We start from the raw sequence: 167,299 nt of genomic DNA on the forward strand, positions 1-167,299 counted from the left end.
CTGATGCCCAATTGGTTCTTTATCAGTGGCGCTGAAGTCTGCTCGGCGGTTTTCAAGCTGGGTATCAAATACACTCTCAGTGCCAATACCGACAGGATCACCAAAGCCAGTGCCAGGGTAAATGAGCCAAGTTTTCCGGTTTTCAATCAGTCTTTCCTTTTGCCTGTTGCCCAAAGGTTACGGGGAAAATGTCCGCGCATTATATGTCAGATATCTCTTTTCACAAAATCAGCCGCTGGCAGCTTTCCCCCACTAATGTAGAATGTAAGGGTTTGAAACCGCAGCAAGGATCCGCTATGCAAGCGCAGTTGTTCAGTCAATATCGGCAAGTTGTTGCCATTGGCGGTGGCCATGGTTTGGGAAGAGTCCTGTCGGCCTTGGCGTTTCTGGGTAACCACCTCACCGGCATAGTAGCGACAACAGACAATGGCGGCAGCACTGGCAGGTTAAGAAACAGCAATGACTGTATCGCCTGGGGCGATCTGCGTAACTGTCTCAGCCAGCTGGCCCATAAACCTTCTGTTGGCTCCTTGTTGTTCGAATACAGATTTGATGGCCAGGACGAACTCAGCGGCCATAACCTGGGCAATCTTATCCTGACTGCGTTGGATCAGCTCTGCGTCCGGCCGCTTGAGGCTATCAATCTTATCCGCGGCCTACTCAAAATCGAGACCCGTCTGTACCCCATGTCGGAACAACCCACACACCTTTTGGCACTCGATGTCTCCGGCAGTAAGGTGTTTGGTGAACTGGAAGTCGACAGCATGGCAGAGCGGCCCGTGGCAATGAATCTTGAACCTATGGTTCGAGCCACAGAGGAAGCGGTGGCGGCGTTGACGGCTGCCGAACTGATAATTTTAAGCCCGGGAAGCTTTCTCACCAGCTTGATGCCGCCTTTGCTGTTGCCCGAGTTGGCCGCCGCCATTAAAAGCAGCGCCGCTAAAGTGGTATTTATCGATAATCTGAAGCCCGAGGCTTCAGTGGCGGGCGAACTCAGTCTCAATGCCAAACTGGATTGGTGCCAGCAACTCATAGGCACAGGGCGTATTGATGCTGTGCTGTGTCATGGTCAGCCTGCGCAGGAAGGATTGATTTATCGCTCGCCGCTTGCCGACCCAATCCAGAGTGGTTGCCACGACAGAGACGCCCTGGTCAGCGCGCTGGTGCAAGCTCTGCAGCCGAAGAAACTCATTGCCTGAGCAGCATTTTTTTAGACCGGTTTTGTGGCCGGATAAGTAAAAAGGACAGCCGCAGCTGTCCTTTTTTAAGCATGGACAAAATCCAACGGGCTTAGAGCACCTTGGCTATCGCCTTGCAGATAACCGGCATATTGGTCTTGGTCATCCCGGCAACACTGATACGGCCGGAGCCGACAATGTAGACGCCGAACTCATCTTTAAGCCTGGCAACTTGTTCCTTGTTGAGACCCGAGAAGCTGAACATACCGTTTTGACGAGAAATGAAGCTGAAGTCGCGATCGACGCCTTCGGCCTTGAGGCTTTCAACGAACAGGGTTCTCATGCTGGCTATGCGCTGGCGCATTTCAGTCAGCTCTTGCTGCCACAGGGCATTTAGTTCACCGTCGTTGAGAATAGTGCTGACAATCATGGCACCATGAGCCGGCGGGTTTGAGTAGTTGGCGCGAATGGTACGCTTAACCTGACTGAAAGCCCGGACAGCAGATTCACTGTCTTTGGCCACCAGAGTCACGGCGCCGATACGCTCATTATAGAGCCCGAAGTTTTTCGAGAAAGAGTTGGCAACCAGCAGCTCCGGCACCAAGGCGGCAACGGCTCTGAGCCCTTGGGCATCTTCTTCAATTCCAGTGCCAAAGCCCTGATAGGCAAAGTCAAACAGGGGAACCAAGCCCTTTTCGGAACACAGTTTGGCAACTTGCTGCCATTGATTGATATTCAGATCGATACCGGTCGGGTTGTGGCAGCAGCCGTGCAGCAGCACAAGATCACCCTCACTCGCCTGTTGCAGATCTGTCATCATGGCATCGAAGTCGAGATCATGGGTTTCTGCCCGATAATAGCTGTACTCTTTGATCTCAAGCCCGGCGGTTTCGAAGATGTTCTTGTGATTGGCCCAGGTTGGGTTGCTGATCCAAATGGTTTTGCTGTCTGTGTTGCTCAGAACAAACTCGGCAGCGACCCGCAGTGAGCCGGTACCACCCGGTGCCTGAGCCGTTACTGCCCGGCCATCGGCGATTATGGCGTTGTCTTTACCGAATAGCAGTTGTTGAACCGCCTGGTTATACAGGGCAACCCCTTCGATACCGAGATAGCTCTTGGTCTTTTCCTCTTCGAGCAACTTGGCCTCTGCCAACTTGACCGACTTGAGTACCGGGGTCTGGCCACCCTCATCCTTATAGATGCCAACACCCAGGTTGACTTTATCCGTGCGGGGATCGGCTTTAAAAGCCTCGGTTAAACCAAGAATGGGATCGGCCGGCGCGGCGGTAATCTGAGAAAAAATCATGACAGCTTTCCTGTAATTGGACATGTAGGGACAAATCGGCTCCATTTATACCATTGTCCTCGCCCGGGTTATAGTCTCCTTGGCAGATTCTGAGTCATTTAATTTATTACTTGAAGGATATTCACTCAGAAAGGAAATTTGTCATGGATATGACAACGAAATGCGCTACGGATGCCTGCAGCCTGTTTTTGATGTCGGTTAGGTTCGGAAATGAAAAACGGGACCCAGTTAATACTGGGTCCCGTTATCAGAATCTGGCGGTGAAGGAGGGATTCGAACCCTCGATACGTTGCCGTATACACACTTTCCAGGCGTGCTCCTTCAGCCACTCGGACACCTCACCGTACGTTGGACATTGCGTCTCAACGGGGCGCTACTATAGAGAACTCCAAAGGCCGGGTCAATGCTTTATCGCGCATTATCATCCGTTCGCTTGGTTTTTAGCCTTGAAGGACAGAACAGTCTGAGATGACTCCCCTATCATCCCCTAGACTTTATAAACGAAAACGGGGTTCAGCCTAAACTGAACCCCGTCCTCTAAATCTGGCGGTGAAGGAGGGATTCGAACCCTCGATACGTTGCCGTATACACACTTTCCAGGCGTGCTCCTTCAGCCACTCGGACACCTCACCGCATCGATACTATTTACTGTGCGTATCAACACATTCAGCAAGAGATATCTCTATCCCCTTGATGGAGCGGTACTTTACGCAAAAGGCGAATGCCGGTCAAGCAAAAATCCGCCATAATATCCGTTTGCGCGTTTGCTGAACAAAGCGGGTGAAAAATGCTGCAATCAATGTTCATTGAGGCGGAATTTACTCACCTCATCGCTCATCTTGTTGGCGTCTTTAATCAACAGCTCATTGAGTTTGCCAAGCTCATTGGCGATATCCTGAGTATTGCGGTAAATATCGCTGATCTTCATAGCGTTGCGATTCACCTCTTCTGATACGGCCGACTGCTCATGGGTCGCGGCAGCTATCTGTTCATTCATGCTATCGATAACCTCCACGTGCTCAACTATGCGTCTTAGTTCCTCACCGGCGCGATTGGCCTCATCGACACTGGTACCCGCCTGCGTCTTGCCTTTGGTGATGGCGGCTACCGCCACTTCGGCGCCCTGTTTGAGCCTTACTGTCATATTACGAATATCTTCGGTGGAAGATTGTGCCCGTTGCGCCAGATTACGCACCTCATCGGCCACCACGGCAAAGCCGCGGCCCATTTCGCCGGCCCGGGCAGCTTCGATTGCGGCATTCAGAGCCAGGAGATTGGTCTGCTCGGCTATGCCACTGATGACCTCCAGCACACTGACAATGCCGTGAATATCTTTATCCAGTTTGGATATTGCATCGGCGGCATAACTGATTTCTTCAGCCAGTTCATTGATGGCCGATGCCGTGCGCCCCACTTCCAGGCTCCCTTCCCTGGCCTCAGTGCTGGCTTGATTGGACGCTTCCGAGGCCCGTACCGCATTGGAGGCAATTTCCTGTACGGTTGAGCTCATTTCTGTCATCGCCGAAGCCACTTGTTCTGTCTCACTGTAGCCAACAGATACATCGGCTTGCATCTGGGTTGAGTGTTGTTCCATCTGTTGCACCACTCCAAGCAGGGTCTTGCTGCTGGAGCGGACGCGCAGTATTACCTGTTCAAAGTCGGTCATCATACTGTTGAAAGACTCGGCCAGCTCGCCAAATTCATCTTTGCCCGTATGGGGCAAACGCACGCTTAAGTCATAGTGAGCCCGGGCTCGGGTTACGCCCTGATGTAACTCCCTCAAGCTGCCGTGCAGATACTTGAGTATGATGCTGGAGACCAAACTGACAATGATCAGACCTATCACCATGATCCCGAGTAGAAGCCAGGTCTGATTGGCTGCGCTTTGCTGTTTACTCAGAGTCTCTGCCAGCAGTTTGTCTGACAGCTGCTGCTCAAACTTATGCAGAAGATCGATACGGGCAGTGGATTGGGTAAACCAGGTTTCGGGAGATTGAGACTTGAGATCTTCGGCTTTCTGACCAAAGGCCAATTCCCTCAAGCGAGCCACTTCAGCCACTGCGGCTTGGGCTAGCAATACCTGTAAATTTTTGAGTGCGGTTTCATCAGCCAAGGCCACAAACCTTTCCTGATAAGCGTCTTGCTCGGAAACCAGAGTGATAAATTTGCGATAGACACCGGGTTTGAACTCACTCTGGCCGAAGGTTGAACTCAGTACGGCCCGCTCGATACCGGCGCGTTCCTTCATCTGCAAAAAGGCCGAGAATGCTGCAGCTTGCATGGCAATTTGTTGATCGCCGCCCTTCTGTACACTGAGATCGACAATCGACAACAATAATTTATTCAGCTGAGTGTAAAACGCCACTTCTTCAGCAACGCTTATCCCTTGTCTATCAACCTGGCTGCGAATTTCTCTCAAGCGGGCGATGCTGTTCCTTGCCTCGGTTAAATCAGCGGCAAAATCGGCGGGCAGTTGATGATTAGTCAAGAAATCATTGAATTGTTGGAGTTGATTATCTGTGAGTTGCCGTTGGCCCGGTAGTTTGTCGGCAAAGCTCTTGCCCTTGGAGCCGAGATAACCGGCGCTCATGCCGCGCTCTTTTTGCAGCTCATGCACCAGCGCCGAGTTAACCACCGCCAGTTCACTGAGATCCAGCACTTCTTCCAGGCCATTGGCGAGCGACAGCCGATCGCTGAACAACAAAATACCAAACAGGGTTGCCGCAATGAAAGGCGGCAGGATAACCAAGAGAAATTTGTGTTTCAGAGGAAGATTTTCAATCCATTGCCATTTCATTGATGCATCCTTTAAGCAGCTAACTTACTAATTTATTGCTATGAAATTCAATTTTTAGCATACGTCGGCAAGTATAGTCGATGAAACCGAGTGTAAATGGAAAAAGAGCCTGCATTTGCAGGCTCTTTGACTTGGTTCAAACTCTTGCGGGTTTATCAGGCGTTGCCTTTGACCTGCATGTTGAGGGTCTTGGCAAAATCCAGCATCCGGGTCAGAGGCACCAGAGCCCCTTGACGCAGCGTTTCATCGACAAAGATCTCATGCTGGCTGTTGTCCTGGCTTTCCAGCGCACTGGCTATCGCCTTGAGGCCATTCATTGCCATCCAGGGGCAGTGAGCACAGCTGCGGCAAGTAGCGCCTTCACCCCCGGTTGGGGCTTCAATCAGGGTCTTGCCCGGTGCTGCCTGTTGCATCTTATAGAAGATGCCTCTGTCGGTGGCCACGATAAAGGTATCATTGTCCATTGTCTGGGCAGCTTTGATCAACTGGCTGGTTGAACCTACGGCATCGGCCATTTCCACCACACTCGCCGGAGATTCAGGGTGAACCAGAATGGCGGCGTTCGGGTGCTGCGCCTTTAATTGGCGCAAGGCCCGGGCCTTGAATTCATCGTGAACGATACACTCGCCCTGCCACATCAACATTTCTGCACCGGTTTGCTTGGCAATATAGCTGCCCAAGTGACGGTCTGGCCCCCAGATGATTTTTCTGCCTTCACTGTCCAGGTGTTCCACGATTTCCAGCGCTATGCTGGAAGTCACCACCCAATCGGCCCGGGCTTTGACCGCAGCCGACGTGTTGGCATAGACCACAACTGTGTGATCCGGGTGCGCATCACAGAAGGCACTGAACTGCTCAATAGGACAGCCAACATCCAGAGAACAGGTGGCTTCCAGAGTCGGCATCAGAATGGTTTTTTCCGGGCTAAGGATCTTGGCGGTTTCCCCCATAAACTTAACCCCGGCAACGATGAGCTTCTTGGCAGGATGATCGCGACCAAAACGCGCCATTTCCAACGAGTCGGAAACGCAACCACCGGTTTCCTCGGCCAGTGCCTGAATTTCAGGATCCGTATAGTAGTGGGCAACCAGAACCGCATTCTGCTCTTTGAGCAGTTGCTTGATCCTGGCTTTGTATTCGCTTTTTTCCTGTTCAGACAAGGGAACCGGTTTTGGCGGGAAAGGATATTGAATGTGTTCTATGCTTGGTGCTACCTGACTCATAACAGACCCAATGCGACTAATACTGTTGGCGATTATACGAAATCTGCCATCAAATCGTAACCACTTTGTGCTTGGGATCAAATAAAGCCATTGCCTTAAGAAAGCAAGAATAGTGATGCTCCCGAAACACACCTAAAACAAGGCCCCGCATTGCAGGGCCTTTATGATTATCTCATCGCCAGCAGCATTTCCTGCGGCTGCTCGAGATACTGTTTCCACAGATTACAGAAGCGGGCAATAGTGCCGCCATCTATCACTCTGTGGTCACCGGACCAACTGACCTGCATCAGTTTACGGGCTTCGACCTCACCCTTGGCATTGAAACGCGGCAGGGTTTGCACCTTACCCAAAGCCACAATCGCCACTTCGGGTTTATTGATGATAGGTGTCGCCACAGTACCGCCCAGAGCGCCTATGTTGGAGATAGAGATGCTGCCATCTTTAAGATCGGCAGGTGCGACTCTACCTGAGCGTGCGGCCTGGGTCAGACGGGTGACTTCGGCGGCAACATCCAGAATCGACTTATCCTGCACATCCTTGACGTTGGGCACCAACAAGCCAACCTTGGAGTCAACGGCCATACCTATGTTATGACGGCCAAGATAGGTGAGCTCGGTGCAATCGGCGTTCACTCGGCTGTTGATCACCGGAAACTCGGTCAGCGCCAGCGACATGGCCTTCATAAAGAAAGGCATCATGGTCAGCTTAAGCTCGTCATTGGAGTACTTGGCCTTCATCGCTTCACGAAGGGCGATAAGCTCGGTCAAGTCCAGCTCTTCGCAGTAAGTAAAGTGCGGAATGCTGGAAACTGATTCCGTCATCATCCGCGCCATCACGGCACGAACGCCCTTGATAGGCTCTACCCTGTCGTTTGCGGTTGCCACTGCGCCGGTTTGCACTTGGCCCTGTGGCAAAGTTTGGGTTTGGGCCTGAGGCGTAGCCCCCTTAAGGAAACGCTCGATATCCTCTTTGTAGACCCGGCCATTTTTGCCGCTGCCGGGCACTTTGGCGATATCGACATCCAGGCTGCGAGCCATACGTCTTACTGCTGGGCTCGCCACCGCCTTACCCTGAGGCACCATAGTGCAAGCGGCAGTTTGCGAGCCGCTCTGGGCTTGAGTCTGTGCTTGAGAGGCGGCAGAGGCTGAGCCAGATGATGCACTTGCTGCAGCGGTTTGAGCCAAAGATGCACTGGCGGATTCAGCGGCAACTTCAATGGCAAACAGTGGCTGATGCACTTGGGCCAACTGCCCCTTACGATAGTGCAGCTTGACGATTTTACCGGCCTTCATCGCCGGGATTTGCACCAGTGCCTTGTCTGTCATTACATCGCAGATGGGTTGATCTTCAACCACAGTGTCGCCTTCTGCGACCAGCCACTCCACCAGTTCGCACTCGACTATGCCCTCGCCGATATCCGGCAGCATAAAGTCTTCCACCTGACTGCTACTGCCAGCCGCAGCGTTAGTGCTAGGCGATGCAGCGATATCGGCGCCGGCCACGCTGGTTGCTGGCGCTTCACTGTCTACAGCGTCCACTTCCACGGCATACAAAGGCTCATGCACCTTGGCAATTTCACCCTTGGCGTAATAAAGCTTACTGATAACACCGGGGAAAGGCGCAGGAATTTGCACCAGTGCCTTGTCTGTCATCACATCACAAACGGGTTGATCTTCGGCGACGGTATCGCCCTCAGCCACCAACCATTCCACCAGTTCACACTCGACAACACCTTCGCCTATGTCGGGCAAAATAAAATCTTTAATCATCCTGGCTCTCCTAGAAATTCACCGAGGCCTTGATGGCTTCAAAGGTTTTAAGCGCATCCGGCATATATTCTTTTTCGTGGATCAATGGATATGGCGTATCCAGACCACAGACCCGGCTGATGGGCGACTCCAGGTACAGGAAACATTCCTGTTGGATGGTAGCGGCAATTTCACCGGCAAAACCACCGGTCAGCGGCGCTTCGTGGTTGATGAGCAATCTGCCGGTCTTTTTCACCGACTCGGCCACGGTTTCCACATCCCAAGGCGCGAGAGTACGAAGGTCGATGACTTCACAGTCAATACCTTCCTCTTTGGCCATATCGGCTGCTTTCTCGATGATTTCCATCTGCGCGCCCCAGGCGAGCAGAGTAATATCTTTACCTTCACGAACCACTTCGGCTTTACCCAGCTCCAGTTGATAATCGCCTTCCGGCACATCGCCGACAGACGCGCGATACTGGCGCTTGGGCTCGAAGAAGACCACTGGGTTGTTATCACGAATGGAGGCCAGCAGCAAACCCTTGGCTTGGTACGGGTTACGGGGGACCACCACCTTAAGACCAGGTGTTTGGGTAAAGTAGGCTTCCGGTGACTGGGAGTGATAATGACCGCCGGCAATGCCGCCGCCATAGGGGGTTCTGAAGGTCAGGCCGCCGACATCAAACTCGTTGCCGCTGCGGTATCTGAACTTGGCCGCTTCGTTGACGATTTGATCGAACGCCGGGAAGATGTAGTCGGCAAACTGGATTTCCGCTACCGGCGTCATGCCGTTGGAAGCCAGGCCGTTGGCAAAGCCGGCAATCCCCTGCTCGGTAAGTGGAGTATTGAAACAGCGCTCACGGCCAAACTTTTCCTGCAAACCGGAAGTTGCCCGGAACACACCGCCGAAATGGCCTACGTCTTCACCGAAAACCAGCATCTTGTCGTCGGCTTCCATCGCTATGGTCAGGGCATTATTGATGGCCTGTAACATATTCATCTGTGCCACGCTTATGATCTCCCTGCTGTTTTAGGATAGGCTTTCGGATACTTGGCAACATGGGCCTTAAGCTCGGTTAATTGCTGCTTGAGCGCCGCTGTCGGCTGATCAAAAACGTCTTCTATGATGGCGTCTATGGCTGGTGCCGGAACCTTTTCGGCCACTTTTACCGCGGCCAGCACTTCCTCGCGATACTTCTCATACAGCTCGGTCTCGTCGCTTTCCTTGAGCCAGCCTTTGTTGATAAGCCACAACTTGAAGCGTTTCACTGGGTCGTGCTGTTGCCACTTGGCTTCTTCCTCTTTGGAGCGATAACCGGATGGGTCGTCGGAAGATGAGTGGGCGCCCAGGCGGTAGGTCATGGCTTCAATCAGCACAGGCGCGTTGTTTTCAAGCGCGTAGGCTCTGGCTTGCTGAGTTGCGGCCAGAACCGCCAGCATATCGTTACCGTCGACTCTGATGGTGTGCATGCCATAACCAACGCCGCGGCTGGCTATGCCGTTACCGGCGTACTGCTCTTCCGTAGGGGTTGAGATGGCGTAGCCATTGTTGCGACAGAAGAAGATGACCGGCGCTTTGTGAACTGCGGCCATATTAAGACCGGCATGGAAATCACCTTCAGAGGCGGCACCTTCACCGAAGTAACAGATAGCGACATTACGCTTGCCCTGCATCTTCAGCGAGTAACCTACGCCGGATGCCTGCGGGATCTGAGTCGCCAGCGGTGAAGAGATGGTTTGGTAGTTGAGTTCACGGCTGCCGTAGTGAATAGGCATCTGCCGGCCTTTGCCCAGATCTTTCTCATTGCTGAACATCTGGTTCATAAACTGCTCGGTGGTAAAGCCGCGATAACGTAGTGCGGCATGTTCGCGGTACTGGGCAAGGATCACATCCTTGTCATCCAGCGCGGCGGCACTACCGATAACGGCGGCTTCTTCACCGATACAGGTCATGTAAAAACTGATCCTTCCCTGACGCTGGGCGCCCAACATACGTTCGTCCAGGACACGAGTAAAGACACAGGTATCGAATATCTTGCGTGACAGGGCTTCATCTATGACGGGCAATACTGCCTCTTCATAGGTGGTGCCGTCGGCCTGAAGTATTTTGAGTACAGGGATATGCAGCGAGTCCTTGTTCAAAAAACTCACCCGATGCACCGTCTCATTCATCTTTGTTGCGTTGCTCATAGTGTGCTCTTGTTATCTCTGGGTTTGTCCGGCTCGAAACCGGCCCTACCGATTTTTTCAGTACGCGCCCCGAACATTACGTTAACGTAAACTAGCAAGCAACTCCCGCCTTGGGTGCTTTGCCAACTAGCATGGGATCGGCGCGTATATATTGGTTTACAATTCAGGCCAATGGCACCTCTGTGGCCTGAACCAGGCAGATCACTGTACGTTGGCCAATGGGCACCTTGGCGTTGGGAAACACCACAGCTTCCGAGTCCTGCTCTACTCGAATATCCCGGCCCGCTTCCCGCGCCAGCACATATCCCTTGGGGAAAGCTGTGAAGTTTTCCACATCGCTGGCGAAGGTAAATTCAAAGTCGTCGGCCTGCTTATTGATGACCCTACAGACCTGATAGATATTGACCCGCTCAAGCGCCTGCTCCTCGAGTTCCAGCGATTGCTTGCAGATCAAACGGCTCAGCATCTCCCGGGTGGCGATAAAACGTGTCATATCGTTTTGTCCCATGGGGTAAACCTTGCCAAGCTCAATGGTAAAGGCGTCGGCGCCAAACTGATTTGACGAGAAATAGCTGAAAGTGGTTGTGGGTTCGTGATGCAGCAACACGGTATCGACTCCGGCCGCCTCCAGAAACATCAATTGTTCACGGCTGTAATCCTTACCCGGTCGATAGGGATAGATGGCAAACTTTTCATGCTTGGAGCCGCGAATGGCGGTGTGCAGATCGTAATGGATCCTCTGTCTTGCCCCTTGTGGTGCGTCTTCGAAGAAACGTGTGACATAATTTTCCAGCTTCTTGGCGCGGATCCGCTCCGGGTTCACCAGCCCGGGGGGATTGGAATGTTCACCACTGAACAGCCGGTTGAGGTTTTCATCGACAATACGGGTGCCACGGTTAATTGCCGCCGGATTACCGAACATGAACAGTACTCGCTGCCCTACCCGTATTTCTTGCTTTAACAGCGACTTGATAATGCCATTACACAGTTCGATAGGTGCAGTTTCATTGCCGTGTACCCCGGATGACAGCACGATATCTTTATCACTCTGGTTGTCCAGAGGTTCAAACAGCAAGACTCCTGTGTCCCAAATCGCTATCCGGGTGTGGTCGCCAAGCGTGCCACTAATACTCTCCAATGAATTGGGGTTATTCAGAGTCAATGACAGGAAGTCAGGATTATCCTTCAGGGCTTGTAACACGAAATACTCCTTCTTATTGCCGATTTGGCTGTTGTTTCCATTAACGCTGTCTCCTGGGAACTTGTTGCAATGCGTTTGCTTGTTGAGACCAGCGCCAGAGAGCAAGGTTTCATAGTACCACAGCTTATTAAATTGGTGATGTGACCAAAGCTATCCAATGCCAGGCTTGCGAACTGGTTTCAGATAGTTCTTATCTAACTAAGGAGCAAAAAAGCCACTCCGACAAATACACCACTTGCGCCGGAAAAACTTATCACGCATAATTTTGGCCATCTGGACATCTAGAGGTAAATTTAATGGCGGTAGCAACATTCGGTGGCGGTTGTTTTTGGGGGGTGGAGTATTTCTTTCGTCAAGTGCCCGGGGTATTAAACGCCACCAGTGGTTATATGGGCGGTGATGATAGAATCAACCGCTATGAAGAGGTAAAACAGGGAAACAGCGGCCATGCCGAAGTGGTTCAGGTGGAGTTCGATGAAGCCCGGGTTTCATTTACCGAGCTGCTGCAAGTTTTCTGGAGTAATCACAACCCCACCAGTCTCAATCGCCAAGGTGGTGATATCGGCACCCAGTATCGGAGCGTGATTTTTTTTCATAGCAAAGAGCAGAAGGAGCAGGCTGAGGCCTCAAAACTGGCGTTGGCTCGCAGTGGTAAGTGGGGTCAGCGGCACATAGTGACGGAAATTGTTCCAGTGAAACAGTTTCATCGTGCGGAAGAATATCATCAGGATTATATCCAGAAGAATAACTTGCCCAGTTGCCATCTTGAATATTGATCCCCGGAAATAAAAAGCGCAACTGTGTTCACGGCTGCGCTTTTTACTGAATTGGCAATCTCTTAAGCTCAGTTCGGCTTGCCTTTTAGGGCGCTGGTTATCAGAGCTCTCGCCTGTTCCAGTATCTGCTGCAGATGCTGCTCGCTGACAAAGCTTTCGGCGTAAATTTTATAGAGTGCCTCAGTGCCTGAAGGTCTGGCGGCAAACCAGCCGTTGTCGGTTAGCACCTTAATACCGCCAATGGCACCATCATTGCCAGGGGCCTTGGTCAGTACCGCCTTAATCTTGTCTCCGGCCAAAGTCTCTGCCCCCAGGGTATCTGCATTGAGGGTGGCAAAACGCGCCTTTTGCTTGGCATTGATGGGGCTGTCTATCCGTTTGTAGAAGCATTGACCGTGTATGGCAGCCAGTTCTGCATAACGCTCGGCTGGTTTTTTGCCGGTTACGGCGAGGATTTCAGCGGCCAGCAGCCCGAGAATAAAACCGTCTTTGTCCGTGCACCAGGTTGTGCCGTCACGTCGAAGGAAGGCGGCGCCGGCACTTTCTTCGCCGCCAAAGGCCAGGATGGCTTCACTCAAACCACTGACAAACCACTTGAAACCAACCGGCACTTCACAAAGCTTGCGACCGTGTGAGGCAACTATCTTGTCTATCATGCCACTGGAAACCAAGGTCTTGCCGATTTGCAGTGTCTGCGGCCAATCGGGTCTGTGCTCCAGCAGGTAATCTATCGCCACCGCCAAAAAGTGGTTGGGGTCCATCAACCCAGTCTCTGGGCAGACTATCCCGTGCCTGTCGTAGTCGGGATCGTTCCCAAGGCAGATATCGAACTCATCCATGTGCTTAAGCAGGCCTGCCATGGCAAAAGGCGATGAGCAGTCCATGCGGATTTTGCCGTCTTTATCCAGTGGCATAAAGCCGAAGCTGGGATCGACCCGGTCGTTGACTACTGTGATATTCACGCCATAACGGCGGACAATATGTGGCCAGTAATGGATGCCTGAGCCGCCCAGAGGGTCGACACCTATGCGAACGCCGGCATCTTTGATGGCTTGCATATTTACTACAGAGGCGAGATCGGCAACATAGGGCTCTATAAGATCGGTTTCTTTGATGAGTCCTATACTGGCGGCTACGCCGTAGTTGAGTTTCCTGACCCCTTCCAGCTGTGCCTTGAGATAGTCATTGGCTCGCTGCTCAATCCAGGCCGTAATCTCACCTTCTGCCGGCCCACCATGGGGCGGATTGTACTTAATTCCACCATCCTGAGGTGGATTGTGAGACGGGGTAATAATAATGCCATCGCTGAGCTTGGCGGCATTTCGGTTTGCGCTAACTATGGCATGGGAAATGACAGGCGTAGGCGTAAAGCCCTGGCTCTCTTGCACCACCAACTTCACATTGTTGGCCAGCAAGACTTCGATGGCCGAAATATAAGCCGCTTCAGATAAGGCATGGGTGTCCATGCCCAGATAGAGCGAACCTTCAATCCCCTGAGATTGGCGATAATCTACCACTGCCTGGGTAATGGCCCAGATATGGTTTTGATTGAAGCTGCCATTGAAGGAGCAGCCCCTGTGTCCTGAGGTACCAAAACACACCCTTTGGGCCGGGTCATCACAGTTGGGGACAATTCGGTAATAGTGGCTCATCAGCCGCGGAATATTAACCAGATCCTTCTGCATGGCCCTTTTACCGGCCCGCTCATGAATAGCCAAAATAGTGCTCCTTGATGGCGGATGTTGGAATACAGATTTATGCCTTAAGTGGCAGTGCCTTATCAGCAATCGCTTTGGCCTTGTCGCCGTCGCAGCCCATCTTTTCCAGTACTTCAGACAAAATGGTGTGCTTCTTGGCAGTGTTGTTATTGGTGGTTACCCAAAAACCACTGCTGCCGACTTCTTTGGGGTTGGCCGATTTACTGGCCTTAAGCAAGGCTTCCTTCGAGGTAGCAAAATAGAGGCGATCACGCCCCTGAACCTGCAGTACCTGCTCAAATCCTTGCTGATCCTGGTTATAGAGACATTCGAGGGCAAACAGAAAACGTCCAACAGCCCCCTTTTGGGCTTCGATAGCCGCACTGCTAAACAGGTTGTCAAAGTCCAGGGTTGACTCGGCCTCGGGTAATGTATTGGGACGATAACCCTGCTCCATGCTTGGCTGGCTGAGTTCAACCGGTGCCTTGGGTTCAACGGCTGTCACATCCAAGCCCAGCAGTCGACGAAGAATATCCGATGCGCTTTCGCCTATCCTTTCGGTTTTCCCGGCAATAAAGCGATACAGTTCCTCATCCACCTCAATATATTTCATGGCCCGATTCCTTTAGTTTCAACTTGTTCTATGCAGCCGCCATGACATTGCCGTCAAAGCACATCTGGGGCGCGGCTGCGATTTGGCTCAAAGTATGCCATAACTCGCCATCGGTGGAAGGCTCAATCCATCAAAATGCGAGAATAGAGTTACAAACCTATGACTTGCACAGCCAATTTGTTGAAAAAGCAGTCAAAGCCAGTGTTAAATCCGCATCCATCCTTGTCAAATACTGACCTTTGTCGCAGAATTTGCCCCCTGCTGAAATACTGGCAACAAACTCACTGTGAGGGGGCTGTATGCACTTTGTTTCGACCGGAAGCGGTAGTCCGGTGTTGCTGATCCATGGCTTATTCGGTGATTTGGACAATCTTAAATCACTCGGGGCTCTGCTCGAGCAAAATCATCGGGTAATAAGGATAGACTGCCCCAATCATGGTCAGAGCGAACATTGGCCGCAAATGGACTATCCTGGGCTTGCAAAAGCGCTTGTGTCTCTGCTTGATGAACTGGCTATAGGCAAGGTGCATCTGGTGGGCCATTCCATGGGCGGAAAGATTGCCATGGCCACCGCGCTGGCTTATCCGCAGCGGGTACAGTCATTGACCGCCGCCGATATCGCGCCTGTGGCCTACTCGCCGAGACATGAAAAAGTGTTTGCCGGCCTAAGCAGCATGCCTTTGGATATTAAAGACAGACGTCAGGCGCTGGCACATCTTTTGAATCATGAGATCGATGAGGCGACGGCGCAGTTTTTGCTCAAGAGCCTGCGCCGCGGCGAATCCGGCTTTGAGTGGAAGATGAATCTGCCGGGGCTGATTGACAGTTATCCGGCTATCATAGGTTGGCATAATGGCCCTGAGCGCTGCGGTGGCCAACTTAGCTATCAAGGGCCCACCTTGATGATCCGGGGCAGCGAGTCAAACTATGTGACCGCCGCTTACAAAGAAGAGATTGTGGCTCAGTTTCCTAAGGTCAAAGCCAAGACTCTGGAGGGGTGCGGGCATTGGCTACACGCCCAGAAACCGGCGATATTCAACCGTATTGTGTCCGACTTCATTGACAGTAACGATTAATATCCAAGCCCTTGCTGAGGGTAAATGCGGTAGCAGCCCCTGAACCAATATGCTATATTCGCGCCTCTTTTTGGCTAGGGAACACCGGGAGGCTGCAGCGTGTTGAACCAGTATATGCAACAGATAGAAGCCGTTGGACTGGATCTGTTTTTCGCAGCAATTTTCTTTTTTATCGGTATGGCCATCAGGGATGTACTCAATCAGGGTAACGTACCCAAGTTTGGTCGCTTCATTGTTTGGTTGGTACTCTTCCTTGGCTGTGCAGGCTTTGTCGCCAAGGGGATAATTCAAATGACCTGGGAAGGCTCAGGTATAGGTTAAACATCAGATTTCAAATGGCAAAAGAAGCAACAGATAGAACAACCATAGACCTTTTTGCCACTGAAAAGCGCCGCGGACGCCCCAGAAGCAATCCTCTGCCCCGCGAGCAGCAGCTCAAGGTGAATAAACGTAACCAGATCATGCGGGATCGGGCGAAGGGTCTGAAACGAATAGAGTTAAAAGTGTCACAAGATTTATATGACGCCTTGAATGAGAAGGCTTTGGCCAGTAACATCAGCCGCAGCCAGTTAATAGAATTGATCCTTCAGGAGCAGCTAGGTTAGCCCCTGTCAGGAAAGATCGAAGTAAATAGCGAACTAGACATTAAAGGAAAGACAATGGCAACTGTAGGTCTTTTTTTCGGTAGCGATACAGGTAACACCGAAGCTGTAGCCAAGATGATCCAGAAGAAACTGGGCAAGAAGATGGTTGAGGTGAAGGATATCGCCAAGAGCACCAAAGAGCAGATCGCCGAATACGACCTGCTGATCTTCGGGATCCCAACCTGGTACTATGGTGAAGCTCAATGTGACTGGGATGACTTCTTCCCTGAGCTGGAGCAGATTGATTTTACCGATAAGCTGGTGGCCATTTTCGGTTGCGGCGATCAGGAAGACTATGCTGAGTACTTCCTCGATGCCATGGGTATGGTCCGAGATATCGTTGAAGAGCGCGGCGCAATAGTCATTGGCCATTGGCCGACTGACAGCTATAACTTCGAAGCCTCTAAAGGGCTGGTTGACGACAAGCACTTTGTTGGTCTGGGTATAGATGAAGACCGCCAGCCTGAATTGACCGAAGAGCGTGTCGACGCCTGGGTTAAACAGATTTACGAAGAGATGTGCCTGGCCGAGCTGGAAGACTGATATTCGCTCCCCGGTAACTCTCCGGCGGCCTATATGGCCGCCTTTTTATTGGCTATTACTCAGGAAACAGAAACAAGATGCAAGCCGATAATCTGCGTCATTGGGATATCTTCTGTACTGTGGTGGACAACTATGGCGACATAGGCGTTACCTGGCGCCTGGCGCGGCAGCTGGCCGGCGAATATGGTATTAAAGTACGTTTGTGGGTCGATGACCTCAACAGCTTTACGCACATTTTACCCGAGTTAAACCCGGCCCTTGTCAGTCAACACTTTGGTGGTGTTGAAGTCATCCATTGGCTGTCTCCCCTACCCCGAGCCTGGCAACCGGGCGAAGTATTGATTGAAGCCTTTGCCTGCGACTTGCCCTCGGAAGTGCTGACAAGCCTGCCTGAGCTTGCCAAGGCCCCGAAATGGATAAATCTGGACTATCTCAGCGCCGAGAGCTGGATAGATGATTGCCACGGTCTCAGTTCGCCGGCGCTCAAAGGGGTCAAAAAGACCTTTTTCTTTCCGGGCTTTACCCCAAAGTCAGGCGGACTCATCTGCGAGCAGTCTCTGTTTAGCGAGCGTGATGCCTGGCAAGCAAAGCCTGAACACGCCATGGCACACTTGGCAAAGATGGGGCTTAGTGATATTGGCACTGATGATTACCTCATCAGCCTGTTCAGCTACGAGACCCAAGCCTTGCCGGCGTTGCTGGAACTTTGGCAGCAAAGTGAGCGGCGGGTACAACTGTTAGTCCCCAAGGGGCGCAGCTTAGGTTGTATAGCGCCTTTACTTGAGCAATTTAACCAGGATTCAGGACCCAAAGTCGACTGGCAAGATCCTGCCAGTTGGCAAGCAGGCCAGAGTTTCAGTCGCGGCGCACTCAAGGTGCAAATCCTGCCGATGACAGATCAAGATGGCTATGATCGGCTGTTGTGGAGTTGCGATTTCAACATAGTTCGCGGGGAAGACTCTTTTTTAAGGGCTCAGTGGGCCGCCAAACCTTTTATCTGGCATATCTATCAGCAGGAAGAACAAGCACATCTGGTAAAATTGGATGCTTTTATGGCACGATACTGCCATAATCTGCCTCCCCTTGTCGCCCAAACCTGGCGAACGCTGAATACCGCGTTCAACTGCGACCAGGGAGCCCAAGCCAACCAAAGCTGGCTGGCACTGAATTCTGCCATGCCGACATTGATGCAACACGCAAAAAAATGGCCGGCTGAAGCAATAAATGAAGCAGATCTGGCAAACAGGCTAGTGCTAATGGCCAAAACCCGCTAAGATTCTGCGCTGAATTGAAAAACCGCTTATATAGGAACATACGTAATGAAGACTGCTCAGGAAGTCCGCGCAGGTAACGTTATCATGGTTGACGGCAACCCTATGGTTGTACTCAAGACCGAGTTCAACAAATCCGGCCGTAACGCTGCTGTGGTAAAGATGAAGCTGAAGAACCTGCTGCAAGGTTCCGGCACTGAAACTGTATTCAAGGCTGACGACAAGCTGGAAGATATTCAGCTCGAGCGCCTGGAGTGCACCTACTCTTACTTTGCTGATCCTATGTATGTCTTTATGGACTCAGACTTCAACCAGTATGACGTTGAAGCCGAAAACATGGGTGATGCCATCAACTACATAGTTGATGGAATGGAAGAGATCTGTCAGGTCACTTTCTACGAAGGCAAAGCCATCTCTGTAGAACTGCCTACCACTATCATTCGCGAAGTAGGTTACACTGAACCTGCCGCCCGTGGTGATACCTCAGGTAAGGTAATGAAGCCTGCTTCTATCGTAGGTACAGATCTGAAGGTGATGGTTGCCGACTTCGTTAAAGAAGGCGACAAGATTGAAATCGATACCCGCACCGGTGAATTCAAGAAGCGCGTTTAATTAAATCGCCCTCCTTTGTAAAAGCCAGCATCGTTGCTGGCTTTTTTGTACCGTAAAAACACATCTTGTTATTGGTTTGTCAGTCGTAAACGGGTATTGAGCATTAACTTCTCATTCGATAAGGCAGGGTAAGCTGCTTCATAGGGGGAGCCTCCCGGATAATAGTCCCGCAAAGCGAGCGCCTCATCAGACAAAGAGGTAAAGCATATACCGGGTTTCTCAGCTAGCTCCGTAATATAATCAGGACCGATTACATACACAGAGTAGTCGAGTTTGATATCACTCTCATCCTTCCCCGTTAACTGTTCATTTGAACTGTCTTTCAATCTGCCTCTTATTCGGTTCAGCTCGTTCCTTATCTCTGCAGCCTCTATCTCCACTTGGTAGACGAGTGAACTTTCCGACTGGCACTGGAGTGCCATGCGGGATGAGAAGAGTACATTTTCATAAAGGGAAGCCCCTTGAGTCTGGCTATTGGTATCCACAAAGACAATTATCTTAATGTTGTGGTCTTCAATTAAGGGATCGCGTTTAAAAACGATCTCCGCGTTTAAGGAGATGAGCTGACCTGCAGTATCCTGGTTTTGAGTAACATTAAAATGTTCAATCAAAGGGGTTTGACCATAATCTTGCCGCTGTTTGGCGCGAAAAACCTTAAGTGCCGCACTTCGTTTGGCACTGTGTTTTCCATCCATCCGGGTGATCATTAAGATACCGGCAAAAATAAGCAAAATAACCAGTACCAAGCCTGCAATAGCACTTATCACACCTGAGCCTGAAGCATCGGGAAGTATAGTTTTGAAAATTGCAGAGCAGCCCCAGACAATTAGCCAAAGAACGCTGATAAAAGCCATAGCCTGGCGAGGTGATGGGGTAAACCAACGGCTCTTGTTACTGCTTAGAGGTGTTATGAGTAATAACAGTAGTGCAGTAATGGCAAAGAATATATGCATGCAGCTCTGTCCTTAAGTCTTGTGGTACTCACTTACAAACACCATAGAAGGCAAATTCCCTGTATCGTTATTCACAATACTGCCGAGAAGCGTTTGATATGTCGAGCTATTGAACCTTTTGCATCCGCTTTTATTGATGGCTTCTTGCGGCAACCGTTGAAAAAAATCCCCGCGGCATAACCTCGGGGATTTTTGTTGGTAGGCTCAGGCTTTGAAACAGCCGTCATTCAACTAATCATGCGACTATGATAAAGCCAATAAAGGTAAGTACTGCTGCTATCAAGGCATAGGGTAACTGGGTCACCGCATGGCTTACCAGGTTACAGCCCGACCCTTGCGCCGCCAGAACGGTGGAGTCCGAGTAGAAGCAAGCCTGGCTACCAAAAGATGAAGCCGACAGCAAGGCACCTATCACCAGAGGAATGTCGGCTCCGACGGATTGAGCCAGCGGCATCACAATAGGAATGGTCACCGCAAAAATGCCCCAACTGGACCCAGTGGCGAAGGCCAGAATCGCCATGGCCACAAACACCACTGCTGGCAGGAGTTTGGGCGTCATAAAGGGACTCAGAGACTCAATCACATACTGGGGCAGCAACAGTTGGTCGCAAACATCTTTGAACACAAAGGCGGCGATAACCGTGCCTATGGCCGGCAACATGCTCTTGAAGCCATCTATCATCTGATCCATCATCTCGGACAAGGGCATCAAACGCTGCACCGCGTAATATGGCAGGGTAATCACCAGTGTTGCCAACAAGCCTTTCCAGACATCGATATCAAAGTAAACGGTAAAACCGACCAACAGCAAAATTGGCACCAGGAAGTTATGCAGCTTACCTTGCTTATCCGCCTGCTCGAACTCCTCCTCCATGGCACGTACGGCATATTCATCCGAGGTCTGAACTTCGTCAAAATCTGTCTGCTCTTTGGCCGGACTGCCGGCCGCCGCCGCGAGCTGCGCCTTCTTCATCGGCCCTATGGCCGGCACTATGCCAAGGATGACCAGCAGCACCATGGCAACCGCCAACCAGGCGTAAAACATATAAGGGATCGCCTGCATATAGATTTGGATCCCCTCGCCTTCAGCGGCCACACCGTTGTTGACCAATAGCCCGCCGAAGAACACTGCCCAGGTGGATAACGGTACCAACACACATACCGGTGCTGCGGTGGAGTCGACCACATAGGCAAGCATCTCACGGGAGATCTTGAACCTGTCGGTGACCCGCTTCATGGTTTCGCCGACCGTGAGTGCATTCAGGTAATCATCAATAAAGATCACCAGGCCTAGCACAAAGGTCATCAGCAGAGATGAGCGTGGCCCTTTGGCGAGTTTGAGCGCTTTACGGCCAAAGGCCAAGGCGCCACCTGTGCGCACCAATAAGGCTATCAGGGCACCGAAACTGCCACACACCAGGATTAACCAACCTATGGTTTCATCGGCCATCACCTTGAGAGAGATATCGGCAAAGCTGTTCAGCACCTGACTGGGGTCAAGAAGCAATAGCCCGCTGACGGCACCAATGATTAAGGCCAGGATGGGACGACGCAGCCAAATGGCCAGCACCAATACGACAATCGGGGGAACAAGACTTAACGCTGTCGGCTCAGACATGCACTTAGGTCCTCAAAAAGGTGGCCTTGCGGCCTTATAAAGTCATGTGGGGTGTTGAGACACCACCAAAACAACTGCTTTATTTACGGCATTCCGCCAGACGGACAGTAACAACTGGTCGCTTTTGTTGGAGCCTTGCTAAAAACATCGCGCAGAAAATAATGCGCAACTTGATATGAGTCAACCATAAATTGAGTCAGTCAGTGCAAATTTTGACCTTGCAGGCAATTATCAAAAAAATTCCATATGATTCAATAGCTTTTACATGCACATTTTACGCCCGTTTGTCATGATTGACATATAAGCATTCAGTTAAACTGCCTTTTTATTTTAAATATTGCCGAAACTATATTGTGACAATTGCTAGCATTTACACCTGATAGTAGTTTTTAACTCTAATATTTAAATCCTATTCAGATGTATCATCTTTTTTAAAAGGTGCTTTTTGGCGTTTAAAAGATGAAAGTTCTGCCGCAAATACAAAATTTGGCTTTATCCCCCTTTATAAGCCGCTTGAAATTAGGTATTGTGCCGAAGGTTAAACTCTTTCATATCAGCCAGTTTCGAGGTAGTAATGCGGCCAATCATCAAATCCAATAAGCTCGACAGTGTTTGTTACGATATTCGAGGGCCGGTACATAAAGAAGCGCGTCGGTTGGAGGATGAAGGTCATCGTATTCTTAAGCTCAATATAGGTAACCCGGCCCCCTTTGGCTTTGAAGCCCCGGAAGAGATAGTTCGTGACGTTATCCTTAACCTGCCATCGGCCCAAGGGTATTGTGAGTCCAAAGGTTTGTTCTCTGCCCGCAAGGCGATAGTGCAGCATTACCAGTCCCAGGGGATCTTCGGTGTCGATATCGAAGATATCTATATAGGTAATGGTGTTTCCGAATTGATTGTGATGGCCATGCAGGGGCTACTCAATACCGATGATGAGGTGTTGGTTCCCTCCCCTGACTATCCACTGTGGACCGCAGCGGTTAACCTGGCCGGCGGCAAGGCGCGCCACTATCGCTGCGATGAAGCGGCCGACTGGTTTCCCGACCTTGAGGATATCAAGAGCAAGATTGGCCCAAGAACCCGCGGGATTGTGATTATCAACCCCAACAATCCAACCGGGGCCGTATACAGTCGCGAGCTGTTGCTGGAGATTGTTGAGCTGTGCCGGCAGCACTCCATCATACTGTTTGCCGATGAGATCTATGACAAAATTCTTTACGATGGCGCTGTGCATATTCCGGCCTGCAGCCTGTCGGACGATATTCTCACTGTGACGTTTAATGGCCTTTCCAAAGCCTATAGAGTTGCTGGTTTCCGGGTCGGTTGGATGATGCTATCCGGCAACCTCAAGGCGGCGCGCAGCTATATTGAAGGGCTGGAAATGCTCTCCTCTATGCGCCTTTGCGCCAACGTGCCCAATCAGCATGCAATTCAAACCGCATTGGGGGGTTATCAGAGTATCAATGAGCTTACCGCCATCGATGGCCGCCTGACTCAGCAGCGGGATATCTGTTATGAACTGCTCAATCAAATTCCCGGCGTGAGCGTGGTGAAACCCAAGGGCGCCATGTATGCATTCCCCCGCATCGACAGCAAGCGTTTCGGTCTCAGGGACGATGAGCGCCTGGTGTTGGATCTACTGAAAGAGAAGAAAATTCTCTTGGTACAGGGCACCGCCTTTAACTGGCCGGAGCCGGATCACCTGCGAGTGGTGTTCCTGCCTCATAAGGAAGACTTACAACGGGCCCTGCTCGCCTTCGGTGACTTCCTCGAGTACTACCGCCAATAACACAATGCCAGCCGCCCATCGAGGCGGCTTTTTTATCCCCGCCCGGCACTGACAGCCTTTAACCACTGAGGTAAAGTAAGGGAAACGAGCAAAAAACTTAGCTACCAAAGGAAGTTGTATGAGTCACCTTTTTGCCCACCTGGCCAGGATGAAGTTAATTCAGCGTTGGCCTTTGATGTATAACGTCCGCCCCGAGAATGTGCAGGAACATTCATTGCAGGTTGCCATGGTGGCCCATGCGCTGGCCATCATCAGTAACCGTAAGTTCAATGGCCAATATTCGCCCGATCGCGCCGCGACCCTGGCCATCTTTCACGATGCCGGCGAAATTCTTACCGGCGATCTGCCCACCCCGGTCAAATACTTCAATGCCGAGATAGAGGCCGAATACAAGAAGATTGAAGCCATAGCCGAAGCCAGGCTGCTGGAGATGGTGCCTGAAGAGTTTCGTGATGATTACCGCTCGCTGTTTATCAGTGATAGCGCCGAGCTCAGCCATCGCAAGTTGGTCAAGTCCGCCGATACGCTGTGCGCTTATCTCAAGTGTCTCGAAGAAAAACGCGCCGGAAACAACGAGTTCAACAGTGCCCGCAAGCGACTCGAAACCATGCTGGATGCCAACCCCGACCCGGCTGTGGCGTATTTTCGCGAGCATTTTATTCCCAGTTTCACCCTGGATCTGGATGAAATCAATCAACTGCTCTAGCAGGAGAGATTATGAGCCAAGCCCACTGGCAAGCCAGGCGCGAGCCCAATAACAGTCAGCGCCGAGACGATAATCGCAGTCCCTATCAGAGAGACAGAGCCAGAATTCTGCACTCTGCCGCCTTTCGGCGCTTACAGGCCAAGACTCAGGTGCTTGGGGTGGGCATGAACGACTTTTACCGCACCCGCCTGACCCACTCACTGGAAGTCTCGCAAATAGGCACGGGCATTGCCGCCCAGTTGAAGCAGCACTATCCCGAAATGGCCTTTTTGCTCGACTCAATGAGTCTGCTCGAAGCCCTATGCCTGGCCCATGATATAGGTCACCCACCCTACGGCCATGGCGGCGAGGTGGCGCTCAACTACATGATGCGTGAGCACGGCGGCTTTGAAGGCAATGGTCAAACCTTCAGAATCCTTACCCGGCTCGAACCCTATACCGAACACTTTGGCATGAACCTGACCCGGCGCACCCTGCTCGGTGTACTCAAATACCCGGCGCCGGTACGCACACTGAAAGTGGATAGACCTCAGCCGGAACTGAGTCACTATCGTCAGTTAAGGCCGAGCCAATGGCCGCCGGTGAAAGGGGTTTTCGATGATGATGAAGCTATCCTCGATTGGGTACTTGAGACGCTGGACAGTAAAGACAAGCAGAGCTTTCTCAGTCATTACAGCCCGGGGGAAGGGCTGCACCGACGCACTCACTTCAAGTCGTTCGACTGCACCATTATGGAGCTGGCCGATGATATCGCCTATGCGGTGCACGATCTCGAAGATGCCATAGTAATGGGGATAGTCACCGGCGCGAATTGGCAAGAGGATATGCGTGCTCCGCTACAGGCCATTGAAGATGAGTGGATCCAAAGCCAGCTCGGGAATATTTATCTCAAGCTGTTTTCCCGCAAACATCACTTGCGCAAGGATGCCATAGGGACCCTGGTCAATGCGCTGGTCACCGCCATCAAAATCGACGAGAACCCGGACTTTGCCGAACCCTTGCTCAGATTCAATGCCAAGTTGGAACCGGCCTTTGCCGAGCTGCTGGAGCTGCTGAAACAGTTTGTCCTCAAATATGTGGTGCGTAAGCCCGAGATCCAGATGCTGGAGTACAAGGGCCAACAGATAGTGATGGAGCTGTTTGAAGCCTTTGCCTCGGATCCTCTGAGGCTCCTGCCCCACAATACCCAATCACGCTGGCAACAGGCCAACTGCAAGGGGGAAAACAGCCACAGAGTGATAGCAGACTATATCTCGGGAATGACAGATGAGTTTGCCGCCAGGCTGCATCAACAACTGTTCAGCCCCAAGGGCGGTGCCATCATAGACTTGAGCCAGAATTACTGATGAACAATCGTCGCAACCAACTAACAATAAAGCGCCCGAGGGCGCTTTATTTTATCCAAGTAAGTTGGGAAACAATCCCTTGAAGCCGGCAGCTATCACCTCTATGCCGATGGATAGCATCAAGAGTCCCATCAGACGGGTGATCACGTTAATCCCTGTCTTGCCGAGGAGCTTATTGATAACCGAAGCCATTCTGAACAATGCAAAGCTGAGCAGACCAAACAGGGCCACAGTCACCGACATGGCCAGCAGATTGGCCAGGCCTTTATGTTCGGCGGCAAAGACGATGACTGAGCTGATAGCCCCCGGGCCGGCCATTAGCGGCAAAGCCAGCGGCACCACGGCAACCGATTCCATCGCCGAGGCTTCCCTGTCCTCTTCCTGATTGCGTTTCACCTCGCCCAGCTTTCCCTGCAACATGGACATGGCGATGATGGCAATCAGTGTACCGCCGGCAATTCGGAATGCCGACAGCGAAATACTGAACATATTCAATATATACTGACCCGCCACTGTGGTAACCAGGAGGATCACCACCACGGCAAAGTTGGATATTTTGGCAGTATGATTACGCTCAGCCTCAGTCTGGTGACTGGTGAGGCTGACAAATACCGGCAACAGGCCCACCGGGTTGATGATAGCCACCAGTCCGAGGAAAAATTTAACGTACAGGGTCAAATCCAATTTCGTATCCTTCCAGTGTAGGGAACTCAACGGGAAACAGTAGCTTGAGACGGTGCATACTCTACCCTAAGTTAACAAACCCCAGAAATGAGATTTTCTATTCTCGGTCACAACTTCGAATAAATTTTCGTAATATCAGTGCAGCCAAAGCTGCAGTATAGTCGACACTAATGCAAAGTTGTTTTTCGCTCCTGGATGAGATCCAACGTTGTTGAATTACATAAAACGCCATGCCTGTGGCCAAGATCACAGATAACAACGCCGTTTGGTTGTAATTTTATTTCATGTGAGAGAGTTTAACCAAGATGAGCCTTTGTTAAATTTTTTTACGGGAAACTGATTATGAAAGTCACCAAAACCGAGGAACTGGATCTGCTACTGGAAAGAGTCAGCCAGGCTCAGGCGAAATTCGCCGGTTTCAGTCAGCAGCAAGTCGACAAGATATTTCGCGCTGCAGCGCTGGCTGCCGCCGATGCCAGAATAGTGCTGGCGAAACAGGCCGCCGCCGAAACCTCCATGGGAGTACTGGAGGACAAAGTGATTAAAAACCACTTTGCTTCCGAGTATATCTACAACAAGTACAAGGATGAAAAGACCTGCGGCATTCTGGAAGAAGACGACACCTTCGGCACCATCACTATCGCCGAGCCCGTGGGGATCATCTGCGGCATAGTACCGACAACCAACCCTACCTCCACTGCTATCTTCAAGGCGCTTATCAGCCTGAAAACCCGTAATGCCATAGTGTTCTCCCCACATCCCAGGGCCAAGGCATCCACAGTCGCGGCCGCCCGAATAGTACTGGATGCCGCCATCAAGGCCGGGGCTCCCGAGGACATTATAGGTTGGATAGATGAACCCAGTGTCGCACTATCCAATCATCTAATGACCCACGAAAAGATAAATCTCATACTGGCCACCGGCGGCCCGGGTATGGTGAAGGCCGCCTACTCTTCCGGGAAACCGGCTATCGGTGTCGGCGCAGGTAACACACCTGTGGTTATCGATGAAACCGCGGATATCAAACGGGCTGTGGCCTCCATCCTGATGTCAAAAACCTTCGATAACGGTGTGGTGTGCGCCTCCGAACAAGCGGTAGTAGTGCTCGACAGCATCTATCAGGCGGTGCGGGAGCGCTTCGCCCATCACGGCGGCTATCTGCTCAGTGACGAAGAATGCCTTGCGGTGAAACAGGTTATTCTCAAAGACGGCGCCCTCAACGCCGCCATTGTTGGCCAGAGTGCCGCGCGCATTGCCGAAATGGCCGGCTTCAGTGTACCGAACTGGACCAAGGTACTGATCGGTGAGGTGGATGAAATAACTGAAGCCGAAGCCTTCGCCCATGAAAAGCTTTCGCCGCTGCTTGGTATGTACCGCGCCAAAGACTTTGACGAGGCGCTGGATAAGGCCGATGCCTTGGTGAAACTCGGTGGTATCGGCCATACCTCTGGGCTCTATACCGACCAGGATACCCAGGTGCAGCGGGTCAAGCGTTTCGGTGAGCGAATGAAAACCGCTCGAATTCTGATCAACACCCCGGCATCTCAAGGCGGGATCGGCGATCTCTATAACTTCAAACTGGCGCCCTCCCTCACCCTGGGCTGTGGCTCCTGGGGCGGCAACTCCATTTCGGAGAATGTGGGTCCGAGTCACCTTATCAACAAGAAAACCGTCGCCAAGAGGGCCGAGAATATGTTGTGGCACAAGCTTCCATCTTCCATCTATTTCCGCCGCGGCAGCCTACCCATAGCACTGGAAGAGTTGGCCGACAAACGCCGCGCCTTGATAGTGACAGACAAGTTTCTGTTCAATAACGGCTACTGCGATGAAACCATCAAAATCCTCAAAGGCTTGGGGCTGGATACCGAGGTGTTTTATGAAGTGGAGGCCGATCCTACCCTGGCTGTGGTTCGCGCCGGAACCAGGGTGGCCGAGAGCTTCCAACCGGATGTGATCATAGCCCTTGGTGGCGGCTCACCCATGGACGCCGCCAAGATCATCTGGGTGATGTATGAACATCCTCAGGTGGACTTTGCCGATCTGGCGCTGCGCTTCATGGATATTCGCAAGCGTATCTACAAGTTCCCCAAACTTGGACGCAAGGCCAAGATGGTGGCTATCCCCACCACTTCAGGAACCGGCTCTGAAGTCACGCCATTTGCCGTGGTGACCGATGAGAAGACAGGTGCCAAATATCCCATCGCCGATTATGAGCTGACCCCCAATATGGCGATTGTGGATCCCAACCTGGTGATGGATATGCCCAAATCCCTGACAGCCTTTGGTGGTATCGATGCCATTACCCATGCCTTGGAGGCCTATGTCAGCGTGATGGCCAACGAGTACAGTGACGGCCAGGCATTGCAGGCCTTGAGTCTTCTGGTTGAGCACCTGCCCAAAGCCTATGAAGAAGGCGCTGCAGCGCCGATTGCCCGCGAAAAAGTGCACAACGGCGCCACTATTGCCGGTATCGCCTTTGCCAACGCTTTCTTGGGAATATGTCACTCTATGGCCCATAAATTGGGTGCCGAATTCCATCTGCCCCACGGTTTGGCCAATGCTCTGCTCATAAGCAATGTCATCCGTTTCAACGCCACCGACCTGCCTACCAAGCAAGCCGCCTTCAGTCAGTATGACAGACCCAAGGCGCTCTGCCGCTATGCCGCCATTGCCGATCACCTCAAGCTGACAGACGCTGGGCTGAGTGACGCCGAAAAAGTCGAGCGTTTGATAGCCAAAATCGAGCAGTTGAAGCTGGCTTTGGGGATCCCGGCCTCGATTCAGGAAGCCGGTGTCAAAGAAGCCGATTTCCTGGATAAGCTCGATGAACTGGCTGAAGATGCTTTTGATGATCAGTGTACAGGCGCCAATCCCAGGTATCCCTTGATAGGTGAACTGAAAGCTTTGCTGCTGGCGAGCTTCTATGGTGAAACGTATCGTGACTGACGGGTAAACCTGCACAAACAACAAAGGCCTCCCTATGGAGGCCTTTGGCTTTCAAGCGTTATACCGAATCGGTAGGTATAAGCGCCTTACCACATAAGATCGTCCGGAATGACATAATCTGCGTAAGGGTCGTCTTCTTCCGTTACTTGCGCGGCGTTGTTCTCGGCCTGCCACAAATAGCCACACCAAGCCGGCACCAACAGATTAACCCGCTCGGCGAGTTTATGAGGCACCAGATAGCTGCTTTGCTCAATACGTACTATCCCCAAGCGGCCACCGAGTAACTGACTCTGAAGTTTTTCATTGATATACAAGGGGTATATCTTGTTCTCCAGGGTATAGTTGAACTTGATCTCGCCATCTTTCGGCAGCGCCACCGCATTTTGCTTAACTTCGGTGACCAGGCCACGGACCAAACCTTTCTCTGTGGCCTCGGCAAAGCGTTGCTCATTGAGCGCCTTGTCCTTTTCTGCCTGCTGCTTTTTCTGCTGAGCGATCTGCGCCTTCAGCTCAGCAGAGCCGTCATCAATATTGGACTTGCGGTTACGTTTCTTTTGGGTTTTGACATCGCGAACTTTTTGCTTGCTGGCGAGACCCGCCTTGAGCAACTGTTCCTGTAATGCGTTTGCCATTTTATAATCTCTCTCTTGCTACTTACTTGATTCTTGCTTTGCTGCCACTGCCCCGAGCTGACTCATGGCCGCACTGGCACCGCCAAGCGACCAACCGCCGTCAACCGGTAATATGGTTCCGGTAATATACGAAGCCATTGGCGATGCCATAAAGAGTGCAGCATTGGCCAAGTCTTCCCCCTCACCGTTGCGTTTTAATGGCACACTCTCGGCCACCTGTTGCTGCAACTGCGCCGACGGCGCCAGGCGATTGAACCCTTCGGTACCGGCAATCGGCCCGGGTACCAGGGAGTTTATCCGAATACCCTCTGGCCCCCATTCCAAAGCCAGGGTGCGGGTCAACATATCGACGCCCGCCTTGGCGGCGCAAACGTGGATCTGCATCGGCATGGCAATATACGCCTGCGGCGCCGAAATTTGAATAATGCTGGCGCCAGGGCGCTTAAGCATGGGATAGGCTTGCTTCAACACCTGAAAACTGCCCAGCAAATCGATATCCATAACAGATTTAAAACCGTTGGCACTGAGCTTGGCGGCGCTGGCGGGGAAATTGCCGGCGGCGCCACTGACAAGCACATCGATATGCGGGAAACTCTGGGCCAAGACGGCAAAGCCTTGCTCGAGTGCCGGCAAATCCCTGACATCGAAGCTCAGGCCCAGATGTTGACCTTGTGGATTGGCTTCATTCAATAACGCCACCGCGGCTGCCACTTTTTCCGGATTACGGCTGGCAACCGCCACATGGGCACCGGCAACTACGAACGCCTTGGCGATACAGAGGTTAATGCCGCTGGTACCCCCGACGACCACTACATACTTACCCTGATAATCGAACATTGAGCTTCTCTCCTATCCACTGATCATTCGTTATTCCGGTCCATACTGCGAGTCGCCGGTATGTCACAAGTTTATGCCAGCGATTGATGTATCGCCTGCAGTGTCGCCAAAGGATCGGCCGCTTGAGTAATTGGTCGGCCTATGACCAGATAATCTGAGCCCGCCGCCATCGCTTCAGCCGGGGTCATGATGCGTTTTTGATCGCCGGCATCACTGCCCGCCGGACGAATGCCCGGGGTCACCAGTTTGAAATCGGTGCCAAGTTCAGCCTTGAGCATACTGGACTCACGGGCCGAGCAGACCACGCCATCGAGGCCGGCTTTTTGCGTCAGGCGCGCCAGCCTGCGAACCTGATCTTCAGCACTGCCTGCAACACCAATAAGCTTGAGCTCATCGTCGCTCATTGAAGTCAGCACAGTAACCGCAATCAGCAAGGGGGCGTTATCCCCGTAAGGCAGCAATGCTCGGCGGGCGGCTTCCATCATGGCGAGGCCGCCACTGGCGTGGACATTCACCATCCAGACGCCCATTTCGGCGGCGGCAGTGACCGCCTTGGCCACTGTGTTGGGAATGTCGTGAAACTTCAGGTCAAGAAACAGATCAAACCCACGGTCATGGATCTCTTTCACCAGTTGAGGCCCGAACAGGGTATACATCTCTTTGCCTACCTTAAGGCGGCACATAGACGGATCCAACTTATCAATAAGTTGCAATGCTTTGAATTTGTTATCAAAGTCCAAGGCGACCACAATAGGTGTCTCTGTCATTTTTACTCCGTTATCTGAGGGTTATTCACCGTCCAAGCCACGCACCCGCTTGATACTGCCCCAGCTCTTGCAGGATGGGCAGTGCCAATATAGGGTGTGTGCCGGGAAACCACACTCCCGACAGCGATAACTTGGACGGAATCTTATTTGTTGTTCTACCAGTTTTTCCAGCATCGCCAGGCTATCTCGCGCCTGCCCCTGCTCTGCCTGCTTGATATGCATCTGCATCAGGTGCTGGAACCCCCGCATGGTGGGGTGGCGATAGAGAGCTTCCATCACCATGTCTTCGGCGCCTTTAATGTTGCCGTCTTCAATCATGCGTTGCGCCAATGCCACCACAACCGAGGCACCCGCGCCTTTATCTATCGCGTGAGCCAATAGCTCGCGATAACCGTCGATATCGTTGAGCTCTTGATAGAGCTGGCGGGCACAAGCGAGTGCATCGGCAAAAAGCTCGGCATCGGCGTCAATCAGTTGGTTGAGCATCTGCTTGGCCTGAGGCAATTGCCCGGCATCCAGGTAGGTCTTGGCCAGTGACAACAAGGCGCGGCCACATTGAGAATCTTGCTTGAGTGCCGTTTGAAAGCCCTTGAGTTTCCCCGCTTCATCGCCGGCTTCTTCGGCCAGTTGACAATAGAAATGAGCGATAACGGGTTTCAGACCCTGCTGGCGTTTACGTGGCAAGCGCTTGGTGATATCAATTGCTTTCTGCCACTCTTTGGTGATTTGGTAAATGGAGATCAGTTGGGTTTCCGCTTCTTCGCTGTGATCGTCCTGACTGACGAGATTAAGGAAAATCTCCTCGGCTCTATCGTAGAACCCAGCGGCCATATAGTCCTTGCCCAGTTCCATCATCGCCATGTCTCTTTGCTCTGTGGCGAGATTGGGCCTTGCTATCAGGTTTTGGTGAATACGAATGGATCTGTCTACCTCACCACGCTTGCGAAACAAGGAACCCAGCGACAGATGAGTATCTATGGTTTCATCATCGACATCCAACATGCTGATAAAGAGATCGACCGCCTTGTCCGACTCATTGGAGAGCAGAAAATTGAGCCCGGTGAAGTAGTCACGGCTCAGTTTCTTTTGTGCTGAATTCTGTTTCTGCCTCAAACTGCGGCGGCCCATGTACCAACCGTAAGCCGCAGCAATAGGCAGCAACAGAAAGAGAAGTTCGAGCATACTAGGCGTCTTGCCCCTGCTGCTGAGTTAAGGTCTGGATCTTCTTGCGGGCATTACGCAATGACAGTTTCAGCTTCATGATGTAGTAGAAGGCGATGATCCAACTTAGGATAAACCCCGCCAGAAATACCACGGCCAACACTACAGGCAAGCGGAACTCTCCCTGTGCCACAAAATAACTGATGGTGACCAGCTGCTCATTGCGGGAGCCAAATACCAGTGCCACTACAAACAGCATTGCCACCAGTACGGTTGCGACAAATGACTTCACGTTGCACTCCATAAACGCGTTTCAATGTTCTGATTATCCAGTAATTTGACTGAGCTGACCAGCTTTAGCCAAGATCCAGACATAAAAAAGCCCCCTTTCGGAGGCTTTTAATACAACAGCGATTAACGGTTATAAGCGTCAACGCGTTCGCGCAGTTCTTTGCCTGGCTTAAAGTGCGGGACGTACTTGCCATCCAACTCGACTGATGTTCCCGTTTTGGGATTACGACCAGTGCGAGGTGCACGATAGTGAAGTGAAAAGCTACCAAAGCCACGGATCTCTATGCGATCACCGCTTTCCAATGTCTTCGCCATTTGCTCCAACATCTCTTTGATGGCGCCTTCTACTTCTTTCGCCGACAGTTGCGACTGCCCAGTGGCGAGTTTTTCGATCAGTTCGGATTTAGTCATCCTAGCTACCCCTATTATCAAGCCAAACACAGTCACCTAACAGGGGGCTAGCCCCCTGTACTACAGGCACTTACTTACGAGCTGCCTTAAACGCTTCAGCCATTGCATTAGTCATGATAGCGTCGTCCTGCTTGTTCAGGTTAGCCATCACTTCTTTTTCTTCAGCTTCGTCTTTAGCACGTACAGACAGGCTGATTGCACGGTTCTTGCGATCTACGCCCATGAACTTGGCTTCAACGCTGTCACCTACATTGTAGACGCTTGATGCATCTTCAACACGGTCACGGCTGATGTCAGATACACGGATGTAACCTTCAACAGTGTCAGCCAGCTCAACAGTAACACCTTTGGCGTCAACAGCAGTAACAGTACCAACTACGATAGTACCTTTCTTCTTGTCGGCCAGGTAAGCGTTGAATGGATCGTCTTCAGTCTGCTTAACACCCAGGCTGATACGCTCACGCTCTGGATCAACAGACAGAACCACTGCAGTGATTTCGTCGCCTTTCTTGTACTCGCCAACAGCGTCTTCGCCGCTACCGTTCCAAGAGATGTCAGACAGGTGAACCAGACCGTCGATACCGCCGTCCAGACCGATGAAGATACCGAAGTCAGTGATAGACTTGATCTTACCGGTAACTTTGTCGCCCTTGGCATAACGGTTAGCGAAGTCTTCCCATGGGTTGGTCTTGCACTGCTTGAGACCCAGAGAAATACGACGACGCTCTTCATCGATGTCCAGAACCAGAACTTCAACTTCGTCACCCAGGTTAACAACCTTGGATGGGTGGATGTTCTTGTTGGTCCAATCCATTTCAGAAACGTGTACCAGACCTTCAACGCCTTCTTCGATTTCAACGAAGCAGCCGTAGTCAGTCAGGTTGGTTACGCGACCAGTCAGACGAGTGTTTTCTGGGTAGCGCTTGCTGATTTCCAGCCATGGGTCTTCACCCAGTTGCTTCAGACCCAGAGATACACGAGTGCGCTCGCGATCGTACTTCAGTACTTTGACGTTGATTTCGTCACCAACATTCACGATCTCGGATGGGTGCTTAACACGCTTCCAAGCCATGTCGGTGATGTGCAGCAGGCCGTCAACACCGCCCAGATCTACGAATGCACCGTAGTCGGTCAGGTTCTTAACGATACCTTTAACTGCTTGACCTTCTTGCAGGTTTTCCAGCAGAGCATCACGCTCAGCGCTGCTTTCAGATTCGATAACAGCACGACGAGAAACAACAACGTTGTTGCGCTTCTGGTCCAGCTTGATAACTTTGAATTCCAGTTCTTTGTTTTCCAGGTGAGCAGTATCGCGTACTGGGCGAACGTCAACCAGAGAACCAGGCAGGAACGCACGGATACCGTTCAGCTCAACGGTGAAACCGCCTTTAACCTTGCCATTGATGACACCGATTACAGTTTCAGCATCTTCGTAAGCTTTTTCCAGAACGATCCAGGCTTCGTGGCGCTTGGCCTTCTCGCGAGACAGTTGAGTCTCACCGAAACCGTCTTCAACGCTATCCAGCGCAACGTCAACTTGGTCGCCAACGGCGATTTCCAGTTCACCTTGAGCGTTTTTGAATTGCTCAGCTGGGATTGGGCTCTCAGATTTCAGACCGGCGTCAACCAGTACCATACCGTTTTCGATGGCAACTACAGTACCACGAACGATAGAACCTGGGCGGAATTCCAGTTGTTGAAGGGATTGTTCAAACAGATCAGCAAAAGATTCAGTCATGTTAATTAACTTTAAGTAATAAACCACGTATCTATCCTGAACGTGGAGTCAGTAAAATAACTCGCCTCTTCCCTGTGGCGAATGCCTATCTCGCCAGTCTCAGAGACTGACGTCAGATAACTTGTCAACTATGTGCTTGAGCGCCAGCTCCAGCACAGTTTCAATCCCGAGTCCTGTAGTGTCTATCACCAGGGCATCTTCTGCGGGCACCAAAGGCGCAACTGCGCGATTCATATCCCGGTGATCTCTTTCCTGGATCTCGGTTAAAAGACGCTCGATATTAACATCGAAGCCCTTGTCCTGCAACTGATTATAGCGCCGCTGGGCCCTTTCTTCAGCCGAGGCTGTCAAAAACAATTTTGCCGGTGCATGCGGGAAAACAACGGTTCCCATATCCCGGCCATCGGCTATAAGGCCAGGGGCAACTCTGAAAGCACGCTGCCTTCTGAGCAAGGCTTCTCTCACCCGGGGAAACGCCGCCACTCTCGAGGCTGCGTCAGAACATTCCTGAGTACGAATGGCATGGCTGACATCTTCGCCTTCCAGCACCACTTTTATGGCTTCATTTCCGGCTCCCGCCAGAAACTGTACATCCAGGTGCGCGGCCAAAAGGGTGATGGCCTCTTCGTTATCCAGTTCCACATCGTGGTGAATAGCGGCCAGTGCCAGCACTCGATATATGGCACCGCTATCGAGCAGTTTCCATCCAAGTTTGTTGGCAAGCAACTGACTTATAGTGCCTTTTCCCGCACCGCTTGGGCCGTCAATTGTGACAACAGGCGCCCGTTCAGACATAAATTCCTCCGCAGTAATTGTCATCTTCCATGAGGACACAGTATGAGTTCACCGAAAATGAGCGGCCAATATTATATATCAACTGCATGCTTTCCGTATGCTGAATTCAAGGTCAATTTCGGGCCGCTGCTGTCAACAGCCCGAAATTCAGCCGCTTAACCGGCCAAGGCCGCAAAGCGTTGGAAGTAATCCGGGAAGGTTTTTGAGGTGCAATCCGGGTCATTGATGGTGACGCCGCAATCGGCAAATGCCAGCAGCGAAAAACACATGGCCATGCGGTGGTCGTTATAGGTATCGATGGCGGCATGCTTGGGCGCAAGCGGTGGATTAACCAGAATATAATCCTCACCCTCTTCCACCTCGGCACCAATTTTACGCAGCTCTGTCGCCATGGCGTTGAGACGATCGGTTTCTTTGATACGCCAGTTGTAGATATTACGGAGGCGGGTCGGCCCTTTGGCAAATACCGCAGCTGTGGCTATGGTCATTGCCGCGTCGGGTATATGGTTCATGTCCATATCTATGCCCTTGAGCTGGCTACCCCTGGCAATAATAAAGTCATCTCCCCATTCAATCTCGGCGCCCATGGCCGTCAGCGCATCGGCAAACTTGACATCCCCCTGAATGCTGAGACGGCCAACCCCGGTGACTTTCACCTCGCCGCCGGCGATGGCGCCTGCGGCCAGGAAATAAGACGCCGATGAGGCATCGCCTTCCACCATTACCTTGCCTGGTGACAGATAGCTTTGACCGGATGGGATCTCAAAACGCTGATAGTCGTGGTTGATAACCTTGACACCAAATTGCGCCATCAAGGCCAAAGTAATATCAATATAGGGCTTGGAAACCAGTTCACCCTTGACCTTGATATTGACAGCGGCACCGGCCAGCGGCGCAACCATCAGGAGCGCGGTAAGAAACTGGCTGGAGAGATTACCGGCAATTTCCACATCCCCGCCACTGAGGCCCGTTGCCTTGATTTTTAATGGCGGGAAGCCGGGATCCTTCAGATATTGAATATCCGCGCCCAACGCCTTGAGACTGTCGACCAAATCGCCTATCGGTCGCTCCTCCATTCTGGGTTCACCCGTGAGAACAAACTCACCGTTCCCCAGGGTCAGCGCGGCGCACAAGGGCCGCATCGCGGTGCCGGCATTACCGAGAAACAGCTCTTGCAGCTTGTTGCTGTTGATAGCGCCGCCAAGACCCTGCACGCTGCAGCGGCTCTTGTCTTCGGAAAGCTCAAATTGCACGCCGAGCTGTTTGAGCGCTGCCAACATGTGGCGAATATCATCTGAGTCGAGCAGATTGGTCAGTTCTGTGGTGCCCTTGGCCAGGGTTGCCAATAGCAACGCCCGGTTGGAGATACTCTTGGAGCCGGGGATGTTGACCTCCCCATGTATTCTACTTATGGGATCCAGTCGCAATTGCTTCATCTTTTTTGGATTCTTGCATCTGTGTTTGACGGAGTTGCAGCGTCACGCCACGTACCGCCAAAGCGGGTTAAAAGACCTTGTCACCGATTATGGGATAAAACCGGTAAATCAAGACAAAAGATTAGATACAGCGAGTGCTGATAGGCCTGAATTAAGTGTTCGTGGCATTAAAGTTACCTGAGCGCCACAGGGATTCAACCGTTTTTTGCTGAAAAAAGCCGATTTCAACGGAAAATTATTCAAGCAGCGCTAAATAAGCTCTTTGCTGTCCGATAGACTTTCGAAGACGTGACTCACAGATGCGACTCTCGTTTCCTGCAACTGAGCTTTACACCCTGGAAGCCCAGCTTGCCAGTTGCACCACTCTGACTATCGCTTGCCGCAGCCTCGCCAGCCGTTAACAAATAGCCTAAATGCCGTTATGCTAATCCTCTTCAACAAGTATTCAATCCAGGGAACCCTATGTTCAGCACACTCAAGGCGATGCCAGCCGATCCCATTCTTGGGCTGCTCAGCCAATATCGCGACGACCCTCGCGGTGAAAAAATTGATTTGGGCGTTGGTGTCTATAAAGACATCTTGGGAAATACCCCCATCCTCGACTGCGTTAAAACCGCCGAGCAGCGCCGCACCGCCACAGAAACCACCAAGGTGTATATCGGCCCTGCCGGTAGCAGTGATTTCAATCGGCTCATTGCCGAGCTGGCATTCGGTGAGCAGCACCCTACCCTGAACGCCGGACGCATTCGCAGTGTATCCACTCCCGGCGGTACAGGCGCGCTGCGGGTCGCAGCCGACTTTATTAAACGTTGTCGCCCAGGCGCAACCGTTTGGGTCAGCGATCCGACCTGGGCCAATCACAGCGGACTTTTTGAGGCGGCCGGTCTCAAGGTTGAACGTTACCCTTACTATGACTACGCCACCAAGGCGCTGAAGTTTGATGAAATGCTCGCCAAACTCAACACCCTTGGGGAAAACGATGTTGTGCTGCTGCATGCCTGTTGTCATAACCCATCGGGCCAGGATCTCAGCACCGAACAATGGGACCAAGTGGTACAAGTCGCCGTCAAACGCGGTTTTACCCCGCTAATCGATATGGCTTACCAGGGCTTTGGTGACGGTGTCGAGGAAGATGCCTACGGCGTTCGCAAGATGGCGGCCGCCGTGGAAGACATGTTGCTCTGCTCCTCCTGCTCAAAGAATTTTGGCCTTTATCGCGAACGTATCGGCGCCTGCAGCATCATAGCCAACAGCAGTGCTGCCGCCGATGTAGCCTTGTCGGTACTACTTTACGTGGTGCGTTGCCTCTACTCCATGCCGCCGGCACATGGCGCGGCGTTGGTGGAAACCATTCTCGGCGACAATCAGCTCAAACAGCAGTGGCTGGATGAACTCAAGGTGATGCGTGACAGGATAAACGGTAACCGTGCCATCCTGGTTGAGCGTTTAAAGGCGATAGGCGTCGAGCAGGACTTCAGCTTTATCGCCCGCCAAAAAGGGATGTTCTCCTTCCTTGGGGTATCGCCCGAGCAGGTTGAACAACTTAAGCAGGAGTTCGGTATCTATATGGTGGATTCAAGCCGGATCAGTATCGCCGGGATAAGCGATAGCAATGTCGATTACCTTGCCAAGTCTATCGCCAAGGTGTTGCAAGGTTAAAATTGGAGAGTAAGATGAAAAAAGCGAATGCCGAGGCATTCGCTTTTTTATGGAACTTGTTGCAATAAAGCGATTTTCGCCGGGGTTCAGCTGCTGTGCTTGGCCGCAAACGCCTGCATAAAGGCAACCAGGGCCTCAACGCCGGCCAAAGGCATGGCGTTATAGATACTGGCGCGCATCCCGCCGACAATTCTGTGCCCTTTAAGAGCCACCAAACCTGCGGCCTCCGCCTCTTTCAGGAACTCACCATTGAGCGACTCATCGGCCAATTGGAAAGTTACATTCATCCGCGAGCGGTTTTGCGCCGCCACCCCATTGCGGTAAAAGTCCAGTTCATCGATACAGGCGTAAAGCAGTTCGGCCTTGGCCTTGTTAAGCTCTGCCATCGCCTCGATACCGCCCACCCGGTGCAGCCACTCAAACACTTCGGCCGCCAGATACCAGGCAAAAGTAGGGGGAGTGTTAAACATAGAATCGTTTTCAGCCGCCAAGCGATAATCCATGATGGACGACAGTGGCATGGCAGGCAAAGCCAGCATCTCTTTACGCACTATCACTATGGCCAAACCGGAAGGGCCGATATTTTTCTGCGCCCCGGCATAAATGAGCCCGTAACGACTGACATCGATTTCACGGGACATGATAGTGGATGACATATCCGCGACTATTGGCCAGGGAGACTCCAACTCTTCAAAAATTTCGACACCATCTACCGTCTCGTTGGGGCAATAGTGCACATAGCGATACTTACCACTATCACCTTCCAGCTTAGGTAAGGTTACTTTGTTGAGTCCATTGACCTTTTCAACAATGCTCTGGCTATCAATCCTGTCATCTCCGGCCAGCTTTCTGGCCTCTGCTGTGGCTGACTTTGACCACTGACCACTCTCCAAATACAGGGCTCTACCGTTATTGCCCAAAAAATTATTCACGACAGCCGAGAACTGACCGCGACCACCGCCATGCATAAACAGTACATGGTAATCTTCGGGAATATTCATCAGTGAGCGCAATCTGGATTCTGCAGCCTTGGTGAGATCGATAAAGGCCTGACTGCGGTGACTGATCTCCATGACGGAGACTCCGTGCCCCTGCCAGTCCAGTAATTCCTGCTGGGCTTTTTGCATTACCGCGGCCGGCAACATGGCTGGTCCGGCACAGAAATTATAAATCGTGCTCACTTCATTGTTCTCCTTGAAAAAAAGAGCGTCCAGATGGACGCTCAGATATGCTTGATGCTGTTATTCCTGCTCGGCTTCGGGCGCTTGGCCTTCAGTATCCTCGGCTGCAGCTTCGGCCACTATGGGGTCGCCGTTTTCATCGAATTCCACTTCGTCTTCATCAGACTGGATTTCATCGATACGCTGTAAACCCACCACGGCCTCGTCACCGGCAGTGCGGATAATGGTCACGCCCTGGGTGTTACGGCCTATAATGGAAACGCCGGCCGCTGGGGTTCTCACCAGTGTACCCTTGTCGCTGATCAGCATGATCTCATCATTGTCGCCGACCTGAACCGCACCGACTACCGCGCCGTTGCGTTCGCTGACCTTGATGGAAACCACGCCCTTGGTAGCACGGCTCTTAGTTGGGTATTCACTCAGCTCGGTACGCTTACCAAAACCGTTCTCTGTCACTGTCAGAATGGCGCCATCTTCTTTTGGCACTATCAGTGAAACCACTTCCTGACCGTCTTCGAGTTTGATACCGCGAACACCGGTAGCGGTACGGCCCATGGCGCGCACCTGATCTTCACTGAAGCGTACCACCTTACCTTCGTTGGAGAACAGCATGATTTCATTGCTGCCGTCGGTCAGGTCAACGCCAATCAACTGGTCACCGTCTTTCAGGTTAACGGCGATAATGCCGTTGGCTCTGGGGCGGCTGTATTCAATAAGCGATGTCTTCTTCACAGTACCGTGGGAAGTGGCCATGATGACATACTTGTCGGCTTCGTATTCACGAACCGGCAGAATCGCTGTAATGTGCTCGCCTTCGGACAATGGCAGCAGGTTAACGATAGGCTTACCGCGCGACTGACGGCTGGCCAGCGGCAACTGATAGACCTTGAGCCAGTAAAGTTTGCCAAAGTCGGAGAAGCACAAAATGGTGTCGTGGGTATTGGCAACCAATAGTTTCTCAACGAAATCTTCGTCTTTGACCTTGGTGGCGGCCTTGCCCTTACCACCGCGGCGCTGCGCCTGGTAATCGCTCAGTGGCTGATACTTGGCATAGCCCAAATGCGACAGGGTCACTACCACATCTTCTTCGCAGATCAGGTCTTCGAGGCTGATATCCACGGCAGAAGCGTTGATCTCGGTGCGGCGCTCATCGCCATATTGCTCGAGCACTTCTTCCAGCTCTTCTTTGATCACTTCCATCAGACGCTCCGGGCTTCTGAGGATATGCAGCAATCCGGCGATTAGCTCCAACAGTTCTTCATATTCCTGGAGGATCTTTTCGTGCTCAAGACCGGTCAGACGGTGCAGACGCAGCTCGAGGATAGCCTGGGCTTGCTGCTCTGTCAGATAGTAGAGACCATCGCGAATACCAAACTCCGGCTCCAGCCACTCAGGACGGGCTGCGTCATCACCGGCTTTTTCCAACATGCCCTGCACGTTGCCGAGCTGCCAACCGGTTTCCACCAGTTTTACCTTGGCTTCGGCCGGTGTTGGCGAGGCCTTGATCAGCGCAATCACAGGGTCGATGTTGGCCAGGGCGATAGCCAGGGCTTCCAGGATATGAGCGCGTTCGCGGGCCTTACGCAGTTCAAACACGGTTCTGCGGGTCACCACTTCACGGCGGTGCAGAATAAAGGCTTCCAGCATCTCCTTAAGGTTAAACAACTTGGGCTGACCATTTGTCAGGGCCACCATGTTGATACCAAAAGAAGTTTGCATCTGGGTCTGGGCATAGAGGTTGTTAAGAACCACCTCGGCCACTTCGCCGCGCTTGACCTCAACGACAATACGCATACCGTCTTTATCAGACTCGTCGCGCAGGCCGCTGATGCCTTCAATTTTCTTGTCTTTTACCAGCTCGGCAATCTTTTCAATCAGACGAGCCTTGTTCACCTGGTATGGGATCTCGGTAACAATGATCCGCTCGCGGCCATTGTCTTCGGTTTCCACCTCGGCACGGGCGCGCATAATCGCCTTGCCGCGGCCGGTACGGTACGCTTCCTCTATGCCCTTCTTGCCATTGATAATGGCGGCAGTCGGGAAATCCGGACCCGGGATATAATCCATCAGCTGTTCGATAGACAGCTCAGGTTCTTCGATAAGCGCCAAACAGCCTTTAACCACTTCGGTCAGGTTGTGCGGCGGAATATTGGTGGCCATACCCACGGCGATACCGGAGGAGCCGTTGACCAGCAGGTTGGGGATCCGGGTCGGCAACACGGCCGGGATCATTTCAGTGCCGTCGTAGTTGGGGACATAATCGACGGTTTCTTTCTCAAGGTCAGCCAGCAGTTGATGCGCCAGCTTTTCCATACGAATTTCGGTATAACGCATGGCCGCCGCGGCATCGCCGTCGATGGAACCGAAGTTACCTTGGCCATCCACCAAGGTGTAACGCAGTGAGAAAGGCTGTGCCATCCGCACTATGGTGTCGTATACGGCGCTATCACCATGAGGGTGATACTTACCTATCACGTCACCGACAACACGTGCCGACTTCTTATAGGGTTTATTCCAATCGTTTTTCAGCTCGTTCATCGCAAAGAGTACGCGGCGATGCACCGGCTTGAGGCCGTCGCGTACGTCTGGCAATGCCCGCCCGACGATAACGCTCATGGCGTAATCCAGATAGGAGTTCTTTAGTTCGTCTTCAATATTTATTGGCGAAATTGATAAAGCCAGATCAGTCATAAACTGCTCGATCCCCTTAAATTAGCTGACAACTTGTAATCCGTGTCATTGTCGAGCCCAACAAACGTGATTTGGCATTCTAACACAGTTATTTAATGTCGGAAGTCCTTAAAGCCGCCTTTGCAGCCAAAAACGCCAAGGGCATGATACAAGTCGCGAGCGGGGGCAGATATCACTGTCATAGACATGAGTTCCGTTGCTGTTTTTATCATCAAAAACCGAATCTTGCCGATATTTTGTGCAGCTTTTGGCCTTTAGTGCCATCGATCACATTGAGGCGCCAATTTATGCTGCCCTTCCCTATGGCTTATATGGTTATAATGGGCACATCTTTATTATTGCTGTTTCAGGTCTGAATATGTCTTCTCAACCCAATGTCGACCCTCAGGAAATTGCCAAGTTTGAAAGTATGGCCGCCAGTTGGTGGGATCCTGCCGGTGAATTCAAGCCACTGCATGAACTCAACCCCCTGCGCCTTAATTATATAGACGCTCAATCCGGCGGTATCTTTGACAAGCTGGTACTGGATGTCGGCTGCGGCGGTGGCATTCTGTCCGAGAGCATGGCCCGCATTGGCGCCAAGGTCACCGGGCTGGATATGGGCTTTGAGCCGTTGGAAGTCGCCAGGCTGCATGCACTGGAAGCCGGCGTCAGCATAGACTACCTGCAGGAAACCGCCGAAGTGCATGCCCAGAATCATCAGGGGCATTACGATACAGTTACCTGTATGGAGATGCTCGAGCATGTACCGGATCCGCAATCTGTGATCCAGGCTTGTTGCGATATGGTCAAGCCCGGAGGTTGGGTGTTCTTCTCCACCATTAACCGCAACATCATGTCCTGGGTGCAAACCATACTCGGCGCCGAGTATGTGCTGAAAATGCTGCCGGCCGGTACCCACGACCACAGCAAATTTATCCGCCCATCCGAATTGATCGCCATGGCGGAAAACACCGAACTATTGTGCCGTGACGCGCTGGGCATAAAATACAACCCCTTGAGTGGCGTATTCAGTTACACCAAGAGCGTTGAAGTCAACTATATGATTGCCTGCCAACGCCAGGACTGATGCCATGACGCCTAAGCTGCCGTTTCAAGGGATTCTGTTCGACTTGGACGGGACTCTGGTGGATACCGCCGAGGATCTAACCGAAGCGCTGGCCTTGGCGCTGGCATCCCATGGAGTATCGATAGAGGATAAGCGCAAACTTCTGCGCACTCTGGCCTCTCACGGCTCGCTTGCCATGGTGCAAGCCGCCGTGCCCCAAGCCTCAGCCGAGGAACAGGAGCATCTCCGGCAAGCGATGCTCAGGGAATATGATGCGGTCAACGGCCAAAAAGCCTGTTTGTTTGAAGGCATAGAAGCCTTGCTGGACAGTGCCCTATCAAGAACCTTGCCGCTGGGGATTGTCACCAATAAACCGGCGCGTTTTACCCGCCCCTTGTTAGAGCGCATGGGGCTGCTTAGACGCTTTAATGCGGTGATCAGTGCCGATACAACCCTCTATCGTAAGCCCCACCCAGCCCCTATGTTGCTGGCTGCTCAGCAGCTTAACTGCGCGACCGAACGTATTCTCTATCTTGGCGATGCCGAGCGCGACATAGCCGCGGCGCAGGCGGTCAATATGCCCTCTGCCATCGCCATGTGGGGATATCTAGCGGCCGAGGATAAACCGGCGGAATGGGGTGCCGATTGGCAGTTAAATCATCCACAGGCAGTGATGTCGCTGCCATTGTGGTAGCAAGGTAAGACAAGCGCTAAATTGGCACTGTTTTCCTGAGTAGACAAGACCTTAAAGAAAGTCGCAGTCCGGATACTGCTTTAACCGACCGGATCTGTGCGGGATCGCGGATCGCTGCTTATTTTAGCAGTCGATCACCTTGAGTGAGATCGCTTGAATTTTGACCATGACGACTGTGCGCCAGCAATGATGCCGCTTTGCGGAATCGGTCAGTCAATATCCTCAAGATATCCACAAGATATACCCAAAACTCAGGCTTGCAAAAAGTGCCATACCTCACTATCTTGTTATCCAAGATATAGAAAGACACCATATCTTGTGTATCGGTAGCAATCAGACATACTAGTCTTGCACTGGAAACTCCCGGTTAACAGAGCCCTCTCGGGCCGCCGTCGTTAACTGTTCGGTTGATTGTTTTACAAGGGAAGGTTTAATGACGCCGTCGCGTCATTTCACAGATATTACAACCAAGGCCTATCTTCAATGAATAGCACTATGACAGTTACCAAACGCAGTGGCGCACGCGAGACGATAGATCTCGATAAGATCCACCGCGTTATCACCTGGGCAGCCAAAGGATTAAACAACGTCTCGGTTTCCGAGGTGGAGTTGCGTTCTCACCTGCAGTTTTTCGATGGCATCCCCACCGAGGCCATCCATGAAACCATTATCAAGGCTGCCGCCGACCTGATCTCTCCCGACTCTCCGGACTATCAGTTCCTGGCCGCTCGCCTTGCTGTTTTTCATTTGCGTAAGAAGGCCTTTGGTCAGTTTGAGCCGCCAAAACTGTACGATCATGTCAGCAAGTTGGTCGCCATGGGCAAGTACGACAAGCATGTGCTGGAAGACTACAGCCGTGAAGAGCTGGATGTGCTCGACAGCTATATCGACCATTGGCGCGATATGAACTTCTCCTATGCCGCCGTCAAACAGCTGGAAGGCAAGTATCTGGTACAAAACCGTGTGACTCATGAAGTCTACGAAAGTGCCCAGTTCCTCTATATTCTGGTGGCTGCTTGCCTGTTTGCCCGTTATCCGAAGGAAACCCGGCTGCAGTATGTCAAAGACTTCTATGATGCGGTTTCTACCTTCAAGATTTCTTTGCCGACGCCTATCATGTCCGGTGTGCGTACGCCGACCCGTCAGTTCAGCTCTTGCGTGCTGATCGAGTGTGACGACAGCCTGGATTCCATCAATGCCACGGCCTCTTCCATCGTCAAGTATGTCAGTCAGAGAGCCGGTATCGGTGTGAATGCCGGCCGCATTCGCGCTCTGGGAAGCCCTATTCGTGGTGGTGAAGCCTTCCACACAGGTTGTTTGCCTTTCTACAAGTATTTCCAGACTGCGGTGAAATCCTGCTCCCAGGGCGGCGTTCGCGGCGGTGCTGCAACTCTGTTCTACCCTATCTGGCACCTGGAAGTTGAATCGCTGCTGGTACTGAAAAATAACCGTGGTGTTGAAGACAACCGTATCCGTCACCTGGACTACGGCGTACAGATCAACAAGCTGATGTATCAGCGGATGATCAAAGGTGAGAACATCACCCTGTTCAGCCCATCGGACGTTCCCGGCTTATATGACGCCTTCTTTGCCGATCAGGACGAGTTTGAGCGCCTGTATGTAAAATATGAGCAGGACCAGAGCATTCGCAAGAAGACCCTAAAAGCGGTCGAGCTCTTCTCGCTGATGATGCAGGAGCGTGCTTCCACCGGCCGTATCTATGTACAGAACGTGGATCACTGTAACACCCACAGTCCGTTCAACGCCGAAGTGGCCCCAGTGCGTCAGTCCAACCTGTGTCTTGAGATTGCCCTGCCAACCAAGCCACTGAACAATATTGACGACCCAAATGGTGAAATCGCCCTTTGTACTCTGTCAGCACTGAACCTGGGTGCGATAAAAGACTTGGGCGAACTGGAAGGCCTTGCCGATTTGGCTGTGCGCGCCTTGGATAACCTGCTGGACTACCAGGACTACCCTATTCCTTCTGCCAAGACGGCATCGATGAACCGCCGCACTCTGGGTATCGGGGTCATCAACTTCGCCAACTATCTTGCCAAGAACGGCGTGAAATACTCTGACGGCAGCGCCAACGGCCTGACCCACAGAACATTTGAAGCCATACAGTACTACCTGCTCAAGGCCTCGATGAATCTGGCCAAAGAGCTGGGTGCCTGCCCGCTGTTCCATGAGACCACTTATTCTCAGGGGATCATGCCGGTAGATACCTACAAGCGGGATCTGGACAAGATTTGTGATGAGCCGCTGCACCTGGATTGGGATGCTCTGCGTCACGATATCAAGCAGCATGGCCTGCGTAACTCGACTCTGTCGGCACTGATGCCATCCGAGACCTCTTCGCAGATCTCCAACGCCACCAATGGTATTGAGCCTCCACGCGGCCTTATCAGCGTCAAGGCCAGTAAAGATGGCCAGCTCAAGCAAGTGGTGCCCGATTACGAAGAACTCAAGGACAAGTACGAGCTGCTGTGGCAGATGCCCGGCAACGACGGTTACCTGCAGTTGGTGGGTATTATGCAGAAGTTTGTCGATCAGGCGATTTCGGCCAATACCAACTATGACCCATCCAAGTTTGAAAGTAACAAGGTTCCGATGAAGCTGCTGCTCAAGGATCTGTTGACCGCCTACAAACTCGGGGTCAAGACCCTTTACTACCACAACACCCGTGATGGTGCTTCCGACAAATTCGATGACATTACCAGCATTGAGAAGGAAGACGACGGTTGTGCCGGCGGCGCCTGCAAGATTTAAGCAGGGTTAAGTAACAAGTTCGGGGCCCAGGTGGCCCCGTTGTTTGGAAAGAGTAGATCATGGCTTATTCAATTTTTTGTCAAACCCCCAACGATGCCACCCGCGAACCTATGTTTCTCGGTCAGGCGGTTAACGTGGCCCGTTACGATCAACAGAAGTACGAAGTATTCGAGAAACTGATCGAAAAGCAGTTGTCTTTCTTCTGGCGCCCGGAAGAAGTGGATGTCAGCCGCGACAAAATCGATTTTGGCGCCCTGCCGGATCATGAAAAGCATATCTTCCTCTCCAACCTCAAGTACCAAACCCTGTTGGACTCGATTCAGGGCCGCAGCCCCAATGTGGCTTTCCTGCCGCTGGTGTCCCTGCCTGAGCTGGAAACCTGGATTGAAACCTGGTCCTTCTCCGAGACCATTCACAGCCGCTCCTACACTCATATCATTCGCAATATTGTCAACGACCCATCCGTGGTGTTCGATGACATAGTGGTCAATGAGGAGATCCTCAAGCGCGCCGGCGATATTGCCGAGTATTATGACCGCCTTATCGAACTGACCCAGCTGTATCATCTGCATGGTGAAGGCAAGTTCGACGTCAACGGTCGCACCCTTGAAGTCACTACCCGCACCATCAAAAAAGCCCTCTATCTGTGCATGATGTCGGTCAATGCGCTTGAAGCGATACGTTTTTACGTCAGCTTCGCCTGCTCCTTTGCCTTTGCCGAGCGCAAATTGATGGAAGGCAACGCCAAAATCATTCGCCTGATCGCCCGCGATGAAGCTTTGCACCTGAACTCGACCCAACACATTATCAACCTGATGCAGGGTGGCAAAGATGACCCTGAGATGGGTGAAATCGCCAAAGAATGCCAGCAGGAAGCTTACGATCTGTTCCTGCGCGCCGCCGAGCAGGAAAAGGCCTGGGCCAAGTACCTGTTCAAGGATGGCTCCATGATAGGCCTGAACGAAACCATTCTCTGCCAGTATGTGGAGTTCATTACCAATCAGAGAATGAAGGCGGTTAACCTGGGCGCACCATACAGTGAGCAGAGCGATCCCCTGCCCTGGATGAAAAACTGGCTGGAGAGCGATGCCGTACAGGTCGCGCCTCAGGAAGTGGAAGTATCATCCTACCTGGTCGGCCAGATAGATTCGGCTGTCGATGACGATGAGTTCTCCGACTTTGACCTTTAACAAAGCCCCTATCGTGCTGCTGCGCGGAGAGCCCCTGCTGCTGTATACCACAGAACACAGGACTCTCCTGGCAGCGCTCGAAGCCCGTAAGGTGAGCATTTTTTCCGAGTGCCGTAGCGGGTTTTGCGGCGCCTGCAAGACCCGGGTGCGCAGTGGCGCGGTCACTTACCTGACCACGCCATTGGCCGAGTTACAGGCGGATGAATGTCTACCCTGCTGCTGTGTGCCCACGGAAGATCTGGACTTGGATCTCTCCAGCGAAGGCGCCGACATGCCGCTGCTGCGGGTTAAACACTTGGCCTGACACAAGCGCAAAGAACACCGTCAATGGCAGATCTCCTACAGTTAAACAAGCGTTTTTTCGTTGTAAATCCTGCCTGACTCCGGTACTCTGCCGGACTTATGAAATCAGACTCAAGTTATTCATTCAAAAGTCTTTATTGCGCTTTTGATCGTTACCCTCTGCCCAAAGGCGCTTCGACCCATATACGTTATATGGCGTCAACCCTGTTTGCCTTCCAGTCCCCTGGTATGCTCTATCTACAAGGTGATCCCCAGATGCCTTCCTGGCAGCAGGAAACCCTGTCACTCGGCAGCAATCCCTACGAGGTAAGCAGTGAGGTCAGTATCGTCAGGCACCAGCTAAACCCAAGCTCGGGCAATAACGTGCTTGCCAAAGCACTGGACTATGCCAATCAGCTTGGGGCGCTGCTCAGGCAAAATCGCGATACTCTGACATTGGCGCAGTTTCGTGACCCCTGGGCGGGGGTGCCTTTGCTGGATCATCGCAAGGACAATCCAGCGCTCAAGCTCGTCTATGAGGTCAATGCCCTGCCCAGCATAGAGCTGCCTATTCACCTGTCGCTGCCGCGAAAAACCCTGGCCAAAATCAGCGCCTGGGAGCAGCGTTGCCTGGATGGTGCCGATCTGATTGTGACACCTTCAAGACTCACGGCTGCCGGCCTTGAAAAACGCACTACCACTCCAGTAGTCTATCTGCCAAACGGCGCCGAGTTGCCGCCTGCCAAGCCATTGAGGCAAGCAGAGGATGCGAGTCTGCCCAGGCTCATCTATTTTGGTGCCGCCCAGCGCTGGCAAGGGCTTAGGGATCTGCTCAAAGCTTTTGCCTTGGTGCGTCAGCAGTTGGAGGTCGAGCTGGATCTCTGCCTGTCACTCGAAAATCGCCAGGCCCGGCAGGTAAAGGCCTGGCTCAAGTCCATGGAACTGGAAGATTGTGTTTCGCTGCATTTCGGGCTGGACCAAGCCAGTCTCAGGCAAAAAATTCAGGCCGCGAGCGCGTCTTTGGCGCCGCTCACGCCCTGCAGGCGCAACATGCTTCAGGGATGTTGCCCTTTGAAAGTGCTCGAATCCATGGCTTGCGGCACCGCAGTTATCGCCTCGGATCTGCCGGTCATTCGTGAACTGGTAACCCATGAAGAGCATGGGCTCTTGGTTCCCCCCTCCAGGCCTTCCGAGCTCGCCAGAGCCTGTATTGAACTGCTCAGTCAACCGGCTAAGGCCAAAGATTTGGGACTCAAGGGCCAACAAAGGGTGGCAGAGCAGTTCCAATGGCAACAGATCTGCGCTCAGCTCAGCGACTTGTATCACCAACTGAGCCAAAGCCCAATGCAAGCTACCGCTTAATAGCTAGCCGTTTAATAGCACCTGTTTAATGTCAAGGAAACGATATGGAAACAGCCATAAACCCTTTTAACGCCCCGCTTCACTACTGGCGAATGCGCAAAGTGTTCAAGCAGTTAACCCCGGCGGAGCAGGAATTTATCCGCACCAAGAAGTTGGATGCAACCCATTCGACCCAACACTGGTTACTGTTTCTCAAGCGTCTGACCCGATTGGATCGTATGGGCAGCCCATTGAGACGCCAGTTTCGCCGCAGCCGCAATTGGTTGATAGGTTTCACTATTGTCAGCATATTCCTGCCCGTGCCTCACCTGGTGGTGTATACCCTGGTGGGTTTGACTCTGGCCTCTATATTACTGCTTCACAGCTGCAACCGTATGGACGTCAACGACAATGTGCGTACCGGTCTTATCAAGTTAATGCAGGTATTGGCGATGGAGACCAACAGCGTGCAGTTGAAACTGGATCTCGACTCCATACATAAACGTAAGCCGGCCCGAACCGAAAAGCCTGAGAAGAACACCCAACTGGCCTACTTTGAAGTGCCACTGTTGCAATTCAGGGCCAAACTCAAAGACGGCAATGAGCTGCAACTGCGGGTGGATGATGTTATCTGTCGTCGTAAACGCACCCGTCGAAACGCCCGAGGCAAGGTCAAAACCAAGATCAAGTACAAGGGACGGCGCAGCATTCGCAGCTGCCTGACCTTGAATCCTGATCACTACCATCTGCGTAAAACCAAACTGGCACCAACGAGCAAGGCACAGACTCAAAACGGCATCACCAAGGTGAAATCCAACTCCACCTTTAAATTTATCGGTGAGTCACGTTTGATGGATGCCGAGAATATTCTCAGAACCATCGCCAAGTCCTATCAACAGACCAGTATTCGAGCCAGGGGATAATATGAGTCAGTGTCAGCTAAAAATCGGTTTTTTCACCCTCAGCCCTTGCGGCCAACCTGCCGTTGGCAGTTGCAGTGAGTGCCAAGCCAGTGTCTGCGAACATCATCTGGATCCCAAAACCTGTCTGTGTTTTCAGTGCGCCGCCAAACCCTTGAAGGTCGGCAAGGAAGTCTATGAAGATCCGCACTCAGGCACCAAGTATGAGCAATTGAGCCTACAAGGCGTTAAACCTGAAGATCCGCTTGCCGGTTTCGCCCTCAAACAACTGTATCTCGGCAGTGCCTGGTACCAACTGCACACCAAACACGGCAGTTACAACAAGGAGTTTGATGCCGAGGACTTTGCCGCTTTTGAGCTCCCTGTCGACGAAGATGATGAGCAGTTGCCGGATTACGAGTATCGGGATATCTATGACAGCTAACCCCAGGCTACTGTGGCTGACTCAACACTACCCGCCGGCCAAAGGCGGCATGGCATTGTCCTGCGATAGACTGGTGCGCCATTTGCGGCGACTCGGGGTACATATCACCCTTTATCATTTACGCGCCGGCGGCTTGGAAAAGGAGACCGGCTATTTTGCCGAGCAGGGTTGCGATCACAGCTTCCCCATGGGTACAAACCCGGCGCACTCGCTCAATCTTCTGTGGCACAAGCTGGAGGGTGAATATGATGCTGTCGTTGCCTATGGCTATCCCTTCTCCATGCATGCCGGGCGAGTCTTTGCCGCCTGGCTTGGGCTACCGCTCATCACATTGCTGCGCGGCAACGACTTCGACTTGAGTATTCTCGATCATCGTCGCTATCAAGTGCTGCAGGATACGCTGCAAGCCAGCGCGCTGGTATTGACCGTCAGCGCCGACAAGGCAAAGCGGGTCAAAGCCCTGTGGCCGCAAGTCAGAGTGCACAACATGAGTAATGGCCTGGATAGCGAACGTTGGCAACCATTGCCGCTGGATAAAGAGCAAGCCAAAGCCTGGCGTTCCAATAACCTGGAAAATCCCAGTCAGCCTGTGATTGGCCTTTTCGGTCATTTGAAAGAGAAAAAAGGTTTGGCCTTTTTTATCGAGACCTTCAAACGCAGCCCCTTGGTACACAACTGCCATCTGTTGTTGATTGGCGAGTTGGATGAAAGCGCCGCCGAGCTGTTGCAGACTCTGCCCGAGGGCAGTTACACTCTGGAGCCGTTTCTTGACAGGTATCAGCTGATAAGCCGTTATCTGGTATGCGACCTTATCGCTATTCCCTCTTTCTATGAGGGAACGCCCAATGTGCTGCTGGAGGCGGCGGCGCTTAACATCCCTGTGCTCGGCGCCTGCTGCGGTGGTATGGCCGATCTTATCTTCGACAGTCTGCATGAACGCGAAAAGCATGTCTTAGAAGGCCGTTTGACTGACAGTGACGCGGCCCATAATCTCCGCGGCCAAACGGACTCAGGTTATCTGTTCCATCCAACTTCGGCAGAATCGCTTTTGGATGCGTTGGTGCGTTGGCAAACCGATACGGCTTCGATTCGCGCTGCCAAGAGCCAGGCCTTGTACCAAACGGTACTGAGTCAGTGCAGCGCCGAGGCTGAAGCCGAGCGTTATTTGGCTGCCATCAAGACACTGGTCGCTCAAACGGCGAGTCACTGATGCTTATCTATTACGCCCCCGGCGGCGGGCTCGGGCACTTGAGCCGGGCACTGAAAGTGCTCGGCTTTATCAAGGCGCAGCAAGCGTTGGTGATCACAAGTCCACTGCCGTTAGCGGTCGACACGCTGTTACCAAAGGGCATTCAACACATAAGCCTGCCTACCAGGCTTCAAAGCCGAGCCGAACTCAGCGCCTGGCTCAAGCAGTTACTGGCATCGCTCAACAAGCAACAAGCGTGTCGGCTCATGCTGATAGATGCCTTTCCCGGGGGCATTTGGGGCGAGCTTGGTGATATCCCCTTGCCTGGCAAACTTGTCTATATCGCCAGATTGCTCAATTGGAATGTCTATCGCCAGCGCGTTGCCCATATTCCCCGTTTTCAGCAAATCTGGTTTTGTGAATGGCCGACACCGGAGCAGGAACAGGCGCTCTCCAATCAAACGGGCCAACGCTTCTGGCTGCCGTTACTCGGCGAAGACAAGTCCCAAGATGCAACCCCAAAGGGTCTTGAAAAGCCTAAACAGACTCTGGTGATCCACTCGGGAAGCCTTGCCGAGCAGGCTTTGCTGCTTGAACACGCCACAAAGGCGGGAGAAGCGATAGATATTATTGCGCCGCCGCACCCAAGCGCCGATGCATGCTTTAATAACAACCCCCTTGATAGCAAACCGCTTAATAGCAGTGCTCTGAGCAACTTCAACAACTGCAACAACAAAGAGCACAAACCCGGATTAACCCGGCTGCAGCTGTACCCGGCCTCAGATATTGGCTGGCAGTATCAAAGGGTTATCAGTGGCGGCGGCTTCAACCTGGTGAGCGAATATATCCTTCATCCCGGCGCCATCTTCGTGCCCCTGACCCGGGCGTTGGATTTGCAGCATTTGCGTATCGAACGCGGCTTGGGCGGTTTTTTACCGCCACCCGGGTTGAGCTCAGTGCCGAACGATATTCTAAAGCGACTTTGAAACGCTCATATAGTGGTGCTAGCGGAGCTTGTCACTCAAGGCTGTGACTCGGCTATCCGGGTGTGAATACGGTTGACCTCCAGCAAAGCCGCACTGCCGTACCAGGCTTTAAGTTCCATGGCAAGACTACCGGCCTGAACCGCAGGATCGCTGGCCGTCAAGGCTTCAGCCTCAGCCAAACTGGCAACGTCAAAGATATAAATCCCCCGCCACTCGCCGCCATCAATAAAGGGCCCGGCTAACACGAGTTTGCCCTCTTGCGCCAAATGCTGAATATGGCTCATGTGCGCTCTTTGAAGCTCGGCGCGCTGTTCTTTGCTGCCACTTCGATTGGGACCCGCCTTTAAAAACGCCATCACATAAGGTTTCATACCATATTGATCGGCACCGAGTGCATGGGCCAGTGCCTTATCATAGGCAGGCGTTTCAACGGAAACCGGATCTGAGTCAGCAGCGGTTGCCACTAAACTCAAGCCGGTCAACAGCGCCAGCGCGCAGCAACTCGCCATGGTAGTTTTCATCATTGATATCTCCCCAATCCGATGCTGTTGTATGTCCACTTTTCGACAATAAGGTTATAAGTAAAGCAAAAAAATCCCCTCTGTGGCGGGGAGTTAAGCCCGGTTAGAGACTAGATCCGCATCGCCAATTCTGCACCCTGACGAATGGCGCGTTTGGCATCCAACTCGGCAGCGACATCAACGCCGCCAATGAGATGCATTGGCAAGCCGCACTCTTCCAGTTCCGGCAACAGCACACGGTTGGATTCCTGACCAGCGCAGATCACCACAGTATCCACAGGCAGCAGCTGCGGCTTGTCATCAATCAGTATGTGCAATCCCTGGTCATCAAAGCGCTCATAGCTGACCCCACTGAGCTCTGTCACCTTGTGCTGCTTAAGCACCATGCGATGGATCCAGCCCGTGGTCTTACCTAAGCCTTTACCCAGCTTGCTCTTCTTGCGTTGCAACAAATACAGCTCTCTGGCCGGGGCATGCGCCTGGGCTTGTTTGGCCAGTCCGCCGCGCTCGGCGTAACTTGTGTCTATGCCCCACTGACGATACCAGCGTTCCGGCTCCAGCGTGCTGGACTCCTGCTCGCCGAGGAAATGCGCCAAGTCAAAACCTATGCCGCCGGCGCCGATAAGTGCCACCCGCTGGCCGACTTCCACCTCGCCCCGCAGCACCTGTTGATAGCTGACCACCTTGGGGGAATCAAACCCGGACAAGTTGAGCTCTCTTGGCACGACACCACTGGCAACCACCAACTCATCAAAAGGTTCATCCCTGAGCACCGAGGCGTTGAGCGGCGTATTCAAACGCAGGTCCACCTTAAAATGTGCGAGGCGATTCTTGAAATAGCGTATGGTTTCGTTGAATTCCTCTTTACCTGGGATCTTGCGCGCCAGGTTAAACTGGCCACCGACTTCATCTCGGGCTTCAAACAAGGTCACCTTGTGCCCCCGTTCAGCGGCGTAGACGGCAAATGCCATCCCAGCCGGGCCCGCGCCCATCACAGCCAGGCGTTTGGGTGACTCAGTCTTGGGGAAATTAATTTCTGTCTCATAGCAGGCTCTTGGATTAACCAGGCAAGTAGCACGCTTGAGCGAGAAGGTATGATCGAGACAAGCCTGATTACAGCCGATGCAGGTATTGATGGCTTCGCTTTGATTGGCCGCGGCTTTGTTGACAAACTCAGGATCGGCCAGGAAGGGCCTTGCCATGGAAACCATATCCGCCTGCCCCGAGGCGAGGATCTGCTCGGCTATCTCAGGCGTATTGATCCTGTTGGTGGCCACCAAAGGAACACTGAGTTCTTTTTTCAAACGTTCAGTGACCCATGCAAAGGCGCCTCTGGGTACGCTGGTGGCTATGGTCGGGATCCTGGCTTCATGCCAACCTATACCGGTATTGATGATAGTGACACCAGCTTGTTCCAGCGCTTTGCCGAGCTCAATGACCTCCTCAAGACTTGAACCCTTGTCGACCAGATCCAACATAGACAGACGAAAGATAATGATGAACTCGGGCCCAACCTTGGCGCGGATAGCGCGAACAATTTCCAGTGGCAGGCGAATACGGTTGGCAAAACTGCCGCCGTAATCATCGCTGCGCTGATTGACCCGCTCACAGATGAACTGATTGATGAGATAGCCTTCAGAGCCCATCACCTCCACGCCATCATAACCGGCCCGTTTGGCCAGTTCGGCAGAGGTGGCATAATCCTTTATGGTGCCGCGGATTTGCCGCAAAGACATGGCGCTCGGCGTAAATGGGGTAATGGGTGACTTGACCTTGCTCGGTGCCAGCGAAAAAGGATGATAGCCGTAACGGCCGGCATGAAGGATCTGCATACAGATCTTGCCGCCGCCCTCATGTACAGCGCGGGTAACGATTTTGTGTTTGCCCACTTGCCAGGGAAAGCTCAGCTGACAGGCATTGGGGGCCAAACGGCCGCGAAAGTTGGGCGCTATGCCGCCGGTGACAATCAAACCCACACCACCCAGCGCCCGCTCCTTGTAGAAGTGTGCCAGTTTCTCAAAACCGCCCTTTTCTTCTTCCAACCCGGTATGCATGGAACCCATGAGTACCCGGTTTCTCAGCTGGGTAAACCCCAGATCCAAGGGTTCTAATAAATGAGGAAAGCCCGACATTAAAACATCCTTTTTAAACAAGTGATTTAAATCAGCATAACCTGAGCCGCCATCAAGCTCAACATAAAGCATTGGCCGCCGGCGACTCATCGGCTAAAGCAGTGAAAGCTCAGGAATAAAATCACTTACAAATGTATTTTCCCGTTGCAGCTATTTTCAGTTAGCATTAACGGAATGCATGGAAAAATGGAGTGGCTATGTCCGCAAAACCCCTGACAACCAAGAATACCCTGATGTTGATCTGGAATGTGATCAACTTCATTCGCAAGCTGGTGTTGAACATAGTGTTCTTCCCGCTATTCTTCATCGCTTTGATAGCCGTGGTCATCGCCATGGTCAGCAGTGATGAAATCCAAGTTGAGGATGGCTCGGCGCTGGTATTGAACCTGGCCGGCGGCATAGTGGATCAAAAGCGCCAGGTTGACCCGTTCGAGGCGATGTTAAGCCAAAGCAAAGGACCCGATGTCAACGGCGAAATCTTATTGAGTGATGTGCTCTATACCATTAACAGCGCCACCAATGACAAGCGGATCAAGGCTCTGGTATTGGATCTGTCCGAGTTGCAATACGGCGGTCTGAGTAAGCTCAGCGCCATAGGCCAGGCACTCAACGAATTCAAAGATAGTGGCAAGCCTGTAGTCGCCATAGGTAACTATTATGATCAGAACCAGTATTTCCTGGCGAGTTTTGCCGATACTGTTTACCTAAACCCTGAAGGTATGGTGGCAGTAGATGGCCTGAGCCGCTACCGCCAATACTATAAGTCGGCACTGGATAAGTTAAAAATCAAGGCGCACATTTTCCGTGTCGGCACTTTTAAGTCAGCGGTTGAGCCTTTTATCCGTGATGACATGTCAGAGGCGGCCAAGGAAGCCAACTCTGTACTGCTCAACGACATCTGGGGCAGTTACACAGACACTGTGGCCGCCAATCGCGGCATAGACAAATCCAGCCTGGGCCTTAATGCAACTGCTTATTTGGCAGAGCTGGAACAAGCCGATGGCGATTCCGGCACTATGGCGGTTAACCTCAAGTGGGTTGATAAACTGGCCAGCGCTGAAGATTTCCGCCTGGCGATGTTGGACCTGGTAGGCAAAAGCAAGGAAGGAGATAGCTTCAAGCAGGTCAGCTACTACGACTATGCCAAGCTGATGGCACCACTGCCGGCGCTGGTACCCACCGAAGGAGTGGGCATCATAGTGGCCAAGGGTAATATTCTCAACGGCAGTCAACCTGCCGGTGATATCGGCGGTGAAAGTACCTCTGCCCTGTTACGTAAGGCCCGCTTCGATGACACTATCAAGGCCGTAGTGCTCAGGGTCGACAGCCCCGGCGGCAGCGCCTTTGCTTCCGAGCAAATTCGTCAGGAAGTGCTGGCATTGAAGAAAGCCGGTAAGCCTGTGGTAGTCAGCATGAGCAGCATGGCGGCCTCCGGTGGTTACTGGATTTCGGCCAGCGCCGATTATATCTATGCCAACCCCACTACCCTGACCGGATCCATCGGCATTTTCGGCATGATAACCACCTTCGAGGACTCTCTGTCTTCAATCGGTGTTAATACTGATGGAGTGGCCACCTCTGACTGGGCCGGTCTCTCTGTTACCCGGTCACTTTCCGATGGCGTCAAGGCGGTGATACAACGCCATATCGAACGTGGCTACAAAGACTTTATCTCGCTGGTCGCCAACGAGCGCAATATGACACTCGAACAGGTGGATAAGATTGCCCAGGGCCGCGTCTGGTCCGGCAAGAAAGCCCTGGAGCTGGGTCTGGTGGATGAACTGGGCGATCTCGATAGCGCCATCGCCAAGGCCGCCGAAATGGCCGGAATGGACAAGTTCGACAGCCGAGTGATAGAGCAGGAGCTGACACCTGAGCAACTCTTCATTCAGGAGATGTTCGCCAGTGTCTCCGCTTATCTGCCACACAGCGTCAAGCAGTCCAGCGTGCTGGAAAAACTGCTGACTCAATGGAGCAAGGTACTGGAAGAGTTTGCCGCCTTTGACGACCCTAACGGCGTCTATCTTTACTGCGATAACTGCAGTTACTGATAATCCTGAAAGCCCGGCTCGCCGGGCTTTTTTGTGCCTTATGCTGCCGGGCTTGATTTGCTATAATCCGGCCTCTCTTTTGCCCCAGTGAAAACGAAAGCCAGATTATGAACAAAAAAAAGTCCATCTATGTCGCATACACGGGCGGCACCATAGGGATGCAAAAAACCAGTAACGGCTTTGCCCCGGTCGCCGGCTTCCTGACAGAATGCGTCAACTCCATGCCGGAGTTTTTCCATGAAGAGATGCCGACGTTCGTGATCCAGGAATATTGTCCGCTGATAGACTCTTCCAATATGGCCCCCAGCCACTGGCAGATGATAGCCGACGACATTCAGGCCAACTATGACAAGTATGATGGCTTTGTCATTCTTCACGGCACAGACACCATGGCGTTTACCGCATCGGCACTGTCTTTCATGCTGCAGGATCTCTGTAAGCCGGTTATCGTCACCGGCTCGCAAATTCCGCTGTCACAGCTGCGCTCAGACGGCCAGACCAATCTGCTCAATGCCTTGTATATCGCGGCCAATTATCCGGTTGCCGAGGTTTGCCTGTTCTTCAACAATAAGCTATTCCGTGGCAACCGCACTACCAAGGCTCATGCCGACGGCTTCGATGCCTTTGCCTCGCCGAACTTCCCTTTATTGCTGGAAGCCGGGATCAAAATTCGCCTGCGGGCCGGAAAAATTGCGCAGCCCTGCGATAAGCCCTTGAAAGTGGCGCCCATTACTCCTCATCCCATAGGTGTGGTCACTCTGTATCCCGGGATCTCCACCGAGGTATTCAACAACATACTGCAGCAACCGGTAAAAGCCCTGATATTACTGACCTATGGTGTCGGCAATGCACCGCAGGATCCCGCCTTGCTGGAAACCCTCAAGCGGGCCAACGACAAGGGCACAGTGCTTATTAATCTGACCCAGTGTCTGCAGGGAAAAGTCAATATGGGCGGTTATGCCACAGGCAACGCCCTGGCCAAGGCAGGCGTTATCAGTGGCGCCGATATGACCACGGAAGCCGCCTTGACCAAGTTGCACTACCTGCTCTCCCAAGGGCTGGGCACAGAAGAGATAAGACGGCAGATGCAGCAAAACCTCTGTGGCGAACTCACGGCAGACTGAATTTAATTGATAGCAAAAAGCCCTGTATATACAGGGCTTTTTTACAAATAGAATCCAAGTAATTAATTACAGATCAGATTCTTTGAATTCAGCAATACTCTCACCGCGAAACTGCTTTTTCAGCTGCGCCTTGGACAGCTCGTTGATCTGCCCACCGGCGCCTATGGTGAAGTGCTCGGTTTGATCCAAACGCCTGGCTTGGTAGAGCATCACCAGTTGCAGCGTGTTTTCCCGCTGCTCCTCGGTCAGCACGGTACCATCTTCCCACTTTCCTATCTCGGCGGCGCGGCGCAGTCTTTCATAGACTTCAACCGGCATCTCTTCAATCACTTTGTTGATATCTGTCATACACTTTTCCGCTTGTGCAAAATAATACGTACCCGGGTTATCAGGTAACCCACAAAACCGAGCGTAAAGCAGACGGCACCGGCGATAGCTCGATTGCCTTCGGCGACTTCTCCCCCCCAAAACCAGATGACCACCCCGGCGATAAACAGGGTCAAGGCCAAAAAGCTCTGGTTCATCAGTTTGGTCGACTGCTGAATATGGCTGATCCTCGACAGCGACTCGGTGTTGGGTCCCAGTTTGGAACTGCAGTGTGGGCAACTGGGTGCCTTACTGGAGATCCGCTTGTGGCATAAAGGGCATTCAACCAGTGCCATAGCTGCTCCTTACCTGAGTTTGTCCACGACGGCCAGCATGGCGGTCAATGAGGCTTCACCCAGGTACAGGCAACGCTCAGGGGACCAGCCCACCAGCGGATCGGCCAGATTATCATTGTCTTTAAATGGCATTTCCAGCGTGTTTGATAGGCAGTTGAAGGTTTCGCCGACCCAGTTGGAGCCTATGGTCAGGTTGGCCTTACCGGGTTCGTCCTTTTCATAACCATGTTCGCTCTGGAAATCCGGGCTAACCAGCAAGAGCGCCGAGGCAAATTCCTGCTGCAGCTGAGTCAAGCGCTCATCCCAACAAGGAATGCCTTCACAGCCTGCCAGGAACACATACGGCAGACCTTCATCACCGTGGACGTCATAGAAGAGGTCCACGCCGGTTTCTTTCATCTTTTGTACCACATGGTACACCTCGGGGCTCTTCTCAAGGCTTGGCGTTTGCCACTCACGATTTAGGTTTACACCGGCGGCATTGGTACGCAGATGGCCTCTGACGCTGCCGTCCGGATTCATGTTGGGTACAACATAGAAGTTGGCCTTATCCAGCAACTGTTTGGAGACAGGGTCATCCGAGTCCAGCAAACGGTACAGCAAACCTTCCACCAGCCATTCGGCCATGGTTTCCCCTGGGTGCTGACGGGCTGTGATCCAGATATTGCGCTTGCTGTTATCGCCGTCACCCACCTTGACCAGCGTCAGATCGCGACCATCCAAGGTCAGACCCAGGTGCTCCAGGCTCACTTCAGGATGCACCTGTACTGCGCTGAGCAGGTCCAGGTGACGTTCATAACTGTAAGGTGCAAAATAGGCTATCTGAATCGCATCGGCGTCCAATTCCACATTGATACTCAATTTTCCGTCATCATACTTGGTCGGCAGACGGAACCAGTGCTGGCGATCATAGCTGGCAACTGCCTGATAGTTCTCCCAACCTTTGGGATAGGAAGCGCTGCCGGCATTGATGATATTGAGGGTGTAACTGTTTCCTACCTGGCCTTCAAAACGGAAATTGAACCACTGGTAGAACTCTCCGCCCTGATCCGGGCGGATCGCCAGTCTGATGTCGTCCTTGTTATCAAGACTGATGACCTGAATATTGCCACCATCAAAATTCGCGCTGATCCGCATGATGTTTTCCTTCATTGCTTTTATAGGGTGTGGAGCCTGGGAAGGCTCACGCAAGTGGGCTATAGGATAAACCAAATCGGCCGCGCTTGAAAACGCGGCCGAAACAGGCTCTGGTATTCGAGGGGAAAATCAGTGGGGTTTAAAGCATCTTACCAAAGGCTGAAGCTGTATCCCTGACCGCGCACCGTATTGATAAGGCTTCTTGGCAAACGGGTCTGTTCCAGTTTTCGCCGGGTATTGGAGATATGCATATCCAGATTACGGTCAAACCGCCCCAGTTCTTTTTTTAGCACTCGTCGCTGCAGCTCCTGCTTGGTAACCACTTGTCCCTTGCGTTCAAACAGGTACTTAAACAGGCGAAATTCTGTCTGGGTCAAGGATAGCTGCTGATCGGCAATGGCCACAGTGTAATCAGTTTCGTCAAACTGAATATGTTTGTTGAGCGTAAGATCGGCGGTGTCCTGCCCTTTACTGATATTGATCCTTCTTATGAGCGCCTGAATCCGCACCAGCAGTTCTTTGACACTGAATGGCTTACTCAGAAAATCGTCTGCCCCCAGTTCATAACCTTTGATCCTTTCTTCTTCACTGTCGATAGCCGAGATCACTATGACAGGAGTGTTGTCCTTACGGGCAAGCAACATCTCAAAGCCATTGAGTTTGGGCATCATTAAGTCGAGCAAGATAACATCCGGAGTAAAAGTGTCGAGTCTCATCAGCGCATCCAAACCATCAGCGGCACAAACAACATCGTGCCCCTCGCCCTCCAGTGCTTCTTTGAGCAAGTCCCTGAACTCCAGGTCATCATCCACTAATAAAATTTTCGTCATTTCCGTCAACACAATTCTCAAATAAGAACCATTACTATTTACGTTAACATAGTTAACCTAACCGAGCTAGCAAAATCCTCCTTTAGTACTGGCTAAAGTGCGCAGGATCACACAGAAGGAATAATGAAAAAGGGACAGATGGTCAAACTGTCCCTATAGGCAATTGGGCAAGCGGCGATCAAGCCCTCTCTTCTGACGTAAGCCATGCAGTACAAGGCTTACGCCGGCCTTTGCTACTTGTCTTGCATCAATTGACTGATGTACTTGACCGGGGCACTGCCATAGCTGAGGAAGCTTTCGTGGAACGTCTTGAGATCAAACGCCTTGCCTTGCTGCTGTTTGAGCTCTTCCCTTAAGTCGTAAATTTCACGATATCCGGCGTAATAGCTGGTCAACTGTACCTGGCTCAGTGTTGCCCGGCGCCATTTACCTTCCGCCTCGGCTTGCTGCTGGAAGGCTTCTTCAATCATCAGCTTGATGGCCTGCTCTTCAGTCATCCCCTTGACCTGAATGCTGTAGTCCAGAATGGTGTTGCAAATCACCCTGAGGTTCCACTTGTAGTACATCAGCCACATTTCCGGCTCAAAGTTGCCATAGCCCTGTTCCAGCATCATACGCTCGGCATAAACGGCCCAACCTTCCACCATGGCACCGTTGCCAAACAGGCTCTTGACCAGGCTCGGTGACTCATTGGAATACACCAGCTGGGTGTAATGGCCGGGGATCGCCTCATGTATGTTCAGTACCTGCAATATCCAGTGGTTATATTCGCGCAAGTAACTTTCGGCCTGCTCGTCGGTCATGCCATCGAGGGGTGTCACGTTGTAATAGGTATTGCCGCCCTTCTCATAAGGACCGGGAGCACTGATGGAGGCTCCGGCAAAACCCCGCATATATTCAGGAGTTTCCCTGACCACCAAAGGCTTTTTCGGATCCAGAGTCACCAAGTCGTGTTGATTGACAAACTTCACCAGCTCGGGGATCTGCGCCCTCACCTCGGCCACAAAATCTTCCCGCTTTACATGCCGGGCCGAAAGCTTGTCGATCAACTGCCTGATAGCCTTCTTCTCGTCTTGCGGCTTGGGCTCCTGGAAATACTTGCTCCAGAGCTTATCGGTAATTTTCGCCATTTCGCCCTGAACCCTGGCCTTATCGGCCAGCGCTTTTTCATAGAGGGCCTTGGCGCTCATACCAGCCTGAATATCGAAGGCAAACTTCTCCTCATAAAGCGCTTCACCTATCCGGAAACTACGGCTACCTTCGCGCTTGAGCTGCTGCTCCAGCTGTTTTAGAAATTGGATATGCCCTTCAATGGCCGCCACGGCTTTATCCATTCTTTGCTTGAATAACGCCTTTTCATCAGCGCTCAGGCCGGAGGCGTTCACCTTGGCGAGCAGTTCATCGGACAATACGGTAAAGGCACCCTGATTTTGCATGATGGCCAACTCTGTGTGCTCCAGAGTTGGATTATCTATGCTTTGCTGCGCCGCCAGGTAATAGGCCGGCACATTTTCCAATCGGCCCAATGCAGAGCGCAGCCTTTGATCCAAAGGTGCAAAGTCCTCATTGATGATTTGCGCAAAACCACCGGCCACATTGTAACTGGATGGGTCCCACTGCCAGGACTTGAAGCGCTTGATTTCCCACTCCATGCTGCCGAGGACATTTTCAATCAAACGATAGTCAATCAGGTTAGCCGCTGTCAGCGCCGCAAAATCAAAGCTCGCCATCTTGGCGCGCTGTTGCTGAATAAAGTTCAACGTCGCGGTGCGGCTGTTCGCATCCGGTACCAGGAGTTTGGCATCGTATTGATGAAAGCCGTTATAGAGTGCCCAGGTCGGCGCAACCTGCCATAGCGAATCGATAAAGCTTTGACTGAACGCACTGAACGCTTGGTTCTGATCTTGTTTTACAGCAGCAGAGACTTTGGACGCCATCGCCTCGGGAGAGCCTTGGGTTTGGCATGCAGACAGCCCTGTCAGCGCCAATGACACCGCCAGGCAAAGGGTGAGTTTTTTCATATTATTTTCCTTCCCGGCACCCGTTTGTTGGAAATTTGAATTCTTATCGGTTTTTCGGGTGCATAGTGCGCAAGTAAATCATGGACGCGACGACTTTTCAGCAATTGTTGCTAAAGAGACATGCTTTGTTACAGTTTGCAGCCCGCTTTAAGCCTCTGGTTAAATCCTCCATGTTCGCTTGATAGCTCCCATTGCCAGATAAAATACGGCTTTTGTTGAGAAGGCAGAACGATAACCCCTGCTCAATTATGATTTTTGGAAGGCCGGTTGCATGGCATTGCAGAAGGTTCAAATAGGCATGACCACTTGATTTGCATCGAAAAACTCGCTAGCGTGTGCGGCCAAATTACACAGGACGTAATTCAATATGAATCTGAAGTTTAATGCTGCCCATCAACACGTACTGGAATTGTTAAAGCAACAGGGAATACGCTGTTTGGTGGACGATCAATACGACGAACTAAACGAGCATTATTTACAACTTTGGCTGCCCGAGCCGCTGACAGAAATCGAAGTCAAGCAACTGAATAAGTTCCAAAAACAACATTATTCCCTTTGGAAAGATAGTGCGCAGCCATGGGAAGATGTTAAGACGCAAGTGAAGCTCGATTTTTCCGATAGCTGCTACAACGAACTCAAGGCCACTTTGGTCAAAATGACACTGGTAGACAGAATGACCTTTGAGCGAGCCTGGCAAGAACGCTTGGGGGTTGTTTGCAACAATGTCGACCTGGATGTTATCGCCCATCGCTGCACTCAAGTGGCTGATATAGATCCCCTCACCAAGGCAATCGCTGACAGCTTTTCCGATGAATGGCTGAAACTCTGCGCCTCTATGGAACTATTTCAGGTACGGTATTTGGTTTTCAACAGAGCGGTGCGCAAAGATAAATCAGCCCGCAACTCCGAAATGCTACATTTGTGGACCGACACAGAGGGCGAAAACCCTAAACAGGCGCGCAAAGCTGTTGGCCGGGTAACAGGTAATCCTGGTGGTATAGCCAACTACCAAAAGGGTGCCCGCGTCATACGGCAAGGTAACTGTGTAAGAAAGACCAAGCTCTATAATCATGAGTTTGAAGACGCCTACCAACGCCGGGTTCGCGTCAATATCAAAGGCGTAATGGTGCCTATGATGAATCATGCGGACTTATTACAGCTATCGTCATACGATTAAGCAAAGATAGCCGCCTCTGCCAGAGTTTTACTCTGGCAGAGGCGGAAAACGTCACTCTAAGTTGAATGGACCCGAACCCTCTGATATATCCGATATAACAGTACAGCCCCAAGTTTGGCCCACTAGGGTGCACTGGCCGTGCGGCAGTGAATGAATTGGTTAATGGGAGCTAGATATTGCCCAACATCGGCATAGCCTGACGGATGGCTGAAAAGGGTTGTTATCGAGAATGGTGTAAAGCCAATGAAGCTCAAATCATTGGGGGCGCTTCCAAATACTCGCCCCCTAAATCTGCTATCAACGGCGGTGAAACTTGGCGTCCTTATCGAGACACCAGTGAGCCTTAGCACTCTTGTCTTCGTTGGGTCGGCCGGTTAACAGCTCACCTTGCTCATTGATGTAATAAACAAAAGCTTTGGCATCACCGAGTTCATCCCAATACAGCATCGCCTCATCCGCTTCCTGGCCTTCACAAGTGGTGACTTTGCCGCCTATGGACTCGATATAGGCACTGCCCTTGATTTGGCTCAGCGGCGCCCCTGTACATTGGTTGTTGTCATAAAGATTGGCGACACTGTGGTAGCGGTTTTCCTCAAAGCGCATGACAAACTCTTTACCCAGTTTACCGTCACCGAGACAACCTGTGGTCCACTCCCCTTTGAGCCTGTCCGGCATGGCATCATCGCCATGGAACATCAGAAAACCGAGCGTTGCCGCCAAAATAAGCAGCAACATCACACTTAAGGACTTGAGCATTAACACATCTCTGAGAAAGGATTTTTCAGGATAGTACTCTGCGATGACTGAAGACGCTATCGTACTCATCGCAAATTTACATTGAGTGTCACAAATTGGCCCCATGGGATAAACTGTGGCACATTGGAGTAACATACGGATTCCAAGTCATTTTCTTGCTTAGGCAACCACTTGTTGGAGGTTCTCTCGGTGTCTGACATGCATTCTGAGATAAATTTTCGCCGCAAAATTACTGCGCTGCGCCCCTTTGGTAAACCGGAAGACACTCGGGTAGATAATCCAGAAAAATTGCAGCTGGCGCTGGAAAGCGATCGTGGCCGCATCATTAATTCGGCCGCCATCCGCCGTCTGCAGCAAAAGACCCAGGTGTTTCCGCTTGAACGCAATGCCGCAGTGCGAAGCCGTTTGACACACTCGATGGAAGTTCAGCAGGTAGGCCGCTTTATTGCACAGAAGATATTCAAGCTCTTGGGGCCAGGTGCCGAACGCTGGGGCCTGCAATATCTGGAACGGCAATTGGAAACCCTGGTGGAGATGAGCTGCCTGATGCACGATGTGGGCAATCCACCCTTTGGTCACTTCGGTGAGGCCGCGATCAGTGATTGGTTCAAGCGCAACCTTGTTTCTCTGGCGCCTTCGGGTTTCGATTCCGGGTATCCTGAGTTGATCCAAGACTTATCCCATTTTGAAGGCAATGCCCAAGGCATTCGTTTGATCCACACCTTGCTCGGGCTCAATCTCACCTACAGTCAACTGGCCGGCATTTTGAAATACACCCGTCCGGGTACGCTTGTGAAAGATAAAGCCAATCCTGAGCAAAGCTATCTGATGAAAAAAGTCGGTTATTACGCCAGTGAGTCCAGGTTTGTTGCCGAACTGACTCAAGCCATGGAGATGGCACCCGGTTGTCGCCACCCGGTGAGTTACATCATGGAGGCCGCCGATGACATCTCATATTGCCTGGCCGACATTGAAGACGCAGTGGAAAAAGGCATCATAGAGCTGGATACCCTAAAACAGAGTCTGATAGCCGAGTACCAACGGCAAATTGCGGTCAAGCAAGGCGCTCTCGGACACAAAGACTTTATGAGCAAATCGATTGAGGCGGCAGACAGCAGCGCCCGCCACCTGGCAATCAACCAACAGAGCCAGTTTTTTACCTTCCTCCGCGTTCGACTGATCCACCCTTTGGTCAATCACGCCGCCAAGCGCTTTATCGACAATATTGAAGCTGTGTACCACGGCAACTTGAACGAGTCGCTGCTTGAAGATGGCGGCTACGAACACGCCATTACAGAAACCCTCAAGCAAGTTGCTATCAAGCAGGTATTTTGCCATCGGGAAGTGGAGAAACTTGAGCTGCAGGGATACAGGATCATCACAGGCTTACTGGATAACTATCGCTCCCTGCTGGCATTGAGCGAAGATGAGTTTAGCAAACTGGTACAAGGCCTGCCCAAGACAGCACTTATCGAAACCCGACTGTTCCATAAGCTGCCTGGCAAGCACCTGGCCACCTATAAAAGAGCCATTGAAGCCAATCAGTATCCTGAGTTTTACCACAGGTGTCGTTTGCTGCAGGATTATATCAGCGGCATGACAGACCAATACGCTTTGGATGAGTACAGACTACTTATGGTACTTGACTGACTCTTAAAGAGAGTTGTTTACTAACTAAGGCTCGGGATACGAGCCTGAAATGCCATTACTATCAGATCCGCCTAAACAGGAGATCGTTACGCCCGGACGCCTTGACCTGATACATCAAGCGGTCGGCGTCGGCCAGCACAGACTGGGCATCCCGGGCACCGGGTTTGGCATACACGGCACCTATGCTGATACTGAGGGGCAATTTGCCGGCCTTGGTGGCAAATGGCTCTCTGTCTACCGACAAAAGCAGCCGGGTGGCCAGGGTCTTGGCCTCGGCTTCTGTCATGCCCAGCTGCAGAATACAAAACTCCTCACCGCCTATGCGGCCAAATACGCTTCCCTCCGGCAAGATGGCCACTACCATTTGCGTCAATTGGCAAATGACCTCATCACCCACATGATGACCATAACTGTCATTAATCCGCTTGAAATCATCTATATCAAACAGTAACAAGGTCAGACTGTCATAACCACGGCCATCACAGGCTTGTTCGAGCGCATCCATAAATGCCCGCCGATTGGCGATACCGGTAAGCCCATCTGTAGCCGCCAGGTGAGCCAGCTCGGCATTGGCAGCCTCAAGCTCGGCGGTGCGCGCCGCCACGGTACGGCGCAGCATAAACACATACACCAGGATCCCGAGCAGAAGTATCCCAAGCAAGCCTTGCAGCAGATAGCGTGGATAGACAGTTTCCACATACATCCAGCGATTGAGGATCCTTTGGTATTCGGAATCTGGGATCCGGGCCAGTCCCTGGCGGATCTCTTCCAGCAAGGCGCTCTGCCCCTCTTTGACAGCCGGACGAATTTGGGCACTGTAAAGATGGCGGACTGGAATAAAACGCGCCGGCTCGCGTGAGGTATAGAGATAGAAGTTGGCGACCTGCAGATCGGCAACAAATGCCTTTAACCTGCCGGCAAAGGCGGCCTTTAGCATTAGATCGTTGCTGGCATAAGTCAGCACGCTGGCCTTCGGGTATTTCTGACGTACAAACGTCTCTTCATAGCCGCCACGGACAACGCCAACTTCACCGCCGTTGATCAGGTAGCCGTCCGGCTCGGTACCGAGTAACCCTTGACTGAAAAACAGTTGACTCTCGATCCCCAGCAAACCCTGGGCATAATCCAGGTAATGTTCCCTGTCCTGAGACCAAAGCAGCCCGGCGTGGATATCGGCCTGACCACTGCGAACCAGATCCAGCGAACCTTGCCAATCTGTCAATATAAAGCGGACTTCGACCTTATTGGCCTTGGCATATTCTTGCCAGATATCCACCAGGATCCCGGCCGGTTCACCGGCATCATTCAAATATGAAAAGGGTTTCCAGGAATTGGAGTTGGCAATAACCAGTTCTCTTGCGGGTTGCTGAGCGGTATCCAAGTGCATATCTTCAGCGGCCTGGCTTTGGCCCGTTGTCGGCAGGAACAGGGGTAAAATGACAAATAGTCGGCAGAGGGTGGTCAACGACAGCTGGAGCAAGGAGTTAACGTAGGCTGTTGCAGCGAGCTTCATGTGGCCGGAATATCCTTACAAGGCATGATTTGGGTGGGTTCTACCCGGGTTATAGCCCCGGGTTCAGAGAACATCCACCGGAAACACACCAAATATTAACATTTGTAGAGAACTTCCAGCAGCTTTTTTTCAGCAGCGACGGATCCGCACCACCTTCATGGTCTCCATCTCAAAACCGGCTACTATGGTTGTTTGCGGGTAATAGTCGACCGACACTCGGGAACCTTTCAATGAACGGTATTTTTTAGGGCGTTTGAAGCGAAAAGGTGCATCACAATTTTCCAGCATCAGAGTATGTTGGATCCAGTCGCCTTCATCCCGCTGGGTGTGGGAGACAACTGTCTTGTCTTCGGTGTGATAAAGTGGTGAGTGTTTCTCTGTCAATACGTCAGCTATTGTCATAATGCATTTACCTCCGATGGGTCGCTTCTGACTATGAATCCAAGGTCCTGACGGGCCCGACCTTGCCCGTGGCAGCCCGGGCAGTAGCTTCGCCTTCTCGATCAACCTCTTGCCGCAAGCAAGTACAGAAGGTCAGACTGTAGAGTACCGTCTTACTCAAAAGCCTTTTGCTGAGGGAAAAGTTCCCCGGCCGCGGCAGATTGGCGGTAGCTATGCAGTCGTGTCTGGGTAAGCAGATCATCCCCGGGCAAAAAATTTCCGGGGGAAGGTCAATAAAAAGCGAGCAATCATTGTAGCAAATTTGCACAGAAAGATCTTGGTGAAAAAGCCAACGACGCTTTATACAAGGTTGAACAGCGCTCAAAAACAACTGATAGCAGCAAGCGCAACTCTGCACGACTCTGCGTAACGCTACGTTGTATTAGTTACGACAGCTTGGCAGGGCTTAGCCTCTTGGATCACAATTTATAAAACTTATGGTCGAGTAACTGTATGAGAACATTACTTGCGCCCGGCTCAATCCCTTTTCCCAATAAGGCTTGCCATGACACCTTTTCCTTCAACAGTCTATCGCAGCCTTGCTGCAGTGCTTATACTGCTCACCCTACCCGCATGTCGGGATAATACCGAATCGCTATGGCAAGATTACAGCGCAAGGCTTGAGAGAGTCACAGCACAAAACTTTATCGCTCCGGACTATCGACCTGAAGTCGACCAAAACCTGAATGCAGCAAATAGACCTGAAGCTTTGGAAGCCAGACTGCCACTGCTGGAAAGCCTTGGCTTAATGCATTGCAGGCTCGGGGAGTTAATTGCCACACATAACTCCAGCCTTGGCAGAGTCGCAGAGCCCAGCGAGCTGCTTAAGTATCAGCTTGCCTTTATTCAAGCCGCGCCGATTTGTCTTATAGACGCCAGGCTAGAAAGTCAGACCAAACAGTTGCTGACAGAAGCCCTATTGCAAAAGCAACAAGATGCGCTGGACTGGTTCGATTGGATGCTTCTGCAAGACAGGGCACTGGACAAACTGCTGTTTATCGGCACTGAGTCTCTGTCCAGCGAATCCCCGCTTGCCGGTCTAATCGAAACAGAATTAGCACTGGCCGCCCTGGTGAAACTCAAAACGGACATAATGAAAGCACAAGTTGGGCAACTTTCCTGGCAAGCACTGGACACCCAGACTCTGGATGCGGCACTGGCTGAATTGGCGCGCAGTCGGATTATTGCCCGCAATATGCGCAGTCAGGCTGTCAGCCTGCTCTGGCTTTCGAGCCTCAACGATTGGTTGGAGCCTCGGCTCGATGGCCTGCTGTGCCGCCCAGGCCATAACAATCAGCGTCAGGAGATATTGCAGCGAATATTGGTAAAAAACTTCATCGGGCAAATACAACGGCAACTTAGCCAGAGTCGCCACATTCAACGCCGTTTGAGCGATTTGCTGCAGCAACTCTATCAGGGAACCGCGGTGGAGAGTCGTGTCGCGTACTTCTTTGCCGAAACCGCTAACAAAGACAGCTTAAATATCCGGATCGACAAAGAACTCAAACGCCACGTGAATTGGTGGCAAAAGCTACGCGACTCCTGTAGCGGAACTGCAGCTGGAGCATAATCTATTGTGATGCCGCAGGCTCTTGCAGCTTGCTCCCCTATTGTCTTCTGCCACTATTTACCGACTCAGCCCTTGTATATCAATGGATAAGCATGTTGCCAGCAGGTTATCTTTTGGTGACAATAAGCCCATATTTCAAATCAATAATTCATCGGGTTTCAATGGGAACAGCCGAACTCATCCGGCAGGCAATCCTGCAGCCGTATCATAAGATCTCAACCTCTCTTCAGAGGTTTCGCACAGGTATAAGTCAACGGCTCGCCAAGCTGAGCACGGCCCAAAAGCTCTACCTGTTGGCGCTATTCAGTCTGCCGTTTTATGAACAACACCCTTCGTTGACAACCCTGCTCACAGTCAGCGCGTTGGTTATTGAGTTCTGGCCGTTATTCAACAAACTGTGGCACTCTTTGGCAGGCAAGGCGGTCATTTTGCTGTTTTATGCCACCATAGCCAACTTTTCGCTGGCCAGTAGCGGTGCCATAGTCAATGAAGTCACCGGCGTCTCGGCAGCGCATTTCAACTATACCCATAACTTCGCCCTGTTACTGGAGCTTCCGGTTTGGATGGTGATCACCAGCAGTATTGCCCTGTTGCTGCTGCAGATGTTACTGCCCATCTACCTGGTAGGACTGCTGCTGCTCAAGCTGGTGGGGCTTATCGGCTTCAAGTGGCAGCCCAAGTACGCCTATCCTGTGAGCACAACCTTTCTCAGGCTCATGTTATCGTTTTTAATCCTGCATCATCTGATGCTGCTGGTCGATATGGAGCGTTTCATGGAGAGCCGCTTCAGAGTCGATGACAAGGGCGTCAGCTTCTCCTTTAATGGTCAGTTTAAGCCAAACGAGGATAAAGCAAATGCAAACCTCCCCCCTTTGCATGTCCCGGACACCGCCCAAGGGAAAGACGCCTTAAGCGCTGAGCAAGAGACAAACAAGCTGAATACTGAAGGCCAGGATCCAGTTGGACAGAAATCACAAGCGCAAGACACGGAAAATAACGCAACAAAAGCGGAAGATGATGCTTTGGTATACGCCCGTTTCACCGCCGCCTACAGGCACAAAGTCAGGCAGCTTGTGGCCGACTTCGCTTTTGGCATGGAAGCCGATGGCCGCAGTCGTTGCCAGATGTCTGCCAATGCGACCGGCGTTGAACTCAATGATTACGAGCTGTTGCAGATCTTGCCCGACGCCGGCGAGCTTTATGGCTATCGTTTTGAGGTTATTCCCTGTGTCTCGGCTGCATTTCCGCGAACTCTGGGGAGGCCTTCTTCACTGCCGAGCGATTAATCCTGGTATACAAACCCAGTCTCTGAAGTGGATGATCTTTTAAGTGGATGTTCTCTTATGTGAATGAGTACCATAGAGTCAGTAAAAAAGCCGCCTGAAGGCGGCTTTTTATCCTTTTATAGTCAGAAGCTTGCCAAGAGCTGCATGCCCGAGAAGGCGGAGTATCCGCGGATCATCACATGATAGGTCGCCGCCTGGGTGACTTGAAAGCTGCAGCTTTCACTGTTGCCATTCTTGTACGGACGGCAATCATACACAGACGTAGAAGGTGCAGCCCCGGCGCGAACATAGAGATCGGCGTCACCACTGCCGCCGCTGGTAACAATATTCAGGCTAACACCCGCCGGAACCTGGACAGTGAAATGCTGCTCTGAATCCGCACTGCCACTCAAGTTGCTCTTCGGCACGCCATTTTCCAGACAATCGCTGCCACAACCACCGCCGGCGCTGTGTGTTGCCGTTAATGTGGCGCCGCTGTAGGCACTGTAACCCTGCAGCATCACGTACCAGCGCCCTTCTGCCGGCGAGCTGAAGCTGCAGCTCTCATTGTTGCCACTCTTGTAGGGGCGGCATTGGTAGCTGTTTAACGTGGGTTTGCTACCTTGGCTGACATAGAGATCGGCATCACCACTGCCGCCAGCCAGATCTATGTTCAAGTCGGCAGCGCCCGCAGGGACATCGATATAGAAATAGTTGGATGAACCCTGGACACCGCTGACACTGATCCCCACGCCGTTATCCAATGGAGTATCATCCGATGGACAATCATTGCCACAACCGCCGTCATCGCCTGCCAGAGAATAGAGCAGCTTGTTGGGTGAACCTGTCTTGGCATCGCCCACTTTGCCGGATGAGGCGCGGCTTACCAGCAAGTTAGTCAGCTGAGTCGGGCTCAAGGCTGGGTTTTCCGCCAGATAAAGTGCCGCCACCCCGGCAACATGGGGGGATGCCATGGAAGTACCACTAATGGTATTAGTTGCGCTGTTGGAGTTGTACCAGGCAGAGGTGATTGACGAACCCGGAGCATAGATGTCCAGACAGGTGCCGTAGTTGGAGAAACTTGAGCGACTGTCGGTGCTGGTGGTAGAACCCACAGTCACCGCATTGGCGGCCCGCGCCGGTGAATAGTTACAGGCATTACTGTTGTCATTGCCTGCTGCCACAACAAAGCTTATCCCGGCCGCTACGGCCGCATTTACCGCATCATCCAGCGCCTGGGAGGCGCCGCCGCCCAAACTCATGTTGGCAACCGAAGGCCCTTGGGCGTTGTTTTTCACCCAGTTGATCCCGGAAATCACTCCGGAGTTGGTACCTGAGCCCGAGCAGTTAAGTACCCTGACCCCGACAATATTGACATTCTTGGCAACCCCGTAAGTGCTGCCGCCTATAGTCCCGGCAACATGAGTACCATGACCGTTACAGTCACTGCTGTCGTTATCGTTATCGATAAAGTCATAGCCACTGCTGGCACGGCCGCCAAACTCATTGTGGGTGTTACGTACACCTGTGTCTATGACAAAGGCGGTGACGCCGGAGCCGTCATAGTCGTAATGGTAGTTACTGTTGAGCGGCAGATCCCGCTGATCTATCCGGTCAAGCCCCCAGGTAGCCCCGCCTTGATCGCCGGCGGCTTCCACCATGGGTTCAATAGACACCCTTTGATCCTGCTCAACATATTTGATGTTGGGATCTTTAAGCAGACTCAGGATCTGAGCCGCATTGGCCTTGACCAATACCCCGTTGAGGCTGTTGCCAAAGTTTTGTCTGACTTCAATGCCGTGTTCGTTGGCGAGCCTTGCGCCCATACTGCTGGCGTAGGCGCTGACGCCATTCGGGTCATTAAGGTTGATAACCGCCGGGGTATTGAACACCACTATGTACTGATCTTTGATGGCTTTGGCAGGATTGACTGCATGTAACTGGGCTTGATAGTCCTGTGCCAGAACGAGCGGGCTGCTCAGGGCTGCAGCAACTGCAATCGCAATGAAATGTTTCCTTTGCATAATGATTTCCTTGGTTATTATGATTTTGCCTCGAGGGCCGTTTTAACCTAGGACATTTTTTAAGCAGCATCTAAATTGCAGCGTTGCACTGTGCCGGAAACCGATATTGCAAATGTAACAACAACGTTACATTACCCCGCCTAAAGTAGCAGAAAGATCCGCCAAGAGTATAACCGATACAAAACGGGGGTCCGTATCGACAAAGGAACAGGTTATGCAAATAAAATCAATTGCTTTACTCTATTGCTTGACGAGCAAACCACCCAGCGCTAACACTTTTGGGCCGGATGAATTGCAAGCTATCAACCCAAAGTATGATTTTAAACTCAGACTTAGCTTCTCGCCCTTTTTCCTCTTGCCTTTCAGCAAATTACCGGCCAAGCGCAAAATAAGCGCCATAGATAAAAAGGATCTGGTTACCAGGGTATGCTGTTGCCGCAGTAATCATAAAATCCGCCACTTTGTGCCTGGCTGAGGTTATCCAGCAGTTGTTTCATACCGGCTGCCGAGGTCCCTACATCAATAAGCGCATTGGGGCCGCCCATGCTGGTTTGCACCCAACCGGGATGCAAGGCTACCGCTTTGACACCGACATTGGCCAAATCTAAGGCAAGACTCTTGGTGATCGAGTTGAGCGCGGCCTTGGATGAACGATACAGATAACCACCACCGCTCTGGTTATCGGCCATGCTACCAACCTTGGATGAGATATTGGCTATGATACCTTTTGCTTGGATAAGATGAGGCAGGAAAGCTTCGGCAAGCTTACAAGGCGCTATGCTGTTTACTTCAAACACTGTGCGCCATTCATCCACAGGCAATTGTCCCAACAGCAAGCCTTTGGGACCATAATAGCCTGCATTGTTGAGCAGCAGATCCAAACCCCGTCCCTCAAGCTCTGCAGCCAGATCAGCCACCGCCTCATAGTCGGTCACATCCAGAGCAAACACCTCCAGCCCCTGAAATTCGTTGACCAGATCCAGCAGTTCGTCGGCCGTTTCCGGATCGCGACAACAAGCCAATACGTCCCAACCGGCGGCAAGATAGACTTGGGTCAACGCCAATCCTATTCCGCGGTTGGCACCGGTTATCAATAGTTGTGGCATAGGGTGAATCTCCTTTTTACTTGAGAATTTCGGGCTTAGGTTGTCGTCACTCATTAGCTAAATGACGCACAATCGAGCTTATCATAAGCCAGTTAACTTCCGTTTGGCTTCTTGTTACTTTCGCGATGACTCTGGCGGATAAGCGCTTCACCGAGCATGCCAAAGTAATTTGTCAGCGCATTGAGAATCGCTTTTCTATGAGCCTCATCAGGATAGGCCCCGGCATCATTGAGCTGTGAGAAAGTCGTACCCGACACCAGGTATTGGTTCCGTATATCGGTAAAAGACTCGATAGCGGCTTCAAAGGCCCGGGCCATCAACTCGGTAGGGAGCGAAAAATAGCGCCTGCCATAATGTTTATCCAAGGCAATGGCCCGGCGCACATAGTCACTCGGCTCAAGGCCATCCGGGCTTATAAGCACGGTTTGATAAAGGAATGCCAAATGACGGTTGAGTGGATGGGGTCTAAGCTCAACATCTTTAAGATAAAGGTCACTGCCAAAACCGATAGCACTGCCAACTCTATACGCCAAACCTGAGTCATTGCAGCAGGCTAGCTGGTCGATACTTGAATGAATGCCAAAGGCTGCTTTGGCAATATAGTGATCAAAGGCATGCCAAAACTCATGGGCCAAGGCGCCGGCACCGGCATTTTTTGCCAGCGCCAATATCCTTTCATTAGGAGCGTAGTGCGCCTGGACACCTTTCTGACCGCCGAGACCAAAGTCCAGATTCAGGGTTTGTCTAAGTCCAATGGCGTCCGGCGGCAACTTGAGTATAAAAGCCAGGTCCGCCAGCGAATCAAATATCAGATTGGCAGCCAGCCGTGATTCTTCAGCGCTGACCCACTTACCTACCCGCACATTGGCAAAGCCGAACTGTTGCTTGATATCGAGAAAACTGACCTGCTCGTCGAAACGATAATCCGGTCCTTCGCGCAAATAGTGGCGGCTTGTCAGCAAAACTCTTGGCTCCCAATCGATTTTCAAGCCAAATGAGTGTATACCCGAGGGGCACAAATGTCCCATCATGCTTGAAATCACTGGCTATATCGTCTTTGGAGCGAATCAAAGATAAATAGCAAACAGCAGAATGGCAACGCTAGGAAATGCAGCAAGAGAAAGCATCAGGGTTTGGACACAAAAAAGGCTCCTCGAGGGAGCCTTTTTTGCACCATTTAGAATGGTACCCGAGGACGGACTTGAACCGTCACGCTGTTACCAGCGAGGGATTTTAAATCCCTTGTGTCTACCGATTCCACCACTCGGGCAAACTGTGTAACAAGGAGATATTACCCATTGTCACTGAAAGAGTGGAGGCGCGACCCGGAGTCGAACCGAGATCGACGGATTTGCAATCCGCAGCATAGCCATTCTGCCATCGCGCCCCGAGCCATAAGGCTGGGATTGGAGCGACATATCGGGTTCGAACCGATGACCTGTACCTTGGCAAGGTACCGCTCTACCAACTGAGCTAATGTCGCATTGCAATAATGCATCCACCTTTAAAGACAGTGGGAGTCTGGAATTTGGAGCGACATATCGGGTTCGAACCGATGACCTGTACCTTGGCAAGGTACCGCTCTACCAACTGAGCTAATGTCGCATCACTTGTTTGCTTCATCTTCCGAGTTGACAATCAACAAAGGTACCAACCTTCTGTTTTATCAACTGAGCTAATGTCGCATACCAGTTCCGCCATCCAAGCGGAATCCAGAGTGTTATCCCCTGACTGCGGAATGGCATTCTACCGATTTAAGGCCGGGAGTCAATCGGCAAATCAGCATTTTTATGCTAAAACCACTCGGATGCTGCCAATTTGTTCAAAGTGGGTCAAATTTTCATTATCATGATTAAAATACAATCCGATTCAGTAGCTTGTCAGCGCCCTCTCCCACCGAATACCATCACAAAAGCCGTTGTAAAACACCCATATCAAGGCTCTTATCAAAATATTTGATAAGGATTCCAGTAAAATGAGCGTATTGAGGCTTAGCTACACAAGACTTGAATACAACAAAGCCCGGTACTCAGACCGGGCCTTGTTAGCAAGAGTCGAAATTACTCTTCAGACAGAGGCAGAGACAGGTAGTTAAGCCCCAGCATCTTCTGCATTACGCCAACCACCTGACAGCTGTAACCAAACTCGTTGTCGTACCACACGTAGAGAATGGCGCGCTTGCCGTCGGCGATAGTGGCTTGAGAATCAACCACACCGGCGTAGCGTGAGCCCACCAGGTCACAGGACACAATTTCAGTAGACTCGGTAAAGTCCACCTGGTTCTGCAGCTCAGAGTGCAGCGCGATATCACGCAGATAAGCGTTCATATCTTCTTTGCTGGTTTCGGCGTTCAGATTCAGGCTGATGATGGCCATGGACACGTTCGGAGTTGGCACCCGAATCGCATTACCTGTCAGCTTACCGGAAAGTACCGGCAACGCCTTTGCAACCGCTTTGGCGGCGCCGGTTTCAGTGATCACCATGTTCAGCGGTGCACTGCGACCGCGACGGTCTGCTTTGTGGTAGTTGTCGATCAGGTTCTGGTCATTGGTATAAGAGTGGATAGTTTCCACGTGACCATTTTCGATACCGTACTTGTCATTAACGGCCTTCAGTACAGGTGTAATGGCGTTGGTGGTACAGCTGGCAGCAGAAACAATAACGTCTTCCGGCAGAATATCGCTGTCGTTAACACCATAGACTATGTTCTTGATGCTGCCCTTGGCAGGGGCAGTCAGCAGAACCTTGGACGCCCCCGGGCTCTTGAGGTGCAGACCCAAACCGTCTTCATCTTTCCAGATGCCTGTGTTGTCGACCACCAGGGCGTCGGTAATACCGTACTTGGTGTAATCCACTTCATCGGGTGAGTTGGCGTAAATCACCTGAATATAAGTACCGTTGGCGATGATGGCGTTGTTCTCTTCATCCACCTCGACAGAGCCGTTGAAAGGTCCGTGTACTGAATCACGGCGCAGCAGGCTGGCACGCTTTTCCAGATCGCCCTTACGGCCACCGCGCAGAACGATAGCGCGCAGGCGCAGCTTGTTGCTGCGGCCGGTTTTTTCAATCAACAAACGGGCCAGCAGACGACCGATGCGGCCAAAACCGTAGAGTACAACGTTACGTGGCTCAACTTCATCTTTGCTTTCAATGGCACTGGCCAGCTCGCGGCTCATATAAGCTTCGATTTCGCTGCCGTCGGTGTGGTTACGCCAGTACTTAACCGCCAGTTTACCTATATCCACTTTGCACTGTTTGACATCCAGTTTGCTCAGGGCTTCTACGAAGGGGAAGCTCTCACGCAGGCGCAGCTTATCGCCCACATGGCGACGAACCAGACGATGGGCCTTGATAATATCGATGGTGGAGGCGATCAGCAGGGGTTTACCATAAACCACCACTTCTACGCCCTGATTGCGATACAACTTGCCCAACAGGGGCTGCATAGCCTCCGCCAGTTCGAAGCGTTCTTGCCAACTTTGTAGGTGTTTATCAGCGCTCATTTACAGATCCTTTATCTCACTTTTCCACTTTATTGTCGGGAAAGGTTTGAGTAACAAAAAGAAAAGACCAATAATCATATTTATGACAGCTAAACCTGCCCCTTTTGGTCGGCGCTATTGTAATGAAAACTGCTGCGTCAGGCTAGTAGGAGATTTTCGCTAAATCTCTAATTAAATTACAGATTTAGTCAATTGGAGCGTATTTTGACGCGTAATCTAGTAATAATTACATCATTTATCCTTTTAGCCGGGGTTAGTGGCTGTGATAATGGCGGTAACCCCGCCACTATTTGTAAGAATAATCCTGAACTTTGTGACGATTTGCATAAGGACAGCTGGTGCAGACGGGAAAAGGCCAGCCTGATCATTCAGCGCTATCAGGTCAAAACCACGCCGGAGCCCTCAGGAGAGCAGATCTATCGCTTGCTCGTTAATCTGGAAAACTACAACCGCTGTGTGGGGCTTGCCGCCGGAGTACAGCATATTCTCAATCCTGAACGTACCAATGACAGAGCCAGAGCCTATGGTTTGAGCGCGCAAAGCCTGTCTGAGCTGCAAGCCTCAACCAAGGGCAGCAATGACATCTATATTGCCTTCTATCACTGGGCACATTTGGGTGACGATGCAGCACTCAAGGTATTACTGGAGGCAGAGAAACAGCAACAGATAGATTCGCCCGAGATCCTTGCCGGACTCGCGGGCTATTATCTCAAATTTGATGCCATCAAAGCGAAACAACTCTATCTTAAGGTGTTGGCAAAGAGTACCAAAGAGAACTTCGACCCCGATTGGTTGTTGGGGCTGGCAAGTGCTTCCAGGCAGTTGCAGGATATGGAGCAGGCCTATCTGCTCTCGAGAACCAATCTGCTTTTGACCGACAACCCGGTCGATGAGGTTCAACTGAAAGCCATGATAGGCAACAATAGTCAGTTGAGTACTCATTTGGATCAACAGGCAAGTAGTCTGGCGGACGCTCTGAAAGGCGGTGATTACCTTGAGAGTGATTGGCCAAAACGCCTGCAAGGCAATGAGGGGAAAGATGATGGGAAACAAGCTGAGACTGAGCCGGTAACAAAGCAAGCCGCTGATAGCAAACCCATTGATAGCGACAGCAAGCTCGAGAAAAGCACCGAAGGGGCCAAACAAAACTGATGATGTATTCTCCGGGCGGCAAATTACTTGCCAGTTTGTAATTTACGCCTGCCGGTCGCACAATAAAAGCATTGTTTCGCGATCGCTGTAATAAAAACACCTAATTTGTTAACGGAATAGCCAGTTACAGCGTGATTTAACTTGACGACCCGCGTCATTTTTGTAATTTTACTACCAATTACTGTTTTTACATTCACCAGAGGGATATGAGATGACTATCCGCGTAGCAATTAACGGTTATGGCCGTATCGGACGCAATGTTCTGCGTGCTCTATACGAGAGCGAGAAAGACTATCCAATTCAAATCGTTGCCATCAACGATCTCGGAGACGCTTCCATCAACGCTCACCTAACCAAGTATGACTCTGTTCACGGCCGCTTCAACGCCAAAGTAGAACACGACGACGAAGCTATTTATGTCAACGGCGACAAGATCCCAACCTTCCAGGAGCGCGATCCATCCAAGCTGCCATGGGCTGAGCTGCAGGTAGACGTAGTCTTCGAATGTACCGGTATCTTCACTTCCAAAGAAGCGGTACAACCACACCTGGATGCCGGCGCCAAGAAGGTTATCATCTCAGCTCCCGGCAAGAATGTTGATGCCACTGTGGTATACGGGGTTAACAACCAGGAAATCACCAAAGAGATGACTGTTATCTCCAATGCTTCCTGTACCACTAACTGTCTGGCGCCTGTGGCCAAGCCATTGAACGATGCCATCGGCATTGAATCCGGCCTGATGACCACCATTCACGCCTACACCAATGACCAGCGTCTGTCTGATGTGTATCACAGCGATATGCGTCGTGCCCGTGCGGCGGCTCTGTCGATGATCCCAACCAAAACAGGTGCAGCGGCGGCTGTTGGTTTAGTTGTACCTGAGCTTCAGGGCAAATTCGACGGCCTGGCGGTTCGGGTTCCGACTGTCAACGTGTCTCTGGTTGACCTGTCCTTTATCGCTTCCCGCGATACCACAGTGGAAGAAGTTAACGCCATCATAGAAGCGGCGGCCAAGACTTCACCCATGAACGAAGTGCTGGCGGTTAATAAGGAGCCTCTGGTTTCCATCGACTTCAACCACAACGCCTTCTCGTCCAACTTCGACGCCACCCAGACTCGCGTCAAGGGACGTCTGGTGAAAGTCATGGCCTGGTACGACAACGAGTGGGGTTTCAGCAACCGTATGCTGGACAACGCCGTTGCCTTGATGACAGCCAAGTAATCCGAGTTCAAAGCCAAACGCCTGCCAAATGCAGGCGTTTTTTATGCCAGTTACTCTGTCTTGCCAAGGCCGAGGTCTTTCTCAAGCGACCATAGCCCGTTTTTATCCGTCTCTCAACAGTGCTTTCACTCCATATCTCCTTGCTTCTTCATTGCCTTTGCAATACTTGATGCAAAGCAGCGGATTTCCATTTTCGACAAGCACCATCAAGCACATTTCACTTCCGGAAAATAAAGCCCCTACTTAGACTCAGGTTAAAAGCCGTTTCAATTATTGTGTTTGAAAGCCAATTCGGCCATTGCGCCGGTTAGCGCCTTGCCTTTAGCGGAGTCTCATTATGGACAATCAATTTCTCAGTCTTATTACCGATCCCCTGCTTGACCCCAAGCAAAAGACCCTGGCGCTGGCCGGTGCCGCCGATGCCAGTATTCCCTATCTGCCTCGCAGTGAAGCACTGACCCAAGCCATGGATAAAGGCATTATCTGCGATATGTTTGAGGGTCATGCCCCGTTCAAACCCAGATATGTTTTGCCCGATTACCAACGTTTTCTCGAGCAAGGCTCCGAGTATCTGGAGTTGACACCGGCCGAAGATCTGGATGATGCCCTGATGAAGCTGATGGTGCTGTATCACCATGTACCGTCAGTCACCAATATCCCGGTGTTTATTGGCTATCTCGATAGTTTATTGTTGCCTTACTGCCAGAACGTCAGTGATGACGCCTTGTATCAGAAACTGAAACGCTTCTGGATCCAGTTGGATCGCACCCTGCCGGACGCCTTTATGCATGCCAACATAGGCCCAGAGGACAATCGTGTCTGCCGCACTATTTTGCGCATTGATGCCGAGCTCAAGCAGGTGGCCCCCAATCTAACCTTTATGTATGATCCCAAGCGCACCCCCAAAGCGCTGCTGCGACTGGCAACAGACAATATCATTGCCTGCAGTAAACCTCACATCGGCAACTGGCCGATACATGCCCAAACCTTTGCCTGTGCTCCCGGTGAGGCGCCAAATCAAACGTTCGGCATTGTCAGCTGTTATAACGCGCTCCCCACCCGAGGCGGGGCCAATACGCTGGTCAGACTTAACCTCAAAGCCGTCGCCGAAGAAGCCGGTACCCTGGAGGAAATGCTCGAGCGCACCCTGCCCCATTACTGCAACCTGATGTATGAACTGATTGAGCTGCGCTGTGAGTTTTTACACCATAGGTCCCATTTCTTCGACTCATTCCTGGTAAAAGAAGGCCTCATTGACGAATCCCGCTTTGCACCCATGTTCGGCGTTTATGCCATGGCCGAAGCCGTCAATCATCTGCAGCAGTTGGCAGGTATGAGGGGCGAATATGGTCACAGTGAACAGGCCAATGCGCTCGGTTTAGCCATTAGCCGCGCGCTCAGTGATAGAGTGACCACGACCCAAGTCAGTTTCGGCTTTAATGGCCGCGCCTTACTTCATGCCCAGGGGGGGCTTTCCATCGACAAAGGCACCACTCCGGGCGCCAGAATCGCCTATGGCCACGAGCCGGATCCTGTCACTCATGTGTTGGCGCTGGCGCCTCAACACGCTTTCTATTCTTCCGGGATCAGCGAGATCCTGACTCTGGATGAAACCATCAAGGCCAATCCTGAAGCCCTGCTTGAGCTGTGTATCGGCGCGCTGGATGCCGGCTTTCGTGAATTTACCGCCAACACCGCCGATACCGATCTGGTGCGCATCACAGGTTATATGGTGAAAAAGTCGCAGATCGCCAGTTACCGGCAACAAGGCTCACGTACCAACACCACCTTCCTGGGCACAGAGGCCAGTGAAACCACGGCCGTGACCCAAAGGGCACCACGGGTAGTGAGCGCCGAGTTCCATGCCGCCGGCAAGTCCCCGGTGTAAGGGCGTAACTTATGAAGAGTGCAGCTCCTGGAGTGTTTGATAGCCCGTTCAATCATTCTGAGCTTAATCGCTATAAGCTGAATGGGTGTGAGTCGAATAGCCGTGAGTTAAGTAGCGGCGATACCGATGCTTCGGCATTGACTATGGGCTTCGAGGTTACCAGTGCCGAAGTCGCCAGGGTGCTGCCCTTCTCGACCGTAGATGGCCCGGGCAATCGCATGGTGTTTTTCCTTCAGGGTTGCAATTTTCGCTGCCCGGGTTGCCATAATCCGGAAACCATCACTCTGTGTGACGCCTGCCGAGAGTGTATTGCGCACTGCCCGGCAGGCGCCTTGAGCCTTAAAGCCACTGCGGCTGACACTCAAACAGTTCCAAATAACAAAGCGTCTCTCAGGCTTGCCTGGGATAGTACAAGCTGCATCGGCTGCGACACCTGTCTCGATGTTTGCCATTCGAGCAGCCAGCCTAAGACCCAACGCCTGTCAGTCGGAAAAGCGTTGGCGCTGATTAAAAGACAGAAAGCCTTTATCCGCGGTATCACCTTGAGTGGCGGAGAAGCCAGCTTGCAACTGAAGTTCGTCAGTAACCTGTTCAAGGCCATTAAACAAAGCCCAGAGCTCAAACACCTGACTTGCCTTTTGGATACCAATGGCAGCCTGGGAGAAAGTGGTTGGCAACGTCTGCTCCCTTGGCTTGATGGCGCCATGGTTGACCTGAAAGCCTGGGATGAGCCGGCTCACCGACGACTGACAGGCCGTGGCAACATCAAGGTCAAGCAGAGCCTGCAACTGCTGGCCGAAGCAGGGAAACTGGCGGAAGTCAGGCTACTGGAAGTACCCGGAAAGAGTGATTATTGGCAACACTTTGACGCCCTGGCGTCGTTTTTGCTGGACTTGCAACGCCGGCAAGCGCTGAAGGGTGAGCCGATGCGGCTACGCCTAAACGGTTACAATCATCATGGTGTCAAAGGCGAGGCCTTGCGCTGGCCCAAGGCGAGCCAACAGCAGATTAATGACCTGGCCAAGGCGCTCAGCCGCGCCGGCATAGCCAATATCAGTCTGCCACCGGTTAACCTTGGCTGATGGACTGCTTAAAGCCATTGAGCAGGGTTGCTTTTAGCCATTGCAGCGCCGGATCCCGGCTGCCACTTTGATGATGCACCATGCTATAGCCCACCTTGCCATAGGCAAAGGGCAATGGCTTAACCACCATGCCGCTTGCCTGCGCCGCCATTGAAGCCCACAGCGCCGAGCAGGTAAACAGCAAGTCCGAGTGACGACAGATACTGGCGGCGGCGCCGAAGTCGGCGACTTCCATCGCCAGATTCCGCCTGCGGCTCAATTGTGCCAATGACTGCTCGAAAAAGGGTTGCTGCAGATCGGCATCCAAAATGCCCACATGGGCGAAGCTCAGATAGGCATCCAGCGTCAGCTCTTTTGCTGCCAGCGGGTGCTCGGCTCGCATCAGGCAACACATCTCGTCCTCTGCCAAGCGCTCCCAAATCAGTTCATTGCGGCCTGTTGGCGGCTGTCCCAAATCGTGAGGCAGAACCAGCAAGTCCACCCGTCCTTCACACAGGGATTGAAACCCCGTGCTCTCTTTGGCATGCACCGCCAGTGTCATTCCCGGCGCCTGCTGCTGCACGCTGGCGATAGCGCTCGCAAGCAGTTCGAAGCTGCTTTCCCTCAGCGCCAAATTCATCCGCCCTTGAAATCCTTCCGGGCGAAAGCCCTCTTCGGTAAACAGGTTGTCCATCTCTCTGAGCATGGCGCTGATAACCGGCCCGAGTCGTTTGGCCTTTGCTGTCGGCAACAGCTGGTTACCCTGGCGGTAGAAGAGCTCATCGTCGAGGCAATCCCTGAGCTGGGAGAGTATTTTGCTGACCGCCGAAGGGCTCAAACACAGACGCGTGGCCGCCTGGGTGACGCTTTGCTCTTCCAGCAGTTGCCTAAGCACCAGAAGATGACGGAAATTGATGCGGGATAAGCGGACGATATCACTCATTCTGGCTGTGTTTAACCTTGGCTGGATTTAACCTTGACTGAATAAGCCAAGGTTAAACCATAACGGAATGAAGTTCTGCAATCATGCTCTCATTCGGCCAAGCGCTTGGGGAAAGCGCTATCAGAGAATACGCCGCAGCAGAAAGTCGGCCTTGAGCCTGCGAATGCGGTTCATGATTTTCTTTACCGGCTTGGGGTAACTCTGCAAGGTATCTATCTGGCTGTAATGATACAAACGCTGGCTGTGCAGCAGCAGGTGTTGTTGCTCTTTGACAAAAGACTCGGCCAGCACTTGTTTGTCATCATGCAGCAGCAAACCATTTTCCAGATCCAGGGCCCAGGCCCGCGGATTGAGATTGCTGCCGGTGAGCAGGTGTTTGCGACCATCCATGCTCACCCCTTTGAGGTGATAACTGTTGTTGTCATGCTTCCACAGATAGATATTGAGTAGCCCCTGATCCACCGCCCACTGCTGGCGTTTGACAAACTTGCGCAGCGACTGCTCATAGAGATACGGCAAGGCACCTATGGTGGAAAAATCCTGCTCCGGTGGGATATAAAAGTCATTGGCCGTCTTGTCACCCACCAGAATATCCAGACGCTTTCCGTTGCGCAGGTGTTTAACCAGCGCCCGCACCAAAGCATAGGGCGGGTTAAAATAGGGAGTGCAAATAAAAAGCGATTCCTTGGACTCCTCCACCATGGCGAGTACCGCCTTGTTGAGCGGATTGCGCTTGCGTCCGAGGCCCAAAAGCGGCGTGACCCGCAATCCCTCTTCAACGCCCTTGAACTGATAGGTTGCCGCCGACAGTCGCTGTTTAAAGCTTCTGACATCAATTTTTTCCGGCAGTACTTCCTCTTCTTCCGGACAGCTCAGGCAACTGACCGCTTTGTCGCTCAAAATGGCACTGTCAATCATCTCTCGCATGCTGGCAGCCAGCTCGGCCGACTCCAGCACATGGTAGCGATCGAAACGGTATCTATCTTTCTGCTGCAGGTAGATGTTATTGAGGCTGGCGCCGCTGTATATCACGGCATCATCGACAATAAAGCCCTTGAGGTGCAGTACTCCCATAAACTCGCGGGATTTCACCGGCACACCATAAATGTTGAAACGCTGCTGTGCTTGCGCCATCACCTGACGGTACATCAAGTTGTTGCCGCCATCACCCTTGTGGCCGATAAGGCCGCGACGGGCACGGTGAAAATCCACCAACACCTTGATTTCGAGTTCGGGTCTGGCTGCCTTGGCCGCCAGCAGTTCGGCAAGTATTTCGCGTCCGGCCTCATCGTCTTCCAGATAGAGTGCCGCAATATAGATAGCCTCTTTGGCGCAACGGATCCGCTCAATCAAGGTCTGTTTGAAGTTACTTGGGGTCAGCAACCAGTGCAATGCATCCGGCGCTATGGCAATTCCACCCAGCTTATCCAGCAAGGTATCCTCCTGTCACTGTATGTTCCGGCAATCCACTCGCTCCCTGTGTTTCCCGGCAAGAATGTCCTTCCCCTGTATGGCGAGATCGACAAAGATCCGCTGCGGGGCGAATAAGGCAATAGAAATTACCCACTTGTCCCGGCCCGGGCAAGCCTTTTCTCGCCAACAGTCGCTATTGGTTCACGATTTCGGCGCTATTTAACCCAAAAAGCGCTCTCTATAATGCGGCTTGCACTCTTAAGCCGACCCAGATCACGCTTTTGTGATGGCAGCCCTGTTATCAGCGCATTAGCCTTATACACTAATATGCCCTTGAGCCTCTCACTTACTGAACTCAAACTGGACGACAATGAACAAACAATTCTGGTTCACTCTTATTGGCACCCTGCTCGCGGCCTGGGCCCTGTTTCACTTCAAAACCTATCTCGGCCCTTTGGTACTGCCACTGTTTATCGGTCTGGTGTTGATAGTCACATTGAAACTTTATTCGCTGATGGACAAGGACGACAGCTAAGGCCCTGCAGGTTATACTCTCAAAAGCATTCACGGAACCGGAGGCTTTTCCATGCCACAGCTGTCCTTGCAGGGCTTGGCACGTCCACTGTTATTATTGAGCGCCATGGCGCTGTCTTCCTCTTTGAAGGCCGATAATACCTCTCTCGATGATCTTTTGACTCTGATTACCCCGGCCTCATCGCAAACTGCCGTCTGGATAGAAGATTTGCAAAGCGGCGAGCAACTGCTGAGCCACAACAGTGAAACCCTGATGATCCCGGCCAGTACCCAAAAACTGCTGACCGCGGTAACAGCCACCGAGCTGCTGGGAGAGGAGTTTCGCTATCACACCAGTATTCTCAGTACCGGCTCGCCAAAAAGCGGCGTGCTTAAAGGCGATCTCTATTTGCTGTTCAGTGGCGATCCTACCTTAACACGCCGGGATCTGACTGAGCTGTTCAAGCGTGTCACCGAAGCCGGTATTAGCCAGGTGCAGGGCAATCTTATCTTGATAGGAGAAACCCATGAGCAGCTGCGAGCGCCCGGTTGGGTATGGGATGATTTGGGGATCTGCTACGCGGCGCCCGTCTCCAGCTATGTGATCAACCAAAACTGTGTCCATGGCAAACTCGAGCCCACACTCGCCTCGGACAAAGCCAAAATTTCCGCGCCGGTTTATCTGCCAGTCAAACTGACCACCAACGCCATCTTCGACAAGGGCCACAAGCAGGGCTTTTGCGAACTGCAACTCGCGAGATTACCCGGTAACCACTTTCATTTCAGTGGCTGTTTCCCGGGCTCCCAGGTATTGCCGTTGGCGCTGGCGATCAACGACCCCGGCCAATATGCCATCGACAGCGTCGCCGGCATTATCAAGGGCAAACTCAGTATCAAAGGCAAGATACTGACCTCCAATCAGCTACCGGCCAGCTCAAGGGTGGTGGCCAGTCATGCCTCGGATGCCCTGCCCGAGCTGTTGGAAACCATGCTGCTGGAATCTGACAACCTGATTGCCGACAGCCTGCTTAAACAGCTGGGTAAACACTATTATGGTGATGGCGCCAGTTTCAGTGCCGGTGCCAAGGCCATCAGGGAAGTGCTGGCAGAAAAAGGCGTAGTGTTGGAAAGAGCCCAACTAATAGACGGCTCTGGGCTGTCACGCTACAACCTGCTGAATGCCAGGCAGTTGGCGCAGTTGCTGCGATTGATTGCCGATACCCCGGATTACCAGTGGTTGATGCACAAGCTACCGGTTTCCGGCCACAGCGGCACCTTGAAGTACCGCAAACGCTACGCCAACAAACCGCTCAAGGGCAGAGTCTGGGCCAAGACAGGCAGTATGCAGGGTGTGGTGAATCTGGCCGGTTATGTTACCGATGACAGTGACAAGCAAGTGCCCAGATACCTGTTTGTGATACTGGAAAATGGTTTGAGCCCCCAGAGTAAGGAGCTTGAAGCCGCGCCCTTTGCCACACTTTTGCTGCAGGGGCTGACAGATTACCGTGCAAACAGCCGCGCAGAAAGCCAACTGGCGGCAAAAGAGCAAGACAAGCCCAAACCAACACCGCAGGAAAAAGCACAGACAGAACTTAATGTCAGCGCCCGTTAGTGAAACGCCTTCAAAGCTCTTACCTCCATAAAACGGCAATAAAGCCATAAGAAAAGAGCCGCTTATCGCGGCTCTTTCAATTTAGCTTGAATACTTCTGTGTTATCAGAATAGGTCGGACGCAAGGGCCATCACACTGTCATCACCACTGACCAGCTGACTCAAGTGGAAATCGGCTTTGGCCAACAACTTGGCAAAGTAGAACTCCTTCAGTTGGCTCTTGACCTCGGCAAAGCCCGGCTCGAGCGTATCGGTTGCAGCAAGTGCCTTATCTGCCATCAACAGCCACAGGTAACCGTAGAGTATGTAACCAAAGGCATCCAAGGCTTCAACCGCCAAGGCGTTAATGAGCGCAGGCTTATCGCCTTTTTGCTCGTTAATAGCGGCAATCGCGCTGGCAAACTGGTCGAAAAGGCTTTCAACACGCTGTTTCTGCTCATTTGATACTTGTTCGAAGCTCGCCATATCGGCCTTGATATCGGCGATAAACTCATTCAGGGTCGCCAAGCGGTCACCTGTGAGCTTGCGTCCCAAAAAGTCAATGGCCTGAATACCATTGGTGCCCTCATAAATCTGGGCGATACGGGTATCACGCACCAACTGTTCTATGCCTGTCTCACGAATATAGCCGTGGCCACCGAATACCTGCTGCGCCAATATGGTGGCGTCCAGACCGCGATCGGTCAGGAACGCCTTGGCAACCGGAGTCAGGAGGCCCACGTAACGACTGGCTTTGACTTTAACCGCTTCATCTTCGGCAAACTTGGCCAGATCCAGCTGTTTACCTGTGAGCATGGCCAAGGCCCTACCCGCTTCTGTCATGGCGCGAATATTCAGCAGCATGCGGCGCACGTCGCCGTGTACCAAAATAGGATCGGAATCGCTGCCGGTTGGTGAGCCGCCGGCAGCAACGCCCTGGAGGCGCTCTTTGGCATAGTCGGCCGCCATTTGATATGCGCCCTGAGCACTACCAAGCCCCTGAATACCTATGGACAGACGTTCATAGTTCATCATGGTGAACATGCACACCAGGCCACGGTTGGGCTCGCCGATAAGGTAACCCTCGGCATCATCAAAATTCATCACACAAGTCGCCGAGCCCTTGAGGCCCATCTTGTGCTCTATGGCACCGACGGTTACACCGTTGGCTTCGCCCAAACTGCCGTCATCGGCCACCTTGAACTTAGGTACCAGGAACAGCGAGATGCCTTTGCTGCCGCTGATTTTGGCCAGCACCAGATGCACCAGGTTCTCAGTCAAGTCCTGATCGCCACCTGTGATGAAAATTTTTGAACCACTGATAAGGAAACTGCCGCTGTCGGTCGGTTCGGCGCGAGTGCGGATATTACGCAGGTCCGAACCTGCCTGAGGCTCTGTCATATCCATGGCGCCGGCCCATTCGCCTGAGTAGAGTTTTGGCAAATATTTGGCCTTGAGCTCCTCACTGCCGTGGGCATGAATACACAGTGCAGCACCTGCGGTCAGTGCGCTGTAAAGTGTAAAGGCGTTACAGGCGCTGTAACCCATTTCATCGACCATGACACCGAGCATTTTCGGCATCCCCATTCCCCCCAGCTCAGGATCGCCGCACAGCCCTACCCAACCACCGGCGGCAAACTCGGCATAGGCCTCTTTATAGCCATCGGGTGTGATCACCTTGGCAGCCTCGAAACTTACTCCTTGTTCATCACCATTGCGGTTTATAGGATGGATAAGGTCGCGACACAGTTTGGCGCCTTCTTCTAGGATGGCAGCGGCAGTATCGAGATCGACCGCATCGGCCATAGCAGGCAATGAAGACCAGGTTTGTTCGGCATCAAAGACGTGCTCAAGCAAAAAGCGCATATCGGTTAACGGAGCTTGGTAGGGATTCATCAGCAGACTCTTTAAACGTTAGATTTAAACACTTGTTTCAATCTAACCCAGATGTCACAGCAATACAATGAGCCAAAGGTAGAATTAGCAAGACAGCGACCACAAAAAACGCCTACCGCCAGCCCATTTACGAGTGGGACTCTTCGACTGCAAAACACCTTTATTCAAGCCATGAAAAAACCGGCCATCAGGCCGGTTTTGTTGACTAAACGCTCTCGCCGCCTTTATTTGGTCCAGCGGTCCATCCAGCCCAGTACCTTGGCGTACCACTGCTCAAGGTTATTGGGGTTGAGGATCCAGTGGTTCTCGTCCGGATAGATCAGCAACTCCGAAGGGATATTGTTGCGCTGCATATAGCTGAACGCCGCCAAACCCTGACCGTAAGGTACCCGGAAGTCTTTCTCACCGTGGATCACCAACATAGGAGTCTTCCAGTTTTCCACATAGTTGGCCGGATTGAACTTCTCATAAAGATCCTTGGCCTGCTCGTAGCTGCCGCCAAACTCATGCTCAGGGAACCAGAGTTCCTCGGTCACATGATACATGGAGCGCATATCAAACAAGCCGGCGTGGTTAACCAGGCATTTGAAACCGTCGTTCCAGTTGCCCTGGATCCAGTTCATCATGTAACCGCCGTAGGAGCCACCGAGGGCACAGGCGTTATCGGCATCTATCCACTTCTGCTGTTTAGCAACCGCAGCCAGACCTTTTTGCAAATCTTCCAAAGGCTTACCGCCCCAATCCAGGCTGATGGAATCGGTAAAGGCCTGACCATAGCCGGTAGAGCCGTGGAAATCCACCATCACCACGGCATATCCGGCACCGGCCCACAGCTGAGGATTCCAGCGGAAGCTGAAACTGTTGCCGAATGAACCTTGTGGGCCGCCGTGTACCAGGAAGGCCACCGGATACTGCTTGCCTTTCTTGAAGTTGGCCGGCTTGAGCCAGTAACCATAAACCTCTTCGTTGTTCCAGCCCTTGAAGCTGAACTGCTCGAACTCACCGAACTTAACCTTGTCCAGCTTGGCCTTGTTGACTTCAGTCAAACGGGTCAGGTTTTGCCCTTCCATGTTGATGGAGTAGAGATCGCCCGGTTCCACCAAAGACTTATGATTGATGATCAAACGATCGCCCGCCAGACCCACCAGGCTGTTACTGCCATCGTTGTAGATGGCGCGCACATCACCAAACTGGGTGTTGATGGCAAATACAGACACCTGCCCCAGATCCTGAGCGGTCACATACAGGGTGTTGTTATCTTTACCAAAGCTCAGCGAGGCCGGGCTTCTGTCCCACATGGGCGCCACTTCCTTGCTCTGACCCGTGACTGTGTCTCTGAGCATGATGCGGTATCTGTCGGCCTCGAATCCGGGCTTTTTCATCGCCAGATAGGCCAGGTAGCGGCCATCGGCGGAAAACACCGGCTGGGCATCCCAGGCCTGGTTATCTTCGGTAAGATTCTTGGCCTTGCCACCTGTGACCGGCACCTGCCAGAGATCGTAGTTGGTGGTCCAGGCCTGATCTTTACTCGGTGCCTTGGCACTGTAGACAATATATTTGCCATCCGGGCTGAATGTCACCTCTTCCATGCCGGAAAATGGCTTGGGTGGAGTTTCGGTATCCAGGCCCTTAGTCACATCCACCGGCTTACCCAGCTTGCCGTTTTCAAGCTGCGCCACAAACAGGTGATTACGGGCATGGTCAGACCAAGTGTCCCAGTGACGCACCATCAACTGATCGTATTCACGACCTGTACTCTTGCGCTCGGCTTCTTTATCAAACTTGGCTTTTGAACATTCCAGGGTGTCGCACTCGGGAAAAACACGAATGCTCATCACTACCTGCTTGCCATCGGCCGATAATTTGTAGCCGTCGATACCCAGAGGCAAATCAGATACGGCCTGGGCTTCGCCACCATCCAGCGGCAAGCGATACAGTTGGCTGCTGCCATCACGGGCGGCGATAAAATAGACTTGCTTGTTGTCGCTGCTGAAGGCCACATCGTGCTCGGTACCCGGTGCAGAAGTCAGCTGCTTGGGAGCCGCATTCTTGTCACTGAGATCCAACAGATAGAGATCTGAGCTGCTGCCATCGTCGGTGACCTTCTTCAGGCCGTAGATAAGCTTGGTGCCGTCATTGGATACAGCGGCAGAATGGAGTTTGTTGAGCTTGACCAGATCCTGGACAGTAAAAGGTGCCTTATCGGCAGCCAGCGCCGGCAGAGCCAGACCTGCGGCCACCAGCGCCATCAATAGTGGGTTGGTTTTCATTATAAATCTTCTTATTGGTTGTTGATTGCAATGCAAAAGGGGCCAACAGGCCCCTCAAGGTTCAGCTTAAGCCTTGGCGTTCTGGATATTCACCTTCCAGATTGCCGGGCCGGTTTCGTGCGCATTCACCCCGTTGGAGTCAACCGCTACAGTAACAGGCATATCCTTGACGTCAAACTCATAGATGGCTTCCATTCCGAGATCTTCAAACGCCACCACGCGAGATTGCTTAATCGCCTTGGACACCAGATAAGCGGCGCCGCCGACGGCCATCAAGTATACCGCCTTGTGCTTGCGGATAGATTCGACTGTGGCCGGACCACGTTCTGCCTTGCCTATCATGCCCATCAACCCTGTCTTATCCAGCATAAGATCGGTAAACTTATCCATACGGGTAGCGGTTGTCGGGCCGGCCGGGCCAACCACTTCATCACCTACCGGGTCGACTGGACCGACGTAATAGATGAATTTACCAGTGAAATCAACTCCTTCTGGCAAGCCTTCACCGCTTTCAATCAGGCTCTGGATCCGTTTGTGAGCCGCATCACGGCCGGTGAGCATCTTACCCGAGAGCAGCAGAGTATCGCCGCTGTTCCAGCTTTCAATCTCTTCCTGGGTAACGGTATCGAGATTGACTCTGCGCACGCTCTCACCCACTTCCCAGGTGATTTCCGGCCAATCATCAAGGCTTGGCGGAGTCAACTCGGCTGGACCGCTGCCATCAAGATGGAAATGCACATGACGGGTGGCGGCACAGTTGGGGATCATCACCACAGGCTTGGAGGCGGCGTGGGTTGGCGCTGTCTTGATTTTAACGTCCAGTACAGTAGTCAAACCACCCAGGCCCTGGGCACCAATGCCTAAGTTGTTGGCGCGCTCGAAAATATCCAAACGCAGCTTCTCTTCCGTGGTTTCGGCGCCGCGCTCCATCAACTCGTGAATATCCACGCTCTCCATCAAGGCTTCCTTGGCAAGCACAGCGGCTTTCTCGGCGGTGCCGCCAATACCTATTCCCAGCATACCCGGTGGACACCAGCCGGCGCCCATGGTTGGCAGTGTCTTCTCAACCCAGGCGGCGATATCGTCAGATGGATTGAGCATCACCATCTTGGCCTTGTTTTCACTGCCGCCGCCCTTGGCGGCAATGGCCACTTCGATATGATCGCCGGGAACCATCTGAATATGCACCACGGAAGGTGTGTTATCGCGGGTATTCTTGCGGCTGCCAGCCGGGTCGGCCACTATTGAAGCCCGCAGCGGGTTATCAGGATTGGTATAAGCGCGGCGCACGCCTTCATCCACCATCTGCTGCACTGTCATATCTGTCTTGTCCCACTGCACGCCCATTCCCAGATAGACATAACAGGTCACAATACCGGTATCCTGGCATAAGGGTCTGTGTCCTTCGGCAGACATGCGCGAGTTGATCAAAATCTGGGCAATTGCATCCTTGGCAGCCTGGCTCTGCTCACGCTCATAGGCGGCGGCCATGGCATCGATAAAATCTTTGGGATGGTAATAGGAGATATATTGCAGGGCATCACTGATGCTGTCGATAAAGTCAGCTTGCTTGATTACAGACATGTTTGGCGCTCCATTAGCCTAAGGATCCGCCCCTTCAGCTCAGGATCAACGCTCAACAGAGATTCAAGCCAAAGCCTTGAATTTCAGGCTCCGCTTGTCGGTTTTGCGACACAAAAATGCTCAAAACGACAGCAAAGCCGTGATACAACGCGTTTTCACCAAGGGCCAGGGGTGGTTTTATTAGTTTTTTGTGGCCGTTATGATACTCTTTCGTTCCTTTTTGGGCTACATCACATTTTCAGATAGGGTCGTTCGATGTACCAGCAGGCTATTTGCCCTCCCGCCATTCGCGTTCTTGACTGGCAACTCTCAACCTTAGAGCTGTTTTCCCACTTCAGCAGTGAGCCTTGGGCCATGCTGCTGGATTCGGCCGATGCCCAGCACAATGACGCCAGATACGACATCATAGTTGCCGAGCCAATAGCCAGACTGGTGACCATGGCTGAAACCACCCAAATCTCTGAGGCGAGCGGCGTACGACGCTCAAGTGACGATCCTTTTGCCTTGCTGCAACAACTGCTGCAACAGTATTTTCCCAATGCCATGCAGGTCAATCTGCCTTTCAGCGGCGGCGCGGTGGGCGCCTTCAGTTACGATCTTGGCCGCAGACTGGAAAAACTGCCAAAACTGGCCGCAGCCGATATCGCTCTGCCGGAGATGAATGTCGGTCTTTATGACTGGGCTCTTATTCGCGATAAGCAATTAGAGTGCTGGCAATTGGTGCATTACCGCGGCGAAAAGGCGCTGACAGCAACCCTGTCGTGGCTAACGTCCAAAGTCACAAACAGCCCCAATAAGCACCTTGACCAGAAAGCGTTCCGACTCAGCGGTGAGTGGCGCTCGCAGCTCAGCCGCGAGCAATATGGCGACAAGTTTGCCAAAGTGCAGCAATATCTTCACAGCGGCGATTGTTATCAGATCAATCTGACCCAAAGATTCCAGGCCGACTATCAAGGTGATGAGTGGCAAGCCTATCGTAAGCTCAGACAAGCCAATGGCGCGCCCTTTTCTGCCTTTATTCGTCTGGAGCATAACTGCATTCTGTCAATCTCACCCGAGCGTTTTATTGCCCTGGATTCCAATCGCCATATTGAAACCAAGCCCATCAAGGGTACCCTGCCCCGAAGTGCCGATGAACAACAAGACAGGGAACTTGCCAAACAGCTGGCGGGGTCGGAAAAAGACAGAGCCGAAAACCTGATGATAGTAGATCTGCTGCGCAACGATATTGGCAAGGTCGCCAGCCCAGGTAGTGTGGCCGTACCGCATCTATTTGCCATAGAAAGCTTTCCGGCGGTGCACCATCTGGTCAGCACAGTGACCGCCGAACTGGCAGCGGGTTATCAGGCCACAGACTTACTGCGGGCCGCCTTCCCCGGCGGCTCTATCACAGGCGCGCCCAAGATCCGCGCCATGGAAATTATTGAAGAGCTGGAACCCAGTCGCCGCTCACTCTACTGCGGCGCCATCGGGTATCTGAGTCAGGATGGCAAAATGGACAGCAGCATCACCATTCGAACCCTGGTTGCCGATTCCGGGCAGCTCTATTGCTGGGCTGGCGGCGGTATAGTGGCCGACTCAGACGTGGATGCCGAATACCAGGAAACCTATGATAAAGTGAGTCGAATACTGCCGCTATTAGCCCCGGAGCCAGACAAGCCTTAACCTGATACTTGTTACTCAAGCTGGTTGAGAGTGCTTTGCGAAGACTGGACAATAATGGCTTTGGTTATTGATTACTTCAATCGACTTCAAGGACGCTATGGATAAAGACGAGCTGTTGACCCGTTTTCAACTCAGAGCTCTGAGTCGATACCATTCTAGCCCTTTGACCCCGGCCAAACTCAGAGCCGCCGCTGTACTTATCGCGTTGGAGCCGGGTTTACAGGGACCGGAGCTTATCCTGACCCAGAGGCCAAAGCATCTTAAGGCTCATCCCGGTCAGGTGAGCTTTCCAGGCGGCAAACTGGAAGCCGAAGATCAGAACCTTATCATGACAGCCCTCAGAGAGGCCGAAGAAGAGATAGGTTTGGCACCGGACAATGTCGAAATCATAGGTCAACTTCCCAATCACCCCACCTTTACCGGCTTTGAGATCACCCCTGTACTTGGCTGGGTAAAGTCACCCTTTGAGGCCAAAATTGACCCGGCCGAAGTGCAGGAGCTGTTTCGGGTGCCGCTGACGTTTTTACTCGAAGAGGAAAATCGTCACACGGCAATGTTCGAGCGCCGCGGCCATTTCTACCCTGTCACCTTTATTCCCTATCGCAGGCACTTTATTTGGGGCGCCACCGCAGCGATTATCGATATGCTCTGTCGGCAACTGCGCTGACAGCAAAACATGAAGGCTTAGATAAAGAAACGCAGATACAAGCCGGCGGCGGTGGATGAGAGCAGCAACAGTGGAATATTGAACCAATAACCCAAACGGCTGTGATGGGCCACATACCAGTTAAAAGCCAGACTGAGGAAACTGATGGCGGCGCAAGCCCAGATGATGTATTCCAATAGCATGGTTTGCTGAGGGTCCCAGTACAAACGCACCGGCGCCCCTTTGCTGAAGAAGTAGCCTACGGCCCTGTCCGGCCTCGCCTTATCGAATACCAGCAGGGCATAAATTGCCAGTGACCAGCCTATAATCGACAGGCTTGCCAACAGATATTGAAAGATTTTCACCTTCTTCATCCGAACTCCTTCCGTCTGAAGGGGATATTACCCCCAGAATACCTTTTTCAGCTTGAGAAAAGCCACCAGCAAGGTAATATAAACCTCCAAATTTTTTCCTGTGTCATCAATATAGTCAGGGATTTGCCTGATTTCTGCTCTCGAACTATTTTCGGGGCCGAGTTGAAGCATAAAACGTTTCATTGGAGAACTAAGCAATAATGAGCATTGCATCTGTCGCATCTGTATTTAAAGGTGAGCATGCGGTCGGTTCACAGGTCACTGTACGTGGCTGGGTTAGAACCCGTCGTGATTCCAAGGCCGGCATCTCGTTTCTTGCCGTCTATGATGGTTCCTGTTTCGATCCTATCCAGGGCGTGGTGCCAAATAGCTTACCCAATTACAATGACGAAGTGCTGAAGCTCACTGCCGGCTGCTCCGTGATTGTCACAGGTGAAGTGGTTGAAAGCCCAGGCGCAGGCCAGGACTTTGAGCTGCAGGTAACTCAAGTGGAAGTCACAGGTTGGGTGGAAGATCCTGATACCTATCCTATGGCGGCCAAGCGCCACTCGGTTGAACACCTGAGGGAACTGGCGCACCTGCGTCCACGTACCAACATCATTGGCGCAGTGGCCCGGGTACGTAACTGCCTGTCACAGGCAATTCACCGTTTCTATCACGAAAACGGCTTTATCTGGGTATCTACCCCACTGATCACCGCCTCCGACTGTGAAGGCGCCGGTGAAATGTTCCGGGTATCGACGCTGGACATGGAAAACCTGCCACGTACCGCCGATGGCAAAGTGAATTACGAAGAAGACTTCTTCGGCAAAGAGGCATTTCTGACCGTATCGGGCCAGCTCAACGGCGAAACCTACGCCTGTGCCCTGTCAAAGATTTACACCTTTGGCCCTACTTTCCGCGCCGAAAACTCCAACACCAGTCGTCACCTGGCCGAGTTTTGGATGGTTGAACCGGAAGTAGCCTTTGCCGATCTGAACGATATTGCCGGTCTGGCGGAAGCCATGCTCAAGTACGCCTTCAAGGCGGTGCTGGAAGAGCGGATGGACGACCTGCAGTTCTTTGCCCAGCGCGTCGATAAAGGCGTGATTGAGCGTCTGGAGAACTTTGTCAGCAGTGACTTTGCCCAGGTGGATTACACAGATGCGGTTGAGATCCTCAAAAACTGCGGTAAGCAGTTTGAGTACGATGTCGAGTGGGGCATAGATCTGCAATCCGAGCATGAGCGTTATCTGGCCGAAGAGCACTTCAAGGCTCCTGTGGTAGTGAAGAACTATCCAAAAGATATCAAGGCCTTCTATATGCGTCTCAACGAAGATGGCAAGACAGTGGCGGCGATGGACGTATTGGCCCCCGGCATTGGTGAAATTATCGGTGGTTCACAGCGTGAAGAGCGTCTGGACGTACTGGATATGCGCCTAGCCGAGATGAATCTCAACAAGGAAGATTACTGGTGGTATAGAGATCTGCGCCGTTACGGCACCGTGCCTCACTCAGGTTTCGGTCTGGGCTTCGAGCGTCTGGTGTCTTACGTTACCGGTGTGTCCAACATCCGCGATGTGATCCCCTTCCCTCGCGCCCCAAGAAGCGCCAACTTCTAACGAACCCTTATCCAAAAAACGCGCCTCAGGGCGCGTTTTTTATTGGCTGAATATCAGTTTAACTACAGATTTTCACGCCGCCTTAAAGGGCTGCACTCTGTCGCAAACCGCGCCGAGCAAAGGTTTGTCGTGAGAGATCACCAGCAAGGTCAATTGCCTGTCACGGGCTATCTGCAACAGTTGTTGCCAAAGCCTTTGCTGACTCACCATATCGAGCTGGGCCGTGATTTCGTCACAGATAAGCAGCCGGGTTTCCGGCACCAGTGCTCTTAGAATATTGAGCCTTTGCAGCTCACCGCCGGAAAGGCCGCCGGGGCGTGATGCCAACCAGCGCCTGAATTCGGACTCGGTCACGCCGAGCATGGGCAAGAAATGAGCATAATCACGCCCTTGCCAACTCTCATTCAATGATTGCGCCAGGGTCAATCTGGGGTTGAACGCCTGCTCCGGCTGCTGGATAACCCACTGAATGGGTGAAGGGCGGCCGCGAACCTGCTTGAGCGCCTGACTGCACTCAAGCTTTCCCGCCGCAAGCGGCATCAAGCCTGTGAGTATCGCTGCCATGGTAGACTTGCCGCAGCCACTGTCACCCCAGATCCCGAGAATTTCGGCGTGATTAATGGCTATATCAGGCAGCTCAATAACCTTACTGCCCCGGTAAGCCAAGCCATCACTAAGCGAGAGCAGCGGCGATAACGATGCAGATGGCAAAGGCACGCTTTCAAGCTCCAAAGCAGAGCCGGACTGAGCCGGTTTTGTTTGCAAAGAATTCAGACTCATGCGCGCCTCCGACAAGGCGAGTTGTTGAAACTCTCCAGGCTGTCACCATGGGGCTTTTGTTGACTAGCAGGTTGACTAGCGGCTTGACTAGCAGATTGGCCAGTGAATTGACTAGCAGACTGGTTATCGAGTCGACTATTAAGTTGACTCTTGAGTTCGCTCTTTAGTTCAGCATCAGCCAAGCGACAGCTGCTTGCAGGCCAGTTTTCCGGCAATGCCGCCAGCAAGGTACGGCTGTAGCCGCCTTCGCACTCACACTTATCTCCCAACTTATGCCCGGCAAGACTCGCCCGCAGACTGGCGCTATCCGTCACCTCGGTGAGCCTGCCGCGGCGCAGCAGATACAGCTCGGCATCCAAGGCCAGCACGGCCCTGAGGTTATGACTGATAACCAGTACCGCCTTTGGGCTGGCGTCTAAACCCAGCCGCAGCTGCAAGGCGCCGCTGGCAAAGTCGTTAAGTAAGGCGTAAAGCTCAGTGGCAGCAAGCTCATCCAGACCGCAACAAGGCTCATCGGCCAGCAATAGATCCGGCGCTTGCAATAGGGCCTGGGCCAATAATACCCGCCGGGCCATACCGCCGGAGAGCATGGGGGGATAAGCCGCCAAGATCTCCGCTGTAATACCCAGTTCGTCATACAAAGCCTGCCGGTAAGGGCGCATGGCGTCATCACAGTACCAGTCAAGCAATTCGCTTATCTTAATGTTGGCGTCCAGCACCTGGGTACTCTGAGCGCAGAGCGCCGTCTTCTGTGGCCGCATCAAACCAGCGCATTGCATGACTATGCCCTTTGGCAAACTGCCCATGATAGCCAGCGCCAGCAAGCTCTTACCGGCGCCGCTCTCCCCCAGCACTGCAGTAACCTGTCCTGGTGTCACCTCAATATTGAGCCCATCCAGCAAGGTTCTGCCACAGTTATCCTTAAGCGTTAAATCTGTCACTTGGGTATGAATGGAAACAACGGGTTTAACATCGCTTGAGGAAAGTAAATCACCCTTAGATCTCAAGGCATTAGTGCCCAGTAACTTAGGCGCCGCCATACCATCTCTGGCAAACTTGATCAGGTTTTCGGCAAGCTTTGACAGCAACAGAACAAAACTCAGCAGCAAGAGCCCGGGGAACAGCGCCAGCCACCATTGACCAAGCAACAGATAACGATTGGCCTCAGCCAGCAGTTCGCCCATGGAGGGCGCGTTGCTGTCGAGGCCAAAGCCAAGAAAGCTCAGCGCCGCGACATGGAGCAAGGCATGCGGAAACAAGTTGAGCCCGCCAATCAGCCACTGCGGCATGATATGAGGCCATAAGTGGCGCATGCGAGAGCTGAGCCTGGAGCCGCCAAACCCCAGCGCCAAACTGACATAGGGCTGGGCCAGGATTTCATCCATTTCCAGTAAGAGTAAACGGGTCAGTCTTGGCCAGTGGCTCAAAGCCAGGGCCGCAATCACCCCATATTCCTGGCCGCCAAAGGCCAGCGCCAGCAAGATCAGCAGCAACAGATGTGGCAGCGACATACAGAGATCGCAACCTAGTAATACAGCGTGGCGCCATCTGGATCCGGTTTGTGCCAACAAGGCCAGCAGCAGTGCCAGCGAGCTGCTGAGCAGTACCGCCAGCGCGCCTATCCACAGACTTTTGAGCATGGCCGCGCCGCTGCGCTCGGCCATATCACGCCCAAGCCAATCCGTTCCCATGGGATGAGTCCAGGATGGCCCCTGACTCTTGGCCAGCAGGTTAAGCTCACTGGCATGGTTGCCAAATAACAAGCATAGTGCCGTCAGCAAGAGAAGTCCGCAAACCGGCCAAATCCAGATGGCGACGCGGCGGGCATCCTTTGCCTGAAGGCTTTTCAAATAGAGCGTTAAACCGCCCATCACGCCTGCACCCCAGCGGCATGAGTTGAACCCCCACTGAGCCTGCCGCGCTGCAATCTGGCGCTGATAAGCTCGGCGGCCAGGTTACCGCAAAACACAAACAGCGCCGAAAACAGGGTAATCCCCATCAGCAAGGGCGCATCGTTGCCGAGTCCGGCCTTGACCAAGGCGCTACCGAGTCCGGGAAAGTTGAACACGGTTTCGGCGAGAATAGAGCCGCCGAAAAGCTCGGCAAAAGAAGCAAAGTGCAGCACTATCGCAGGTTTCAAGCTATTGGCAAAGATATGCTTCTTGAATACCGCAAGACGACCTTTACCATGACTTTGGGCATATCCCACATATTCGTTGTGGTAGAGATCCAGTACCTTTTCCCGGGTGTGCAGCACCAAGGGCGATAGCTGGCTCAGCGTCAGTACAGTCAACGGCAAAGCAAGATGCAACAACATGCTGCCAAGGCTCTGCTCGGTAAAACTCAGCCCAAGCGGCGCAGCGCAGCACACGGGCGTCCAGGCCAGAGTGACAGAGAACAGGCTTATCATTATCATCGCCAACCAAAATGACGGAATGCTCGAAAGCAGCCAGGCAAAGCGTCTCAGCCAGCGATCGCAGAGACTCCCTTCGGTGATGGCACACAGCAGTCCTAGGCCATAACCAAACAGCAGCGCCAATCCCCAGGAGAGCGCCATCAACAGCAGAGACAGCGGCAAGCGCTCGGCAATCACCTCAGAAACGCTCTGGCGAAACACCAGGCTCTGTCCCATATCGCCACTCAGCAGCGCGGAAAAGTAGCTGGTGATCTGCTGCCAGAGTCCGGTGTCCAACCCCAGCTCGCGGATCATCTGGGTGCGCTGGGCATCGGATACCGCCAGCAGGTTACCGCCAAGGTAGTGGATTAAGGGATCGAGCGGCGATAATGACAAGAGCACAAACGCCAACAAACAAGCAAACAGTAACAGCAGCGCAAGCCGTATTGAACGCAGCAAGGCGCCACGCCAGCAGACTGACGACCACTTTTGAGGCGCTATCGGCTCGCTGGCTGACGCTGGTGATTTCACGGACATTGCCAGCGCCACTGGTTGATATTATTGGTGATCGGCCAGCCATGGCCATGGGGCTCAACCAAGGGCTGCCCAAGGTACAAACACGGATTGGCGGCATACAGATGCTGCAGATTAACCAACCAGCTCCAGGGCACATCCTGGCTTATCTGCTGCTGCGCCTGCTGCCAGAATGCAATTGCGCTATCAACAGAATCTGCCTCGCGAGCCTTTTCCAGCGCCTTATCCACCAGCGGGTTTTGATAGTAGCCTGAATTGAAATAGCCTTTGCCGGCATTGCGACTGTCGTAGATAAGCGCCATCTCATTGGCAGAAAGGCTACCAAAGCCAAAGAGTACCGGCGCCTTATGCATCACTCGATAGATGTTTTCCCAGCTGTCCGCCTTGGGCTCCACCTCGAACCCGGCCATTCTGGCCATCTGGGCACTGGCCAGCGCCAACTGCTCACGTATGCTGTCACCGGCCAGATAGTAGAGCGGGAATGTCAGCCGTCGCCCATTCTTTTCGCGAATGCCGTCTGCTCCCGGTAACCAACCGGCATTGGCCAAGAGTTCAGACGCTTTGAGTAAACGCTGCTTCAAATCCCAGTCGGCCCAACCAGGAACCGCGCCGCCCCATGGCAAGTCATCGGCAATTGACCAGGCAGGTCTTGCATACCCTCCCAGCAAGCCATCGACAAGTTGCTGGCGGTCGATCACCATATCGAAGGCTTGGCGCACCGCCAATTCACTGGTGACAGGGTTATCTTCTGCTCGCATCGGCCAGGCAATGCCGCGGTTATCGACGCTGGTTTGTGACCACAGGCGATAATTGCCCTGCTCCATCAGGGCATCGGCATATCTGGGTGCCAGCGCCGAGAGTTGCAACTGCCCGGTTCTGAGCATGGCAAAGCGGCTGTCTTCGTCGGCAAAGACGATGACCAATTTGTCGAAAAAGGGTTTTTTCAGCAACGGGTTGTCGGGATCGGCACTCTGATATCTGGGGTTGGCTTCCAGGATCAACTGCTGCCCCTTATCCCAGCGGCGCATTTTATAGGGCCCCGAGCCTATGGGATGCTGACCATAATCCGGGCCGTAACTGTCGCTTGGCACTATCGCCAACTCTGCCAAGGTATCGATAAAGCCAATATCAGCCTGCTTGAGGGTGAATTCGACTTGCAGTTCAGACTTTTGCTCCACCCAGGCAAGATTGGACAAGTCCTGCATGCCTGCTCCTTTTCTGGCGAGCTCAAAGATAAAGGCGACATCCTCTGCATTAAGCGGGCTGCCGTCACTGAACACCAGATTGGGCCTCAGGGTTACTGTCCATTTGAGCCTGTCCGGGCTCAGGGTCCAATCACTGGCGAGATCGCCGATAAACTCACCACCGCCGGCGCGGCGCAGCAAGGCTGATTGAATAAGCGGATTATTGTAACGCCCCCAGCCAAGGATGGGGTCAAAGCCACCATCAGGCTCGGCGCCCAGCACCATAACCAAAGGCTTTGGGCTATTGGAAGCATCTACAGAGGAAGGCAATACAGCAAGCAGCGAAGTGCACAATAAAGCGCCCAAACCAAGTAAACGACCAGGCTTTGACAATGGCTGCCCGTGCCATAGAGGAGGCTTGCCTTGATTGCGTTGGGAATTGCTTGAAAGAGATGAAAACAACACCTGAGACTCCCCGAAAATGGTGAAACCCTGCCAGTGACGCTTGTTGATTGGCTGGAGCCTTGGTTTGTTGTTATCACCCAAACCGGTAAAACCGGCTTGTTGTTACTCAATCATAACAAAGGTTAAGGCTGGCAGCCTGGACACGGCCCAAGCCGAATTTGCACGACCGTAAGTTGGATAAGCTGCGATGACCTTGCTCAAAAGTACCTTTTTATTAGAGTCTCTTTATCAAGAAGGTTTGCTCACATACAAGACAGCCGGTGACTGTGCGGGTTATGTGCAACTTCAACTCCGGGTACCATGGGCTTTTGGCTATCAGGATCTGGAGATTACGGTCTGGATCCGGCCAAATATTACGAATAATTTTTTCGTAACACTACTCCCATTCCCCTCGGTGCAACAGCATAAAAAAACGCCAAAAGCAAAAAGTTTGCTTCAGATCACACCCGCCGAGAAGGAAAAAGACATTTTGTGGCAAAGCTTGTGTAAGCTCTATTGATTAAAGGTGTTTTTCAAAGAGACAGCCATGACAGATGAAACCCAACGCTTTACCGTTTCCCTCCCCCAGTCGTTATTTGAAGAGATAGAAACTGACAGCCGCGAGCGTGGCTATCAATCCCGCTCCGAGTATATCCGCGATCTGTTTCGCGACAGGATAGTCGATAAGCAGTGGAACAACAGCGTGGAAGACGTTGTCGGCGTACTGACTCTGGTGTTTGACCATCACCAAAGAGGCCTGACTGAAAAACTGATTGAGATCCAACACCACCATCTGGTGCATGTGCTCTGCAGCACCCATGTCCATATAGATCACCACAGATGTTTGGAAACCATTATCCTCAAAGGGCAAGCCTCTGAGGTGAATAAACTGGTCAATCAAATCGCCGCCCTGAAAGGCGTTAACCTTGCCCGTTTGAGCCGCGCGGGTATCATCTAGTTTCAGCTCTTGGACCTTCTCCAGACACTTTTCCCTAACGCCGGGCAAACCTTCTTGCCCGGCAGAAACGTCAGCGACACTGAAAACCCAATCCTTTCCAGCCGTTAAACCATAAGCCTGACATGGCAGCAACTTGCAACCGAATCTTGCAACGCTGACGGCAAGGCCTGAGTATTACGAATATAAAATTTTTCATACTCATTGTTGAGAATTTGATCTGCCTCAACAAATCCCTTGGCTGAGTTTCTATAATCATCGCCGTATTAATAAGCGATGTAACTTAGCGCACTCATACAAATCACACCTTTTTGAATGCGCGGCAATGGAAAGTTAACCCTGTTAACTGTTGCCAAATCTTCACTCAGTCTTTTTAAGGACTATTGAGATGTTTATAAGTTACTCTTTTAAGCGGGCACTGCCTTGGTTGCCCTTTGGTATTATTGCCGCCAATACACTGCTGGTGCCGGTTGGCCAGGCCGATGAAGCCATGGAGATCATCGCCGTCAACGGCACCCGCTATCAGGATGATTCTGTGTTGGCTCTAAGCCATACAGGCCAGAGTCTGACGGTTATCAGCCGCGACATGATAGTGTCGGCCGGTGCGGTGGACATCAACGAAATCCTCAACCAGTTTGTGCCAGGGCTCTTTGCCAATGGCCGTAATGGCCGCCATACGGATACCGACTACTCGCTTCAGGGCAGTCGCCCTGTGGATATACTCTGGTTACTGGACGGCAACCGCCTCAATAACCGCCTCTATGGCTCCACCTATACCGACAGCATTAACCCCATGATGATAGAACGCATTGAGGTGATCAAAGGCGCTCAGGGTTTGATCTACGGCTCGGATGCCATCGCCGGAGTGGTCAACATCATTACCCGCGACAGTCATGGCGAGCAAGGTGGAGAAGTCAACTTAAGCGCCGATACCCTCACCAGCTATGATCTCGGCGCTTATGTCAGTGGCGGCAGCGATACTCTAAGCTACAGCCTCAGCGGCAGCTCCAGTCAATCGGACGGTTATGCATTCTGGGAAGATGACGAGTACTCGCCGGTCGCCGCAGAGGATAAAGACCGGGGTTATCGCATGATGAATATAGGTGGCAAACTCAATTGGCAACCCTCTGCCCAGCACAAAATCACCCTGTTCGGCCAATACAATAATGGCGTATTGGAGCGGCCTCTGGCCTACAGCGCCATCGTCTCGGAGAACGAGCGCAAACAGACACTGGCCTGGCTCGGCTGGCAATATCAAGCAACGGATAAGCTGAGCCTGGAGACCCGGCTTCACTATCAAAACTGGGACTCCTATTACTCTGAAATTACCCTGGAGCCGGATGGCAGCATGACTATCCCCTACCGGGATGCCTACTGGGGCTTTACCGACAAGGGCGCCAAGGTCAGCGGTCGTTATCAGGCAGATTCGGGGGACAGCTGGCTCGGCGGCATCGAGTGGCAAAGCTATTATGGCGCAGATGAAGTGATGGAGCTGCAAGCGCCCACCGACGATACCAAGGCCGCCTTTTTGCAATACAAGCCGCATTTTTCCGCCCTGCCCGGCACAGTGCTGGCGTTGGGGCTCAGGTATAACCGCCTGGCCAACAATGAAGATAAATGGGTGGCTTCACTGGGACTTGAACAGGAGCTTGGACAAAATTGGCAACTGAAAGCCGCCGTGGGCAATGGTTTTCGGCAACCCACTTCATCTGAGCTCTGGGCCAAGGTCGGTACTCTGGGCAACCCTGAACTTGAGAGTGAAGAGAGTATCAACACCAATCTGACCTTGGTCTATCAAGGCGACTTTACTTTCAGTGTCGAGGCTTACTGGCGCGAAACCGACAACCTGGTGGATAAACGGGAAATCGCCACCAATGTCTGGCAGTACGCCAACCTGGATGGCAAGGTTCGGGGTCAGGGGGTGGATATTCAATACATCATGAACCCGGCACAGGGCTGGCAACTTGAGTTATCCGGCAGTTATAACCGTGCCCGCGAGCGCGGCAAGGATCAGCAGATAGAGCGGATCCCGCAATACATGGGCTTTGCCCGCCTCAGTTGGGATGCCACTGATTCACTGAATCTTTATCTGCAGGGACGTTATGTCGGCGAGTTTACCGATTATGGCCTCAAGGCCGGCGACTATCTGCTGACAGGCATAGGCGCCGACTGGTGGTTGACCGCCAGCCAAAACCAGCAGTTAACACTGCGGATAGATAACCTGTTTGATGAGGACAACACCAGCGCTATTTTCAAACATGGGCACAAGGCCGAGTACCCTATCCCCACTCTGGGCGCACCGCGTACGGCGCAGCTAATCTACCGTTATCTGTTCTGATGTGTTGCCTTCTTTAAAAGCGAGCCGCAGCCACGTTGGAGGCTGCGGCTTTTTCTTTCTGCTCGGCTGATTACTTATTTTTGCTCGACTAACTCTTAGCCAGGCAAAATGATCCGTACATCCAATCCACGTTCGATGCCCGGCTGAATACTCAACTTACCCTTATGCAACTCGACAATTTGAGCACTGATAGACAGGCCAAGACCGGCGCCGGGAACTGACTCATCGGCAATCCGGAAAAAGCGCTCAGTCAACTGCCGACACTGCTCCAATGGCAGGCCGGGCCCTGAGTCCAGCACCTGGATAACCACTTGTTTGCTCTCTTGGCGCCCCTCTTGCCAGCAACTGACTTTGATTGGCTGATCTTTGCCCGAATACTTACAGGCATTTTCCAGCAGGTTTTTCAGCACCAGTTTCATATAGAAGGGATCGACACTGACACTCACCTCTTCCGGCAATTCCAGCTGCCAACTGTAATCGGCAATCAGCGGCAGCAGTTGATCCAGCACTTCCTGCACCATTACCGCCACCGGCGTTTGCGCCACTTCCAGCTCGGACAGGGATTCCACCCGAGACAGCAACAGCAACTGCTCTACCATATGGGTCATCTGGCCAATGCCTGTGTCTATGGCATTGAGGTGCAGCTGCTGCTCGGCCTCAGTCTTGGCCTGTTGCCAGCCCTGACGGTGCAGTTTAATGACCGCCAGCGGGGTTTTGAGTTCATGCGCCGCATCGGCGCTGAAACGCCGCTCCCGCGCCAGATTATCGCTGATGCGGGTGATATAGGTATTGAGCGCGTCCTGCACAGGTACCAACTCTTTGGGCAGTTGCAACGCCAGCGGCCGCATATCCGCAGGGCTGCGGAGTTTGAGCCTGGCCGCCAGGCTCTCCAGCGGTTGCAGCAACCAATAGGAGAGAAACACCATCAGCAACGCCACTGCCGGCACCACCAACGCCGGGCCGATAAAGCTGTTGCCCATGATCTGCTCCACCAGCTCACCGCGCACATCGTCTCTTTGGCCGGTAATGATCCATACGCCCAGCTCATCGGAGAAATAGCTGAGCAGATGCCAAAGCTCACCCTGGTAATAACGCTTGTGGTAACCGCGCTCAAATGGCGCCATGGGCTCAATGTCGCTGTTATCCGACCTTGCCATCAGTTGTTTGGCCGGGGTCCACATCTGATAGGCAAGTTTCAGCTCATAACTCAGCTCAGTGGCATCGGCCTGTTCAGTAAAGGTATTAACCTTGCCCGGGTTTACACTCAGGATCAGTGGGTTTTCCAACATATCCAGGCGATGATCCCGCCCCTGGGCACCATAGAACATCTCCAGCATCTTGGCACTTTGCAGCATCTGGGCATCGAACAGTTCCTCTATCTGGCGGCGAGAGTCCTGGGTGTTGAGGTAACTGCTGATACCTACCGAGAGGCAGATGCCAAGCAGCATCAATGCCATCATCACCAGACGCAGGGATACCCGGCTCATTCTACGGCCACCAAGGTATAGCCTATGCCGCGCACTGTCTTGATAAGCTCATTGGCGGTTTTTTTACGCAGGTGATGAATATGCACCTCAATGGAATTACTGCCGACCTCATCCCAACCATAAGTCAGCTGCTCAAGCTGATTGCGGCTGAGCACCCTGCCACTGGACTGGGCCAGTTCAAGCAGTAATTGATATTCGCGCCGCGACACCTGAATATGATGGCCGCGAAACAGCACCTGATGAGCATCCATATCGATAACCAGTGCCCCCACTTCCAAACGGTTTTGATTCAGACCATGTTGCCGTCTGACAATCGCCTTGATTCTGGCCACCAGCTCCCGCACATCGAAGGGTTTGGCCAGATAGTCATCGGCGCCGAGATCCAAGCAGGCAAGCTTGGTATCAAAGTCGGTGTTGGCGGTCAACACTATGGTCGGGGTATCTATGCCGCGGCGGCGCCATTGGGTCAGTAGTTGGCGGCCATTGCCATCAGGCAAGCCCAAATCCAGCACTATGGCACTGAAGGTTTCATTAATCACAGCCGCCTCGGCTTGTTTGATACTGGTGACGTGATCCACCTGCATATCCAACTTGGCAAGGCTAAGCAATATCCCCTGAGCCAACAACTCATTGTCTTCTATCAGCAATATTCTCATGGGTATAACATCCGGTTTAGGTTGCCCCTATTTCGCAGCAGCGGCGCGCCTGTGTCAAGCTGAAGGCAAGAATCAAGCGGCCCAAAAAAAGCTCAAATGGCAGCATAGTTACAAATACAAAGAGGAGGCTGCTGATTTCGGCAATCGCGCCTCATTGAAGCGGTTATCTGATGACGCTGTACTCCAGCTGCTGCGCCTTGAGAAAATCTTCTGCCGCCGCGCCCTTTAATATGGCGAGGGTCGCCAACATGCCTGCCGTGATGCAGCTCGCGGCCTGAACCGTCACACTACGGGGCGCGCCCTGCACAGGGTAACCGCTACGGGGATCCAGGATATGACCATAGCGGCGCCCCTGATGTTCAATAAAGCGGCGACTGTCACCACTGGTGGCCAATGCGCCCATGTTGAGCGATATCAGCTCCGCTGCCCGGTCAAGATTGGCAGGGTCTTCAATCCCCACCTGCCAACATCTGTTACCACTGACGGCGATATCGCCACCGAGATTGACCAGCACCTCGGTGGTTGAGGCCTGGGTCATGCACAGCCCGGCAACCCTATCGGCGGCATATTCTTTTACCAGGCCGCCGAAGTCCAACGCCATGGCCTCTGGCAGCATAACCCAGGGCGGCTCTGTTATTTCTTGGACGCTTTTGTCTTCGGCCCTGTCATCAAAATGGGGACTGAACTTGAGGTGTTGAAAGCCCACCCGGGACAAGGCATTTTTGATATCAGTCGAGCTCGGCAACGAAGTTTCTGACCTATTTCCCTTTTCAAAACACCAGAGCGCGAGCAGGGGGCCAGCGGTGATATCAAATAAGCCCTCACTAAGTTGCCAGCAACGTTTGGCAAACTGCAGCAACGCCACCGCCTCGCTGTCCAGCATAAAAGGCGCTCCGGCTGAATGATTGAGCCGCCATAGCCAGTTGCCCGCTAAAAAGCGGCTGTACTTCTGCTCAAGCCTTTGGCATTCCGTGATAGCGGCTTGAGTGAGGCTGAGCGCCAAACGCTCGTCACCGCTTGCAATAAGCAGCTCGCAGGGGCTGGCCATAGCGCGAAAACGGCCACGGAAACCAAAGTCGGTACGGCTAAGGCTCATCTCTGGCGCTGAGGAGTGACTCTTGGTCAAAGGCTGCTTCCCTCTACTTTCTGTTGATTAAAAGCGGTAGCTGAGCTGGGCAATCACCGCCCTGAGCCTTGGAAACAGCTGCATATTGCCAAGCTCACCGGGCAATAAGGTGCCGTTGTTTTCACTCTGCTGCTGATAATATTCCAGGCGGTAACTGAGCTCGCGACCCTCGCCGAGCTTATGTCCGAGCTTAACTCCGACCGTATAGGCTTGCAGCTCACCAAGGCGGTGGTCTGCGCTGGCGAATTCAGCTGAATAGCCGGGGATTGAGCCCTCATTCTGGAGCAACAAGGGCCGATAAAAGGATGCCGCACTCTGGCGGTAATAGCGCAGATGCAATTGGCCATAGAAGCCATCAGAGAAATAGTGCCTGAAGTGACTTTCCAGCGTATGGGAATCCAGTTGCCAATCATCAAAAGTGTAGCGCCAGGAAAGATCCAGCACGCCCCTATTGAGCGCTCCCTTGAGCAGCAAAAACAGGCTCTGCTTTTGCCGTGAGTCCGGCCTGGATTCATAAAGGTAACTCTGGGTGACACCCAGATTGTCCACCAGGCTCAGCACCTTGTAGGGGTCTGTCTGGTACCCCTTAACCAGGGAAAAACCATAGTTGCCCTGCAGCAGCCAGCGACGGTTGAGCACCTGGGTAAAACCCAGCAGCAGATCCAGGGTTTGCTTATGATCCGAGCCACCCTCTCTACTGGCCTCAAAGGCTTGTCTGAATGCCGTTTCCGAGTCGTAGTCCACTCTTCTTGCCATGGTTGCAAGCGGCAAAGGTCGGCCGCCGACCGGATCTATGGTATCCAGGCCATAAGCCAACGCCAGGGAAGCGGTACTGTTGTTCTTGTTGAAGCTATGCTCCAGCGCGCCATTGACGCCGAGCGAAGTGTAATCATATTCCCGTGAGCCATAAACGCCGCCGGCCAGCTGCCAGCTATTTTCGAAGAGCTTGTACCAATCGGCACTCAGTTGCAGCCGCTTATCATCAAAGCTGTCATCCAACACCTGCTCACCGGCGGCTATCTGATATTCGCCGTTGCCGGAAGGCCGGGTCAGAGTTTGGCTCTGTTGCTGCATTACGGCGCCCGTGGCTGATGCGCCGCTCAGGCTGTCGAACACCAATTTGATATCCAGGCCGCTGCTATCATCAAATTCGCCTTTGGCCAGCAGTACCCCTTCAAGAGTCGTCACCCTGTCCTGCTCGCCGTAAAACATCAACGCGGCTTCCAACTGCCAATCGGTAGCCTTGTCAGCACTTTTATCCGGGAAGCTGAGGTTATTGTCTGCGGCATACGTCGCACCACTGGCAAGCAGTGAGCTACTGGCCAGTGTCAGCGCTGCGGCAATATTGGTTTCACCCTTTTGCCGCTTCAATTGCATCCGCAGCCTCCTCCGGCGAATGCGCGGCCGCCACTGGCTCCCTCTTTACTGAAGTAGATATGATCGTCCAGCGCCAAGTCCAGCCTTTCGTGTGCCAGCGACATATCCTCTCTCGCCAACTGATCCCGCTCCCAAGGTTCAACCCCGAGTTGAGCACAAGCTGTCAACCCAAGAGTGGCAATAAGCGATAAGCCCAATAAACGAATCCTACGCATCTGTTACTCCTTTAACGCACGCTTGAGTTCAGCCTCATACTGGCTTTGTCGCTCGGTGAAAAAACCAACATGGCTACCGAGCAGTTTTCCATCCCGGTCAAATAGAAAACTTGAGGGCATCCCCTGTAAATCCAGTCTGCGCGCCAGTCGCCCTTCAGGGTCATAAAGCACATCAAAGTCGGCATCCAGTTGCTGGAGAAACTCTCTACCTAATTGGGAGTCAGTGTCCAGATTCACCGCGATTATGGCGAGGTCCGTCTCTCGGTATTTGTGATGCATCTGCTGCATCCAGGGGAACGATTTGCGACATGGCGCACACCACGAGGCCCAGAAGTCCAAATAAATCACCTTACCCTTATAGTCATTGAGGCTGACTTGAGTGCCATCATCACGGCTTAACGCCAGCGCCAATGGGGACTGCAGCGTTTTTGCCTGTCCCAAACCACAAATAAGCAACATGAGTATCACAAATGGCAGTTGCGACAGTTTTTTGACCTTCATCAGTTGGTTCCTCGACGTAAACTTGCAGTCTGTGGCTGTTACTTTAAAAAAACAGCCATAAAACGGATAGATAAGGATTTTAAGTTTGCCAATCAGTAAATCTTAAATGCTCAAAAAGAGATAGTTGGACAATTTGTCCACTATTAACAAAGCCATTTTGATCCCGATCATGTAATGAAAAAGTAAACATATCAAAAATCACACCCAGACAGAAATCTTGATGCATATCAACTTTAATGAGTCAGTTGCGACCTACACTCATAGGCGTGATTTGTGTGAGTTAAAAGCTATTACATTCTTATAAATAAAAGGTTCAACCATGGACACACATGCAGCCCTTTACGAGCAAGGACGGCAACGGCTGGAGAAATTGCGTCAGCTGCCCGCCCGCCAGGACAAATCTTTACAGGAACGTATGCTGGATCACGGCCTGACCCGCCGTGACTTTATGAAGTGGAGTGCATCGGTTACCGCCATGCTGGCGTTGCCCTTGCCCTTCTCCAACCTGGTGGCCGAGGCTGCCGAACTGGCCGATCGGGTACCTCTGATTTGGTTACATCTGGCCGAGTGCACAGGTTGCTCCGAATCTCTGGTGCGTGCCGACACGCCTAATCTGGATTCGTTGATCTTTGATCATATCTCGCTGGAATACCACGAGACCCTGATGGCTGCCGCTGGCTGGCAAGCAGAAGAGAATCTTGAGCACGCCTTGGAAGCTTATAAGGGCAACTACCTGCTGGCGGTTGAAGGGGCAGTGCCAACGGCCAATAACGGCGCCTTCTTAACGGTCGGCTGTAAGGGCCATACCGGGCTTGAAATCATCAAGCATGCCGCCGAAGGCGCTGCCGCGATAATTTCCGTGGGTACTTGCGCCGCCTTCGGTGGAGTTCAAGCCGCCGCGCCCAACCCAACCGGTGCCAAGGGTGTCCATGAAGTGGTCAACAAGACGGTCATCAACCTGGGTGGCTGCCCACCGAGTGAAAAGAATATTGTCGGCACCCTGATGTACTTCATCATGTTCGGCAAGCTCCCTGCCCTGGACATGTTCAATCGGCCCAAGTGGGCCTATGGTGCCAGGGTGCACGACAATTGCGAACGCCGCGGCCGTTTCGACGCCGGTGAATTTGTCGAGGAATTCGGCGATACCGGTGCCAAAGAAGGCTATTGCCTCTACAAGGTAGGCTGTAAGGGCCCTTACACCTACAACAACTGCCCGACCGAGCGCTTCAATCACCATACCAGTTGGCCTGTGCTGGCCGGTCATGGCTGCATGGGCTGCTCTGAGCCCAACTTCTGGGATGATATGGCTGACTTTGAAAAACCTCTTGGCAGACAACTGCTGCATGGCCTGGATGCCACCGCCGATACCATAGGCGCTGTCATTCTCGGTGCCACTGTGGTGGGTATCGGCGCCCATGCGGTTGCCAGTCTGTTTGCCGGTTCGAAGGAGGATTAATCAATGAACCAACGTGTAGTCATAGATCCCATTACCCGTATCGAAGGCCACCTGCGTGTTGAGGTGGAAGTCGATGAAAACAATGTGGTGCAAAAAGCCTGGTCTTCCTCCACCCTGTGGCGCGGTATTGAGGTGATCCTCAAGGGCCGTACGCCTATGGATGTGGGCCTTATCGTGCAGCGGATCTGCGGTGTGTGTACCTATTCCCACTATCGCTGCGGCACCGAAGCGGTGGAAAATGCCCTCGGGATGAAAATTCCGCTCAACGCCCGCTATCTGCGCTCCTTGATGCACACTTCACTGTTTATGCACGACCATATAGTGCATTTCTATCATCTGCATGGTCTGGACTGGGTGGATGTGGTTTCCGCTCTCAGTGCCGATCCCGCCAAGGCGGCTCAAGTAGCACTCAAGTACACAGACAAGCCGATTGCCGCCGGTGAAGGTGAACTCAGGGCCGTTCAGGAGAGAGTCAAAGGCTTTGTCGAAACCGGTAAGCTTGGGCCTTTCGCCAATGCCTATTGGGGTAACGGCACCTATAAATTCACCCCAGAGCAGAACCTGATCGCCCTGTCGCACTACCTTAAGGCATTGGAAGTACAACGAGTCGCGGCAGAGATGATGGCGATTTTCGGCGGCAAGCAGCCTCACCCTCAGTCTCTGGTGGTCGGCGGTGTGACCTCGGTGCGTGACATGTTGAGCCCGGCTAGATTGCAGGAATGGAAACAAAAACATGCCATTGTGGCCGACTTTATTGAACGTGGTTACAAGGCCGATATCGTAATGGCGGCCGAAGCCTTCGGCGGCGAAGCCTCGGTACTGGGCGGCGTTAACATCAAGAGCTTTATGGCTACCAACGACTTTGTCACAGCCGATGGTGAGTATCTGTTTGAACAAGGGGTTATCCTCAAGGGCGACCTGGCCGGTGTCAGCGATATCAACCCGGATCTGATTGCCGAAGACGTCACCCACGCCTGGTATAAGGCCGACAAGCCGCAACACCCTTACGATGGCACCACAATTCCGGATTACACCGGCTTTGTTGAGCGCGATACGGTTTACGGCAAACTGCCAACCCTGGATGGCGACAACAAATACAGTTGGGTGAAATCGCCTCGCTACCAGGGTGAACCTGTGGAAGTGGGCCCACTTGCCTGTATGCTGGTGAACTATGCCAGAGGCAATCAAGTGGTGGTCGATGCCGTCAATGGTTTGCTGCAACGTACCGGCTTGCCGATTGAGGCCCTGTTCACCACCCTTGGCCGCACCGCAGCGCGCATGTTGCAAACCTCGATTGTGGCCAAAGAGGGATTGCGCACCTTCGATGCCCTGCTGACCAATATCCAGAGTGACGACAGCACTTATATCAAGCCTGAACTTGACAGTAACAAGGAATATGTCGGCCACGCCATGCTCGAAGCACCTCGCGGTATGCTCAGTCACTGGATCCGCATCAAAGGGGGACTGGTGGAAAACTATCAGGCCGTGGTGCCCACCACCTGGAACGCAGGCCCCGTGGACGCCAACGGACAGATGGGACCTTATGAGGCATCACTGATAGGCTTAAAGCTCGAAGACCCCACCAAGCCACTGGAAGTGATCCGCATTATTCACTCTTTCGATCCCTGTATGGCCTGCGCCGTACACGTGATGGATTACAAGGGGCAGTCTTTGGGCGAATTCCGTATCGATCCCAATGCCCGCTAAGGAGGAAGCGTCATGGCTACATCGAGTGTTTCCTATAAACAGGAGATAGTATTCAGCGCCGCGATCCGGATATTTCACTGGCTCAGAGCGCTGGCCATTTTGGTACTGGTAGTGACAGGCTTTTATATCGCCTGGCCATTTCTGGTGGCGCCCGAGTCCAGTGATGTGTTGGTGCAAGGCTGGATCCGCTTTGCCCACCTGATCTTCGGCTTTATCCTCTGTGCCATTACCCTGGCCCGAGCTTATCTGTTCTTCTTCAGTAAGAGCGATATTGAGCGGCGCTCGTTTCGGGATGTGATGAGCGTGAAGAGTTGGATAGTTCAGCTCAAGTCCTATCTGTGGATGGGTAAGCTGAACAAGGCCGGTGTCTATGGCCCACTGCAGTTTATGACCTATCTGGCAGTGTCTGTAATGGCTGCGGTGATCTGTATTACCGGCCTGGTACTCTATGCCAACGTCTACCATCAAGGTATGGGCGGCTGGCTGTGGGATATCTCCGGCTGGATCACGGCGCAGATGGGTGGTCTGGCTATGGTCAGGATCTGGCACCACTATCTGACCTGGGCCTTTGTCATCTTCGTGGTTATCCACGTTTATATGGCGGTCTGGACAGGTATCCGCTTCAAACATAACTCAGTGGACTCTATTGTCTCGGGTTATGACTATCACCCGGACAAGCACTAGAGGTCAGATGAAGATATTGCTGCTGGGTATTGGCAATGTCCTGTACGCCGATGAAGGTATCGGCGTACATTTTGTCAATTACCTCAATGAAAACTACCAATTTACTCACCCAAGCGATCAGCTCGATCTCCTCGACGGCGGCACCCTGGCACAGGGGCTTACCCCTATCATCGCCAAGTACGACGCTTTGCTCTTGGTCGATACCGTCAATGCCGCAGGCGCCAAACCCGGCGAAGTCTATTTCTTCGACTTCGATAAGGCTCCCCCTGAAATCGACTGGCAAGGCAGCGCCCATGAAGTGGAAATGCTGCAAACCCTGATTATGATGGAGATGCTTGGCGACAGGCCCCACACCATGGTGCTTGGGATCACCCCAACCGTGATTGAACCCATGACCCTTGGGCTCACACCGCAAATTGCCGCCGCCGTGCCCTTGATGGAAACCACGCTTATCAACTATCTGCAGCACCTTGGCTGGCAATGCCAAAAAACCGGTAACACTGACATAGAAGCCCTTATTCCCCACTCCTATCGCCCAAAGCTGTCTGTAACTGCAACGGTCGATGAAGAAGACAAACTGCCGGAAACATCCCATGAAACTCGTTAGATTCGAATTTGACTGCGCCTCGCAGCAGCCTTGGTATGGGCATTTATGTAACCAATATCTTAATTACGATAAGCTGAATATCACTATCGCCCTGTTGCCGCTGAAATCAGCGGCCAAGCAAAGCGCTGCTGCCGCCCTTGAGCACAATCATCAGGCGCCCAGGATCATCTGGCGATATATTCTCGAAGCCGAGGGAAATCAGAGTGAGCTTGAGCAGCTCGCCGATGAGATTGCAGGTGATTTTCTCTTGAGCACCAGCTTACTGGACTCACGTATTTTACTGGCAGAGGAAAGGCTCGGCGCCGCCACACCATTGGCTTTAGCCGACGTACTTCCCAATGCAGCCACTCGGCCGAGCCTGGCGTTTTGTCAGCACTGCCAGCCACGTTTGGGCGATAACCAACACCCTGATTTTGCCAATATCCGTTTGCCCTGCCCCCACTGTCATGGTGAAGAGGCGGTATTGGCCGAGCCGGAGCTCTGCGCCCTGCAACCAAGCGATATCCGTGCCATGGCCGAGCAACTGCTTGAGGGCAAATCGCTCACGCTTACCGACAGCGGCAATCGGCGCCTAAAACTGAGTCTCAAACAAGATGATATGCCTCAGGACATATCCAACGGCCAAACACTTATCTGCTGTAATCCCAATAGCCTCAACGCCCACTTCCTGCTGAGCGATGCCGAAGTGCTGGCGCTTTCTTCGATGGAAAAACCTGCGCTGCGGTTAAGGCCCTGCTCGCAGCATCCCAGGCTCACACAGCCCCTGTACTCAGTGGCGTTTGCCGATAGCAGACTGCTGCTGATCATCTGCGAGTATTTGCGTATCAAGGGCTGCGACTATCTGTTTGCGGTTGAGTTATCCCAGCCATCCCGTGTAGAGCTATGCTGGATAGCCGGTCACTATCTGCCGCTCTATGCTCACCAGGCGCAGCTGAGTAAGGTAAGCTCAGGCCATGCCTTGCCGGAAACCCTGCACGATGAGGCAAGGTTCGGCAATTCAGTGGCGACCGTCCAAAACCTGGGCAACAAAAAAGAGCCGCAAATTGTATTGAGAGCGGCCACGGAGAATGACGCTAATGTCTGGCAAGTGGCCACAGAGCACGGCGCCGAATGCGCCTTCAACGCGCTTAAGGCCGAATTCTGCGGTATAAAAAAAGCTGCACTGCTCTATTTCAGCGGCTCGAATCCCTCACAAATACGCTATCTGGATAAGGACGGCAAACAAGAGTGCTTCTTTGAACTGACTCAACTGCCCGCCAGCGGCTATGAAATAGTACACGCACTGGAGCAAAGTCCGCAGCGCACTGTGGTGCAAAAATTCAAAAACCAATTCCCCGAGTGTTATAACCGCCTGCTGGATATTGGCAGTCGCGAGCTATCTGTCTTCCCCGGGTTGGATGCACTGTGGGCCGTTATCGCCATCATCAGTGGGCTCGGGCAACAGGGCCAGTCGGCCACAGAGCTTAAAGATGCCTTTATTGCCGCCGCCATGAGTTACAAGGGCGCCAACGCACCGCGAATCGATTACCCCTTGGCCAAAGGCGAAGCGGTGCGCGGCCTTAACTGGTGCAAAACGCTGGGCACTGTCATGAGTTTCCGCCTCGCCGGCGACACAGATGCCGCCAAGCTCTGCTTCGCCGCCCAGGATTCACTGGCCGACTATCTGGCCAACTGGGTCGAGCATCTGGATCTCAGCGTTGGCATAGATTGTGTGTTTCTGGCCGGCAGCGCCATGGTCAACCCGGTTCTGAGCAAGAGAATCGCCATCCGCATCGGCAAAAACTTCCCGCTGGCGGCCAGTCAGCTGCTCGATCTCGACGGCGCCCTGCTCGCCGCCGGCGCACTTTGGCTCAGGCAAAGGAGGCGCTGATGACAGCGCTTGTTGCCCAAAGCTTCAATATCAAAGGCATAGTCCAGGGGGTGGGTTTTCGCCCCTGGATTTTCCTGTTGGCAAAACGCTTTCAGCTCACGGGCCATGTGCTCAACGATGGCCAGGGCGTCAGCATATTGGTGCAAGGTCCGGAGATGGCGCTGGCAGGCTTTCGAGCCGCGCTCGATACCGAGCGCCCGCCGCTGTGCCGCATTGATGAACTCACCGTCAGCCATGCCCAAGTGCAGGACTTGCAAGATTTCACCATAGCGCACAGCAGTGCGGGGCAAGCGGCGGCCATAGTCACTGTGGGCAGCGACAAGAGCAGCTGCGATGCCTGCCTGGCCGAGATACGCGATCCCGATAATCGCCACTTCGGTTACCCCTTCACCAACTGCACCCACTGTGGCCCCAGATACACCATTATCCGCAACCTGCCCTACGACAGACACAATACCGCCATGGCGGGCTTTGCGCTCTGTGATGCCTGTCGCCAAGCCTATGAAGACCCTATGGACAGGCGCTATCACGCCCAGCCGGTCAGTTGCCCAAAATGTGGCCCCGAGCTGACACTGCGTGGCGCAGGCGGCGAAATCCTCGCCAAGAGAGAGCAAGCGCTGGCGCAAACCATTGCCCTTATCGAACAGGGCAAAATCCTCGCTATCAAGGGCCTAGGGGGCTTTCATCTGATCTGTGATGCCGGTAATCATGACGCAGTCACTGAACTTAGGCGCCGCAAGTGCCGCCCGGCCAAGCCGCTGGCACTGATGATGCCCTCAGTCGAGTTCGCCAAACAGTATGCCGAAGGCTCAAGCGCCGAATGGCAACTGCTCAGTAGTCAAGAGCGGCCAATAGTGCTTATGGCCAAGAAGCAACACCAGGCTGACGCTCCGGCACTCAGCAGCGCCATAGCCCCGGATATCGACCGGCTGGGTTTGTTCCTGCCCTATACGCCGCTGCACACCCTGCTGCTCGATGGTCTGCAGCGGCCGCTGGTGGCCACCAGTGCCAACCGCTCCGGCGAACCGATTATCACAGACGGCGACGAGGTGCTGCAGCAACTCGGCAAGCCGCCTCTGGCTGTGGTCGATGCAGTATTGGATCATAACCGCCCCATCATCAACGGTTGTGACGACTCTGTGGTGCAGATGCTGGATGATGAACTGCAAATACTGCGTCTCGCCCGCGGTTATGCACCGCTGAGCCTTCCAAGCAAAAGCTTGGCGAGCATGAACAAAGCAAGCAAGAGCTTGGCGAGTAAGGACTCTGGAGACAACTGCTCCAACAAGCTGCCGTCACTGCTGGCCGTGGGCCCACAACAGAAAAACACCCTGGCGCTCAATATCGGTAATCAGCTCTATCTCAGCCCCCATATCGGCGATCTTTTCAGTGTTGAGGCTGAAGGCTATTTCGAGCGCACTTTGCAGAGTTTCCAGCGCCTGTACCGCTTTGAACCCGAGGCCATCATCCGCGATAAACACCCCGACTACGCCTCCAGCCGCTGGGCCGAGCGGCAAAGTGCTCGGCAGCTTGAGGTGCAACATCACTTCGCCCATCTGCTGGCGGTGATGGCTGCCAATGATTACAGCGGCAAGGTGCTGGGCTTCAGCTTTGATGGCACAGGGCTTGGAGATGACAACCAGCTCTGGGGCGGCGAACTGCTGCTGGCCGACTGTCAGGGCTTTCAGCGCCTGGCAACCCTGAGCCCGATGACACTGCTCGGTGGCGAGCAGGCCATTCGCGAGCCTTGGCGCCTGCTCTATAGCCTGCTGTTGCAAAACCATGGTATTGAAGAGTTGCAGCAATTGGCGGTCTTTGCCGCCGAGCCCGCTGCCAAGCTGGCCAACCTTGGCAAGCTCGCCAGCAGTGGCATAGGTCCAAAGAGCCACTCCATCGGCCGTTTATTCGATGCCGCCGCCGCTATGCTGGCAAACTTGCGACTCAGCCAATATGAAGGCCAAGCCGGGATTATCCTGGAAACCCTTGCCCGCAGAGCCATTGCCGCCGGGAAACAGCAAGGCGCCGAGAAGCTTGGCTTAGAGCTGAAGCTTGAACATGAGCTCGAACCGACAAACACTCGCGCCGAGCTGGTGCTTGGGCAGTGGCAAAGCGCGCCGTTATTTTCGGCGCTGCTGCAAGCCTGGCGCACCGAGCCGGACAGTGAACTGCTGGCGCTGGCCTTTATTCAGGCCATAGGCAAAGGGATTATCGCCGCGGCGCTCAAGGCCCGTGATTGGCTCAAGACCGAAGGAATAGAAGATCTGCCGCTGGTACTGAGCGGCGGCGTGTTTCAAAGCAGGCTTCTCAGTGAATACTGCCACCGGGAACTCGCCCGGCTTGAATTTCACCGCTTGAAACCCGGCCTGGTGCCGGTCAATGATGGCGGTATCGCCCTCGGGCAGCTCTGGTATGGATTACATCAACCCGGGCTCACACAGAGCCTGGTCGAACGTTGAAATTACTGATTGATATCAAGGCATCTGCCGCCAAAGCGGCGCATGCTCAGATTAAGGAACCAAAGGGAGTTCATTATGTGTAAAGATTGCGGATGTTCACTGCCCAGGGGCAACGGCGGGCATCATTCTCACGAGCATGGTCATTCTCACAGTCACGATCACGGCCACTCTCATGGCCATTCCCATGAGCACTCTCACAGCCATTCTCATAGCCACTCTCACAGCCAAGGCACAGTACACACCAACCCACAGCTGAACGACAGCAAGACACTGTCGGTGATCCACAAGATCCTCGACAAAAACGATATCGAAGCCCAACACAACCGTGAACACTTTGAATCCCACGGGGTAATGGCCTTCAATATCATGAGTAGCCCCGGCAGCGGCAAAACCAGCCTGCTGGAGCATCTCGGTGCCTATACAGACAAAAAGTACTGCGTCATTGAAGGCGATCTGGAAACCTCGCGGGATGCCGACCGCCTCAAGGCCAAGGGCATAGAAGCGATTCAGATCCAAACCGGCAGCGCCTGCCACCTGGATGCCTTTATGGTGCACGGTGCCCTGCACCAGCAAGCGCTCGACAACATGGACATCTGCTTTGTCGAGAACGTCGGCAACCTGGTGTGTCCGGCCAGCTATGATGTTGGCACCCACATGAATATTGTGCTGGTTTCCATCCCCGAGGGAGACGACAAGATAGAAAAATATCCTGTGATGTTCCACCGCGCCGATCTGGTGCTGCTGACCAAGTGCGATCTGCTGCCCTACTTTGACTTTGATGTCTCCGAGGCCCGTGCCCAGGTGAGTAAGCTCAACCCCAAGGCCGAGGTATTGGAAGTCTCTACCAAAGATCCCGCCAGTTTGACCCGGGTCGCCCAGTGGCTGGATAAGCAGCTCGCCGCCTTTACCGAGCGCACCAAGGAGGCCCGCTGATGTGTTTGTCTATCCCATCCCAGGTAGTGGAGCTGCACCCCGAAAGCCAGAGCGTTACCGTGGAGACCCTGGGGGTTAAACGCACAGTGAGCAGCCATCTATTGGATGAACCGCTTGCCATTGGTGACTATGTGCTTATCCATATCGGCTTTGTGATGAACAAGATAGATGCCGAATCTGCCGCCGAGAGCCTGGCGCTGTACCGTGAGATAGCGGCCAAACTGGAGGCGGAAGATGGCAGAGCTTGAGCTCAGGCAACTGTACGACGGCTTTCGCTGCCCGGCCACTATCCGTAATCTGGCCGAGGAAATCGCCGCACTGGCTCCCAAGCTGACCGAGCCGCTCAATATCATGGAGGTCTGCGGCGGCCACACCCACACCATAATGAAATATGGTCTGCTGCAGCTGCTGCCGGAAAATATCCATTTCATTCATGGCCCGGGTTGCCCGGTATGTGTCATGCCCAAAGAGCGGATAGATCAGGCCGCCGCCCTCGCCCGTCTCGATGATGTGATACTGGTGACCCTGGGCGATATGATCCGGGTTCCCGGCTCCAAGGGTTCGCTCGCCTCTGTGCGCGCCGAAGGTCATGATATCCGCGCCGTCTATGCTCCGCTCGATGCGCTGAAAATCGCCGCCGATAACCCGGACAAGACCATAGTCTATTTCGCCATCGGCTTTGAAACCTCCACGCCGATGACGGCGGTACTGCTGGAGCAAGCAGAAGCCAAGGGCCTTAGTAACCTCTTGTTTCATATCAACCATGTGCTGGTACCACCGGCAATAGATGCGGTAATGAGCCACCCCGAGACCAAGGTCAACGCCTTTATCGGCCCGGCCCACGTCAGCGTTATCAGCGGCGCCCGCATCTATCGCCCGACGGTGGAACGTTATCACACCCCTGTGGTGGTCTCGGGCTTCGAGCCGGTTGATGTCATGCAATCCATTCTCGCGCTGGTCAAACAGAAAGTCAGCGGCCGCTGTGAACTGGAAAACCAGTATCAACGCGCCGTCAGCGAACAGGGCAATCTATTGGCGCAGCAAAAGGTAGCGCAATTTTTTAAGGTACGCCCCAGTTTTCGTTGGCGCGGCCTTGGCCCCATTGCCGACTCGGCACTGATGCTGAAACCCGAATACAGTCACAGGGATGCCGAACAACGCTTTGCCGAGCGCTTGCCGGTGAAACAGATAGACGATCACAAGGCCTGCCAATGCGGCGATATTCTGCGTGGCATGGCCAATCCCAAGGATTGCAAAGTATTTGGCCGCGGCTGCACCCCGCAAACACCGCTCGGCAGTTGCATGGTCAGCTCTGAAGGCGCCTGCAATGCCTACTACAGATATGCCGGAGTAAACTGATGTCCGATAAACGAGTACAACTGAGCCATGGCGGCGGTGGCCGGGAAATGGCTGAGCTTATCAACAAGCTGTTTTTCGATGCCTTCGACAACCCCATTCTCAGACGCGAAGAAGACGCCGCCTGTTTGCATCTTGGCGGCGATTGCGCCTTTACCACAGACTCATTTACCGTAGCGCCGCTATTCTTCAAAGGTGGCGACATCGGCAAGCTGGCCATTGCCGGCACAGTCAACGACTTAGCTATGATGGGCGCCGAGCCGCAATATTTAAGCTGTGGTTTTATCATAGAGGAAGGCTTTGAAATCAGCCGTCTGAAACAGATAGTCGCCAGCATGGCCGATGCCCTGTCTCAATGCGGAGCCCGCATCGTCTGCGGCGATACCAAGGTAGTGCCCAAAGGCTGCGCCGACGGCATTTTCATCAACACCTCAGGGGTGGGCCGTATTCTCAAGCCGGGCATTTCGGCTCATGCACTAAGAAGCGGCGATGCCATCTTGCTTTCGCGGGACATAGGCCGTCACGGCGCCGCCATCCTGAGTGCCCGAGAAGGGCTGGAGCTGGAGTCTGAACTCAGCTCAGACTGCGCCGTGCTCTGGAATGTGGTGGAGCAACTGATCGCCGCCAATCTGGAGATCCACGCCATGCGTGACGCCACCCGCGGCGGCTTGTCGGCTGTGCTCAACGAGTGGGCCAAGGCCTCTAACAAGGGCATTACCCTCAGAGAAACCGCCATTCCCGTCTGTGATGAGGTACGCGGCGTCTGTGAACTCTACGGTTTTGAGCCCTGGGATCTCGCCAACGAAGGCAGCTTTGTCGTCGCCCTGCCCCGCGAACTCGCCGAAGGCGCGGTCGAAATCATGCGCCGCTTCGGTCATTGCGATCAGGCCTGCATCATAGGCGAAGTAGGCGAACAACATCCGGGTAACGTGGTACTGGAATCGGCCTGGGGCAGTCGCCGTTATTTGGATCTGCCACAGGGCGAGCTATTGCCGAGGATCTGTTGATGCACGAGTACTCTATCGTCAGTGCCCTGATGGAGCAGTGCCAGCAACTCGCCGCCGAGCACGGCGCCAAGGGCATTGCCCGGGTCGCCATCAAGATAGGCGCCATGAGCGGCGTCGAGCCTGAGTTGGTTCGCACCGCCTTCAACACCTTTCGTGAGCACAGCGTCTGCCACGATGCCGTGCTCGATATCGACATAGCGCCGCTGACGCTCTCCTGCAATCAGTGCCAGCAGCAAAGTACCCCAGAGGAACGTACCGTCATCTGCCCCCACTGCCACAGCCAGGATACCCGGGTCATAGACGGTGAAGATATGCTATTGATGCAACTCGAGTTAATCACTGATTAAGCCTGCCCAGACAAAGCGGCACCACTATCTGTGTTGAGCTACACGCTGTAAAACTTAAGGCCAAAGGCTATCGCGTTCGGTAATGCCTTTGGCCATATATCTTTGGCCTTTTCATCACTCCTTCCCCCATTACTGTCTTACCGTCAGTAAAAGCCTTTAGAGTCTCATTTCTAAACCATGGCTGCACTTGCGGCTTGTTTCGCCAAGCCAACTTGGTTATTCTAACGATAATTCAATTAGTTATAAAAACAGCCAATACAGGGATGGCTGGCATCATTTCGCCTTCAGGCAAATTCAGGGACGAAGTCAGTTTCGTGCCCGTGCGGTAGCTATGGCGGATACTTTATGGCGGATAATTATTTTAAGCGCAGACACGACTCCCTTAATCTACGCGATTAAACTCATCCTGTGTTGGCCAATTTAACTTGACCAATACACAACAAACAGCGGGGCTCTGGCTTAACTCATCCGTGAGAAACACGGCAACCGACACTTGCTTTCATAGGGAATCATTATATTTATTGCTATTAAGGAAAGTTTTGAGTATATAGTCGACACCTTAAAAACGTTATTTACTGAATTAGCAAGCAATATATTTAAAGCGCGTATACACCTTTCAACTGCCAAAAGTAGAAATTATGCAATGGTCAAAACTTAAAAAGCGAGTTGAAGAAAATTTTGCTGAATCCATCAAAGGCAGAATTGAAATATTTACAACTTCTTATCGACGACAAGGTGAAATTGCTCGAAGTTGGGTTGTCATTGATGGCAAGCAAGGCATAAGTCTTACTGATTATGAGTCTTGGTCGGAACAAGGGGCATATTTTCATGAGTTAACCCCAACAGATTGCCTGAAACATAAATCAGTAGATGGCTTAGAAAGAACTATGGGGAGTTTATATGAAGCAGGTGAGTTCAGCAGTTATGACTTCAAAATTATATGTTTCGAGTCATTGAGCCTATCCGCTCATGATTGTATTAAATCTGAACATCCGCTATTACGTGTCATAGGTGTTCTTCATCGTAAACTAGGTAAGGCTAAGGTCAATGAAATGCTAAAGGACCCTCATCCAATGGTTGTTTACTTTGCAGATTTTCGTATAAAGGCAGAGGCAGATGACCTTTCCCAATATTTAAAACCATTTCCGGATAACAAGCTAGATACCGCCCTTAAAAACCAGGAAATTCCATGATAGATTTCACCTCTCTACCAGATGAAAACACAAAACGATTTGTCGCCGTACTAAATAAAAAAGTTGATATGGGGCGCCTGTACAATGCCCTGGGTCATATGACGGCCGGACTGGTCGCTGAAGTAAATGACTTAGACAGACTCTGTTTTCTGCAATATCGGGATAAGGAAGAAGGTATTCATCCATCAATATCCCATTATCCATTTATCGTTCTTAAGGCTGACAATTCGAACAAGATCAGAAAAGTCCGTGAAGAACTCCTGCAACGAAATATCCCATTCACTGACTTTACAAGCACCATGATAGTAGGAACATCCGCCGAGCAGGTAAAAGCAACGGCTGAGACATCCGAGCAAGATCTGGAATACTTTGGTATTTGTATGTTCGGCGATACGACTGTGCTTAAAGAGTTTACCGGTAAGTTCAGTTTATTCAAATAGTAGGACAGCAGATACGGAGCGCTATACTACAATCTTCAGATTCTGAGGCAGATAAAATCAATGAATTAGCCGACAACGAGGGCAACTTTCATCGGGAATACTGTGTTTAGATTGCCCTATATGAGGCCGCAAGCGAGAGCATTGAAAACAAAAAGCAATATATTTCTGCTAAGTTTAGTATTGCATCTAAGAGATGAGCCTTCACCCCCCACAACCCGATTGAACCATTTTGGATAGTAATCGATTGCAAATCGATGTTCAAATTCAGATGGCAGGTTAGATATAAACAACCATTTGAAAATCTAATAGTAAAAGATAATAAGATACATTTTTTGGACTGATATTTTCGATAGCGAATCAAGTCCAAATTTATTAAAAGGAAGTAATATAGTGACAGAAGTAAACCAAGAGATATTATGGGATAACGTATATGATGCTAGAACGGCTGTATTCGAAAAGAAATTTGGCCTGTTCCCAGATGAGATCCTTAAACTGGGTCATATGACAGGTGTATGGCCAGGTGGTGGCTTGTTTAAGTCTAAAGCCAGCGAATTGGGTGACGACCTATGGCTTTACACCACTTTTGGTTTAACCAATCCGGATATGCCAACCCAGTACTTGCCCCAAAACATTAATCAAACAGATGGTAACATTGAGCTGACTCTGACAAAGAAAGAAACAGTTCCTGTCTATCCTGAGCGGCCGGGTTATGGATACGAAATTATAGTACTTACCCAAGGTGAGGCAGATTGGCCACTAGGTTTGTTGCAATGGGCCGTCAATGCGGAAATGCTTAACGATGCAGACCTTTTGGGAAGAGTCAAAAAGTACAACGGCCTAACTATTGAAGATGTTATGGTGGGAGACGGCGATTACGTCAATGTACTTATTACCCAGGCACACAGTCCGCTGCCAGGTAGCTTCACATTACCTAATGGTGAAGGCCAACTACTGATAGCGACTGTGATTACTGACGATGAGATGGCCTGGTCAATGAAAAACGGTCGAGACAAGCTGTTAGCCAAACTCCTTGCATCGAACGATAAGCAAGTCAGTGTCATTAACAGACCTTCGGTGTTAAATCCCGCTTCCATTAACTACTCGGACATCGACAATCGAGAACAGGCAGAAGAGCTCGCAGCTCAAGGTATGTTACGAAAAACCTATCTCTTCCCATTGGAGTTTGGTGGTCAGGACGATCCAATGAATGTGGTCTATCTACCAAAGACGGCCTCACTGAGCAAAAAAGTGTTCGATCAACAGGTCATGGAGCTGGCCCAGCAAGGAAACATAAGTAACTACTCGGCCTCACCGAATTATCAAGCAGATAGTTTTATACCGGAAAGTATCGACATTGTAGCTGATGGCGAAGCCGGGATATCAACTAGAATTGAAGTGTGGTAATAGGTAGCTCTGGCTTTATTTGACTCTTGACACAAGTCGGTTAACAGCCCAGCTACCCGCACTGAAAGTAATTAAGGTGTTCTCATTGAGATACATTGAGGACACCTTATTAACAGCCTGTGCTTGTTGTCAGTGTACCTACTGCGAATGAAGCTTGAGCCCCGAGGCGCTTGCAGAAGCACAGATGACTGTATCATTGAAATCCAAAGTTAGAATAATTTAGCATTGCCACCAATAGTTGCCAAGTTAAAGACGCTGCTATATTTCACTATCCATATCTCATAAATAAAAACCATGAATAACGAACAATTAATTTACGCTATAAGAAATAAAGAAGCTGATAAATTAAAGTGCTATAGCTATGATGACATGTGGTACGATGTTATTTCCACGCAAATACCAGCTGACTTTGAGTATTTACTAAACAACTACCCGTTTAAAAACAATGAAGAAAAGAAGGTTATCTTTCTTCAACTATTGATGAGTGATATAGAACATTATTTAAAGGAAGACTGCATTGGAGCATTCCTGAATCATTTCCCCCCTGAACAGCTCAAAGTTGATTTCCCTGAAGGGATACTCACAATAACACAGTATGAGAACAGTTTTTATGTTTTCAAAAAACTCGTTGAGAATAAATTTCCACTAGATCACAACATATTCCTACTTATGGGCTGCCGAAATAATCAGAAAGAGTATCTAGAATTTATCACTCAGCATTTTAATGTAACTGATGAGATCTTGGAGCAAGCGCTAGATCAGATCATAAACTCAGATTATTTTGGTGAATCCAGCACAGATGCAACTCAAATTTACTTGATAAAGTACCTGCTAGAAATGTTGAATGTAAATTGCAATCTACCAGGAACGTCCGACCATGATTGGTTATATCAAGAGTGCTTCGAAAATGTTCCTCCTGCAGCTAAATACTTCTACACTGATGATTTTGATATAGCAATTCTTTATGATCAAGAGTATTGGGAATATATCTCTGAAAATTACCTGGAAGATGAAGACTATGAAAGCCTCTACCTTGCAGCTCTTGATGATATAAAAAACAGTAACCTGGATATAGATTTTGAGCAGATGCAAGCTATATTCATCGATTTGAACATGCCGGCTGCGGCGCAAATATTTTCTCATTAGACAATTGTCAAAGAAGCGCGTTCATATCAGTAAGCAGAGAGCCATTGTTTATTTGGCTCAATTAGACCCATTTTGGAAACGAACTCAACATGAACAACAAGTATAGAGCTCCAGCGAGCAAGTGCAATGGCTTCCCCAAAGGTCTGAAGCTGCTAGTTCCTTTTATGCTCCTTATATCGACTCCCTGTACCAAAGCACATGCCACTGATTGGTATTGCTTCGTGTCTCAAGATGAAGCCCATCCAATATACTTGGCTTTTTCCTTTGGCAATGAAGAGAGCAAAGAGTCCCTGGTTTGGTATAAAAATGGCTCAGATGTCATCAAGCTTGAGCAAACGAGTCTTGAAGGCATAGAAATCACCGAAGGGAGACCCTACGAATATACCTATAAATACCTGGAAAAGGTCGATGGAATGACATCTGGAAACTATACCATTGTTGTTCAAGGGGCAAATTTTTACCGTTTTGAATATAAACCGAAAAATAAAAATAAGGTTTATGAATTCAACATGGACCCTGAATCCCAGTTGGACGATACTTGCGTCTGGCAATGACCCTGCCTTCAGGGTTTCTTTGGCCGTAACAGTAAGTTAATAAAGATAAATCAAGTCAAAGGTTGTGCTTACTAGCTATCCTATCAAGCCAACCTATTGCTGCTGAGATTCTAACCTCTTCTAATGCAACACCAGGAACAACAATAATATCGCTCCGGCACTAAATAGATTGGTTTTCCAGAACGAATCTTTGGCAAGAGTGTGCCTAATCAGTACACCACTCCCCCTCAGCCAACCTGCCCAGCAACCGGCTATCAGTGCTTGTAGCATTAAAATAGTCCCCACCACCATATAGGTCAGATCCAACCAACTCTTGGATGGAAACATGGAAGGCAACAGGAGTAATCCAACAATGCCCGCCAAGGCAGCCCAACTGCAACCCACCAGCAATGCCAACAGAGAAGATAATAAAAATCCCTTTAATCCTTGCATCACACTCTCCTTGTTTTCGATGAAATGGCTTCCCTACCCGTAAACCTTTACTATTTTTTATCTATCCCTATGGTCAGAGTCAAGGTGAGTGACGACGTTAAACCTCAGCACAGTTTGCCCGCCTATGGAAAAGCTGGTCTGAACAATACCTGAAAAAACATCAGAGAAATTACGCTTTGACTCACGCAGTTACTTCAATCCCAGTTGCTGGCGACCAGTTTGATTGAGATAAGGCGCCACGTCACTCAAAGGTAAAAAGAATTCATTTTCGCAGCCGTTACCGCGAGGATATTCCCAGAATCTGAGCCCATCCAGCCCATCCTGGGTTTCCAGAGTTAAGTGGTAATAGCCCTTTGCACCATATTCTGTACTACCACAATCGAACTCGGGATCTTCCTCTTGTTCACCAGTTGGGAACCATTTGGCCTGCAGCCCAGATGGCAACTGATGTGTCTGCTTATCGGGGTCAGTATCGTAAAACCATTGCCAAGGGTGAAAACGCTCACCTGTATTAAGATCAAAATTGGTATAGTTAATCGATATTCCGCTGGCGCCATGCCCTGCGGCCCAACGGTAGAATCTGACACTGAGCCAGGTGTCGTTAGCAAAACTCAGCTCTACACCGGTTTCGTCGCTGAAAGCTGTGCCCATGCGCCCGAGAAAGTCTCTGCGAGTTTCGTAATAGAGTTCAAGCAACTCAGCGCTGGTAAGGCGTTGTTTAAGCCAATGATTGATTTGATTCAGCCCGGCTTGCGCGCCCCGAAGTTCAAGCCCCATCTCACCACCGTAGGTAAGCTCACGAAATTCCAAGGCGTTGTTGAAACTTTGCCAGGCACCGCGCTTTATTTGGGGCCGGGTTTCCAAGGCCTGATTATAGGCTTCGCTGCTGCAGTCTGTTGCGCCATCGGCGGCAGTGACTCGGCTGAGGCTGATAGGTAAGGTTTTATCCCTTTGCGCCAGATACCAAGTACCCTGTAACTGATCATCTTGAAGAGAGAGTCGCCAACGACCGCTGTCATCTTGCTCCTGGAAATGGTTGTCTTTGAATTCCAGGCTGATAGGCGTCAAGTATTTCAAATAATAATAGCTACCTGAATCGCCATATTCGTTAATGCAGGCGCGGATCTGCGTCTTTCCCAAAGTGCCCTGCCATACACCGGCCATAAGCCTGCTTTCTTGCTTGGTCATGCCATCTTGACTGGCATAGGCGCAGGTGCTGGCCATTAACAACGCAGAAGCATAAACAAAGGTTTTGACTGCCATCCCTGTTTCCTTATCCTGATGATCGAAAGCTGGCAGCCTAGGGGATGATTCGATGAAAAGCAATGGCTTGCACCTGGCATTCAAGCAAAATGCGAACCTGGGCAAGCTGCGCACGCTTGGGCTTAACTCCCCATGCTGACAGGCACTCACAAGGTGATAGGCCTTGAAAGTGCCTGCTTCGGACTATTTAGGTTATTGCAGACCGGCCTCGAAAGTGAGGAAAATTTCACTGACTGTCTTATCCGCAAGACGAGTGTCGGCGTTAGGTTGCTCGAATGATGCATGCAACATATAGCGGCCGGCCCTGGGCAGTTCAAAACTCACCTTGCCTTCTTTGTCTGAGGTCAGCGTCAATTCCAGTTTCTGGTTACGGTAAAGCGTGCCTTCTTTCACAATCGCAACTTCCACACCGGCAATCACCTTACCCTGGAAATAGAATTGCAGCTCAGTGGGTTCCTGCTCGACTATGTCAGCCGGATGGGTCAAGGGTTTGAGTTCCAGATATTCCCCTTTTACTTCAAAAGCCTTGTCACTTGGCTTGTTGAGGGTGACATAGGACTCGACTCGTGAGAAATACAGCGCCCCTTCGAGATCGTACGCCCCTTTGGGCATCATCGCCTTGGTGGTTTGCTTGTCAGTACGGCTACGGACGCTGTCTTGCTGGCCCTTGAGCTTATAGCGCGACATATATCTTGGCTGGGTCTCTTTCTCGAATCTGTAGGTGCCGTCTTCGGTCATGCGATAGTCAAACACAGACTTACGGCTGCCGCGGTAGCTTGAGGATGGTCGCTCCTTGGTGCCGGACGGCGTGATGATTTGCACATCTTCAGATCCAAAAGGTTTATCAAACAGGAAGACTTCGTTACTGGCGCTGACATCTGAAGTGATCCACACACCTTTGCCGGGATCGGCAGAGACATTGAACTGGCTGGGCAGTATAAATCTGTCATGGGCCTGCGCCGTTTGTGCCAACAGACAGGCCCCCAGGGCCAACAAGAGTTTGCTTGTTTTCATCATCTTTTACTCCACTAGGTATTGAAGGCTAATCGTGCCGGTTTCTATGGTGGGCGCTATTTCAGCTTTGAAAGGCTTGCCGTCGAGCTGAAATTTGTGTCGTACCAAATCCCGGCCACCGTGCTCACGTACCACCTCCACCAGCAAGGTATATTTACCGTTGGCAACCTGGCCCCCTTGGTCATCTTTGAGGTCCCAGCTGATGGGATACTTGCCCGCAGGCCGTGTTGCCGACGCAATGGCATCGACAAAGTTCATGTCATCCCGCCCGGCCTTGCGCCACCAGCGACGAATGTCTTTCAGCCACTTGTACCCCTCGCCTTCCTGCATAACCCAAAGGCTCAAAGTTCGCACGCTCTGCCCTTTGGCATCTTCCACCCACACGGCTGTGTAAGGCCTGTGGTATTGGCCCGTGGTGATTTCCGGCAGTGTCAGATTAATCTCCAGCGAATCGGCTTGGGCCTGCCCCAGGGTTAAGCTGCTACTCAGTAATACCGCCAAGGACAGAGACAATCTGGTTTTCAAAGGTTTGCCACTCATACATTCTCCATTCACAACACACCAAAGGTAGGGGGTACTAGTTCATGCTTTGCCGTCTGTCACTTTGAACTCAGGGAACAAACAGCAGATAGATAAGGGCACAGGCACTGCTGACACCGGCCATGGCCAGTAAGGATTTTTTCAATCTACGGCTCTGAGGCAACAGCAGGAAAGCACCGGTCAGGGAAAACAGGATGATGAGAATTGAACAAAGATCCAGCAGCCAGACCCACAGGGTGCCACTGTTACGCCCCTTATGCAGATCATTGAGTACTGCGATAAGACCATAATCTATCTGCTCGACATAGGCTTTCCCGTCCAGCAGATCCAGGGTAATGCTCTGATAGCGCCCCGGCCCCTTGTGCACCAGCGCCACTTCATCTTCACTGAACTCGGCACTGTGACCATCCACTCCCCAGTGGCTACTGAGCCAATGCGCAGTGGCTTCGCGCCAATCCGGGTCTTCACTATTCACCGGCAACAAAAATCCCGGCAGGGCTTCTTCCGATGCTAGGCTTTCTCCGCCCTGGCGGATAAACCAATCCGGATGATTGAGAGTGATACCGGTAAAGGCAAAGAACAGCATCAACAGCAGTAGTGCCATGGAAACATAGATATGAACGACGCGGGCGAAATGGAGCGATGACTTGCTGACTCTGAACTTCAATTAAGGTTTCCACATAGCGCAGGCCGCCAGTGGGCTGCCTGTTAATTGACGGTTATTGGCCAATACTAAATAACAATCATTCTTGCCTTAATGCTATTTACCTTATTTACACTGGCCGGCTGTTGCCCAGTCGACATAGCAAACCCGTGCCTCTCCCAAATCACTGAGGAAGTTGAGCCAGTATATTTGATGATCGGCCAGCTTATCGCCCGGGCCTTTGACTTCAAGCCAACTGATGCGCCCTTCGGCGTCAAATAACACAAGATCCGGATGGCCACTGCGGTAATGCTTGAGATCGCCAAGCATACGTTCAAATACCTGAGCGAGCCTGGCGCCGGAAAGTGCCGCCAGCGTCAGTTCCAGCGCCTGTTGCGGCAGGCTTTCCCAGTAAACCCAATCATTTGCCAGTCCTTGCTTTTGCTGAAAATGGCGCCAAATAACAGCGCCGTGCTCCCGAGCGATTTCATCAAGACGCGCCGTGATGGCCTCTTGACGCCGACTAACAAACTCCTCGGTGAACATATCCCGTGGGCTGCGCTGAAATGGATTATCGAATACCGCCTTAACGGGGGCAAAAATAATGTCCCAAAAGGCGAGTCCAAAGAGGCCACAAAGCAAGGCATTCTCGAGAAAAAACGCCCGGTAACCGAGCGCTTCAAAGTGCGCAGCGACACGCATTTCAACTCGTTCACCATTGGGAGTGAGTTGCAGAGCTATCGCTGGCAGCGCACCCAGTCTACCCGGTACATTTTCTTTCAGCGCTTGCAGTCTTAACATCAAAGAATCAAGCGCCAAGGAATCAGGCGCTTCACTATGGCCTGATGGTGAGGCAAACTTGCTGTCTTTGCCATTTGGCAATTTTTTAAGCAGGCGTTTGCCAATACGTTCTATGATTTGCCACTGACTCTCATTACCGGCAAGGTCGCAAAGGTGCAGCAGCGCATGAGTCAGAGCCCGCCACTGAGCCTGTTTTTCCAGGCAGCGGCACAGGCGTTCCCTTGCTAGCCAATGTTCGCACTGCGAATAGACACTGATGGCAAGAGTAGTTTGCCCTTGCCTTTCGGCTTCGCGGCCTATCAGAGTCAGTAGTTTTTGCCGGCGCCGCTCGAGTAAGGGGTTAGCCTCGGGCATCGCTGAAATGGCATTAAGCTGTTCAAGCAGCAATGGAATATCCAGCGGCTGTTTGGCTAGTATCGCCTCTTCTATCTGCTGACTCATATGGCCAAATGCCAACGCGGCGTTAAGCTGCTCTGGGCTGTCATAGGCGCGGTGGGCCTTGTCCAGCACAGTGACTTCAAAGCGCTGCAAGCCCAGATCGCTGAGCACAAACTGGCTCAGATCCTGATAACGGTTGCCAAAATAGAGCAGCAATAGGCCATCGAGAAGCCGCTGGCATTTAAGCTCAATCCATTCTATGCCCAGCTCAGAGTTCAGTTCGCCAATCAATAACTGTGAGTCTTGGGGCCCGAGCGCCAGCAAGGTACGTTTCAGCGTCTCCTTTGAGGCACCATTTATGCTTTTACCTAGATGCTGCGCAATATCGACCAGCCCCCCAAGACTATTCTCGCCCTCCGAGGCTCGACTCTGTTGCAGTTTGAGAAGCGCCCGGCGCAGCTCTGTGAGGGTGACCCCTTTGAGCCAGGTTTCAGTATTTGGCAATGATGAAGTGCTAATGAGCTCCGCTTGCTCAAGCCCCTTTATCGCTGGCTCCAGGCCCCCTATTTCCGGGTAGTTAAGCTTATCGGTGCGAAACCACTCGCCCTTGCGGGACAAGAGACGCACCAGCAACATCCGCGAAGGCTTGGTGCAGGCAAGGTACGCCGCGCGTAACCTGGCAAGCTCGCTTGGCAAAATATCCAGATAGCGGCGGCTACCCTCCAGCAAGAGTTCAAAATTGCTCAGGTAATAATCGCTTGCAAGTTCAAGAGTGGCCGGTTTCACTAAGGTTTTTGCCGCTAAGGTTTCTGCCATTAGGGAGCTTCGCCTGATTTCACGGTTTTCAGTTGTTCAACCGGCATGGGGCGGGCGAAATAGTATCCCTGCAGCAGGAATATACCGCGCTTTTTGAGGTACTCCACCTGCTCCGCCGTCTCCACGCCTTCGACTATCATCTCAAGCTCTGACTCCATACCAAAGGCGATAATGGCATCCAGCACACCACGCTTGAGATCATTGGTGCCTATGGTATCGGTAAACATCTTATCTATCTTGATGCTGTCGATCCCCAAGGCTTGAATATACTTAAAGCCGCCATATCCGGTGCCGAAGTCATCAATTTTAAAGCTGTATCCCCTCTCTGTCAGCCTGGCGATTTCCTGCTTGGCGGCGTCAATGTCGGCAATGGGCAAGCGTTCGGTGATCTCAAATTTAAGTCTGTCCGGCTCCGGCCAATTATGCTGTTGCAGCACACGACTGACATGAGCCTGCTCCAGATGTTCTGCCACCAGGTTGATACTTACCCAAGTGCCGCTCTCAAGCTCCGGCAGTTGTTGCAGTACCTGCTGCAGCAAAGATTCGGTAATGGGAATGATCAGGCCACAGGCTTCGGCATGCTCTACAAAGGCGGCCGGGGGGATAAACTCCTTGCCCTTCTTCCAGCGCACCAGGACTTCATAACCGACAATTTTGCCCTGATTAATATCGACTATGGGTTGATAGAAAGGGATAAACTCCTGCCGGGCAATTCCCCTTTGGAGCATACTCTTGAGCGAACTGTGGTAACTCAGATAAAGCCAATAAGCCCCGGCCAGCAGCACTCCGAGCAAAATGCTCAAGGGTAAACCGTAAACCAAGATCTTTTCTCTGGCGTAATCATCGAGTTTCTTTCCAAACCAGAGTTTTTGCTCCACCTGATGCTGCGTGTCCATCACACTGAGAAAATGCACATGGGATTCTTTGGGTACCGAGGGATTGCCGCGCTCAAATACCAGCCCTTCGGAGCCTGGAGCATGATGCAGAAACTCTATGTAAAAACAATCGCGGCAGGGAAGATTGATAATTTCACGGATCCAACTGCTGTCCAAAATCCAGTAAGCGGTATTGCCATTACTTCTGAAATAAACCAAGAGTTCCTGCTCGGTGTCATGCATGGCACCTGTAGTGGTTAGGCCAAAGCCCTGCCCTATGGGGGTGTCACTGGGAAGATCCGGCAATAGTAAATCCGAGCCAAGCGAACTGCAGCCCATGCCGGTTTTGGTTTTTATCCCCATCACCCGAAAATAGCGATTATAGTTTTCAGGTGCCCGCAATAATTTTGCGTCTTGCGGGCCACAATCAAAATGAAACTCAGGTACTTGATGGAGAATAATGTCATTGATGGAACGCTGTCTCTGGCTAAGATACTCTTCCATGAGTTTGAACTGATTTTTGACTATTACTGAGGTCACTGGCCTTAGCAATAACTCCGATGACAACAGCAAGAGAACTATAGGTAACAGCAACAGCAGCAAAACCCGTTTGTTCTCGGATACAGCCTTCATGATTATCGTCCTTGTAGAATGTCACTTCCCTTATACCCAGCCAGAGCGCCAGATACAATGACACAGGCAGCAAATACCCTATTCTACGGCAAAACCTTTTGCAGCCTGAGTAGGCAAAAACGGCCTTGGGCAATTTAGGTAAGCCACTGAAATTTATTGATTGACTCTTGTCTCTATCTCAACCTTTGGTTAACTTGGGCGCCTTTGAGTTTGGCATGCCTTTGTGCGCCAAGCCGAACATTTCAGCGACTAAGACTTTATTATTCGGAGCAGAAAATGAATGAAAATGTCATTCAGGCAATCCTGGTGTTTGCCGCATTTGTGGTAGTCAGCCTGATTATCGACCGTTTCCTGAAACAAGTGGCCGCCCGCTTTGACTCGGCGGCCAGCGAATCGTTTCGCTTGATCTCCAACTCCCAGCGCGTGGTACTGATATTTATTGGTGCCGTCTTGGCTTTATCCAAGTTGGGCTTTGATGTTGGCGCCTTGGTTGCCGGACTCGGGCTCACCGGCTTTGCTCTGGGTTTTGCCCTCAAAGACGCCATATCCAACCTGATTGCCGGCATTATGATAGTGCTCTATAAACCAATAAAGCTGGGCAATAAAATCGATATTACCGGCTCCAAGGGGACAGTGGTGGATCTCAACCTGCGTTATATCACGGTAAAGGATGAAGGCGTGACACATCTGGTGCCCAACTCTTTGTTCCTCAACAATAAAGTTTCCATTATTGATGAGGATAAGCAATGACGGTGCAGCTTTGGGATAAGGTTGCCAACCAGGTCAATTTCAATCTGGAAATCGATGTGCAGCGCTTCTGCCAGTTGGTGAAACCCGATGCCAGAATACTGGACTTTGGATGCGGTTATGGCCGGATAACCAAGCAGCTGAAACAGTTAGGCTATCCTGAGGTGCTGGGGGTCGATCCCTCAGCCGCCATGATAAAGCGCGGCCTCAGTCTGTACCCGGACATCGATTTAATTCAGCTGCCACAACTTCCATTGCCTTTTGCCGATGAAACATTCGATGTGGTGCTGAGCTGCGCCGTTTTAACCTGCATGCCATCTGAAATGGCGCAAAAAGCCGCCATATTGGAGCTTAAACGCGTGCTTAAGCCTGGAGGCTTGTTCCACCTGAGTGAGTTTTGCGCCCCCATGACGAAACGTTTCACCTCAGGGCTGGGTACTCCTATGTGTTACCACACGCCCATGCAGTTGCAGGAGCTGCTGGAAGACTTTGTCGACCTGGAGGATGAAGTCACGGCCTGTAGAACTTTGGCCGGCGATCCGGCTCAATGCTATCGAGCCTTTGCCAGAAAACCGCAGCAGGCTTTAGCTCAATTACGATAAATAGTCTGGATCAGATGAAAACCAAACTGGGTTTTGACCGGGCCATGCACTTCGAGCACCGGCTTTTTGAACACCACTTGATCGAACGCCTTGACCATCTGCCCAGGGCCAAACTCCCCGAGATCGCCGCCGCGTTTTTTTGAAGGACACTGAGAGTATTGTTTCGCCAGCTTGCCAAAATCTTCCCCTTTGGCGATACGGGCCTTGAGTTTTTCCGCCTCTTCACGGGTTTTAACCAAAATGTGTCTGGCGCAAGCTCTGGCCATGGGGTGTTTCTCCTGGGTCTATAGGGGTAAATTCGCGGCCGGTATTTTAGCAAACAATCTGTGTTTTATCTGCAATCACTCTCTCTAATCCCCCTCATTCATCACTCTCACTAATGAGATGGTCATGGCGGCGATGCAGGCTTTATCATCAAACTTGATAATTGAATCGCCCACTATCTCTTCAGCTAATGATGGGCTGTCCGCTGGGTAAGTACCGCCTTGCATCTTGGGGAGCCCCCATAAAGACGATAGAATGTTTCGCCGGGCGCTCACCTAAAAATCAGAGGCCCGGCTTTTAAATTCGCGGTGATTTAATGGCAAGCTTTCAGATGGCGGCCAGTCTCACCCACATTAAGGAATATCTATGTGGCATCAGCAACAACTGACCTTAAACGCCAAGCGGCGCGGTTTTCATTTAATAAGCGATGATATTGCCAAGGCTCTTGATGATATGCCTTACGTCAGTTGCGGCCTGTTGCACCTGCAACTACTGCACACCTCTGCCTCGCTGACGCTCAACGAAAACGCCGATCCCACAGTGCGGCAGGATTTTGAGGCCTGGTTCAATCGCGCAGTGGCCGAAGATACCCCTTACTTTCGCCACACCTATGAGGGCGCCGATGATATGCCGGCCCATATTAAATCCAGCCTGCTGGGCACCAGTTTGCTGCTGCCTGTCAGCGCCGGACAGCTGGCACTGGGCACATGGCAAGGGATCTATCTTGGCGAGCACAGAGACAATGGCGGTCGGCGCCGCCTGCTGTTGACCCTGCAGGGGGAATAAAGCGGCAATACTTGGCAAACCGGTAAGAGTGAGCGGCACTGTTTTTGTTGAGATGCTTTTGTTGAGATGCTTTTTGAAGCGGGTGTGAAACCGCCTGTTTAAGTCAATATGACTCAAACAGGCCTGATTGTTACTCGGCTATCCGCTCAAGCCTTGCCAGATAGAAGCCATCGAAACCGGTTTTGGCCGGGCTGATGGTTTCCTCATCGAGTAAGCGGAAATGGCTTTGCTGCTTCAGAAAACGCGCTACCTGCTGCTCGTTTTCCTGCGGCATGATCGAGCAAGTGGCGTAAACCAGGATCCCGCCCACCTTCACCATGCGGCTGTAACTGCCGAGAATATGCTCCTGCAGTTCCATCAGCACCGGCAAGCGCTCAGGGGTATCACGCCATTTGGTGTCCGGGTTGCGTTTCAGCACCCCAAGCCCTGAGCAAGGCACATCCAAAAGTACCCTGTCGGCACTGAGTTTCAAACGTTTGATGGTCTTGCTGGATGCAATAAGCCGGGTTTCCACATTGTGGGCGCCGGCGCGGCGAGCCCGCTGTTTGAGGTTATCCAGCTTCCACTGCTCAACATCCATCGCCAGCAGTCGTCCCTTGCCCTGCATTTTGGCGGCCAGGTGCAGCGTCTTGCCGCCGGCACCGGCGCAGGCATCAATGACCCGCATCCCTGGTTCAACCCCAAGAGCTTCGGCGACATGTTGCGAGCCGGCATCCTGCTGCTCGAACCAGCCCGACTTGAAGCATTCGGTGCGAAACAGCGCTGAATCTGAAATCACTTCAAGAGCGCTGGCAACCTCGGGGACTTCACAAGTCTCGACCCCTTCCTTGGCAAGACGAGCCTTGAGTTCTTCCCGGCTGCACTTAAGCAAATTGGTGCGTAGATAACGTTTGGGGGCCTGAGTCAAGGCATGGCGCTCGGCCGGCCAGTTATCGCCCAGTTGTTCACTCCCTAGCGCTTCGAGCCACTGTGGGCAACCATCGAGCAGCGCAGGCATAGCCTGGGCCTCAGCCATCCGCTGCTCAAGCAGCTCACTGTCCATCTGCAGCGCGTAGCGCATTTTCGGCAGCTCAAGGCCATTGGCCATATGCCAGGCGTTGATGAGTCTCGTGCCTTCACGCTCAATTTGATCCGCTGCAACATCGGCCAGAAAGCTGTAATAACTTAAACGGCGCAAAATATCACCGGTGACCAGAGCAATTCTGGCTTGCTCCCAAGGCTTGAGGCGCTCAGGTGCAAACTGCTTTGAGTAGGCGCGATCCAGCGGCGCACCTTGGGTCAGTACCTGATTGAGAATCGCAATGACCAGCTCACTGGCGTGTTCGCTAAGCGGGGAGTTAAGCATATTTGGGCCTCGGGATGGAAAACCGCTGGATCATAGGAGTTCGCCCCCAGCTCTGCAAGGGGCTTGAGTGGCTTTGGCGGGATTAATCGGTTTTTAACTGAAAGTTTGCTGTATTTGCGCACCGTCTGTAGCGCTCCCCTAGGGCGAGGTAAAAAAGCCAGCTCAATTAAGCACGCTGCGAATTTTCTTCAGCAAGGTGTCGGCATTGGTGGGTTTGATAATGTAATCCTCTGCGCCCAACAATAGGGAGTTTTGGAAATGATCCACATCGGCATAGCTGGTGAGCATGATCAGCGGGATTTCCTGCAGCATGGGGGTTTTCTTGCAGACTTTGAGGGTTTCAATGCCGTCAAGTATCGGCATGTCTATGTCCAATAAGATGAGATCCGGCTTGAGGATCTTGGCCTTTAACAGCACTTCTACCCCATTGGTGGCCCTCTCAGCCCGATAACCATGCTGTTCCAGGATAGTAACTATGATTTTCAACACCACATCCTGATCGTCGGCCACCACTATGGTAGCCTTCTTGCCGCTGTCTTTTTTCTCCAATGCCGCCTTTTGCTGCAGCATCTGGTTTGAGAGCTCGTTGAACAATGACTCGCTCTTTTCCTTGAGGCGATTGAGTTGCGGGTTGATGGAGTAACGTTTCAGCTCCTCAATAAACTTGTTGATCTCTTCATCCGGCAGCGAGTGAAATACCCGCCTGAAAGCCTGCATGAAAGCACTTTCAGAGATGGAACTGAGTATTCCGTCAACATCTTGCATTATGCTGGTGATCAGCGACGACTGTTGCTTGCTGGCCACTTTGACTGACTCGTTGAGTCCTTCCAGGCAATCGGCAGTGTTTTGCAGCTCATACTGCATATCCAGATCCTGTTGATCGAAACGCTTGAGCTCGGATTTAAGCGCTATGATCTCAAGCAACTTGTATAAGGTGAGGATGATTTTATTATTGTCATAGATGGGCCGAATGGTGTCGTAACTGTCAAAAGCTTCGCGGCGACACAGTTCAAACGCCTGAGCCCGACAACTTTTTTCACACAACAACATACTCGCCTGTGGCACTGTTCTCAGGGCATTGAAGTGTTCATTGCCCTGAAGAAAACGCTTCAGACTCTCGGCATGGGCCACATCCTGAAAACAATAGACCAATAGCATTCGGGTATGTTTCTCTTTTGAAAGGCTCGCCAGTTCCTTGTTCTCCACCCGGATATCCACTCTGAGAACCCGCTCGAAGTAGACATTGACTATGGCTTCCACGGGCTCGACCAGATCCTGATCATCAAAAAACAGTATCAGGCTAGTTACGCTGTCTCTCATCCTTGTTCTCCCGACATACAGGCATTCAGGCCTGGGTAGCTTGTGATTGCGGCATGGCCCGCTTGACCAACGCCGCCTCGTGCTCAATCTGCTGGCGATATTGTGTTGAAGATGTCAGTTGCCCTTCGGCGGCCTGTTGCTCCAACTCGGCAAACAGTTTGCCAAGACGCACTGCGCCGGATGAGTTGGCGGCGCCCTTGAGCGCGTGAGCCCGGCGTTTCAGCTCCTGGGCTTCCAGGCTATCCAGCGCCTCAAACAGCGGCGGCAGTTCCCGCTCAAGTGAAGTAAGAAAGTACTGCACTATGGATTGGATTATCTCGTCATCCTCTGTCCCCAAGATCTCAGCTAACTTGTTGAGATCCAAAGGCGCCTCGGCATGAGCCGAGGGAGACTCGCCGATCATTTCATTCTGGCGGAACTGATTTTGGCCATGCCAGGCCAATAGTTTGCTTTTGAGGGACTTGAATTCCACCGGCTTGGCCAGGTAATCATCCATGCCAGCCGACAGGCAATTTTGCAGTTCGCCGGACATGGCATCTGCAGTGACGGCGATGATCAGGGTATGAGGCAAGTCCTGCTCTTGTTCAAGGCGGCGAATTTCGGCTGTCAGTTCAAAGCCGTCCATTCCAGGCATATGGCAATCGGTAAGCAGCACACTAAAGCCGCCACTCTGCCACATCTTCAGTGCTTCGAGGCCATCTTCTGCCAATTCAAAACGGCAACCCAGCTTCTTCAACTGTAATGAGATCACTTCTCTGTTGGTCTGGTGATCTTCGGCCACCAAGATGGTAAAACCGGCGTCGGTCGCAATATCTGTCTCTGAGACGCTACGGCCAATCCGCGTGGTTTCACCGGGAGCAAACATTTGCCATAACGCTGGATTCTGCCCGCTCAGCATCGCCAGAGCCGCAAGCACAGCCGTGGGTTTGAGGGGATGACAAGAAAGCATACAGACCCGCATATCCGCTTCAACCTTAGAGGTAATCGAGTCTTCATCGAGTAATAACAAGGCACATGGCAGCCCCTTTTCCCCCCGATTGCGATACTGTTTGTAAGCTTGGTAACTGTCGCTGATAAGCAGCTCGGATTCTGCCAAGCAGGCTTGTTCAAATAGGCTGCCTTCCAGTTGCCCGGAATCGAGGCACTGATACTCCAGTTCGAGTTGTTCAACAAGATGCAACACGGCCACCAGATGTTGTTTGTTGTCGATACAGATAAGCAGTTTGATATTAAGCTCGCTGTAGCGCTGCAGCTCGGTTTCCCGGTATTCATCGGCCGCTTCACAGGGAAGACGGAGCCTGAAGGTACTGCCGGCATCCGGTTGGCTTTCCACCTCTATTTTGCCGCCCATCAAATCGACAAAAGACTTGGTGATACTGAGCCCAAGTCCCGTTCCGCCATATTTACGGGTGGTTGAAGAATCTGCTTGGGTAAAGGGCTCAAATAATTGTCTGAGCTGGGCCTTGGTCATTCCAACCCCATTGTCTATCACCTCGAGGATCATCTCACTGTGGTTGTCATGGCTTTGACGACACTCAGTTCGCAACATAACCAGTCCCTGGCGGCGATTGCTGTGGGTAAACTTGATGGCGTTGCCCACCAAATTGAGCACTATCTGGCGGATCCGCACAGGATCCAGGCGGATAAACGCCGGAAGATTCAGGTCCGGCAGAATATTGAGAAACACGTTCTTGCTGGCGGCATTGAACCAGAGCACTTCTATGGTCTTCTCCAGAATAGACAGCAAGGAGACAGATTCTATCTCCAGTTCCATCTTGCCGGCTTCTATCTTGGAGAAGTCGAGAATGTCGTTGATGATCTCCAGCAGCGAGAAAGCCGAATCCCGGATGGTGCCTATCATCCGCTGCTGCTCGGCACTGAGACCGGTATCGCGCAGCAAATCTATCATGCCCACGACACCATTCATGGGAGTGCGGATCTCATGGCTCATCACCGCCAGAAAGCGGGACTTGGCCTGGCTCGCCTGATTGGCTTCGGCGCTCTCTCTCGCCAGTGACTGCTGCAGCGCTTTTTCATCGCTAATGTCCTGATTAATACCGAAGAGTTTCACCGCCACACCGTTGCGACGTATGGTGTCACCGGCAGCCTTAACCCAATGGGTCGCCCCGGTGCGCTGATTGATAACCCGAAACTCGGCCCGAAACGGCACCTTGTGATTGATGCAGGCGTTGACATTCGCCTCGGCGTCGGCGATATCTTCGGGATGTACCCGGGCACGCCAATCTCTGAAGGTCAGTTTCTCTGAATTCAGGCCATAGATGCTGCGCATCCTGTTATCCCAGATAAGCTCTCCGGACTCTATGTCCCAGGACCAGTTACCTATTCCACCTGCCTCGGAAGCTAGATCCCGCCCCTTAAGCAACTCCTCCCTTTGTTGCTTGGCCTCCATCAAACCGATTTCAAACTGCTTGCGCTGACTGATATCCTCAAACGCCATTAAAAAATATCTGGGCTGCTCGTGGCTGTCGCGGATGAGGCACACGGAAACATTCAACCAAAGGACACTGTCATCAAGGCGCAAATAGCGTTTTTCATCGCCGTGAAACTTAAGTTCATTGTTGAGCATTTTTTCACTGAAGCGCAGCCATCCATCAAACTGCTTGAGATTGAGCGACACTTCGGGATCCATACGCGCTATCTGCTCACGGTCACAGCCTGAGATGTCACAGAACTTGTCGTTGACCTCAAGCCACTCGCCACTCATACCTATGCGGGCAAAACCCACTGAAGCCTGCAAAAAGGCCGCCCTATAACCCAGCTCCTGTGCCTGCAAGGTGCGATGCTCTGGCCGCTGGATTAACGGACTGGGCCAGAGCCAGTAGAGCTTTGGCGTCAGGCCATGGCTGGCACGCCATTGCAGATGAAACTCCAGTAAGCGGCCATCTTGATGCTTGAGGATCAAAAGCTGTGGCAAATGTTGTCCTGGAGTCCAAAACGGAGAGATAGAGCCAAAGCCCAGTTGCAGCAATTCCTCAGGGCTATAGCCCAGTAGCCCGGCAAGCGCCTGGCTCACCTCAAGAATATGATGGTCGTCTTTGAGTAACAGGAAAAGCCCTGAGTAAGGCTCTATATTATTGCCGGTATCCACGCCATTGATGCCTGGGATATTGTCGACGAAGCAACCACTGTCCGAGTCCAATGGCACCCTTGGCGCCAAGGCACCCGTAACTGTTATCGCTTCAAGTTCCAATAGGCGAAATCGCACTTCCCCAGCGTCATTCTTAATGGGATAACTGCAAACCCTGGTAAAACGGCCATGGCTCCCCGGCATTCGTACCACAGTCGCGCCCCGACTCCATTTTGGCAGCGACATAAAACCGCCGGGGCTGTCGGCCCTGTCGAGAACAGCAGCCATCGTGAGCCTGGTTTCCGCAGAGTCAAAATCACAGATTTCTGCCAGGTTTTTACTGGCATAAATAATGGTACCCGCATCGTCCAGTTCCGTAATAACAAGCGTTCTTGGCAATTGTTCAAGACTGGATTGCCATAATTGCAACTGTTGATTTTGCCGCTCAATCACCATCCAATGCTGCAAACGATTACCCAGATATTCACGAAGTTCGCTAATTTCGCAGCGCATGCCTGACAATGAAACAGCGACAAGATTGAAGCTTTCCATTCCCTGTTCGCGCCCAAGGGCAGTCAGTGTTCTTGCCAGCTTTTCCAGCGGTCTCACAAGGTCGATATAAAGCCAGACAAGGGCGAGCAATAATAGTGTTGTCAGCAGCGCGGCGGGCAAAAGCACTGGATTGGCACTAGGAGGCGGCGTGGCAACAATACTCAGTTGCCAGTCCTGACCATGAAGACCCGCAGCATTGACCGCACGGCTTAACTGCAAGGTTTTTAGCGTTTCATACCCTCTGGCCGGTTGGTCGCCTGCTTCCTCGCCCACCTGAGCAAGCCTCTTCCCTTGAGCGTCCGTAAGCATCACTTCAACCCGGGTAAAACCGGCTGTTTGTAAACGCATGGCTGTAGTATCCAGCAGGGACTCGAAAACTTTGTAATCCAGCGTCGCCAGCCAGTAATAGTTACCGGCTTCCTTGGCTGCTGGAGCATTGCCTTCCTGCTCTTTGAGTCGCAAGCCATCGCCTGAAATCCGGGCAAGGAAGGATACTTGTCTGCCCAATACCGTGTCCTGAGCCAGCAGTGCCACCTGAGGCAGTAACGACAACACAGGTTCGGCCTGTGGCTGCAGTTCGCGCTGAAGTTGCCTCAGGACTGGAGGGGCATTTTCATGTTCCTGGCCGGTTTGCCTATTGGCGGAAGCAAAAATGGGAGTTGAAAGCGCTTGGGATGACAATGCGTATCCCTGGTTATCTATGCTGGTACGGGCAAATATTTGCCCTTGTTCCGACAGGAGCACCAAACGGGTAAAGGCCGGTGTTAGCAGCAGTTGTTCGTCGAGATATTGGGGCAGCTTTTTCTCTTCAGCTTCTGGATGGTTTAAGTAACTCGATAACTGCACAGCCTGGCTTTGGGCAGTTAAGGCGGCGCGCCCCAACAATAATTCAAGTTCCAATTCAGTGGCAGAGGTTTGCTGCTTGAGCTGTTGAAACTGATTGGAATGATGGCGTTCCTGCTGCCCATTTTGGTAGAGGATTAAAATTACGGCCATAGCCAAACAAGCCAGCAGCGCGGCCAGCAGTTGCCGTTTGAACAGACTCACGCCCATCTCCCGCTGTTCCTGGAAATAGGTAATAACCAATAAGCCTGGTACAAATACAAAACCCGGCAGAAACTACTGAGCGGATCATCCTTGAAGTCAGCCATAGCCATCCCTTGGGCATTGAGCCAGAAGCAGAACATCCCCTTTTGCTTTGAATAGCCCTCACTATTGCCGCTATTGCAAAGTCTTGAAGGTAAAATGACCTTAAAGACTATGGCGTGCGACAACTGCAAGCTATTTAGGATAAGCATAGACAATGGATTGAAAAAAAGCGGGAAACTCTTGCCCTATGAGGAGATGGCGATTGAGCTGGCTTTGAATTATATGGATAGTCTAAGGGCCGGGACAATTGCAGAGTAGAAGGGGATAGCCAAGGAAAGAAGCACAACTGAAATGGTTTGGAACCAGCATACCTGAGTCAGCCTGAGGCTTTCGTTACCTAGCATTTCAAACAATTGGATCAAATTATTTGATCTAAAAATGCTCACTATCCACATGTTTTTAAATGTTAAAACCGCAAATCTCACACAGATAACTGATTTTTTATTGAAATTGATTCACATCAGTTTAGCGCTGTTTGATGACTGAATTTGAACGTAACCCGAAGACAAGGGAAGATACTCAGCCTGGACGTCACGCTATACCATAGCTCCCGTGCCTGAGTTCCAAAAAGAAACCCGACGAGTGTCGGGTTTCTTGAGATAGCTTAATGGTTCAAAAACAGCTGATTAGCGGGCCACGTACTCGCGGGCAATCTCAGCCGCCAACTTGGCATTGTTGTAAACCAGCTCTATGTTGGCGGTCAGGCTGTGACCTTCGGTAATTTCGGCAACTTTGGCCAACAGGAACGGCGTTGAAGCCTTACCGCCTATGCCTTTCTCATCCATTTCAGCCACTGCGCTGGCGATGGCGCCATCGATCAGTGCTTTATCCAAAGCATGCTCGTGAGGAATTGGGTTGGCAATCACCATACCGCCCTTGAGCCCCATGTCCCACTTGGCTTTCATGGCGGCAGCCACTTCTACCGGCTGCTCCAAGCGATAGTCGACACCGAAGTCACTCTCGCGGGTATAGAAAGCTGGCAGTTTATCAGTTTGAAAACCAACGACAGGCACGCCTTGCGTTTCCAGATATTCACGGGTCAGGCCCAGATCCAGAATAGACTTGGCACCGGCGCAAACCACGGCCACATCTGTGTTGGCCAGTTCCTGCAAATCGGCAGAGATATCGAAAGTTTGCTGAGCGCCGCGGTGTACACCGCCGATACCACCAGTAGCAAACACCTTAATACCGGCCATTGCGGCCAGGATCATGGTAGAAGCTACTGTGGTGGCACCGTCTGCACCTTTGGCAACAATAAAGGGAATGTCGCGGCGACTGGTTTTGATAACGGCTTCACCGGCCTTGCCTAGGTAATTGATCTCTTCCTGGCTCATGCCCACTTTGAGGCGGCCCTTGAGAATGGCTATGGTTGCGGGTACAGCGCCATTATCACGGATGATCTGCTCCACCTTGAGCGCTGTCTCAACGTTCTGCGGATACGGCATACCATGGGAAATAATGGTCGATTCCAGCGCGACCACCGGCTTGCCTTGTTCCAGGGCTGCTTGAACTTCAGGATGAATATCCAGATACTGCTTCAGCATAACGACTCCTTGATAATACGGTTTACAGAGATTTCAGACATATTGGGGTTGATAGTTGCGATATGAGACAGCGCCAACCGGGCCGCGGCCATCGCAAATTCTGTGGTTTCCAGCAATGGCCACTGCTTGAGCCAACCGTGAGCCAATCCGGCCAGGAAGGCATCTCCGGCGCCATTGGCGTTGACCATTTCCACCTGCTTGGCGCTCACCATCTGGGACTCTCCGCCATCGCTGACAAATACACCTTCACTGCCCATACTGAGGAAGATCCGCTTGACGCCCTGGTCATGGAACCAGTTAGCGATGGCGTTTAAGTCTTCTTTGCTGCGCATTTCGATGCCGGAGAGGTGCTCGGCTTCTTTGAGGTTGGGTTTGAGGGTGTGGATGGCGTTGAGGTAAGGCTTGATTTTCATCGCCTTGACACAGGAAACCGTGTCAATAAATACCGGAACTTGAGGGAAGTTGCTCAGCAGATAGGATAAGGCGGCTTCGGAAAGGTTGGTATCCAACACCAGAAGTTCAGCGCGGCGCAGCATATCTTCCAGCCCCTTGAGCACTTCGGGGCCCAATCTTTCCAAAATGGCCATGTCGTTGATGGCTACATGCATATCGGCGTCGCCATCCAGTACCGAAAGATAGGTGGAGGTCACCGCGTCTTCGAACTGCAAACTGTTGCCCATATCGACTCCGGCCTGACGACACTGGGCGGTGATCATTTCACCATAGGCGTCTTTGCCCACCGCCGTCACCAGTCGGGTATCTGAACCCAGACGAGCCAGGTTTTCGGCGATGTTGCGCCCAACACCGCCGGGTGAGCAACTGACGCTGCCGGGATTGGAATCCCCTACCCTGAGCTTGGAAGCCGGCCGGCCAAGAATATCCATATTGGCGCCGCCTATCACGACCGCAAAGGGATTCTCCGCCAAGATATACCCCTTGCCACGGATCACGCCTTTGTGAGTCAAGTTCATGATATGACCTGCGACTGCAGAGCGGGTTATGCCCAGCTGATCAGCAAGTTTTTGCTGCGGTATCAAAGGGTCAGCTTTAATAAGGGCCAGAATTTCGAGTTCACGTTCTGTCATTGGCGCTTTCCTGTGCAAACATTTGTTCTTGTGACAAACTTTTGTTTGCACAATAAACACTATGTCCGAGGCTGGCAAGCGGAATTTAACCCCTAATTACAACTTCGTGATCTACTCAGCAATTTTTAACAAGTCGAAGTTTTTATAAAAAATCCATCAATTCATACAGATACACTAAATCAACCTAGACATGTCCTGTCATAAAAACAATAAAAGTGGTTGAAGTTAACCGCGGCAAGTTTGAGTGCAACATCTGTTGTATTGTCGTAAACGGCAGGACTCAGTGTTGCTGAATAGCAGCCCTGCTTGTGGCCACGTCTGTGCTAGTGATTGCAACGTCACCCACAAAGACAGGCTACTCCGCTATCTGCCTGATGGCTTAAATGACAAGAAGTTAATAAGAAGTTCAAATGATAAGTCACTCAAATGAATATCTAGCTCGAATGATAAGTAACTCAAAGGATTGAGTAGCTATAGGAACAGATTAATAGAGAAATACTGACCTGGAAAGCGAGAATGAAAGCGCCCTTGACTGAGCGCCTTATGGGGTTTGGAGAGCAGTCGTTATTGCACTGTTCAAAAGCAGGGCCGCGGACAAGCTAACGCTGTCCGCTGACAAAAGGTTTGATAACATCACGCCTGGAAATGTCAGATGCCCAACTCTTTGAACAGATCGTCAGTGTCATCATCGGCATTGGCGGCCTTAACCCAAGGCGATTCCGGCGCTTTGCCCTGCGCCTGTTGATTGCCGTGGCGGGCCAACAACAAATCCGGATCAAACTCTTCATCGGTTTCAAACTCGGCCAGGCGGATAAACTCTGTCTTGTCCATGGCAAACTCAAGATAGAAGATATGGTTGTTTTCTGTCTTGAACGACACCCGGCGGGCTATAGGATCATCCAGGTTGGCGTCGATAGAGATGGTCAGCTCCTTGTTGATGGTCAACATCTTTGGCTGGCTCTGACTGATGGACGTTTGCAGCTCCTTGGACACCTTACCGATAAAGTCCCCCAGCATCTGATTCATCAATTCGCCCATCACATTGCCCACCTCGTCTGAGGTATGAGAGAAAGCCAACTCCTCCTCCGGCATGCCCATATGCAGCATGTAGCGGCGATAGATTTCCAACGCGGCAGCCGCTGAAAAATTGATCACCACCAGGCCTGAGAAGCCACCATCAAAAATAGAGAAACACCCAACGTCCGGCTTGAGTCGGGTACGGGTTATCTTTTGCACTATACCTGCATGGGACAGAGTGCTGGCGGTGGTAGCCGACAAGACATGGGTCACAGAGTGACAGAGTTTCAGCAAAATATCGTCCGAGCTAATGACTTGAGGTGTATTCATGAAGAGAGACCAATAATAGACATAAGGTTAATTCTGAGCCGATTTTGTTTAAAAATCAAAGTGAAAACAACAAATTAGCCCTTTACCTATGACATGTGTGATCCAACACATCTTAAGCTTTTGATATTAGAGCCGATATCCAGAATGCAGCCTCGAAGGCATGAGGTCTGTTTTCCCCTCTGTTGGCAAGATTTAACGCGAACAATGAGCGCGATCAACAAAGCAATACACACAAGGTAAAAAGGTTTCACTTGGTTTTTCCATCGCGTTATAGTCGCTGCCAACTACCTAATAAGAAATAACAAAGGAGTACAAAATGGCATTACTCAGGAAGCTCACCATTCTTCAGCGCCTTATCCTTATGTTGGTTCTGGCCGCGATAGGCACCCTGTGTTTCGCCAGTTTTTCCATCAAAGAACAGTATGACAATCTGATAACCCAGAAATGGCTGCAAAATGATGCCCAGTTGAACACGGCCCTGTCTGTAGTTGCCGCACATCGCACTCAGGCACAGGCGGGTAAACTGACTCTCGAAGAGGCGCAACAGGAGTCGGCCGCCTTGATCGGTCAGATGCGTTATGGCCGTGAAGGCTACTTCATTCTGCTGTCGGATCAGGGCAAGATCATCGCCCACGGCGCCGAGCCTTCGCTGGTGGGTCAAGCCATTGCCGGTTATCGCATCAAAGACGGCAGCAATCCGCTGGCCCAACTACAACAACAAGCCAAGGCCAATGGCACAGGCAAACTCAGCTATGAGATCCGCAACCCGGCCAGTGGCAATAGCGAAGAAAAGCTCACCGAATCCAGATATGACAAAGATTGGGGCTGGACCCTGCTCACCGGCACATATATCAGCGATGTCAACGCCACCATGAAGTCAGTCTCAATCGATTATCTGATCATTATGATGTTGATTTCAGCGCCGATTTTCATCTTCTTCCTGGTGCTCAATCAATCCATTACCGCACCACTCAAGACCGCCATCGCCGCAATGGAGGATATTGCCCAAGGTGAAGGCGACCTCAGTAAAAGGCTCGAGGGTCAAGGCCGTGATGAAGTGGCTGCACTCGCCCGTGCCTTTAACAGTTTTGTAGAGAAGATAGGTAGAACCGTCAGCGAACTGCAGCCACTTGGTGCATCGCTGGGCGAGGACGCCGAGCACCTGACAGTCGCAGTCAAGGAGTCCAACCACAGCGCCGATAACATCCACAGAGAAACCGCCAGCGTGGCTACCGCCGTGAATCAGATGCTGGCAACCACACAGGAGATGGCCAACAATACCCAGCAGGCTGCCGATGCCGCTTCCAGCGTCAAACAACAAGCCCTCAGCGGTAAAGAGACCATGGATGCAACACTGGCAAACTGCCAAGAGCTGGTGCGCGAACTGCAGGCTGCAGAAAATCTTACCGAAACCCTGGGTCAGGCTTCAGGCAGAATTGGCGGCATTCTCGACGTTATCCGCACCATTGCCGAACAAACCAACCTTTTGGCACTCAACGCCGCCATCGAAGCCGCCCGCGCAGGTACTCACGGCCGCGGCTTTGCGGTAGTGGCCGATGAAGTGCGCGCCCTTGCCAACCGGACTCAGGACTCCACCAACGAAATACACAAGCTGATCAGTGAAATTCAATCCGGTGTCAGCGCCGTTATGGAGAGTAACAGCCAAACACAGAGCCAATCCTCCGAGCTGCAAAAACAGGCCGAAGCGGCAGGCTCTGCCATGGATCAAATCCTTTCCCTGGTCGCGCAGATAAGCGATATGAATACCCAACTCGCCAGCGCTACCGAAGAGCAATCTTTGGTAACCGAAGAGATCAATCGCAATGTCAGCACCATTTCTGAGCTGACTCAAGTTTCAGTGCAAGCCAATGCCAGCAACCAAAGCGCAGCAATGTCGCTTGAGCAGATCAGCCAGAACATGCGCCGCACTCTGGGGCAATTCAAGATCTAACATCTCGAGGGGCAGAACGTATTCTGCCCCTTTCTTATTGTGATAAGCTAATACGGAGTTTGCCGTACTCGGCAGGTGATTCCGCAGCGGCGCCCATTAGGTCGCCCGGGCGAGAAAAGAGGTATTGGCTTTGCGCATGACATTGGCGGTCTATCCGCAGCTATTCACTATCCACAGTTTCAGCTCAGATACTCAGGTTCCGGCCGAGGTACTGAGCCAGCCGCTGTTTTTTATCGCCAAAACCCGCGAGGAACTCTCGGTTGTCGTCGATTGTAAACTGGAGCTCGATAGCCTGGAGCAGGAAGAAGACTGGCGTTGTCTTGAGCTTTTAGGGCCGCTCGGCTTTTCCATGACGGGTATCATGGCCAGAGTCTCGGCGACTCTCGCCGATGCCCATGTGAGCATTTTTACTGTTTCAACCTTCGATACCGACTATATACTGCTGAAGAAAGATAAGTTGGATACCGCCATTCGCGCCCTCAGAAAGCAGCAATATCAGGTTATTGAATATGGCAATTGACGGCTTGGTCGCCGGAGTATTGCAAAACGTCAGCCGTTACCGGATATTATTCAGTTAATTACATGAGTCAAAGAAGTCTATGTACGAAAAAACCGTCACTATTACCGCCAAACACGGGATCCATACCCGCCCTGCCGCACTGCTGGTAAAAGAGGCGAAACAGTACGATTGTGATGTGATGGTTGAGTGCCAGGGCAAACAAGCCAGTGCCAAGAGTCTGTTCAAGTTGCAGACACTGGGGCTCTATCAAGGCGTGTCTGTCAGAGTATTTGCCGAAGGTGAACAGGCTCGCGAAGCCGTTGAACGGGTGTCGGAACTGTTGATCACCTTAAGTTGAGAGGAACACAGATGCGCCTCGCCGGAATTGCTGTCTCATCGGGTATCGCCTTCGGAGAAGCGGTAGTCTACAACCCCTTTGACAACAGCATGGACTACCGCCTGCTGCCACTTGCCAAAATCCCTCAAGAGCTGAATAAGCTCACCCAGGCGTTGCAGCGCTTGTGCCAGCAGTTACAAACCAGCCTGGATAAACTGACCGAAGATTCAGACAACTTCCAATTGGTGGAAGCCGATCTGCTGCTACTGGAAGATGCCGAACTTATTCAACAAATTCGCGAGTCCATCAGTGGGCTGCAGTTTTCAGCCACAGCGGCGGTAGAGCGGGTCTTTGCCCACCAGGCCAGTGAACTTGAAGCGTTGGAAGACCCTTACCTTGCAAACCGGGCCCAGGACGTACGCTGCCTCGGCAGACGACTTATCAGCAGTATCAACGGCGCCGATGCCGATGGCCTGGATAAACTCAAACATGACTCCATCTTGTTGGCCCAGGATCTGACACCGGCGGAATTTGCCCTGCTGCCCCTTGAACATATCAAAGGCATCATACTGAAGACCGGTGGCCTCACCAGCCACACGGCTATCCTGGCCCGTGCCGCCGGCATCCCCGCCCTGCTTTCCTGCAACTATCAAACAGGCAATATCAATGCCGGCGATCCGCTCATTCTGGATGCCAACCAAGGTGCCTTATTTGTTCGCCCGGAGCAAACCGAAGTAACAGAGCTTAAGCAGAGATTTGAGCGCGAGCAGGCAAGACGCAGCGCACTGGAGCAATACCGGGACAGGCAGACCCAGACCCAGGACGGCAAACGTATCAGCCTAATGGCCAACGTGGGTAACCTCAATGAGATCTCCCGTCTGCCCCAGGTCGGCGCGGAAGGAATAGGCCTGTTTCGTACCGAATTCATGCTGATGGATGTCAGTTGCATTCCAGATGAAAAGGCTCAGTACAACCTTTATTGCGATGCCCTGCAGCTGCTCAACGGCCAGCCCTTCACCATACGCACTCTGGATATAGGTGCAGACAAGGAACTGCCTTGCCTGGATCAGGCAATAGAAGACAATCCTGCGCTTGGCATGCGCGGCGTGCGCTACACCCTTAAACATCCTGAAATTCTGCAGACACAACTACGGGCCGTATTGCGCGCCGCCAATCATGGTCCGGTTCGGTTGATGCTGCCCATGGTTAATCAGGTTGAAGAGTTGGACGCCGTACTGGATATGCTGGAGCACTGCAAACAGCAGCTCAGCGAGGCCGAGAAAGGCTATGGAGAAATCACCCTTGGCATAGTGGTGGAAACCCCTGCCGCGGTTATGAACCTGCCAACGCTGCTGCCAAAGCTGGACTTTATCAGCATAGGTACCAATGACTTGACGCAATATGCCATGGCGGCGGACAGGACCAACCCTGAATTAACCCGGGATTATCCCTCATTTTCACCGGCGATCCTCAGGCTGATTGCCATGACAATAGCAGACGCCAAAGCGGCCAACATCAGGGTGTCTTTGTGCGGAGAGCTGGCAGGTGATCCGCGCATTGCGCCAATACTGATGGGCATGGGGCTGGACGAGTTGTCGGTCAACCCCGGCTCTGTGCTGGAAGTCAAAGCGGCGCTGTGCGAGGGTAACTTCAGTCAATTTGCAGACCAGGCCAAAAAAGCACTCGCCTGCACTCGATTGTCTGAATTGACATCCTTGATCTCCCTCTGTCATTAAGGCTGTTAATTCAGTATGCTAAGCAAAAATCCCCTTCCCCAACCTGAACGTTGTCGAGGGACTGTTTAACCGGAAACCAGAAGTCATCCGGAAACCAAAAACAAAAAGGACAAAACAACCCATGGGATTTTTAAGCCGGATCCGCCGCATGGTATCGGGGCAGCCCAACATAGAAGGCGGCATAAAAGTTTATGCCCCTATCAGTGGCGATATTGTTGCCATTGAAAAAGTCCCGGATGTGGTCTTCGCCGAAAAGATTGTCGGCGATGGCATCGCCATAGAGCCCAAAGGCCAGTTTATGCTGGCGCCGATTGACGGCACTATAGGCAAAATTTTTGAGACCAACCATGCTTTCAGCATAGAGTCGCCCCAAGGGTTGGAGCTGTTTGTTCACTTTGGCGTTGGTACCATAGAACTTAGAGGAAAAGGCTTCAAACGCCTGGCCCAGGAAGGCCAGGACGTTAAAGCCGGCGAACCTATACTGGAGTTTGACCTCGATTTTCTCAAAGATCAGGTCAACAGCCTGCTCACCCCTGTGGTGCTGGCTAATATGGAAGACGTTAAGTATCTGGAAAAACGCCAGGGTAGCGTCAGCGCCGGCAAAGATGTGATATTTACAGTTCAGGTTTAGATGGCTGGCAAACGGATAACGCTCAAGTGCATTATTTGTCCGAGTGCATTTGAGCTTCTCCAAGGCCACAAAAGCGCATCTGCCCCTTCCAGTACTGATAACCAAGTCTGCAAGCCATGGTAGAGCACCCATGAGACTTATTCGAACCAATCCTGAAGGCTCAACATTGCATCATCTTTCCGCTTATCTCACCTTTTAGTGATTGATTAACCCGAAAATGCTATTTATTGTCTATAAAACTCAGTATGTTAGACATAACAAATTCAAAGGTGGACGCTTGAGCTGATGCTGTTTTGAATTGCTTAAGAAGTTTTGCATCCGAACGTTAGCCATGTTGGTACGTAGCCTTTCCTGTGACAAAACGTGTTAAATAGTGGATTCATACAAGGGGCTGGACGCGCTTTTTATACCTCTTCGTTGCCGATTTAGACATAGCACTTTTCTCCAGACTATATGAGCATTGACATAGAAAATACCATGATTGACAAAACTGTTAGAGAAGAAATCCTTTCCAGGATAAAAAGGGCTGAAAAAGAACACGGGGTTCGGGTACTTTACGCCATTGAATCTGGTAGTCGAGCTTGGGGATTCGAGTCCCCCAACAGTGATTATGATGTGCGTTTCATATACGTCCATCCTAAAGATTGGTACCTAGCTGTTGACTTGGAAGATAAGAGAGATGTTATTGAATATCCCATTGTCGATGAAATTGATATCAATGGCTGGGATCTAAGAAAGGCATTGAAACTTTTTTCTAAATCTAATCCAGCATTTGTGGAGTGGCTGCAATCCCCCATCGTATATATCGAACGAGGTGCATTTGCTCAAGAAGCTCGAGCACTGCTTTCAAAGGTCTATTCTATTGATAAGGGGATATACCATTACCGGAGCATGGCTAAGGCGAATTACCGAGGTTATCTCCGTGATGAAATGGTGCCAATTAAAAAGTACTTCTATGTATTGAGGCCATTGCTTTCGATTATGTGGCTGGAAAGGTACCAAAATCCGGCGCCTATTGAATTTGAAAAACTTCGACAAATAGTCAGTGACAGAACTGAGTTAAATAGCCAGATATCACACTTACTTGAAAGAAAGAAGAGAAGTTTAGAGAAGGAGTTCGCACCACCTATACCAGAGATAAATGAATTTATTGAACTTGAGCTGAAACGATTGGAGTCTTTCTCAAATAGTACAGAAAAAGGTGAACAGACCATGGGTGAACTGAATGCATTATTCCATAAAGTACTGAGTTGACTAGTCAATTTCAGCTATCGAGTGAATTGCAGCCTGTCTCCCCCATATTAGAATCCCATATACCGTAAATTTGCGGGCTCACCTGCAAACTCAGTACAATGGCCAGTACAAAACTTGGCCACCAACTATCTGTAAAATTGGCAGTTTAGGACTTGAACATGACACCAATCAGTGAAGAATACTATTTTTTATCAAATAACTATTCAAAGGTGAACTTCGTTGTCAATATGGAAGATGATCGAGAGTTTAGCTTGTTGATGGACAAGGAAATATCAACATCTACCCCAGTGAACTTTGAATGCATTAGTTTAAAGAGTTTTGAAAGCATTGCGGCTCCATTTGATGTATCTGTCAATACAGAGATATTATTTGACTTGGACTTTCTTTCCACTTTATCTGGGTTGGAACTATATCAGACCTCTCTCATTCCCGCTAAAATTATTAACAAAGACTATATATACCTTCACTGTTACAACATCATAAATATAGAAGAAGAATGTATAGGCTTCGATTTTAGCAAGTTATCCAATATACCGTTAGAGAAAAGGTTAGCCTTTAAACCTTCTTTGGGCGCTATTGTTGTTTTCTTTCACAAATCAATAATAGATAAGCTTAATAGCGTTAAGGAAATGCAATACGTTAAACATAAGAAAGCTTCCGATTGGTCTATAGAATGGGAAATGTCCTGATTCGTAGCGAGTTTACAACTGGCGATATAACGCATCTGGTTTACCATTGACCCAAAACTGATTGAATTTAAAGCAAAATTTAAAAGAATAAGTTGTATAGATACGTTCCTTATCTGAAGGGTTCTCACCCTAAACTGCCCGCTTCAAGTGGTGCTTCCACGACAGCCTAATCAGCTCATTGGTGACAGACTCAGGTTTGGGATCTGAATTCGGGGGAAAGGTCAAACTCATCCAGTTGACATACAGACATCAGGTTGGTTTTTCTCTTTTGTGGAAAGCCAAACCTCTTTCACTGCGCCCGGGGTCACTATGCCTTGGTCACACAAAGCGCCGGCGAGACGTATGAATTGCCCCATCAAGATAGCCCTTTTCATCGGTTTTGCCTTTGTTATACTCGCTGACAATCACGAACTATAAGCAATACAGAGAAACGGACTCGTCATGACAGATAGACTCTATGGGATTAAGAACTGCGACACGGTAAAAAAAGCACGAAAATGGTTGGAGGCCAAGGGCCAGCAAGTGACTTTTGTGGATTTTCGTGAGCAGGAACTATCACAAGACACACTCAAGGCCTGGGTCGAGCGCATCGGCTGGGAGGCGGTGCTGAACAAACGCTCCACCAGTTTCCGTGCGCTGGATGACGCCGATAAGCAGGATATTGATAGTGCCAAGGCGATATCCCTGATGCTGGCCAATCCAACCCTTATCAAACGCCCTGTATTGACCCGAGGTCAAGATGTGATGACCGGTTTTAAAGAAGCCGACTACCAAGCGTGGTTCGGACTATGAGTCAGCAGGTGCTTGGACTTGCCAAGGAGTTGATCTCCAGGGCATCTGTTACCCCTCTGGATGAAGGCTGTCAGGCATTGATGGCCGAGCGACTCGCCAAACTGGGCTTTGCCAACGAGTCCATGGTGTTTGAAGATACCACCAATCTCTGGTCTCGCCGCGGTACTGAAGGACCGGTATTTTGTTTTGCCGGCCATACAGATGTGGTACCGCCGGGGGACTTGGCCAATTGGCATACTCCGCCCTTCGAGCCAGTGGTTATCGACGACTATCTTCACGGCCGCGGCGCCGCAGATATGAAAGGCTCGCTGGCGGCCATGGTGGTGGCCACCGAGCGTTTTGTGACCGCCCATCCGCACCATCAAGGCTCTATCGCTTTTCTGATCACCAGTGATGAAGAAGGCCCCTTTATCAACGGCACCACCCGGGTGATAGACACCCTGGAAGCGCGCAATGAAAAGATCACCTGGGCCTTGGTCGGTGAGCCATCCAGTACCCTCAAACTGGGCGATGTGGTCAAAAATGGCCGCCGCGGCAGCCTCACCGGCAATCTCGTCGTCAAGGGTATTCAAGGACATGTGGCCTACCCTCACCTGGCGGATAACCCAGTGCACAAGGCTGCGCCGGCGTTGGCCGAACTTGCCGCCATGCAGTGGGACAAAGGCAATGAGTTTTTCCCGCCGACCAGTTTTCAGATAGCCAATATCAACGGTGGCACAGGGGCATCCAACGTGATCCCGGGTGAGCTCAAGGTAATGTTCAACTTCCGTTACTCCACCGAAGTCACCGCCGAAGAGCTGATTAAGCGAGTCGAGAATATCCTCGATGCCCATGGACTGAATTATGAGCTTGGCTGGATCTTCAACGGCCTGCCATTTTTGACCGGCGATGGCCCGTTGCTTGAAGCGACCCGCCAAGCGATTAAAGAAGTAACAGGATCAGATACCGACCCGCAAACCTCGGGTGGCACTTCAGATGGGCGCTTTATTGCCCCTACCGGTGCTCAGGTAATAGAACTGGGGCCGGTAAATGCCACCATTCACAAGGTTAATGAGAGCGTTAAAGTCGCGGATCTCGAGCTGTTGGCCCAGTGTTATCAGCGTATCCTGGAAAAACTGTTGTTGGAGTAAGTGATGGCAAGGGGCGATTTTCTCTACGGCCTTGAGACTGAAGCAGAGCCGCAAAGGACACTGGTTAGTCTAAGCGGCAGTGAAAGCGGTTCAGGCGCTGAAGTTTGGCTGGAAGCCGAGACGGCCAAGGCCTTTCTTGAGATGCAGGCCGCCGCCGAGCAAGATGGCATCGCCCTGGCCATCTGCTCGGGTTATCGCAGCTTTGAGCGTCAACTCGCGATTTGGAATGCCAAAGCCTCAGGGAAGCGTCCTTTACTGGATAAAGACTCACTCCCTGTGGGTGACATCCGCGCGCTCAGTGATGATGAGTTAGTGGCGCTTATTTTGCTTTGGTCGGCGCTGCCTGGCGCCTCTCGCCACCACTGGGGGACGGACGTGGATCTATTCGACAACGCCCAAATCAGCAAGCATGAACTCAAGTTGGTTAACGCCGAGTATGAACCCCTGGGCCCTTGCTATAAATTGGACCTGTGGCTGGACGAGCGCGCCCCGGATTTTGGCTTCTACCGCCCTTTTCAGGCTGGCCTCAGTGGCGTCAGCCCGGAGCGTTGGCACTTGAGTTTCCTGCCAAAGGCCAAAGGGTTTCTCGAACAGTTTGATAGCGATCGTCTGCGGCAAATACTCGACCACAGTGACGTAACACTCAAGCAAGGTTTGCTTCGGCGTTTGCCGGAACTGGTTGAGACTTATGTCAGGCACGTTGCCCCATATCCGGTTGGATTCAAATAAGTACCTTTGAAGTACGTTTGAAAAAGCGAGTTTAAATAAACATCATGCGATTTCGCGCTCAGATCCTAAGCCGGCAAACTTGGGGTATCCTGTGTCCCAAACAATAAATCCGGGATACCTTTCAACAATGACTGACTTCAATCAATATCGGCAGCAAATCGAACTCAGAGGCGAAACCCTCAGCTATTTGGATATAGGCCAGGGCCCTGTGCTACTGCTCGGCCACAGCTACCTTTGGGACGCCACCATGTGGCAGCAGCAACTGCCTGTACTGGCGAAACACTACCGCTGCATAGTGCCGGATCTCTGGGGCCATGGGCAGGCAGGCGCGATTCCCGCGCATACCGAGAGCCTGGCGGATATCGCCGCCGATATGTTGACCTTGATGGATAAACTCAGCGTCGATGAATTCACTGTCATCGGCTTGTCGGTCGGTGCCATGTGGGGGGCCGAGCTGGTTCTGAAGGCGCCTTCAAGAGTCAAGGCGTTGGTGATGATGGGCAGCTTCCTCGGCTTTGAGCCCGAAGTTACCCGCAACAAATATATGGCCATGTTGGATGACATCAGCCAATTGGGGCAAATTCCTGCGCCCATGGCCGAGCAGATAGCACCTATGTTTTTTGCCGTGACCACAGCAAGTCTACGGCCGCAACTGCTGAGTGATTTCGCCAGCGCCCTGCAAAGTATTTCACCAGAGCGTATCCCTGATACCGTCGCCATGGGCAAACTGATTTTCAATCGCCGCGACGCCATGGAAGATGCCGATAACTTGACCCTGCCCTGTTTAATCATGTCAGGAGTAGAAGACACGGCGCGCACTGTGCTGGAATCCTTTCTGATGGTCGATGCCATAGACGGCGCCGAGATGGTGCAGATACCGGCAGCCGGCCATATTTCTGTGTTGGAACAGGGCGATTTTATCAACCAAGCCCTGCTGACGTTTCTTGAAAAGCATCACTGAAATCCGGCCGCGATGGATAGACCAGCGCGGCTTTATTTTCTGATACACTGCCGGAAATAAACCGGACACTGTGGTGTTCCCATAAGCTATTTTGTGAGCCTGAATGAAAATACTGAAACCGCTTTTTGAAAACAACCGCCGCTGGGCAGCCAGAATAAGCACAGAAAACCCACAGTTTTTCGAGCAACTGGCCAAACAGCAAAACCCCGAATATCTCTGGATAGGTTGTTCCGACAGCCGGGTACCCTCCAACCAGATCATAGATCTGATGCCGGGGGAAGTATTTGTACATCGCAATATCGCCAACATGGTGATCCACACAGATCTCAACTGTTTGTCTGTTCTGCAATATGCGGTCGATGTCCTCAAGGTGAAACACATCATGGTAGTGGGCCATTACGGCTGCGGCGGCGTCAGGGCGGCCATGGGTACCGACAGACTCGGGCTTATCGACAACTGGCTGGGGCATCTCAGGGATATCTACCGCCTGCACCATCAGGAACTGGAAGCCCTCAATGACAAGCAGAAGTTTGACCGCCTCTGTGAGCTCAACGTGATTGAGCAGGTCGCCAATGTCACCAGCAGCAACATAGTCCAGGAAGCCTGGGCCAAGGGACAAAATCTGTCGATACACGGCTGGATATATGGAATAGACAATGGGCTTTTGACCGATCTTGACGTCACAGTGGATGGCGGACATCAAAGGGTGGAATGATCCAAACAGACAAGGGGCGCAGCAGCGCCCCTTGCTTTATCGGTGAAATTTTACGCAGTTGGATTTTTTCCGAAAGAAAGCATCGCAGTATGTTGGCCACCCCGTTATAATTCTGCAGTTAACACGGGTGCTCAGTCATCCGGTCACCCGGCGCATTTCGCGTGACAGCCTTATGGCATAAGGCCTTTTCTGGCGTGACCCTCCCAGAGCACAACACTATCTAAGGAGACACCTTCCATGCCCGGTTTTGAATTGTTTGGTCCTGAAGAAAAACAGGAAGTAGCAGACGTCATGGAGAACGGATTCACCTTCCGTTACAACTTTGATGCCATGCGTAATGATCGCTGGAAAACCCGCGATATGGAGCAGCTCTTATGTGACAAGATGAATGTCAAGCATGCTCACCTGCTCTCCAGCGGTACTGCCGCCCTGCAAACCGCGCTGGCCGCCGCCGGTATCGGCGCCGGGGATGAAGTGATTGTTCCTCCTTTCACCTTTGTCGCTTCTGTTGAGGCAGTATTCATGGCCGGCGCCATTCCGGTATTTGCCGAAATCGATGAGACTCTGTGTCTGTCACCAGAAGGAATTGAAGCCGCCATCACTCCACGCACCAAGGCGGTAAACCTGGTACACATGTGCGGTTCCATGGCCAAGATGGACGAAATCAAAGCCATCTGTGAAAAACACAATCTGGTACTGCTGGAAGATGCCTGTCAGGCTATCGGCGGCAGCTACAAAGGTCAGGCACTGGGTACCATAGGTGCTGTGGGTTGTTTCTCTTTCGACTCGGTTAAAACCATCACCTGTGGTGAAGGTGGCGCTGTGATCACCAATGATGAAACCATCTACAACCACGCCCACATGTTCTCTGACCACGGCCATGATCATATAGGTAATGACCGCGGCGCCGAGTCTCACCCTATCATGGGCCTCAACTTCCGTATCAGCGAAATGAACGCCGCCCTGGGTCTGGCTCAGCTGCGCAAACTGGACACCATAGTGGAGATCCAGCGTCGCAACAAAAAGCTTATCAAAGACGCCATGGCGGATATTGAAGAAGTTACCTTCCGCGAAATTCCGGATCCTGAAGGCGATAGCGCCGGTTTCCTCAGCTTTATGCTGCCAACCGAGCAGCGCACTCAGGAAGTCAGCAAGGCGCTCTCCGCCAACGGTGTAGATGGTTGCTTCTACTGGTATGTCAACAACTGGCACTACCTGAAGAACTGGCATCACATTCAGCAGCTCAAGAGCCCTGCTGCCCTGCCGATCACATTAATCGAAGATCGTCCGGATTATACTAAGATTTCTGTGCCCAAATCTGACGCTATCATGAGCCGGACCATTTCCATGCTGATCAAGCTGTCCTGGACTGAAGAACAGATTGCCGAGCGCATTGCCAACATCAAAAAAGCATTTGCCCAATAACCTAAAGGGAGCTGGTTGCTATGAGTTTCAAGAATTTTAAAGTCGTCCCCAAAATGATCTTTGGTCGCGGTTCTTTTGTCCAACTGGACGAAGTGCTGGCCGCCGAGCGCAAAGAAGCCAACGACTTCGTGGTTTTCGTAGTGGATGACGTTCACAAGGGCAAGCCACTGGAAGGCCGTTTGCCTTTGAAAGAGCAAGATTTCTTGCTGTGGGTCAATGTCGATGATGAGCCAACCACAGAGCAGGTTGACAGCCTTACCGAACAGGTTCAGGCATTCAACAGCAAACTGCCTGTGAGCGTAGTCGGTCTTGGCGGCGGCGCCACCATGGATCTGGCCAAAGCCGTATCTTTGATGCTGACCAACCCAGGCGGTTCTGCCAAGTATCAAGGCTGGGATCTGATCCAGAATCCTGCGATTCACCATATCGGTATCCCTACCATTTCCGGTACAGGTGCCGAAGCTTCACGTACTGCGGTGCTGTGCGGCCCTGAGCGTAAACTGGGTCTGAACTCTGACTACACAGTATTCGATCAGATCATCATGGACTCCGAACTGATTGCCGGCGTACCCACAGACCAATGGTTCTACACAGGTATGGACTGCTATATCCACTGTGTTGAGTCTCTGCAAGGTACCTTCCTGAACGAGTTCTCACGCGCCTACGCCGAGAAGTCCATGGATATGTGCCGTGAAGTATTCCTGGGCGATCACCCTGAGAAAGACGACAAGCTGATGATGGCCTCCTTCATGGGCGGTATGAGTATCGCCTATAGCCAGGTAGGTGCCTGTCACGCGGTTTCTTACGGTCTGTCTTATATTCTGGGTTATCACCACGGTATTGGTAACTGTATCGCCTTCGACGTACTGGAAGAATTCTACCCTGAAGGGGTTGAAGAGTTCCGCGCCATGATGAAGAAGCACAACATCCAGTTGCCTAAAAACATCTGTAAAGACCTGCCGGACGAAACCATTGCCGCCATGGTTAAAGTCACCAAGAGCATGGGTCCTTTGTGGGCCAACGTCTATGGTGACAGCTGGCAGGAAAAAGTCACCGATGAGATGCTGACCAAGCTGTTCCGTCGTATCTAAGCCGGTAAATGACTGCTATGATTAGGGCTCTTTATGAGCCCTTTCTTCTTGAATACTAGGAAAATTGAATGAAAGTCACCCTGTTGATCCCTGCACGCTATGGTTCCAGCCGCTTTCCCGGCAAACCTCTGGCACCGATTAACGGTAAACCTATGATCCAGCACGTTTATGAGCGCGCAGGACTGGCCAAAGGGTTGGATAACATCTATGTGGCAACCGATGATGTACGCATCAAGGACGCTGTAGAGGCCTTTGGCGGCAATGTTGTGATGACCGGCGCCGAAGCGGCCTCCGGCACCGACAGGATTAACGATGCCATTACCCAATTGGGGTTGGCGGATGACGATCTGGTGATCAATCTGCAAGGGGATCAACCCCTGATTGATCCCATCTCCATAGAGCAGATCATCAGTCTGTTCCAGCGTCATCCCGGTGAGTTTGAAATGGCCACCCTCGGCTATCAGATCACCGAAGAGGAAGAGCTGGACGATCCCAAGCATGTGAAGATGGTGTTCGACAACGAATTCTATGCGCTTTATTTCTCCCGCGCTCGGATCCCATTCGGCCGTGATGTCAGCGACTACCCTGTCTACAAGCATCTTGGGGTTTATGCCTACACCCGTCGTTTTGTCGAGACCTTTGCCAAATTGCCTTTGGGCAGACTGGAAGATCTGGAAAAACTGGAGCAACTGCGGGCCCTGGAATATGGTCACAAGATCAAGGTCGCCATCAGCGCATTTGACTCGCCAGAGGTAGATACACCTGAAGATATCCGCCGCTGTGAACAGCGTCTGGCCGTAGACTGAAGCAGGTAGCAAGAGATGGAAATGTCATCTTTGGAAGTCTGGTTGATCATCATTTTGGTGATAGGCGTTATTGCCAGCAACCTGGCGGTGCTCAAGTACAGTGCCAAGTTCAAAATGCCGCAATTTGGCCAGCACAGTAAAGACAAGCAGATAAAACGTAAGGGTGAAACCGCTGACAACACGGATAAAACCCCGAGCTCCCAGACTGATGGAAAACATCAGGACAAAAACAAAGACTGACACAAAAAAGGCGCCATTGGCGCCTTTTCCATCTCTACTTGAAGCTAGACTTGAACAGGGCTTAGGCTCAATAAAACTGCACATCGGAAACCCTGGTCAACCGGACACCATCAACCACCATCTGCCAGTCGCTTCCAACCCTGTGTGGCGGCTCTGACACTTCAAAACGACTGGAGATAAAACCGATCCCTACTTCAAAGTCGTTACCATCAAACTTCTGGATACCACCACTTATCGAGGTGCGGCTGTTGCCATCATAACGTTGATACTCCACAGAGCCATCGTGCTGAATAAGCAGATACATGTCAGCACTCTGCCACTCTCCGGCATATTCGGCCTTGTCCAGCGGCAAGGGCTGGCCGCAACCGCCAAGGAGCCAGGCAAAAGCCAAAACCAGCATATATTTGAGACCGGAACATAACCCGCTCAGTTTTCTGGCTTTAGATGAGTAAACAGATGAAGGAATTACCGCTGAGTCGTACATGACAAAACTCCTTTTAATCAGATCCTGAAACGATTAGTGACGAAAGCCGCTGGCGAAAAAGGTGTTTCCACAGGCAGGGCAAGACATTTTAATGGGTAACGGCTGAAATCCAAGTAAAACCATGATGCACAGCCCAACTGGTACTGCTAACCAGTTGCCGGCAAAACGAGAAATGATCTTGGCTTCAGTGATATGGTCGGTTTGGGGCTGAAACGAACATGCCTGACAATGACAGGCGTTGTAATGCTTGATGATGCGCTCAAGTCTCACAAAAGGCTCCTCCCTGAGTCATACGGCTTATTTATCGGCAGCCGTTGCAGCAACAACAGAACTGACCGATAAAAACCAATAGCCTACCCTTTCCAAATCAAGCTACCCTAAAGCCAATAACAGTGCAAGCCAGCCTAAAGGACTAAAATTGTTGATTTTGTTGCCTATAAAAACAACCAGAGCAAAGAAAAGGCTACCTCGGGTAGCCTTATTCATGGTTCATCGCGGATCTCCGGGGAACGCCTCTCTGACTTTCAGAAAGAAGTATTCGGTATCCCGGTAGCCATAGCCCATTCGCTTCAGCAGTTTGATTTTGTTGTTCATCCCCTCTAGTCGGCAGGTGTGCAACGGATGAACCGCTGAAGCAACTATGCCATGAAGATAGTTTTTAAGACGCTGGCCAAATTGGAGTAGTGGCCTGATACCGCTCTCTCTGACTTGTTGCCACCAGAGGTTCCATTGAGCCGTGGCTTCGGCTTCATCTGTGCAGTACCACATCTCCTTGAGTTGCTCCCTGAGC

147 protein-coding genes and 6 tRNA genes (1 of these 153 running past the window's edge) are annotated in these 167,299 nt (G+C 52.0%); 76 read left to right on the forward strand and 77 right to left on the reverse strand.

Going from position 1 to position 167,299, the window contains the following annotated elements; genetic code table 11:
• A protein-coding gene (locus tag N512_RS0107380; RefSeq protein WP_028779902.1) for a glucosaminidase domain-containing protein crosses the window boundary here: on the reverse strand, nucleotides 1-146 show its 5' portion. It extends 682 nt beyond the left edge of the window; only the first 146 of its 828 coding nucleotides appear in the window; the start codon lies at nucleotides 144-146; its stop codon lies off the left edge, out of view.
• A gap of 150 nt (nucleotides 147-296) precedes the next feature.
• Here N512_RS0107380 and yvcK point away from each other — a divergent pair, with 150 nt between their 5' ends.
• A complete protein-coding gene (gene yvcK, locus N512_RS0107385; protein WP_028779903.1) occupies nucleotides 297-1,199 on the forward strand; it encodes a uridine diphosphate-N-acetylglucosamine-binding protein YvcK in 903 nt (300 codons plus the stop codon).
• Between the two features lie 91 nt (nucleotides 1,200-1,290).
• Here yvcK and N512_RS0107390 read toward each other — a convergent pair whose 3' ends face one another.
• The 9 genes from N512_RS0107390 to astE all read right to left on the reverse strand — a co-directional run bounded on the left by N512_RS0107390 (nucleotide 1,291) and on the right by astE (nucleotide 11,643).
• Nucleotides 1,291-2,484: an amino acid aminotransferase gene (locus N512_RS0107390; protein WP_028779904.1), complete on the reverse strand. Its 1,194-nt coding sequence runs from the start codon at nucleotides 2,482-2,484 to the stop codon at nucleotides 1,291-1,293.
• Between the two features lie 255 nt (nucleotides 2,485-2,739).
• A tRNA-Ser gene (locus N512_RS0107395) sits at nucleotides 2,740-2,827 on the reverse strand.
• Between the two features lie 201 nt (nucleotides 2,828-3,028).
• A tRNA-Ser gene (locus N512_RS0107400) sits at nucleotides 3,029-3,116 on the reverse strand.
• Nucleotides 3,117-3,280: 164 nt separating this feature from the next.
• Nucleotides 3,281-5,281, reverse strand: a complete 2,001-nt coding sequence (locus tag N512_RS0107405) for a methyl-accepting chemotaxis protein (protein ID WP_028779905.1) — start codon at nucleotides 5,279-5,281, stop codon at nucleotides 3,281-3,283.
• 155 nt (nucleotides 5,282-5,436) lie between these two features.
• Nucleotides 5,437-6,504, reverse strand: a complete 1,068-nt coding sequence (nadA, locus tag N512_RS0107410) for a quinolinate synthase NadA (RefSeq protein WP_028779906.1) — start codon at nucleotides 6,502-6,504, stop codon at nucleotides 5,437-5,439.
• Nucleotides 6,505-6,671: 167 nt separating this feature from the next.
• Nucleotides 6,672-8,273, reverse strand: a complete 1,602-nt coding sequence (locus tag N512_RS0107415) for a dihydrolipoyllysine-residue acetyltransferase (protein WP_028779907.1) — start codon at nucleotides 8,271-8,273, stop codon at nucleotides 6,672-6,674.
• 10 nt (nucleotides 8,274-8,283) lie between these two features.
• Nucleotides 8,284-9,261, reverse strand: a complete 978-nt coding sequence (locus N512_RS0107420; RefSeq protein WP_028779908.1) for an alpha-ketoacid dehydrogenase subunit beta — start codon at nucleotides 9,259-9,261, stop codon at nucleotides 8,284-8,286.
• Between the two features lie 2 nt (nucleotides 9,262-9,263).
• On the reverse strand, nucleotides 9,264-10,442 hold the full coding sequence (locus tag N512_RS0107425) for a thiamine pyrophosphate-dependent dehydrogenase E1 component subunit alpha (RefSeq protein ID WP_028779909.1): 1,179 nt from the start codon (nucleotides 10,440-10,442) through the stop codon (nucleotides 9,264-9,266).
• A 163-nt stretch (nucleotides 10,443-10,605) separates the two neighbouring features.
• Nucleotides 10,606-11,643 (reverse strand): succinylglutamate desuccinylase, encoded by a 1,038-nt coding sequence (astE, locus tag N512_RS0107430; RefSeq protein ID WP_028779910.1) that lies wholly within the window; start codon nucleotides 11,641-11,643, stop codon nucleotides 10,606-10,608.
• Nucleotides 11,644-11,939: 296 nt separating this feature from the next.
• Between astE and msrA the strand changes: the two genes are divergently transcribed.
• Entirely contained in the window at nucleotides 11,940-12,419 is a 480-nt protein-coding gene (gene msrA, locus N512_RS0107435) for a peptide-methionine (S)-S-oxide reductase MsrA (RefSeq protein WP_028779911.1), read from the forward strand.
• 68 nt (nucleotides 12,420-12,487) lie between these two features.
• Here the strand turns inward: msrA and pgm are convergent, their stop codons facing one another.
• Nucleotides 12,488-14,137 (reverse strand): phosphoglucomutase (alpha-D-glucose-1,6-bisphosphate-dependent), encoded by a 1,650-nt coding sequence (gene pgm, locus N512_RS0107440; protein ID WP_028779912.1) that lies wholly within the window; start codon nucleotides 14,135-14,137, stop codon nucleotides 12,488-12,490.
• A 37-nt stretch (nucleotides 14,138-14,174) separates the two neighbouring features.
• Nucleotides 14,175-14,729, reverse strand: coding sequence for a replication initiation negative regulator SeqA (gene seqA, locus N512_RS0107445; RefSeq protein WP_025887395.1), 555 nt, complete (start codon nucleotides 14,727-14,729; stop codon nucleotides 14,175-14,177).
• Nucleotides 14,730-15,028: 299 nt separating this feature from the next.
• Between seqA and N512_RS0107450 the strand changes: the two genes are divergently transcribed.
• The 6 genes from N512_RS0107450 to efp all read left to right on the forward strand — a co-directional run bounded on the left by N512_RS0107450 (nucleotide 15,029) and on the right by efp (nucleotide 18,875).
• Complete coding sequence (locus N512_RS0107450) at nucleotides 15,029-15,805, forward strand: alpha/beta fold hydrolase (protein ID WP_028779913.1); 777 nt, start codon at nucleotides 15,029-15,031, stop codon at nucleotides 15,803-15,805.
• Between the two features lie 99 nt (nucleotides 15,806-15,904).
• A complete protein-coding gene (locus tag N512_RS0107455) occupies nucleotides 15,905-16,126 on the forward strand; it encodes a DUF2788 domain-containing protein (protein WP_025887393.1) in 222 nt (73 codons plus the stop codon).
• Between the two features lie 14 nt (nucleotides 16,127-16,140).
• Nucleotides 16,141-16,410 (forward strand): LexA regulated protein, encoded by a 270-nt coding sequence (gene ybfE, locus N512_RS0107460; protein WP_025010403.1) that lies wholly within the window; start codon nucleotides 16,141-16,143, stop codon nucleotides 16,408-16,410.
• A gap of 54 nt (nucleotides 16,411-16,464) precedes the next feature.
• Entirely contained in the window at nucleotides 16,465-16,992 is a 528-nt protein-coding gene (gene fldA, locus N512_RS0107465; RefSeq protein ID WP_025010404.1) for a flavodoxin FldA, read from the forward strand.
• Between the two features lie 77 nt (nucleotides 16,993-17,069).
• Nucleotides 17,070-18,266, forward strand: coding sequence for an elongation factor P maturation arginine rhamnosyltransferase EarP (earP, locus tag N512_RS0107470; RefSeq protein WP_028779914.1), 1,197 nt, complete (start codon nucleotides 17,070-17,072; stop codon nucleotides 18,264-18,266).
• A gap of 45 nt (nucleotides 18,267-18,311) precedes the next feature.
• Nucleotides 18,312-18,875, forward strand: a complete 564-nt coding sequence (gene efp / locus N512_RS0107475) for an elongation factor P (RefSeq protein WP_025010405.1) — start codon at nucleotides 18,312-18,314, stop codon at nucleotides 18,873-18,875.
• 68 nt (nucleotides 18,876-18,943) lie between these two features.
• On the opposite strand, the gene N512_RS0107480 is transcribed toward efp, so the two are convergent.
• Complete coding sequence (locus N512_RS0107480; RefSeq protein WP_028779915.1) at nucleotides 18,944-19,828, reverse strand: hypothetical protein; 885 nt, start codon at nucleotides 19,826-19,828, stop codon at nucleotides 18,944-18,946.
• 235 nt (nucleotides 19,829-20,063) lie between these two features.
• Complete coding sequence (locus tag N512_RS0107485; RefSeq protein WP_028779916.1) at nucleotides 20,064-21,446, reverse strand: Na+/H+ antiporter NhaC family protein; 1,383 nt, start codon at nucleotides 21,444-21,446, stop codon at nucleotides 20,064-20,066.
• Between the two features lie 574 nt (nucleotides 21,447-22,020).
• Between N512_RS0107485 and N512_RS0107490 the strand changes: the two genes are divergently transcribed.
• The 3 genes from N512_RS0107490 to N512_RS0107500 all read left to right on the forward strand — a co-directional run bounded on the left by N512_RS0107490 (nucleotide 22,021) and on the right by N512_RS0107500 (nucleotide 25,287).
• Nucleotides 22,021-23,235, forward strand: a complete 1,215-nt coding sequence (locus N512_RS0107490; protein WP_028779917.1) for a pyridoxal phosphate-dependent aminotransferase — start codon at nucleotides 22,021-22,023, stop codon at nucleotides 23,233-23,235.
• Between the two features lie 118 nt (nucleotides 23,236-23,353).
• Nucleotides 23,354-23,941 carry a 5'-deoxynucleotidase gene (gene yfbR, locus N512_RS0107495; protein ID WP_025887388.1) on the forward strand — a complete coding sequence of 196 codons (588 nt, stop codon included), beginning with the start codon at nucleotides 23,354-23,356 and terminating at the stop codon, nucleotides 23,939-23,941.
• An 11-nt stretch (nucleotides 23,942-23,952) separates the two neighbouring features.
• Nucleotides 23,953-25,287: an anti-phage deoxyguanosine triphosphatase gene (locus N512_RS0107500; RefSeq protein ID WP_028779918.1), complete on the forward strand. Its 1,335-nt coding sequence runs from the start codon at nucleotides 23,953-23,955 to the stop codon at nucleotides 25,285-25,287.
• A 51-nt stretch (nucleotides 25,288-25,338) separates the two neighbouring features.
• On the opposite strand, the gene N512_RS0107505 is transcribed toward N512_RS0107500, so the two are convergent.
• The gene (locus tag N512_RS0107505) at nucleotides 25,339-25,971 is read right to left on the reverse strand and encodes a YchE family NAAT transporter (RefSeq protein WP_025010407.1); all 633 of its coding nucleotides are present in this window, start codon (nucleotides 25,969-25,971) and stop codon (nucleotides 25,339-25,341) included.
• Nucleotides 25,972-26,313: 342 nt separating this feature from the next.
• Between N512_RS0107505 and adhE the strand changes: the two genes are divergently transcribed.
• Nucleotides 26,314-28,917 carry a bifunctional acetaldehyde-CoA/alcohol dehydrogenase gene (adhE, locus tag N512_RS0107510; RefSeq protein WP_028779919.1) on the forward strand — a complete coding sequence of 868 codons (2,604 nt, stop codon included), beginning with the start codon at nucleotides 26,314-26,316 and terminating at the stop codon, nucleotides 28,915-28,917.
• Nucleotides 28,918-29,003: 86 nt separating this feature from the next.
• On the opposite strand, the gene N512_RS0107515 is transcribed toward adhE, so the two are convergent.
• From N512_RS0107515 to aroA, 9 genes are all read right to left on the reverse strand, one after another.
• Nucleotides 29,004-29,549 carry a DUF2058 domain-containing protein gene (locus N512_RS0107515; protein WP_025010409.1) on the reverse strand — a complete coding sequence of 182 codons (546 nt, stop codon included), beginning with the start codon at nucleotides 29,547-29,549 and terminating at the stop codon, nucleotides 29,004-29,006.
• Nucleotides 29,550-29,567: 18 nt separating this feature from the next.
• Entirely contained in the window at nucleotides 29,568-30,386 is an 819-nt protein-coding gene (locus tag N512_RS0107520) for an SDR family oxidoreductase (RefSeq protein ID WP_028779920.1), read from the reverse strand.
• 71 nt (nucleotides 30,387-30,457) lie between these two features.
• The gene (gene pyrF / locus N512_RS0107525; protein WP_028779921.1) at nucleotides 30,458-31,153 is read right to left on the reverse strand and encodes an orotidine-5'-phosphate decarboxylase; all 696 of its coding nucleotides are present in this window, start codon (nucleotides 31,151-31,153) and stop codon (nucleotides 30,458-30,460) included.
• Nucleotides 31,154-31,174: 21 nt separating this feature from the next.
• Nucleotides 31,175-32,335, reverse strand: a complete 1,161-nt coding sequence (gene lapB, locus N512_RS0107530; protein WP_028779922.1) for a lipopolysaccharide assembly protein LapB — start codon at nucleotides 32,333-32,335, stop codon at nucleotides 31,175-31,177.
• Between the two features lies 1 nt (nucleotide 32,336).
• Entirely contained in the window at nucleotides 32,337-32,606 is a 270-nt protein-coding gene (locus N512_RS0107535) for a LapA family protein (RefSeq protein ID WP_025010412.1), read from the reverse strand.
• A gap of 122 nt (nucleotides 32,607-32,728) precedes the next feature.
• Nucleotides 32,729-33,016, reverse strand: a complete 288-nt coding sequence (gene ihfB, locus N512_RS0107540; protein ID WP_025010413.1) for an integration host factor subunit beta — start codon at nucleotides 33,014-33,016, stop codon at nucleotides 32,729-32,731.
• 70 nt (nucleotides 33,017-33,086) lie between these two features.
• Complete coding sequence (gene rpsA, locus N512_RS0107545) at nucleotides 33,087-34,754, reverse strand: 30S ribosomal protein S1 (protein WP_025010414.1); 1,668 nt, start codon at nucleotides 34,752-34,754, stop codon at nucleotides 33,087-33,089.
• A 99-nt stretch (nucleotides 34,755-34,853) separates the two neighbouring features.
• The gene (cmk, locus tag N512_RS0107550; RefSeq protein WP_025010415.1) at nucleotides 34,854-35,549 is read right to left on the reverse strand and encodes a (d)CMP kinase; all 696 of its coding nucleotides are present in this window, start codon (nucleotides 35,547-35,549) and stop codon (nucleotides 34,854-34,856) included.
• 155 nt (nucleotides 35,550-35,704) lie between these two features.
• Entirely contained in the window at nucleotides 35,705-36,985 is a 1,281-nt protein-coding gene (gene aroA / locus N512_RS0107555; protein WP_028779923.1) for a 3-phosphoshikimate 1-carboxyvinyltransferase, read from the reverse strand.
• A 462-nt stretch (nucleotides 36,986-37,447) separates the two neighbouring features.
• Between aroA and N512_RS0107560 the strand changes: the two genes are divergently transcribed.
• Nucleotides 37,448-38,644, forward strand: coding sequence for an amino acid aminotransferase (locus N512_RS0107560; RefSeq protein WP_028779924.1), 1,197 nt, complete (start codon nucleotides 37,448-37,450; stop codon nucleotides 38,642-38,644).
• An 86-nt stretch (nucleotides 38,645-38,730) separates the two neighbouring features.
• Here N512_RS0107560 and serC read toward each other — a convergent pair whose 3' ends face one another.
• Nucleotides 38,731-39,825 carry a 3-phosphoserine/phosphohydroxythreonine transaminase gene (serC, locus tag N512_RS0107565; RefSeq protein WP_028779925.1) on the reverse strand — a complete coding sequence of 365 codons (1,095 nt, stop codon included), beginning with the start codon at nucleotides 39,823-39,825 and terminating at the stop codon, nucleotides 38,731-38,733.
• A 60-nt stretch (nucleotides 39,826-39,885) separates the two neighbouring features.
• Complete coding sequence (gene gyrA, locus N512_RS0107570) at nucleotides 39,886-42,516, reverse strand: DNA topoisomerase (ATP-hydrolyzing) subunit A (protein ID WP_028779926.1); 2,631 nt, start codon at nucleotides 42,514-42,516, stop codon at nucleotides 39,886-39,888.
• Between the two features lie 358 nt (nucleotides 42,517-42,874).
• Between gyrA and ubiG the strand changes: the two genes are divergently transcribed.
• From ubiG to N512_RS0107620, 10 genes are all read left to right on the forward strand, one after another.
• Nucleotides 42,875-43,585: a bifunctional 2-polyprenyl-6-hydroxyphenol methylase/3-demethylubiquinol 3-O-methyltransferase UbiG gene (gene ubiG, locus N512_RS0107575; protein WP_025010418.1), complete on the forward strand. Its 711-nt coding sequence runs from the start codon at nucleotides 42,875-42,877 to the stop codon at nucleotides 43,583-43,585.
• Between the two features lie 4 nt (nucleotides 43,586-43,589).
• Nucleotides 43,590-44,258, forward strand: coding sequence for an HAD family hydrolase (locus N512_RS0107580; RefSeq protein ID WP_028779927.1), 669 nt, complete (start codon nucleotides 43,590-43,592; stop codon nucleotides 44,256-44,258).
• Nucleotides 44,259-44,741: 483 nt separating this feature from the next.
• Nucleotides 44,742-47,030 carry a class 1a ribonucleoside-diphosphate reductase subunit alpha gene (gene nrdA / locus N512_RS0107585; protein WP_025010420.1) on the forward strand — a complete coding sequence of 763 codons (2,289 nt, stop codon included), beginning with the start codon at nucleotides 44,742-44,744 and terminating at the stop codon, nucleotides 47,028-47,030.
• Between the two features lie 59 nt (nucleotides 47,031-47,089).
• A complete protein-coding gene (gene nrdB / locus N512_RS0107590; protein ID WP_025010421.1) occupies nucleotides 47,090-48,220 on the forward strand; it encodes a class Ia ribonucleoside-diphosphate reductase subunit beta in 1,131 nt (376 codons plus the stop codon).
• A complete protein-coding gene (yfaE, locus tag N512_RS22460) occupies nucleotides 48,189-48,524 on the forward strand; it encodes a class I ribonucleotide reductase maintenance protein YfaE (RefSeq protein ID WP_037474455.1) in 336 nt (111 codons plus the stop codon). The genes nrdB and yfaE overlap by 32 nt, the downstream gene beginning before the upstream one ends.
• A gap of 98 nt (nucleotides 48,525-48,622) precedes the next feature.
• Nucleotides 48,623-49,864 (forward strand): glycosyltransferase family 4 protein, encoded by a 1,242-nt coding sequence (locus N512_RS22465; RefSeq protein WP_081737107.1) that lies wholly within the window; start codon nucleotides 48,623-48,625, stop codon nucleotides 49,862-49,864.
• Between the two features lie 44 nt (nucleotides 49,865-49,908).
• Nucleotides 49,909-50,766 carry a hypothetical protein gene (locus N512_RS0107605; RefSeq protein WP_028779928.1) on the forward strand — a complete coding sequence of 286 codons (858 nt, stop codon included), beginning with the start codon at nucleotides 49,909-49,911 and terminating at the stop codon, nucleotides 50,764-50,766.
• 1 nt (nucleotide 50,767) lies between these two features.
• Nucleotides 50,768-51,187 carry a hypothetical protein gene (locus N512_RS22470; RefSeq protein ID WP_051472701.1) on the forward strand — a complete coding sequence of 140 codons (420 nt, stop codon included), beginning with the start codon at nucleotides 50,768-50,770 and terminating at the stop codon, nucleotides 51,185-51,187.
• Complete coding sequence (locus N512_RS22475; protein ID WP_051472702.1) at nucleotides 51,177-52,397, forward strand: glycosyltransferase family 4 protein; 1,221 nt, start codon at nucleotides 51,177-51,179, stop codon at nucleotides 52,395-52,397. The genes N512_RS22470 and N512_RS22475 overlap by 11 nt, the downstream gene beginning before the upstream one ends.
• Complete coding sequence (locus N512_RS0107620) at nucleotides 52,397-53,362, forward strand: hypothetical protein (RefSeq protein WP_028779929.1); 966 nt, start codon at nucleotides 52,397-52,399, stop codon at nucleotides 53,360-53,362. The genes N512_RS22475 and N512_RS0107620 overlap by 1 nt, the downstream gene beginning before the upstream one ends.
• A 35-nt stretch (nucleotides 53,363-53,397) precedes the next feature.
• Here the strand turns inward: N512_RS0107620 and N512_RS0107625 are convergent, their stop codons facing one another.
• Nucleotides 53,398-53,886 (reverse strand): YciI family protein, encoded by a 489-nt coding sequence (locus tag N512_RS0107625; RefSeq protein WP_051472703.1) that lies wholly within the window; start codon nucleotides 53,884-53,886, stop codon nucleotides 53,398-53,400.
• Nucleotides 53,887-53,993: 107 nt separating this feature from the next.
• Nucleotides 53,994-56,015 carry an oxidoreductase gene (locus tag N512_RS0107630; protein ID WP_037474460.1) on the reverse strand — a complete coding sequence of 674 codons (2,022 nt, stop codon included), beginning with the start codon at nucleotides 56,013-56,015 and terminating at the stop codon, nucleotides 53,994-53,996.
• Between the two features lie 197 nt (nucleotides 56,016-56,212).
• On the opposite strand from N512_RS0107630, the gene sppA reads away from it, so the two are divergent.
• The gene (gene sppA, locus N512_RS0107635) at nucleotides 56,213-58,066 is read left to right on the forward strand and encodes a signal peptide peptidase SppA (RefSeq protein WP_028779932.1); all 1,854 of its coding nucleotides are present in this window, start codon (nucleotides 56,213-56,215) and stop codon (nucleotides 58,064-58,066) included.
• A 107-nt stretch (nucleotides 58,067-58,173) separates the two neighbouring features.
• On the forward strand, nucleotides 58,174-59,190 hold the full coding sequence (gene ansA / locus N512_RS0107640) for an asparaginase (RefSeq protein WP_037474461.1): 1,017 nt from the start codon (nucleotides 58,174-58,176) through the stop codon (nucleotides 59,188-59,190).
• A 66-nt stretch (nucleotides 59,191-59,256) separates the two neighbouring features.
• Here the strand turns inward: ansA and N512_RS0107645 are convergent, their stop codons facing one another.
• The 5 genes from N512_RS0107645 to N512_RS0107665 form a co-directional block, all read right to left on the reverse strand.
• Nucleotides 59,257-59,538 carry a YeaC family protein gene (locus N512_RS0107645; protein ID WP_025010431.1) on the reverse strand — a complete coding sequence of 94 codons (282 nt, stop codon included), beginning with the start codon at nucleotides 59,536-59,538 and terminating at the stop codon, nucleotides 59,257-59,259.
• A complete protein-coding gene (locus N512_RS0107650) occupies nucleotides 59,535-59,852 on the reverse strand; it encodes a hypothetical protein (RefSeq protein WP_025887361.1) in 318 nt (105 codons plus the stop codon). Before N512_RS0107650 ends, N512_RS0107645 begins: the two co-directional genes overlap by 4 nt.
• Before the next feature lie 9 nt (nucleotides 59,853-59,861).
• A complete protein-coding gene (locus N512_RS0107655; protein ID WP_025887359.1) occupies nucleotides 59,862-60,989 on the reverse strand; it encodes a M14 family metallopeptidase in 1,128 nt (375 codons plus the stop codon).
• Between the two features lie 149 nt (nucleotides 60,990-61,138).
• Nucleotides 61,139-61,819 carry a response regulator transcription factor gene (locus N512_RS0107660; RefSeq protein ID WP_025010433.1) on the reverse strand — a complete coding sequence of 227 codons (681 nt, stop codon included), beginning with the start codon at nucleotides 61,817-61,819 and terminating at the stop codon, nucleotides 61,139-61,141.
• Between the two features lie 233 nt (nucleotides 61,820-62,052).
• Entirely contained in the window at nucleotides 62,053-63,840 is a 1,788-nt protein-coding gene (locus N512_RS0107665) for a DUF885 domain-containing protein (protein WP_028779934.1), read from the reverse strand.
• Nucleotides 63,841-64,207: 367 nt separating this feature from the next.
• Here N512_RS0107665 and N512_RS0107670 point away from each other — a divergent pair, with 367 nt between their 5' ends.
• Nucleotides 64,208-65,017: a hypothetical protein gene (locus N512_RS0107670; protein WP_028779935.1), complete on the forward strand. Its 810-nt coding sequence runs from the start codon at nucleotides 64,208-64,210 to the stop codon at nucleotides 65,015-65,017.
• A 297-nt stretch (nucleotides 65,018-65,314) separates the two neighbouring features.
• Here N512_RS0107670 and N512_RS0107675 read toward each other — a convergent pair whose 3' ends face one another.
• Nucleotides 65,315-65,773 (reverse strand): hypothetical protein, encoded by a 459-nt coding sequence (locus N512_RS0107675; protein ID WP_028779936.1) that lies wholly within the window; start codon nucleotides 65,771-65,773, stop codon nucleotides 65,315-65,317.
• A gap of 198 nt (nucleotides 65,774-65,971) precedes the next feature.
• Between N512_RS0107675 and dgt the strand changes: the two genes are divergently transcribed.
• Nucleotides 65,972-67,423: a dGTPase gene (gene dgt / locus N512_RS0107680; RefSeq protein ID WP_037474495.1), complete on the forward strand. Its 1,452-nt coding sequence runs from the start codon at nucleotides 65,972-65,974 to the stop codon at nucleotides 67,421-67,423.
• Nucleotides 67,424-67,484: 61 nt separating this feature from the next.
• On the opposite strand, the gene N512_RS22480 is transcribed toward dgt, so the two are convergent.
• Together N512_RS22480 and N512_RS0107690 are read right to left on the reverse strand one after the other, a co-directional pair.
• The gene (locus N512_RS22480) at nucleotides 67,485-68,936 is read right to left on the reverse strand and encodes a transporter substrate-binding domain-containing diguanylate cyclase (protein WP_197021439.1); all 1,452 of its coding nucleotides are present in this window, start codon (nucleotides 68,934-68,936) and stop codon (nucleotides 67,485-67,487) included.
• A gap of 129 nt (nucleotides 68,937-69,065) precedes the next feature.
• A complete protein-coding gene (locus N512_RS0107690) occupies nucleotides 69,066-69,338 on the reverse strand; it encodes a hypothetical protein (RefSeq protein ID WP_044734518.1) in 273 nt (90 codons plus the stop codon).
• Between the two features lie 544 nt (nucleotides 69,339-69,882).
• Here N512_RS0107690 and N512_RS0107695 point away from each other — a divergent pair.
• Both N512_RS0107695 and N512_RS0107700 read left to right on the forward strand, forming a co-directional pair.
• Nucleotides 69,883-70,947, forward strand: coding sequence for a DUF3080 family protein (locus tag N512_RS0107695; RefSeq protein WP_081737109.1), 1,065 nt, complete (start codon nucleotides 69,883-69,885; stop codon nucleotides 70,945-70,947).
• 161 nt (nucleotides 70,948-71,108) lie between these two features.
• A complete protein-coding gene (locus N512_RS0107700) occupies nucleotides 71,109-72,233 on the forward strand; it encodes a hypothetical protein (protein ID WP_037474464.1) in 1,125 nt (374 codons plus the stop codon).
• A 122-nt stretch (nucleotides 72,234-72,355) separates the two neighbouring features.
• Here the strand turns inward: N512_RS0107700 and N512_RS0107705 are convergent, their stop codons facing one another.
• The 8 genes from N512_RS0107705 to N512_RS0107740 form a co-directional block, all read right to left on the reverse strand.
• On the reverse strand, nucleotides 72,356-74,236 hold the full coding sequence (locus tag N512_RS0107705; RefSeq protein ID WP_028779941.1) for a S8 family serine peptidase: 1,881 nt from the start codon (nucleotides 74,234-74,236) through the stop codon (nucleotides 72,356-72,358).
• A gap of 416 nt (nucleotides 74,237-74,652) precedes the next feature.
• Nucleotides 74,653-75,342, reverse strand: a complete 690-nt coding sequence (locus N512_RS0107710) for an SDR family oxidoreductase (protein ID WP_028779942.1) — start codon at nucleotides 75,340-75,342, stop codon at nucleotides 74,653-74,655.
• A gap of 92 nt (nucleotides 75,343-75,434) precedes the next feature.
• Nucleotides 75,435-76,304, reverse strand: coding sequence for a CLCA_X family protein (locus N512_RS22485; protein ID WP_051472704.1), 870 nt, complete (start codon nucleotides 76,302-76,304; stop codon nucleotides 75,435-75,437).
• 221 nt (nucleotides 76,305-76,525) lie between these two features.
• A tRNA-Leu gene (locus tag N512_RS0107720) sits at nucleotides 76,526-76,612 on the reverse strand.
• 43 nt (nucleotides 76,613-76,655) lie between these two features.
• Nucleotides 76,656-76,729, reverse strand: a tRNA-Cys gene (locus tag N512_RS0107725).
• Between the two features lie 20 nt (nucleotides 76,730-76,749).
• A tRNA-Gly gene (locus tag N512_RS0107730) sits at nucleotides 76,750-76,825 on the reverse strand.
• 46 nt (nucleotides 76,826-76,871) lie between these two features.
• Nucleotides 76,872-76,947, reverse strand: a tRNA-Gly gene (locus N512_RS0107735).
• Nucleotides 76,948-77,402: 455 nt separating this feature from the next.
• Nucleotides 77,403-78,845: a glyceraldehyde-3-phosphate dehydrogenase gene (locus N512_RS0107740; protein ID WP_028779943.1), complete on the reverse strand. Its 1,443-nt coding sequence runs from the start codon at nucleotides 78,843-78,845 to the stop codon at nucleotides 77,403-77,405.
• A 204-nt stretch (nucleotides 78,846-79,049) separates the two neighbouring features.
• On the opposite strand from N512_RS0107740, the gene N512_RS22490 reads away from it, so the two are divergent.
• The 4 genes from N512_RS22490 to N512_RS0107760 all read left to right on the forward strand — a co-directional run bounded on the left by N512_RS22490 (nucleotide 79,050) and on the right by N512_RS0107760 (nucleotide 84,189).
• Nucleotides 79,050-79,997: a DUF2989 domain-containing protein gene (locus tag N512_RS22490; RefSeq protein ID WP_081737116.1), complete on the forward strand. Its 948-nt coding sequence runs from the start codon at nucleotides 79,050-79,052 to the stop codon at nucleotides 79,995-79,997.
• 211 nt (nucleotides 79,998-80,208) lie between these two features.
• The gene (gene gap, locus N512_RS0107750; protein ID WP_025010313.1) at nucleotides 80,209-81,219 is read left to right on the forward strand and encodes a type I glyceraldehyde-3-phosphate dehydrogenase; all 1,011 of its coding nucleotides are present in this window, start codon (nucleotides 80,209-80,211) and stop codon (nucleotides 81,217-81,219) included.
• Nucleotides 81,220-81,556: 337 nt separating this feature from the next.
• Nucleotides 81,557-83,107 carry a YjjI family glycine radical enzyme gene (locus tag N512_RS0107755; protein WP_028779944.1) on the forward strand — a complete coding sequence of 517 codons (1,551 nt, stop codon included), beginning with the start codon at nucleotides 81,557-81,559 and terminating at the stop codon, nucleotides 83,105-83,107.
• 11 nt (nucleotides 83,108-83,118) lie between these two features.
• The gene (locus N512_RS0107760; protein WP_331280382.1) at nucleotides 83,119-84,189 is read left to right on the forward strand and encodes a YjjW family glycine radical enzyme activase; all 1,071 of its coding nucleotides are present in this window, start codon (nucleotides 83,119-83,121) and stop codon (nucleotides 84,187-84,189) included.
• Here the strand turns inward: N512_RS0107760 and N512_RS0107765 are convergent.
• Together N512_RS0107765 and pssA are read right to left on the reverse strand one after the other, a co-directional pair.
• Nucleotides 84,176-85,111: a LysR family transcriptional regulator gene (locus N512_RS0107765; RefSeq protein WP_037474466.1), complete on the reverse strand. Its 936-nt coding sequence runs from the start codon at nucleotides 85,109-85,111 to the stop codon at nucleotides 84,176-84,178. The two genes, N512_RS0107760 and N512_RS0107765, sit on opposite strands and share 14 nt — an antisense overlap.
• Before the next feature lie 120 nt (nucleotides 85,112-85,231).
• Nucleotides 85,232-86,545: a CDP-diacylglycerol--serine O-phosphatidyltransferase gene (pssA, locus tag N512_RS0107770; RefSeq protein WP_028779947.1), complete on the reverse strand. Its 1,314-nt coding sequence runs from the start codon at nucleotides 86,543-86,545 to the stop codon at nucleotides 85,232-85,234.
• A gap of 349 nt (nucleotides 86,546-86,894) precedes the next feature.
• Between pssA and N512_RS24510 the strand changes: the two genes are divergently transcribed.
• Nucleotides 86,895-87,059 carry a hypothetical protein gene (locus N512_RS24510; RefSeq protein ID WP_093982798.1) on the forward strand — a complete coding sequence of 55 codons (165 nt, stop codon included), beginning with the start codon at nucleotides 86,895-86,897 and terminating at the stop codon, nucleotides 87,057-87,059.
• A gap of 51 nt (nucleotides 87,060-87,110) precedes the next feature.
• Complete coding sequence (dacB, locus tag N512_RS22495) at nucleotides 87,111-88,649, forward strand: D-alanyl-D-alanine carboxypeptidase/D-alanyl-D-alanine endopeptidase (RefSeq protein WP_051472705.1); 1,539 nt, start codon at nucleotides 87,111-87,113, stop codon at nucleotides 88,647-88,649.
• 104 nt (nucleotides 88,650-88,753) lie between these two features.
• On the opposite strand, the gene N512_RS0107785 is transcribed toward dacB, so the two are convergent.
• The 3 genes from N512_RS0107785 to N512_RS0107795 all read right to left on the reverse strand — a co-directional run bounded on the left by N512_RS0107785 (nucleotide 88,754) and on the right by N512_RS0107795 (nucleotide 94,377).
• Nucleotides 88,754-90,523: an acyl-CoA dehydrogenase family protein gene (locus tag N512_RS0107785; protein WP_028779948.1), complete on the reverse strand. Its 1,770-nt coding sequence runs from the start codon at nucleotides 90,521-90,523 to the stop codon at nucleotides 88,754-88,756.
• Between the two features lie 224 nt (nucleotides 90,524-90,747).
• Nucleotides 90,748-92,793 carry a dipeptidyl-peptidase 5 gene (locus tag N512_RS0107790; RefSeq protein ID WP_028779949.1) on the reverse strand — a complete coding sequence of 682 codons (2,046 nt, stop codon included), beginning with the start codon at nucleotides 92,791-92,793 and terminating at the stop codon, nucleotides 90,748-90,750.
• Nucleotides 92,794-92,859: 66 nt separating this feature from the next.
• On the reverse strand, nucleotides 92,860-94,377 hold the full coding sequence (locus tag N512_RS0107795; protein WP_025887332.1) for a fumarate hydratase: 1,518 nt from the start codon (nucleotides 94,375-94,377) through the stop codon (nucleotides 92,860-92,862).
• Between the two features lie 255 nt (nucleotides 94,378-94,632).
• On the opposite strand from N512_RS0107795, the gene pabB reads away from it, so the two are divergent.
• Nucleotides 94,633-96,042: an aminodeoxychorismate synthase component 1 gene (gene pabB / locus N512_RS0107800; RefSeq protein ID WP_028779950.1), complete on the forward strand. Its 1,410-nt coding sequence runs from the start codon at nucleotides 94,633-94,635 to the stop codon at nucleotides 96,040-96,042.
• A 97-nt stretch (nucleotides 96,043-96,139) separates the two neighbouring features.
• Nucleotides 96,140-96,709, forward strand: coding sequence for a CoA pyrophosphatase (locus N512_RS0107805; RefSeq protein ID WP_028779951.1), 570 nt, complete (start codon nucleotides 96,140-96,142; stop codon nucleotides 96,707-96,709).
• Between the two features lie 17 nt (nucleotides 96,710-96,726).
• Here N512_RS0107805 and N512_RS0107810 read toward each other — a convergent pair whose 3' ends face one another.
• On the reverse strand, nucleotides 96,727-97,062 hold the full coding sequence (locus N512_RS0107810; protein WP_025010305.1) for a hypothetical protein: 336 nt from the start codon (nucleotides 97,060-97,062) through the stop codon (nucleotides 96,727-96,729).
• Nucleotides 97,063-97,262: 200 nt separating this feature from the next.
• Between N512_RS0107810 and asnS the strand changes: the two genes are divergently transcribed.
• Nucleotides 97,263-98,663: an asparagine--tRNA ligase gene (gene asnS, locus N512_RS0107820; protein WP_028779952.1), complete on the forward strand. Its 1,401-nt coding sequence runs from the start codon at nucleotides 97,263-97,265 to the stop codon at nucleotides 98,661-98,663.
• Nucleotides 98,664-98,735: 72 nt separating this feature from the next.
• Here the strand turns inward: asnS and N512_RS0107825 are convergent, their stop codons facing one another.
• The 4 genes from N512_RS0107825 to N512_RS0107840 are packed head-to-tail and all read right to left on the reverse strand — an operon-like array spanning nucleotide 98,736 to nucleotide 103,910.
• Nucleotides 98,736-99,443, reverse strand: coding sequence for an ATP-binding cassette domain-containing protein (locus N512_RS0107825; protein WP_231473538.1), 708 nt, complete (start codon nucleotides 99,441-99,443; stop codon nucleotides 98,736-98,738).
• On the reverse strand, nucleotides 99,440-101,314 hold the full coding sequence (locus N512_RS24025; protein WP_081737110.1) for an ATP-binding cassette domain-containing protein: 1,875 nt from the start codon (nucleotides 101,312-101,314) through the stop codon (nucleotides 99,440-99,442). The genes N512_RS0107825 and N512_RS24025 overlap by 4 nt, the downstream gene beginning before the upstream one ends.
• Nucleotides 101,314-102,375 (reverse strand): ABC transporter permease, encoded by a 1,062-nt coding sequence (locus N512_RS22505; protein ID WP_081737111.1) that lies wholly within the window; start codon nucleotides 102,373-102,375, stop codon nucleotides 101,314-101,316. Before N512_RS22505 ends, N512_RS24025 begins: the two co-directional genes overlap by 1 nt.
• Nucleotides 102,366-103,910 (reverse strand): ABC transporter substrate-binding protein, encoded by a 1,545-nt coding sequence (locus N512_RS0107840; protein WP_231473540.1) that lies wholly within the window; start codon nucleotides 103,908-103,910, stop codon nucleotides 102,366-102,368. Before N512_RS0107840 ends, N512_RS22505 begins: the two co-directional genes overlap by 10 nt.
• Before the next feature lie 298 nt (nucleotides 103,911-104,208).
• Here N512_RS0107840 and N512_RS0107845 point away from each other — a divergent pair, with 298 nt between their 5' ends.
• The 3 genes from N512_RS0107845 to N512_RS0107855 all read left to right on the forward strand — a co-directional run bounded on the left by N512_RS0107845 (nucleotide 104,209) and on the right by N512_RS0107855 (nucleotide 107,293).
• Entirely contained in the window at nucleotides 104,209-104,520 is a 312-nt protein-coding gene (locus tag N512_RS0107845; protein ID WP_028779955.1) for a hypothetical protein, read from the forward strand.
• 27 nt (nucleotides 104,521-104,547) lie between these two features.
• Nucleotides 104,548-104,958, forward strand: a complete 411-nt coding sequence (gene nikR, locus N512_RS0107850; RefSeq protein WP_025010297.1) for a nickel-responsive transcriptional regulator NikR — start codon at nucleotides 104,548-104,550, stop codon at nucleotides 104,956-104,958.
• A gap of 385 nt (nucleotides 104,959-105,343) precedes the next feature.
• Entirely contained in the window at nucleotides 105,344-107,293 is a 1,950-nt protein-coding gene (locus N512_RS0107855; protein WP_081737113.1) for a TonB-dependent receptor plug domain-containing protein, read from the forward strand.
• A gap of 95 nt (nucleotides 107,294-107,388) precedes the next feature.
• On the opposite strand, the gene N512_RS0107860 is transcribed toward N512_RS0107855, so the two are convergent.
• The 6 genes from N512_RS0107860 to N512_RS0107890 all read right to left on the reverse strand — a co-directional run bounded on the left by N512_RS0107860 (nucleotide 107,389) and on the right by N512_RS0107890 (nucleotide 112,655).
• Entirely contained in the window at nucleotides 107,389-108,780 is a 1,392-nt protein-coding gene (locus tag N512_RS0107860) for an ATP-binding protein (RefSeq protein WP_028779957.1), read from the reverse strand.
• A complete protein-coding gene (locus N512_RS0107865) occupies nucleotides 108,777-109,436 on the reverse strand; it encodes a response regulator (protein WP_025887320.1) in 660 nt (219 codons plus the stop codon). The genes N512_RS0107860 and N512_RS0107865 overlap by 4 nt, the downstream gene beginning before the upstream one ends.
• A gap of 163 nt (nucleotides 109,437-109,599) precedes the next feature.
• The gene (locus N512_RS0107875) at nucleotides 109,600-110,532 is read right to left on the reverse strand and encodes an FAD:protein FMN transferase (RefSeq protein WP_028779958.1); all 933 of its coding nucleotides are present in this window, start codon (nucleotides 110,530-110,532) and stop codon (nucleotides 109,600-109,602) included.
• Nucleotides 110,533-110,589: 57 nt separating this feature from the next.
• The gene (locus tag N512_RS0107880; protein WP_037474468.1) at nucleotides 110,590-111,939 is read right to left on the reverse strand and encodes a DUF3570 domain-containing protein; all 1,350 of its coding nucleotides are present in this window, start codon (nucleotides 111,937-111,939) and stop codon (nucleotides 110,590-110,592) included.
• Nucleotides 111,930-112,154 carry a DUF4266 domain-containing protein gene (locus tag N512_RS0107885; RefSeq protein WP_028779960.1) on the reverse strand — a complete coding sequence of 75 codons (225 nt, stop codon included), beginning with the start codon at nucleotides 112,152-112,154 and terminating at the stop codon, nucleotides 111,930-111,932. Before N512_RS0107885 ends, N512_RS0107880 begins: the two co-directional genes overlap by 10 nt.
• A 3-nt stretch (nucleotides 112,155-112,157) precedes the next feature.
• Nucleotides 112,158-112,655 (reverse strand): TlpA disulfide reductase family protein, encoded by a 498-nt coding sequence (locus tag N512_RS0107890; protein ID WP_028779961.1) that lies wholly within the window; start codon nucleotides 112,653-112,655, stop codon nucleotides 112,158-112,160.
• A gap of 319 nt (nucleotides 112,656-112,974) precedes the next feature.
• On the opposite strand from N512_RS0107890, the gene hyaA reads away from it, so the two are divergent.
• From hyaA to N512_RS0107975, 16 genes are all read left to right on the forward strand, one after another.
• Nucleotides 112,975-114,111, forward strand: coding sequence for a nickel-dependent hydrogenase small subunit (gene hyaA / locus N512_RS0107895; protein WP_028779962.1), 1,137 nt, complete (start codon nucleotides 112,975-112,977; stop codon nucleotides 114,109-114,111).
• Between the two features lie 3 nt (nucleotides 114,112-114,114).
• Complete coding sequence (gene hyaB / locus N512_RS0107900; protein WP_028779963.1) at nucleotides 114,115-115,818, forward strand: nickel-dependent hydrogenase large subunit; 1,704 nt, start codon at nucleotides 114,115-114,117, stop codon at nucleotides 115,816-115,818.
• A 12-nt stretch (nucleotides 115,819-115,830) separates the two neighbouring features.
• On the forward strand, nucleotides 115,831-116,502 hold the full coding sequence (gene cybH / locus N512_RS0107905; protein ID WP_028779964.1) for a Ni/Fe-hydrogenase, b-type cytochrome subunit: 672 nt from the start codon (nucleotides 115,831-115,833) through the stop codon (nucleotides 116,500-116,502).
• Between the two features lie 7 nt (nucleotides 116,503-116,509).
• Nucleotides 116,510-117,109: a HyaD/HybD family hydrogenase maturation endopeptidase gene (locus N512_RS0107910; RefSeq protein WP_025010289.1), complete on the forward strand. Its 600-nt coding sequence runs from the start codon at nucleotides 116,510-116,512 to the stop codon at nucleotides 117,107-117,109.
• Nucleotides 117,096-118,979: a hypothetical protein gene (locus N512_RS0107915; RefSeq protein ID WP_028779965.1), complete on the forward strand. Its 1,884-nt coding sequence runs from the start codon at nucleotides 117,096-117,098 to the stop codon at nucleotides 118,977-118,979. Before N512_RS0107910 ends, N512_RS0107915 begins: the two co-directional genes overlap by 14 nt.
• Nucleotides 118,979-121,435, forward strand: a complete 2,457-nt coding sequence (hypF, locus tag N512_RS22510; RefSeq protein WP_037474470.1) for a carbamoyltransferase HypF — start codon at nucleotides 118,979-118,981, stop codon at nucleotides 121,433-121,435. Before N512_RS0107915 ends, hypF begins: the two co-directional genes overlap by 1 nt.
• A gap of 75 nt (nucleotides 121,436-121,510) precedes the next feature.
• On the forward strand, nucleotides 121,511-122,368 hold the full coding sequence (gene hypB, locus N512_RS22515; RefSeq protein WP_051472706.1) for a hydrogenase nickel incorporation protein HypB: 858 nt from the start codon (nucleotides 121,511-121,513) through the stop codon (nucleotides 122,366-122,368).
• Entirely contained in the window at nucleotides 122,368-122,616 is a 249-nt protein-coding gene (locus N512_RS0107930; protein ID WP_028779966.1) for a HypC/HybG/HupF family hydrogenase formation chaperone, read from the forward strand. Before hypB ends, N512_RS0107930 begins: the two co-directional genes overlap by 1 nt.
• Nucleotides 122,603-123,727: a hydrogenase formation protein HypD gene (gene hypD / locus N512_RS0107935; protein WP_028779967.1), complete on the forward strand. Its 1,125-nt coding sequence runs from the start codon at nucleotides 122,603-122,605 to the stop codon at nucleotides 123,725-123,727. The genes N512_RS0107930 and hypD overlap by 14 nt, the downstream gene beginning before the upstream one ends.
• The gene (gene hypE, locus N512_RS0107940; protein ID WP_028779968.1) at nucleotides 123,727-124,731 is read left to right on the forward strand and encodes a hydrogenase expression/formation protein HypE; all 1,005 of its coding nucleotides are present in this window, start codon (nucleotides 123,727-123,729) and stop codon (nucleotides 124,729-124,731) included. The genes hypD and hypE overlap by 1 nt, the downstream gene beginning before the upstream one ends.
• Nucleotides 124,731-125,078, forward strand: a complete 348-nt coding sequence (gene hypA, locus N512_RS0107945) for a hydrogenase/urease nickel incorporation protein HypA (RefSeq protein WP_025887310.1) — start codon at nucleotides 124,731-124,733, stop codon at nucleotides 125,076-125,078. Before hypE ends, hypA begins: the two co-directional genes overlap by 1 nt.
• A gap of 638 nt (nucleotides 125,079-125,716) precedes the next feature.
• On the forward strand, nucleotides 125,717-126,271 hold the full coding sequence (locus N512_RS22520; protein ID WP_025887308.1) for an SF0329 family protein: 555 nt from the start codon (nucleotides 125,717-125,719) through the stop codon (nucleotides 126,269-126,271).
• Entirely contained in the window at nucleotides 126,268-126,711 is a 444-nt protein-coding gene (locus N512_RS0107955; protein ID WP_028779969.1) for a DUF2000 domain-containing protein, read from the forward strand. Before N512_RS22520 ends, N512_RS0107955 begins: the two co-directional genes overlap by 4 nt.
• A 390-nt stretch (nucleotides 126,712-127,101) precedes the next feature.
• Nucleotides 127,102-128,115, forward strand: a complete 1,014-nt coding sequence (locus N512_RS22525) for a suppressor of fused domain protein (protein WP_051472707.1) — start codon at nucleotides 127,102-127,104, stop codon at nucleotides 128,113-128,115.
• A gap of 294 nt (nucleotides 128,116-128,409) precedes the next feature.
• Nucleotides 128,410-129,261, forward strand: coding sequence for a hypothetical protein (locus N512_RS0107970; protein WP_028779970.1), 852 nt, complete (start codon nucleotides 128,410-128,412; stop codon nucleotides 129,259-129,261).
• Between the two features lie 89 nt (nucleotides 129,262-129,350).
• On the forward strand, nucleotides 129,351-129,815 hold the full coding sequence (locus tag N512_RS0107975) for a hypothetical protein (RefSeq protein ID WP_025010279.1): 465 nt from the start codon (nucleotides 129,351-129,353) through the stop codon (nucleotides 129,813-129,815).
• 120 nt (nucleotides 129,816-129,935) lie between these two features.
• Here the strand turns inward: N512_RS0107975 and N512_RS0107980 are convergent, their stop codons facing one another.
• The 7 genes from N512_RS0107980 to N512_RS0108010 all read right to left on the reverse strand — a co-directional run bounded on the left by N512_RS0107980 (nucleotide 129,936) and on the right by N512_RS0108010 (nucleotide 137,210).
• Nucleotides 129,936-130,247 carry a hypothetical protein gene (locus N512_RS0107980; protein ID WP_028779971.1) on the reverse strand — a complete coding sequence of 104 codons (312 nt, stop codon included), beginning with the start codon at nucleotides 130,245-130,247 and terminating at the stop codon, nucleotides 129,936-129,938.
• Between the two features lie 189 nt (nucleotides 130,248-130,436).
• On the reverse strand, nucleotides 130,437-131,510 hold the full coding sequence (locus tag N512_RS0107985; RefSeq protein ID WP_028779972.1) for a hypothetical protein: 1,074 nt from the start codon (nucleotides 131,508-131,510) through the stop codon (nucleotides 130,437-130,439).
• Nucleotides 131,511-131,702: 192 nt separating this feature from the next.
• Nucleotides 131,703-132,527, reverse strand: coding sequence for a DUF4198 domain-containing protein (locus N512_RS0107990; protein ID WP_231473542.1), 825 nt, complete (start codon nucleotides 132,525-132,527; stop codon nucleotides 131,703-131,705).
• Between the two features lie 3 nt (nucleotides 132,528-132,530).
• Complete coding sequence (locus N512_RS0107995; protein WP_025010275.1) at nucleotides 132,531-133,064, reverse strand: DUF2271 domain-containing protein; 534 nt, start codon at nucleotides 133,062-133,064, stop codon at nucleotides 132,531-132,533.
• A gap of 70 nt (nucleotides 133,065-133,134) precedes the next feature.
• Nucleotides 133,135-133,668: a PepSY-associated TM helix domain-containing protein gene (locus tag N512_RS0108000; protein WP_371873716.1), complete on the reverse strand. Its 534-nt coding sequence runs from the start codon at nucleotides 133,666-133,668 to the stop codon at nucleotides 133,135-133,137.
• Between the two features lie 165 nt (nucleotides 133,669-133,833).
• On the reverse strand, nucleotides 133,834-135,702 hold the full coding sequence (locus N512_RS0108005; protein WP_028779976.1) for a VRR-NUC domain-containing protein: 1,869 nt from the start codon (nucleotides 135,700-135,702) through the stop codon (nucleotides 133,834-133,836).
• Complete coding sequence (locus tag N512_RS0108010) at nucleotides 135,702-137,210, reverse strand: EAL domain-containing protein (protein WP_028779977.1); 1,509 nt, start codon at nucleotides 137,208-137,210, stop codon at nucleotides 135,702-135,704. Before N512_RS0108010 ends, N512_RS0108005 begins: the two co-directional genes overlap by 1 nt.
• A 276-nt stretch (nucleotides 137,211-137,486) precedes the next feature.
• Here N512_RS0108010 and N512_RS22535 point away from each other — a divergent pair, with 276 nt between their 5' ends.
• Together N512_RS22535 and N512_RS0108020 are read left to right on the forward strand one after the other, a co-directional pair.
• Complete coding sequence (locus tag N512_RS22535; RefSeq protein ID WP_025887287.1) at nucleotides 137,487-137,960, forward strand: mechanosensitive ion channel family protein; 474 nt, start codon at nucleotides 137,487-137,489, stop codon at nucleotides 137,958-137,960.
• Nucleotides 137,957-138,559 carry a class I SAM-dependent methyltransferase gene (locus N512_RS0108020; RefSeq protein WP_028779978.1) on the forward strand — a complete coding sequence of 201 codons (603 nt, stop codon included), beginning with the start codon at nucleotides 137,957-137,959 and terminating at the stop codon, nucleotides 138,557-138,559. Before N512_RS22535 ends, N512_RS0108020 begins: the two co-directional genes overlap by 4 nt.
• On the opposite strand, the gene N512_RS0108025 is transcribed toward N512_RS0108020, so the two are convergent.
• Nucleotides 138,547-138,825: a peptidylprolyl isomerase gene (locus N512_RS0108025; RefSeq protein WP_025010268.1), complete on the reverse strand. Its 279-nt coding sequence runs from the start codon at nucleotides 138,823-138,825 to the stop codon at nucleotides 138,547-138,549. The genes N512_RS0108020 and N512_RS0108025 overlap by 13 nt on opposite strands.
• Nucleotides 138,826-139,189: 364 nt before the next feature.
• On the opposite strand from N512_RS0108025, the gene N512_RS0108035 reads away from it, so the two are divergent.
• A complete protein-coding gene (locus tag N512_RS0108035; protein WP_028779979.1) occupies nucleotides 139,190-139,609 on the forward strand; it encodes a secondary thiamine-phosphate synthase enzyme YjbQ in 420 nt (139 codons plus the stop codon).
• Between the two features lie 130 nt (nucleotides 139,610-139,739).
• On the opposite strand, the gene N512_RS0108040 is transcribed toward N512_RS0108035, so the two are convergent.
• The 6 genes from N512_RS0108040 to N512_RS0108075 form a co-directional block, all read right to left on the reverse strand.
• A complete protein-coding gene (locus N512_RS0108040; protein WP_028779980.1) occupies nucleotides 139,740-140,954 on the reverse strand; it encodes an RsmB/NOP family class I SAM-dependent RNA methyltransferase in 1,215 nt (404 codons plus the stop codon).
• A 162-nt stretch (nucleotides 140,955-141,116) separates the two neighbouring features.
• On the reverse strand, nucleotides 141,117-142,274 hold the full coding sequence (locus N512_RS23735; RefSeq protein WP_051472708.1) for a response regulator: 1,158 nt from the start codon (nucleotides 142,272-142,274) through the stop codon (nucleotides 141,117-141,119).
• Nucleotides 142,275-142,299: 25 nt separating this feature from the next.
• On the reverse strand, nucleotides 142,300-146,961 hold the full coding sequence (locus tag N512_RS23740) for an ATP-binding protein (protein ID WP_197021440.1): 4,662 nt from the start codon (nucleotides 146,959-146,961) through the stop codon (nucleotides 142,300-142,302).
• Between the two features lie 728 nt (nucleotides 146,962-147,689).
• Nucleotides 147,690-148,607: a pseudouridine-5'-phosphate glycosidase gene (locus N512_RS0108065; protein ID WP_028779982.1), complete on the reverse strand. Its 918-nt coding sequence runs from the start codon at nucleotides 148,605-148,607 to the stop codon at nucleotides 147,690-147,692.
• Complete coding sequence (locus N512_RS0108070; protein ID WP_028779983.1) at nucleotides 148,601-149,692, reverse strand: PfkB family carbohydrate kinase; 1,092 nt, start codon at nucleotides 149,690-149,692, stop codon at nucleotides 148,601-148,603. Before N512_RS0108070 ends, N512_RS0108065 begins: the two co-directional genes overlap by 7 nt.
• 648 nt (nucleotides 149,693-150,340) lie before the next feature.
• The gene (locus N512_RS0108075) at nucleotides 150,341-151,039 is read right to left on the reverse strand and encodes a DUF3334 family protein (protein ID WP_025010259.1); all 699 of its coding nucleotides are present in this window, start codon (nucleotides 151,037-151,039) and stop codon (nucleotides 150,341-150,343) included.
• A gap of 316 nt (nucleotides 151,040-151,355) precedes the next feature.
• On the opposite strand from N512_RS0108075, the gene N512_RS0108080 reads away from it, so the two are divergent.
• The 16 genes from N512_RS0108080 (at nucleotide 151,356) to N512_RS0108160 (ending at nucleotide 166,025) form a co-directional block, all read left to right on the forward strand.
• Nucleotides 151,356-152,990 carry a methyl-accepting chemotaxis protein gene (locus N512_RS0108080; protein WP_037474479.1) on the forward strand — a complete coding sequence of 545 codons (1,635 nt, stop codon included), beginning with the start codon at nucleotides 151,356-151,358 and terminating at the stop codon, nucleotides 152,988-152,990.
• 130 nt (nucleotides 152,991-153,120) lie between these two features.
• Nucleotides 153,121-153,510, forward strand: a complete 390-nt coding sequence (locus N512_RS0108085) for an ACT domain-containing protein (RefSeq protein WP_025010258.1) — start codon at nucleotides 153,121-153,123, stop codon at nucleotides 153,508-153,510.
• Between the two features lie 79 nt (nucleotides 153,511-153,589).
• Nucleotides 153,590-153,847: an HPr family phosphocarrier protein gene (locus N512_RS0108090; RefSeq protein WP_028779985.1), complete on the forward strand. Its 258-nt coding sequence runs from the start codon at nucleotides 153,590-153,592 to the stop codon at nucleotides 153,845-153,847.
• Nucleotides 153,848-153,858: 11 nt separating this feature from the next.
• The gene (ptsP, locus tag N512_RS0108095) at nucleotides 153,859-155,562 is read left to right on the forward strand and encodes a phosphoenolpyruvate--protein phosphotransferase (protein WP_028779986.1); all 1,704 of its coding nucleotides are present in this window, start codon (nucleotides 153,859-153,861) and stop codon (nucleotides 155,560-155,562) included.
• Nucleotides 155,563-155,683: 121 nt separating this feature from the next.
• Nucleotides 155,684-156,193 (forward strand): PTS glucose transporter subunit IIA, encoded by a 510-nt coding sequence (gene crr, locus N512_RS0108100; RefSeq protein ID WP_025010257.1) that lies wholly within the window; start codon nucleotides 155,684-155,686, stop codon nucleotides 156,191-156,193.
• Between the two features lie 477 nt (nucleotides 156,194-156,670).
• Entirely contained in the window at nucleotides 156,671-157,447 is a 777-nt protein-coding gene (locus N512_RS0108105) for a nucleotidyltransferase domain-containing protein (protein ID WP_037474480.1), read from the forward strand.
• Between the two features lie 158 nt (nucleotides 157,448-157,605).
• Nucleotides 157,606-158,136 (forward strand): hypothetical protein, encoded by a 531-nt coding sequence (locus tag N512_RS0108110; RefSeq protein ID WP_028779988.1) that lies wholly within the window; start codon nucleotides 157,606-157,608, stop codon nucleotides 158,134-158,136.
• 441 nt (nucleotides 158,137-158,577) lie between these two features.
• Entirely contained in the window at nucleotides 158,578-158,928 is a 351-nt protein-coding gene (locus N512_RS0108120) for an ArsC family reductase (RefSeq protein WP_025010255.1), read from the forward strand.
• On the forward strand, nucleotides 158,925-160,058 hold the full coding sequence (gene dapE / locus N512_RS0108125) for a succinyl-diaminopimelate desuccinylase (protein ID WP_028779989.1): 1,134 nt from the start codon (nucleotides 158,925-158,927) through the stop codon (nucleotides 160,056-160,058). The genes N512_RS0108120 and dapE overlap by 4 nt, the downstream gene beginning before the upstream one ends.
• Before the next feature lie 3 nt (nucleotides 160,059-160,061).
• Entirely contained in the window at nucleotides 160,062-160,787 is a 726-nt protein-coding gene (locus N512_RS0108130; protein ID WP_037474485.1) for a M15 family metallopeptidase, read from the forward strand.
• 127 nt (nucleotides 160,788-160,914) lie between these two features.
• Nucleotides 160,915-161,748 (forward strand): alpha/beta fold hydrolase, encoded by an 834-nt coding sequence (locus N512_RS0108135; protein ID WP_028779991.1) that lies wholly within the window; start codon nucleotides 160,915-160,917, stop codon nucleotides 161,746-161,748.
• 103 nt (nucleotides 161,749-161,851) lie between these two features.
• Nucleotides 161,852-162,463 carry a carbonate dehydratase gene (gene can, locus N512_RS0108140; protein WP_028779992.1) on the forward strand — a complete coding sequence of 204 codons (612 nt, stop codon included), beginning with the start codon at nucleotides 161,852-161,854 and terminating at the stop codon, nucleotides 162,461-162,463.
• A 237-nt stretch (nucleotides 162,464-162,700) separates the two neighbouring features.
• Nucleotides 162,701-163,888: an 8-amino-3,8-dideoxy-alpha-D-manno-octulosonate transaminase KdnA gene (gene kdnA, locus N512_RS0108145; RefSeq protein ID WP_028779993.1), complete on the forward strand. Its 1,188-nt coding sequence runs from the start codon at nucleotides 162,701-162,703 to the stop codon at nucleotides 163,886-163,888.
• 20 nt (nucleotides 163,889-163,908) lie between these two features.
• Nucleotides 163,909-164,979, forward strand: coding sequence for a 3-deoxy-alpha-D-manno-octulosonate 8-oxidase KdnB (gene kdnB / locus N512_RS0108150; RefSeq protein WP_028779994.1), 1,071 nt, complete (start codon nucleotides 163,909-163,911; stop codon nucleotides 164,977-164,979).
• Nucleotides 164,980-165,047: 68 nt separating this feature from the next.
• Nucleotides 165,048-165,785, forward strand: a complete 738-nt coding sequence (gene kdsB, locus N512_RS0108155) for an 8-amino-3,8-dideoxy-manno-octulosonate cytidylyltransferase KdsB (protein ID WP_025010251.1) — start codon at nucleotides 165,048-165,050, stop codon at nucleotides 165,783-165,785.
• 21 nt (nucleotides 165,786-165,806) lie between these two features.
• The gene (locus N512_RS0108160) at nucleotides 165,807-166,025 is read left to right on the forward strand and encodes a DUF2897 family protein (protein ID WP_028779995.1); all 219 of its coding nucleotides are present in this window, start codon (nucleotides 165,807-165,809) and stop codon (nucleotides 166,023-166,025) included.
• 67 nt (nucleotides 166,026-166,092) lie between these two features.
• Here N512_RS0108160 and N512_RS0108165 read toward each other — a convergent pair whose 3' ends face one another.
• The 3 genes from N512_RS0108165 to N512_RS0108170 form a co-directional block, all read right to left on the reverse strand.
• Nucleotides 166,093-166,425, reverse strand: a complete 333-nt coding sequence (locus N512_RS0108165; protein WP_037436899.1) for a hypothetical protein — start codon at nucleotides 166,423-166,425, stop codon at nucleotides 166,093-166,095.
• A gap of 117 nt (nucleotides 166,426-166,542) precedes the next feature.
• Nucleotides 166,543-166,779, reverse strand: coding sequence for a hypothetical protein (locus N512_RS24340; RefSeq protein WP_129979214.1), 237 nt, complete (start codon nucleotides 166,777-166,779; stop codon nucleotides 166,543-166,545).
• Between the two features lie 219 nt (nucleotides 166,780-166,998).
• Nucleotides 166,999-167,299: transposase (locus N512_RS0108170; RefSeq protein WP_028779997.1), on the reverse strand; the 301-nt coding region annotated here is incomplete at its 5' end.

Origin of the sequence: Shewanella sp. 38A_GOM-205m, assembly GCF_000518445.1 — a bacterium.
GTDB classification, from domain to species: Bacteria; Pseudomonadota; Gammaproteobacteria; order Enterobacterales; family Shewanellaceae; genus Shewanella; species Shewanella algae.

Excerpts from the sequence above, each read along its gene's own strand:
- yvcK (WP_028779903.1), top strand. The coding sequence starts at position 297 with ATGCAAGCGCAGTTGTTCAGTCAATATCGGCAAGTTGTTGCCATTGGC.
- N512_RS0107390 (WP_028779904.1), bottom strand. The coding sequence starts at position 2,484 with ATGATTTTTTCTCAGATTACCGCCGCGCCGGCCGATCCCATTCTTGGT.
- N512_RS0107405 (WP_028779905.1), bottom strand. The coding sequence starts at position 5,281 with ATGAAATGGCAATGGATTGAAAATCTTCCTCTGAAACACAAATTTCTC.
- nadA (WP_028779906.1), bottom strand. The coding sequence starts at position 6,504 with ATGAGTCAGGTAGCACCAAGCATAGAACACATTCAATATCCTTTCCCG.
- N512_RS0107415 (WP_028779907.1), bottom strand. The coding sequence starts at position 8,273 with ATGATTAAAGATTTTATTTTGCCCGACATAGGCGAAGGTGTTGTCGAG.
- N512_RS0107425 (WP_028779909.1), bottom strand. The coding sequence starts at position 10,442 with ATGAGCAACGCAACAAAGATGAATGAGACGGTGCATCGGGTGAGTTTT.
- msrA (WP_028779911.1), top strand. The coding sequence starts at position 11,940 with ATGGCGGTAGCAACATTCGGTGGCGGTTGTTTTTGGGGGGTGGAGTAT.
- seqA (WP_025887395.1), bottom strand. The coding sequence starts at position 14,729 with ATGAAATATATTGAGGTGGATGAGGAACTGTATCGCTTTATTGCCGGG.
- N512_RS0107450 (WP_028779913.1), top strand. The coding sequence starts at position 15,029 with ATGCACTTTGTTTCGACCGGAAGCGGTAGTCCGGTGTTGCTGATCCAT.
- ybfE (WP_025010403.1), top strand. The coding sequence starts at position 16,141 with ATGGCAAAAGAAGCAACAGATAGAACAACCATAGACCTTTTTGCCACT.
- fldA (WP_025010404.1), top strand. The coding sequence starts at position 16,465 with ATGGCAACTGTAGGTCTTTTTTTCGGTAGCGATACAGGTAACACCGAA.
- earP (WP_028779914.1), top strand. The coding sequence starts at position 17,070 with ATGCAAGCCGATAATCTGCGTCATTGGGATATCTTCTGTACTGTGGTG.
- efp (WP_025010405.1), top strand. The coding sequence starts at position 18,312 with ATGAAGACTGCTCAGGAAGTCCGCGCAGGTAACGTTATCATGGTTGAC.
- N512_RS0107480 (WP_028779915.1), bottom strand. The coding sequence starts at position 19,828 with ATGCATATATTCTTTGCCATTACTGCACTACTGTTATTACTCATAACA.
- N512_RS0107485 (WP_028779916.1), bottom strand. The coding sequence starts at position 21,446 with ATGTCTGAGCCGACAGCGTTAAGTCTTGTTCCCCCGATTGTCGTATTG.
- N512_RS0107490 (WP_028779917.1), top strand. The coding sequence starts at position 22,021 with ATGCGGCCAATCATCAAATCCAATAAGCTCGACAGTGTTTGTTACGAT.
- yfbR (WP_025887388.1), top strand. The coding sequence starts at position 23,354 with ATGAGTCACCTTTTTGCCCACCTGGCCAGGATGAAGTTAATTCAGCGT.
- N512_RS0107500 (WP_028779918.1), top strand. The coding sequence starts at position 23,953 with ATGAGCCAAGCCCACTGGCAAGCCAGGCGCGAGCCCAATAACAGTCAG.
- adhE (WP_028779919.1), top strand. The coding sequence starts at position 26,314 with ATGAAAGTCACCAAAACCGAGGAACTGGATCTGCTACTGGAAAGAGTC.
- N512_RS0107515 (WP_025010409.1), bottom strand. The coding sequence starts at position 29,549 with ATGGCAAACGCATTACAGGAACAGTTGCTCAAGGCGGGTCTCGCCAGC.
- N512_RS0107520 (WP_028779920.1), bottom strand. The coding sequence starts at position 30,386 with ATGTTCGATTATCAGGGTAAGTATGTAGTGGTCGTCGGGGGTACCAGC.
- pyrF (WP_028779921.1), bottom strand. The coding sequence starts at position 31,153 with ATGACAGAGACACCTATTGTGGTCGCCTTGGACTTTGATAACAAATTC.
- lapB (WP_028779922.1), bottom strand. The coding sequence starts at position 32,335 with ATGCTCGAACTTCTCTTTCTGTTGCTGCCTATTGCTGCGGCTTACGGT.
- ihfB (WP_025010413.1), bottom strand. The coding sequence starts at position 33,016 with ATGACTAAATCCGAACTGATCGAAAAACTCGCCACTGGGCAGTCGCAA.
- rpsA (WP_025010414.1), bottom strand. The coding sequence starts at position 34,754 with ATGACTGAATCTTTTGCTGATCTGTTTGAACAATCCCTTCAACAACTG.
- cmk (WP_025010415.1), bottom strand. The coding sequence starts at position 35,549 with ATGTCTGAACGGGCGCCTGTTGTCACAATTGACGGCCCAAGCGGTGCG.
- aroA (WP_028779923.1), bottom strand. The coding sequence starts at position 36,985 with ATGAAGCAATTGCGACTGGATCCCATAAGTAGAATACATGGGGAGGTC.
- N512_RS0107560 (WP_028779924.1), top strand. The coding sequence starts at position 37,448 with ATGTTCAGCACACTCAAGGCGATGCCAGCCGATCCCATTCTTGGGCTG.
- gyrA (WP_028779926.1), bottom strand. The coding sequence starts at position 42,516 with ATGACTGATCTGGCTTTATCAATTTCGCCAATAAATATTGAAGACGAA.
- ubiG (WP_025010418.1), top strand. The coding sequence starts at position 42,875 with ATGTCTTCTCAACCCAATGTCGACCCTCAGGAAATTGCCAAGTTTGAA.
- N512_RS0107580 (WP_028779927.1), top strand. The coding sequence starts at position 43,590 with ATGACGCCTAAGCTGCCGTTTCAAGGGATTCTGTTCGACTTGGACGGG.
- nrdA (WP_025010420.1), top strand. The coding sequence starts at position 44,742 with ATGAATAGCACTATGACAGTTACCAAACGCAGTGGCGCACGCGAGACG.
- nrdB (WP_025010421.1), top strand. The coding sequence starts at position 47,090 with ATGGCTTATTCAATTTTTTGTCAAACCCCCAACGATGCCACCCGCGAA.
- yfaE (WP_037474455.1), top strand. The coding sequence starts at position 48,189 with ATGACGATGAGTTCTCCGACTTTGACCTTTAACAAAGCCCCTATCGTG.
- N512_RS22465 (WP_081737107.1), top strand. The coding sequence starts at position 48,623 with ATGAAATCAGACTCAAGTTATTCATTCAAAAGTCTTTATTGCGCTTTT.
- N512_RS0107605 (WP_028779928.1), top strand. The coding sequence starts at position 49,909 with ATGGAAACAGCCATAAACCCTTTTAACGCCCCGCTTCACTACTGGCGA.
- N512_RS22470 (WP_051472701.1), top strand. The coding sequence starts at position 50,768 with ATGAGTCAGTGTCAGCTAAAAATCGGTTTTTTCACCCTCAGCCCTTGC.
- N512_RS22475 (WP_051472702.1), top strand. The coding sequence starts at position 51,177 with ATGACAGCTAACCCCAGGCTACTGTGGCTGACTCAACACTACCCGCCG.
- N512_RS0107620 (WP_028779929.1), top strand. The coding sequence starts at position 52,397 with ATGCTTATCTATTACGCCCCCGGCGGCGGGCTCGGGCACTTGAGCCGG.
- N512_RS0107625 (WP_051472703.1), bottom strand. The coding sequence starts at position 53,886 with ATGATGAAAACTACCATGGCGAGTTGCTGCGCGCTGGCGCTGTTGACC.
- N512_RS0107630 (WP_037474460.1), bottom strand. The coding sequence starts at position 56,015 with ATGTCGGGCTTTCCTCATTTATTAGAACCCTTGGATCTGGGGTTTACC.
- sppA (WP_028779932.1), top strand. The coding sequence starts at position 56,213 with ATGTCCGCAAAACCCCTGACAACCAAGAATACCCTGATGTTGATCTGG.
- ansA (WP_037474461.1), top strand. The coding sequence starts at position 58,174 with ATGAACAAAAAAAAGTCCATCTATGTCGCATACACGGGCGGCACCATA.
- N512_RS0107645 (WP_025010431.1), bottom strand. The coding sequence starts at position 59,538 with ATGACAGATATCAACAAAGTGATTGAAGAGATGCCGGTTGAAGTCTAT.
- N512_RS0107650 (WP_025887361.1), bottom strand. The coding sequence starts at position 59,852 with ATGGCACTGGTTGAATGCCCTTTATGCCACAAGCGGATCTCCAGTAAG.
- N512_RS0107655 (WP_025887359.1), bottom strand. The coding sequence starts at position 60,989 with ATGCGGATCAGCGCGAATTTTGATGGTGGCAATATTCAGGTCATCAGT.
- N512_RS0107660 (WP_025010433.1), bottom strand. The coding sequence starts at position 61,819 with ATGACGAAAATTTTATTAGTGGATGATGACCTGGAGTTCAGGGACTTG.
- N512_RS0107665 (WP_028779934.1), bottom strand. The coding sequence starts at position 63,840 with ATGAAAAAACTCACCCTTTGCCTGGCGGTGTCATTGGCGCTGACAGGG.
- N512_RS0107670 (WP_028779935.1), top strand. The coding sequence starts at position 64,208 with ATGAATCTGAAGTTTAATGCTGCCCATCAACACGTACTGGAATTGTTA.
- N512_RS0107675 (WP_028779936.1), bottom strand. The coding sequence starts at position 65,773 with ATGCTCAAGTCCTTAAGTGTGATGTTGCTGCTTATTTTGGCGGCAACG.
- dgt (WP_037474495.1), top strand. The coding sequence starts at position 65,972 with ATGCATTCTGAGATAAATTTTCGCCGCAAAATTACTGCGCTGCGCCCC.
- N512_RS22480 (WP_197021439.1), bottom strand. The coding sequence starts at position 68,936 with ATGAAGCTCGCTGCAACAGCCTACGTTAACTCCTTGCTCCAGCTGTCG.
- N512_RS0107690 (WP_044734518.1), bottom strand. The coding sequence starts at position 69,338 with ATGACAATAGCTGACGTATTGACAGAGAAACACTCACCACTTTATCAC.
- N512_RS0107695 (WP_081737109.1), top strand. The coding sequence starts at position 69,883 with ATGACACCTTTTCCTTCAACAGTCTATCGCAGCCTTGCTGCAGTGCTT.
- N512_RS0107700 (WP_037474464.1), top strand. The coding sequence starts at position 71,109 with ATGGGAACAGCCGAACTCATCCGGCAGGCAATCCTGCAGCCGTATCAT.
- N512_RS0107705 (WP_028779941.1), bottom strand. The coding sequence starts at position 74,236 with ATGCAAAGGAAACATTTCATTGCGATTGCAGTTGCTGCAGCCCTGAGC.
- N512_RS0107710 (WP_028779942.1), bottom strand. The coding sequence starts at position 75,342 with ATGCCACAACTATTGATAACCGGTGCCAACCGCGGAATAGGATTGGCG.
- N512_RS0107740 (WP_028779943.1), bottom strand. The coding sequence starts at position 78,845 with ATGAGCGCTGATAAACACCTACAAAGTTGGCAAGAACGCTTCGAACTG.
- gap (WP_025010313.1), top strand. The coding sequence starts at position 80,209 with ATGACTATCCGCGTAGCAATTAACGGTTATGGCCGTATCGGACGCAAT.
- N512_RS0107755 (WP_028779944.1), top strand. The coding sequence starts at position 81,557 with ATGGACAATCAATTTCTCAGTCTTATTACCGATCCCCTGCTTGACCCC.
- N512_RS0107760 (WP_331280382.1), top strand. The coding sequence starts at position 83,119 with ATGAAGAGTGCAGCTCCTGGAGTGTTTGATAGCCCGTTCAATCATTCT.
- N512_RS0107765 (WP_037474466.1), bottom strand. The coding sequence starts at position 85,111 with ATGAGTGATATCGTCCGCTTATCCCGCATCAATTTCCGTCATCTTCTG.
- N512_RS24510 (WP_093982798.1), top strand. The coding sequence starts at position 86,895 with ATGAACAAACAATTCTGGTTCACTCTTATTGGCACCCTGCTCGCGGCC.
- dacB (WP_051472705.1), top strand. The coding sequence starts at position 87,111 with ATGCCACAGCTGTCCTTGCAGGGCTTGGCACGTCCACTGTTATTATTG.
- N512_RS0107785 (WP_028779948.1), bottom strand. The coding sequence starts at position 90,523 with ATGAATCCCTACCAAGCTCCGTTAACCGATATGCGCTTTTTGCTTGAG.
- N512_RS0107790 (WP_028779949.1), bottom strand. The coding sequence starts at position 92,793 with ATGAAAACCAACCCACTATTGATGGCGCTGGTGGCCGCAGGTCTGGCT.
- N512_RS0107795 (WP_025887332.1), bottom strand. The coding sequence starts at position 94,377 with ATGTCTGTAATCAAGCAAGCTGACTTTATCGACAGCATCAGTGATGCC.
- pabB (WP_028779950.1), top strand. The coding sequence starts at position 94,633 with ATGTACCAGCAGGCTATTTGCCCTCCCGCCATTCGCGTTCTTGACTGG.
- N512_RS0107805 (WP_028779951.1), top strand. The coding sequence starts at position 96,140 with ATGGATAAAGACGAGCTGTTGACCCGTTTTCAACTCAGAGCTCTGAGT.
- N512_RS0107810 (WP_025010305.1), bottom strand. The coding sequence starts at position 97,062 with ATGAAGAAGGTGAAAATCTTTCAATATCTGTTGGCAAGCCTGTCGATT.
- asnS (WP_028779952.1), top strand. The coding sequence starts at position 97,263 with ATGAGCATTGCATCTGTCGCATCTGTATTTAAAGGTGAGCATGCGGTC.
- N512_RS0107825 (WP_231473538.1), bottom strand. The coding sequence starts at position 99,443 with ATGAGTCTGAATTCTTTGCAAACAAAACCGGCTCAGTCCGGCTCTGCT.
- N512_RS24025 (WP_081737110.1), bottom strand. The coding sequence starts at position 101,314 with ATGGGCGGTTTAACGCTCTATTTGAAAAGCCTTCAGGCAAAGGATGCC.
- N512_RS22505 (WP_081737111.1), bottom strand. The coding sequence starts at position 102,375 with ATGTCCGTGAAATCACCAGCGTCAGCCAGCGAGCCGATAGCGCCTCAA.
- N512_RS0107845 (WP_028779955.1), top strand. The coding sequence starts at position 104,209 with ATGACCTTGCTCAAAAGTACCTTTTTATTAGAGTCTCTTTATCAAGAA.
- nikR (WP_025010297.1), top strand. The coding sequence starts at position 104,548 with ATGACAGATGAAACCCAACGCTTTACCGTTTCCCTCCCCCAGTCGTTA.
- N512_RS0107855 (WP_081737113.1), top strand. The coding sequence starts at position 105,344 with ATGTTTATAAGTTACTCTTTTAAGCGGGCACTGCCTTGGTTGCCCTTT.
- N512_RS0107860 (WP_028779957.1), bottom strand. The coding sequence starts at position 108,780 with ATGAGCCGGGTATCCCTGCGTCTGGTGATGATGGCATTGATGCTGCTT.
- N512_RS0107865 (WP_025887320.1), bottom strand. The coding sequence starts at position 109,436 with ATGAGAATATTGCTGATAGAAGACAATGAGTTGTTGGCTCAGGGGATA.
- N512_RS0107875 (WP_028779958.1), bottom strand. The coding sequence starts at position 110,532 with ATGAGCCTTAGCCGTACCGACTTTGGTTTCCGTGGCCGTTTTCGCGCT.
- N512_RS0107880 (WP_037474468.1), bottom strand. The coding sequence starts at position 111,939 with ATGCAATTGAAGCGGCAAAAGGGTGAAACCAATATTGCCGCAGCGCTG.
- N512_RS0107885 (WP_028779960.1), bottom strand. The coding sequence starts at position 112,154 with ATGCGTAGGATTCGTTTATTGGGCTTATCGCTTATTGCCACTCTTGGG.
- N512_RS0107890 (WP_028779961.1), bottom strand. The coding sequence starts at position 112,655 with ATGAAGGTCAAAAAACTGTCGCAACTGCCATTTGTGATACTCATGTTG.
- hyaA (WP_028779962.1), top strand. The coding sequence starts at position 112,975 with ATGGACACACATGCAGCCCTTTACGAGCAAGGACGGCAACGGCTGGAG.
- hyaB (WP_028779963.1), top strand. The coding sequence starts at position 114,115 with ATGAACCAACGTGTAGTCATAGATCCCATTACCCGTATCGAAGGCCAC.
- cybH (WP_028779964.1), top strand. The coding sequence starts at position 115,831 with ATGGCTACATCGAGTGTTTCCTATAAACAGGAGATAGTATTCAGCGCC.
- N512_RS0107910 (WP_025010289.1), top strand. The coding sequence starts at position 116,510 with ATGAAGATATTGCTGCTGGGTATTGGCAATGTCCTGTACGCCGATGAA.
- N512_RS0107915 (WP_028779965.1), top strand. The coding sequence starts at position 117,096 with ATGAAACTCGTTAGATTCGAATTTGACTGCGCCTCGCAGCAGCCTTGG.
- hypF (WP_037474470.1), top strand. The coding sequence starts at position 118,979 with ATGACAGCGCTTGTTGCCCAAAGCTTCAATATCAAAGGCATAGTCCAG.
- hypB (WP_051472706.1), top strand. The coding sequence starts at position 121,511 with ATGTGTAAAGATTGCGGATGTTCACTGCCCAGGGGCAACGGCGGGCAT.
- N512_RS0107930 (WP_028779966.1), top strand. The coding sequence starts at position 122,368 with ATGTGTTTGTCTATCCCATCCCAGGTAGTGGAGCTGCACCCCGAAAGC.
- hypD (WP_028779967.1), top strand. The coding sequence starts at position 122,603 with ATGGCAGAGCTTGAGCTCAGGCAACTGTACGACGGCTTTCGCTGCCCG.
- hypE (WP_028779968.1), top strand. The coding sequence starts at position 123,727 with ATGTCCGATAAACGAGTACAACTGAGCCATGGCGGCGGTGGCCGGGAA.
- hypA (WP_025887310.1), top strand. The coding sequence starts at position 124,731 with ATGCACGAGTACTCTATCGTCAGTGCCCTGATGGAGCAGTGCCAGCAA.
- N512_RS22520 (WP_025887308.1), top strand. The coding sequence starts at position 125,717 with ATGCAATGGTCAAAACTTAAAAAGCGAGTTGAAGAAAATTTTGCTGAA.
- N512_RS0107955 (WP_028779969.1), top strand. The coding sequence starts at position 126,268 with ATGATAGATTTCACCTCTCTACCAGATGAAAACACAAAACGATTTGTC.
- N512_RS0107970 (WP_028779970.1), top strand. The coding sequence starts at position 128,410 with ATGAATAACGAACAATTAATTTACGCTATAAGAAATAAAGAAGCTGAT.
- N512_RS0107975 (WP_025010279.1), top strand. The coding sequence starts at position 129,351 with ATGAACAACAAGTATAGAGCTCCAGCGAGCAAGTGCAATGGCTTCCCC.
- N512_RS0107980 (WP_028779971.1), bottom strand. The coding sequence starts at position 130,247 with ATGCAAGGATTAAAGGGATTTTTATTATCTTCTCTGTTGGCATTGCTG.
- N512_RS0107985 (WP_028779972.1), bottom strand. The coding sequence starts at position 131,510 with ATGGCAGTCAAAACCTTTGTTTATGCTTCTGCGTTGTTAATGGCCAGC.
- N512_RS0107990 (WP_231473542.1), bottom strand. The coding sequence starts at position 132,527 with ATGATGAAAACAAGCAAACTCTTGTTGGCCCTGGGGGCCTGTCTGTTG.
- N512_RS0107995 (WP_025010275.1), bottom strand. The coding sequence starts at position 133,064 with ATGAGTGGCAAACCTTTGAAAACCAGATTGTCTCTGTCCTTGGCGGTA.
- N512_RS0108000 (WP_371873716.1), bottom strand. The coding sequence starts at position 133,668 with ATGGCACTACTGCTGTTGATGCTGTTCTTTGCCTTTACCGGTATCACT.
- N512_RS0108005 (WP_028779976.1), bottom strand. The coding sequence starts at position 135,702 with ATGGCAGAAACCTTAGCGGCAAAAACCTTAGTGAAACCGGCCACTCTT.
- N512_RS0108010 (WP_028779977.1), bottom strand. The coding sequence starts at position 137,210 with ATGAAGGCTGTATCCGAGAACAAACGGGTTTTGCTGCTGTTGCTGTTA.
- N512_RS22535 (WP_025887287.1), top strand. The coding sequence starts at position 137,487 with ATGAATGAAAATGTCATTCAGGCAATCCTGGTGTTTGCCGCATTTGTG.
- N512_RS0108020 (WP_028779978.1), top strand. The coding sequence starts at position 137,957 with ATGACGGTGCAGCTTTGGGATAAGGTTGCCAACCAGGTCAATTTCAAT.
- N512_RS0108025 (WP_025010268.1), bottom strand. The coding sequence starts at position 138,825 with ATGGCCAGAGCTTGCGCCAGACACATTTTGGTTAAAACCCGTGAAGAG.
- N512_RS0108035 (WP_028779979.1), top strand. The coding sequence starts at position 139,190 with ATGTGGCATCAGCAACAACTGACCTTAAACGCCAAGCGGCGCGGTTTT.
- N512_RS0108040 (WP_028779980.1), bottom strand. The coding sequence starts at position 140,954 with ATGCTTAACTCCCCGCTTAGCGAACACGCCAGTGAGCTGGTCATTGCG.
- N512_RS23735 (WP_051472708.1), bottom strand. The coding sequence starts at position 142,274 with ATGAGAGACAGCGTAACTAGCCTGATACTGTTTTTTGATGATCAGGAT.
- N512_RS0108065 (WP_028779982.1), bottom strand. The coding sequence starts at position 148,607 with ATGCTGAAGCAGTATCTGGATATTCATCCTGAAGTTCAAGCAGCCCTG.
- N512_RS0108070 (WP_028779983.1), bottom strand. The coding sequence starts at position 149,692 with ATGACAGAACGTGAACTCGAAATTCTGGCCCTTATTAAAGCTGACCCT.
- N512_RS0108075 (WP_025010259.1), bottom strand. The coding sequence starts at position 151,039 with ATGAATACACCTCAAGTCATTAGCTCGGACGATATTTTGCTGAAACTC.
- N512_RS0108080 (WP_037474479.1), top strand. The coding sequence starts at position 151,356 with ATGGCATTACTCAGGAAGCTCACCATTCTTCAGCGCCTTATCCTTATG.
- N512_RS0108090 (WP_028779985.1), top strand. The coding sequence starts at position 153,590 with ATGTACGAAAAAACCGTCACTATTACCGCCAAACACGGGATCCATACC.
- ptsP (WP_028779986.1), top strand. The coding sequence starts at position 153,859 with ATGCGCCTCGCCGGAATTGCTGTCTCATCGGGTATCGCCTTCGGAGAA.
- crr (WP_025010257.1), top strand. The coding sequence starts at position 155,684 with ATGGGATTTTTAAGCCGGATCCGCCGCATGGTATCGGGGCAGCCCAAC.
- N512_RS0108105 (WP_037474480.1), top strand. The coding sequence starts at position 156,671 with ATGATTGACAAAACTGTTAGAGAAGAAATCCTTTCCAGGATAAAAAGG.
- N512_RS0108110 (WP_028779988.1), top strand. The coding sequence starts at position 157,606 with ATGACACCAATCAGTGAAGAATACTATTTTTTATCAAATAACTATTCA.
- N512_RS0108120 (WP_025010255.1), top strand. The coding sequence starts at position 158,578 with ATGACAGATAGACTCTATGGGATTAAGAACTGCGACACGGTAAAAAAA.
- dapE (WP_028779989.1), top strand. The coding sequence starts at position 158,925 with ATGAGTCAGCAGGTGCTTGGACTTGCCAAGGAGTTGATCTCCAGGGCA.
- N512_RS0108130 (WP_037474485.1), top strand. The coding sequence starts at position 160,062 with ATGGCAAGGGGCGATTTTCTCTACGGCCTTGAGACTGAAGCAGAGCCG.
- N512_RS0108135 (WP_028779991.1), top strand. The coding sequence starts at position 160,915 with ATGACTGACTTCAATCAATATCGGCAGCAAATCGAACTCAGAGGCGAA.
- can (WP_028779992.1), top strand. The coding sequence starts at position 161,852 with ATGAAAATACTGAAACCGCTTTTTGAAAACAACCGCCGCTGGGCAGCC.
- kdnA (WP_028779993.1), top strand. The coding sequence starts at position 162,701 with ATGCCCGGTTTTGAATTGTTTGGTCCTGAAGAAAAACAGGAAGTAGCA.
- kdnB (WP_028779994.1), top strand. The coding sequence starts at position 163,909 with ATGAGTTTCAAGAATTTTAAAGTCGTCCCCAAAATGATCTTTGGTCGC.
- kdsB (WP_025010251.1), top strand. The coding sequence starts at position 165,048 with ATGAAAGTCACCCTGTTGATCCCTGCACGCTATGGTTCCAGCCGCTTT.
- N512_RS0108160 (WP_028779995.1), top strand. The coding sequence starts at position 165,807 with ATGTCATCTTTGGAAGTCTGGTTGATCATCATTTTGGTGATAGGCGTT.
- N512_RS0108165 (WP_037436899.1), bottom strand. The coding sequence starts at position 166,425 with ATGCTGGTTTTGGCTTTTGCCTGGCTCCTTGGCGGTTGCGGCCAGCCC.